This window comes from Streptomyces sp. NPDC086787, assembly GCF_044745865.1.
Classification (GTDB): Bacteria; Actinomycetota; Actinomycetes; order Streptomycetales; family Streptomycetaceae; genus Streptomyces.
The window spans coordinates 56,915-285,413 of the sequence record NZ_JBIVBC010000004.1 but is presented as its reverse complement, the minus strand read 5'-3'; the positions used below and the strand labels follow the sequence as shown (position 1 = coordinate 285,413).

Annotated in this window: 207 protein-coding genes and 3 pseudogenes (2 of these 210 cut by a window edge); 116 read left to right on the top strand and 94 right to left on the bottom strand. The window is 71.4% G+C overall.

Annotation, left to right across the window (positions count from 1 at the left end; genetic code table 11):
* The 10 genes from ACIPK3_RS13415 to ACIPK3_RS13370 all read right to left on the bottom strand — a co-directional run.
* On the bottom strand, window positions 1–490 hold the start of the coding sequence (locus ACIPK3_RS13415; RefSeq protein WP_402569134.1) for a sulfate adenylyltransferase subunit 1. The gene continues 842 nt to the left of window position 1, outside the view; 490 of the gene's 1,332 nt are visible here — the first part of the coding sequence; the start codon lies at window positions 488–490; its stop codon lies off the left edge, out of view.
* Between the two features lie 2 nt (window positions 491–492).
* Complete coding sequence (cysD, locus tag ACIPK3_RS13410) at window positions 493–1,437, bottom strand: sulfate adenylyltransferase subunit CysD (protein WP_402569132.1); 945 nt, start codon at window positions 1,435–1,437, stop codon at window positions 493–495.
* Window positions 1,434–1,970: an adenylyl-sulfate kinase gene (gene cysC, locus ACIPK3_RS13405; RefSeq protein ID WP_402569439.1), complete on the bottom strand. Its 537-nt coding sequence runs from the start codon at window positions 1,968–1,970 to the stop codon at window positions 1,434–1,436. Before cysC ends, cysD begins: the two co-directional genes overlap by 4 nt.
* Before the next feature lie 62 nt (window positions 1,971–2,032).
* On the bottom strand, window positions 2,033–2,743 hold the full coding sequence (locus ACIPK3_RS13400) for a phosphoadenylyl-sulfate reductase (protein ID WP_402569130.1): 711 nt from the start codon (window positions 2,741–2,743) through the stop codon (window positions 2,033–2,035).
* On the bottom strand, window positions 2,740–2,922 hold the full coding sequence (locus ACIPK3_RS13395) for a hypothetical protein (RefSeq protein WP_402569128.1): 183 nt from the start codon (window positions 2,920–2,922) through the stop codon (window positions 2,740–2,742). The genes ACIPK3_RS13400 and ACIPK3_RS13395 overlap by 4 nt, the downstream gene beginning before the upstream one ends.
* The gene (locus ACIPK3_RS13390) at window positions 2,919–4,616 is read right to left on the bottom strand and encodes a nitrite/sulfite reductase (RefSeq protein WP_402569126.1); all 1,698 of its coding nucleotides are present in this window, start codon (window positions 4,614–4,616) and stop codon (window positions 2,919–2,921) included. The genes ACIPK3_RS13395 and ACIPK3_RS13390 overlap by 4 nt, the downstream gene beginning before the upstream one ends.
* Before the next feature lie 155 nt (window positions 4,617–4,771).
* Window positions 4,772–4,855 (bottom strand): putative leader peptide, encoded by an 84-nt coding sequence (locus tag ACIPK3_RS13385; protein WP_309486338.1) that lies wholly within the window; start codon window positions 4,853–4,855, stop codon window positions 4,772–4,774.
* A 127-nt stretch (window positions 4,856–4,982) separates the two neighbouring features.
* Window positions 4,983–5,555, bottom strand: coding sequence for a GNAT family N-acetyltransferase (locus ACIPK3_RS13380; protein ID WP_402569124.1), 573 nt, complete (start codon window positions 5,553–5,555; stop codon window positions 4,983–4,985).
* Window positions 5,556–5,572: 17 nt separating this feature from the next.
* On the bottom strand, window positions 5,573–6,907 hold the full coding sequence (locus ACIPK3_RS13375) for a hypothetical protein (protein WP_402569123.1): 1,335 nt from the start codon (window positions 6,905–6,907) through the stop codon (window positions 5,573–5,575).
* Between the two features lie 218 nt (window positions 6,908–7,125).
* The gene (locus tag ACIPK3_RS13370) at window positions 7,126–8,775 is read right to left on the bottom strand and encodes an acyl-CoA dehydrogenase family protein (RefSeq protein WP_402569121.1); all 1,650 of its coding nucleotides are present in this window, start codon (window positions 8,773–8,775) and stop codon (window positions 7,126–7,128) included.
* Between the two features lie 164 nt (window positions 8,776–8,939).
* On the opposite strand from ACIPK3_RS13370, the gene ACIPK3_RS13365 reads away from it, so the two are divergent.
* Together ACIPK3_RS13365 and ACIPK3_RS13360 are read left to right on the top strand one after the other, a co-directional pair.
* Window positions 8,940–10,109 (top strand): YihY/virulence factor BrkB family protein, encoded by a 1,170-nt coding sequence (locus ACIPK3_RS13365; RefSeq protein ID WP_402569119.1) that lies wholly within the window; start codon window positions 8,940–8,942, stop codon window positions 10,107–10,109.
* A gap of 10 nt (window positions 10,110–10,119) precedes the next feature.
* Complete coding sequence (locus ACIPK3_RS13360) at window positions 10,120–10,809, top strand: helix-turn-helix domain-containing protein (protein ID WP_402569437.1); 690 nt, start codon at window positions 10,120–10,122, stop codon at window positions 10,807–10,809.
* Here ACIPK3_RS13360 and ACIPK3_RS13355 read toward each other — a convergent pair.
* Window positions 10,780–11,238, bottom strand: a complete 459-nt coding sequence (locus ACIPK3_RS13355) for a VOC family protein (RefSeq protein ID WP_402569117.1) — start codon at window positions 11,236–11,238, stop codon at window positions 10,780–10,782. The two genes, ACIPK3_RS13360 and ACIPK3_RS13355, sit on opposite strands and share 30 nt — an antisense overlap.
* A gap of 205 nt (window positions 11,239–11,443) precedes the next feature.
* On the opposite strand from ACIPK3_RS13355, the gene ACIPK3_RS13350 reads away from it, so the two are divergent.
* Window positions 11,444–12,337 carry an oxaloacetate decarboxylase gene (locus tag ACIPK3_RS13350; RefSeq protein ID WP_402569115.1) on the top strand — a complete coding sequence of 298 codons (894 nt, stop codon included), beginning with the start codon at window positions 11,444–11,446 and terminating at the stop codon, window positions 12,335–12,337.
* A gap of 138 nt (window positions 12,338–12,475) precedes the next feature.
* A complete protein-coding gene (locus ACIPK3_RS13345) occupies window positions 12,476–14,053 on the top strand; it encodes a carboxylesterase/lipase family protein (RefSeq protein WP_402569114.1) in 1,578 nt (525 codons plus the stop codon).
* 17 nt (window positions 14,054–14,070) lie between these two features.
* Here ACIPK3_RS13345 and mmuM read toward each other — a convergent pair whose 3' ends face one another.
* Window positions 14,071–14,997, bottom strand: a complete 927-nt coding sequence (gene mmuM, locus ACIPK3_RS13340) for a homocysteine S-methyltransferase (protein WP_402569112.1) — start codon at window positions 14,995–14,997, stop codon at window positions 14,071–14,073.
* A 153-nt stretch (window positions 14,998–15,150) separates the two neighbouring features.
* On the opposite strand from mmuM, the gene ACIPK3_RS13335 reads away from it, so the two are divergent.
* A complete protein-coding gene (locus ACIPK3_RS13335) occupies window positions 15,151–15,588 on the top strand; it encodes a peptidase inhibitor family I36 protein (protein ID WP_402569110.1) in 438 nt (145 codons plus the stop codon).
* 107 nt (window positions 15,589–15,695) lie between these two features.
* A complete protein-coding gene (locus ACIPK3_RS13330) occupies window positions 15,696–16,079 on the top strand; it encodes a VOC family protein (RefSeq protein ID WP_402569109.1) in 384 nt (127 codons plus the stop codon).
* Here the strand turns inward: ACIPK3_RS13330 and ACIPK3_RS13325 are convergent.
* Entirely contained in the window at window positions 16,076–16,645 is a 570-nt protein-coding gene (locus ACIPK3_RS13325) for a TetR/AcrR family transcriptional regulator (protein ID WP_402569107.1), read from the bottom strand. The genes ACIPK3_RS13330 and ACIPK3_RS13325 overlap by 4 nt on opposite strands.
* A gap of 70 nt (window positions 16,646–16,715) precedes the next feature.
* Here ACIPK3_RS13325 and ACIPK3_RS13320 point away from each other — a divergent pair, with 70 nt between their 5' ends.
* On the top strand, window positions 16,716–18,011 hold the full coding sequence (locus tag ACIPK3_RS13320) for an MFS transporter (protein ID WP_402569105.1): 1,296 nt from the start codon (window positions 16,716–16,718) through the stop codon (window positions 18,009–18,011).
* Here the strand turns inward: ACIPK3_RS13320 and ACIPK3_RS13315 are convergent.
* The gene (locus ACIPK3_RS13315; protein ID WP_402569103.1) at window positions 17,957–20,845 is read right to left on the bottom strand and encodes a glycoside hydrolase family 2 TIM barrel-domain containing protein; all 2,889 of its coding nucleotides are present in this window, start codon (window positions 20,843–20,845) and stop codon (window positions 17,957–17,959) included. The two genes, ACIPK3_RS13320 and ACIPK3_RS13315, sit on opposite strands and share 55 nt — an antisense overlap.
* Before the next feature lie 7 nt (window positions 20,846–20,852).
* Window positions 20,853–22,112, bottom strand: a complete 1,260-nt coding sequence (locus ACIPK3_RS13310; RefSeq protein WP_402569101.1) for an ROK family transcriptional regulator — start codon at window positions 22,110–22,112, stop codon at window positions 20,853–20,855.
* 241 nt (window positions 22,113–22,353) lie between these two features.
* On the opposite strand from ACIPK3_RS13310, the gene ACIPK3_RS13305 reads away from it, so the two are divergent.
* Both ACIPK3_RS13305 and ACIPK3_RS13300 read left to right on the top strand, forming a co-directional pair.
* Entirely contained in the window at window positions 22,354–23,697 is a 1,344-nt protein-coding gene (locus ACIPK3_RS13305) for a radical SAM protein (RefSeq protein WP_402569099.1), read from the top strand.
* Between the two features lie 150 nt (window positions 23,698–23,847).
* Entirely contained in the window at window positions 23,848–25,341 is a 1,494-nt protein-coding gene (locus tag ACIPK3_RS13300; protein ID WP_402569097.1) for a cellulose binding domain-containing protein, read from the top strand.
* Window positions 25,342–25,348: 7 nt separating this feature from the next.
* Here ACIPK3_RS13300 and ACIPK3_RS13295 read toward each other — a convergent pair whose 3' ends face one another.
* The 4 genes from ACIPK3_RS13295 to ACIPK3_RS13280 form a co-directional block, all read right to left on the bottom strand.
* On the bottom strand, window positions 25,349–26,344 hold the full coding sequence (locus ACIPK3_RS13295) for an ABC transporter substrate-binding protein (protein WP_402569095.1): 996 nt from the start codon (window positions 26,342–26,344) through the stop codon (window positions 25,349–25,351).
* Between the two features lie 86 nt (window positions 26,345–26,430).
* Entirely contained in the window at window positions 26,431–27,489 is a 1,059-nt protein-coding gene (locus ACIPK3_RS13290) for an ABC transporter permease (protein ID WP_402569093.1), read from the bottom strand.
* Entirely contained in the window at window positions 27,486–28,304 is an 819-nt protein-coding gene (locus ACIPK3_RS13285; protein WP_402569092.1) for an ATP-binding cassette domain-containing protein, read from the bottom strand. Before ACIPK3_RS13285 ends, ACIPK3_RS13290 begins: the two co-directional genes overlap by 4 nt.
* 753 nt (window positions 28,305–29,057) lie before the next feature.
* Window positions 29,058–29,903, bottom strand: a complete 846-nt coding sequence (locus ACIPK3_RS13280; protein ID WP_402569090.1) for an RNA polymerase sigma factor SigF — start codon at window positions 29,901–29,903, stop codon at window positions 29,058–29,060.
* 573 nt (window positions 29,904–30,476) lie between these two features.
* Here ACIPK3_RS13280 and ACIPK3_RS13275 point away from each other — a divergent pair.
* Window positions 30,477–31,010 carry a restriction endonuclease gene (locus tag ACIPK3_RS13275; protein WP_402569089.1) on the top strand — a complete coding sequence of 178 codons (534 nt, stop codon included), beginning with the start codon at window positions 30,477–30,479 and terminating at the stop codon, window positions 31,008–31,010.
* A 76-nt stretch (window positions 31,011–31,086) separates the two neighbouring features.
* On the opposite strand, the gene ACIPK3_RS13270 is transcribed toward ACIPK3_RS13275, so the two are convergent.
* The 6 genes from ACIPK3_RS13270 to ACIPK3_RS13245 form a co-directional block, all read right to left on the bottom strand.
* Window positions 31,087–31,257, bottom strand: a complete 171-nt coding sequence (locus tag ACIPK3_RS13270; protein WP_402569435.1) for a hydrophobic protein — start codon at window positions 31,255–31,257, stop codon at window positions 31,087–31,089.
* Window positions 31,258–31,381: 124 nt separating this feature from the next.
* Entirely contained in the window at window positions 31,382–31,837 is a 456-nt protein-coding gene (locus tag ACIPK3_RS13265; RefSeq protein WP_402569087.1) for an ATP-binding protein, read from the bottom strand.
* Entirely contained in the window at window positions 31,834–32,715 is an 882-nt protein-coding gene (locus ACIPK3_RS13260; RefSeq protein ID WP_402569085.1) for an MEDS domain-containing protein, read from the bottom strand. The genes ACIPK3_RS13265 and ACIPK3_RS13260 overlap by 4 nt, the downstream gene beginning before the upstream one ends.
* Window positions 32,716–32,930: 215 nt before the next feature.
* Entirely contained in the window at window positions 32,931–34,094 is a 1,164-nt protein-coding gene (locus tag ACIPK3_RS13255) for an NAD-dependent formate dehydrogenase (protein ID WP_402569084.1), read from the bottom strand.
* Window positions 34,095–34,207: 113 nt separating this feature from the next.
* On the bottom strand, window positions 34,208–35,227 hold the full coding sequence (locus ACIPK3_RS13250) for an SPFH domain-containing protein (RefSeq protein WP_402569082.1): 1,020 nt from the start codon (window positions 35,225–35,227) through the stop codon (window positions 34,208–34,210).
* 3 nt (window positions 35,228–35,230) lie between these two features.
* Window positions 35,231–35,662: an NfeD family protein gene (locus ACIPK3_RS13245; RefSeq protein WP_402569080.1), complete on the bottom strand. Its 432-nt coding sequence runs from the start codon at window positions 35,660–35,662 to the stop codon at window positions 35,231–35,233.
* Window positions 35,663–35,953: 291 nt separating this feature from the next.
* Here ACIPK3_RS13245 and rsgA point away from each other — a divergent pair, with 291 nt between their 5' ends.
* The 4 genes from rsgA to ACIPK3_RS13225 all read left to right on the top strand — a co-directional run bounded on the left by rsgA (window position 35,954) and on the right by ACIPK3_RS13225 (window position 40,422).
* Window positions 35,954–37,084, top strand: coding sequence for a ribosome small subunit-dependent GTPase A (rsgA, locus tag ACIPK3_RS13240; protein WP_402569078.1), 1,131 nt, complete (start codon window positions 35,954–35,956; stop codon window positions 37,082–37,084).
* Window positions 37,085–37,177: 93 nt separating this feature from the next.
* The gene (locus tag ACIPK3_RS13235; RefSeq protein WP_402569077.1) at window positions 37,178–38,563 is read left to right on the top strand and encodes a bifunctional transcriptional activator/DNA repair enzyme AdaA; all 1,386 of its coding nucleotides are present in this window, start codon (window positions 37,178–37,180) and stop codon (window positions 38,561–38,563) included.
* Window positions 38,560–39,081 (top strand): methylated-DNA--[protein]-cysteine S-methyltransferase, encoded by a 522-nt coding sequence (locus tag ACIPK3_RS13230; RefSeq protein WP_402569075.1) that lies wholly within the window; start codon window positions 38,560–38,562, stop codon window positions 39,079–39,081. Before ACIPK3_RS13235 ends, ACIPK3_RS13230 begins: the two co-directional genes overlap by 4 nt.
* 111 nt (window positions 39,082–39,192) lie before the next feature.
* A complete protein-coding gene (locus ACIPK3_RS13225; RefSeq protein WP_402569073.1) occupies window positions 39,193–40,422 on the top strand; it encodes an SGNH/GDSL hydrolase family protein in 1,230 nt (409 codons plus the stop codon).
* Window positions 40,423–40,452: 30 nt separating this feature from the next.
* Here the strand turns inward: ACIPK3_RS13225 and ACIPK3_RS13220 are convergent, their stop codons facing one another.
* Window positions 40,453–40,794, bottom strand: coding sequence for a DUF456 domain-containing protein (locus ACIPK3_RS13220; RefSeq protein ID WP_402569071.1), 342 nt, complete (start codon window positions 40,792–40,794; stop codon window positions 40,453–40,455).
* A 153-nt stretch (window positions 40,795–40,947) separates the two neighbouring features.
* On the opposite strand from ACIPK3_RS13220, the gene ACIPK3_RS13215 reads away from it, so the two are divergent.
* The 3 genes from ACIPK3_RS13215 (at window position 40,948) to ACIPK3_RS13205 (ending at window position 44,734) form a co-directional block, all read left to right on the top strand.
* Window positions 40,948–42,159, top strand: coding sequence for a protein phosphatase 2C domain-containing protein (locus ACIPK3_RS13215; protein ID WP_402569070.1), 1,212 nt, complete (start codon window positions 40,948–40,950; stop codon window positions 42,157–42,159).
* 86 nt (window positions 42,160–42,245) lie between these two features.
* The gene (locus ACIPK3_RS13210; RefSeq protein WP_402569068.1) at window positions 42,246–43,988 is read left to right on the top strand and encodes a pyruvate dehydrogenase; all 1,743 of its coding nucleotides are present in this window, start codon (window positions 42,246–42,248) and stop codon (window positions 43,986–43,988) included.
* A gap of 317 nt (window positions 43,989–44,305) precedes the next feature.
* A complete protein-coding gene (locus ACIPK3_RS13205; protein WP_402569433.1) occupies window positions 44,306–44,734 on the top strand; it encodes an ATP-binding protein in 429 nt (142 codons plus the stop codon).
* Window positions 44,735–44,826: 92 nt separating this feature from the next.
* Here the strand turns inward: ACIPK3_RS13205 and ACIPK3_RS13200 are convergent, their stop codons facing one another.
* Complete coding sequence (locus ACIPK3_RS13200) at window positions 44,827–45,870, bottom strand: DUF2637 domain-containing protein (RefSeq protein WP_402569067.1); 1,044 nt, start codon at window positions 45,868–45,870, stop codon at window positions 44,827–44,829.
* Between the two features lie 228 nt (window positions 45,871–46,098).
* Window positions 46,099–46,935 (bottom strand): (2Fe-2S)-binding protein, encoded by an 837-nt coding sequence (locus ACIPK3_RS13195; protein ID WP_402569065.1) that lies wholly within the window; start codon window positions 46,933–46,935, stop codon window positions 46,099–46,101.
* Between the two features lie 120 nt (window positions 46,936–47,055).
* Between ACIPK3_RS13195 and ACIPK3_RS13190 the strand changes: the two genes are divergently transcribed.
* The gene (locus ACIPK3_RS13190) at window positions 47,056–47,748 is read left to right on the top strand and encodes a GntR family transcriptional regulator (protein WP_402569063.1); all 693 of its coding nucleotides are present in this window, start codon (window positions 47,056–47,058) and stop codon (window positions 47,746–47,748) included.
* 18 nt (window positions 47,749–47,766) lie between these two features.
* Here ACIPK3_RS13190 and ACIPK3_RS13185 read toward each other — a convergent pair whose 3' ends face one another.
* Together ACIPK3_RS13185 and ACIPK3_RS13180 are read right to left on the bottom strand one after the other, a co-directional pair.
* Window positions 47,767–48,549: a hypothetical protein gene (locus tag ACIPK3_RS13185; protein ID WP_402569061.1), complete on the bottom strand. Its 783-nt coding sequence runs from the start codon at window positions 48,547–48,549 to the stop codon at window positions 47,767–47,769.
* 153 nt (window positions 48,550–48,702) lie between these two features.
* Entirely contained in the window at window positions 48,703–50,382 is a 1,680-nt protein-coding gene (locus ACIPK3_RS13180) for a PucR family transcriptional regulator (protein ID WP_402569059.1), read from the bottom strand.
* Window positions 50,383–50,694: 312 nt separating this feature from the next.
* On the opposite strand from ACIPK3_RS13180, the gene ACIPK3_RS13175 reads away from it, so the two are divergent.
* The 6 genes from ACIPK3_RS13175 to ACIPK3_RS13150 all read left to right on the top strand — a co-directional run bounded on the left by ACIPK3_RS13175 (window position 50,695) and on the right by ACIPK3_RS13150 (window position 58,411).
* Window positions 50,695–51,585, top strand: a complete 891-nt coding sequence (locus tag ACIPK3_RS13175; protein WP_402569058.1) for an FAD binding domain-containing protein — start codon at window positions 50,695–50,697, stop codon at window positions 51,583–51,585.
* A complete protein-coding gene (locus ACIPK3_RS13170) occupies window positions 51,585–52,157 on the top strand; it encodes a (2Fe-2S)-binding protein (protein ID WP_402569056.1) in 573 nt (190 codons plus the stop codon). The genes ACIPK3_RS13175 and ACIPK3_RS13170 overlap by 1 nt, the downstream gene beginning before the upstream one ends.
* 2 nt (window positions 52,158–52,159) lie before the next feature.
* Window positions 52,160–54,541, top strand: a complete 2,382-nt coding sequence (locus tag ACIPK3_RS13165; protein ID WP_402569054.1) for a xanthine dehydrogenase family protein molybdopterin-binding subunit — start codon at window positions 52,160–52,162, stop codon at window positions 54,539–54,541.
* A 119-nt stretch (window positions 54,542–54,660) separates the two neighbouring features.
* Entirely contained in the window at window positions 54,661–56,118 is a 1,458-nt protein-coding gene (locus ACIPK3_RS13160) for an NCS2 family permease (RefSeq protein WP_402569052.1), read from the top strand.
* Window positions 56,119–56,146: 28 nt separating this feature from the next.
* Window positions 56,147–57,304 (top strand): XdhC family protein, encoded by a 1,158-nt coding sequence (locus tag ACIPK3_RS13155; protein ID WP_402569050.1) that lies wholly within the window; start codon window positions 56,147–56,149, stop codon window positions 57,302–57,304.
* Window positions 57,305–57,376: 72 nt separating this feature from the next.
* On the top strand, window positions 57,377–58,411 hold the full coding sequence (locus tag ACIPK3_RS13150; protein ID WP_402569048.1) for a sulfotransferase: 1,035 nt from the start codon (window positions 57,377–57,379) through the stop codon (window positions 58,409–58,411).
* Here ACIPK3_RS13150 and ACIPK3_RS13145 read toward each other — a convergent pair.
* From ACIPK3_RS13145 to ACIPK3_RS13135, 3 genes and pseudogenes are all read right to left on the bottom strand, one after another.
* Window positions 58,406–58,709 (bottom strand): annotated as a pseudogene (locus tag ACIPK3_RS13145) (transposase); the annotation flags it as partial. The gene ACIPK3_RS13150 and the pseudogene ACIPK3_RS13145 overlap by 6 nt on opposite strands.
* A gap of 2 nt (window positions 58,710–58,711) precedes the next feature.
* Window positions 58,712–59,107: a cupin gene (locus ACIPK3_RS13140; RefSeq protein ID WP_402569046.1), complete on the bottom strand. Its 396-nt coding sequence runs from the start codon at window positions 59,105–59,107 to the stop codon at window positions 58,712–58,714.
* A complete protein-coding gene (locus ACIPK3_RS13135) occupies window positions 59,104–60,552 on the bottom strand; it encodes an MFS transporter (RefSeq protein WP_402569045.1) in 1,449 nt (482 codons plus the stop codon). Before ACIPK3_RS13135 ends, ACIPK3_RS13140 begins: the two co-directional genes overlap by 4 nt.
* A gap of 57 nt (window positions 60,553–60,609) precedes the next feature.
* Here ACIPK3_RS13135 and ACIPK3_RS13130 point away from each other — a divergent pair, with 57 nt between their 5' ends.
* Together ACIPK3_RS13130 and ACIPK3_RS13125 are read left to right on the top strand one after the other, a co-directional pair.
* Window positions 60,610–61,278, top strand: coding sequence for a TetR/AcrR family transcriptional regulator (locus tag ACIPK3_RS13130; protein WP_402569043.1), 669 nt, complete (start codon window positions 60,610–60,612; stop codon window positions 61,276–61,278).
* Between the two features lie 532 nt (window positions 61,279–61,810).
* Window positions 61,811–62,578: a hypothetical protein gene (locus tag ACIPK3_RS13125; protein WP_402569041.1), complete on the top strand. Its 768-nt coding sequence runs from the start codon at window positions 61,811–61,813 to the stop codon at window positions 62,576–62,578.
* A gap of 46 nt (window positions 62,579–62,624) precedes the next feature.
* Here ACIPK3_RS13125 and ACIPK3_RS13120 read toward each other — a convergent pair whose 3' ends face one another.
* From ACIPK3_RS13120 to ACIPK3_RS13105, 4 genes are all read right to left on the bottom strand, one after another.
* Window positions 62,625–62,957, bottom strand: coding sequence for a helix-turn-helix domain-containing protein (locus tag ACIPK3_RS13120; RefSeq protein WP_402569039.1), 333 nt, complete (start codon window positions 62,955–62,957; stop codon window positions 62,625–62,627).
* A gap of 503 nt (window positions 62,958–63,460) precedes the next feature.
* Entirely contained in the window at window positions 63,461–64,666 is a 1,206-nt protein-coding gene (locus ACIPK3_RS13115; protein WP_402569036.1) for an NAD(P)/FAD-dependent oxidoreductase, read from the bottom strand.
* Window positions 64,667–64,771: 105 nt separating this feature from the next.
* Complete coding sequence (gene sigJ, locus ACIPK3_RS13110; RefSeq protein ID WP_402569035.1) at window positions 64,772–65,719, bottom strand: RNA polymerase sigma factor SigJ; 948 nt, start codon at window positions 65,717–65,719, stop codon at window positions 64,772–64,774.
* 40 nt (window positions 65,720–65,759) lie between these two features.
* Window positions 65,760–66,200, bottom strand: coding sequence for an SRPBCC family protein (locus ACIPK3_RS13105; protein WP_402569033.1), 441 nt, complete (start codon window positions 66,198–66,200; stop codon window positions 65,760–65,762).
* 154 nt (window positions 66,201–66,354) lie between these two features.
* Between ACIPK3_RS13105 and ACIPK3_RS13100 the strand changes: the two genes are divergently transcribed.
* Window positions 66,355–67,365 (top strand): DUF2278 family protein, encoded by a 1,011-nt coding sequence (locus ACIPK3_RS13100; RefSeq protein ID WP_402569031.1) that lies wholly within the window; start codon window positions 66,355–66,357, stop codon window positions 67,363–67,365.
* 25 nt (window positions 67,366–67,390) lie between these two features.
* On the opposite strand, the gene ACIPK3_RS13095 is transcribed toward ACIPK3_RS13100, so the two are convergent.
* Window positions 67,391–68,191 carry a polysaccharide deacetylase family protein gene (locus ACIPK3_RS13095; protein WP_402569029.1) on the bottom strand — a complete coding sequence of 267 codons (801 nt, stop codon included), beginning with the start codon at window positions 68,189–68,191 and terminating at the stop codon, window positions 67,391–67,393.
* A gap of 102 nt (window positions 68,192–68,293) precedes the next feature.
* Here ACIPK3_RS13095 and ACIPK3_RS13090 point away from each other — a divergent pair, with 102 nt between their 5' ends.
* Both ACIPK3_RS13090 and ACIPK3_RS13085 read left to right on the top strand, forming a co-directional pair.
* On the top strand, window positions 68,294–68,944 hold the full coding sequence (locus ACIPK3_RS13090; RefSeq protein ID WP_402569027.1) for a phosphoribosyltransferase: 651 nt from the start codon (window positions 68,294–68,296) through the stop codon (window positions 68,942–68,944).
* An 11-nt stretch (window positions 68,945–68,955) separates the two neighbouring features.
* On the top strand, window positions 68,956–69,393 hold the full coding sequence (locus ACIPK3_RS13085) for a TIGR03668 family PPOX class F420-dependent oxidoreductase (RefSeq protein ID WP_402569025.1): 438 nt from the start codon (window positions 68,956–68,958) through the stop codon (window positions 69,391–69,393).
* Here the strand turns inward: ACIPK3_RS13085 and ACIPK3_RS13080 are convergent.
* The 4 genes from ACIPK3_RS13080 to ACIPK3_RS13065 all read right to left on the bottom strand — a co-directional run bounded on the left by ACIPK3_RS13080 (window position 69,371) and on the right by ACIPK3_RS13065 (window position 75,510).
* Window positions 69,371–70,522: a magnesium and cobalt transport protein CorA gene (locus ACIPK3_RS13080; protein ID WP_402569023.1), complete on the bottom strand. Its 1,152-nt coding sequence runs from the start codon at window positions 70,520–70,522 to the stop codon at window positions 69,371–69,373. The genes ACIPK3_RS13085 and ACIPK3_RS13080 overlap by 23 nt on opposite strands.
* A gap of 204 nt (window positions 70,523–70,726) precedes the next feature.
* Window positions 70,727–71,518: a S1 family peptidase gene (locus ACIPK3_RS13075; RefSeq protein ID WP_402569021.1), complete on the bottom strand. Its 792-nt coding sequence runs from the start codon at window positions 71,516–71,518 to the stop codon at window positions 70,727–70,729.
* A gap of 202 nt (window positions 71,519–71,720) precedes the next feature.
* Window positions 71,721–74,537, bottom strand: a complete 2,817-nt coding sequence (locus ACIPK3_RS13070; protein WP_402569019.1) for an AAA family ATPase — start codon at window positions 74,535–74,537, stop codon at window positions 71,721–71,723.
* 145 nt (window positions 74,538–74,682) lie between these two features.
* Window positions 74,683–75,510 (bottom strand): response regulator transcription factor, encoded by an 828-nt coding sequence (locus tag ACIPK3_RS13065; protein WP_402569017.1) that lies wholly within the window; start codon window positions 75,508–75,510, stop codon window positions 74,683–74,685.
* A gap of 124 nt (window positions 75,511–75,634) precedes the next feature.
* On the opposite strand from ACIPK3_RS13065, the gene ACIPK3_RS13060 reads away from it, so the two are divergent.
* Together ACIPK3_RS13060 and ACIPK3_RS13055 are read left to right on the top strand one after the other, a co-directional pair.
* Window positions 75,635–77,305, top strand: a complete 1,671-nt coding sequence (locus tag ACIPK3_RS13060; RefSeq protein WP_402569016.1) for an AMP-binding protein — start codon at window positions 75,635–75,637, stop codon at window positions 77,303–77,305.
* The gene (locus ACIPK3_RS13055; RefSeq protein WP_402569014.1) at window positions 77,302–78,912 is read left to right on the top strand and encodes an AMP-binding protein; all 1,611 of its coding nucleotides are present in this window, start codon (window positions 77,302–77,304) and stop codon (window positions 78,910–78,912) included. Before ACIPK3_RS13060 ends, ACIPK3_RS13055 begins: the two co-directional genes overlap by 4 nt.
* Before the next feature lie 23 nt (window positions 78,913–78,935).
* On the opposite strand, the gene ACIPK3_RS13050 is transcribed toward ACIPK3_RS13055, so the two are convergent.
* Window positions 78,936–79,688, bottom strand: a complete 753-nt coding sequence (locus ACIPK3_RS13050) for a hypothetical protein (protein ID WP_402569012.1) — start codon at window positions 79,686–79,688, stop codon at window positions 78,936–78,938.
* A 129-nt stretch (window positions 79,689–79,817) separates the two neighbouring features.
* Here ACIPK3_RS13050 and gcl point away from each other — a divergent pair, with 129 nt between their 5' ends.
* A complete protein-coding gene (gene gcl / locus ACIPK3_RS13045) occupies window positions 79,818–81,602 on the top strand; it encodes a glyoxylate carboligase (protein ID WP_402569010.1) in 1,785 nt (594 codons plus the stop codon).
* A gap of 79 nt (window positions 81,603–81,681) precedes the next feature.
* Here gcl and ACIPK3_RS13040 read toward each other — a convergent pair whose 3' ends face one another.
* The 6 genes from ACIPK3_RS13040 to ACIPK3_RS13015 all read right to left on the bottom strand — a co-directional run bounded on the left by ACIPK3_RS13040 (window position 81,682) and on the right by ACIPK3_RS13015 (window position 86,435).
* A complete protein-coding gene (locus ACIPK3_RS13040; RefSeq protein WP_402569008.1) occupies window positions 81,682–81,852 on the bottom strand; it encodes a hypothetical protein in 171 nt (56 codons plus the stop codon).
* Between the two features lie 7 nt (window positions 81,853–81,859).
* Window positions 81,860–82,006, bottom strand: a complete 147-nt coding sequence (locus ACIPK3_RS13035) for a hypothetical protein (protein WP_402569006.1) — start codon at window positions 82,004–82,006, stop codon at window positions 81,860–81,862.
* 580 nt (window positions 82,007–82,586) lie between these two features.
* A complete protein-coding gene (locus ACIPK3_RS13030) occupies window positions 82,587–82,823 on the bottom strand; it encodes a hypothetical protein (RefSeq protein WP_402569004.1) in 237 nt (78 codons plus the stop codon).
* A 207-nt stretch (window positions 82,824–83,030) separates the two neighbouring features.
* Complete coding sequence (locus tag ACIPK3_RS13025; protein WP_402569002.1) at window positions 83,031–84,488, bottom strand: catalase; 1,458 nt, start codon at window positions 84,486–84,488, stop codon at window positions 83,031–83,033.
* Window positions 84,489–84,683: 195 nt separating this feature from the next.
* Entirely contained in the window at window positions 84,684–85,574 is an 891-nt protein-coding gene (locus ACIPK3_RS13020) for a 2-hydroxy-3-oxopropionate reductase (protein ID WP_402569001.1), read from the bottom strand.
* 33 nt (window positions 85,575–85,607) lie between these two features.
* On the bottom strand, window positions 85,608–86,435 hold the full coding sequence (locus ACIPK3_RS13015; RefSeq protein ID WP_402568999.1) for a TIM barrel protein: 828 nt from the start codon (window positions 86,433–86,435) through the stop codon (window positions 85,608–85,610).
* Between the two features lie 182 nt (window positions 86,436–86,617).
* Here ACIPK3_RS13015 and ACIPK3_RS13010 point away from each other — a divergent pair, with 182 nt between their 5' ends.
* The 7 genes from ACIPK3_RS13010 to ACIPK3_RS12980 all read left to right on the top strand — a co-directional run bounded on the left by ACIPK3_RS13010 (window position 86,618) and on the right by ACIPK3_RS12980 (window position 91,890).
* Window positions 86,618–86,866, top strand: coding sequence for a hypothetical protein (locus ACIPK3_RS13010; RefSeq protein ID WP_402568997.1), 249 nt, complete (start codon window positions 86,618–86,620; stop codon window positions 86,864–86,866).
* The gene (locus ACIPK3_RS13005) at window positions 86,863–87,231 is read left to right on the top strand and encodes a helix-turn-helix domain-containing protein (protein ID WP_402568995.1); all 369 of its coding nucleotides are present in this window, start codon (window positions 86,863–86,865) and stop codon (window positions 87,229–87,231) included. Before ACIPK3_RS13010 ends, ACIPK3_RS13005 begins: the two co-directional genes overlap by 4 nt.
* Before the next feature lie 165 nt (window positions 87,232–87,396).
* On the top strand, window positions 87,397–87,921 hold the full coding sequence (uraD, locus tag ACIPK3_RS13000; protein ID WP_402568993.1) for a 2-oxo-4-hydroxy-4-carboxy-5-ureidoimidazoline decarboxylase: 525 nt from the start codon (window positions 87,397–87,399) through the stop codon (window positions 87,919–87,921).
* Window positions 87,922–87,928: 7 nt separating this feature from the next.
* Window positions 87,929–88,324 (top strand): hydroxyisourate hydrolase, encoded by a 396-nt coding sequence (gene uraH / locus ACIPK3_RS12995; RefSeq protein WP_402568992.1) that lies wholly within the window; start codon window positions 87,929–87,931, stop codon window positions 88,322–88,324.
* A gap of 5 nt (window positions 88,325–88,329) precedes the next feature.
* Window positions 88,330–89,250 (top strand): factor-independent urate hydroxylase, encoded by a 921-nt coding sequence (gene pucL / locus ACIPK3_RS12990; protein ID WP_402568990.1) that lies wholly within the window; start codon window positions 88,330–88,332, stop codon window positions 89,248–89,250.
* 31 nt (window positions 89,251–89,281) lie between these two features.
* Window positions 89,282–90,661, top strand: a complete 1,380-nt coding sequence (locus tag ACIPK3_RS12985; RefSeq protein WP_402568988.1) for an 8-oxoguanine deaminase — start codon at window positions 89,282–89,284, stop codon at window positions 90,659–90,661.
* Window positions 90,662–91,038: 377 nt separating this feature from the next.
* Window positions 91,039–91,890, top strand: a complete 852-nt coding sequence (locus ACIPK3_RS12980; RefSeq protein ID WP_402568986.1) for a methyltransferase domain-containing protein — start codon at window positions 91,039–91,041, stop codon at window positions 91,888–91,890.
* 39 nt (window positions 91,891–91,929) lie between these two features.
* On the opposite strand, the gene ACIPK3_RS12975 is transcribed toward ACIPK3_RS12980, so the two are convergent.
* The 4 genes from ACIPK3_RS12975 to ACIPK3_RS12960 all read right to left on the bottom strand — a co-directional run bounded on the left by ACIPK3_RS12975 (window position 91,930) and on the right by ACIPK3_RS12960 (window position 95,362).
* Window positions 91,930–92,538: an exonuclease domain-containing protein gene (locus ACIPK3_RS12975; RefSeq protein ID WP_402568984.1), complete on the bottom strand. Its 609-nt coding sequence runs from the start codon at window positions 92,536–92,538 to the stop codon at window positions 91,930–91,932.
* Between the two features lie 58 nt (window positions 92,539–92,596).
* Complete coding sequence (locus tag ACIPK3_RS12970; RefSeq protein ID WP_402568982.1) at window positions 92,597–93,262, bottom strand: hypothetical protein; 666 nt, start codon at window positions 93,260–93,262, stop codon at window positions 92,597–92,599.
* A gap of 154 nt (window positions 93,263–93,416) precedes the next feature.
* Window positions 93,417–94,025: a histidine phosphatase family protein gene (locus ACIPK3_RS12965; protein WP_402568981.1), complete on the bottom strand. Its 609-nt coding sequence runs from the start codon at window positions 94,023–94,025 to the stop codon at window positions 93,417–93,419.
* A 128-nt stretch (window positions 94,026–94,153) separates the two neighbouring features.
* Entirely contained in the window at window positions 94,154–95,362 is a 1,209-nt protein-coding gene (locus ACIPK3_RS12960) for a pyridoxal phosphate-dependent aminotransferase (protein WP_402568979.1), read from the bottom strand.
* A gap of 81 nt (window positions 95,363–95,443) precedes the next feature.
* On the opposite strand from ACIPK3_RS12960, the gene ACIPK3_RS12955 reads away from it, so the two are divergent.
* The gene (locus ACIPK3_RS12955; protein WP_402568977.1) at window positions 95,444–96,070 is read left to right on the top strand and encodes a winged helix-turn-helix transcriptional regulator; all 627 of its coding nucleotides are present in this window, start codon (window positions 95,444–95,446) and stop codon (window positions 96,068–96,070) included.
* Window positions 96,071–96,163: 93 nt separating this feature from the next.
* On the opposite strand, the gene ACIPK3_RS12950 is transcribed toward ACIPK3_RS12955, so the two are convergent.
* The 3 genes from ACIPK3_RS12950 to ACIPK3_RS12940 are packed head-to-tail and all read right to left on the bottom strand — an operon-like array spanning window position 96,164 to window position 99,786.
* The gene (locus ACIPK3_RS12950; protein WP_402568975.1) at window positions 96,164–96,976 is read right to left on the bottom strand and encodes a hypothetical protein; all 813 of its coding nucleotides are present in this window, start codon (window positions 96,974–96,976) and stop codon (window positions 96,164–96,166) included.
* Window positions 96,976–98,238 carry a VWA domain-containing protein gene (locus ACIPK3_RS12945; RefSeq protein ID WP_402568973.1) on the bottom strand — a complete coding sequence of 421 codons (1,263 nt, stop codon included), beginning with the start codon at window positions 98,236–98,238 and terminating at the stop codon, window positions 96,976–96,978. Before ACIPK3_RS12945 ends, ACIPK3_RS12950 begins: the two co-directional genes overlap by 1 nt.
* Before the next feature lie 9 nt (window positions 98,239–98,247).
* The gene (locus ACIPK3_RS12940; RefSeq protein ID WP_402568971.1) at window positions 98,248–99,786 is read right to left on the bottom strand and encodes an IucA/IucC family protein; all 1,539 of its coding nucleotides are present in this window, start codon (window positions 99,784–99,786) and stop codon (window positions 98,248–98,250) included.
* A 127-nt stretch (window positions 99,787–99,913) separates the two neighbouring features.
* Here ACIPK3_RS12940 and ACIPK3_RS12935 point away from each other — a divergent pair, with 127 nt between their 5' ends.
* From ACIPK3_RS12935 to ACIPK3_RS12925, 3 genes are all read left to right on the top strand, one after another.
* Complete coding sequence (locus ACIPK3_RS12935) at window positions 99,914–101,440, top strand: IucA/IucC family protein (protein WP_402568969.1); 1,527 nt, start codon at window positions 99,914–99,916, stop codon at window positions 101,438–101,440.
* Window positions 101,441–101,570: 130 nt separating this feature from the next.
* Window positions 101,571–102,485 (top strand): HipA family kinase, encoded by a 915-nt coding sequence (locus ACIPK3_RS12930; protein WP_402569431.1) that lies wholly within the window; start codon window positions 101,571–101,573, stop codon window positions 102,483–102,485.
* Window positions 102,482–102,772 carry a SelT/SelW/SelH family protein gene (locus tag ACIPK3_RS12925; protein ID WP_402568967.1) on the top strand — a complete coding sequence of 97 codons (291 nt, stop codon included), beginning with the start codon at window positions 102,482–102,484 and terminating at the stop codon, window positions 102,770–102,772. Before ACIPK3_RS12930 ends, ACIPK3_RS12925 begins: the two co-directional genes overlap by 4 nt.
* A 14-nt stretch (window positions 102,773–102,786) precedes the next feature.
* Here the strand turns inward: ACIPK3_RS12925 and aceB are convergent, their stop codons facing one another.
* Complete coding sequence (gene aceB, locus ACIPK3_RS12920; RefSeq protein WP_402568966.1) at window positions 102,787–104,412, bottom strand: malate synthase A; 1,626 nt, start codon at window positions 104,410–104,412, stop codon at window positions 102,787–102,789.
* A gap of 204 nt (window positions 104,413–104,616) precedes the next feature.
* On the bottom strand, window positions 104,617–105,216 hold the full coding sequence (locus tag ACIPK3_RS12915) for an NTP transferase domain-containing protein (protein WP_402568964.1): 600 nt from the start codon (window positions 105,214–105,216) through the stop codon (window positions 104,617–104,619).
* A gap of 133 nt (window positions 105,217–105,349) precedes the next feature.
* Here ACIPK3_RS12915 and ACIPK3_RS12910 point away from each other — a divergent pair, with 133 nt between their 5' ends.
* A complete protein-coding gene (locus ACIPK3_RS12910) occupies window positions 105,350–105,664 on the top strand; it encodes a DUF5955 family protein (protein ID WP_402568962.1) in 315 nt (104 codons plus the stop codon).
* Window positions 105,665–105,711: 47 nt separating this feature from the next.
* Here the strand turns inward: ACIPK3_RS12910 and ACIPK3_RS12905 are convergent, their stop codons facing one another.
* Complete coding sequence (locus ACIPK3_RS12905) at window positions 105,712–106,497, bottom strand: IclR family transcriptional regulator (protein ID WP_402568960.1); 786 nt, start codon at window positions 106,495–106,497, stop codon at window positions 105,712–105,714.
* A gap of 209 nt (window positions 106,498–106,706) precedes the next feature.
* Here ACIPK3_RS12905 and allB point away from each other — a divergent pair, with 209 nt between their 5' ends.
* From allB to ACIPK3_RS12885, 4 genes are all read left to right on the top strand, one after another.
* Window positions 106,707–108,047 (top strand): allantoinase AllB, encoded by a 1,341-nt coding sequence (gene allB, locus ACIPK3_RS12900; protein WP_402568958.1) that lies wholly within the window; start codon window positions 106,707–106,709, stop codon window positions 108,045–108,047.
* 47 nt (window positions 108,048–108,094) lie between these two features.
* Window positions 108,095–109,210, top strand: a complete 1,116-nt coding sequence (alc, locus tag ACIPK3_RS12895; protein ID WP_402568956.1) for an allantoicase — start codon at window positions 108,095–108,097, stop codon at window positions 109,208–109,210.
* 62 nt (window positions 109,211–109,272) lie between these two features.
* On the top strand, window positions 109,273–110,088 hold the full coding sequence (locus tag ACIPK3_RS12890) for an AIM24 family protein (protein ID WP_402568954.1): 816 nt from the start codon (window positions 109,273–109,275) through the stop codon (window positions 110,086–110,088).
* 180 nt (window positions 110,089–110,268) lie between these two features.
* Window positions 110,269–110,673: a ribonuclease domain-containing protein gene (locus tag ACIPK3_RS12885; RefSeq protein ID WP_402568953.1), complete on the top strand. Its 405-nt coding sequence runs from the start codon at window positions 110,269–110,271 to the stop codon at window positions 110,671–110,673.
* 23 nt (window positions 110,674–110,696) lie between these two features.
* On the opposite strand, the gene ACIPK3_RS12880 is transcribed toward ACIPK3_RS12885, so the two are convergent.
* The gene (locus ACIPK3_RS12880) at window positions 110,697–110,897 is read right to left on the bottom strand and encodes a hypothetical protein (protein WP_402568951.1); all 201 of its coding nucleotides are present in this window, start codon (window positions 110,895–110,897) and stop codon (window positions 110,697–110,699) included.
* Between the two features lie 178 nt (window positions 110,898–111,075).
* On the opposite strand from ACIPK3_RS12880, the gene ACIPK3_RS12875 reads away from it, so the two are divergent.
* The 3 genes from ACIPK3_RS12875 (at window position 111,076) to ACIPK3_RS12865 (ending at window position 114,404) form a co-directional block, all read left to right on the top strand.
* Entirely contained in the window at window positions 111,076–112,368 is a 1,293-nt protein-coding gene (locus ACIPK3_RS12875) for a sensor histidine kinase (protein WP_402568950.1), read from the top strand.
* Between the two features lie 13 nt (window positions 112,369–112,381).
* Window positions 112,382–113,074 carry a response regulator gene (locus ACIPK3_RS12870; RefSeq protein WP_402568948.1) on the top strand — a complete coding sequence of 231 codons (693 nt, stop codon included), beginning with the start codon at window positions 112,382–112,384 and terminating at the stop codon, window positions 113,072–113,074.
* Window positions 113,075–113,204: 130 nt separating this feature from the next.
* Window positions 113,205–114,404, top strand: coding sequence for a cytochrome P450 (locus ACIPK3_RS12865; RefSeq protein WP_402568946.1), 1,200 nt, complete (start codon window positions 113,205–113,207; stop codon window positions 114,402–114,404).
* Between the two features lie 169 nt (window positions 114,405–114,573).
* On the opposite strand, the gene ACIPK3_RS12860 is transcribed toward ACIPK3_RS12865, so the two are convergent.
* From ACIPK3_RS12860 to ACIPK3_RS12840, 5 genes are read right to left on the bottom strand one after another with little or no spacing between them, the layout of a single operon-like run.
* Complete coding sequence (locus ACIPK3_RS12860) at window positions 114,574–115,968, bottom strand: MFS transporter (protein WP_402568945.1); 1,395 nt, start codon at window positions 115,966–115,968, stop codon at window positions 114,574–114,576.
* Window positions 115,965–116,393: a nitrite reductase small subunit NirD gene (gene nirD / locus ACIPK3_RS12855; protein ID WP_402568944.1), complete on the bottom strand. Its 429-nt coding sequence runs from the start codon at window positions 116,391–116,393 to the stop codon at window positions 115,965–115,967. The genes ACIPK3_RS12860 and nirD overlap by 4 nt, the downstream gene beginning before the upstream one ends.
* Window positions 116,390–118,999, bottom strand: coding sequence for a nitrite reductase large subunit NirB (gene nirB, locus ACIPK3_RS12850; RefSeq protein WP_402568943.1), 2,610 nt, complete (start codon window positions 118,997–118,999; stop codon window positions 116,390–116,392). The genes nirD and nirB overlap by 4 nt, the downstream gene beginning before the upstream one ends.
* Window positions 118,999–120,219 carry an NAD(P)/FAD-dependent oxidoreductase gene (locus tag ACIPK3_RS12845; RefSeq protein ID WP_402568941.1) on the bottom strand — a complete coding sequence of 407 codons (1,221 nt, stop codon included), beginning with the start codon at window positions 120,217–120,219 and terminating at the stop codon, window positions 118,999–119,001. Before ACIPK3_RS12845 ends, nirB begins: the two co-directional genes overlap by 1 nt.
* Entirely contained in the window at window positions 120,216–122,336 is a 2,121-nt protein-coding gene (locus ACIPK3_RS12840; RefSeq protein ID WP_402568939.1) for a molybdopterin oxidoreductase family protein, read from the bottom strand. Before ACIPK3_RS12840 ends, ACIPK3_RS12845 begins: the two co-directional genes overlap by 4 nt.
* A gap of 191 nt (window positions 122,337–122,527) precedes the next feature.
* Between ACIPK3_RS12840 and ACIPK3_RS12835 the strand changes: the two genes are divergently transcribed.
* Entirely contained in the window at window positions 122,528–123,673 is a 1,146-nt protein-coding gene (locus ACIPK3_RS12835; protein ID WP_402568937.1) for a uroporphyrinogen-III synthase, read from the top strand.
* The gene (locus ACIPK3_RS12830; RefSeq protein ID WP_402568935.1) at window positions 123,670–124,434 is read left to right on the top strand and encodes a sirohydrochlorin chelatase; all 765 of its coding nucleotides are present in this window, start codon (window positions 123,670–123,672) and stop codon (window positions 124,432–124,434) included. Before ACIPK3_RS12835 ends, ACIPK3_RS12830 begins: the two co-directional genes overlap by 4 nt.
* Here ACIPK3_RS12830 and ACIPK3_RS12825 read toward each other — a convergent pair.
* Entirely contained in the window at window positions 124,392–125,411 is a 1,020-nt protein-coding gene (locus ACIPK3_RS12825; protein ID WP_402568933.1) for a Gfo/Idh/MocA family oxidoreductase, read from the bottom strand. The genes ACIPK3_RS12830 and ACIPK3_RS12825 overlap by 43 nt on opposite strands.
* Window positions 125,412–125,528: 117 nt before the next feature.
* On the opposite strand from ACIPK3_RS12825, the gene ACIPK3_RS12820 reads away from it, so the two are divergent.
* The 6 genes from ACIPK3_RS12820 to ACIPK3_RS12795 all read left to right on the top strand — a co-directional run bounded on the left by ACIPK3_RS12820 (window position 125,529) and on the right by ACIPK3_RS12795 (window position 133,323).
* On the top strand, window positions 125,529–126,278 hold the full coding sequence (locus tag ACIPK3_RS12820; RefSeq protein WP_402569429.1) for a GntR family transcriptional regulator: 750 nt from the start codon (window positions 125,529–125,531) through the stop codon (window positions 126,276–126,278).
* Between the two features lie 159 nt (window positions 126,279–126,437).
* The gene (locus ACIPK3_RS12815; RefSeq protein ID WP_402568931.1) at window positions 126,438–127,586 is read left to right on the top strand and encodes an ROK family glucokinase; all 1,149 of its coding nucleotides are present in this window, start codon (window positions 126,438–126,440) and stop codon (window positions 127,584–127,586) included.
* Window positions 127,583–128,164: a sugar kinase gene (locus ACIPK3_RS12810; RefSeq protein ID WP_402568929.1), complete on the top strand. Its 582-nt coding sequence runs from the start codon at window positions 127,583–127,585 to the stop codon at window positions 128,162–128,164. Before ACIPK3_RS12815 ends, ACIPK3_RS12810 begins: the two co-directional genes overlap by 4 nt.
* 100 nt (window positions 128,165–128,264) lie before the next feature.
* Window positions 128,265–131,156 (top strand): DEAD/DEAH box helicase, encoded by a 2,892-nt coding sequence (locus tag ACIPK3_RS12805; RefSeq protein ID WP_402568928.1) that lies wholly within the window; start codon window positions 128,265–128,267, stop codon window positions 131,154–131,156.
* A complete protein-coding gene (locus ACIPK3_RS12800) occupies window positions 131,153–133,129 on the top strand; it encodes an SWIM zinc finger family protein (RefSeq protein WP_402568926.1) in 1,977 nt (658 codons plus the stop codon). Before ACIPK3_RS12805 ends, ACIPK3_RS12800 begins: the two co-directional genes overlap by 4 nt.
* 59 nt (window positions 133,130–133,188) lie before the next feature.
* Window positions 133,189–133,323, top strand: a complete 135-nt coding sequence (locus ACIPK3_RS12795; RefSeq protein WP_402568924.1) for a hypothetical protein — start codon at window positions 133,189–133,191, stop codon at window positions 133,321–133,323.
* Window positions 133,324–133,468: 145 nt separating this feature from the next.
* Here the strand turns inward: ACIPK3_RS12795 and ACIPK3_RS12790 are convergent, their stop codons facing one another.
* From ACIPK3_RS12790 to ACIPK3_RS12780, 3 genes are all read right to left on the bottom strand, one after another.
* On the bottom strand, window positions 133,469–133,810 hold the full coding sequence (locus ACIPK3_RS12790) for a hypothetical protein (RefSeq protein ID WP_402568922.1): 342 nt from the start codon (window positions 133,808–133,810) through the stop codon (window positions 133,469–133,471).
* Between the two features lie 222 nt (window positions 133,811–134,032).
* A complete protein-coding gene (locus ACIPK3_RS12785) occupies window positions 134,033–134,581 on the bottom strand; it encodes a GNAT family N-acetyltransferase (protein WP_402568920.1) in 549 nt (182 codons plus the stop codon).
* Between the two features lie 251 nt (window positions 134,582–134,832).
* A complete protein-coding gene (locus ACIPK3_RS12780) occupies window positions 134,833–136,275 on the bottom strand; it encodes a hypothetical protein (RefSeq protein ID WP_402568918.1) in 1,443 nt (480 codons plus the stop codon).
* Between the two features lie 3,455 nt (window positions 136,276–139,730).
* On the opposite strand from ACIPK3_RS12780, the gene ACIPK3_RS12775 reads away from it, so the two are divergent.
* On the top strand, window positions 139,731–141,320 hold the full coding sequence (locus tag ACIPK3_RS12775; protein WP_402568916.1) for a hypothetical protein: 1,590 nt from the start codon (window positions 139,731–139,733) through the stop codon (window positions 141,318–141,320).
* Window positions 141,321–141,689: 369 nt separating this feature from the next.
* Here the strand turns inward: ACIPK3_RS12775 and ACIPK3_RS12770 are convergent, their stop codons facing one another.
* Window positions 141,690–143,495: a hypothetical protein gene (locus tag ACIPK3_RS12770; protein ID WP_402568915.1), complete on the bottom strand. Its 1,806-nt coding sequence runs from the start codon at window positions 143,493–143,495 to the stop codon at window positions 141,690–141,692.
* Window positions 143,496–144,096: 601 nt separating this feature from the next.
* On the opposite strand from ACIPK3_RS12770, the gene ACIPK3_RS12765 reads away from it, so the two are divergent.
* From ACIPK3_RS12765 to ACIPK3_RS12740, 6 genes and pseudogenes are all read left to right on the top strand, one after another.
* Window positions 144,097–144,318 carry a tyrosine-type recombinase/integrase gene (locus ACIPK3_RS12765; RefSeq protein WP_402568913.1) on the top strand — a complete coding sequence of 74 codons (222 nt, stop codon included), beginning with the start codon at window positions 144,097–144,099 and terminating at the stop codon, window positions 144,316–144,318.
* A 134-nt stretch (window positions 144,319–144,452) separates the two neighbouring features.
* Window positions 144,453–145,198, top strand: a pseudogene (locus tag ACIPK3_RS12760) (transposase family protein).
* A 159-nt stretch (window positions 145,199–145,357) separates the two neighbouring features.
* Window positions 145,358–146,761: a 4-carboxymuconolactone decarboxylase gene (pcaC, locus tag ACIPK3_RS12755; RefSeq protein WP_402568911.1), complete on the top strand. Its 1,404-nt coding sequence runs from the start codon at window positions 145,358–145,360 to the stop codon at window positions 146,759–146,761.
* 34 nt (window positions 146,762–146,795) lie between these two features.
* Complete coding sequence (locus ACIPK3_RS12750; RefSeq protein ID WP_402568909.1) at window positions 146,796–147,431, top strand: MBL fold metallo-hydrolase; 636 nt, start codon at window positions 146,796–146,798, stop codon at window positions 147,429–147,431.
* Between the two features lie 64 nt (window positions 147,432–147,495).
* Complete coding sequence (locus tag ACIPK3_RS12745) at window positions 147,496–148,275, top strand: exodeoxyribonuclease III (protein ID WP_402568907.1); 780 nt, start codon at window positions 147,496–147,498, stop codon at window positions 148,273–148,275.
* 88 nt (window positions 148,276–148,363) lie between these two features.
* Entirely contained in the window at window positions 148,364–148,792 is a 429-nt protein-coding gene (locus ACIPK3_RS12740) for a DUF6278 family protein (protein WP_402568905.1), read from the top strand.
* Between the two features lie 93 nt (window positions 148,793–148,885).
* Here ACIPK3_RS12740 and ACIPK3_RS12735 read toward each other — a convergent pair whose 3' ends face one another.
* Together ACIPK3_RS12735 and ACIPK3_RS12730 are read right to left on the bottom strand one after the other, a co-directional pair.
* Entirely contained in the window at window positions 148,886–150,451 is a 1,566-nt protein-coding gene (locus ACIPK3_RS12735) for a CocE/NonD family hydrolase (RefSeq protein WP_402568904.1), read from the bottom strand.
* 107 nt (window positions 150,452–150,558) lie between these two features.
* Complete coding sequence (locus ACIPK3_RS12730) at window positions 150,559–151,308, bottom strand: hypothetical protein (RefSeq protein WP_402568902.1); 750 nt, start codon at window positions 151,306–151,308, stop codon at window positions 150,559–150,561.
* Window positions 151,309–151,452: 144 nt separating this feature from the next.
* On the opposite strand from ACIPK3_RS12730, the gene ggt reads away from it, so the two are divergent.
* A complete protein-coding gene (ggt, locus tag ACIPK3_RS12725; RefSeq protein ID WP_402568901.1) occupies window positions 151,453–153,255 on the top strand; it encodes a gamma-glutamyltransferase in 1,803 nt (600 codons plus the stop codon).
* A 67-nt stretch (window positions 153,256–153,322) separates the two neighbouring features.
* Here the strand turns inward: ggt and ACIPK3_RS12720 are convergent, their stop codons facing one another.
* Together ACIPK3_RS12720 and map are read right to left on the bottom strand one after the other, a co-directional pair.
* Entirely contained in the window at window positions 153,323–155,929 is a 2,607-nt protein-coding gene (locus ACIPK3_RS12720; RefSeq protein WP_402568899.1) for an ATP-dependent Clp protease ATP-binding subunit, read from the bottom strand.
* 103 nt (window positions 155,930–156,032) lie between these two features.
* On the bottom strand, window positions 156,033–156,824 hold the full coding sequence (gene map / locus ACIPK3_RS12715) for a type I methionyl aminopeptidase (RefSeq protein WP_402568897.1): 792 nt from the start codon (window positions 156,822–156,824) through the stop codon (window positions 156,033–156,035).
* Window positions 156,825–156,885: 61 nt separating this feature from the next.
* Here map and ACIPK3_RS12710 point away from each other — a divergent pair, with 61 nt between their 5' ends.
* The 9 genes from ACIPK3_RS12710 to ACIPK3_RS12670 all read left to right on the top strand — a co-directional run bounded on the left by ACIPK3_RS12710 (window position 156,886) and on the right by ACIPK3_RS12670 (window position 167,801).
* Window positions 156,886–157,137, top strand: coding sequence for a helix-turn-helix domain-containing protein (locus tag ACIPK3_RS12710; protein WP_402568895.1), 252 nt, complete (start codon window positions 156,886–156,888; stop codon window positions 157,135–157,137).
* Between the two features lie 127 nt (window positions 157,138–157,264).
* Entirely contained in the window at window positions 157,265–158,725 is a 1,461-nt protein-coding gene (locus ACIPK3_RS12705) for a hypothetical protein (RefSeq protein ID WP_402568893.1), read from the top strand.
* Window positions 158,726–158,882: 157 nt separating this feature from the next.
* Window positions 158,883–159,725 carry a nitrilase-related carbon-nitrogen hydrolase gene (locus ACIPK3_RS12700; RefSeq protein ID WP_402568891.1) on the top strand — a complete coding sequence of 281 codons (843 nt, stop codon included), beginning with the start codon at window positions 158,883–158,885 and terminating at the stop codon, window positions 159,723–159,725.
* Window positions 159,722–161,005 (top strand): aspartate aminotransferase family protein, encoded by a 1,284-nt coding sequence (locus ACIPK3_RS12695; protein WP_402568889.1) that lies wholly within the window; start codon window positions 159,722–159,724, stop codon window positions 161,003–161,005. The genes ACIPK3_RS12700 and ACIPK3_RS12695 overlap by 4 nt, the downstream gene beginning before the upstream one ends.
* A 14-nt stretch (window positions 161,006–161,019) precedes the next feature.
* Entirely contained in the window at window positions 161,020–162,603 is a 1,584-nt protein-coding gene (locus ACIPK3_RS12690) for a PucR family transcriptional regulator (protein WP_402568887.1), read from the top strand.
* Window positions 162,604–162,758: 155 nt separating this feature from the next.
* A complete protein-coding gene (locus ACIPK3_RS12685; RefSeq protein ID WP_402568885.1) occupies window positions 162,759–163,601 on the top strand; it encodes a nitrilase-related carbon-nitrogen hydrolase in 843 nt (280 codons plus the stop codon).
* A gap of 130 nt (window positions 163,602–163,731) precedes the next feature.
* Window positions 163,732–165,132, top strand: coding sequence for a dihydropyrimidinase (gene hydA, locus ACIPK3_RS12680; protein WP_402568884.1), 1,401 nt, complete (start codon window positions 163,732–163,734; stop codon window positions 165,130–165,132).
* A gap of 30 nt (window positions 165,133–165,162) precedes the next feature.
* Window positions 165,163–166,182, top strand: a complete 1,020-nt coding sequence (locus tag ACIPK3_RS12675) for a TIGR03842 family LLM class F420-dependent oxidoreductase (RefSeq protein WP_402568882.1) — start codon at window positions 165,163–165,165, stop codon at window positions 166,180–166,182.
* Between the two features lie 74 nt (window positions 166,183–166,256).
* Entirely contained in the window at window positions 166,257–167,801 is a 1,545-nt protein-coding gene (locus ACIPK3_RS12670; protein WP_402568880.1) for an NCS1 family nucleobase:cation symporter-1, read from the top strand.
* On the opposite strand, the gene ACIPK3_RS12665 is transcribed toward ACIPK3_RS12670, so the two are convergent.
* Window positions 167,792–168,460 carry a hypothetical protein gene (locus ACIPK3_RS12665; protein WP_402568878.1) on the bottom strand — a complete coding sequence of 223 codons (669 nt, stop codon included), beginning with the start codon at window positions 168,458–168,460 and terminating at the stop codon, window positions 167,792–167,794. The genes ACIPK3_RS12670 and ACIPK3_RS12665 overlap by 10 nt on opposite strands.
* Window positions 168,461–168,745: 285 nt before the next feature.
* Window positions 168,746–169,225 carry a MarR family winged helix-turn-helix transcriptional regulator gene (locus ACIPK3_RS12660; protein ID WP_402568877.1) on the bottom strand — a complete coding sequence of 160 codons (480 nt, stop codon included), beginning with the start codon at window positions 169,223–169,225 and terminating at the stop codon, window positions 168,746–168,748.
* A gap of 135 nt (window positions 169,226–169,360) precedes the next feature.
* Between ACIPK3_RS12660 and ACIPK3_RS12655 the strand changes: the two genes are divergently transcribed.
* The 12 genes from ACIPK3_RS12655 to ACIPK3_RS12600 all read left to right on the top strand — a co-directional run bounded on the left by ACIPK3_RS12655 (window position 169,361) and on the right by ACIPK3_RS12600 (window position 180,246).
* Window positions 169,361–170,563 (top strand): MFS transporter, encoded by a 1,203-nt coding sequence (locus ACIPK3_RS12655; RefSeq protein WP_402568875.1) that lies wholly within the window; start codon window positions 169,361–169,363, stop codon window positions 170,561–170,563.
* A 47-nt stretch (window positions 170,564–170,610) separates the two neighbouring features.
* Entirely contained in the window at window positions 170,611–171,519 is a 909-nt protein-coding gene (locus ACIPK3_RS12650; protein WP_402568873.1) for an MBL fold metallo-hydrolase, read from the top strand.
* Window positions 171,520–171,641: 122 nt separating this feature from the next.
* Window positions 171,642–171,989, top strand: coding sequence for a PadR family transcriptional regulator (locus ACIPK3_RS12645; RefSeq protein ID WP_402568871.1), 348 nt, complete (start codon window positions 171,642–171,644; stop codon window positions 171,987–171,989).
* On the top strand, window positions 171,986–172,990 hold the full coding sequence (locus ACIPK3_RS12640; protein ID WP_402568869.1) for a hypothetical protein: 1,005 nt from the start codon (window positions 171,986–171,988) through the stop codon (window positions 172,988–172,990). Before ACIPK3_RS12645 ends, ACIPK3_RS12640 begins: the two co-directional genes overlap by 4 nt.
* Before the next feature lie 86 nt (window positions 172,991–173,076).
* Window positions 173,077–173,355, top strand: a complete 279-nt coding sequence (locus ACIPK3_RS12635) for an SCO0607 family lipoprotein (RefSeq protein WP_402568867.1) — start codon at window positions 173,077–173,079, stop codon at window positions 173,353–173,355.
* Window positions 173,356–173,452: 97 nt separating this feature from the next.
* Window positions 173,453–174,325, top strand: coding sequence for an inositol monophosphatase family protein (locus tag ACIPK3_RS12630; protein WP_402568865.1), 873 nt, complete (start codon window positions 173,453–173,455; stop codon window positions 174,323–174,325).
* Window positions 174,326–174,393: 68 nt separating this feature from the next.
* On the top strand, window positions 174,394–175,809 hold the full coding sequence (locus ACIPK3_RS12625) for a phytoene desaturase family protein (RefSeq protein WP_402568863.1): 1,416 nt from the start codon (window positions 174,394–174,396) through the stop codon (window positions 175,807–175,809).
* Window positions 175,810–175,833: 24 nt separating this feature from the next.
* On the top strand, window positions 175,834–176,343 hold the full coding sequence (locus tag ACIPK3_RS12620; protein ID WP_402568861.1) for an O-acetyl-ADP-ribose deacetylase: 510 nt from the start codon (window positions 175,834–175,836) through the stop codon (window positions 176,341–176,343).
* Window positions 176,344–176,472: 129 nt separating this feature from the next.
* A complete protein-coding gene (locus ACIPK3_RS12615) occupies window positions 176,473–177,309 on the top strand; it encodes a methylenetetrahydrofolate reductase (RefSeq protein ID WP_402568859.1) in 837 nt (278 codons plus the stop codon).
* A gap of 112 nt (window positions 177,310–177,421) precedes the next feature.
* The gene (locus ACIPK3_RS12610; RefSeq protein ID WP_402568857.1) at window positions 177,422–178,903 is read left to right on the top strand and encodes an AlkA N-terminal domain-containing protein; all 1,482 of its coding nucleotides are present in this window, start codon (window positions 177,422–177,424) and stop codon (window positions 178,901–178,903) included.
* A gap of 18 nt (window positions 178,904–178,921) precedes the next feature.
* A complete protein-coding gene (locus ACIPK3_RS12605) occupies window positions 178,922–179,407 on the top strand; it encodes a methylated-DNA--[protein]-cysteine S-methyltransferase (RefSeq protein WP_402569427.1) in 486 nt (161 codons plus the stop codon).
* A gap of 77 nt (window positions 179,408–179,484) precedes the next feature.
* A complete protein-coding gene (locus ACIPK3_RS12600; RefSeq protein ID WP_402568855.1) occupies window positions 179,485–180,246 on the top strand; it encodes a hypothetical protein in 762 nt (253 codons plus the stop codon).
* A 56-nt stretch (window positions 180,247–180,302) separates the two neighbouring features.
* Here ACIPK3_RS12600 and ACIPK3_RS12595 read toward each other — a convergent pair whose 3' ends face one another.
* The 3 genes from ACIPK3_RS12595 to ACIPK3_RS12585 form a co-directional block, all read right to left on the bottom strand.
* Window positions 180,303–181,037: an SIR2 family NAD-dependent protein deacylase gene (locus tag ACIPK3_RS12595; protein WP_402568853.1), complete on the bottom strand. Its 735-nt coding sequence runs from the start codon at window positions 181,035–181,037 to the stop codon at window positions 180,303–180,305.
* Between the two features lie 69 nt (window positions 181,038–181,106).
* Window positions 181,107–181,601, bottom strand: coding sequence for an NUDIX domain-containing protein (locus tag ACIPK3_RS12590; protein ID WP_402568851.1), 495 nt, complete (start codon window positions 181,599–181,601; stop codon window positions 181,107–181,109).
* Window positions 181,598–182,671 (bottom strand): ADP-ribosylglycohydrolase family protein, encoded by a 1,074-nt coding sequence (locus ACIPK3_RS12585; protein ID WP_402568849.1) that lies wholly within the window; start codon window positions 182,669–182,671, stop codon window positions 181,598–181,600. The genes ACIPK3_RS12590 and ACIPK3_RS12585 overlap by 4 nt, the downstream gene beginning before the upstream one ends.
* Before the next feature lie 164 nt (window positions 182,672–182,835).
* Between ACIPK3_RS12585 and ACIPK3_RS12580 the strand changes: the two genes are divergently transcribed.
* Window positions 182,836–183,936: a glycerate kinase gene (locus ACIPK3_RS12580; protein ID WP_402569425.1), complete on the top strand. Its 1,101-nt coding sequence runs from the start codon at window positions 182,836–182,838 to the stop codon at window positions 183,934–183,936.
* 22 nt (window positions 183,937–183,958) lie between these two features.
* On the opposite strand, the gene ACIPK3_RS12575 is transcribed toward ACIPK3_RS12580, so the two are convergent.
* From ACIPK3_RS12575 to ACIPK3_RS12530, 10 genes are all read right to left on the bottom strand, one after another.
* Window positions 183,959–184,879, bottom strand: a complete 921-nt coding sequence (locus ACIPK3_RS12575; RefSeq protein ID WP_402569423.1) for an SMP-30/gluconolactonase/LRE family protein — start codon at window positions 184,877–184,879, stop codon at window positions 183,959–183,961.
* 143 nt (window positions 184,880–185,022) lie between these two features.
* Window positions 185,023–185,841 carry a CDP-diacylglycerol--serine O-phosphatidyltransferase gene (pssA, locus tag ACIPK3_RS12570; protein ID WP_402569421.1) on the bottom strand — a complete coding sequence of 273 codons (819 nt, stop codon included), beginning with the start codon at window positions 185,839–185,841 and terminating at the stop codon, window positions 185,023–185,025.
* A 22-nt stretch (window positions 185,842–185,863) separates the two neighbouring features.
* The gene (locus ACIPK3_RS12565; RefSeq protein WP_402568847.1) at window positions 185,864–186,520 is read right to left on the bottom strand and encodes a phosphatidylserine decarboxylase; all 657 of its coding nucleotides are present in this window, start codon (window positions 186,518–186,520) and stop codon (window positions 185,864–185,866) included.
* A 169-nt stretch (window positions 186,521–186,689) separates the two neighbouring features.
* Window positions 186,690–187,895, bottom strand: coding sequence for an acyl-CoA dehydrogenase family protein (locus ACIPK3_RS12560; protein WP_402568845.1), 1,206 nt, complete (start codon window positions 187,893–187,895; stop codon window positions 186,690–186,692).
* Window positions 187,896–187,898: 3 nt separating this feature from the next.
* A complete protein-coding gene (locus ACIPK3_RS12555) occupies window positions 187,899–188,423 on the bottom strand; it encodes a MaoC family dehydratase (RefSeq protein WP_402568843.1) in 525 nt (174 codons plus the stop codon).
* Window positions 188,424–188,428: 5 nt separating this feature from the next.
* Entirely contained in the window at window positions 188,429–189,394 is a 966-nt protein-coding gene (locus ACIPK3_RS12550; RefSeq protein ID WP_402568841.1) for an HpcH/HpaI aldolase/citrate lyase family protein, read from the bottom strand.
* The gene (locus tag ACIPK3_RS12545; RefSeq protein WP_402568839.1) at window positions 189,391–191,439 is read right to left on the bottom strand and encodes a protein meaA; all 2,049 of its coding nucleotides are present in this window, start codon (window positions 191,437–191,439) and stop codon (window positions 189,391–189,393) included. Before ACIPK3_RS12545 ends, ACIPK3_RS12550 begins: the two co-directional genes overlap by 4 nt.
* A 28-nt stretch (window positions 191,440–191,467) precedes the next feature.
* Window positions 191,468–192,808 carry a crotonyl-CoA carboxylase/reductase gene (ccrA, locus tag ACIPK3_RS12540; RefSeq protein ID WP_402568838.1) on the bottom strand — a complete coding sequence of 447 codons (1,341 nt, stop codon included), beginning with the start codon at window positions 192,806–192,808 and terminating at the stop codon, window positions 191,468–191,470.
* 421 nt (window positions 192,809–193,229) lie between these two features.
* Window positions 193,230–194,066, bottom strand: coding sequence for a TetR family transcriptional regulator (locus ACIPK3_RS12535; protein ID WP_402568836.1), 837 nt, complete (start codon window positions 194,064–194,066; stop codon window positions 193,230–193,232).
* Window positions 194,067–194,289: 223 nt separating this feature from the next.
* Complete coding sequence (locus ACIPK3_RS12530) at window positions 194,290–196,095, bottom strand: 3-hydroxyacyl-CoA dehydrogenase family protein (protein WP_402568834.1); 1,806 nt, start codon at window positions 196,093–196,095, stop codon at window positions 194,290–194,292.
* Window positions 196,096–196,466: 371 nt separating this feature from the next.
* Here ACIPK3_RS12530 and ACIPK3_RS12525 point away from each other — a divergent pair, with 371 nt between their 5' ends.
* The gene (locus tag ACIPK3_RS12525; RefSeq protein ID WP_402568832.1) at window positions 196,467–197,042 is read left to right on the top strand and encodes an adenylosuccinate lyase; all 576 of its coding nucleotides are present in this window, start codon (window positions 196,467–196,469) and stop codon (window positions 197,040–197,042) included.
* Window positions 197,043–197,058: 16 nt separating this feature from the next.
* Here the strand turns inward: ACIPK3_RS12525 and ACIPK3_RS12520 are convergent, their stop codons facing one another.
* Together ACIPK3_RS12520 and ACIPK3_RS12515 are read right to left on the bottom strand one after the other, a co-directional pair.
* Complete coding sequence (locus ACIPK3_RS12520) at window positions 197,059–198,669, bottom strand: alpha/beta hydrolase (protein WP_402568830.1); 1,611 nt, start codon at window positions 198,667–198,669, stop codon at window positions 197,059–197,061.
* A gap of 159 nt (window positions 198,670–198,828) precedes the next feature.
* Window positions 198,829–199,893, bottom strand: coding sequence for an Rv2578c family radical SAM protein (locus ACIPK3_RS12515; RefSeq protein ID WP_402568828.1), 1,065 nt, complete (start codon window positions 199,891–199,893; stop codon window positions 198,829–198,831).
* A gap of 181 nt (window positions 199,894–200,074) precedes the next feature.
* On the opposite strand from ACIPK3_RS12515, the gene ACIPK3_RS12510 reads away from it, so the two are divergent.
* The 22 genes from ACIPK3_RS12510 to ACIPK3_RS12405 all read left to right on the top strand — a co-directional run bounded on the left by ACIPK3_RS12510 (window position 200,075) and on the right by ACIPK3_RS12405 (window position 222,756).
* Window positions 200,075–200,518, top strand: coding sequence for an SRPBCC family protein (locus tag ACIPK3_RS12510; protein WP_402568826.1), 444 nt, complete (start codon window positions 200,075–200,077; stop codon window positions 200,516–200,518).
* 153 nt (window positions 200,519–200,671) lie between these two features.
* Complete coding sequence (locus tag ACIPK3_RS12505; RefSeq protein WP_402568824.1) at window positions 200,672–203,107, top strand: MFS transporter; 2,436 nt, start codon at window positions 200,672–200,674, stop codon at window positions 203,105–203,107.
* 156 nt (window positions 203,108–203,263) lie between these two features.
* The gene (locus ACIPK3_RS12500) at window positions 203,264–205,792 is read left to right on the top strand and encodes a SpoIIE family protein phosphatase (protein ID WP_402568822.1); all 2,529 of its coding nucleotides are present in this window, start codon (window positions 203,264–203,266) and stop codon (window positions 205,790–205,792) included.
* Between the two features lie 98 nt (window positions 205,793–205,890).
* Window positions 205,891–206,610, top strand: a complete 720-nt coding sequence (locus tag ACIPK3_RS12495; protein ID WP_402568820.1) for a class I SAM-dependent methyltransferase — start codon at window positions 205,891–205,893, stop codon at window positions 206,608–206,610.
* Window positions 206,611–206,772: 162 nt separating this feature from the next.
* Window positions 206,773–207,606 carry a M55 family metallopeptidase gene (locus ACIPK3_RS12490; RefSeq protein ID WP_402568818.1) on the top strand — a complete coding sequence of 278 codons (834 nt, stop codon included), beginning with the start codon at window positions 206,773–206,775 and terminating at the stop codon, window positions 207,604–207,606.
* Entirely contained in the window at window positions 207,599–208,903 is a 1,305-nt protein-coding gene (locus ACIPK3_RS12485; protein ID WP_402568816.1) for a M20/M25/M40 family metallo-hydrolase, read from the top strand. Before ACIPK3_RS12490 ends, ACIPK3_RS12485 begins: the two co-directional genes overlap by 8 nt.
* A gap of 23 nt (window positions 208,904–208,926) precedes the next feature.
* Complete coding sequence (locus ACIPK3_RS12480; RefSeq protein ID WP_402568814.1) at window positions 208,927–210,879, top strand: prolyl oligopeptidase family serine peptidase; 1,953 nt, start codon at window positions 208,927–208,929, stop codon at window positions 210,877–210,879.
* A complete protein-coding gene (locus ACIPK3_RS12475) occupies window positions 210,876–211,799 on the top strand; it encodes an LD-carboxypeptidase (RefSeq protein WP_402568812.1) in 924 nt (307 codons plus the stop codon). Before ACIPK3_RS12480 ends, ACIPK3_RS12475 begins: the two co-directional genes overlap by 4 nt.
* Before the next feature lie 43 nt (window positions 211,800–211,842).
* Window positions 211,843–212,412, top strand: coding sequence for a GNAT family N-acetyltransferase (locus ACIPK3_RS12470; RefSeq protein WP_402568810.1), 570 nt, complete (start codon window positions 211,843–211,845; stop codon window positions 212,410–212,412).
* Between the two features lie 92 nt (window positions 212,413–212,504).
* On the top strand, window positions 212,505–214,490 hold the full coding sequence (locus ACIPK3_RS12465) for a DUF5107 domain-containing protein (protein WP_402568809.1): 1,986 nt from the start codon (window positions 212,505–212,507) through the stop codon (window positions 214,488–214,490).
* Between the two features lie 67 nt (window positions 214,491–214,557).
* Complete coding sequence (locus ACIPK3_RS12460; RefSeq protein WP_402568807.1) at window positions 214,558–214,998, top strand: phage holin family protein; 441 nt, start codon at window positions 214,558–214,560, stop codon at window positions 214,996–214,998.
* A 266-nt stretch (window positions 214,999–215,264) separates the two neighbouring features.
* Window positions 215,265–217,112: a transketolase gene (locus ACIPK3_RS12455; RefSeq protein WP_402568805.1), complete on the top strand. Its 1,848-nt coding sequence runs from the start codon at window positions 215,265–215,267 to the stop codon at window positions 217,110–217,112.
* Between the two features lie 303 nt (window positions 217,113–217,415).
* On the top strand, window positions 217,416–217,727 hold the full coding sequence (locus ACIPK3_RS12450; protein WP_402569419.1) for a gas vesicle protein: 312 nt from the start codon (window positions 217,416–217,418) through the stop codon (window positions 217,725–217,727).
* 46 nt (window positions 217,728–217,773) lie between these two features.
* Entirely contained in the window at window positions 217,774–218,202 is a 429-nt protein-coding gene (locus tag ACIPK3_RS12445) for a gas vesicle structural protein GvpA (RefSeq protein ID WP_402568803.1), read from the top strand.
* On the top strand, window positions 218,199–218,984 hold the full coding sequence (locus tag ACIPK3_RS12440; protein WP_402568802.1) for a GvpL/GvpF family gas vesicle protein: 786 nt from the start codon (window positions 218,199–218,201) through the stop codon (window positions 218,982–218,984). The genes ACIPK3_RS12445 and ACIPK3_RS12440 overlap by 4 nt, the downstream gene beginning before the upstream one ends.
* A gap of 4 nt (window positions 218,985–218,988) precedes the next feature.
* Window positions 218,989–219,252 carry a gas vesicle protein GvpG gene (locus ACIPK3_RS12435; protein ID WP_402568800.1) on the top strand — a complete coding sequence of 88 codons (264 nt, stop codon included), beginning with the start codon at window positions 218,989–218,991 and terminating at the stop codon, window positions 219,250–219,252.
* Window positions 219,249–219,962, top strand: a complete 714-nt coding sequence (locus tag ACIPK3_RS12430; RefSeq protein WP_402568798.1) for a DNA primase — start codon at window positions 219,249–219,251, stop codon at window positions 219,960–219,962. The genes ACIPK3_RS12435 and ACIPK3_RS12430 overlap by 4 nt, the downstream gene beginning before the upstream one ends.
* Entirely contained in the window at window positions 219,959–221,122 is a 1,164-nt protein-coding gene (locus ACIPK3_RS12425; RefSeq protein ID WP_402568797.1) for an SRPBCC family protein, read from the top strand. The genes ACIPK3_RS12430 and ACIPK3_RS12425 overlap by 4 nt, the downstream gene beginning before the upstream one ends.
* Window positions 221,119–221,466 carry a gas vesicle protein gene (locus ACIPK3_RS12420; RefSeq protein ID WP_402568795.1) on the top strand — a complete coding sequence of 116 codons (348 nt, stop codon included), beginning with the start codon at window positions 221,119–221,121 and terminating at the stop codon, window positions 221,464–221,466. The genes ACIPK3_RS12425 and ACIPK3_RS12420 overlap by 4 nt, the downstream gene beginning before the upstream one ends.
* A 5-nt stretch (window positions 221,467–221,471) precedes the next feature.
* Complete coding sequence (locus ACIPK3_RS12415) at window positions 221,472–222,287, top strand: GvpL/GvpF family gas vesicle protein (RefSeq protein WP_402569417.1); 816 nt, start codon at window positions 221,472–221,474, stop codon at window positions 222,285–222,287.
* The gene (locus ACIPK3_RS12410) at window positions 222,284–222,475 is read left to right on the top strand and encodes a gas vesicle protein (protein WP_402568793.1); all 192 of its coding nucleotides are present in this window, start codon (window positions 222,284–222,286) and stop codon (window positions 222,473–222,475) included. The genes ACIPK3_RS12415 and ACIPK3_RS12410 overlap by 4 nt, the downstream gene beginning before the upstream one ends.
* Window positions 222,472–222,756, top strand: coding sequence for a gas vesicle protein K (locus ACIPK3_RS12405; protein ID WP_402568791.1), 285 nt, complete (start codon window positions 222,472–222,474; stop codon window positions 222,754–222,756). Before ACIPK3_RS12410 ends, ACIPK3_RS12405 begins: the two co-directional genes overlap by 4 nt.
* Before the next feature lie 45 nt (window positions 222,757–222,801).
* On the opposite strand, the gene ACIPK3_RS12400 is transcribed toward ACIPK3_RS12405, so the two are convergent.
* Both ACIPK3_RS12400 and ACIPK3_RS12395 read right to left on the bottom strand, forming a co-directional pair.
* Window positions 222,802–223,644, bottom strand: coding sequence for a class I SAM-dependent methyltransferase (locus ACIPK3_RS12400; protein WP_402568789.1), 843 nt, complete (start codon window positions 223,642–223,644; stop codon window positions 222,802–222,804).
* Between the two features lie 221 nt (window positions 223,645–223,865).
* Window positions 223,866–224,489: pseudogene (locus ACIPK3_RS12395) on the bottom strand (phosphatase PAP2 family protein); the annotation flags it as partial.
* A gap of 100 nt (window positions 224,490–224,589) precedes the next feature.
* Here ACIPK3_RS12395 and ACIPK3_RS12390 point away from each other — a divergent pair.
* Together ACIPK3_RS12390 and ACIPK3_RS12385 are read left to right on the top strand one after the other, a co-directional pair.
* Window positions 224,590–226,209, top strand: a complete 1,620-nt coding sequence (locus tag ACIPK3_RS12390) for an ABC-F family ATP-binding cassette domain-containing protein (protein ID WP_402568787.1) — start codon at window positions 224,590–224,592, stop codon at window positions 226,207–226,209.
* A gap of 61 nt (window positions 226,210–226,270) precedes the next feature.
* On the top strand, window positions 226,271–226,519 hold the full coding sequence (locus ACIPK3_RS12385) for a DUF6158 family protein (protein ID WP_402568785.1): 249 nt from the start codon (window positions 226,271–226,273) through the stop codon (window positions 226,517–226,519).
* Window positions 226,520–226,708: 189 nt separating this feature from the next.
* Here the strand turns inward: ACIPK3_RS12385 and ACIPK3_RS12380 are convergent, their stop codons facing one another.
* On the bottom strand, window positions 226,709–227,089 hold the full coding sequence (locus ACIPK3_RS12380; RefSeq protein WP_402568784.1) for a DUF2795 domain-containing protein: 381 nt from the start codon (window positions 227,087–227,089) through the stop codon (window positions 226,709–226,711).
* 278 nt (window positions 227,090–227,367) lie between these two features.
* On the opposite strand from ACIPK3_RS12380, the gene ACIPK3_RS12375 reads away from it, so the two are divergent.
* A complete protein-coding gene (locus tag ACIPK3_RS12375) occupies window positions 227,368–228,162 on the top strand; it encodes an RNA polymerase sigma factor SigF (RefSeq protein WP_402569415.1) in 795 nt (264 codons plus the stop codon).
* 168 nt (window positions 228,163–228,330) lie between these two features.
* Window positions 228,331–228,499, top strand: the start of a protein-coding gene (locus ACIPK3_RS12370) for a hypothetical protein (RefSeq protein WP_402568782.1). 668 nt of this gene lie beyond the right edge of the window; the window shows 169 of its 837 coding nt (coding positions 1–169); its start codon is at window positions 228,331–228,333; the stop codon falls past the right edge of the window.

Sequence of the window (228,499 nt, the reverse complement as noted above, 5' to 3'; positions counted from 1 at the left end):
ACACCGGCTCCGCGTAGTCGACCAGGTCCATCTTGTTGACCGCGAGCACCACGTGCGGGACCCGGAGCAGTGCGGCGATGGCCGCGTGCCGGCGGGTCTGCTCGACCACACCGTTGCGGGCGTCGACCAGGATCACCGTCAGCTCGGCGGTGGAGGCGCCGGTGACCATGTTCCGGGTGTACTGCACATGGCCGGGGGTGTCGGCGAGGATGAACCGGCGGCGGGGGGTGGCGAAGTAGCGGTAGGCCACGTCGATGGTGATGCCCTGCTCGCGTTCGGCGCGCAGGCCGTCGGTGAGCAGCGCGAGGTCCGGGGCGCCCTGGCCGCGGCTCGCGGACGCCCGCTCCACGGCCTCCAGTTGGTCGACCAGCACCGACTTGGAGTCGTGCAGCAGCCGCCCGACGAGGGTGGACTTGCCGTCGTCGACCGAACCGGCGGTGGCGAAACGCAGCAGCGTGGTGGCCGAGAGTTCCTCGGTCGTCGTTGTCATGGTTAGAAGTACCCCTCGCGCTTGCGGTCTTCCATCGCGGCCTCGGAGAGCTTGTCGTCGGCGCGGGTGGCGCCGCGTTCGGTGAGCCGGGAGGCGGCGATCTCGGCGATCACCTTCTCGATGGTGTCGGCTCCGGAGTCGACGGCACCGGTGCAGGACATGTCGCCGACGGTCCGGTAGCGGACCTGCCGCTTCTCGACCGTCTCGCCCTCCCCGGGGCCGCCCCACTCGCCGGCCGTCAGCCACATGCCGGCGCGCTGGAACACCTCACGCTCGTGCGCGTAGTAGATGTCGGGCAGTTCGATGCCCTCGCGGGCGATGTACTGCCACACGTCCAGCTCGGTCCAGTTGCTGAGCGGGAAGACCCGCACATGCTCGCCGGGGGCGTGGCGCCCGTTGTAGAGGTTCCACAGCTCGGGGCGCTGACGGCGCGGGTCCCACTGGGAGAACTCGTCCCGCAGCGAGAACACGCGTTCCTTGGCGCGGGCCTTCTCCTCGTCGCGGCGGCCGCCGCCGAAGACCGCGTCGAACCGTTCGGAGCGGATCTTCTCCGTCAGGGGAAGGGTCTGCAGGGGGTTGCGGGTGCCGTCGGGACGCTCCTTGAGCACGCCGCGGTCGATGTAGTCCTGCACGGAGGCGACGTGGAGGCGCAGCCCGTGGGCGGCGACCGCACGGTCCCGGTACTGGAGGACCTCGGGGAAGTTGTGTCCGGTGTCGACGTGCAGCAGCGAGAAGGGGATCGCGGCCGGCGCGAACGCCTTCAGCGCGAGGTGGAGCATGACGATGGAGTCCTTGCCGCCGGAGAACAGGATCACCGGCCGCTCGAACTCGCCCGCCACCTCGCGGAAGATGTGCACCGCCTCGGACTCGAGCGCGTCCAGATGGGAGAGGGCGTACGGGCTTTCCGTTCCCTCGTCGTCCCCGGTGACCTCGGTGACGGTCGTCATGCCAGTCCCCTCTCGCTGAGCAGCGCGAACACGGAAGCCGCGGACTCCCGCACGGTCTGGTGCTGCGACTCGATCCGCAGATCGGGCTTCTCCGGCTCCTCGTAGGGGTCGTCGACCCCGGTCAGCCCCGTCAGTTCGCCGGCGGCCTGCTGGGCGTACAGCCCCTTCACGTCCCGTACCGAGCACACCTCGACCGGGGTCGCCACATGGACCTCCAGGTACGGGGTGTCGTTCGCGTCGTGCCGGGCGCGCACCGCCGCACGGCTGTCGGCGTACGGCGCGATCACCGGGACCAGCACGACGACGCCGTTGCGGGCCAGGAGTTCGGCGACGAACCCGATGCGCTGCACGTTGGTGTACCGGTCCTCGCGGGAGAAGCCGAGGCCCGCCGAGATGAACTCGCGGATCTCGTCTCCGTCCAGCACCTCGACGCGTCGGCCCTCGGCGCGCAGTCGGCCGGCCAGCTCGAACGCGATGGTGGTCTTGCCGGCGCTCGGCAGACCGGTGAGCCAGACGGTGGCTCCGGTGGTCACGTGGTTCTCCTGCTTGTCGAGGGTGGGGGAGGGCTGCATGTCCGGGACGGTCCGACTGTCCGTCATCCGTGCAGCCCGCACTCGGTCTTGGCGCGACCCGCCCAGCGTCCGGCACGCGCGTCTTCGCCTGCCAGGACCCGGCGGGTGCACGGGGCGCAGCCGACGGAGGTGTATCCGTCCATCAGCAACGGGTTGGTGAGGACGCCGTGTTCGTCGACGTAGGCGTCCACGTCGTCCTGGGTCCAGCGGGCGATCGGGGAGATCTTGACCTTCTGCCGCTTCTCGTCCCAGCCGACCACCGGGGTGTTCGCCCGGGTCGGGGACTCGTCGCGGCGCAGACCGGTCGCCCAGGCCTGATAGCCCCGCAGCCCCTCTTCCAGCGGCCGGACCTTCCGCAGGGCGCAGCACAGGTCGGGATCGCGGTCGTGCAGCCTCGGACCGTACTGGGCGTCCTGCTCCGCGACCGTCTGCCTCGGGGTGAGGGTGATGACGTTGACGTCCATCACCGCCTCGACCGCGTCGCGGGTGCCGATCGTCTCCGGGAAGTGGTAACCGGTGTCGAGGAAGACGACGTCCACACCCTTCGCCGCCCGGGAGGCGAGGTGGGCGACCACGGCGTCCTCCATGGAGGAGGTCACGCAGAACCGGCCACCGAAGGTCTCCGCCGCCCACTGGAGGATCTCCAGGGCGGACGACTCCTCCAGCTCGCGTCCGGCCCGCTCGGCGAGCGCCTTCAACTCCGCTGCTGTGAGCTCTTTCTGAGCCATCGTCATATCTGGTCATCCCCTCCATGGTCGGCTGGCCGAAGGCCACGGGCCAGAAGCCCGATGAACTTCAGCCGGAATGCGCGGTTGCAGGCCGCGCATTCCCAGGCGCCGTGACCCTCTTCGCTCGGACGGAGGTCCTCGTCGCCGCAGTAGGGGCAGTAGAAAGGTGCGGCCCGCTCGCTCATGAAAGGGCCTCCTCGGAGGCACGGGCGGCCCAGACGGCGAAGCGTTCGCCGTCCTCGCGCTCCGCCTGGAACCGGCGCAGGACCCGCTCGACGTAGTCCGGCAGCTCCTGCGAAGTGACCTTCAGGCCACGGACCTTGCGACCGAATCCGGCCTCCAGGCCGAGCGCTCCGCCCAGGTGCACCTGGAAGCCCTCGACCTGCTCGCCGTCGTCGTTCACGACCAGTTGGCCCTTGAGACCGATATCCGCCACCTGGATACGGGCGCAGGCGTTCGGGCAGCCGTTGATGTTGATGGTGAGCGGCTCGCCGAAGTCCGGCAGCCTGCGCTCCAGTTCGTCGATCAGCGAGATACCGCGCGCCTTGGTCTCGACGATGGCGAGCTTGCAGTACTCGATGCCGGTGCAGGCCATGGTGCCCCGCCGGAACGGGGACGGGTGCACGGTGAGGTCCAGTGCCTCCAGGCCGGCCACCAGCGAGTCGACCTGGTCCTGCGTCACGTCCAGGACGATCATCTTCTGCTCGGCGGTGGTCCGCACCCGGCCGGAACCGTGGTTCTCGGCCAGGTCGGCGATCTTGGCGAGGGTGGTGCCGTCGACCCGTCCGACACGCGGCGCGAAGCCGACGTAGAACCGTCCGTCCTGCTGCCGGTGCACGCCGACGTGGTCGCGCCACCGCTCCACGGGCTGCGCGGGCGCGGGCCCGTCCGTCAGCTTCCGCTTCAGGTACTCGTCCTCCAGGACCTGCCGGAACTTCTCCGCGCCCCAGTCCGCCACCAGGAACTTCAGGCGGGCGCGCGTACGAAGGCGCCGGTAGCCGTAGTCGCGGAAGATCGAGATGACGCCCTCGTAGACGTCCGGGACCTCGTCCAGCGGTACCCAGGCGCCGAGCCGTACGCCGATCTTCGGGTTGGTGGACAGCCCGCCGCCGACCCACAGGTCGAAGCCGGGGCCGTGTTCGGGGTGCTCGACGCCCACGAACGCGATGTCGTTGATCTCGTGCGCCACGTCGAGCAGCGGGGAGCCGGAGACGGCGGACTTGAACTTGCGCGGCAGGTTGGAGAAGTTCTTGCTGCCGATGATCCGGCGCTGGATCTCCTCGATGGCCGGGGTGCCGTCGATGATCTCGTCCTCGGCGATCCCGGCCACGGGTGAGCCGAGGATGACGCGGGGGGTGTCACCGCAGGCCTCGGTCGTGGAGAGCCCGACGGCCTCCAGCCGCTGCCAGATCTCGGGGACGTCCTCGATCCGGATCCAGTGGTACTGCACGTTCTGCCGGTCGGTGAGGTCCGCGGTGCCCCGCGCGAACTCCTGGGAGATCTCGCCGATGACCCGCAGCTGTGCGGTCGTCAGCCGGCCGCCGTCGATCCGCACCCGCAGCATGAAGTACTTGTCGTCCAGCTCCTCGGGTTCGAGGATCGCGGTCTTGCCGCCGTCGATGCCCGGCTTGCGCTGGGTGTAGAGGCCCCACCAGCGCATGCGGCCGCGCAGGTCGTTGGGGTCGATCGAGTCGAACCCCCGCTTGGAGTAGATCGTCTCAATACGTGTCCGCACATTGAGACCGTCGTCGTCCTTCTTGAACTGCTCGTTGCCGTTGAGCGGGGTGAAGTGTCCGGCGGCCCACTGACCCTCACCACGGTGGCGGCTCACCTTGCGGCGGGGCACGGAGGCGTCGGGGTGCTGTGGGGTGGCGGCCATGGTTCTACGTCCTTCGAGACCGGTGGTGGGCTGCTCTGACCTGCGCATATGGGCGCGTCGAGGCGTACGTGCGCGTCATTGCGCGAAGAAGCGTGGAGGATGCTGGGAAGAACGGCGGTGCTGCCGGGCCGGTGGCCGACGGCCACCGGGGCGGTTCAGCTCGCCGGACAGATGGCGCTGGACATGCGGCCGAGGTCGACGTGCCGCCGACTCACCAAGGCGATTCCAGTTCCAGACATGACCGCAGCGTGTCACGGTGATCTGGACACAGTCCAGCTTTATCCAACATGCGGACACCCGTGTCTCGTTGTGTGAGACACGGGTGTCGTCGGTCACAAGATGCGCGCGGGGGCTTGTCGACGCAGGTCAGGCAGGGTAGGCCCCCGGCCAGGGACCCGGAGTCGCCGCTTCCGGCTCGTCCTCCACCTGGGTGTCGAAGAGCCGGAAGCCGCGGCGCAGGTAGTTGTCCATCGCGTGCTCGCCGTCCTTGCTGCACGTGTGCACCCACACTCGCTTGGTCGCGACGCGCTGTGACCACCGCTCCGCCAGGTCCCACGCGCGCGCGGTCCCACAGGACAGCAGGTGCCCGCCGATCCGGCGGCCCCGGAACGCCGGGAGCAGACCGAAGTACATGATCTCCACGACCCCGTCGTCCTGCGGGTCGAGCTCGACATACCCGGCCGGCGTCCCCCGTTCGTACGCCACCCACGTCTCCACCCCCGGGCGGTCCAGATGCTCCACCCACTGGGCGTAGGTCCAGCCGAGCCGGTCGGTCCATCGGATGTCGCCGCCCACCGAGGCGTACAGAAAGCGGCTCAACTCGGGGGAGGGCACCTCCGCGCGCACGATCCGCACCTCGCCGTCGGGGGCGGCGGCGGGCAGGAGGTCGGCGGGGGACGTCTGTTCCAGGGACCAGGTGGTGACGGTGACACTGCTCATGCAGGTCAGGGAACCATCTACTCCGTCGAACTGTCGATCGAGGCCAGCGGGACGGAGAACAGCATCCGGTCCGACAGCGACCACACCTCGCCGGTCCCGGCCGCGTAGGAGAGCGACCCCATGCCCTTCGTCCAGCAGTGGCGTGTCGCCTCGGAGCCGCAGCGGGCGGCGTTCGCGCCGTCGGTGTCCTGCCGCCACAGGCTGCTCCGGCCGTCCAGGGAGCCCGCCGGATACCCGACGTACCAGGTGGTCCGCGCGTCCCCGGGGCGGTGCTGGGTCAGCACTCCCCGGATCCCGGCCGCCCGTGTCTCGTACGCCTCCACGGCGTCCACCCGGCCCGCCGGATCCGTGGCGAGCGGGCCGCCGCCCGCCGGGTCCGCGCTGAGCGGGTACCGCCACAGCCGGGCGTGCCGGTCGCTGTCCGCCGGTGTCCACTCGCTCACCGCGAGGCTGTCGGGCGCCGAGCCGCGGTCCAGGGACAGTGCGCCCGGACAGGGCGAACCGGTGGCGGAGCACCGTCCGGCCGGGAAGCGGTACGAGCCCACGGCGGGCATCACATAGCGGTAGCCGCGGGCCGACCAGCCGCCGGGCACCCGGCCGATCGCGGGGGTGTCGGCCGTGGTGCGGTGGATGCGGTCGACGTCGTAGACGTAGAGCGCCTCGGCGCCCCCGGCCGTCGTGGTGACCAGCAGCTTGTTCCGGTACCAGACCATGCCGGAGACGGGGGAGACCAGCCCCCGGTAGTCGCGGCCGTCGGCGGTGGGGACCACCAGCAGCACCCAGCTGTACGCGAGGCGCTCCGGGTCGTCGGCGTCGATGAAGGCCACCCGGGCCAGGCCCCGGTCGGCGACGGAGCCGGTCGTCGTGCTGTGCGTCCAGCCCGCCAGGATCACCCGGTGACGGCCCCAGGAGCCGTCGTCGTCCGCATCCCCGGACGTGGTCACCGAGGCGGGCCGCCAGTCCGGCGCGGCGGTGTCCGCGGGGTCCCAGCAGTACGCGCGCCCGGCATCCGGAGCCACGGGCAGCGACTTCCGCTCGGTCCGGGTGCAGTCGGCCGCCTCGACCAGAGTGCGGTCGGCGCCGTCCAGTACGGCGGAGACACCGACCGGGCGGCCCATCGCCTCCGCCAGCCGGTCGAGCATCCGCGGTGGAGTCCGGTCCTCCTGGAGCCGCAGTCCGGCGGTCTCGGCGGGAGAGGTGAGCGGTTTCAGCGCGCCCGGGTTCTCGGCGACCGTGGCCTGCGATGCGCTGATCATGGTGGCGGCCGCGGTGAGCGCGAGTGCGGTTCCGGCGAGGAACGCGCGAACGGCACGGCCGCGCTTGCGCCGGCGATGTCTGCCGCGATGCTGCATGCTCTTCCTCCCTGGCGGGCCAACTGCGCCTGGTGATCCGTACGTTGACGGAGGAGCAGGTGGGGAGGCCCGTAGGGGATGCTACGGCAGTCGTGTGCGATGAAGTCCGAAGACCTTCCAAATATCCGGAAGATGCCGCCCGGATGTGCCGAATTGGTACTGGGCATATGCCGGTGGCGCTACCCTGTCACGGACTGTGCGCCAGACCCTGCTCGGTGTCAGGAAACCGGCCGGGCCCGTTCCACCACCGGCGCCAGGTCCAAGCCGTACGGCAGGGTGCCGAACGCCGAACCCCAGTCGCCGCCCAGGCGGGACGCGCAGAAGGTGTCGGCCACCTCCGGTGGGGCGTGGCGGACCAGCAGGGATCCCTGGAGCACCAGGGCCATGCGCTCCACGAGCCGCCGGGCCCGGCCCTCGACGGCCTCCAGATCGCCCAGTTCGGCCAGCAGCTGCTTGGCGGCGGTGTCCAGGCGGTGGTCCGCGCCGCGGGCCCGGCCGATCTCCGTCAGATACGCGTCGAAGGCAGCAGGCTCGCGCTGGAGCGCCCGCAGCACGTCCAGCGCCTGGATGTTTCCCGCGCCCTCCCACACCGAGTTCAGCGGCGACTCGCGCACCAGCCGGGGCAGCCCCGACTCCTCCACATAGCCGTTGCCGCCCAGGCATTCGGCCGCCTCCACCGCCACCGGCGCACACCGCTTGGTCACCCAGTACTTCGCAGCCGGCACCGCCAGCCGCAACAGGGCACGTTCCTGCTCGCTCCCGTCGTCGTAGGCGGCCGCCAGCCGCAGCGCGAGAACCGTCGCCGCCTCCGACTCCAGGGCCAGGTCGGCGAGCACGTTCCGCATCAGCGGCTTGTCCACCAGCTTCCCGCCGAACGCCTCCCGGTACGTGCAGTGGTGCACGGCCTGCGCCACCGCCTGCCGCATCAGCCCCGCCGAGCCGAGCACGCAGTCGAGCCGGGTCGCGGCGACCATCCCGATGATCGTCCGCACCCCGCGCCCCTCCTCGCCCACCCGGCGCGCCCAGGTCCCGCCGAACTCCACCTCCGCGGACGCGTTCGACCGGTTGCCCAGCTTGTCCTTGAGCCGCTGGATCAGAAAGGTGTTGCGGCTGCCGTCCTCCAGCACCCGTGGCACCAGGAAGCAGGTCAGGCCGCCGGGAGCCTGCGCGAGCACCAGGAACCCGTCCGACATCGGCGCCGAACAGAACCACTTGTGCCCGGTCAGCTCGTACGTCCCCGATTCGGCCAGCGGCCGCGCCGCGGTCGTGTTGGCCCGTACGTCGCTGCCGCCCTGCTTCTCGGTCATGCCCATACCGAAGACCGCCCCCGCCTTCAGCCGGGCGGGCCGCAGCTCCCGCTCGTACACGGTGGACGTCAGTCGCGGCTCCCACTCGGCGGCCAGCTCCGGATCGGCGCGCAGCGCGGGCACCGCCGCGTGAGTCATCGACAGCGGGCACCCGTTGCCCGCCTCCGCCTGGGTCCAGACCAGGAACCCGGCCGCCCGCCGCACATGTCCGGCGGGCCGTGTCCACGCCGAGGTCAGCCCCGCCCCCACTCCCTTGCCCAGCAGCCGGTGCCAGGCGGGATGGAACTCGACCTCGTCGATCCGGTTGCCGTACCGGTCGTGGGTGCGCAGCCGGGGCGGGTGTTCGTTCGCCTGGGCTCCCCACTCCTGCACCTGCGCGGAACCCGCGCTCCGGCCGAGCGCGGACAGTTCCGCACGGACCTCGTCGCGCAGCGCGGGGTCCGTGTGCCGCTCGACCGCCTCCGTCAGGGCGCGGTCGGCGGCGTAGACGTCGTATCCGACCAGCCGCGGCGGCTGGTTCGTCACCGCGTGGGTGCTCGTGTGGGTGGTGCTGCGTGCCATGTCTGCGTACCTGCCCGGGGCCGAGGGGGTGGTCTCCAGACTGACACAGCAGCCCAACCGGAGGAGCCTGCTCCAGCCACCCCGGCGCGGTCACCCGTGGCGGCATGGGCCAGGTGCCCACCCGGAAGGTGAGTGGGGCACGGCACGGCGGATACCTTTAGGGCGTGCAGCCAGCAAGTGAATCCCCAGAGCGGCCGCCCGGTCGCCTTCACCGGGCCAGAGCCCTCTACCGGAACGTCTCCAAGCGCAGGACCGCCTGGCTGCTGCTGAAGGACACCGTCGACTCGTGCATGGAGTACCGCATCCTCGGTCTCGCGGCCGAGGCGGCGTTCTTCACCCTGCTGTCGGTCCCGCCCCTGCTGCTCAGCCTCATCGGGCTGCTCGGCTACGTCGACGACTGGACCGGCGCCGACACCATCGCCAGCCTGGAGAACAACCTCCTGGAGGCATCCCGCACCGTGCTGTCCGACCGGGGCGTGCGGGAGATCGCGGAGCCGATCCTGACCGACGTGATGCGCGGCGGCCGCCCCGATGTCATCTCCATAGGCTTCCTGTTCGCCCTGTGGTCGGGGTCCCGCGCGGTCAACGTCTTCATCGACACGATCACCGTGATGTACGGCCTCGACGGCGTCCGGGGCATCGTGAAGACGCGGATCATGGCGTTCCTGCTGTTCATCGTCGCGCTGCTGATCGGTTCGGTGGCGCTGCCGCTGATGGTGGCCGGGCCGGACGCGGTGGTGCGGATCGTGCCGTGGTCGGAGACCGTGGTGCAGGTCCTGTACTGGCCGGTCGTGATCATCCTGTCGATCGTCTTCCTCACCACGCTGTACCACGTGTCCGTGCCGGTCCGCTCCCCGTGGATCGAGGACGTACCGGGCGCGCTGGTCGCCCTGGCCATGTGGGTGCTCGGCAGCTTCCTGCTGCGGATCTACCTCACCAGCACCATCGAGGGCGCCACGATCTACGGCTCGCTGGCCGCCGCCGTCGCCGTGCTGCTGTGGATCGGTGTGTCGGCCTTCGCGGTGCTGGTGGGCGCCGCGGTGAACGCCGCGATCGACCGGGTCTGGCCGGCCGCCGCCACGGCAGCGGCCCGCGCCGCCAACGAGCGCCTGCGCGACGCGGAGGTCGCCGAGTACGTCGCCCTGGTCGCCGCGGCCCGGGAGGCGACCTCGGACGACCCCGACGACCCCGACATGCCCTCCGAGTTCCCGGAGCGCTGGTCCCGCTTCCTGCCCCCCGAGGACGTCACGGCCCGCCTGCGCGCGCATGTGAAGAGCACCCACCACCACAACCACAACACCACCCACCACCACCCGGGAAGTGACCGGGCGTAGCCTGGCCGGTGTGTACGAGGAGCGGGCGTCCCGGCTGACCGGGGCCGTGGTCTGGCACCGAGCCCCGGAGGGTCCCGGCGTCGCGCGGGTGCTGCCCGACGGCTGCATGGACCTGCTGTGGAACGAGGGCCGTCTGCTGGTCGCGGGACCGGACACCCGCGCTTACGCCCCCTCGGGGCCGCCCGCACGCTGGGCCGGGGTCCGTTTCCGCCCCGGCACGGGACCCGCGCTCCTCGGCGTACCGGCCTGCGAACTGCGCGACCGGCGGGTGGAGCTGGCCGACCTGTGGCCCGCCGCCGAGGTACGGCGCCTGTGTGCCCGGGTGGACGCGGCGCCGGATCCCGCGGCCGCCCTGGAGCAGATCGCGCTGGCCCGAGCCGCCGACGTGCCCGCACCCGACCCTCTCCTGGACCGGCTTGTCACGGCCCTGGAGGAGGGCCGCCCGGTGGCCGAGACCGCCGACGGACTCGGCCTGGGCGCACGTCAGTTGCACCGCCGCAGCGTCGCCGCCTTCGGCTACGGCCCGAAGACCCTGGCCCGGATCCTGCGGATGCGCAGAGCACTCGCGCTGGCCCGCGCGGGTCTGCCCTTCGCGACGACGGCGGCACACGCCGGATACGCGGACCAGCCGCATCTCGCCCGTGACGTCAGACAGCTGACGGGCATGACTCTAGGAGAGCTGGTCGGACCCGTCCGGTAGTGGCGCGAACAGGTCCACCCCGTTGCCGTCCGGGTCGAGCACGGTCGCGTACCGCTGCCCCCAGAAGGCGTCCCACGGCTTCAGCTCGCCGTGGTGGCCGGCGCCCACCAGGTGGTCGTACATGGCGTCGACCCCGGCGGGCGACCCGCACAGGAAGGCGAGTCCCACCCGGCCGCCGCCGGAGGGCGCCCGCCAGCCGGGGTGGAAGGAGCGGACCGTCTCCTCGGTGTCCAGGGCGAGCCTCAGCCCACCAGGGAGTTCGGCCTCGACATGCGGCTGGTTCTCGGCACCGTCGGGGAAGACCAGCCCGAGACGGCGGTAGAAGGCGAGCGAGGCCGCGAGGTCGGAGACCACCAGACCGATCACGGCGAACCGCGGAGCAGGAGCAGGGGAGGAAGCAGGGGTCGGATCCGGAGTCAGCGAAGTCATGAGTGCACCGTAGGCGGAAGCGGGAACGCCGGTCTTGAACGGATCGGACACGACCGGACGACCGGGAGCGCCCGGTGCGGCCCTGTGCCTGACGGTGAACAAGCTGGTCCGTTGGGGTGAGTAAAGCTCGCGCACACGAAGGGTCACGTGAATATCTAGAGATCCTCTTGTCCCGGCAAAGCTCATCCACACGAGGAGCCAGACGGTGACTTACGGTAAGAAGCTGCGCGAGCAGATCGCCGCACCGGGGACCACCCCGTTGATCGGCGTGTACGACATGTACTCGGCCTCCATCGCCGCCAAGCACTACGACGGCATGTTCGTCTCCGGCTTCGGATTCGCGGCCTCGTACTACGGGCTGCCGGACATCGGCTTCATCGCCTGGCCGGACATGCTGGCGTTCGTGCACCGGCTGCGAGGCGCGTTCCCGCGTCACCACCTGCTGGTGGACATCGACGACGGGTACGTCGACCCGGAGGTCGCCTGTCACGTCGTGGAGGGACTCGAACGGATCGGGGCCTCCGGGGTGATCCTGGAGGACCAGAAACGGCCGCGCCGGTGCGGGCACGCCGAGGGCAAGCAGGTGCTGCCGCTGGACGAGTACCTGGAGAAGCTGGAGAAGGTGCTGGCGACCCGTCAGGACCTGCTCGTCGTGGCCCGCACGGACGCCACCGACGAGCACGACATCCTGCACCGGGCCGAGCGGCTGGCCGCCACCGACGCCGACGTGGTCCTGGTGGACGGGGTGCGCAGCGTCGACTGGATCCGCCGGATCCGTGAGGTCGTCGGTGCCAAGCCGCTGCTGTTCAACCAGATCGCCGGCGGCAAGTCACCCCGGCTCTCGCTCACCGAGCTGAGCGAACTGGGCGTGGACGTCGCCATCTACAGCACCCCCTGCCTGTTCGCCGCCCACGCGGCGATGGACTCCGCACTCACCGGGCTGAAGGCCACCGACGGCCGGCTGCCCGAGGTGGACGCGGCGAGCGGCGTCGGCGTCAAGGCGTCCACCACCCTGCTGGAGCGCAACATCGCCCGCGACCGCCTCGCCCCCGAGCCCGCACTGGTCGGCACGGAGGGGGCCCCGCACCGGAGCGACTGAACGGAACGCCGCCGCTCACGGTCACCCGAACGGCCCCCCGGCCGCCCCCTGCACCGGAATACCCGGAGCCGATGTGATGCTCTGGAAATACGGGCGCGCGAGCGCGTGGGAGGACGCGAGGGAGGAGCTGGTGGGCGGATGACGGCAGACCGGTCCGGCCCCGTGGCCACCACGCCGTACGGGGCGGTGCGCGGCAGGTACGAACGCGGGATCGCGGTCTTCCGCGGCATCCCGTACGCCGCCCCGCCCTTCGGTGCCCGCCGGTTTCGGCCACCGGAGCCGCCCGAGCCCTGGGACGGTGTGCGTGACGCTGGCGCCTTCGGCCCCACCGCGCCGAAACCGCCGTACTCCGAGGCCTTCGCGCAGTACCTGTCCGACCCCACCGTGGGCGGCGACGACTGCCTCAACCTGAACGTCTGGACCCCCGAGCCGGGCCCCGGCGCCCGGCTCCCGGTCCTGGTGTGGCTGCACGGCGGCGCGCTGACACGCGGCTCGTCCGCGGTACCCGTCTACGGCGGCCACGGCTTCGCCCGGGACGGCGTCGTCCTCGTCTCGGTCAACTACCGGCTCGGCGTGGAAGGCTACGGCCTCTTTCCCGACACCCCTGCCAACCCCGGACTGCGCGACCAGTTCGCCGCGCTCGCCTGGGTGCACGAGTCGATCGGTGCCTTCGGCGGCGACCCCGGCCGCGTGACCCTCGCCGGTCAGTCGGCCGGTGCGATCAGCGTCGGCGCCCTCGTCGCCGCCCCGCCCGCCCAGGGCCTGGTGCGCCGCGCCGTACTGCAGAGCGGCGCGCCGGAGGCGTCGGAACGCGACAAGGTACGGCGCATGGTGCGCCGGATGGCCAACCGGCTCAGGATCCCGGCCACCGCCGAGGCCTTCGCCGCCGTCGACCGCGACCTGCTGCTGAGCACCCAGGCGGAGGTGGGCCGACTCAGCAGCCCCGTCCTGGGCGGCCCCGCCTTCGGTGTCGTCGTGGACGGCGACCTCGTCCCGCGCCACCCCCTCGACGCCCTGATCGACGGCACGGCCGCCCGGGACGTCGACCTGCTCATGGGCTGGACCCGCGACGAGTACCGGCTCTGGCTGGTACCGGGCGGCCTGGTGGAACGCGTCGACCGGCTCGGCCCGGTCGCGCTCGCCGGCGCGATGGCCCGCTGCCGCTGCGGCCACGAGGTACCCCGCGGGTACCGCGCTCTGCACCCCGAAGCCGGCACCTCCGAGATCGTCGGGCAGATGGTCACCGACCACCTGCTCCGCCGCCCGCTCCAGTGCCTCGCCGACGCCCGCCCCGGAGTCTCGTACGTCTACGAGTTCGCCTGGCCCTCCAACCTCCCCGCCCTCCCCAACCGGCCCGGACTGCGCGCCTGCCACGCCCTGGAGCTCGGCTTCGTCTTCGACACCGGCGACGTCCCGGACTCCGCGAGGCTCGCCGGCGAGGGCGCGCCCCGGGAGCTGTGCGACACCATGCACACGGCCTGGGTGCGCTTCGCCGAGACCGGGGACCCCGGCTGGGAGCCCTGGCACACCGCGCACCCCGTACAGATCCTGGGCGACGGCCCGCCGCACATCGCCTACGGCCCCCGGGACCCCGAACTCGCGCTGTGGACTGCGGACACCACCGTCCCGCACGAGCCGGGCGCACCCGTGCGCAGTACGGAACCGATGTCGGCGGTACGCCGCCTGCGCCGTTCGGTCGGCGCCCGCCGTCCCTGACCTGGTGCCCCGGCCGCTCAGGCCGCACGCAACTCCCGGGCGACCGACGCGATCTCCGCCGGTCCCACCCGGCAGCAGCCCCCGACCAGCCGGGCACCCGCGGCCCGCCACGCCCGGGCCTGCCCGCCCGTGAAACCGGCCCGGCCACTCCAGACGTGGGACTCGGCGTCCCAGACCTCCCCGCTGTTGGGGTAGGCGACGACCGGCTTGCCGGTCACCCGCGCCGCCGTCCGGACCGCGTGCTCCACGTCCCCCGGAGCACAGCAGTTGACGCCGACCGCGATGACCTCCTCCACGTCACCGGCCAGGGCGAACGCCTCCTCCAGCGGCTGCCCGGCCCGGGTGCGGTCCCCGTCGACCGTGTACGACAACCAGGCCGGCACCCCCAGCCCGCGCACCGCCCGCAGCAGCGCCGTGGCCTCATCCGTGTCCGGGACCGTCTCCAGCGCCAGGACGTCCGGAGCGGCCGCCGCCAGTACCTCCAGACGCGGCCGGTGGAAGCGCTCCAGCTCATCGATGCTCAGTCCGTACCGGCCGCGGTACTCGGAGCCGTCTGCGAGCACCGCCCCGTACGGCCCGGCCGACGCCGCCACCCACAGTGGCCGCCCGATCCCCCCGGCTCGTGCCCGCCGTACCGCCTCCCGAGCCAGTTCCACGCTCAGCGCCAGCAGCCGAGCCGTCTCCGCCCGTCCGGTCCCGAGCCGCGCGAACCCCTCGAAGCCGGCCTGGTAACTGGCGGTGGTCGCCACGTCCGCGCCCGCCCTGTAGTAGGCGAGGTGCGCCTCCACCACCGCCTCGGGACACTCCGCCAGCAGCCGCGCCGTCCACAGCGCACCGCCCAGATCGTGCCCGGCGGCCTCCAGCTGGTTGGACAGCCCGCCGTCGAGCACGACCGCCCCGGCGGCCAGGGCCTGCGCGAGGTTGGGGGACGCGATACCGCTCATGTCACGACGCTACAGGGGTCCGCCCGCTCGGAAAATCGGTTGATCGTCATTGATCGACTTCCTAGGCTCCTTGATCGGTCCCCTTCGGTCAGACCGTGCGCAACTCAAGCCACTTCCGAAGGCGGGCCTCGTCAAAGTATGGGGGAACAAGTCATGACAGGTTCGAAGATGAAGGTCCTCGTGGGCCGCCTCGGTCGCGGCGCGACCCTCGGGTTCGCCGCGACGACCGCGCTCGTCGCCCTCGGAACCGTCCCGGCTCACGCACAGGACGGCACCGCGGCCGAGGCCCAGAGCTGGAGCTGCGACTCCGGCCGCATCTGCATGTACGAGGACGCCAGCTACACCGGCAGCAAGTACGTCAACTGGAAGCCCACCGGCACCAACCAGAAGTACCAGATAGACGGTTGGGACGGTGACAACGAGATCACGTCGCTGATCAACAACACCAGCTACAACATCCGGATCTACGACAACGACGACTACTCGGGCTACTCGATCTGCGTCAAGCCGCACGTGGACATCACCAACCTGAAGTACGGCTGGGTCTTCAACGACGAGGCCGAGAGCGCCAAGACCGTCGCGCACTGCTAGGCGGATTCGAGTGCGGGTGTGGGTCGTCCGGCAGCGGTCGGCCCACACCGGGTCCGCCCCGCGAAAATCGCTTCTCCTCCCGGGATCCGCCCGACACAATGCCCGGCATGACTTCCAAGATCCGGCACGTGACGATCGACTGTGCCGACGCCTACGCTCTCGCCGGCTTCTGGTCCCAGGTCCTCGGCGAGCCCCTGCACAAGGACGACCATCCCGGTGACGCGGAGGCGTTGATCGAGGGCGCGGGTCTGCTGTTCGTCACCGTGCCGGACCCCAAGACCGTGAAGAACCGCGTCCATCTGGACCTTCAGCCGCAGGACCGCACGCGCGACGAGGAGGTGGCTCGTCTGCTCGCCCTCGGGGCCGCCCTCGTCGACGACCAGAGGCGCGAGGACGGCACGGGCTGGGCGGTGCTCGCCGACCCGGAGGGGAACGAGTTCTGCGTGGAGCGTGGTGCCCCGGAGCGCGCGGGCCAGGGGGACAGCGCCTAGGAGCGCGGCCAGTGTTCGAGGGTGATGTGCAGGGCGTCGACCGCCTTGTCCCAGGACGCCTGTACGTCGCGGTCGGCGCCGAAGGCGCCGGTGGACTCCAGGGCGCAGTAGCCGTGGAAGGTGCTGCGCAGCAGTCGTACCGCGTCGGTGAGGTCGGGTTCGGCGAGGCCGTAGGCGCGCAGCATGCCGTAGGTGATCTCGGCGGTGCGGCGCATGGCGGGGGAGTCGGCGACCAGGGACTGGTCGATGCGGATCTGGGTGGCCGCGTAACGGCCGGGCCGTTCCAGCGCGTATGCGCGGTAGGCGCCGGCGAACGCGGTCAGGGCGTCCTTTCCGGCCCGGCCGGCCACGGCGGCCGCGATCCGTTCGATCAACTCGGCGCCCGTGTACAGCGCGAGCCGCGTGCGCAGGTCCTGAAGGTTGCGCACATGCCCGTAGAGGCTCGCGTCCTTCACCTTGAAGCGGCGGGCCAGTGCGGAGAGGGTGACGTTCTCGAAGCCGGCCTCGTCCGCGAGTTCGGCCGCGGCCGCGACCAGCCGGTCGGCGGTCAGCCCCGCACGGGCCATGGAAGCCACTCACCTTTCCTAGGGTGTCCAGGTTTGGTCCAAGAGTATCCAGGTTCGGAGAGCGAGAACGGTGACCGGTGAACAGCCGTTGTGGCGGCAACGGAACTTCGGCGTCTTCTGGACCGCGCAGACCCTCTCCTTCCTCGGTGACTCCTTCGCGCTCGTCGCGCTGCCCCTGCTGGTCCTCCAGGCCACCGGATCGATCGCCCGGATGGGCCTGCTGACCGCGGTCGGCTCGGCGGCGTCCGTGGTCGCGGCGGTCTTCGCCGGGGCGCTGGTCGACCGCGTGGACCGCCGCAGACTGCTGATCGCCTGCGATCTCGTCCGCATGGTGCTGTACGGGCTGATTCCGCTGGTGTGGCTGGCCGGACCGCACATCTGGGTGCTGTACACCGTGCTGCCGGTGTGCGAGGCCGTCGGGATGCTGTTCGCCGTCGGCTACGTCACCGTCGTACGCGGACTGGTCGGCACCGGACGGCTCACCGAGGCCAACGGCCGGCTGAACGCCACTGCGGCCGCGGCGGGCGTACTCGGTCCGCTGGGCGCGGGCATCGTGGCCGCCTGGACCGGACCGGCCGCCGCGGTGGCCGTGGACGCGGCGAGCTTCGGGGTGTCCGCGGCCTGCCTGGCCTTCGTACGGCTCGGCGGGCGCGGCGGGGACGAACGGCGCGCCGGGGACACCTCCCTGTGGCGGGATCTGCGCACCGGCGTCTCGTTCCTGCGCGGTCACCCCGTACTGCGGTCGCTCACCGTCCTGCTGACCGGGTTCAGCTTCCTCACCCTCGGCCTGACCGACCTGGTCATCTACCACCTGAAGCACGACCTGGGCCACGGTGACGGCACGGTCGGCACCGTGATGGCGGTCGCCGCGCTGGGCACGATCGCCGGATCCCTGCTCGTCGCGCGCGTCCGCCGGGGGATCGGCTTCGGGCCGACCTGGACCGGCTCGGTCGCGGTGTGCGGTCTGGCGTTCGCGGGGCTCGGGTGGGTGCGCGGCGTACCCGCGGTGGCGGCCCTGAGCGCCGCCTTCCTGGGCTGTGTCGCCATGGCCGGCACCTGCTCGATGTCACTCCGTCAGGAAGTCACACCGGAACCCCTCCTGGGCCGAGTCACCTCCGCCTTCTGGACCCTGCACTACTCGGCGGCGCCGGTCGGCGCGGCGCTGCTCACATGGGCGGCCGAACGCCATGGCACGGCGCCGGTCGCGCTGGTCGCGGGCGGCTGCTGCGTGCTGATCGCGGGCGCGGCGCTGGGTACTCCGGTCCGGGGCCGGGGCGCCCGGCCCGGCGCCGGGAGCCCCGGACCCGCGTGTCAGCCGGTGGCCGAGAACACGAATGAGAACTCGGCGGGCCCGGCCCACAGGTAGTACCCGGGCAGGGGGCCCGGACCGCAGGACGCGGAGCCGATGCCGTGCAGTCCGTGGTCGAGGTTCACCCAGACCGTGCCGTCCGGCGTGAGGTCGCTGCGGTGCGCGGCGGCGTCCAGCCGCTCGGTGGTCCAGCGGCGGGCGGTGAACCAGAACTCCGGGTCGCCCTCGATGCGCAGTCCGCCGATCTCCGCCCAGCGGACGTCCGCGCGGGCGCCGTTCTCCTGCGGGCGGACGTACGGCGTCTGCATGCCGTCCACGGTCGAGTGCCAGCGGCCGATCGCGGACGCCGCTCTGGAGTCCGGGTACGCCTCGCCGGGACCGCCACCGAACCAGCGCACCGTGTCCGCCCCGGCCAGCCCCAGCCGGATGCCGAGCCGGGGCAGCGGTACCGTCCAGTCGCCCTCGGGCGTGACGGAGACGGTCAGCTTCAGCCGGGTGCCGTCCGACGTCCACCGGTACACCGTCGCGAGGCCCGTCTCGCGCCCGGCGGCCGCCACCCGGGTGCGTACCGTCAGGGCGTCGGCGTCGGCGTGCACGCCGTCGAGCCGGTGCCGCATGCGGTGCAGACCGAGCGCGCGCCACAGGGGCCCGTGGCTGACGCCGGTCCGCCAGTCCGCGCCGTCGTCGTTGTCGGTGGTCGCCCGCCACACATCGAGCCGCGGTCCGTGCACCGCCAGGCCGCCGATGCCGAGCAGCGTTCCGGTGCGGGCGTCGAAGTCGGCCGGGCCGAGCGTGATGCGGCCCGCGGCGGGCCGGGGTCGGGGTGCGGCGGTGGCGGACCCGGCTGCGGCGGACGGCACCCGGCGTGCCGTCACCTGGCACTGGCCCCACGCGACCACGTGCCCCTCCGGTGCCCAGGCGGTGTCGGCGGCCAGACACGCCCGAACCGTCCACCATGCCTCGTCCGGCGCGGTGGCCGCCACCGGCGGCTCCGGCAGCGGCACGTCGGCGCTCTCGCCGGGTGCCAGGGCCGGTACCGGGAGCGGGCCGGTCGCCACCGGTTCGCCGTCCACCTCGTACGACCAGGTGAAGGCGAGCGCGGAGAGGTCCGCGAAGTCGTGCCTGTTGGTGATTCGGACGGTGCCGCCCGTGCCGAGGCCCTCGATACGGACCGGCTCGATCACCTTCTTGAGCTCGGCCAGCCCGGGGGACGGGCGCCGGTCCGGGAACAGCAGTCCGTCGCAGACGAAGTTGCCGTCGTGCAGCTCCTCGCCGAAGTCGCCGCCGTATGCGAACCCGTACCGGTCGTCCTTGATGCCGTGGTCGATCCACTCCCAGACGAAACCGCCCTGGAGCCGGTCGTACGACTCGAAGATCCGCTGGTAGTCGGCGAGCCCACCGGGGCCGTTGCCCATGGCGTGCCCGTACTCGCAGAGGATGAAGGGGAGTTCGCGCCGCCCGCGAGGTCCGCCGTCCAGGCCTCGGCCGATCCGCTCGACCTCCGCGTGGTCCGCATACATCCGTGAATAGACGTCCGTGTCACGGCAGTTGATGTCACCCTCGTAGTGCACGATCCGTGCGGGGTCCCGGCCGTGGATCCAGTCGGCCATCGCGGTGAGACCTCGGCCGGTGCCCGCCTCGTTGCCGAGGGACCAGATGACGACCGACGGATGGTTCTTGTCGCGCTCGACCGTCCGGGCGGCACGGTCGAGCAGCGCCGGAGTCCAGCGCTCGTCGTCGGTGGGGTTGTTCCGCCAGGCCTGTTCGGTGAAGCCATGGGTCTCCAGGTCGCACTCGTCGACGACCCACAGGCCGTACTCGTCGCACAGGGAGAGGAAGGCGGGGTGCGGAGGGTAGTGCGAGGTGCGGACCGCGTTGATGTTGTGACGCTTCATCAACAGTACGTCCTCGCGCATGGTTTCCAGGTCGAGGGCGCGGCCGTGCTCCGGATGCCACTCGTGCCGGTTGACTCCCCGGAACAGCACCGGCCTGCCATTGACCTTGAGCAGGCCGTCGGCCCGCTCGACGGTCCGGAAGCCGATGCGCAGCGGCACCCGCTCGCCCTCGGTGGCCAGTACACCGTCGTACAGCGTGGGCGTCTCCGCGGACCAGGGCCGCACCGGCGTGGTCACCGTGACCCCGGTGGCGATGTCGACACCCAGGTCCGGCACGGTGACCCGGCCGGGCTCGTCCGAGTCGACGCACAGGGTTCCCTCACCGGTGACATGGTCGTACGAGGCGTGCACGAAGTGGTCGGCGACGCCGCCCCGCGGCCGGTGCAGCAGCGTCACGTCACGGAAGATGCCGGGCAGCCACCACTGGTCCTGGTCCTCCAGGTACGACCCGGCGGACCACTGGTGGACACGTACGGCCAGGGTGTTGCCGACCGGCTTCAGCAGATGGCCGACCGCGAACTCGTGCGGCAGCCGGGAGCCCTTGAAGTCCCCGACGTCCGTGCCGTTCAGCCAGACCCGGGCACATGACTCGACCCCGTCGAAGCGCAGCACCGCGCCCCCGTCCGCCGGCCAGTCGGGCGGCAGGTCGAAGACGCGTACGTGGTCGCCGGTGGGGTTCTCGGTCGGGACACGGGGCGGGTCCACCGGGAAGGGGTAGAGGTGGTTCGTGTAGACGGGCCTGCCGTGCCCCTGGAGCACCCAGTGGCCCGGAACCGTCACCTCGGCCCAGTCCCCGGTGTCGTATCCCTCCGCCGCGAAACCCTCGTCGTGGGCGTCGGCGCGCTCGGCCAACCGGAAACGCCAACTTCCGTTGAGTGTGAGGGACTCGGTGTCGGACGAGGCGTACCAGGCACGGGGCGGCAGCGTCCCGCTCCCCGGGGACACGTCCTCGATGTGGTCGATGGATGATGAAGCCGTGGTGCTGCGGAGGGACATCGGTCTCCTAGGAGGGTCCTTGACGCCGGTCTGCGTGACTCCTCGCGGGGGTCGTGGTGCGCCTGCCCGCGGTCCGCCGCCCGGCCGGTCGCAGCGCCCCTTCCAGGGCGAAAGCCGCCGCGCCTAGCGACACCGGGTCGGTGGGTATCGGCGAGAGGACGATCTCGGTGGCGGCCAGCGGCCGCCGCAGCGCGTGCCGGGCGACGGCCGCGCGCACCTCGTCGAGCAGCGGCTCGCCCAGCCGGGCGGCGACCCAACTGCTGAGCACCACCACTTCGGGATTGAGGAGATTGACCAGGTCGGAGATGCCCGCTCCCAGGTAACGAGCCGTCTCCTGAACCGTCTTCACCGCGACCGGGTCCTGTTCGGCGAGTCCCCGGGCCAGCGCGTCGATGGTCGCGGTCTGGTCCCCGGGATGCAGCAGTGGGCTGCCGGGGCTCAGTTCGCGCAGGCTCTGCATGATGCCGGGCGCGCCGACATACGTCTCCACACAGCCGTGGTTGCCGCAGTGGCACAGGCGTCCGTCCAGGACGAGAGTGGTGTGCCCCCACTCACCGGCGCTGTTGCTGACCCCCCGGTGCAGCCCGCCGCCGAGTGCGAGACCCGCGCCGACGCCCGTGCCCAGGTTGACCACCACGGCGTCCGTGCGCCCGCGCGCGGCCCCGAACCACAACTCCGCGACCATGCAGGCGCGCAGCGGGTTGTCCAGATGCAGCGGGTGGGGGAGCTGCCCGGCGAGAAGATCGCGCAGCGGCACGTCGTGCCAGCCCCAGTTGGGCGCGTAGGCGCACACGCCCGTGTCGCGGTCCACCTGACCCGGCACGCTCACCCCGACGCCGAGTACCCGCTCCGCCGCGCTCCCGGCCGCCGCGACCACCGCGCCGACAGCCGCCGCGACATCACGGACCACCTGTTCCGGGCGGCTCTCGCCGGGCCGCATGTCCTCCGTGGCCCGGGCCACCACGTTCAGCGCGAGGTCGAAGAGTTCGGCCTGGATGTACGTCTCGGCGATGTCCACCCCGACGAGCGCGCCGCCCGGCGCGTTGACGGCGACCAGCCCCCGGGGGCGGCCCCCGGCCGAGTCCTCGTAGCCGACCTCCGTGATCACGTGGAGTTCCAGCAGTTCCCCGACCAGCGTGGCGACCGTGGCCAGGCTGAGCCCGGTGGCGGTCGCGAGTTCCTGTCGGGAGACGGGGGAGGTGGCGATGATCTCGCGCAGTACGTCGTAGCGGTTCGCGGTGCGGATGTCACGTGAAGTGCGCTTCACGGAGCTGCCCCTCTCGACGTCCGGTTCCGCGCCAGGTTATGGGCCGGCGGGGCTTTCTACAAGGGATGTGAAAAGGGCAGGAAGAAGAAGTTCGCGCGACTGGTGACCGGGTGCCCCGCGCGGCGCCCCGGCAGTCCCGCTCCAGGACACGCCCGGCGCCCGGGGACCCCCCGGCGCCGAAGACGCGCGGCCGGGGGCATACCGTGAGGAGCCGAACGCCTGAGCCGGGAGGAGACACGGGATGGGCAGCCGCACCGCGCTGGTCGAGGATCTGATGGAGAGGTTCCCGCATGTTCCGCGGGAAGCCGTCTTCAAGGAGGACCTGCTCCGCGGCGGGGTCGCCTTCGACGCCTCCGCGCTCTCCGACAACGAGAACGGCGAGGTCAAGCCGAAGTCGTACTTCATCTTCTCCTTCGACCACGGCACCCTGCCCGAGCTGGGCGAGGCCGCGCTCCGGCGACCCCCGGAGGAGATCATCCTCACCGGCGGGCCGTACGACCTGCGGCGCACCGTCGTCTCGGTGCGCGTGAACCCGACCTCGCCGTACCGGGTCGCCGCCGACGAGGAGGGGCTCCTCGGGCTCTACCTCGACGGGAAGCGGATCGCGGACGTGGGCGTGCCGCCCATGCCGGAGTACTACCGGCACAAGCTCTCCAACGGGAAGTCCGTGATGGAGGTGGCTCCCACGATCCAGTGGGGTTACCTGATCTACCTGACCGTCTTCCGGGTCTGCCAGTACTTCGGCGCCAAGGAGGAGTGCCAGTACTGTGACATCAACCACAACTGGCGCCAGCACAAGGCGGCCGGGCGGCCCTACACCGGGGTGAAGGACGTCGACGAGGTCCTCGAAGCCCTGGAGATCATCGACCGCTACGACACCGCCAAGGCGTCCACCGCCTACACGCTCACCGGCGGCGCGATCACCAAGACCGTCGGCGGCCGCGACGAGGCGGACTTCTACGGCCGCTACGCCAAGGCCATCGAGGAGCACTTCCCCGGCCGCTGGATCGGCAAGGTCGTCGCCCAGGCGCTGCCCAAGGACGACGTCCAGCGGTTCAAGGACTACGGCATCCAGATCTACCACCCCAACTACGAGGTGTGGGACCGCAGGCTGTTCGAGCTGTACTGCCCCGGCAAGGAGCGCTACGTCGGCCGCGACGAGTGGCACAAGCGCATCCTCGACTCGGCGGACATCTTCGGCGCCCGCAACGTGATCCCCAACTTCGTCGCGGGCGTCGAGATGGCCGAGCCCTCCGGCTTCACCACCGTCGACGAGGCGATCGCGTCCACCACCGAGGGCCTGCGCTTCTTCATGTCGCACGGCATCACCCCCCGGTTCACCACCTGGTGCCCCGAGCCGACCACCCCGCTCGGCAAGGCCAACCCGCAGGGCGCGCCGCTGGAGTACCACATCCGCCTGCTGGAGGCGTACCGCGCCACCATGGACGAGTTCGGCCTCGCCTCGCCCCCCGGCTACGGGCAGCCCGGACCCGGCCGAGCCGTGTTCTCGGTCAGCTCCTTCATGGACAGCCTGCCCGCGACGGATCCGGCGGAGGAGCCGGTGGGGGAGTCCGCTCGGGCGTGATCCCGGCGGACCCGCGAGGCGGCCACCGGATTCGGACAAGCGGCTTGTCACTTGTGTCGAACACGTGAAAGGCTCGGCTCCTGCCGCGAGGCTCCCCCCAACTTCGTTGCCCAAATGGCGAGTTGGCCTCGCAAGTGATGCGGGAGTTCCATGCCCCACCTGCCGACCCTCCAGGACTCAGCAGAGGCCGCGCTGTACACCGAGTGCTGGGAGGCGGTGCTCTGCTATGCGGATCTGTGCACATCGTCCGGCTCCCGGGCCGCCAGCCGGCTGGCCACGGAGGCGTTCGCGCTCGTCACGCGTGAGACCCGGGCCGCCGAAGCCGCCGCCGTGCGTGGTACCGGCCGCCGCGCCGGAACCCGGCTGCCGGTGATCCCGCTGCTGCTCACCGCCGTACGCACGACCGCGGCCGGCTGGGAGGCCGGCGGCCTCGGCCACCTGCTCGACCCCGACCTGCGACTGTGGCTCGAATCCGACCAGGCCGCCCGCTACACCGGGCCACCGCTCCAGCGCCCGATCGCCCTGCGGGGCCTGCGCGACATGCGGGAGCCGGACGCGTCCCTGCTGTGGCTGGCCGAGGTGGAGGCACTGCCGCTGACCGCCGTCGCCCGCCGCCTCGGCATCGACCCGGCCACCACGGGCCGGGAGTTGGACCAGGTGCGCGACCTGTTCCGGGACCGCTGCCACCGCGCGCACCTCGACACGCCAATGGAAGCGCGATGCCGCGGCTACGCCCGGCTGCTCGCCGCGGTCTCCCGCACATCCGCCGCCGCACTGCCCGACGACCTCTTCCGGCACCTCGCCACCTGTGAGTGCTGTGCGGAAGCCGCCGCCTGCCTGCGCCGGCACGACGGCGCGCTGCCCACCGCGCTGGCCGACGGGGTGCTCGGCTGGGGCGGTTCCGCCTATCTGGAGCGACGCCGCAGGGCCGCCGACGTACGCGGTGCGGGCCGCCCCGCCGAGCCGACGGCCGACACGGACACCGGCGAGCCGAAGGAGGCGGTGGGCCGCACCCGTGTGGTGTGCGGCGGCCTGATGGCCACCGCCGTCCTGCTGTCGGGCCTCGCGCTCGGCGTGTCGATGATGCCGCTCGGCGGCTCCGGCGACGACGCCGCGGACGCCCGCGACGACCGTCGGACGCTCTCCGACCCCGGCCTCAGCCTGCCGTCCGTCGACCCGCTGCCGTCCTCGGCCTCCGCGACCGCCTCGGCGCCCACCACCGCCCCCGCGCCGACGGCAGCCGCCATCCCGTCCACCGGCCCGACCGGGTCCCGGACCACCGTCAGTCCTCGTGCCGCCGCCAGGCCCGACCGCGCCGCCAGGTCCGCACCCGGCTGCCGCGTCGGCTACGACCTGGTGAGCCAGTGGCCCGGAGGGTTCCAGGCCACCGTCACCGTCACCACCCCGAAGGCACTCACCGGCTGGCAGGTGTCCTGGTCCTTCCGTGACGGCCAGCGGACCGGCCGGACCTGGGACGCGTCCGCCGGTCAACTGGGCTCCCGGGTGACCGCGACCGCCCCCGACTACGACCCTTCGGTCGCCGCGGGCGGCACGCTCACCTTCGGTTTCCTCGGCACCTGGAGCGGCCGGAACTCGGCGCCGTACGACTTCACCCTCAACGGGTCGGCCTGCACGCTGAACTGATGTCGGCTCAGCAGTCCGACTTGTAGAAGTACTTGCTGACCGACGGGTCGCCCATGTTCGCCTTGGTGATGGCCACCATCGTGGTCCCCACCGACTTCTGCACCGGCTTGCCCTCGAACGCAGCCGCCAGTTGGTCGACGGCCTGCCTGCCGATCCCGGCCGGATCCTGGGCGACCAGCACCTGGAGGGTGCCCGCCTTGAGCGCCTCGATCTCCTCCGGCTCGGCGTCGAACGCGGCGACCTTCACGGCACCCTGCTTCCCGGCCTGCTTGAGCCCGGTGGCGATGCCCTTGCCGGTGTTGGTGTTGCCCGCGAAGACACCCCCGAGGTCGGGGTGGGCCGCCAGGGTCGACTGGATCTGGGAGGCCGCGGTGGCCGGCAGGTCGTTGTCGTACAGGGTCGGCAGCACCTTGATGCCCGGGTACTTGCTCATCTCCTCGGTGAAGCCCTTGATCCGCGCGTCGGTGGTGGAGACACCGGGCTTGACGCTGATCACGATCACCGAGCCCTTCTCGTTCATCAGCTTCGCGAGCGCGTCGGCGGCGACCCGGCCGCCCTTCTCGTTGTCGGACGAGACACGGGTGATGCCTATCGAGGCATCTGTGACCTCGGTGTCGACCAACGCGATCTTCGTTCCGGAGGACTGGATCTGCCTGAGCGAGGGAGTGAGCGCGCTGGTGTCGACCGGCGAGACCAGCAGCCCGTCGGGCCGGGCCGCCGCCACCGAGTCGATCAGCGGACGCTGCACCGACACGTCCCACTGCGCGGAACCGTCGGTGGTGAAGTCCATGCCCTTGGCCTTGGCCTCCTCCTGCGCGGCGCAGCTCATGGTGATGTAGAACGGATCGCTCTTCACACCGGTGACCAGTCTGACCTTCTTGTGGGCGGCGCCCGCCGATCCGGAACCTCCGTCGTCGGACGAACCGCACGCGGCGGCACCGGTCAGTGCCAGTACGGTGCACACGGCCGCCGACAGCCTGCGCCTGCTGCGAATGTTCGGCATGTTCTCGTTCTCCTCGATCTGAGCGGGGACGGGGTGAGCGGGGGGCCGCCGGTCGGCGGACCCGGAGGGTCGGGCCGGGGCGGCGGTCATGCGCGTTCCCGGGACTTGCGGCGCATCTGGTCGATGTAGACGGCCGCGACGAGTACGACGCCCACCGCCACGTCCTGCCAGTACTGCTGGACGCCGATCACGATCAGACCGGTGGTGAGGACCGCCGGGATGAAGACGCCGATCACCGTCCCCAGCACCGAGCCGCGTCCGCCGAACAGGCTGGTGCCGCCGAGGACGACCGCGGTGATCACCTTCAGGTTGTCGGTGGAGTGGCCGGCGATGGACGTCGTGCCGTACGAGGCCAGCCACATCACCGCGCCCAGCCCCGCCAGCAGCCCCATCAGCCCGTACACCTTGATCAGATGACCACCCACCGAGATGCCCGCGCGCCGGACCGCGGCCGGGTTCGAGCCGATCGCCAGGGTGCGGCTGCCGAACCTGGTGCAGCCCAGCACGGCGCCGAACACCGCCGTGACCACTGCGGCGAGGACCACCATCCACGGGATGCCGAGCACCTTGCCGAACCCCAATGTGTCCTGAAGACGGGTGGAGGCCGCGCCCGCCGGATCCTGGCCGCCGGTCACCAACTCCGCCAGGCCCAGCGCCGCGCCCAGGCCGCCGAGCGTCACGATCAGCGGCGGCACCTTCCCGGTCGCCACCACCGCTCCCTGCAACGCGCCCCACCCCGCGCCGACGGCGAGGGCGATCAGGACGCACACGGCGACCGTCCCCCAGCCCGAAGTGGGCCCGCCGTGATGGATGTTGTACTCACCGGCCGCCACCGCGGCCAGCACCAGCACCGAGCCGATCGACAGGTCGATGCCCGCGGTGATGATCACGTACGTCATGCCGACACCGAGCACCAGGTAGATGGCCGCGTTGACGGCGATCTGCGTGATGTCGTACGTGGTGAAGAACTTGCCGGGCGCGGCGACGGTGAAGAACACGACCAGCGCCACGAGGATCAGGAAGGTCCACAACTCACTGACCCCGGCCGCCCGCCGCAGCCACTCCGGTACGGCGAGCCGCGCGTCCTCGGGCCGTTGGGTCTTCGTGAACTCCCGGCCGGTCGCTTCGCTGCTGTCGGCGCTCATCGCCCCTCCTCCGATTCCACCGCTGCGGCCGGGCCGGCGGCGGCTCGTGGTGCGGGGTCGTCCAGCGACCCGGTCATGGCCCCCACGAGTTCCTCGATCGTGGTCTCCGCCGCGGTGAACGAGGCGACCCGGCGGCCCAGCCGCAGCACCTCGACCCGGTCCGCCACCGACAGCACCTCGGGCATGTTGTGGCTGATGAGTACGACGCTGATGCCACGGTCGGCGACCCTGCGGACGGTCTCCAGCACACGGGCGCGCTGTACGACGCCGAGTGCGGCGGTCGGCTCGTCCATGAAGATGACCTTGTTGGCGAACGCCACCGCGCGAGCCACCGCGACCGACTGGCGCTGACCGCCGGACAACGTTGTCACAGGTGCCGTGATGTCCTTGAGTTCCACGCCGAGCTCCGCGAACGCGCTGACCGCCGCCCGTCGCATCGCGGGCCGGTCCAGAACACCCAGGCGACCCAGCAGGCCTCCGCGCAACAGCTCCCTGCCGAGGTGCAGGTTGGCCGCCGCGTCCAGGTCGGGTGCCAGCGACAGGTCCTGGTAGACGGTCTCGACACCGTGGCGCTGCGCGTCCATGGGCCCGGTGAACCGGACCGGTTCACCGTCCAGACGGACCTCGCCGGCGTCGGGGGCGAGCACGCCCGAGAGGACGTTGACCAGAGTCGACTTGCCGGCCCCGTTGTCACCGATCAGTGCGACGACCTCGCCGGGATATGCCGTGAAATCGGCGCCCTGAAGCGCCTGTACGTGGCCGAAACGCTTGACCACGCCGTGTGCCGTGAGAAGTGGTTCCCTTGCAGAGGCCATGTGGTGCCTTCGCGTTGATGTCGTTGGTGTTGACAGCCCGATGATTCTGGGATGTTGGCGGATCGCTGGTCAAGGGCCGGGTGTGAACCGGATCCCGAGTGGTCGACAGCGGTTCGCGACGACGACATGCGGCTCGGCGGACGGCCGGCCGGTCCAGTACCTCCCGGGGGCCGGCGCGATCGCGGACAGTGACGACCGAGCGGCCTGTTCCGGCCGTCGCCACGCTCACCCGTCGGCCACCGGGCGGGGCAATCGATCCCAAGGGCCCGGCGCGCGGCTCCGGTTGCCGCGCCTGCCGCGACACGTACGCACCGCTCCGGTGGCCGCCGCGTTCACGTTGTGAGTGACGCGCGGCGGCAGCTCCTCCGGATGGTCACCGGCACGGCCGCCGGGCGCGGGTGGGAGTCCGGCAGCGCCTTTCAGGTGCTTGAGCGGCTGTTCCGTTCCTGCTGTGCGGTGGACGTCGTGGCCCGAGCAGGGCGGGACGCGGGCGTTGAGCACCCCGGCTCCGCCCGCCCTGCGGCGGGGTGGGCCGACGCACCGCGGCCCGACGCCGGCAACTCGATGAGCTGTTCGGCGTCGGGCTGCCGCTCCGTCGCGCCGGGCGAGCACGCGGCCGACCCCGGCGCGGGTGGCGGTCGACGCGTGCGCGTATCGCACGGCCCGGACCGGGGCGGCAGCTCTCCGGCCGACTGCCTCCTGTGTCCCCGGCCAGGTCCGGTGCCTCGGCCGGGCTCGGTGCCTCGGTGAGGCTCAGTGCCTGGTCAGCATGCCTTCGCGGAGCCGGGCGAGGGTCCGCGAGAGCAGCCGGGAGACATGCATCTGGGAGATGCCCAGGTGTTCACCGATCTGCGCCTGCGTGAGTTCCTCGACGAATCGCATGTGCAGGATCCGTCGGTCACGTTCGTCGAGTTCCGCGAGGAGCGGGGCCAGGGTGTGGAAGTCCTCGACCAGTTCCAGGTTCTGGTCCTCGTTCCCGATGAAGTCCTGCAGGGCGCTCTCGCCGTCCACGTTGGTGCCGATGGTGGCGTCCAGAGAGGCGGAGGAATAGCCGTTCGCGGCCAGACGGGCCTCGCGGACCTCCTCCTCGGGCAGGCTCATCAGCTCCGACAGCTCCTTGACCGTCGGCAGACGGCCCAGGCGGCTGTGCAGTTCCTCGGTGGCCTTCGCGAGCTGGACGCGCGCCTCCTGCAGTCGGCGCGGCACGTGCACGGCCCAGGTGGTGTCACGGAAGAACCTCTTGATCTCTCCCACTATGTAGGGGATCGCGAAGGAGGTGAACTCCACTTCCCGGGACAGCTCGAACCGGTCGATGGCCTTGATCAGACCGATCATGCCGACCTGGACGATGTCCTCCATCTCCTGCGGCCCCCGGCTGCGGTAACGGCCGGCCGCGAAGCGGACCAGGGACATGTTCATCTCGATCAGCGTGCTGCGGGCGTAGCTGTACTCGGGCGTGCCCTCTTCCAGCACGGCGAGCTGTCCGAAGAACAGCCTGGACAGCTCACGGGCGTCCTTCGGGGCCACCTGAGAGGGGTCGGCGACCTCGGGCAGCGTGCTGGTCTGTGTGATGGTTGCCGCGGTGCTCATGAGTGCCATGAGTTTCCCCTCCCGGAACGAACTCTTTCCTGGCGTCGGCCGAAGCGACTGACGTCGGGACGCGCGTACCCGGTCATCCGTCACCTACACCTGTCATCGCGTACACCAGTCCTCGCGCCGGGCATGAGTGGTGGCGGGCGAGCCGCAGGAAGTGCCCATGAGAGAAGTTGATGATCTTGGGCATCCGTACACGGAATCATCGCGCTGTCCAGGAGGAAGTCACCCATGACCATACCCGTGCGCCCTGGGCGACGGACGCGACGCGATCGTCGCTTCGATCTGCGTACCACGACCCTGTTCTTTCTTCTGCTGGCGATCATCCTCTGCGTGCTGGCGTTCCTCGCGCGCACCGCGGCTGCCGTTGTCGAACACCGTCCCCTCTGGGCTTGTGTGCTGGCGGTGTTGGGCTTCGCGTCGGCCGTGACGCTCCGGCCCCGCCGGTGGCGGCGTCCCTCTGCCGCGCGATACGCGCGACGGGCCGCTCGGGCTCTGGAGGAAGCGGCGGAGAAGGCGTCCCGCAACCTCTGTGCCGTGGGAGTGGACGAGATCGCTCCGCGGGCGGTCGGAGGCGGGATGCCGGACGCGTTCGTCGCGGACGCCGTGCCGGCGGGCGGCGGATGTGGCGCGGGCTGCCCGGGGCCGGAGGCGACGGCGGGCGTCACGATGCCGTTGTGTCCCGGCCGTGAAGAGGCGACCGCGACCCTCGACCCCGCCGTCGAGTACGCCGAACTCGACCCCGACGGTTTCGAGCAGGCGATCGCCGACCTGTGCGCACGCGACGACTGCCGCGAGGTGGAAGTGGTCGGAGGAGCGGGCGACCTGGGCGCCGACGTCACTGCGGTCACCGTGGACGGGCGGCTGGTGGTTATTCAGTGCAAACAATACGGCGAGGACAACAAGGTCGGTTCGCAGGACATGCAGCGATTCGGAGGGACCTGTTTCGTCGTTCACGGGGCCGACGTCGCTGCGGTCGTCACGACAAGCGATTTCACCGCACCCGCTCTCGAGTACGCGCGTCAGTGCGGAATCGTGTGTGTCAACGGCGAGGACCTGAACGCGTGGAGGAGCGGCACGGGGCCAACTCCCTGGGACCAGGTCGACTGGTGAGGACGTCGGGACATGCGCTCAGGGCCCGGCCGTCGGGAAGACGGCCGGGCCCTGAGGCGTGGTGCGCGGTGTCAGGTCACCATCGGTACCAGCGGCCGCGACCACCACCGGCATTGGTGGAACGCATGACGAAACCGAGCAGCCACATCACCAGCACGATGAGGGCCACCCACCACAGAATCTGGACAGCGAATCCGGCGCCGAAGAGAATCACCGCGAGCAGCAGAACGAGAAGCAGGGGAACCATAGTCATCAACCTCCTGAACCGCCGTGTGCCCTGTCGATCGAACCCTATTCACCGAGCGCTCCTTGTTTGTGAAGGGAAGCACCGGTTCTTCCGGGCGCCGTGACCAGCCGCCGTCCACCGACGGTCACCATGCCGATGTGTCCGCCTCGTGGGCGGCGGTGGCGGCGAGCCGCATCGTGAAAGTGACGTCGGCGCCGACGGCACCCCGGGCGATGTCGATGCGGTCGGTGAGCTGACGGACGATCCAGAGCCCGCGTCCGTCTTCGGAGGCTCCCGGTGCGGGCGGATCGCGAGGGATGACGTCCTCGTCGAAGCCGGGTCCCTCGTCGGTGACCTGGCAACGCAGGCTGTCCGCACTGAGATAGAGCCTGAGCGTTCCCTCGCCACCGCCGTGCCTGACGGCGTTTCCGGCCACCTCGTGCATGGCCAGGACGAACTCGGTCCGGCGTGCCTGGCAGAGCCCTGCGGCCGAGGCCAGTTCGTCGACGCGAACGCGGATCCTCGCCAGGTCCGGAGCGCGGAAGGGCGTGTCCAGCAGCAGTTGTTCTCGTCCTTGCGCCGGGAGCAGCTCTGTGGTCATCGAGTGGATCCCTCGGCCTCGACGAGGGTCAGGGCGTCCACCGCTGCGGATCCGAGACGGCGCAGTATCTGCGCGTTGAACGGGGAACAGCGGACGTCCACCCGTTCGTACGGGCAGGCCTGCTTGACTTGGCGCAGCATTTCCGCGGCACAGGTGACCGACAGGAAGGACACCGGGGTGAGGTCGAGCAGCAGTCGCTGACGGTCGGCGAAGCCGTTGAAGGCCTTCAGCAGAGCGTCTTTCCACTGGGCCAGGGTCGACCAGTCCGCTTCCCCCACGAATCGCAGTCCGTGGTCGAAGTGGTGGGCACCGAGCTCTCCCGGCCGTTCGAGGAGGGCCACCGGATGCCCCACTCGCATGGCCTCCACCGTCTCGGCGGTGAAGCGGCGCCGGTCGTAGGTGCAGATCTCCGCGTACCGGCGGTCGGCGAAGAGGGAGTCAGCGTGTGTCTCCCGGTGCATGACGCCCTCGACGTCCATGCCGAGGTCCTGGACCCACGCCATGTCGATGATGGAACGCAGCCCCGCGTACCCTTCGGCCCGGGCCTGCTCGGTCTCCTCGCGTAAGCGGCTCATCTGCCGTTCGGCGGTGAAGGACCGCTGTGGGTGTATCAGCTCGCGCATGCTGGTGAACCGCAGTCGGCCACTCTCCTGAGCCGCCTCGGAACCCCCGTAGGGGAACAGCCGCGAAAAAGCGTCATCCTGCGATACGCCGGGGTCGGCCATGACGATGACCTTCTCGTTGCGCGCCATTCCGAGCTGTGCGAAGAGACCCAGCACCCCCCACCGCAGGTCGTCGTCCGCGTAGTGCGCAAAAGCGTGATCTCCCAGGCCCATCTGCTCCACCGCCAGGGTATTGACGTCCACCGGAACAGTCATGGCCACCTCCCTCCGCCGGATCGGCCTTATACGGCCGTGATGAAGTCATCGACGCTACAGCCCGGCATATCAGGAGGGGATGGCATTGCGACTCTCGACAGATTTTGATCCGAAGGCGTCGCCCCTGGTCAATTTTGTGGGCAAGTGGCTTGATTGGTATGCGCCGGGTTCCCCCGCGTTCGGTGCCGGTCCTGACATGTGCGGCTGATTTCCGGTCATCCGGCGACCGTGTAGGAGCTCGCGCCCGTCCCGGCGAGCCCACCGCCTTCCACGATCAGGTACTCCGGGCGGATGGGGCGCCCGTCGAGCCAGCACTCCAGGATCTCCCGCGTACCGGCCGCGTAGCGCGCCTGCGCCGAGAGGGTCGACCCGGACACGTGCGGTGTCATCGCCTCGTGGGGCATGGTGCGCCAGGGGTGGTCGGGCGGTGGCGGCTGCGGGTACCAGACGTCGCCGGCGTAACCGGCCAGTTGGCCGCTGTCGAGGGCCCGCACCACGGCGTCCCGGTCGACGATGAGCGCCCGTGCCGTGTTGACGATGTACGAACCCCGCTTCATGGCCCCGAGCAGTTCGTCGTCGAAGAGGTTCTTCGTCCGTGGGTGCAGCGGAGTGTGGATCGAGAGCACGTCGACGGAGGAGACCAGTGAACGGACGTCGGGATGCCAGGTGAGCTCCAGCTCCTCCTCGACCTCCTTGGGCAGCCGGTGCACGTCGTGGTAGTGCAGCCTGACGTCGAACGGTTTGAGGCGGCGCAGTACCGCCTGGCCGATCCGGCCGGAGCCGAGGACGCCGGCGTCCATGCCTTCGAGGTCGTAGGCGCGCGAGACGCTGTCGGCGATGTTCCAGCCCTTCTTGGCGGTCACCCACTCGTGGGCCGGCATGTAGTTGTGCACCAGGGTGAGAATCTGCATCACGGCGTGCTCCGACACGCTGATGCTGTTGCTGAAGGTCACCTCGGCCACGGTCACGCCGTGGTCGATGGCGCTCGGCAGGTCGACGTGGTCCGACCCGATCCCCGCGGTGATCGCGAGCCTGAGCCGGGGAGCCGCGGCGATGCGTTCGGGGGTCAGATAGACGGGCCAGAACGGTTGCGAGATGATCACGTCGGTGTCGTGAAGTTCGCGTTCCAGGGTGGAGTCCGCCCCTTCCTTGTCGCTCGTGACGACGAGGGTGTGACCCCGGTCCTCCAGGAAGCGGCGCAGTCCCAGTTCTCCCGAGACGCAGCCGAGGAGGTGCCCCGGAGTGAAATCGATGGCCTGCGGGGTCGGTACGGTCTGACCGCCCGGATAGCCGTTGATGGCCGGAATCTCGTCGCGGGCGTAGTCGGGCGGATAACCGCCCACGGGGTCCGGATAGAGAACCGCGAGAATTTTTGCCATGGCTGTCCTCCGCTGCAGTCCTGGGGATAATGGGTGGCTGTTCCGGTGGATAAGGATGCGGCTATTTCCATGGGTCCCACGGGAGTTCGGGAACCGCGCAGCCGACACGAAACCTAACCGGTGGTGGCACCCGGTGAATCGGCTTCGGCTGCGTCCGCGAGGGCCTGCGCCGCGGCTTCGGCGGCTTGTGCCGCATCCCTGGCGGCCTGGTCGGCCATACCGTCCGAGGACGCCTCGCGGGTGGCCGGTGACTGGGGAAGCGCCTCGCTGAAGGCGCGGGAGACTCCTTGCAGAGCGGCGGTGACCTCGCCGGGGATCACCCAGAAGGTGCTGCCGGCTCCTTGCGCGAGTTGGGGAAGCATCTGCAGGTACTGGTAGGCGAGCAGCTTGGGGTCGGGGTCGTTGCGGTGCACCGCCTGGAAGACCTCGTCGATGGCTCGTGACTGTCCCTCGGCCTTGAGGATCTCGGCTGTCCGGTTGCCCTCCGCACGAAGGACGGCGGACTGCTTGTCCCCTTCGGCGGTGAGTATCTGCGACTGGCGCTGTCCCTCCGCACCGAGAATCGCGGCACGCTTGTCCCGCTCGGCCCGCATCTGCTTCTCCATGGCGTCCTTGATGGACTGCGGGGGGTCGATGGCCTTGATCTCCACCCGGTTGACTCTCAGCCCCCACTTGCCGGTGGCCTCGTCCAGCACCCCGCGGAGCTGGCTGTTGATGGTGTCGCGCGAGGTGAGCGTCTTCTCCAGGTCCATGGAGCCGACCACGTTGCGCAGCGTGGTGACGGTGAGCTGTTCGACCGCCTGGAGGAAGTTGGCGATCTCGTACGCGGCTGCGCGTGGGTCGGTGACCTGGAAGTACAGCACCGTGTCGATCTCGACGACCAGGTTGTCCTCCGTGATCACGGGCTGCGGTTTGAAGGACACGACCTGCTCACGCAGGTCGATCACCGGGTAGACGCGGTCGATGTAGGGCATCACGAGGTTGAGACCGGGCTTCAGGGTGCGGTGGTAGCGGCCGAGCCGTTCGACGTTGCGGGCGCGGGCCTGGGGCACGATGCGGACCGCGCGCAACACCGTGAACACAGCGAAGAGGGCGACGAGCAGCAGTCCCGCGATGAGGAACGCCGAATCCATGACTCACTCCCGTGGATAGACGAGTGCGGTGGCGCCCCTGATCTCTATGACGTCGACCGTCGTGCCGGGAGGAATCACCTGCGTCTCGTCATAGGCGCGGGCCGTCCATTCCTCACCGCCGATACGGACCCTGCCGCCGTCGCCCGTCACCTCCGAGACGGAGTAGGCGGCCGTGCCGACCAGGGCGTCCACCCCGAACCGGTCCTCTTGCGATCGGGTCAGGTGACGCAGAGCGATGGGACGTACGAACAGCAGGCTGACCGTGGCCACGAGGACGAACACCAGGAACTGCCAGGGCAGAGCCAGCCCGGACGCCGCGACCGGAACGGTGAGCAGAGCGGCGACGCCGAGCAGTCCGAGCGCTGCGGTGAGCGTGAAGATCTCGGCAAGGAACAGGATCGCTGCGGTACTCAGCCAGATCAACCATGGGTCCATTGCGTGCGCCTATTGTTGATTTCTCATGCTTTTCTACATTTTACCCACTTCTCCCGGGGTCTCAGATCTCGGCGCAGGTCCCCGGTAATTCAGTGGTGCTCACGCGGGCGCTGTCCTAGGGTGATCACCGTTGACCGCGACTTGAGGAACGGGAGGTGTGACAGATGGCTGTCTCCGTGATGGGCGTTGCCCGAAACCAGCAGATCATCCACTCCACCCCCGTGGCCTCCGGCTGACCTTTCTCGCAGCGCAGAACCGCGCGCGCCGGGGCCGCCCTTCGAAGGGTTTCCCTTGAGTTTCGCTTCTCCTTCTTCTTCCGCTTCGTCGCACTCGCTCGCCCTGTACGGCTGGGACGAGGACTGGGCCGCCGAGTTCGCCGTGTACGCCGACCAGGGTCTGGTGCCCGGTCGTGTGGTGCGGGTCGACCGTGGCCAGTGCGACGTCGTCACCCCGGACGGCGCCGTCCGGGCCGACACGGAGTTCGTCGTTCCCCGTGACCCGATGAAGGTCGTGTGCACGGGGGACTGGGTTGCCGTCGACGCCGCGGGCGGCGACCCGCGATACGTGCGGACGTTGTTGCCGCGCCGTACCGCCTTCGTCCGCTCCACCTCCTCCAAGCGGTCCGAGGGGCAGATCCTCGCCGCCAACGTCGACCACGCGATCGTCGCCGTCTCGCTCGCCGTCGAACTCGACCTCGGCCGCGTCGAGCGGTTCCTGGCACTGGCCTGGGAGTCCGGGGCGCAGCCGGTGGTCGTGCTCACCAAGGCCGACCTGGTACCGGACCCGGTGCATCTGTCGTACCTCGTCCAGGACGTGGAGGCGACGGCGCCGGGCGTGCCGGTGCTCACCGTCAGCGCCCTGCACGGCGACGGCCTCGAAGTGCTGACCGCGCTGGTCTCCGACGGGACCTCCGTGCTGCTCGGGCAGTCCGGCGCGGGCAAGTCCACCCTGGCGAACGCGCTGGTCGGCGCGGACGTGATGGACGTCCGGGCGGCGCGGGACATCGACGGCAAGGGGCGGCACACCACCACCACCCGCAATCTGCTCGCGCTGCCCGCCGGGGGCGTGCTGATCGACACCCCCGGGCTGCGGGGCGTCGGACTCTGGGACGCAGAGAGCGGCGTCGGCCAGGTGTTCTCCGAGATCGAGGAACTGGCCGGGCGGTGCCGGTTCCAGGACTGCGCCCATGAGTCCGAACCCGGGTGCGCGGTGCTGGCCGCCGTCGACTCCGGCGAGCTGCCGGTCCGTCGCCTGGAGAGCTACCGCAAGCTCATCAGGGAGAACCAGCGGATCGTCGCCAAGACCGACGCCCGGCTCCGCTCGGAGATCCGACGTGAGTGGAAGCGCAGGGGTGCCGAGGGCAAGGCGGCGATGGAGCTGAAGCGCGGAAAGTGGGGCTGGGTCGTGTCCGACCATCCCTAGGGGGCGTCCGATCAAGGCGTACCTGTGTGTCCGATTCCCGCCAGCCCCGTCCGTCGCCGTCCAGCACACTGGAGGCGTGACGGAGGAACCGTGATGGACGAAGACAGCAGGTACGAGGCGGTGCGCAGCCGGGACGCGCGGTTCGACGGGGAGTTCTTCTTCGCCGTCACCACGACCGGGATCTACTGCCGGCCGAGCTGCCCGGCGGTGACGCCGAAACGGGGGAACGTGCGGTTCTTCGCCACGGCCGCCGCCGCGCAGGGCTCGGGGTTCCGGGCCTGCCGGCGGTGCCGTCCGGACGCGGTGCCCGGGTCGGCCGAGTGGAACGTCCGGGCGGACGTGGTGGGCCGCGCCGTGCGGCTGATCGGGGACGGTGTCATGGACCGGGAGGGCGTCACCGGGCTCGCCGTGCGGCTCGGCTACAGCGCCCGCCAGGTGCAGCGGCAGCTCACCGCCGAGCTGGGCGCCGGCCCCGTCGCGCTGGCCCGCGCCCAGCGGGCGCACACCGCGCGCGTCCTGTTGCAGACCACCGCGCTGCCGGTCACCGGGGTCGCGTTCGCCGCCGGGTTCGCCAGCGTGCGGCAGTTCAACGACACGATCCGCGCCGTGTACGCGGCGACACCGACCGAGCTGCGGCGTGCCGCGCCCCGGGGCCGGGCAGCCTCCACGGCCGGGATCCCGCTGCGGCTCGCCCATCGCGGGCCGTACCAGTCGGGTGCCGTCTTCGACCTGCTCCGGCGCGAGGCCGTGAGCGGGATCGAGGAGGTCGACGGCGCACCAGGCCGCCGTACCTACCGGCGCACGCTGCGGCTGCCGTACGGCACCGGGACCGCGGCCGTCGAGGAGCGGACCGGGGCCGGGGGAGCGGGCGGCGTCGCGCACCCCGGCGGCTGGCTCGACGTCCGGCTGCACCTCGCCGACCCCCGCGATCTGACGACCGCCGTGCAGCGGCTGCGCCGCCTTTTCGACCTCGACGCGGATCCGTACGCGGTGGACGAGCGACTCGGCGCCGACCGGCGACTGGCCCCGCTGATCGCCGCCCGGCCCGGACTGCGCTCGCCCGGCGCCGCCGACCCGGCGGAACTCGCGGTCCGGGCCCTGGTCGGGCGGACCGAGGCCGAGCGGCTGGTGTTGCGGTACGGCAAGGCGCTGGACGCCCCCCGAGGCACCCTCACCCATCTGTTCCCCGAACCCGCCGTGCTCGCCGAGGCCGAGCCGCACGGCACCCTGGGCGCCCTCGCCGCCGCGCTCGCGGACGGGACCGTGCGCCTCGACCCCGGCGCCGACCGCGAGGACGCCGAGGCCGCGCTGCTCGCCCTGCCCGGAATGGACCCGGCCGTGGCCGCCGTCATCCGCGTCCGGGCCCTCGGCGACCCCGACGTGGCCCCGCCGGGCCTGGACGTGCCCGACAGCTGGCGCCCCTGGCGCTCCTACGCCGTACGACACCTGACCATCGAGAGCGAGGCCGAGCGGGCATGACCCTCCTCAGCACCAACATGACGACCTACTGGACCATCGACACCGCGCCGCTCGGCCCGCTCCTGCTCACCGCCGACCCGGACGGCGTGCTGACCTCGCTGTCCGCGCCGGGGCAGAAGGGCGGCCGCACGGTGCAGAGCGGCTGGCGGCGCGACCCCAGCCCGTTCCGCGCGGCCGAGGAGCAGCTCGCCGCCTACTTCGCCGGTGAACTCAAGGAGTTCCGGCTGGAGTTGCGCGGTACCGGCACCGAGTTCCGCGAGCGGGTGTGGGCCGCCCTCGACTCCGTGCCGTACGGCGCGACCACCACGTACGGCGAGATCGCCGCCCGGATCGGCGTCTCCCGGGCGGCCGTGCGTGCCGTCGGCGGCGCGATCGGTGCCAACCCGCTGCTCGTCCTGCGCCCCTGCCACCGGGTGATCGGCGCCGACGGCTCGCTGACCGGCTACGCGGCCGGCCTGGACCGGAAGGTGCGGCTCCTCACGCTGGAGGGGGCGCTCGACGGCCCGACGCCGCTCTGACCGGTCCGGACTGGGCCGAGCGGGTGTCCCGCCCGGTGATGTTCCGCCCACCTTCGGCACCCGTGTGTCACCTTCGCCTCCAGGGGCCAACGGGTAAGGGCGGGCGCGCACATGGTCAGGACAGCACGGGTTCTCGCACTGCTGCTTCTGCTGTCCGTGGGCGCCGTCGCCCCGGCCGCGGCGGGCGGGGCACGGACCGCCGCCGTCGCGTGGGAATCCCGTGGTTCGGCGCTGTGGACCGGCAGTTGGGAGACCGCGCCGTCCGGGACCACTCCCGCGCTGCCCGGCGCCGCCATCCGCAACGTCGTACATCTGAGCGTCGGCGGAGACGCCGTACGGATCCGGGTCAGCAACCGGCTCGGCACCTCGCCCCTGACGCTGGGCGCGGTCACGGTGGCCCTGCGGCGGGCGGGCGGCCCGGACGCCGTACCCGGGTCGATGCGCGTGGCTGCCTTCGCGGGGCAGCGGGCCGTCGTCGTGCCGACGGGCGGGGACGTCCTCACCGACCCGGTTCCGCTGCTCGTGCCCGACGGAGCCGACCTGCTCGTCACCGTCCACACCCCGGACGACTCCGGTCCGGCGACCTACCACCGGTCGGCCCTCCAGACCAGCTATGTCGCCGCGGACGGCGCGCTGTGGGCCGAGGACGAGAGCGGTGCGGGGTACGTGACCACCACCAGCCAGTGGTACTACGTCACCGGAGTCGACGTGTTCGGCGGATCCGCGGGCAGCGTCGTCGCGTTCGGGGACTCCCTGACCGACGGCGCCGGATCCTCCGCCGACGCGAACCGCCGCTGGCCCGACCGCCTCGCCGAACGCCTGCGCGCAAGCGGAGCGGGCGGGTCGGACGCCATGGGCGTCCTCAACGCGGGTGTCTCGGGCAACCGTCTGCTCCGCGACGGCGTCGGACCGAGCGCGCTGGCCCGGCTGGACGCGGACGCGCTGTCCCGGGCGGGCGTGCGCGCCCTGATCGTGCTGGAGGGCATCAACGACATCAAGGGCTCGCCCGAGGCGACCGACCCGGCCGCCTTCGAGGGGGCGTACCGGGAGATCGTGCGCCGGGCGCACGCGCTCGGGATCCGGGTCGTCGGGGCGACCCTCACGCCGTACGGCGGCTACTCCGGCTTCACCCCGGCCCGTGAGGAGGTGCGGCAGAAGGTCAACGCCGTCATCCGCGCGGGCGGGGTCTTCGACGCGGTCGCCGACTTCGACGCCGCCGTCCGCGACCCGGCGCTGCCCGAGCGGATCAGGCCCGACTACGACCCGGGCGACCATCTGCACTTCAACGATGCGGGGATGGGGGCGCTGGCCGACACGGTCGACCTGGCCACCCTCTGGTGACGCCCCGGCTGACGCCCCGGCCCGGTCCCGTCAGCGGCTGAGCACCGCGCCCAGCCACACCGCGGCGATCAGCAGGCAGGCGAACAGCTCCGCCAGCACGCTGGAACCGCCCGAGCGCATCGTCATACGCAGCGGGGTGGCGCCGCTCTCGCGCAGCCGCCGGGGCGGCAGCGCGCAGCGCACCACCTGGGCGACCAGCAGTACGGCGGTGGCGCCCACCAGGACACCCCACGCCAGCGGCCGCGGATCCTTCAGTGCCCACCACAGCACCGCGGCCCACACCAGCCATGTCCCCGGCATGCCCGGCACCAGCACCCCGCACACGCCGAGCGCGATCACCAGACCGACCAGCAGGAGTTCGGGCACTCCCATCTGCCCAGCGTGCCCGAGCACGGGGCCGGGCGCAGTTCGTGTCTCGTACGGCAGTTCGTGTTGTCCCCCGAGGCGGCAGGCCCGGCCGTAAGCCGCAGCCGATTTTCCGGATGCCCCGTTTTCATCCGGCCCGTGCGGTGGACAATCAGGAACATGAGCCAGCAGGGGGGAAGGCCCATCCGTCGCGACGACGACTGGTGGGGACAGCTGTACGACGACTCCACGGAGGACACCGGCCCCACGGACACGGCCGAGTCCCTGGACGACCGGTTCGCCTCGGCCTCGGACACGGTGGACGCGGTGGACGCCGCGAACACGGACCCGCCCGCCGAACCGGCGGTCCCGCGGCAACGCCGGTCCACGGAGCCACGGGAGCCCGCCGACGCACCCGTCGCCGCCGTCGACCACGTCGGCTCCGGGCCGCCCACCTACGACGCCGAGCCGGTCTCGCTGCCCCTGGCCGAGCCGGACGCACTGGACCATCTCGTGGCGGACACCGTCCTCGACGGCGCCACGTACGGTTCGTGCACCCTGCGGGCGGCGTCCGTGCGGGGGGACTCCGCGCGGTACCGGGGCGAACCGCGCCGCGACTCGCTGCTCACCGCGCGGTTCGGGACGGGTGACCAGGCACTGGTCCTCGTGGCCGTGGCGACCGGGACACGGGCCACGCCGGGGGCGCACCGGGCGGCGGCCGAGGTGTGCCGGTCGATCGGGCGCGCCGTGGGCCGCAGTCACGCGCGGCTGGCCGAGGACATCCGGGCCGCCCGGCGCGGCGACCTGAAGTCGGGACTGCACCGGCTCACCGACCGCAGTCTCAGCAGCCTCCGGGCCGACGCCGCCGAGCAGGGCATCGACCCGGAGGAGTACTCGGCGAGCCTGCGCTGCCTGCTGCTGCCCGCCCACCCCGACTGCCGTACCCGGGTGTTCTTCGGCGTGGGCGAGGGCGGCCTGTTCCGGCTGCGCGGCGGGGCATGGCAGGACATCGAGCCGCAGGTCACAGCCGTCGCCACCACCGGTGAGCCGGTGGTCGGCTTCGGGTCGCCGCCGGCCGAGACCCCGGAGGGCGACCGACTCACCATGGATCTCGGCATCCCGACGCCCCCGAGCCCCTACGAGCCGGCACCGCAGCCGCCCCGGGAACCGTTCCGGTTCCGCGCCTCCGTCGCCCGGCCGGGTGACGCGCTGCTGATGTGCAGCGGCGGCCTGGCCGATCCGCTGCGCGGCGAGCCCGCCCTCTGTGCCTACCTGGCCCGGCGCTGGTCCGACGGCACTCCGCCCGGCCTGGCCGCGTTCCTCGCGGACTCCCAGGTGCGGGTCAAGGGCTATGCCGACGACCGCACGGTGGCCGCCGTCTGGGAGGCGTAACCCCGGCCCCTGTGACTTCATGGATCTCGGAGCCCGGACGGCTACTCCGGGCGTATACCCCGGAGCCGAAGGGGCAGACGAGAGCCATGGCCAAGAAGAACGTCGCCGAGCAGTTCGTCGACATCCTTGTCCGCGCCGGCGTGCGCCGCCTGTACGGCGTCGTCGGCGACAGCCTCAACCCGGTCGTCGACGCCGTCCGCCGCAACTCCGCCATCGACTGGATCCACGTACGCCACGAGGAGACGGCCGCCTTCGCGGCGGGCGCGGAGGCGCAGGTCACAGGGAAACTGGCGGCGTGCGCCGGCTCCTGCGGGCCCGGCAACCTGCATCTGATCAACGGCCTCTACGACGCCCACCGTTCCATGGCTCCCGTGCTGGCCCTCGCCTCGCACATCCCTTCCAGCGAGATCGGCCTCGGCTTCTTCCAGGAGACCCACCCGGACCGGCTGTTCGCCGAGTGCAGCCACTACAGCGAGCTGATCTCCAGCCCCCGGCAGATGCCCCGGCTGCTCCAGACCGCCATCCAGCACGCCGTCGGGCAGCGAGGGGTGAGCGTGGTGTCGCTGCCCGGTGACATCGCGGACCAGCCCGCGCCCGACAAGCCCGCCGAGACCGCCCTCGTCACCTCCCGGCCCACCATCCGCCCCGGCGACGCCGAGATCGACCGGCTGGTGGAGATGATTGACCGGGCCGAACGGGTCACCCTGTTCTGCGGCAGTGGCACCGCCGGGGCGCATGCCGAGGTGATGGAGTTCGCCGGGAGGATCAAGTCCCCGGTGGGGCACGCACTGCGTGGCAAGGAGTGGATCCAGTACGACAACCCGTACGACGTCGGCATGAGCGGTCTGCTCGGCTACGGCGCCGCCTACGAGGCCACCCACGAGTGCGACCTGCTGATTCTGCTGGGCACCGACTTCCCCTACAACGCCTTCCTGCCCGACGACGTCGCCATCGTGCAGATCGACATCCGGCCCGAGGTGCTCGGCCGGCGCTCCCGTCTGGACCTCGCCGTGTGGGGCGATGTGCGCGAGACGCTGCGCTGTGTCACCCCACGGGTGCGGCCCAAGGACGACAGGCGCTTCCTGGACCGGATGCTCAAGAAGCACGCGGACGCGCTGGAGGGCGTCGTCAAGGCGTACACCAGGAAGGTCGAGAAGCACGTCCCGATCCACCCCGAGTACGTGGCCTCGGCGCTGGACGAACTGGCCGACGAGGACGCGGTGTTCACCGTCGACACCGGGATGTGCAACGTGTGGGCCGCCCGCTACATCTCGCCCAACGGCCGCCGTCGCGTGATCGGTTCCTTCTCGCACGGCTCGATGGCCAACGCGCTGCCGATGGCGATCGGCGCCCAGTTCACCGACCGCGGACGACAGGTCGTGTCGATGTCCGGGGACGGCGGCTTCACCATGCTGATGGGGGACTTCCTGACGCTGGTGCAGTACGACCTGCCGGTGAAGGTGGTCCTGTTCAACAACTCCTCGCTCAGCATGGTGGAGTTGGAGATGCTGGTCGCGGGGCTGCCCTCGTACGGGACCACCAACACCAACCCCGACTTCGCGGCGGTGGCCCGCGCCTGCGGTGCCTTCGGAGTGCGGGTCGAGAAGCCCAAACAGCTCGCCGGTGCACTCAAGGACGCGTTCAAGCACCGGGGACCGGCCCTCGTGGACGTCGTCACCGATCCCAACGCGCTGTCCATCCCGCCGAAGATCAGCGCCGAGATGATCACCGGGTTCGCCCTGTCCGCCTCGAAGATGGTGCTGGACGGGGGAGTGGGCCGCATGGTGCAGATGGCCCGGTCCAACCTGCGGAACGTGCCCCGGCCCTGACCCGCTGCCGACACCGCTGGATTCCGGCCAGTTTCGCCGGTGCCACGAAGTCGCGCCCGGGGGTGCCCGCGGGGCCCGGTCGGCAAGGTGGGCGCGGCCGTGTCGGCAGGCCGGAAGCCGGTGGCTCTTGACCGGGAACATGGCTGAAGACCCGGTTATTGACATTTCGGCATGAGTGCCCCTGTGCGGATCGGGCATGGATCCCGTGAACGTGTTCGATCAGGAGGGATACCGGCAACAGCGTGCGGGCGGGGGTCATGAAGAGGCAGGCGCGAGGAGGCGGTCCCGTGGCCATCGGGGCGTCCTCGGCGAAGGCAATGGGGGAAGAGACCGACATCGTCACCGACATCGTCACCGAGAAGGTGCACGCACCACAGCTCAGACGCAGGCTGGGGCGGGCCGATCTGCACGAGGTGCCCGAGTCGCGCAGGGCACTGCGCGAACTCCTGCGGCACTGGGGGAAACCGGGCCGGTCCGAGTTGGCGGAACTGCTCACCAGCGAACTCGTCACCAACGCTCTCGTCCACACCGACCACGACGCTGTACTGACGGCCGTCATCGGCCCGCGCGGACTGCGCGTGGAGGTCAGGGACTTCGTCGCCCGCAGACCCAGGCCGTGTGTGCCCGGCGACGACGGCACGCACGGCAGGGGGCTGTTCCTCGTCGAATCTCTCGCCGACGCGTGGGGCGTACGGCCGCACGGCGTGGGCAAGTCCGTGTGGTTCGAACTGGACGCGGAAGCGTAGTGAACGCGATGACGCGATGAACGGGGTGGGGGCGTGACCGTCGCGGTCACGCCCCCATCCGGCTTTTCTTCCGGCTTCCCGCCTCCGGGGCCTCAGCCGAACTGCTGCTCAAGGTCCTTGAGCTTGCGCTCCAGGGAGTCGAGGCGCGGCAGGGCCATGGTGTCGTCCTCGGCCGTCAGATCGACCGTGATGGGGTCAGACCCCTTCCGGACGGGCTGGAGGGAGGGCCGAGAGCGCACGGGCAGCTGTTCCGGCGCGGATATGGCGGGCTCCGCGGCGACCTGCGACGACCCGCGTTCGACCTCGTGCACATCCATCTCCCGGCCGGCGCCACGGCCCGCGAAGCCGCGCTGGCCCCGGCTGATCGCCTTGAGCTGGGCGCGCTCCACCCGCTGCTGCTCACGGCGCCGCAGTCGCTGGTCTTCCTTCTGTCGCTTGTCCTCGCGCACCTCCTCGACCGCCTCGTCCAGGCTGCGCACGCCCTCCAGGAGCATCAGCGACCAGGCGCCGTAGGTCTCGCGCGGCGCCCGCAGCCAACGGACGATACGGATCTGCGGCAGCGGGCGCGGCACCAGACCCTGCTCGCGCAGGGCGGCCCGGCGGGTCTGCTTCAGGGCGCGGTCGAAGAGGACCGCGGCCGACAGGGACATGCCGGAGAAGAACTGCGGGGCGCCGTCGTGACCGATACCCCGGGGCGCGTGCACCCAGTTGAACCAGGCCGCGGCACCGGCGAACGTCCAGACGAGTATCCGGGAGCCGAGGGCCGCGTCGCCGTGGCTGGCCTCGCGGACGGCGAGCACCGAGCAGAACATGGCCGCGCCGTCCAGGCCGAACGGCACCAGGTATTCCCAGCCGCCGGTCAGCCCGAGGTTCTGCTGGCCGAAGCCGACCAGGCCGTGGAAGGAGAGCGCGGCGGCGACCGCCGCACAGCAGAACAGAAGGACATAGGAGGCGGTGCCGTATATGGCCTCCTTGCGCCTGCGGCGCTCCTCGCTGCGCTCCCACGAGTCGTCCGCGCTCGTGTCCTTCCCCGAGGAGCGCTTACCGCGCGCTAGCACCGCGACCGCCGCCAGCATGCCCAGGAGCAGAACGGCGCCGGGAAGCAGCCAGTTCAGCGATATGTCGGTCAGTCTCATCTGGGGTCCCTTGCATTGGGATAGGGCGTAACGCCCGCCATAGTGGCCCAACCCCACTGGTCCTCAGGGGGTTTCGGGGCAAGAGGCCGCCAAGGGAGTGCGGGGAGCTGCCCAGAGCGGCGTAATGCTCGAACTGCCGCTTGAGGGACGGAAGTTGAGTTCGATTAAGAGTACCCGTACGAATGATTCCCGTGACAAGTGATGATGTTGCGAACCCCTGAGGGGTTGTCAGGCCGCCGCGCAGGCGGTGAGTTTGGCGACGCGTTCGGCGTCGCGATTGCGCGGGCAGGTGACGCAGGTGTCCTCGGGGGCGAGAGTGTAGAACATGCAGCAGCTCGCGCGGTCCCGGGTGGGCAGCGGCCGGCCGTCCGGTCCGGTCAGCACCCGGAAGGCGGCGGAGCCGACGTACGGCCGGGTCGCCCCCGGCAGCAGCAGTTCCAGCTCGCGCACCGCCCGCTCCCGCTCGCCGAGCTGCTCACCGACGTACCAGAGCCCCTCCACGATCTCGTCGGTCGCCATGCCCCACAGCGCCCGCCCGCGCCGCCGCATGCGCGGCCCGAAGCCGCCGAGGACGGGTTCGAGGTGTTCGGCCACGGCGTCCCGGACCCGGGCCCGCAGCGCCTCCTCGTCGGGGACGATCTCCGCGCCGGGCAGCGCCGCCGCCGGGTCGTCCGGCAGGCACGCGAAGGAGACCGGGCGCACTGCCATCCGGCCGCCCTCGCGGTCGTAGGAGACCTCGGTCGCGGGGAGCCGGGGCACCCTGCGGTGCAGGAACCAGGGGAGCGTGATCAGCAGGCAGGCGTACCAGGCGTACCGGTGCAGTCCGAAGGTGGCGACCACGTCCGGGCGGCCCCTCTGCCCGTAGTCGCGCAGCACCTGCTCCTCGTCCCATGCCAGGAAGGCGTCCAGGCCCTCCGTGCCCGCGGCGAGCTGGGCCGCCGTGACCCAGCCGTCGCCCTGTGGCAGGGGTGTGCCGGTGGCCTGCTCGGTCACGGTGAGGTCCGGGCAGGCCTCCGCGAGGCGGGCGTACGCGGCGGCCACGGGAGAGGAGGTGGCGGCGGGCATCGAGGAACCACCGTTCGTCGATCACTGGGCAGGTAAGGCTTACCTTACCCTCCTGGTCCGGGTGTGAACTGTCACGCTGTGCGTCCAAGATGCTTGACGGTCGGTGACAACCCGCCGTTAATGGCCCAAGTACCGACAAGCCGGAGGAGAGATTCCGTGAAGCGCACTGCGGGCGCCCTGCCCCGCGCCCGCGGCGAACACCCGCACACCGTGCGGCGTGACTCCGTGCGCGGCCAGGTCCTGGACGCCCTGCGCACGGCGCTCGCCACGGGCGAGCTGAGGTCCGGCGAGGTGTACTCGGCCCCGGCGCTCGGCGACCGGTTCGGGGTGTCCGCGACGCCCGTCCGGGAGGCCATGCAGCAGCTCGCGCTGGACGGTGCGGTCGAGGTCGTGCCCAACCGGGGATTCCGGGTGGTGGAGCGCGGCACCCGGGAGCTGGCCGAGCTGGCCGAGGTGCGCGCCCTGATCGAGGCGCCCGTGGTGCTGCGACTCGCGCGTTCGGTGCCCGCCGCACGCTGGGCCGAGCTGGTGCCGCTCGCCGAGGACACCGTGCGCGCGGCGGCCTCGGGCTGCCGGGCGACCTACGCCGAGTCCGACCGCGCCTTCCACGGCGCGCTGCTCTCCCTCTCCGGCAACGGCCAGCTGGTCCGGATCGCCGAGAACCTGCACCGCCGCGCCCAGTGGCCCCGGACGGAGGGCCCGCCGCTCACCGTCGACGCGGCCCAGCACACGGCCCTCCTGGAGGCGCTGATCGCCCGCGAACTGGACACCGTCCAGTCCCTGGTCACGCAGCACTTCGGCGCCCTGGCCTGACCGGCGCCGACGGGAGCCTCAAGCCGTGGCCGCCCCCGGTGTCGTGGGGGCCAGTTGCTGGGCCAGCCAGGTGGGGACGCCGCCCAGGAGGCGGAACAGACGGCGGGCCTCGTCGCGCAGGCGGGTCGCCTCGGGTTCCGACTCGGCGTCGGCCAGGGAGGCCAGGGCGGGGGCCGTACCCACCAGATAGCCCAACTCCTCCCGGATCCTCAGCGATTCGGCGAAGCCGTGCCGCGCCTCTGCCAACTCGCCCTGCCGCAGGGCCAGTCCGGCGAGGTGTCGCCAGGTGAAGGACAGCAGCAGCGGATCGGAGTGCGTGGTGGCCGCCGCGTGCGCCCGGCGGTACGCGGCGAGCGCCGACTGCGGGGAACGCGAGAGGTTCTCGGCGAGCAGACCGCGCCGGAAGTCCAGCAGGGCCCGCCCGGAAGCCCCCGGAGGGATCAGCGCCGCCGCCCGGCCCAGCGCCGCCCGTGCCTCGTCGGCCCGGTCCCGCACCCCGTGCAGCGTCGCGGCGTAGGCGAGCTGCCCGCGCTCGCAGGCGGCCGCCCCGCGCTCCTCGTCACCGCGCGCCTGCGCCTCCGCCACGCGCAGCGCGTCCTCGGCCTCCTCCCACCCGCGCTCGGTGTACAGGCACCGCTCCACCAGCAGCCCGGCCCGCTGGAGCGAGGCCGCCGGGGTGTCCGGCGGGAGCAGCGCTGCCGCGTCGGCCCAGCAGGCCCGCGAGCGCAACCGCCATACCGCGGTCTGGAGAGGATCGTCACCTGCGGTCGTTCCGTTACCAGACATGGCGGTATGCGCCACGTTGCCCTCCCCGAGCACGCCATCGAGCTGTTGAGTGGTGGCCGCATTCCAGCACCAATCGCGGTGCCGGGCCAAGAGGGTGGGTGAATAATTTCACAAAGTCGTGGGACATCGCGGCCACTCGGAGCCGCTTCCGCCGCGCGCCCGGCGACCTCAGCTCATGCGCAACGCCAGGAAGAAATCGAGCTTGTCCTCCAGCCGGGACAGGTCCCGGCTCGTCAACTGCTCGATTCGGCCCACGCGATAGCGCAGTGTGTTGACGTGCAGGTGAAGTCGCGTGGCGCAGCGGGTCCAGGAGCCGTCGCAGTCGAGGAACGCCTCCAGGGTGGGGATCAGTTCGGCGCGATGGCGGCGGTCGTACTCGCGCAGCGGGTCGAGCAGCCGGGCGGTGAAGGCGCGCCGCACGTCGTCCGGCACGAAGGGGAGCAGCAGCACGTGCGAGGCCAGCTCCTGGTGGCCCGCCGCGCACACCCGGCCGGGCCGTGCCGCCGCCACCCGGCGGGCGTGCCGTGCCTCCTCCAGCGCGCCCCGCAGCCCCTCCGCCGAGTGCACCGCCGCGCTGACGCCCAGGGTGATCCGGCCGTCGTCGGCGAGCCCGGCCGTGAGCGGCTCCCGGACGGACTGGAGCAGCGCGTCGGCGACGATTCCGGTCTCCGAACCGTCGTGCTCGACGGAGACGGCCGGCAGCGGCACCAGCGCCACGGCCTCGTCCCCGGTGTGGGCGACGGCGATCCGGTCGGAGGGCTCGGGGCCGGTGGCCAGCGGGTCGACCAGGATCTCCTCCAGGAGGGTCTGGGCCACCGGGCCGCCCTCGACCTCCCCGCCGTCCCATTCCACGCGGGCCACGACCACCTGCCAGTGCGGGGCGGCCCCGAGGCCGGGCAGCAGCACCGGCGCGGCCACCCGCAGCCGGGCGGCGATCTCGGCCGGCGCGGCGCCCGCCTGCACCAGTTCCAGGACCTCCTGGGCGAGCCGCCGCCGTACCGTGCGGGCCGCGTCCCGCCGGTCCCGCTCGACCGCGATCAGCTGGGTGACACCCTGGAGCAGGTCCAGGCGTTCCCCGGGCCAGTCGCCGGCGTCCGCCTCCACGGCCAGCAGCCAGTCCGACAGCACCGACTCGCGCACGTCCCGGGCCGCGTGCGGGGAGCGGCCGCTGCCGCGCACCGGGAACAGGGAGTACGTGGCCGCGGGACCGGAGCCCAGCAGCACCCGGTGCGGGCCGCGGCGTCCGGTGCGCACGGCGGCCAGCTGTTCGGCGGCGAGCCGGACGCACGTCTCGGGCGCCAGGGGGCCCGCGGCCTTCGAGCCGGCGATCAGTCGTCCGGTGGGGGAGAGCACCCAGGCGCGCAGGTCCAGGTCGGAGCCGAGCAGGTCAAGGACCACGTCCGGGCCGCCGCCCGCCGGGCCCGCGGTGATCATCCGGCGATGCCGGTCCACCACGGCCGCGAGATCACCGGCCCGTTCGCCGGAGACCTGCCGGACCACATGCTCGGTGACCGTCGCGAACGCGACCGACTCGTGCACCGCGAACAGTGGCAGCCGGTGCTGGGCGCACGCGAGCACGAGGTCCTCCGGCACGGCGCCCAGTTCCGCCTCGCCCGCGGCCAGCGCGGCCACGCCCGCCTGTGTCAGCAGTCGTACGAAAGGCTCGGAGTCCTCGGCGTTCCGGCGCCAGGCCAGGCCCGTCAGCACCAGCTCGCCACCCGAGAGGTAGCGGCTCGGATCGCGCAGGTCGGTGGTCATCACACCGCGCACGGTGCGGTCGAGTTCGTCCGCACCGCCGAGCAGCCGCAGGCCCAGCGCGTCGGTGTCCAGCAGTGCGCGCAGCCGCATTCTCGTCGCCGCCGTTCTTTTGTCTCGAAAACTACGATGAATCTTGAAGGGTCGTGAAAGGTCGAGCAGGGCGGGGGCCCGGTCGCGTTTCTATAGGAAAGCGAGGAGGTTACAGACGACCTCCATTCATACGAATCTACAAGATGACCTCGTTGGCCAGCCAACTCCTTCATGGTTTCCGTGACTGACCCCGATGGAGCACAGGGCGGTGTACTTGCCCCACTCCGCGTGAACAGCACATGAACGAGCCGGGGCAGCCGCACGCGATCTGGCTCATTCCGTATGATCCCAAGACGAAGAAGAGAGCCATTCATGGACTTCCTTCGCCCCGCCAGCTGGGAGGAGGCGCTCGCCGCCAAGGCCGAGCACCCCACCGCTGTGCCGATCGCAGGCGGCACCGACGTCATGGTCGAGATCAACTTCGACCACCGGCGGCCCGAATACCTCCTCGACCTCAACCGTGTCGGCGATCTCTACGCGTGGGAGGTGGGCGAGGACAGCGTGCGGCTCGGTGCCTCCGTGCCGTACACCCGGATCATGGAGGACCTGCGCGCCGAGCTGCCGGGTCTGGCCCTCGCCTCGCACACCGTCGCCTCCCCGCAGATCCGCAACCGCGGTGGCGTGGGCGGCAACCTCGGCACCGCCTCCCCGGCCGGTGACGCCCACCCCGCGCTGCTCGCGGCGGGCGCCGAGGTCGAGGCCGAGTCGGTACGCGGCACCCGCATGATTCCCATCGACGACTTCTACACCGGCGTCAAGCGCAACGCGCTCGCCCCCGACGAGCTGATCCGCGCGGTGCACGTCAAAAAGGCGGACGGCCCGCAGCAGTACTCCAAGGTCGGCACCCGCAACGCGATGGTGATCGCCGTCTGCGCCTTCGGCCTCGCCCTGCACCCCGAGACCCGTACGGTCCGTACCGGCATCGGCTCCGCGGCACCCACCCCGGTGCGGGCGAAGACCGCCGAGGACTTCCTGAACGCGGCGCTCGAAGAGGGCGGCTTCTGGGACAACGGAAAGATCATCGCCCCTTCGGTGGCCAAGCAGTTCGCGGACCTGTGCGCCGCCTCCTGCAACCCCATCGACGACGTCCGGGGCACCGCGAGCTACCGCCGCCACGCGGTCGGTGTCATGGCCCGCCGGACCCTCACCTGGACCTGGGAGTCGTACCGCGGCGCCCGCCGCACCTCGGAAGGAGCTGCGTGATGCGGGTCAACTTCACCGTCAACGGACGCCCGCAGGAGGCCGACGACGTCTGGGAGGGCGAGTCCCTGCTCTACGTCCTGCGTGAGCGGCTCGGCCTGCCCGGCTCCAAGAACGCCTGCGAGCAGGGCGAGTGCGGCTCCTGCACGGTCCGCCTGGACGGCGTGCCGGTGTGCTCCTGCCTGGTCGCCGCGGGCCAGGCCGAGGGCCGCGACATCGTCACCGTCGAGGGGCTCGCGGACTACGCCAAGCAGCGCTCCTGCGCGACGGGCGCCTGTGGCACACCCCTTGACGAGGCCAAGGGATGGCAGGCCCGGGGCACCGACTCGCACACCGGAGAGGGCACCGAACTCTCCACGATCCAGCAGGCGTTCATCGACGCGGGCGCCGTCCAGTGCGGCTTCTGCACCCCCGGCCTGCTGGTCGCCGCCGACGAGATGCTGGAGCGCAACCCGAACCCCAGCGACGCGGACATCCGCGAGGCACTGTCGGGCAACCTGTGCCGCTGCACCGGCTACGAGAAGATCATGGACGCGGTCCGGCTGGCCGCGGCCCGGCAGTCCGAGGGGGTCTGAACATGACCAACGGCACTCCCACCAAGATCACCCAGGGGTCGCAGACCAAGGGCGGCATCGGCGAGTCCACGCTCCGCCCGGACGGTACCCTCAAGGTCACCGGCGAGTTCGCGTACTCGTCCGACATGTGGCACGAGGACATGCTCTGGGGCCAGATCCTGCGCTCCACGGTCGCGCACGCCGAGATCGTCTCCATCGACACCAGCGAGGCCCTCGCCACCGCCGGCGTCTACGCCGTCATGACCTATGACGACCTGCCCGCCGACATGAAGAACTACGGCCTGGAGATCCAGGACACCCCCGTCCTGGCCCACGGCAAGGTGCGCCACCACGGCGAACCGGTCGCCATCGTCGCCGCCGACCACCCGGAGACCGCGCGCCGCGCCGCCGCCAAGATCAAGGTCGACTACCGCGAACTCCCGGTCATCACCGACGAGGCCTCGGCGACCGCCCCGGACGCGATCCTGGTCCACGAGAACCGCGACGACCACCACATCGGCCACGTCCCGCACCCCAACATCGTCCACCGCCAGCCGATCGTGCGCGGCGACGCCGCCGAGGCCGCACGGCGGGCCGACGTGATCGTCAGCGGGGACTACTACTTCGGCATGCAGGACCAGGCCTTCCTCGGCCCGGAGTCCGGCCTCGCCGTACCCGAGGAGGACGGCGGCGTCCACCTCTACATCGCCACCCAGTGGCTCCACTCCGACCTGCGCCAGATCGCGCCGGTCCTCGGCCTGCCCGAGGACAAGGTACGGATGACGCTCTCCGGCGTCGGCGGCGCGTTCGGCGGCCGCGAGGACCTGTCCATGCAGATCCACGCCTGCCTGCTCGCCCTGCGCACCGGCAAGCCCGTCAAGATCGTCTACAACCGCTTCGAGTCCTTCTTCGGACACGTCCACCGCCACCCCGCCCGGCTGCACTACGAGCACGGGGCCACCAGGGACGGCAAGCTGACGCACGTCAAGTGCCGCATCGTCCTGGACGGCGGCGCGTACGCCTCAGCCTCCCCGGCCGTCGTCGGCAACGCCTCCTCGCTCGGCATCGGCCCGTACGTCGTGGACGACGTCGACATCGAGGCCATCGCCCTCTACACCAACAACCCGCCCTGCGGCGCGATGCGCGGCTTCGGCGCGGTCCAGGCGTGCTTCGCCTACGAGGCGCAGATGGACAAGGTGGCGAAGGAACTCGGCATGGACCCGGTTGAGTTCCGTCAGCTCAACGCCATGGAGCAGGGCACCATCATGCCGACGGGCCAGCGCGTCGACTCCCCGGCACCGGTCGCCGAGATCCTGCGCCGCGTCAAGGCGATGCCGCTGCCGCCCGAGCGCCAGTGGGAGAGCAGCGAGGGCGCGGACGTACGGCAACTGCCCGGCGGCCTGTCCAACACCACGCACGGCGAAGGCGTCGTACGCGGCATCGGCTACGCGGTCGGCATCAAGAACGTCGGCTTCTCCGAGGGCTTCGACGACTACTCCACCGCCAAGGTGCGCCTGGAGGTCGTCGCGGGCGAGCCCGTGGCCACCGTGCACACGGCCATGGCCGAGGTCGGCCAGGGCGGCGTCACCGTCCACGCGCAGATCGCCCGCACCGAACTCGGCGTCTCCCAGGTGACCATCCACCCGGCCAACACCCAGGTGGGCAGCGCGGGTTCGACCTCCGCCTCGCGCCAGACCTATGTCACCGGCGGCGCCGTCAAGAACTCCTGCGAGCTGGTGCGCGAGAAGGTACTGCAGCTGGGCCGCCGCCAGTTCGGCACCTACCACCCCGCCTGGGCCACCGCCGAACTCCTCCTGGAGGGCGGCAAGGTGGTCACCGACGGCGGTGAGGTCCTCGCCGACCTCGCGGACGTCCTCGGCGACGACGTCGTGGAGATCGAGGCCGAGTGGCGGCACCGCCCCACCGAGCCCTTCGACCTGCGCACCGGCCAGGGCAACGGCCACGTCCAGTACACCTTTGCCGCACACCGCGCCGTGGTCGAGGTCGACACCGAACTCGGCCTGGTCAAGGTGATCGAGCTGGCCTGCGCTCAGGACGTGGGCAAGGCGCTCAACCCGCTGTCCGTCATCGGCCAGATCCAGGGCGGCACCACCCAGGGCCTCGGCGTCGCGGTCATGGAGGAGATCATCGTCGACCCGAAGACCGCCAAGGTCAGGAACCCGTCCTTCACGGACTACCTGATCCCCACGATTCTCGACACGCCGACCATCCCCGTCGACGTGCTCGAACTCGCCGACGACCACGCCCCGTACGGGCTCCGTGGCATCGGCGAGGCCCCCACCCTGTCGTCCACTCCGGCCGTCCTCGCGGCGATCCGGAACGCGACCGGGCTGGAGCTCAACCGCACGCCGGTCCGACCGGAACACCTCACCGGAACGGCGTAACCGCTCAGCAGGACCCTCATTGTTCGTCTCGGGCCGTCCCCCGGGTCGTCCATTCCCAAATCCCGTACGGCCGCGCACGCGGACCGCGGGTGCCCCTATGAACCTTGGGAGATGGCCCCATGACCCAGCAGTCAGTGGAACCCAGGACCACCGCCGAGGACGCGGGAGAAGGAACCCGCGTCCCGGCCGGCCGGTCCTGGCTCGACCGGTACTTCCACATATCCGACAGAGGTTCCTCCCTCCCGCGTGAAGTGCGCGGCGGCATCACCACCTTCATGGCGATGGCGTACATCCTCCTGCTCAACCCCCTGATCCTGTCCGGCAAGGACGCGGCCGGCGACACCCTCGGCCAGAAGGCGCTGATCACCGCGACCGCCTTCGCCGCAGCCCTCACCACGCTGCTCATGGGCTTCGTCGGCAAGGCACCGCTCGCCCTCGCCGCCGGCCTCTCCGTCTCCGGCGTCGTCTCCGCGCAGGTCGCCCCGCAGATGACCTGGCCGCAGGCGATGGCCATGTGCGTGGTCTACGGCGTGGTCATCATGCTCCTGGTCGTCACCGGCCTGCGCGAGATGGTCATGAACGCCATCCCGCTCCCGCTCAAGCACGGCATCACCATGGGCATCGGCCTGTTCATCGCCCTCATCGGCTTCTACAAGTCCGGCTTCGTGCACCAGGGCAAGAACGTCCCCGTCAGCCTCGGCCCCACGGGCGAACTGAGCGGCTGGCCGGTACTGCTGTTCGCCGCCACCCTGCTCGCCATCTTCATGCTCCAGGCCCGCGGGATCCCCGGCGCCATCCTCATCGGCATCGTCGGCGGCACGATCGTCGCCGCGATCCTCAACACAGCCGGCGTCATCGACCCGAAGCAGTGGGCCAACGGCGCCCCCGAACTGCACGGCAGCGCCGTCTCCATGCCCGACTTCTCGCTCTTCGGACACGTCGACTTCGGCGGCTGGGGCCAGGTCGGCGCGATGACCGTCGGCATGATCGTCTTCACCCTGGTGCTCGCCGGGTTCTTCGACGCCATGGCCACCATCATCGGCGTCGGCACCGAAGCCGGACTCGCCGACGACAAGGGCCGGATGCCGGGCCTGTCCAAGGCCCTGTTCATCGACGGCGCGGGCGGCGCGATCGGCGGTGTCGCCGGCGGCTCCGGCCAGACCGTGTTCATCGAGTCCGCCACCGGCGTCGGCGAGGGCGCCCGCACCGGCCTCGCCTCGGTAGTCACCGGACTGTTCTTCGCGGCCTGCCTGTTCTTCACCCCGCTCACCGCGATCGTCCCGCAGGAGGTCGCCGCCGCGGCCCTGGTGGTCATCGGCGCGATGATGCTGATGAACGCCCGGCACATCGACTGGGCCGACCGCGCCACCGCGATCCCGGTCTTCCTGACCGTGGTCCTGATGCCCTTCACCTACACCATCACCACGGGCGTCGCCGCCGGTGTCATCTCCTGGGTCGCCATCAAGACCGCCGAGGGCAAGGCACGGGAGATCGGGGCGTTCATGTGGGGCCTCGCGGCCATCTTCCTCGTCTACTTCGCCCTCAACCCCATCGAGGGCTGGCTGGGCGTGCACTGACCCTCACCGCTGCCAAGGAGACCGAGAGATGCTGGACATCGCCGAGGAGCTGAACCGGTGGGCCGCGCAGGGCCGTGACTTCGCCGTGGCCACGGTGGTGGCCGTCGGCGGCAGCGCCCCGCGCCAACCCGGCGCCGCCCTCGCGGTGGACGCCGACGGCACGGCGGTCGGCTCGGTCTCCGGCGGTTGTGTGGAGGGCGCGGTGTACGAACTGTGCCGGCAGGCGCTCCATGACGGCGAAACCGTCCTGGAGCGCTTCGGATACAGCGACGAGGACGCCTTCGCCGTGGGCCTCACCTGCGGCGGCGTCATCGACATCCTCGTCACCCCGGTACGGGCGGCCGACCCCGCCCGCCCGGTGGCCGAGGCCGCGCTGGCCGCCGCCGCGAACGGGCGGGCGGCCGCGCTGGCCCGGATCGTGTCCGGGCCGCCCGAACTCACCGGCCGTGCCCTGCTCGTTTGCCCCGACGGCACATACGACGGCGGCTTCGGCGCCCACCCCGAACTGGACCGCACCATCGCCGCCGAGGCGGCCGCCTTCCTGGACGCGGGCCGCACCGGCACCCTGGAGATCGGCGAACGGGGCTCCCGCTGCGGCGCCCCGCTCACCGTGCTGGTGGAGTCGTCGGTGCCACCGCCCCGGATGATCGTCTTCGGGGCGATCGACTTCGCCTCCGCGCTCGTCCGCGTCGGCAAGTTCCTCGGCCACCACGTGACCGTGTGCGACGCACGCCCGGTGTTCGCCACCCGCACCCGCTTCCCCGACGCCGACGAGATCGTGGTCGAGTGGCCCCACCGCTACCTGGAACGCACGGACACCGACAGCCGTACCGTCCTGTGCGTGCTCACCCACGACGCCAAGTTCGACGTACCGCTGCTGAAGCTGGCGTTGCGCCTGCCGGTGGCCTACGTCGGTGCGATGGGCTCCCGGCGCACCCACCTGGACCGCAACGAACGCCTGCGCGAGGTCGGCGTCACCGAACTCGAACTGGCCCGTCTGCGCTCCCCGATCGGCCTCGACCTCGGAGCCCGCACCCCCGAGGAGACGGCCCTGTCCATCGCCGCGGAGATCGTCGCCGCCCGCCGCGGTGGCACCGGCGTCTCCCTCACCGGCGCGCACACCCCGATCCACCACGACCCGGTGCCGGTGACGGCGCGGGTGGGACGGAGGGGGTCGGCGGCCTAGGCCGACACGGGCCAGGGGATACGCTGCGGCCGAGACCTGCTCCTGGATGTCGCTAAGCCGCGGAGGGTGACCATGCGTTCCTTGACCTTCGTCATCGGTACGGGACGCAGCGGCTCGACCGCGCTGTCACGCATCCTCAACTCCCATCCCGACATCCTGAGCCTCAACGAGTTCATGGCCTCCGTGGGCGACGCCGCCTTCCCGGACGGCGAGGTGACGGGAGAACGGTTCTGGCAGTCGCTGTTCCGGCCCGCCCCGCACTTCCAGCGGATGATCCGCAGCGGGCTGCCGCTGCCCGAGTTCCTCTACACCCGCCGCCCCGGCAGGTACACGGCGGACACCACGGGCGTGCCCGCGCTCTCCCTCATGGTGCTGCCCCACCTCACCGACGACCCGGACGGGCTCCTCGACGAACTCCGCACGACGGTGTCCCGGTGGCCCCAACGCGCCGCCGCCGAGCACCATCGGGCGCTGTTCGGTGCGCTCTGCGCACGGTTCGGACGGACCGCCGTCGTGGAACGCTCCGGCTACTCGACCGGCTGGGCGCCAGGACTGCGGGCCGCGTTCCCGGAGGCCAGGTTCGTGCACATGTTCAGGGACGGGCCGGACTGCGCCCTGTCCATGAGCCGCCATCCCGGATACCGCACGATCTCCCTGCTGCGCGAGATCAAGGAACGGGCCGGGATCGCCAGTCTCGCCGACCTGACCGACGACCACGTCCGCGTGCTGCCCGCGGACCTCTCACCCCTGCTCGCCGAGCGCTTCGATCCCGCGCTCGTACGCGACCGGGACGTCCCGCTGCGGACGTTCGGCACCCTGTGGTCGGAACTCGTCACCGAGGGGGCGGAGTTCCTCGACCGGCTGCCCGCGGGCCGGGGCACCACGCTCGCCTACGAGGACCTCCTCGACCGTCCCGCGGAAGAACTGACCCGCCTGGCGGGCTTCGTCGGCGTCGCCGCCACCCCGGAGTGGCTGCGCAGCGCGTCCGCCGTACTCGACCACTCCCGACGAGGCTCCGCCCGGCGGCTGTCGGGCACCGAGTTCGAAGAGTTGCGGAACAGCTGCGCCCCGGGCACTCGGGTGCTGCGCGGACGCCCCGGTCCGTGACCGCCCGTCCCCCCAACGCTTGCCCCTCACCGGCGGTACGGCCTGAAGGAGCGGGATCAGCTGGGTGACGTCGTTGCGGTTGCCGCCGGTCAGGGTGGCGGCGAGCGGGATGCCGGTGGCGTCGGTGATCAGGTGGTGCTTACTTCCTGTTCTGCCTCGGTCGGCGGGGCTTCGTCCGTCTTGAAGCCCCCTTTGACGCCCGGATGTGGGAGCCGTCGACCGTCGACCGGGAGAAGTCCAGGGTGTTCGCGCTGCGGAGCTTGGCCAGGAGTACCTCGTGCAGCCGGGGCCACCTCCCGGTCAGTGAGTGTCGGCGCGCTTTTCGAGGCGAGTGCCTTGGCGAAGGGTGATCGACATCAGGTCGCTGGGGGCGTTCAGCTCCAGGCGGTGCCAGCGGCCGCGGGGGACGATCACTGCGGTGCCTGCCTGCAACTGCACCATGTCCTCGGCGCCACCGGGCGTGGTGGCACGGAAGTGAATTCGGACGCCGCCAGTCAGGCAGCACACCGCCTCTTCGGCCTCCGGGTGCATCTCCCAGTGGTCGGCGTGGACGACGACGTCGGTCTCCACGCGGAACGTCGTGACCTGCCAGGCGCCGGAGTCGCTGCTCGTCATCTGCCGTTCGGCGGCTCGGACATCGCCGTCGGGGCGGAACTGCAGCGCGGAGACGAACAGGTCGATGGGGGTCGTCGTCATGACGGCGTTCCTTCCAGTCGGTTCTTTGTGGGGGCGGCGGGTTGCGGGTCAGGCAGGACGGCCTGGCCTCGGGGCAACACCCCGATCGCCGTGACTGCCGCGAGTACGAAGAGGCCGGCGGTGACGGCCAGGCCCAGGGCATAGCCGTCGTTGAGGGAGGCGGGGTCAGTGGCGGGGCCGGTGCGTAGTGCGGCGATGGTGGCCAGGGCGGCCAGGCCGACGCAGCCGCCGAGTTGGCGGGAGCTGTTGAAAAGGCCGGAGGCCATGCCGGCCTCGCGGGAGGCGACGCCGGTGGTCGCGGCGGCGGCGACCGGGGCCAGGACCAGTCCGACGCCGACGCCGGTGATGAGGCAGGGACCGAGCACGTCGGTGAGGAAGCCGCCGCTGGGGCTGATGAAGGCCAGCCAGGCCAGGCCCACGGCGGCCAGCAGAGCGCCGGGCACCAGGGCGGCTCGGGGGGTGCGCGCCGTGGTGACGCGGGTCGCGATGATGGTGCCCGCGACCAGGCTCACGGAGAACGGCAGGAACGCGGCGCCGGTCGCTGCGGCACCCATGCCCAGGACCTGCTGCATGTACAGGGACACGAAGTAGAACGCCGTGAACTGCCCGGCCGCGGCCAAGAAAACCAGCACGTTGGCGCCGGCCACCCAGCGACTGCGCAGCGGGCCGAGGCGCAGCAACGGCGCGGGGGCCCTGGGTTCGGCGAAGGCAAAGGCGACCAGGAGCGCGGCCGCAACGGCGAGGGTCGCCACGGTGGCCAGGGATCCCCAACCTCGGGCGTCGGTGCGGACGACACCGAACACCAGCAGCCCGACTCCGCCGGTCGCCAGGACAGCGCCGAGCACGTCCAGCCTCTCGCGCCGGTCGGGCCGTGCTCCGGCGGGCACGCCTGCCAGAACCAGCGCGAGAGCCGCCGCCACGACGGGCAGGTTGACCAGCATCACCCAGTGCCAACCCGCGTACTCGGTCAGCAGACCACCGGCCAGGACCCCCAGCGCTCCCCCTGCGGCGTTCACCGCGCTCCACACCCCGAGCGCCCGGACACGCCGAGGGCCCTCAGGGAACGTGGTGGTGAGCATGCCCAGCGCGGCCGGGGCGGCCGCGGCAGCACCCAGGCCCTGACCGGCGCGGGCTGCGATCAGTTGCCAGGGCGCCTGGGCCAGGCCGCCCATCAGCGAGCACAGCCCGAAGACGACCAGGCCCCCCACAAGCAGCCGACGGTGACCGTACAGGTCACAAGCCCGACCCCCCAGTAGCAGCAGTCCGCCGAAGGTGAGCGCGTAGACGTGCACGATCCACGACAGGTCGAGCGGCGCGAATCCCAGCGCGGTGCGGATTGCGGGCAGTGCGACGTTGACCACCGACATGTCCAGGGCGATGACGAACTGGGCGACGGCCGCCGTCGCCAGCACCACCCCGGGTCGCCCCACTAAGTTTTTATACATGTACAGAAACTAGCGTCAGGGGATCGCCGTTGTCGACACCTGGGGAATGATGGGGGCATGCCGCAGCCGTCCGCACCGCGCAAGTCCCCTGGCCGACCTCCCCGTATATCCCGCGAGGAGGTCATCAGGACGGCCCGCCGGATCGTGACCGAGGAAGGCGTGGACCGGCTGACCATGCGGCGGCTGGCCACGGAGATCGGCAGCACACCGATGGCGCTCTACCACCACGTCCGCAACAAGGAAGAACTGCTCGTCCTGCTGCTGGACGACTACGCGGCGCAGGCGCTGCGTCGACCCGAACTGCCCGTCCGTCCTCGCGAGCGGATCGTCGTTGCCGCCGCCGCGATCCACGAGGCGCTCGCCGCCTGTCCCTGGATCGTGGAAGTGCTGACCGCCGATGACCTGATGTCCACGTCGGCGCTGTGGTTTGTCGAGCAGATCGTCGACGGCCTGGTCGAATGCGGACTGTCCCCCGAGCGGGCCGTGCACGGTTACCGCGCGATCTGGTACTACACCGCTGGAGAGATCGTGGTCCGGGCGACAGCGGCCCGGCGGCGTGCAGACGACGACCGAGGGACCTACCGGGAGCAAGCCTTCGGCAATCTCGATCCGGGTGAGCTGCCCCGGTTGGCGCAGATCGCGGACCGCTGGGTACCGCTGACCGGCGAGGACACTTACCTCGACGGGCTCCGAGCTCTGGTGGATGGCCTTCTCGCCATCCGCTGACGATTTTCCGTCGCCGATGATGTGCGCCTGGCCCTTGGCCGGACACTCCCCACTGCGCGAGCGCGGGATCGGGCTGCACGTCATCGAGCCGCTTGGCTTCCGGGCCGGGCTGGTCTTCAGGATGGCGAGCAGGGTCTCCGGGTGTGTGTCCACGCGGGCGTTGTCGGTGGGGGTGTAGCCCCTGGCGAGTTGGTGCGCGAGTCCCTTTCCCCTGCTGCGGCACTCGTCCTTGCCGCCGGGAGCAGCCGTGTTCCGTCGTTTCTCTGCGGATGCAGGGTGCTGCCGGTGGTGGCCAATTGTTGCGCAAAGTGACTGCTTGAGGTTGTGCTGAGTGACATCATCGGCCCTACTCGCGGCGGCCTCGTTGCCGACGGCTGCTGTGTGGGGAAGGCGCTGGTGAACGCGCCGAGGGAAGGACCGGCTTCATCTGTGTGTGGTGACGGTTGTCCCTGCTTGATTGCGGACGTCGAGGGGACCGTCGGGAATGTGGCACGAGCACGTCTGGGTTGGCCGTTACGCGTTACCTGCTGCGGTGAGTGCCGCCATCGCGTGGATCGGGCTCCTGCGGGATTTTTCCCGGCGAGGACGGTTGCTGGGGAGCCGGCAGTCGGTCGGTCTGCTGTTTCTCATGCTGGGGATGCTGGGCGGCGTGACGGTGGCCGCGGCCGCGCTGCTGCCTCACGCCGGTTCTCTTCCGCCTGTGGTGGCGGGTGTCGCCACGGGAGCCGCCGCGGTGCCGAGGCGGAAGCAGGAAGAGGGGACGCCGCCGTACATCAAGTTCATGACCTTGGGTATCGCCCTGGTCAGGGAGAGACTGATCGACCGGGTGCACTTGGACGCCCGGGCTTGGTCCGACACGTTCCTCGAGGGCATCCACAGCTCGGCGCAACTGCGGGTGTTCGTCTACGACCTCAAGCTGTACCTGCTGGATCGGCATGAGCTCGCAGGTGACGTCAAAACCGTCAACGCCCTGTACACCGATGCCGAAAAGGCGCTCGATGCGGCCCTGGAAGTGCAGACCAGGATCGCCGACGACTGCCGGGAGCCCGGCATGCCGTGGTCGCGTGAGCTGAGCGAGGACGAGGCCATCCGTCAGCGCCGCGCGTTCGCGGAAGCTCGAGCGCAGTGCGGTCACCTGCTGCTCTTCGCCCATGTCCACGGACGGCGTAGCGAATATGCGCAGCTGACTGCGCTGCGTGAGAAGGCAACGTCGAACGATGCGTTCCACAGTCCTCAACTGCCGCCACAGCGCTCACTCCTGGGCCGCTGGCGTGCGCGCAAGCAGGAGACGAAGTCCTAGGACTGGTGCAGCGGAGCGACTTTCGGACAGAACGGCGGGGCACTGCTCAGTGATAGGACCTGAGTCCTGCGCTCCTGAGCGGTGAGGAGTCCCTGCCGTCGGAGTCTTTGGTGCCCGTCCTGCGTGGCCGGGGGTGGAAAGTGATCTCCACCTCGGCGTCGAGTGCCTCTGCGGCCGCGGCCAGGGTGCGCACCGTCAGGTTCGCGTCGCCGGACATGATCTGGCTGATGCGCCCGGGGCTGACCCCCATGGCCTTCGCCAGGTCGGAGCGGGACCGGCCCAGGCCTGCCAGCAGGCCGGCCAGTGAAGCAGAGGCCTGCCGGGCCAGCCGGGCAGCCGCTAAGTCCGTGTTGCTTTCAGAACGAGCAAAAATGCTCACGCTCTACCCCCAACTCATGCCATGGCAACATGTGTTGCCTCTCTACGAGGATGCCATCTTTAGCTGTAGCTAAAAACTCAGTTGGGGCAAAAAGTCTCCGAAACTTCCCGGGTTGCCCTACTGAACAGGCGTGTGACCTGCGCTTTCGCCGCAACAGCAGTTGACGCAAAGTCACCTACTTGGAGGAGGGGCGGTGCCGGTGTCCACGCCGTCTCCGGCTTCGTCTGCGCCATTCGATGAGAAGTTCGGCCTGCTCTGACGCGGGGCACGGCTGCGCCGCGGGCGCTTGGGTGCTGCACGGACGCCTCGGTCCGTGACCTGCCTCGGCCCGCGTGACCGTCCGCCAACCCTTCAACAGGCCGCGACGCGCCGCGCGGCCGTCACTTGTGCCGGGTCGGCGGGGCCACCCGAGGTCGCCCACGCTGCCCATTCCGACGAAGGCCACCCAAGGTCGCCCGCGGCGCTCTTCACACGCGGCGCCGGTCGGGCCAGGCATCGCCGGATCAGACCGTCGTCCCGGCCGCCGGGGCCGACTGAGCCGTCCGGGCAGGCTCCGGCAGGACGCCGCGGCGCCGGGTGGGCATGCCGAGCGTCGGGTTGGCGACGCCCCAGGCCGCGCCCTTGCAGACCAGTTCCTTGTAGACGGCGGCGAGCCGTCCCGTCAGGGCGGCCCGGACGGACCGGTCGTCGGCGGTGACGTACTGGATCAGGCCCGCCCTGCGGCCCAGCGAGATGCACTGGTTGAAGTAGCGCAACGTCGTGTGCGGGAGCCTGCCGCCCGTCAGGCGTGCCGCGATGGCATCGGCCGCCTGCCATGCCATGGGCACGCCCGAGGCGCACGACATGCGGAGCGGCTTGTCGCCGGCCCCCGTCGCCAGCGCCGCGTCGCCGACGGCGTAGACGTCCGGGTGCGAGACCGAGCGCATGCTGCCGTCGACCACGATTTGCCCCGAGCCGGTGACCTCGAGGGTGGTGGCCCGTGCGATCGGGTGGGCGGCGAAGCCGGTGGTCCACACGGTGACCGAGGCCGGGACGGACCTGCCGTCGGCGGTGTGGACGCGGTCGGTGCCGACGTCGGTGACGTCGGCGTGCTCGTGCACGGTGACGCCGAGCCTGTCGAAGACCGTGCGCAGATGCCGGGCGCCCCTGGGGGAGAGCCAGTCGCCGAGAGCGCCGCGGGCGGCGAGGGCCACATCGAGATCCGGGCGGGCCTCTGCGATCTCGGCCGCCGCCTCCAGTCCGGTGAGGCCGCCGCCGACCACGACCACGGACTGTCCGGCGGCCGTGCGCGCCAGGCGATCGCGCAGCCGCAGCGCTCCGGCCCGACCGGCGATCTCGTGGGCGTGCTCGGCGGCCCCGGGGACGCCCTGGTCGTCCCAGGCACTGCCGAGGGCGTGGACGAGGGTGTCGTAGTCGAGGGTCCCGCCGCCGTCCGCGCCGGTGACGGCGACGGTCCTGCGTTCGACGTCGATGCCGGTGACCTTCGCGAGCCTCACTTCGACACCGGTGCCGGCGAACATCTCGGCGAGCGGCCGGGGCGTCAGCTGCTGTCCGACCGCGAGCTGATGCATCCGGACGCGTTCGACGAAGTCCGGCTCGGCGTTGACGAGAGTGATCTGGACATCCTCGCGGCGCAGCCGCCTGGCGAGTCGGCCGGCGGCGACGGCTCCGGCGTATCCGGCTCCGAGGACGACGATGCGGTGCTGCATTTCCTGTCTCCTGACTCGAGCCTTTCAGCTCTTCAGCTCTTCAGTGGGTCGCCCTCTGAACCGGACGGCCCGCCGTTTCCTGACAGGAGTTCGATGTGAAGCACATCACAGCACGCTGAGTGCGGGATCGCCGTGGTCGCTGGACGCCCACCGATGTGTCGCCCGTTCGAGCTTGTCGGGGTTGACCTGGCTGCGGAAGGCGGCGATTCCCCCGGCGGTGATCTCCAGGCACATGACGCCCACGACCCGGCCGTCGACCACCACCACGAGAGCGGGGTCGCCGCCGTTGGCGGTCGAGACATGGATCTCGGGTGCGCCGCCGACGATACGGCGCTTGGACTCGCTCGGCTTGAACAGCCCTCGCATGAACTTCGCGACCGCCAGAGCGCCTTCGAACGCCTTGGCGCGGGCCGGGACCTTCCCGCCTCCGTCGCCGACGGCGATGGTGTCCTCGGTGAGCAGCCGTACGAGCGGCTCGGTGCGGCCGCTGGTGGCGGCCGCGAGGAACTCGTCGACGATTCTCCGGACGGCGGCCTCGTCGGTCACGGTGCGGGCCTTGCCGTCGGTGACGTGCTTCTTGGCACGGTGGAAGATCTGCTGGCTGGCCGCCTCGGTGATGTCGAGGAGTTCGGCGATCTCCCGGTGCGGGTAGTCGAAGGCCTCGCGCAGCACGTACACCGCACGCTCATGAGGAGACAGCCGCTCCAGCAGGGTGAGCACCGCGTACGACACCGATTCACGCTGTTCGGCGGTGTCGGCCGGGCCGAGCATCGGGTCCCCGGCGAGCAGCGGCTCGGGGAGCCACTGTCCCACGTAGGTCTCGCGGCGCGCGCGGGCCGAGGTGAGCTGGTTGAGGCACAGATTGGTGAGGACCTTGGTCAGCCACGCCTCGGGGACCTCGATACGGTCGACGTCGGCGGCCTGCCAGCGCAGGAACGTCTCCTGCACGGCGTCCTCCGCCTCGCTCGCGGATCCGAGCAAGCGGTAGGCGACGGCTTCCAGGCGGTGTCTGAATGCCTCGAACCGGTCGACGTCGCTCATGGTCATGGCCACGACGTGACTGTATCCCGTGTATCCCGTGTCCCGTATCCCGTCAGGGACGACCGAGCAGGTCGTCCACCGCCCGCCCGAACACCGCCCGGGACGCCCGGACCAGGACCGGGTCGAACGCCCCCGGCAGTCCGCGGACCCGGAGCTCCTCCCGCCACAGCACACGGGTACCGCCGCCGGGCCCCGGCTGCACCTCCAGTTCGGCCCAGCCGAGCACCACCCGGCCGCGCTTGACCAGCCGGCACAGCCCGGGCTCGCCGTCCCGGGGCGGTCGCCAGAGGGTGACCTCCATCGGGTCGGCGAAGGACAGCGGGCCGAGCCCCGTACGGGCCACGAACCGGGTGCCCTCGCGCGTGGGCGGTTCGGTGATCACGACGACTCGCGTCAGCGGGACCGTGCGGGAGTGCCGGGGCCACTCCGTGAGCCGACGCCACGCCTCGTCCGTCGGCAGCGGCGCCGTGCGTTCCAGGTGGAAGGTAGCCACGTGACGATCCTAGGTCTTTGGGAAGCCGCGGCTCGTCCGTGCCGACGGCGGCCCGGAGATTTCGGCGGACGGACGCTGTCCCGTCCCGCCCGCCGCTCCTACCATCCTTGGTACGGGCGGGCATACCGCCTGCCCTCAGGGGGAGTTGGTCGTCATGCCGTTGCACACCTATGGCGTACTGATCACGCGGGCCGTGGACACCCGGCGCGAGGGCGCCGCGGACACCCCGCACTACCAGATCCACCTCACGGACGACACGGGCACGCACTACCGAGCCGCCGTCAACGTACTGTCGCAGGAGAAGCCCGCCGAGCTGCTGTATCTCGTCGACGAGGACTTCCGGCATCCCGTGACGGAGCGTCTGGAAGGCCTGCCCAGCGGCTGGAACAGCCTCCGACCGGGCCCCGCCGGACCCAACCTCGACTTCGTGCGCGGCAACTGCTTCGACCCTGCCGCCATGCGCACCCTGCCGCCCGACGCGTCCGGCCCCGACAACGACCTGGCCGACCTGCTCGACCACTGGGTGCGGCGGGCCGTCGCGGACCAGGACGCCCGGCTGTACGTCTTCGGCGAGCGGTTCGGCCCCGAACCGACCACCAAGGACAAGGTGTTCGGCTTCCTGCCCGGCAACGGCGTCCACGACATCCATATGAACCAGGGCAACGGCGGCAGCTTCGGCAGGGACGACGGCGTGTGGCAGGACGGCGGCATCCTCATCCGCCACCCGGCCGGGAACCGCTGGGTCGCCGTCTTCCTGGCCTTCCAGAACCAGGCCTGGCACACGGACGACGTCACCGGTCATCCCATCGACGACACCGACCCCTCGCGACCGGCGCCGGGCTCCCGGCGTGTACGCATCGTCGCGGCTCTCGTCAACCCGGCAGGCCCGGCGCCCGAGGCCGAGAACATCACCCTGCTCAACGCCTCGCCCGCCCCCGTCGACCTCACCGGCTGGCATGTCGCCGACGCCAACGGCCGGCGGTCGCCGCTCCCCGCGGGACCGCTCGCACCGGGCGCCGCGCTGCCCGTACCCCTGTCCGGCGGAGCCCAGCTCGGCAACCGCGGCGGCCGGATCACCCTGCTCGACGCGGCGGGGCTGAAGGTGGACGGCGTCTCCTACACCGCCGACCAGGCCGCCAGGGAAGGCTGGACGCTGGTCTTCTGACTCCCCGCCCGGTCGGACCGCGAACCTACGGTCGGTAGACCTTGCCCGGCTCGGCCTTGCCGGGTGCGAGCAGTTGCGGCACCGTCACGAACACATACCCGCGCTCCTTGAGCGCGTCGATGATGCCGGGTACGGCGGGCACGGTGCCGTCGTAGAGGTCGTGCAGCAGGATGATCCCGTCCCGGCCCGCCTGGTCGAGGACCCGCTTCTTGATCAGTGCGGAGTCGGTGGTCGTGTAGTCCTTCGCGGTCACGCTCCAGAGCACCTCCGCGAGCCCCTCCTCGCGGCTGATCCGCTGCACCGTCTCGTTCGTACGGCCCTGGGGCGGGCGCATCAGCGTCGGGCGGCGTCCGATGAGGCGTTCTATCGCGTCGTTGGGCCGCTTCAGCTCGTCGCGTATCTGGTCCTCGGATATCTCGGTGAGGATCTTGTGGTCCCAGGTGTGGCTCGCGACCTCGTGGCCCTCGGCGGCCATGCGCCTGACCAGCTCCGGGTACTTCTCGATGTGCCGCTTGCCCAGCAGGAAGAAGGTCGCCGGGACCTGCTTCTCCCTGAGGATGTCGAGAAGCTGGGCCGAGTGCTCGCTCGGTCCGGCGTCGAAGGTGAGCGCGATGCACTTGACCTCGCGGCAGTCGACGGTGCCGAGCCGGGCGACCTGGGTCGTGGTCGCGGCGTTGCGTGCCGAACTGGGCGCGGTCATGTCGTTGCCGCACCCGGTCAGAGTGAGCGCCAGCGAGACGGCGACGGATACCACCGCGGCACCGCGCAACCATGACGCCGGTCTCTTGGTCTTCTTTTCCGCGAGCTTCTTGGTCCACTGAGGCATGCGTGGACTATACACTTAGTGTATAGAAGCCTTCGCGGACGGCATGGGGTGACCATGGAAGGGGATGGCGGACCTCCAGCCGAGCAGTCGAGAGGACGACCCATGCGCTTCCGGGACCGAAGGCACGCCGGGCAGGAGCTGGCCGGCCGGCTCCGTGACCTGCGGGACGCGGGCGCCCTGCCGGACCCCGTGGTCCTGGCCCTGCCCAGAGGTGGCGTCACGGTGGCCGCCGAGGTCGCCCGGCTGCTCGGGGCACCCCTCGACGTGCTGGTCGTACGCAAGATCGGCGCACCACGTCACGAGGAGTTCGGAGTCGGCGCGATCACCGGCGACGAGCCGCCGCTCTACGACCCGGTGAGCCTGGCCGGACTGCATCTGACCGAGGAGGACCTCGCCCCGGTCGTCGCCCGGGAACGGCGCGAGCTGCACCGCCGTGAGCGGCGCTACCGGCGCAACAGCCCCGCGCCCGCCCTCCGCGGCCGCGCGGTGATCGTCGTGGACGACGGGCTGGCCACCGGGGCGACCGCGCGCGCCGCCCTGCGGCGGGTACGGCGCGCCGCGCCCGCCCGGGTGGTGCTGGCGGTACCCGTCGGCGCGCCGCAGGCCCTCGCCCTGCTCGGCGGCGAGGCCGACGACGTGGTCTGCCTCCACCGGCCGTACGACTTCGCCGCCGTGGGCCAGTGGTACGACGACTTCGCGCAGCTCACCGACGAGGATGTGCTGGACGTGCTGGACGCGGTGCGGGAGCCCTGAGGAGGCGCGAGGTGCCGGACATGACCGAGGGCGAGGCGCGGCGGTGTTTCACCGCGGCACGGGTGGCCCGCCTGGCGACGGTCGGCCCGGACGGCCGCCCCCATCTGGTGCCGGTCGTGTTCGCCGCGCTCGGCGCCGACCGGATCGTCACCGCCGTGGATCACAAGCCGAAGACCACGACCCGGCTGAAACGGCTGCGCAACATCGCCGCCCACCCGTCCGTGTGCCTGCTCACGGACGCCTACGACGACGACTGGGACCGACTGTGGTGGGCGCGGGCCGACGGGGAGGCCGTGCTGCTCCCGCGCGACGCCCGCACGGAGGCCCTCGCCCCGCTGTGCGACAAGTACCCCCAGTACCGTGACCGTCCGCCGGACGGGCCCGTGGTCGCCGTCACCGTCGAGCGCTGGACGGGCTGGCGGGCGGTCACAGCCAGCCCCGGCGTTTGAAGACCAGGTACAGAGTGACGCACACCACGCCCATCAGGCCGACCGCGAAGGGGTAGCCGAACGCCCAGTGCAGCTCCGGCATCTCCTGGAAGTTCATGCCGTAGATCGTGCCGACGAGGGTGGGCGCGAAGAGGATCGCCGCCCACGCCGAGATCTTCTTCACCTCCTCGTTCTGTTCGAACCCCGCCTCCGCCAGCGCCCGCATCTCCGCGTTCTGCTGCTGGGTCACCAGAGTCGCGTTCACGGTGAGGATCTCGCTCAGCGCCAGCCGGAAGCCGTCCACGCGCTCGCTGATATGGGTGACGTGGTCGGCGACGTCCCGCAGATAGCGCTGGAGTTCCTCGTCGGTCTCGTACTTGGCGAATCCCGCCATCAGGGCGTGCAGCATGCCCACCAGGGGACGGGTGGCACGCTGGAACTCGACCATTTCCCGAGAGAGTTCGTAGGTGCGGCGGGAGACCTCGGGGTCGCCGCGGAACACCTCGGTCTCGATCTCGTCGACATCGTTCTGGACGCCCTCGACGACCGGCGCGTAACCGTCGACGACCGCGTCCAGGATCGCGTACAGCACTGCCTCCGGGCCGAGCTTCAGCAGCTCGGGGGAGTCCTCCATCCGGGTGCGGACCGCCGACAGGTCCGGGGCCCCGCCGTGCCGGACCGTGATGACGAAGTCCGGGCCCACGAACACGTGCAGCTCGCCGAAGTCGACCTCCTCCGGAGCGTCCAGGTAGCGGGCCGCGCGCAGCACGACGAAGAGCGTGTCGCCGTACCGCTCCAGTTTGGGCCGCTGGTGCGCCTCCATCGCGTCCTCGACGGCGAGCGGGTGGAGCCCGAACTCTGCTGCCAGGGAAAGCAGTTCGCTCTCGGTGGGCCGGGCGAGCCCGATCCACGCCATGCCGTCGGGCTGCTCGTGCAGTTCGCGGTAGGTGTCGGTCAGCGTCTCGGGGGAGGAGACCCGCACCCCGTCCCGGTACAGCGCCGCCCGGACGATGCCGACCTTCTCGGCCGGTTCGCCGGCCGAGGGCGCGGCAGTCTCACCGGCCGGCGGCACCGCCGAGGGGCCGGGCGACCTGCGCCGGATGGACCTGCGGTGGTTCCTGTCTGCGGGGCCGCCGCGTCCGGCGTGCATCACGGCTGCCTCTCGGTCGAATCGGCCGAGCCCGGCCCGGCGTGATCACCAGCCAGGATATACGGACGCTTCCGGACCGGTCCGATGCCGCCCGTACCGGTGTGCGAGGCATGAGGAAATGGATAGGGGGCGCTGCGGGCCGCTCGTGGTGGCTCGCAACGCCCCCTGGTCTCTGCCCGAGGGGTGCTCAGGAGTTGTTCCGCGCTACGAATTGACCTGCGCGGTCACCAGGTTCGAGAAGGTGGTCAGCCGGGTGTACACACCCGGATAACCGGCCTCCGCGCAACCCTCCCCCCAGGAAGTGATCCCTGCCAGGACGCCCCCGATGAGCAGGGGACCGCCGCTGTCGCCCTGGCAGGTGTCTACGCCGCCGGATGAGTATCCGGCGCAAACCATGTCGGTCTTCACGAAGTCCGAACCGTAGGAACTCTTGCAGCTGGTGTCGGACACGATCGGCACGGTCGCCGTCCGCAGCTGGTTGGAGGAGTTCCCGCTCTCCGATGTGGTGCCCCAGCCGAGGATGCGGGCCGTGGCGCCGGTCGAGTACACGCTCGTCTGCGAGGAGGAGACGTACGACGCCGCGGTGTACGGCATCGAGGTCGACAGGGTCAGCACGGCCACGTCGTCGCCGTTGGTGGCGTCCGAGTAGTCGGGGTTGATCCAGATCTTGCTGACCTTGCTGACCGTGCCGTTGGTGCCGTTCAGATACGTCCGGCCGCCCACCACGCGCACGCCGCTGGTGGATTCGCCTTCCATGCAGTGGGCCGCGGTGACCACCTTCTTCGCCGCCACCAGAGTGCCGCCGCAGAACTGGTTGCCCCTGGAGTCCGTGATCTGCATGACGAACGGGTAGGCGGTCGTCGTGGTGGTCGTGCCGCCCACGATGGGCTGCGGGGCGGCCGTGGCGGTCGGGGAGCCGAGCAGTGCGGTAGCCGCGGCGGCACCGGTCGCCGCGAGCAAGGCGGCGGTCTTTCTTGCGCGGTTGGGCCCGGACATGAGTCTCCTCGGTGGGGGTTGCCGGTGGGGGGACGCACGGGTGGGGGGTGGATCACGGAGGCTGCGGGACCAGCCCCCGTGTGCCCGGCGAGCGGCACGCCTTTAAGCTAGATGCCGGTACACCCTCCTCCCAATGAGGGAACCCCCTAGGGGAGTAGGGCAGGGAAAACCCTCGGTCCGGCCCAGTTAACCGGCAGTTTTGTCACTTTGCGCGCCGCCCCGCCGCCAAGCGGACGATGTCCACCCGCGAGCGGATCCCCAACTTGCGGTAGACGCGCGTGAGGGTCGCCTCGACCGTCTTCACACTGATGAACAGCCGTGCGGCGATCTCCCGGTTGGTGGCTCCCTCCATGACCAGCGCGGCGACCTGACGCTCCATCGCGGCGAGCCCCTCCAGCCCGTCGAGGCCGCCGGCCAGCGCGGCCGCGGCGGCCGGTGCCGGCTCGGGCGCCGCGAGGGCCGTGTCCACCTGGCGCAGCCAGGGCAGCGCACGGCAGCGCCGGAACAGCCGGCCGGCCTCGTCGTACGACCCCGGTCCCGGACGACGGTCCGTCAGCGAGGCCAGCACGAAGGCGGCTCGGGCCTCCTCCAGCCCGTACCCCAGGTGGGCCAGCCGCTCCTGAGCGGACGTCAGCTGCGCCACCGCGGCGTCGTGGTCCCCGGCCGCCGCGCGCACCAGCGCCTCGGAGCGGTCCAGCACGGCGAGGACGCTGTCCCGGCCGAGCCGCAACGCGTGCGCGCGGGTGACGTCGATGACGTCCTGCGCCTCGGCGGGTTCACCGATCCGCACGAGGGCCTCGGCGAGATCGCCCTGCCAGCGGCCGCGCGCCGGGTCGGTGATGCCGAGGGTCCGCTCCAGCTCGCGCACCCGCCGCAGCGAGCGCACCGTGCCCGCCGGGTCCCCGGCCACCAACTGGGCGTAGCCGAGAGCGCCGAGGGCGCGCGAGAGGTACATCTGGTCGCCGTCCTCCTCGGCGTGCTCCACCGCCTCCCGGGCCAGCGCCAGCGCCCGGTCCACGTCCCCTCCGGACGCCTCGGCGAGTGAGGTGAGCATGGCGGAGGCGGTTTCACCGATCCCGCAGTCTCGGGCCAGCCGCAGGCTCTCCCCGGCCAGGTCGAGGGCCCGGCCGCAGTGCCCGGAGCGCAGTTCGGTCTCGGCGAGGCCGCGCAGGAAGTGCACTTCGCTCTCGACCGAGCCCCGCCGGCGCACCTCGCGCAGCAGGGCGGTGACCGTGGCACGGGCCTGGCCGAGCTGGTCGCCCATGATCAGCCAGCGGAACCGGGCGCTGCCCGCGCCGTTGTGATGGCAGGCCACCTGCGGGTCCTGCGGCTCCTGCAGCGCCCGCTTGATGGTGGCCGGGGCGGCCGGGTGGCCCATGAGGGTCTCGGTCTGGGCCTGGAAGGCCAGCGCGAGCAGTTCGGTGCGCCGGTCGCCGCCGCGCTCGGCCAGTTCCGCCGCGTGTGCGGCGGCCTCCCGGGCCGCGGTGAAGTCGCCCTCGACGATGAGGGAGCGCCAGGCCAACTGGTAGTGGACCAGGGCCAGCAGCCGGGGGTCGTCACCCGCGTCGGCCAGGGCCTGCGGGAAGACGGCGTCGACCTCCGTCATGGTGTGGCCCGCCGAGTCGATCACCACGATCCAGGCCCGCACCCGGTCCGCCGGGGCGGACGCCCGGGTCAGCACCTCGCGGGCGATGTCCCGCGCGAGGTCGACCTCGCCGGCGGTGATCGCGTCCTCGGCCGCCTGGAGCCGGCGTTCGTCCGGGGCGGGCCGGGTGCCGGCCGGGGTGTGGCGGGCGGCGAGCAGGCCGAGCTGTGCGGCCACCGAGGGGGCGCCCCGGTCGCGGGCCTGCGCGGCGGCCCCGGCGAGCCGGGCGGCCACCTCCGGGTCGGTGCCGGTGGTGGCCAGCGCCAGATGGCGGGCGCGTTCGATGGGGTCGGAGGCCGCGGTGGACAGCGCGGCGTGGGCGGCCCGCCGTTCGTGGGCGGGCGCCTCCGCGTAGAGGGCGGCCGAGATGAGCGGGTGCGCGAAGCGGACGGTCGGACCGTCCGGATCCGTGGCGAGCAGCCCGAGTTCGGCGGCCTGGGCGCACTCGGCCTCGACGTTGTCCCGGCCGGCGGCGAGCAGCAGGGCGGGGGTGGGCCGGGCGCCCGCGCTGGCCACCAGCAGGGTGCGGCGGGCCTCGACGGACAGCATGTCGAGGCGGCTGAGAACCAGGGCGCGCAGGGAGGTGGGCACGGGCAGCGGTTCGCCCGGCCTCGGCGGGGTGGGGCTCTCGGCGAGGGCGCGGCCGAGTTCCAGGGCGAAGAGGGGGTTGCCGCCGCTGGTGCGGTGGATCTCGCGGACCGTGGAACGGCTCAGACCGGTGTAGCCGCGGTGGTCGAGCAGCGCGGAGACCTGGTTGCGGGTGAGGGGGCCGAGGCGTACGGCGGTGGTGTCCGGCGGGCACGCGCGCAGATGCCGGTCGTACTCCTGGCCCTCGGTGCGGACCGCGCAGAGCAGCTGCACGGCGGTGCCGCCCAGCCTGCGGGCGGCGAACCCGAGGAGCTCCGCGCTGGCCGGGTCCAGCCACTGCAGGTCGTCGGCGACGATCAGGACCGGGCCCTCGGCGGCCAGGGCGCGCAGCGCGGACAGCACCGCGAGGCGCAGCGCCAGCCCGTCCCGTTGCAGGGTCGACTCGCCGCGCCCGGTGATGGCCGACTCGAGGGCGGTGTGCTGGGCCGTGGGCAGCCGTGCGGCGACCCGGTCGAGGACGAGGCCGAGGAGGTCGGCGAGGGCGAGGAAGGGCAGGTGCGATTCGGACTCGGTGGCCGAGCAGCGCAACACGGTGCGGACGGCGCCCGCGTATTCGTCGGCCAATGCCCGCAGGACGGTCGATTTCCCTATTCCGGCGGGGCCGTGCAGGAGCACACTGCCGCCCGAGGCGAGCTGCTCGCGTGCGGTGCCGAAGAGCTCCTCCCTGCCGATGACCAGGTCGGGGCGGCATCTCGCAGGCTCCTGGATGTCCCGTTGCACGGTCACCGCTCCCCTCGTATGTCGTGTCCGGGCCAAATTCTAGGCAACGAACCTTGAAATTCGGACGGAAGCTGTCGTGAGGGAAATAACAGAGGGTCAAGCATAGGGAAATTCAAAGTGCCGCCGATTGAATAGAAAGGCTTCCTTACGGCTACGGCAGGAGCCCCGACCGGCGCGCGGCCGCCACCGCCTCCCCCCGGGTGTGAGCGCCCAGTTTGCGCATCGCCGAGCGCAGATAGCCCTTGACCGTCTCCGGGCGCAGCCCCAGCCGGTCCGCCACCGCCGCGTTCGTCGCGCCCTCCGCCACACAGAGCAACACGTCCGCCTCGCGCGGCGCCAGCCCGGCACCGGACGCCGGGCGTGGCGCGGTGAGCAGGCCGCAGGCGGCGAGCAGCTCCGACCGCAGCCCCGGGTCGGCGATCCGGGGCGCCAGCGCGACCAGCGCCACATGGGCCTCCCGCACCTGCTCCCAGCACGGGTGCGTGTCCGCACCGGCCACCGGCCGGGCGGCCGCCAGGAGTTCCCGGGCCTGCTCCCGGACCACCAGGGCCTGCTCCACGTCCCGCGCCACCGCCACCGCCGCGCTCAGCGTGCGGTCACCCAGCGGCTGGGCCGCGCGCAGGGCGCCGTAGAGCACCCCCCGCACGCGGCGCCCGACCACCACCGGCACGGCGAACACCGAGCGGATCCCCTCGACCGCGACCGGAATGTCGTATTCGTGGCTGATCTGCCGCGACGAGGAGTAGTCCGTCACGGCGCACGGCCGTGCCAGCGCCACCGCCTTGCCGCCCAGACCGTTGCCCGAGGTCACCGCGAGCGAGCGCAACGCCATGGTGTTCGTGCCGCTCAGCTCGCTGATCCGGATCTGCGGCCGGCCCGACTCGACCAGCCCGCCGAAGGCCACCGGGAGCCCGGTGGCGCGCCGCAGCCGGGCGAGCGCCCCCCGGAACTCCACCGTCCCAGCGGCGTCTGCTGCCACCTGTCCGCCCTTCGTCGCTGCCCGGTGCGGGTCCACACCCCCGTTCGGGGGTAGTGAGACCCGCATCACGGATTACACGATGCCAGAGAGCCGCCGGGCAATGGTCCGTTCACGAGGAGGACAGATGACGACCGCGACGGATCTCTTCCGTAGCGCGCGGGACTTCCTGCTGGAGCATCGCGAGGACTACGCCAGGGCCTACCAGGGCTTCACCTGGCCGCGCCCCGCACACTTCAACTGGGCCCTGGACTGGTTCGACGTCATCGCCGAGGACAACGACCGCAGCGCCCTGCACATCGTCGAGGAGGACGGCGGCGAGACCCGGCTCTCCTTCGCCCAGCTGGCCGAGCGCTCCGACCGGGTGGCCAACTGGCTGCGGGCCCAAGGCGTCCGGGCCGAGGACCGCATCCTCGTCATGCTCGGCAACCAGGCAGAGCTCTGGGAGACCGCGCTGGCCGCGATGAAGCTGCGCGCCGTCGTCATCCCCGCCACCCCGCTGCTCGGCCCCGCCGACCTGTGCGACCGCGTCGAGCGCGGCAAGGTCCGGCATGTCCTCGTACGCACCGCCGACACCGGCAAGTTCGACGCGGTCCCCGGCAAGTACACCCGCCTCGCCGTCGGCGGCGCGCCCCGGGGCTGGCAGCCGTACGAGGACGCGTACACCGCGCCCGCCGACTTCACGGCGGACGGCGAGACCCTCGCCGACGACCCGCTGATGCTCTACTTCACCTCGGGCACCACCGCCCACCCCAAGCTGGTCGAGCACACCCACACCTCCTACCCCATCGGGCACCTGGCCACCATGTACTGGATCGGCCTCAGACCCGGCGACGTGCACCTCAACATCTCCTCGCCCGGCTGGGCCAAGCACGCCTGGTCCAACCTGTTCGCCCCCTGGAACGCCGAGGCGACCGTCTTCGTCCACAACTACACGCGCTTCGACGCGGCCCGTCTGATGGCCGAGATGGACCGGGCCGGGGTCACCTCCTTCTGCGCCCCGCCGACCGTGTGGCGCATGCTCATCCAGGCGGACCTCGCCCAGCTGCGCACCCCGCCCCGCGAGGCCCTCGCCGCGGGCGAACCGCTGAATCCGGAGGTCATCGAGCGGGTGCGCGGCGCCTGGGGCGTCACCATCCGGGACGGCTTCGGCCAGACGGAGACCGCCGTGCAGGTCTCCAACAGCCCCGGCCAGCCGCTGAAGTCCGGCTCCATGGGCCGGCCCAGCCCCGGCTACCGGGTCGAACTGCTCGACCCCGTCTCCGGCGCTCCCGGCGCCGACGAGGGCGAGATCGCGCTCGACCTGTCGGCCCGCCCGGTGGGTGTGATGGCCGGCTACCACGGCGACGCCGACCGCACGGCGGAGGCGATGGCGGGCGGCTACTACCGCACCGGCGACATCGGCTCCCGCGACGCCGACGGCTACATCACCTACGTGGGCCGCGCCGACGACGTCTTCAAGGCCTCCGACTACAAGATCAGCCCCTTCGAGCTGGAGAGCGCGCTGCTGGAGCACGCGGCGGTGGCCGAGGCCGCCGTCGTGCCCGCGCCGGACGAGCTGCGCCTCGCGGTCCCCAAGGCGTACATCGTGCTGGCCGACGGCTGGCTGCCCGGACCGGACACCGCCAAGGCGCTCTTCGAGCACTCCCGGGACGTGCTCGCCCCCTACAAGCGCCTGCGCCGGCTGGAGTTCGGCGAGCTGCCCAAGACCGTCTCCGGCAAGATCCGCCGGGTCGAACTGCGCGAGGCCACGGCAGCCGGCTCGCGCGACGAGTACCGCGAGGAGGACTTCCGGTGACCACACAGCTGTCGTACACCCACGGGACGGGCACCACCGCCCTGCTCGGCGACACCATCGGCGCCAACCTGGACCGGGCCGTGGCCGCCTGGCCGGACCGTGAGGCGCTGGTCGACGTCCCCTCCGGACGGCGCTGGACCTACGCCCAATTCGCCGCCGACGTCGACCGGTTGGCGTCCGCCCTGCTCGTGAGCGGGGTGGCCAAGGGCGACCGGGTCGGCATCTGGGCGGTCAACTGCCCGGAGTGGGTGCTGGTCCAGTACGCCACCGCCCGCATCGGCGCGATCATGGTGAACATCAACCCGGCCTATCGCACCCACGAGGTCGAGTACGTCCTGAACCAGGCGGAAATCTCCCTGCTGTTCGCCTCCCTCGGCCACAAGACCAGTGACTACCGGGCGATGGTCGAGGAAGTGCGGGGCAGGTGCCCGCGGTTGCGGGAGACGGTCTACATCGGTGACCCGAGCTGGGAGGCACTGCTCGCCCGCCGGACCTCCGACGCGTCGTCTCCGTCGACGCCGTCGTTCCCGGAGCTGTCCTGCGACGACCCCATCAACATCCAGTACACCTCGGGGACGACGGGCTTCCCGAAGGGGGCCACCCTCTCCCACCACAACATCCTCAACAACGGTTACTTCGTGGGCGAGTCCATCGCCTACAGCGAACAGGACCGGATCTGCATCCCGGTGCCCTTCTACCACTGCTTCGGCATGGTGATGGGCAATCTCGCGGCGACCTCGCACGGCGCCTGCATGGTCATCCCGGCGCCCTCCTTCGAGCCGAGGGCCACCCTGGAGGCGGTACAACGCGAACGGTGCACCGCCCTGTACGGCGTGCCGACCATGTTCATCGCGGAGCTGAACCTCCCCGACTTCGCGTCTTACGACCTCTCGTCCCTGCGCACCGGCATCATGGCGGGCTCACCCTGCCCGGTCGAGGTGATGAAACGGGTGGTCGCCGAGATGCACATGGCGGAGGTCTCCATCTGCTACGGCATGACCGAGACCTCCCCCGTCTCGCTCCAGACACGGATCGACGACGACCTGGAACACCGCACGGGCACGGTCGGCCGGGTCCTGCCGCACCTGGAGGTCAAGGTCGTGGACCCGGCGACCGGGGTGACCCGGCCGCGCGGCGCGGCGGGGGAGCTGTGCACCCGCGGCTACAGCGTGATGCTCGGCTACTGGAACGAGCCCGGCAAGACCGCCGAGGCCGTGGACGCGGGCCGCTGGATGCACACCGGGGACCTCGCGGTGATGCGCGAGGACGGCTATGTGGAGATCGTCGGCCGCATCAAGGACATGATCATCAGAGGCGGCGAGAACATCTACCCGCGCGAGATCGAGGAGTTCCTCTACGCCCACCCGAAGATCAGGGACGTACAGGTCGTCGGGGTGCCGCACGAGACGTACGGCGAGGAGGTGCTCGCCTGTGTCGTCCCGCGCGAGGCGGCCGACCCGGTGACGCTGGAGGAACTGAGGGCCTTCTGCGAGGGACGGCTCGCGCACTACAAGGTGCCGAGCAGGCTCCAGCTCCTGGACGCGTTCCCGATGACGGTGTCCGGCAAGGTGCGCAAGATCGAACTGCGTGAGCGGTACAGCCGGTAGGGCACCCCTGCCGGGCCCCCGGGTCAGGCCGCGTTGGCGTCCAGGTGGACGGCGGGTCCGTTCACCGGGTGCGCGGTGCCCGTGAGGGTCAGCACGAACAGCGGTATGCCCAGCAGGTCCGCGCTCGCGCGGGCCTCGTCGGTGTAGCCGGCGAGGGAGAAGTAGACGCAGTTCGCCGAGTCCGTCATCGCCGTCAGCCACAGGCACTCCACGTCCCGTGGCGAGGCCGGACCGGCCGTGGGATCCACCTGGACCACTATCCCGCGGGCGGCGAGGCCTATCCCGGCCGGCGGCCGCTGGTCGGCCCGCCGTATGTCCTGGTGGCCGAGCCGACGCAGATACAGGGCGACGGCCGTGACCGCGTCGCGCGCGGTGCGGATCGTGACGGGCTGCGGGACCGGGCGCGGCCGCACCGGCCCGGTCGCCCCCGGCGGCCCGGTACCCGAGCGCCCGGCCGTGGCACGCGCGCCGGGCCCGTCACTCCTGCCCGCGCGCCGGTGTCCCTGCGGATCCGCGACCGGGATGCGCAGCAGGGTGCCGCAGTCGCAGCCGAGTTCGGGCTGCGGCCACTCGTCCCGCCGTCCGCAGGACGGACAGCGCACCATCACCCAGTCGTCGTCCCACACCCGGTGGGTGACCACCGTCGCGGGGGCCGAGCGGTCGAGTGGCGGCGCGACGCGGGCGCCGCACACACAGGGATACGAGGGCGCGGTGTAGACGTGCGCGCTCCGGCAGGCCGGACAGCGCACCGGCACGCTTTTGGACATGGCTCCCATCGAACACCCATGAGACCCCGTTTGTCCTTGCCTTGACGGTCTTGGTCCGCCCACCTACATTACTTTCAGATAGTAGAAAACAGTTTCCGCAATGCGGAAATGCAGGGGCGGAAGTGGCAGGAGTACGCGATGACTCGAATGACCGCTGCCCGCGCGGCAGTTGAGATCCTCAAGCGCGAGGGCGTCACCGACGTGTTCGGTGTGCCCGGAGCGGCGATCAACCCCTTCTACGCGGCGCTCAACGCCTCCGGAGGCATCCACCACACCCTCGCGCGCCATGTCGAGGGCGCCTCGCACATGGCCGAGGGCTACACCCGGACCCACCCGGGGAACATCGGCGTCTGTGTCGGCACCTCGGGTCCGGCGGGCACCGACATGATCACCGGCCTCTACTCGGCCACCGGTGACTCGATCCCGATCCTCTGTGTCACCGGCCAGGCCCCGACCGCGGTGATCCACAAGGAGGACTTCCAGGCCGTCGACATCGCCGCGATCGCCGCCCCGGTCACCAAGATGGCGGTCACCGTGCTGGAGGCGGCCCAGGTCCCCGGGGTCTTCCAGAAGGCCTTCCACCTCATGCGGTCGGGCCGGCCCGGCCCGGTCCTGATCGACCTGCCGGTCGACGTCCAGCTCACCGAGATCGAGTTCGACCCGGAGACGTACGAGCCGCTCTCGGCCTACAGGCCTGCCGCGACCCGCGCCCAGATCGAGAAGGCGATGGCGCTTCTCGGCGAGTCCGAGCGCCCGCTGATCGTGGCGGGCGGCGGCGTCGTCAACGCGGACGCCTGCGAACTCCTCGTGGAGTTCGCGGAACTCACGGGCATTCCGGTGGTCCCCACCCTGATGGGCTGGGGCGTCCTGCCCGACGACCACGAACTGCACGCGGGCATGGTCGGACTCCAGACCTCGCACCGGTACGGCAACGCGACCTTCCTGGAGTCCGACTTCGTCCTCGGTATCGGCAACCGCTGGGCCAACCGGCACACCGGCAGGCTCGATGTCTACACGGCGGGCCGCAGGTTCGTGCACATCGACATCGAACCCACCCAGATCGGCCGGATATTCGCCCCCGACTACGGCATCGCCTCCGACGCGAGGGCCGCGCTGGAACTGTTCGTGGAAGCGGCCCGGGACCTCAAGGCGGCCGGTCGGCTGCCCGACCGCTCCGCCTGGGCGGCAGCGGCCCAGGAGCGCAAGGCCGCCCTCCAGCGCCGTACGCACTACGACGACATCCCCATCAAACCGCAGCGTGTCTACGAGGAGATGAACAAGGCCTTCGGGCCGGACACCCGGTACGTCTCCACCATCGGCCTCTCACAGATCGCCGGCGCCCAGCTGCTGCACGTCTACCGGCCACGCCACTGGATCAACTGCGGCCAGGCGGGCCCGCTCGGCTGGACCGTCCCGGCGGCGCTGGGCGTGGCCAAGGCCGACCCCGGGGCGCTCGTCGTCGCCCTCTCCGGCGACTACGACTTCCAGTTCATGATCGAGGAACTGGCGGTCGGCGCCCAGCACAAGATCCCCTACGTCCACGTCCTGGTCAACAACTCCTACCTGGGTCTCATCCGGCAGGCACAGCGGGCCTTCGACATCGACTTCCAGGTCAGCCTGGAGTTTGAGAACGTCAACTCCCCGGAGGTGGGCGCCTACGGCGTCGACCACGTGAAGGTCGCCGAGGGCCTGGGCTGCAAGGCCATCCGGGTGACCGACCCGAACGAACTCGGCGCCGCCTTCGACCGGGCCAGGAAACTCGCCGCCGAGTTCCGGGTGCCGGTGGTGGTCGAGGCGATCCTGGAACGCGTCACCAACATCGCGATGTCCACCGTCAACGACATCTCCGACGTGACGGAGTTCGAGCAACTGGCAACGGAGCCGGGCCACGCGCCGACGGCGGTCAGAACACTGAAGGTCTGACAAGCCCCTCACACCGCCCCGCAACCGAACCCCGCCGGTGGCCCCCGCCCGCGAGGGAGTGCCGGTGGCCACGAGCGGGTCACACCGTCCCGCAGCTGAACCCACCGCCCCCGCCGGTGCTGCCTGGCGGTGCGTGCTCGGTGGTGCCGCCCCGGCCGGTGAGTCCGGCCTGGTGCGTGGACCGGGGGCGGGAGTGCGTGGGGGCGGGGTTGCTGTGGAGGGGCGCGGCGATCGGAGTGTTCGTGGCCACGAGCGGGTCACACCGTCCCGCAGCTGAACCCACCGCCCCCGCCGGTGGTGCCTGGCGGTGCGTGCTCGGTGGTGCCGCCCCGGCCGGTGAGTCCGGCCTGGTGCGTGAAGCGGGGTGCGAGTGCCCTCAGGGCGCGATCGCCGTGGAGGGCCACGGCGAGGAGGGTGTCCTCGGTCGTGAGCCCGGTCGTGCCGGCCGTCGGCAGTGGGTGCCGGGTCCGCAGATCCTTCAGGAACCGGCGCCCGGCCCGCGTGCGCCCGGGCGGAAACCCGCGGAGCAGCCCCGTGGCCGTGAGGTCCGCGCAGCCCGGCGAGGGCCGAGCGCACGCCCCGCCTGCCGAGCAACTGCCCCATCCCGGCGGGCCGGTACAGCGCCGCGTGCACGGCCCTGGTCAGAGAAGAGGGGAGGGGCTGGACCCCGGCCGGACCGACGGTCCGCATCGTGCCCGCCCGGCCCGCCGCGACCGCGCCGCGCAGATGCAGATCGAGTACGGCCACGGTCACGGCGGCCCGCGGGCCGCCCCGTAGCAGCGCGACCGCGTGCGGCTCCGGCCGGATCGCCGTTCCTCCGCTCATGGCACACCCCCTCGCGACGCCCGCCGCCCCCGCGACGGCGGGCCCCGCGTGCCGGGTACCTGCCCGTCGCCGGGGGCGGCCGAAGCCTCGCCGGGCCCGGTTCAGAGGTTGATTTGAGGGTGCCGTAGCAGCCGTACGACCCCCGACGTACGCGCCGCGTCAGTGATCCAGTTCCGTGAGGCCGGGCCACTCGTCCGGGCCGCCGCCCTGCCAGTCGATGAGGTCGTCCTCCTCGACCTCGATCCGGTCCAGGTCGGCCATGCGCAGGATCTCGACCACGTCGTCCAGGTGGGAGGCGACCCCGAGGGTCACCTCGCCCTCGGTGACCCGCCGGGAGCCGTCCAGGGCCGGGGCGTGGACCACGATGTGCGGGTGCTCCGCCGGTGGATAGGTCATGACTCAAGGCTCCTGCGGGGCGGGCGGAACCGCACCCCGAAGGAGCCTCGACACCTGCTCGGCGCATGGAGGGGACCGCGGTGGCGGCGACGGACCGGAGACGTCCTTCCCTCTCGTCGGGAAGGGGTACCGGATCCTTCACCACCGCACTGGCTCGCACGCCGCCGCGGTCCTCACCCTGCCGTACCGCGGACGCGGTACGGCAGCTCAGTCCTCGCGCAGGGCGCGGACCGCCTCCTCCACGCGCCGTCCGTACTCGGGGTCGGCGGCGTGGAAGTGGGCCAGGTTCTTCTCGATCACGTCGTCACGGGAGACCTGCGACAGACCTGCCGCGATGTTCGCGACGAGTCGGGACCTCTCGTCCCGTGACATCAGCCGGTACAGCTCGCCCGCCTGGAAGAAGTCGTCGTCCTTGGTGTGCGCGGGCGCCGGGTGGGTGCCGGTGTGGCCCGAGACCGGCAGCGGTGCCGACAGCGGGCGGCCGGTCTCCACCGGGCCGTCGTAGGAGTTGGGCTCGTAGTTCTTGGCGTGCCGGCCCTGTCCGTTGACCGCCATGAGACCGTCGCGGCCGTGGTTGCGCGCGGTCGTCGCCCTCGGGGCGTTGACGGCCAGCAGGGTGTGGTTGACACCCAGGCGGTAGCGGTGCGCGTCCGCGTAGGCGAACAGGCGGCCCTGGAGCATCTTGTCGGGGGAGGGGCCGATGCCCGGCACGAAGTTGCTCGGGGCGAAGGCGGCCTGCTCGACCTCGGCGAACACGTTGTCCGGGTTGCGGTTCAGCACCAGCCGGCCCACCCGCTGGAGCGGGAAGTCGCTGTGCGGCCACACCTTGGTCAGGTCGAACGGGTTGAACCGGTACTCCGCCGCCTGCGCCGCGGGCATGATCTGCGTGTACAGCGTCCACGACGGGTGCACGCCCCGCTCGATCGCCTGGAGCAGGTCCGTCTGGTGCGAGTTGGGGTCGGTGCCCGCGGTCTCGGCGGCCTGCTCGCCGCTCAGGCAGCGGATGCCCTGGTTGGTCTTGAAGTGGTACTTGACGAAGAACGCCTCGCCGTCGGCGTTCGTCCACTGGTAGGTGTGCGAGCCGTAGCCGTTCATGTGGCGGTACGACGCCGGGATGCCGCGGTCGCCCATCAGCCACGTCACCTGGTGCGTGGCTTCGGGGGAGTGCGCCCAGAAGTCCCAGACGTTGTCCGGCTCCTGGCGCCCCGTGAACGGGTCCCGCTTCTGCGAGTGGATGAAGTCGGGGAACTTGACGGGGTCCTTGATGAAGAACACCGGAGTGTTGTTCCCGACCAGGTCGTAATTGCCTTCCGGCGTATAGAACTTGACCGCGAAGCCGCGCGGGTCGCGCACCGCGTCCGCGCCGCCCAGGCTGTCCGCCACGGTGGAGAAGCGCACGAACACCTCGGTGCGTCGGCCGATGGTGCCGAGGAAGTCGGCGTGCGTGTAGGCGGTGACGTCGTCGGTCACCTCGAAGTGGCCGTACGCGCCCGAACCGCGCGCGTGCACCACGCGCTCCGGGATCCGCTCGCGGTTGAAGCGCGCCAGCTTCTCCAGCAGGTGCTGGTCCTGGAGCAGGAGCGGGCCGCCGACGCCGGCGGAGGCGGAGTTCTGGTTGTCGGCGACCGGGGCGCCGGACTCTGTCGTGAGCACGCGCTTCGACATCGTGGACCTTCCGTGCGAGGGGCGGCGGAGCGCTTCGGAATTCGACTTCCGCTTCGTGGAGCCTAGGTTCGTGACGATCGCTGCGTCAACAGTTTGTTGAATGGGGTTCCGGGCGGTGCCGCCGCCTGGGCGCGACAGGACAGTTGTCGGCGTCGGCACCGCCCGGAAGCTGGGGTGGACCGTGGCGGGGGTGGCTCAGACCCGGTCGCCGGACAGCCGCTGCACGGCCCGCAGCAGGGCCGAGTGGTCCAGCCCGCCGTCACCCTGGGCGCGCAGACTGGCGACCAGCTGGGCGACCACGGCTCCGACCGGCAGGGCGGCGCCGACGCTGCGGGCCGCGTCCGTGACGATGCCCATGTCCTTGTGGTGCAGGTCGATGCGGAATCCGGGCCGGAAGTCGCGGTCCAGGAAGTTGTCCCTCTTGCGGGTCAGCACGGTCGAGCCCGCCAGGCCGCCGTTCAGGACGTCCAGGGCCGCCGTCAGGTCCACGCCCGACTTCTCCAGGAAGACCACGGCCTCGGCGCACGCCTGGAGGTTCACGGCGACGATCAGCTGGTTGGCGGCCTTCACCGTCTGTCCCGCACCGTGCGGGCCGCATCGCACGACGGTCCTGCCGAGTGCCTCGAAGACCGGCCTCGCCTCGTCGAAGTCGGCCTGCCCGCCGCCCACCATGATCGACAGGACCGCCTCGACGGCACCCGCCTCACCACCGGACACGGGGGCGTCGAGCACGCGAACGCCCTTCTCCCGCGCCGCGGTTGCGAGATCGACCGAGGTCTGCGGGGTGATCGAGGACATGTCGATCAGCAGCGCGCCGGGGCGCGCGTTCTCCAGGATGCCGTCCGGGCCGTAGGCGACCGCCTCGACCTGCGGGGACGCGGGCACCATGGTGATGATCACGTCGGCGTTCCGCACGGCGTCGGCGACCGAGCCGGCGGCGGTGCCGCCCGCGGCGGTCAGACGGTCCAGCTTGGCCCGCTCCAGGGTGAAACCGGTGACGTCGTAGCCCGCCTTGATCAGGTTCTCCGACATGGGGGAGCCCATGATGCCGAGGCCTATCCAGGCGATCTTGGGAAGGGTGGTCATGGTGGGGTGCCTCTCGGTGCGTCGGTGGTGGGATCAGCGGGCGGCGCGCGACTCCGTCGGCAGCCAGTCGAACGCCTCGGCGCTCGGGCGGTCGCCGGGCTTGTACTCCAGGCCCACCCAGCCGTCGTAACCAGCCCTGGTCAGCTGTCCGAGCAGGTCCATGAGCGGGAGCGAGCCGGTTCCTGGGGCGCCGCGGCCCGGGTTGTCGGCGATCTGCACGTGGCCGGTCCGCGCCGTGTACCGCTCGATGACCGACGGCAGGTCCTCGCCGTTCATGGACAGGTGGTAAAGGTCCATCAGGAAGCGCGCGTTGCCCAGCCCGGAGGCCTCGTTCACCCGGTCCACGACCTCGACCGCGGCGGGGGCGCTCACCAGCGGATACCGCGGCGACTCGGGCCGGTTCAGCGCCTCGATCAGCAGGGTCGCGCCGATCCGGTCGGCGGCGCGGGCCGCGAGGACCAGGTTCTCCAGGGCCAGCGCGTCCTGCTCGGCCGGGTCGACGCCCTCGGCCCGGTTGCCGTACAGGGCGTTGAGCGCCGTACAGCCGAGCGATCCGGCGAACTCCGCGGCCACGTCGACGTTGGCCCGGAACCGCTCCGACTCCGCGCCGGGCAGCGACAGGGCGCCCCGGTCCGGACCGGGCAGCCGTCCGGCGTAGAAGTTCAGGCCGGTGAGCCGTACGCCCGCGTCCTCGACGGCCCGCTTCAGGGCGGTCAGTTGCGAGTGCTGCGGGGTGGGTGTGTCGACCCAGGGCCACCACAGCTCGACCGCCCCGAATCCGGCCGCGGCGGCCGCCGCGGGGCGTTCCAGGAGCGGGAGTTCCGTGAACAGGATCGACAGGTTGACGTTGAACCTGGGCATGGTTTCCACGCTCCTGAAGTTTCCGTATTGTGGAATATGATTTCTACTTGATGGAAAGGCTGCCTCTGGTTCCGGGTCTTGTCAAGGCACCGTTCGCACCGTTCCCGGCTGTCGGGAATCGCGCGGAATCGGGTGTCGGCTAGGGTCGGGACGCAGGTCACAACGGCACCCTGGGGGCACTGATGCGATTGCGCGTGGAGTTCACCACCGAACCCTTCGATCTCGACCGGGCACCCGCACACGCGCTGGTCGCGCGCGAGGTCGTCGAGACGGCCCAGCTGGACGCGGTGGACGTCGGCCCGTTCGGCAACACCGCCGAGGGCGGCGCGGACGCCGTACTGACCGCCGTGGACGCACTGCTGCGCAGATCCCTGGAGGCCGGTGCCACCCGGATCTCGCTCCAGGTCAACGTCGTCGGGGAGGACGTGTGACCGGCACCGGCGACGAGTCCTTCATCGCGGCGGTGAAACCGCTGGTCGACGCCATGGGCGGCGAGCTGCTGGCGCCGGACGAGGCCGGTCCCGACGACGTCGTGCTCTCCTGGGAGGGGGCCGACGTCGTCGCCGTGCGGCTGCCTCAGCTCGCCGACTCGCTGGACCACATCCTGGCGGCCATGGAGCGCAGGCAGGGCAAACCGCTGGCCGAGCTGGACCGCAAGACGAAGCAGGAGGTCGTACGGGTCCTGGAGGCGCGCGGCGCCTTCTCCGTGCGGCACGGTGTGGAGACCGTGGCGAGCGCCCTCGGGGTGAGCCGCTTCACGGTGTACAACTACCTCAACCGCGACAAGCAGGGCTGACCCGCACGGCAAGGTGGGCCGACCTGAAGTCCGACCTGAAGTCCGACCCGGAGGCCGGCCCGAAGGTACGGAATTTTCAACAAAGTGTTGACGCGGGTCTTCTGGAGGGCGTTAGCTGACGGCAGCCCGTTCAGCACGAAGGCCCTCGCGGCCACGGAGGCTCCCGTGACGTCGACTTCCACGCCCCCGGGTGCCACACCCTCGGGTCTGGCCCGGTTCAACCTCCTGGAGGAGCACGCGGCCTACGTCGCGCTCCACGAGGCATGCGCCTCCAGGGCATGGGTCGAGCGCCTGCTCGCCGCCCGGCCCTACCTCTCCGCCGACGCCCTCTACCGTGCCAGCGACGCCGCCATGGCCGTGCTGACCGCCGGCGACCTCGCCGAGGCGATGGCCGGGCACCCGCCGATCGGCCGCCCCAAGCCCGGTGACCCGGCCTCGGCCCGGGAGCAGCGGGGCATGGCGGACGCCTCCGAGGAGCTCAGGGCCGAGATGCTGGAGCTGAACCTGGCCTACCAGGACAGGTTCGGGCATGTCTTCCTCATCTGCGCCACCGGGAGGACCGGCGAGCAGATGCGTGACGCGGTCAGGGAGCGGATCGGCAACTCGCCGGAGCGGGAGCGCGAGATCGTCCGCACCGAACTGGGCAAGATCAACCGTATCCGTCTCGCCCGTATCGTCGAACAGGACTGAGACCAGCATGAGCAGCAGCACCACCGCCTCCGTGTCCACCCACATCCTGGACACCAGCGTCGGCCGACCCGCCGAGGGCGTAGCCGTCCGGCTCGCCGCCCGCGCCGGCCGCGACACGGACTGGCAGGCTCTCGGCGGTTCCGCGACCGACGGGGACGGGCGGTGCAAGGACCTGCCGGCGCTGCCGGCGGGAACCACCCACGTACGGCTGGACTTCGCCGTCGAGCCGTACTTCGAGATGAAGCAAGCCGATGCGCAGCAGGACGCCCCCGCGAACCGGGACAGCGGATCCGGTGTGTTCTTCCCGGAGGTGGCGATCACGTTCGCCGTCGTACCGGGCGAGCACTACCACGTGCCGCTGCTGCTCAACCCGTTCGGCTACTCCGTATACCGAGGGAGCTAGCAGACATGCCCATCCTGGGACAGAACCAGTACGGCAAGGCCGAGAACCGGGTCGTCAAGATCACGCGGGACGGCGCCACCCACCACATCAAGGACCTCAACGTCTCCGTCTCGCTCTCCGGCGACATGGACGAGGTCCACTACTCCGGCTCGAACGCCAACGTGCTGCCGACGGACACCACCAAGAACACGGTGTACGCGTTCGCCAAGGAGTACGGCATCGAGTCGGCCGAGCAGTTCGGCATCCACCTCGCCCGGCACTTCGTCACCTCGCAGGAGCCGATACAGCGCGCCCGGATCCGCATCGAGGAGTACAGCTGGGAGCGCATCGAGACCTCCGAGGCGAACTCCCGGTTCATCGGCGCCGACGAGGTCAAGCACTCCTTCGTCCGCAAGGGCCAGGAGACCCGGCTGACCCAGGTCACCTACGACGGCTCGTCGTGGGAGGTTGTCTCGGGCCTGAAGGACCTCGTCGTGATGAACTCGACGAACTCCGAGTTCTGGGGCTACGTCAAGGACAAGTACACGACGCTGCCCGAGGCCCACGACCGCATCCTCGCGACCGAGGTGTCCGGCCGCTGGCGCTTCGGCTGGAACGACGACGAGCAGAAGACGCCCCACTGGGAGAAGTCCTACGAGCAGGTGAAGAAGCACATGCTCCAGGCCTTCGCCGAGACCTACTCGCTCTCCCTCCAGCAGACGCTCTACCAGATGGGCGCGCGCATCATCAACAACCGCGCCGAGATCGACGAGGTCCGCTTCTCGCTGCCGAACAAGCACCACTTCCTGGTCGACCTCAAGCCCTTCGGGCTGAAGAACGAGAACGAGGTGTACTTCGCCGCCGACCGCCCGTACGGCCTGATCGAGGCCACCATCCTGCGGGACGGCTGCGAGGCCCGGATCCCCGTCGACCTCACCAACCTCTGAGACATCCGAACTCCTCCGAACGGGACGAACCATGGCAGCAGACCGGCGCATCGTCATCGAGAACTGTGCGATCGCGACCGTGGACGCGGACGACACCGAGTACGACAGCGGCCATGTCGTCATCGTGGGCAACCGGATCGAGTCGCTCGGCGCGGGCCCGGCCCCCGACGGCCTCGCGAACGTGGACCGCCGTATCGACGCCACCGGGCACCTGGTCACCCCCGGGCTGGTCAACACCCATCACCACTTCTACCAGTGGATCACCCGGGGCCTCGCCACCGACCACAACCTGTTCAACTGGCTGGTCGCGCTGTACCCGACCTGGGCGCGCATCGACGAACCGATGGTCCGCGCGGCGGCTCAGGGCTCCCTCGCGATGATGGCCCGTGGCGGTGTCACCACCGCGATGGACCACCACTACGTCTTCCCGAAGGGCTCCGGCGACCTCTCCGGCGCGATCATCGGAGCCGCCCGCGACATGGGCGTCCGCTTCACCCTCGCCCGCGGCTCCATGGACCGCAGCGAGAAGGACGGCGGCCTCCCGCCGGACTTCGCCGTGGAGACGCTGGATGGCGCCCTCGCCGCGACCGAGGAGACCGTGAAGCAGCACCACGACTCCTCGTTCGGCGCGATGACGCAGGTGGCCGTCGCCCCCTGCTCGCCGTTCTCCGTCTCCACCGACCTCCTGCGCCAGGGAGCCGAGCTGGCCCGCCACCTCGGAGTGCGCCTGCACACCCACGGTTCGGAGACCGTGGAGGAGGAGAAGTTCTGCCACGAGCTGTTCGGCATGGGCCCGACCGACTACTTCGAGTCCACCGGCTGGCTCGGCGAGGACGTGTGGATGGCCCACTGCGTCCACATGAACGACTCGGACATCGCCGCCTTCGCCCGCACCAGGACGGGTGTCGCCCACTGTCCGTCGTCCAACGCCCGCCTCGCGGCCGGCATCGCCCGCGTCCCCGACATGCTCGCGGCCGGTGTCCCGGTCGGCCTCGGCGTCGACGGCACGGCGTCCAACGAGTCCGGCGAACTCCACACCGAACTGCGCAACGCCCTGCTGATCAACCGCCTCGGCGTCCACCGCGAGGCCGCCCTGAACGCCCGTCAGGCGCTGCGTCTCGGTACGTTCGGCGGCGCCCAGGTGCTGGGCCGTGCCGCCGAGATCGGCTCACTGGAGCCGGGCAAGCTCGCCGACCTGGTGCTCTGGAAGCTGGACACCCTCGCCCACGCCTCCATCGCCGACCCGGTGACCGCCCTCGTGTTCGGCGCGGCGGCCCCGGTCACGCTGTCCCTCGTGAACGGCGAACCGGTCGTGGAACACGGCCGCCTGCTCCACGCCGACGAGGACGCCATCGCCCGCGCCACCCGCGCGGAGGCCCGCCGCCTGGCCGACATCGCCGCGCGGGGCTGACCCCCAAGAACACCGGCCGGGAGGGACGGCTCCCGGCCGGCAGCGGTGGACCGAGCGGGGTCCACGGCGGCCGTCGCCGGGGCACGCACACAAACGCGAGCCCCGGCACGGTCACCGCGACGGCGTCTGCTGGCCCTGGTTCCGGGTAACGACTGGGCTTCACGTAGACTCGTGACGTGGCATTCATGAGCGTCCCGCACTGCTGCTTCCTGTAATCGGAAGGCTTTGAGGGCGATGCCGGACGGCGTCGCCCTCCTTGGTGTGCCCGCTGCGTGAACCACGTTGCCGACGCTGCCCGTTCCTTCCTGAGGCAGTGACGCTCCGAGCGCGCGTGCAGGCACGGTCTCTTCCCCCTTCACCCTTGCCAGGAGTGCCTCGTGCCCGTGTCGCTTTCCCCTGCCCTCGAACTGTCCCTCGACCTGCTGCGCTGCCCGACGTGCCGCACGGGTCATCTGCACCCCGAACGCGGCGCGCTGCGTTGCCCGGTGGGCCATACCTTCGACATCGCCCGCCACGGCTACGCCGGCCTGCTGACGGGCACCCGCGCCACCAGCGGCGACGACGCAGCGATGGTTCTGGCCCGGGACCGATTCCTGTCCACCGGCAGCTACGCGCCCATCCGCGAAGTCGGGGCCCGCTTGGCGGCCGACGCCGTGTCCGGACAGGCCACGGTCGTGGACGTGGGATGCGGCACGGGCTACTACCTGGCCGGCGTACTCGACCAGTTCCCCGGCGCCCGTGGTCTGGGTCTGGACGCATCGGTGCCCGCGCTGCGCTCGGCAGCCCGAGCCCACGACCGAGCCGCCGCAGTGGCCTGGGACGTCTTCCGCCCCTTCCCGCTGGCCGACGGGATGGCAGACGTCGTGCTGGACGTGTTCGCCCCGCGCAACCCGGCAGAGTTCCATCGCGTGCTGCGCCCGACCGGTCGGCTGATCGTGGTCCGTCCCACTGGCCGGCACTTGGCCGAGCTGCGCAGCCGGTTGCCTGCGACGGTCGGGATCGACCCGGCCAAGGAACAGCGCCTGCACCGGGCGCTGGACCCCTTCTTCGAGGCTGCCGTCACTCGGCGGGTGGAGTACTCCATGCCCCTGAGCAGGGTTGATGCTCTGGACCTGGTGGCGATGACGCCGAGCGCACGCCATGTGTGCCGTGCAGACTTGACCGAAGACGGCCTCCTGCCCGACCAGGTCACCGTCTCCGTGCTGGCCACCGCCTACCGGCCTCGCTGACCACGAGCGGACGCATAGGCCTGCTGATGCCCCACGAGGTCATGCGCCTGGCGTCGTCCCGGGACCCGGCCACGCCATGAGGTTGGCGAGCAACTCTGCCTGCTCGACGGCGTCGTCCAGGGCGTGGTGGGTGTGGGGGCGTGTCGAGAGGAGGTGGCGGGGCATGTTGCCCTTGGCCACCGCTCGCAGCGGGAGGCCCGCCTTCGTGGCGTACAGGGTCTTCATGTCCAGGCAGCCCGAGTGACCGAAAGGGCTCGCGCCGGTGAAGCGGATCAGGTACCAGTACAGGAACGTCCAGTCGTACGAAGCCGGATAGCCGCACATCACCGGCTGCGCGCCCGCGCTCACCTCGCGCACCCAGGCGCTGAACTCGGCGAGCGCGTGCCCCGGTTCGGCTCCCTCGACCGTCAGCCGTTCGCGGTCGAGTCCGCTCACCGCCAGTGCCTCCGGGTCGAACGCGGCGCTGATCGGCCTCAGCTCGCGGTAGAAGGTGTGCTGTTCGGGATCCGCGGCCGTGAATCCCTCGGCGTCCTGAGTACCGGCGACGGCCGCACCCAGGCTCAGCATGGAGAACGGCCCCGGGATCGGGCCGTCGGCCTCGATGTCCACGGAGATGTAGCGGCTGGGTCTCACGCGTCGTCCGGTCACGGGACCGCAGCATCGCAGGCGCACGCCGGCGTCCGCACCTGAATTCCCCTCGGACTCCTCACACCCGGCGCGGGGACGCCAGCAGATAGCGCGCCCGGGTCCGGGGCTCCGTGTACTCGCCCGCCTGCCAGCCCGCCCCCGCCAGCGTGGCCGCGCACGCGCGCAGGGTCTCGCCGTCCGGGACGTACACGGCGACCGCGTCCGGCTGCGGGGTCTCGCGCACCCGGTAGCCGTCCTCGTCCGTGCTCGCGGGGCGGTGCCCGGCGGACTCCAGGGCGAGCGCCGCGGCCGGTACCAGATGCGTACGCTCCCAGCCGCACGGACGGTCCGTCGCCCCGTCCCGGTTGGTCATCCGGCGCAGCTCCAGCAGTCCCTCCCAGGCGGTACGGACCTCGCGCAGCCGGGCGGGGGTGGTGCTCCCCGGCACCTCGCCGCCGACGCGGGCGGCGAACACGCCGACGGCGGGGGAGGAGGATTCCGGGGGGCGCAGGGATTCCGGGGACTCCGAGGGCTCCACAGGGTCGGCGGCGCTTTCCGGCGCCGCCTCGCGTATCCGGTGCCCCGCCGGTGTCAGGAAGTGGTCGTGCGGCGGCCGTGGATGCCGGAAGGCCAGGCCTCGCTTCACCAGCGCCGCGAGCTGCGCCTCCGTGCCCCGCAGGCGTCCGGTGGCCGGATCGGCGGTGTCGATGACACGCCGCTGCGGGGCGGTGGGCGGTCGGGTCACGGCGTGCTCCCTCCGGGCGTACGGACTTTCCGTCCTTCTCGCGAGAAGGCTACGGCCCGGCACCGACAACGCCCGCTTCGTCCACCTCGTCCGCTCCCGGCCACCCCGGCCACCCCGTCCGCTCCGGCCAGTCCCGGCAGTCCGGCTGCTCCGCCTACTCCGGTGAACCCGGCGGCCGCAGGTTCCACCCCGTGATCACCGGACGCTCGTGCTCCGTGCCCAGGCTGCACAGGGTTCCCGTGGCCAGCTGGAACAGGGCCCCCTGGGACGGCGGCAGGCCGAGCCGGCGGGCGGTGAGGACGCGCAGGAAGTGCCCGTGCGCGATGAGCAGGGCGGCGCCCTCGACACCGTCCATCGCCGCGTCCACCCTCGCCAGGACACGGTCCGCGCGCTCTCCGACCTGCTCCGGCGTCTCCCCGGGGTGCTCCGGCGGCCCTGCCGCGACCCCGTCCGTGAACAGGAACCAGCCGGGCCGGGTGCGCTGGATCTCGGCGGTCGTCACGCCCTCGTAGCCGCCGTAGTCCCATTCGCGCAGGTCGGCGTTGACCCGGGCGTCGGCCATGCCGATCAGCTCGGCGGTCTCGCACGCCCGCTTGAGCGGGCTGACGAAGGCGGCCCCGATCTGCCGGGAGCGGATCAGGGGCGTGAGCCCGCGCGCCTGATCCCGCCCGTGCTCGGTGAGCGGCAGGTCCGTCCAGCTGGTGTGTTGCCCGGACCGCGACCACTCGGTCTCACCATGCCGGACGAGAATGATGTCAGCCACGCTCGCGCCCTTCCCATTCGCCTGTCAGCACGGTGACACACCGTACCGGCGGGTCGCAGGGCGGACTGGGCCGGACGGCCGAGCCCGCTGCCGGGTACGGCCCGCGCCGACGGCGGGACACGTGGCGGTCACTGCCGATAGCCGCTGAGGAACCGCCCGATCCGTCCGATCGCCGCTTCCAGGTCGTCCGCGTGGGGGAGGGTCAGGATGCGGAAGTGGTCGGGTTCCGGCCAGTTGAAGCCGGTGCCCTGGACGACCTGGATCTTCTCCCGCAGCAGCAGGTCCAGGACGAACCTCTCGTCGTCGTGGATCTTGTGCACCTTGGGGTCGAGGCGCGGGAACGCGTACAGCGAGCCCTTGGGTTTCACGCACGTCACGCCGGGGATGTCGTTGAGCTTCTGCCAGGCGACGTCGCGTTGCTCGCGCAACCTGCCGCCCGGCGCGGTGAGTTCGTGGATGGACTGGCGGCCGCCGAGGGCCGCCTGAATGGCGTACTGGGCGGGCGCGTTGGCGCACAGGCGCATGGAGGCGAGCATGGTCAGGCCCTCCAGGTAGTCCTTCGCGTGCTGCTTCGGGCCCGTGACGACCAGCCAGCCGGAGCGGAAGCCCGCCACCCGGTAGGTCTTCGACAGGCCGCAGAAGGTCAGGACGACCAGGTCGGGGGCGAGCGCGGCGGCCGAATGGTGGACGGCGTCGTCGTACAGGATCTGGTCGTAGATCTCGTCGGCGAAGACCATCAGGCCGTGGCGGCGGGCGAGGTCGAGGATGCCCTCGACGACCTCCTTCGGGTAGACCGCGCCGGTGGGGTTGTTCGGGTTGATGATGACGACGGCCTTGGTGCGGTCGGTGATCTTCGACGCCATGTCGGCCAGGTCCGGGTTCCAGTCGGCCTGCTCGTCGCACCTGTAGTGCACCGCCTTGCCGCCCGCGAGCGTGGTGACCGCGGTCCACAGCGGGAAGTCCGGCGCCGGGACGAGGATTTCGTCGCCGTCCTCCACCAGCGCCTGTACGGCCATCGAGACCAGTTCCGAGACGCCGTTGCCGAGGAAGACGTCGTCCACGCCGACCTCCAGGCCCAGGGTCTGGTAGCGCTGGGCCACCGCCCGGCGGGCGGAGAGGATGCCGCGCGAGTCCGTGTAGCCGTGGGACTGCGGCAGCATCCGGATCATGTCCTGGAGGATCTCCTCCGGCGCCTCGAAGCCGAACAGCGCCGGGTTGCCGGTGTTCAGGCGCAGCACGCTGTGCCCCGCCTCCTCCAGTGCGTTGGCGTGCTCGATCACCGGGCCGCGGATCTCGTAGCAGACCTCGCTGAGCTTGTTCGACTGCCGGAACTCCATGCGCCCCTCCGGAAACTGGTGATGCTTGGTTTTACCAAGCTGGAGCTTGGAAAGTCCAACAACGCGTCTAGACTGCGTCGCATGTCACCTCGCCGAAGCTACGACCAGTACTGCTCCGCAGCCCGCGCACTCGACCTCGTCGGCGACCGCTGGACCCTGCTGATCGTCCGCGAGCTTCTCGCCGGTCCCCGCCGATACACGGACCTGCACGCGGACCTGCCCGGAGTCAGCACGGACGTACTCGCCTCGCGGCTGAAGGACATGGAACGGGACGGTGTCGCGGTCCGACGTCGGCTGCCGCCGCCGGGCGCGGTGTTCGTCTACGAACTCACCCGGCGCGGACGTGAGTTGCTCCCCGTGCTCCAGGCGCTGGGTGAGTGGGGCGAGGCCGAGGTGGGCGAGCGGCGCCCAACCGACGCCGTACGGGCCCACTGGTTCGCGCTGCCGCTGCTGCGCGCGCTGGATGGCGAGGGTGTTGTCGAAGTCAGTCTGGAGGAGGGGGACTTCCATCTCCGCGTCGGCGCCGAGGGCACCCCGGTCTACGGCGACGGACCCGCGCCGGGCGAGGCGGACGCGAGGCTGGCACTGGACACGGAGACCTGCGAGGCCTTGGTCCGGGGCGAGTTGACGCTCGCGGACGCGATCCGGGCCGGTCGGGTGACGGTGGCGGGTGAGGGCGAGATCGCCAAGGCCCTGCGCGAGGGGTGAGGGCGATCGCCATCGCGCTGCCCGAGGGGTGTACGGCGAAGGGCCCGCCGCGTGTCCACGCGGCGGGCCCTTCGGTGAGGCGGTGAGGCGGGGTCAGGCGCCCGGCGGTATCCGTGACGGTCGGCCGTTGCCGCGGGTCAGGGCGTAGCCGCCGATGCCGGCGAGTGCGGCGAGCACGCCGCCGATCGCGGTCCACACCCAGCGGTCGGACCACCAGCCGGAGGACCAGCCGTCGTCCTCGCCGAAGCTGGACAGCACTGCGGCCTTGGAACCGTCCTTCTCCTCGGCGGACTTGGCGGCGATCCCGGGGACGAGCGGCTTGCCCAGCGAGCCGTCCACCGCCTCGGCGCCGCCGATGTCCTTGGAGTCGACGCGCACTTCGGCACCGACCGGCTTGCCGAGATCGGCGGCGCCGAGGTTCACGACCGTCAGCCGGACGTAGTACGTGCCGGGCAGCGGGTCGCTCGACCACGGCTCGGACCAGCCGCGCACGGTGCGCAGCACACAGGCCAACTCGACCGGGGCGGCGCCCTGTCCGGCGGTGCGGGTCGCTGCGCCGTACTGGCAGGACTGGTGACGGCGCAGCCCGTCGTACACATCGAGCTGCCAGGTCTGGGAGCCGTGTGCGTCCGGGAGCTTCACCGTCGCCTTGACGGTGGGACGCTGCCCGGTGTCCGCGGGGAACGACCAGTACAGATAGTCACCGGTGGAGGCGGAGGCGGTGGCCTGCTGCCCCTGCTCGATCTCCGTCGCCGTACGGAAGGAGGTGCCCGCCCGGGTGGGTGCCGAGTCGTCGGAGGAGGAGTTCGGCGAGCCCGAGGGCGAAGGCGAGGAGTCGGCGGCGGCGGGCCAGGCGGCCAGTCCGAGCGCCAGCAGTGCGGCACCCAACACACGTGTGATTCGCATCAGTTCGTCCTCCAGACAGCGATCCGCCAGCGCGACACCCAGCCCCACAGCAGACCCGCGACAAAGCCGGTCAGCACCAGCGCGCCGAGCAGCCACCAGCCACGGCCGAGGCCGAAGGCGGCCACGTCGTGGTGGCCGGACGGGCCGTCCACGACGTCGACGGTCAGTTCCAGCGGCAGGCCCGGCGTGGTCTTCACGCCGGCCGCCGCCGAGAACGACTGAGTGACCTGGAGGCACACGGTCTCCGCGGCCGCCTCGTCGTCGTTGCTCTCCTGCTTCGGATAGCGCAGACCGGTGGAGACGGCATCCGTGCGCCCGGTGCCCGCGGCCTCGCCGCGCACGATCTCACGCCCGTGCACGGTCACCGCTCGCAGCAGCACCCCGTAGTTCGGACTGACGGCCCGGTCGTCCGCCACGCTCACCGAGGCGCGCAGCTCCTGACCGGGCTTGACGTCCACCTTGTACCAGCGCTGCTGCCCGAACTCCTCGCGGTCGGTGTACAGCCCCGACTTGAGAGCCGGCGCCGCCTCGCAGCGGTCCGTCCCCTCGGTCGCCACCGGGGTCACCACCGGGTCGGCCGCGCGGTCCACCAACTCGCCCACCCGGTCCGACAGTTCCTCCTTGTGGCGGACATCGGTGTAGGTGCCGCCGGTCGCGTCGGCGATGCAGCTGAGCTGGGCGCGGGTCTTGGCGTCGGGCACCAGGCCCAGGGTGTCGATGGTCAGCCCGATGCCCTTGGCCGCTATCTCCCGGGCCACCTCGCACGGGTCCAGCGGCTGGCAGGTGTCCTCGCCGTCGCTGATCAGGACGATACGGCGAGTGCCGTCACCGCCGTTCAGGTCTCCGGCCGCCTTCAGCAGCGCGGGACCGATGGGCGTCCAGCCGGTCGGCGTCAGCGTGGCGACCGCGGTCTTGGCCTCGGTGCGGTTCAGCTTGCTGACCGGGTACAGCTGTGCCGTGTCCTTGCAGCCCGTCTTCCGGTCGTTGCCGCGGTAGTTGGCGCCGAGGGTCCGGATCCCGAGCTGGACCTCCTCGGGCGTCGCGTCGAGCACCTCGTTGAACGCCTGCTTCGCCGCGGCCATCCGCGACCCGCCGTCCATGTCGTTCGCCCGCATGGAACCGCTGACATCCAGCACGAGTTCCACCTTCGGAGCGGCCGGTTCCGTCTCGTCGGCGGCCGCTCCGGCGGGGAACGCGATCCCGGCCGTCAGGGCGGCGAGCAGAGCGCAGACGCCCGCCGCCAGCCGTTGTGTTCTGATCATCGGCGGATCCTATTGATCAGAGGTGCCGGGCTCCAAAACGAGCGGGTTCGGCAGCCCGAACCACTGGTCACCGGGCGTCTGCGGCGACAGCCGCATCAGCGTCAGCGCCTTCGCGGGCAGCGGCTCCGCACACAGCGCCCGCAGGTCGTCCGTGCGCGGCAGATCCCGTACGACCGTCTCCAGCGCAGCCCCGAGCGCGGCGCCCGAACCCGCCGTACCCGCCAGCGCACCCGCCACCAGGGAGCCGAACAGTTTGCGGCGCAGTGCGGTCTCGTCGTCCGTGACCAGACGGCCCGTCAGCGCGGGCGGCGCGATGGCGTGTCGGGCCAGACGGGCGGGGCTGACCCTGATATCGGCCAGGTCGCGGTAGACCAGCCGCAGCGGCGCACCCGTTGCGGAGAGCACCACGAGCAGGTTCTGGCCGTGCGCCTCCAGTGCCACCCCCAGGTCCAGCAGGCGCAGCCCGACCGTGAGCGCGAGCCGGGTGAACTCGGCCAGCCAGGCGGGGGAGTCGGGCAGGTCCGTGGTGGCCAGTGCCCCGACCGGCAGCGCGAGCTCGTCCGGCGCCGCGTACTGGCGCGGCGACTCGCGCAGTACGGCGGCCAGATCCGGGGAGTGCGCGGTCACCGCGCCCAGCGTGCGCGTGATGTGCAGCAGCCCGTCCGTACGGGCCGCAAGGTCCTCCGCGAACGACGACAGGGCCGCGGACACCCCGACCGAGTACTCGGAGATGTCCCGCACCGACGAGGTGAGGCGAGTGCTGAGCGCCGTCTTCACATGCGGCCCGTCCTCCGGCAGTGCCAGCGTGCGCAGGGACATCAGGGGATGCGCCGACCGCCAGGGCTCACCGGCCGTCTTGAGGACGTGCTCCGCCTGCCAGGGGTGCACCGGGATCAGCAGCCGCCCGCCGTCCCCGGTCTCCTCCGGCCAGGAACCCGTCACCAGGCACTCCTCCCGCCGTACCGGGACCGACCGCAGCTCCACCACCGGTCCGTGCTCCGGTCCGTACGCGAGCTGTTCCGCCACCGAGAAGCCGGGACGGGAACGGCAGTTGGGGTGGAACGGATGCCCGTCGGCCACCCGCTGCTCCCACCTCCAGTCCCTCGTCGGCCACTCCTGCGGCCCGGTCGGCCGGCCCGCCCGCGACAGCGCCAACGAGGCGGTGCTGTGGGCGAGTTCCGCCGCGTAACCCGCGGAGTGCGGCACCGCGAGATCCGTCATCAGACGGGCGGCGTCGTCGTACGACTCGCCGTCGAGGTCTACGACCCGGACGTAGTCGCCCGTCGCATACGGGTCCGCGCGCGGGCCACGCAGCACCCGCCCGTCGCCGAGCCACAGCGCGAGGCCCGGCCCGTCCGGCCCACCCCGCCCGTCCGGCCCGCGACGGGCGATCCACGGCAGTGGCTCATGGGCCAGCGCCCGCCACAGCCGGCTCAGCACGGCCGACCGGGCGCCCGGCAGCTCGGCCGAGTACCGGGCCACCAGGCCGGGCCGGATCTCGGCCAATTCGGCGGCGACCTGCTCCTCGACAGTGGGGGGACGGTGCACGGCGGGGCTCCTCGGGGTACGGAACGGGACGGTCACGAATGCCACGGTCGACAGACATACTGATCACCATCGGACCGTTCGCACGCAAGAACCCCCGTGCGAACCCGTGTGGACGCAACAGAACGAAGTGGATCGCGTGGATCTCAAGCCCCCCAGCGACGACATCGGCCGACGCGCCGACGCGTACGCGGCAGCCCCCCTGCTCAACTGCCTGCTGCGGGAGGTCGCCCAGCCGCTCCCCGGGCCCGGGGAGCCCGGGGAGCCGAGGGTGTACCGGCTGCCGGGCGGCGGCCGCCTGCTGCGCGTGCGCGGCGGCCGCCGGCCCACCCGCCCCGAACTGCACATGGAGGGCGCCTGGCAGCTCCTCGGCCACACCGACCTGGTCAAACTGGTCGCCGACGAGCTGCGCCGGCACACCGGGGTGTCCAACGACGAGCTGCCGATCGAGATGACCGACAGCCGGGACGCGGTCGCCGCGCTGCTCACCGCGCGCGCCCGGGCGACGGCACCCGACGACCCGTATCTGCGCTCCGAGCAGTCCCTGATCACCGGCCATCCCCACCATCCCGCCCCCAAGGCCCGGGGCGGCGGCCCCGTCGCGGGCTGGCTGCCGTACGCCCCCGAGGCGCACGCCCGGTTCCCGCTGGTGCTGCTCGGCGTGCGCGAGGACTGCGTGGCCGAGGAGGGCGACACCGGCGCGCTGGACGCCCTCGGCGCCGCCCCGCCCGGCTACCGGCTGCTGCCCGCGCACCCCTGGCAGCTCGGTCTGGTCGGCCCCGACCTCGCCCCCGCCTTCGCGGACGGCCGCCTGGTACGGCTGGGCACGACCGGGTTCGAGGCCTGGCCCACGGCCGCGATCCGCACCCTGTACGAGCCGCTCGCCGACGTCTTCCTGAAGTTCAGCCTGGATGTGCGCATCACCAACGACATCCGCCGGCTGTGGCGCCACGACCTGCTGAGACTGCGCCGCACCAACGCGGCCGCCACCCGGGCCTTCGCCACGATGGGCAGGCCCGCTGCCTGGCTGGGCGACCGCGGCTACCGCACCGCCGACTTCGCCTTCGAGGAACTCGCCGTCCTCGTCCGCGACGGACTGCGCGACCACCTCCTGCCGGGAGCGACCCCGCTGCTCTGCGCCGGTCTGGCGGAGGGCTTCGACGGCGACCCGCTCGCCGCCACGGCCGACCCCGGCGCCTGGTGGGAGGCGTATCTGCGCCAGGTGGTGCCCCCGGTCCTCACGGCCTTCGCGGACCACGGCGTCGTACTGGAGGCACACCTCCAGAACTCCCTGATCGCCGTGGACGCCGGCGGGACCCCCGTACAGGCGCTGTTCCGGGACGCCGAGGGCGTCAAGCTGGTGGGAGACGTGGACCGGGCCGCAGGCTGGGAACGCCTGGTGTACTGCCTGGTCGCCAACCACCTCACCGAGATCGCCGCGCGGCTCGCCGAGCGCCACCCGGGGCTGGACCCCTGGCCCGCGGCCCGCCGTGAACTGGCCCGCCACTCCGCTCTCCCGGAGATCACCGCCCTGCTCACTTCACCCACCCTGCCCGGCAAGACGAACCTGCTGCTCCGCTGGACCGGCGCGGACGGCGCCGACGCCCGCTATCTGCCACTGCGCAACCCACTGGCGACGACGGGCACGGATTCCTGAGCGTGCGCGAGGGCGGGTCCGCCACGACTGCCTTCACCATCGCCGACGGCACCACGGTCTCCACCGCCCCCGGCTGTCACGCCCGGTTACCATGGGCACTTCAGGTGCTCGGCCGATGCAAGGGGGAACCATGCTGCGGGAGGTCACCGCGACCCGCTACGTCGCCCCGCTGCGCTCCGGTGGCTCCGTTCCCGGTGTTGTCGAGGCCGATGACCTCGGGACGTACGTCGTGAAGTTCACCGGGTCGGCGCAGGGGCGCAAGGCACTGGTGGCCGAGGTGATCGTGGGGGAGCTGGCGCGGGCGCTGGGGCTGCGCTTTCCCGAACTGGTCCTGGTGCACTTCGACCCGGTGATCGCCGACGCGGAGCCGCACCGGGAGGTGCGGGATCTGCACGCGGCCAGCGAGGGGCTGAATCTCGGCATGGACCATCTGCCGGGGGCGAAGGACTTCACACCGGAGGTAGCGAAGGAGTTCCGTGTCGATCCGGTGGAGGCGGGCCGGATTGTCTGGCTCGACGCGCTGACCGTGAACGTCGACCGCACGGTGCACAGCTCCAACCTGATGGTGTGGCCGACCCTCGGTGTCGTGCCGCCCCGGCTGTGGCTCATCGACCACGGCGCGGCGCTCGTCTTCCACCACCGCTGGGGAGCCTCGGATCCGGCGAAGGCGTACGACAGCCGTCACCACGCCCTCGGTCACTACGCGCCCGACGTGCGGGCGGCCGACGCCGAGCTCGCGCCCAAGGTGACGCGGGAACTGCTGGAGGGGATCGTCGCCGAGGTCCCGGACGCCTGGCTGGCCGGTGAGGAGGGGTTCGCGACGCCGGACGAGGTCCGTGCCGCGTACGTGGACCACCTCCACGCGCGCGCCGCCGCGTCCGCGGCCTGGCTCCCCGCCGACTTCCCGAGCCGGGAGGAACTCGCCGCCGAGGAGGCGCTCCGCGCGGCGCGTACCCGGCAGGGCCGGCCGAAATGGCTTCAGCAGGTCCCCGACCTGCACGGCAAACCGGCGGCGGAACAGGATTGGTCGGTGCACCTCGGATGACCGGTACCGGTACGACGGAGACACGGCGGGTGGAGATCGAGTACTGCACCCAGTGCCGCTGGCTGCCGCGCGCCGCCTGGCTGGCACAGGAGTTGCTGACCACCTTCGAGAAGGAGCTGACCGAGCTGTCCCTAAGGCCCGGCAAGGGCGGGGTCTTCGTGGTCCGCGTCGGTGACGAGGTGGTCTGGGACCGCCGGGAGCAGGGCTTCCCGGAGCCCACGGCCGTGAAGCGGGCCGTACGTGACCGAGTGGCCCCGGGGAAGTCCCTGGGCCACTCGGACAAGTGAGGTGCCGGTGACGCTCAGCCGGTGAGCCGCTCGTACGCGGGCAGTGTCAGGAAGTCCGCGTAGTCCTCGTCCAGAGCCACCTGGAGCAGCAGGTCATGGGCCTGCTGCCAGTGGCCCGAGGTGAAGGCGTCCTCGCCGATCTCCTCGCGGATGTTCGACAGTTCCTCCGCGGCCACCTTGCGGGCCAGCTCCGGGGTCGCCTTCTCGCCGTTCTCGAACTCGACGCCCGCGTTGATCCACTGCCAGATCTGCGACCGGGAGATCTCCGCGGTCGCCGCGTCCTCCATGAGGTTGAAGATGGCGACCGCGCCGAGCCCGCGCAGCCACGCCTCGATGTAACGGATGCCGACCTGGACGGCGTTGACCAGCCCCGGGTAGGTGGGCCGGGCTTCGAGCGAGTCGACCGCGATCAGGTCGGCGGCCTCGACGTGGACGTCCTCGCGCAGCCGGTCCTTCTGGTTGGGCTTCTCGCCGAGGACCCGGTCGAAGGACTCCATGGCGATCGGGACCAGGTCGGGGTGGGCGACCCAGGAGCCGTCGAAGCCGTCGTCCGCCTCACGGTCCTTGTCCGCCTTCACCTTCTCGAAGGCGACCCGGTTGACCTCCTCGTCGCGGCGCGACGGGATGAACGCCGCCATGCCGCCGATCGCGTGCGCGCCGCGCTTGTGGCAGGTGCGGACGAGCAGTTCGGTGTACGCGCGCATGAACGGGGCGGTCATCGTGACCGCGTTGCGGTCCGGCAGTACGAACTTGGCGCCGCCGTCACGGAAGTTCTTGACGATGGAGAACAGGTAGTCCCAGCGGCCCGCGTTCAGTCCGGAGGCGTGCTCGCGCAGTTCGTAGAGAATCTCCTCCATCTCGTACGCGGCCGTGATCGTCTCGATCAGGACGGTGGCGCGGATGGTGCCCTGCGGGATGCCGACGTACTCCTGGGCGAACACGAACACGTCGTTCCACAGGCGGGCTTCGAGGTGTGACTCGGTCTTCGGGAGGTAGAAGTACGGGCCCTTGCCGAGGTCGAGCAGCCGCCGGGCGTTGTGGAAGAAGTACAGGCCGAAGTCGACCAGGCCGCCGGGGACCGGGGTGCCGTGCTCGTCCACGAGGTGACGCTCGTTCAGATGCCAGCCGCGGGGGCGCATGACGACGGTGGCGAGCTGCTCGTCGGGCTTGAGGGCGTACGACTTGCCGGAGACGGGGTCGGTGAAGTCGATGTTCCGGCTGTAGGCGTCCATCAGGTTGACCTGGCCGAGGACGACGTTCTCCCAGGTGGGTGCGGAGGCGTCCTCGAAGTCGGCGAGCCAGACCCGGGCGCCCGAGTTGAGCGCGTTGATCGTCATCTTGCGGTCGGTGGGACCGGTGATCTCGACCCGGCGGTCGTCGAGCGCGGCGGGTGCCGGGGCGACCTTCCAGGTGTCGTCGGCGCGGATCGCGGCGGTCTCCGGGAGGAAGTCGAGCGTGGAGGTGCGGGCGATCTCGGCGCGGCGCTCGGCGCGGCGTACGAGGAGTTCGTCACGGCGGGGTGTGAACCGCCGGTGCAGCTCGGCCACGAAGGCGAGCGCCGCCTCGGTGAGGACCTCCTCCTGCCGGGGCAGGGGCTCGGCGTCGACGATGGCCAGCGGAGACGGCGCTGGTGCGGACATCAGCTGTCACTTCCTTCAGCGGTGGCACCGGGTGCCAGTCGTTCCGGTCGGGGGCCCGGCGGGCTGTGAGCGCCCGGAGGGCAGCGGAGTGCTTCTGATCAGTGGATACTAGTTTCCTCATTGTGGAACTTCAATGGATTGTTGACGTCGAGATTCTCCGGGTCGAGGCAAGCCGGCGCAGAGTGGCGCCGAGTGCCACCCCGCTCACTCGAGGTGGGTCAGGTCCTCGGCGGTGTCGATGTCGTACGGTTCGGCCACATCCGCGCACTCGACGAGACGGATCTCCCGCTCGTGCGCCTTCAGATAGGCGCGGGCGCCCCGGTCCCCGGTCGCGGACGAGGAGATGCCCGCCCAGTGGGCCGAGCCGAACAGGACGGGATGCCCGCGTGTGCCGTCGTAGGCGGCGCAGACCAGCGACCGCTCGTCCGTGTGGGCGGCGAGCACCCGGGCGACCGCCTCGGGGCCGATGCCGGGCTGGTCGACCAGCGAGACCAGGGCCGCGGCCGCGCCCGTGCCGGAGAGGGAGTCGAGACCGGCCCGGAGAGAGGAACCCATGCCCTCGGACCAGTCGGGATTGTCCACGAGGACGCAGCCGCCGAGGTCCGCCCGCCGCCGGACCTCCTCCGCGCTCGCGCCCAGCACCACATGGACGCGGTCGCAGCCGGCCGTACGCAGCACCGCGGCCGCGTGCTCGACCAGCAACCGCCCCCGGTGTTCGAGCAGCGCCTTCGGGCGTCCGCCGAGCCGTCTGCCGCCGCCCGCGGCGAGGAGCAGGCCGGTGATCCCGCCTTGGTTGTCCGTCATGCGTCCTGCATACCGGACGTGAAGCGGAACGCCCCTTCTCGATGGCCTGAATTTCGGCCCGTGGTGTGGCGCACCCCGTGCCGGGTGGCGTTTACTGGCCCGCGTTCCAACTGGGCGTGCCCGGGGGAGGGCTGTGTTGCGGAGCTTGGGGCAGAGGTCATTGACCGACAGCGACGAGGATCCGAGGGTGGCGGAACTGCGGTCCGCGGTGTCCCGGCTGCGCCGCGAACTCGCCGCGCACCCCGCGGACTTCCCGGACCGGGTCATCGCCGAGGACGAACTGGCGGCGCTCGCCGCGATGGCCGTGACCGGCGTCCCCGAGATACCCCGCCTGCGCCGCTCCCTGCTCCTGATCGCGGGCGCGATCGGCTCCGTCAGCGCGCTGGCCCGCGGCCTGTCGGGCGTCCGTGACGCGGTGGATCTGTTCGGCGAGCCGCCGCGTCGCTGAGCTGCGGTGTCGCGGTGTGCGTTGAAGGCCCCCTGAGGCCCGGCCGCTCAGCCGCCCGAGTTCGCCAATGACTGCGACAGTTCCGCCGCGACCTGCTGGAGGATCGGGACGATCCGGTCCGTGGCGGACTCCGTGACGCGGCCCGCCGGGCCGGAGATCGAGAGTGCGGCGGCCGTGGGGGAGTCGGGCACCGAGACGGCGAGGCAGCGGACGCCGATCTCCTGCTCGCTGTCGTCCACGGCGTATCCGAGGTGGCGCACCTCCGCCAGCGCGGCCAGGAAGCCGTCCGGCGTGGTGATCGTCTTCTCCGTCGCGGCAGGCATGCCGGTGCGGGACAGCAGGGCGCGTACCTCGTCGTCGGGGACGTCGGCCAGCAGTGCCTTGCCGACACCCGTGGAGTGCGGCAGGACCCGCCGGCCGACCTCGGTGAACATGCGCATCGAGTGCTTGGAGGGCACCTGGGCGACATAGACGATCTCGTCGCCGTCCAGCAGGGCCATGTTCGCCGTCTCGCCGGTCTCCTCGACCAGGCGGGCCAGATAGGGGCGGGCCCAGGTGCCGAGCAGCCGGGAGGCGGACTCGCCGAGCCGGATCAGGCGCGGGCCGAGTGCGTACCGGCGGTTCGGCTGTTGCCGTACATAGCCGCAGGCCACCAGGGTGCGCATCAGGCGGTGGATGGTCGGCAGGGGCAGCCCGCTGCTCGCGGACAGCTCACTGAGGCCCACCTCGCCGCCCGCGTCGGCCATCCGCTCCAGCAGGTCGAAGGCGCGCTCCAGGGACTGGACCCCGCCGGACCTGGCGGAGTCGGCGGAGCTGGCGCTGGACGTCGGCACGGCGCGTTTCCTTTCGGGGAATGCAGGTGCTACCCAGGGGCTGTGTTTCTATCTGGCGGAATTCTAATTCCGCCTGGCGGAAACGTCTAGACCGACGACTACGGGTGGCGGCGGGTGCACCGTGGAAAGTGTGCCTCTTGACGGCACGGAGACGGGAGTGAAAACTCCTTCAACAGAACGTTGAAGCAACATCGCGGAAAGGGGTCCGGGTGTCCGACGCCGAACTGGTGCTGCGCTCGACGCGCGTCATCACCCCGGAGGGTACGCGAGCCGCCTCGGTCGCGGTCACCGCCGGGACGATCACCGCCGTACTGCCGTACGACACCGAAGTCCCCGCGTCGGCCCGTCTGGAGGACCTCGGCGACCACGTCCTGCTGCCCGGCCTGGTCGACACCCACGTACACGTCAACGACCCCGGCCGCGCAGAGTGGGAGGGCTTCTGGACCGCCACCCGCGCCGCGGCCGCCGGCGGCATCACCACCCTCGTCGACATGCCGCTCAACTCCCTCCCGCCGACCACGACGGTCGATCACCTCCGTACGAAACGGCGGGTCGCCGCCGACAAGGCGCACATCGACGTCGGCTTCTGGGGCGGCGCCCTGCCCGGCAATGTCGCGGACCTGCGGCCACTGCACGACGCCGGAGTCTTCGGCTTCAAGGCGTTCCTGTCGCCGTCGGGCGTGGACGAGTTCCCGCACCTCGACCAGGAGCAGCTGGCCCGCTCACTGGCCGAGATCGCCGGCTTCGGCGGCCTGCTGATCGTGCACGCCGAGGACCCGCACCAGCTGGCCGCCGCCCCGCAGCACGGCGGCCCCCGGTACGCCGACTTCCTCGCCTCCCGCCCGCGCGGAGCCGAGGACAGCGCCATCGCGACCCTGCTGGCGCAGGCGAAACGCCTCCACGCGCGCGTGCACGTGCTGCACCTGTCCTCCAGCGACGCCCTGCCCCTGCTCGCCGCCGCCAAGGCCGACGGAGTGCGCGTCACGGTGGAGACGTGCCCGCACTACCTGACCCTGACCGCCGAGGAGGTCCCCGACGGCGCCAGCGAGTTCAAGTGCTGCCCGCCCATCCGGGAGGCCGCGAACCAGGACCTGCTCTGGCAGGCGCTGGCCGACGGCACCATCGACTGCGTGGTCACCGACCACTCGCCCTCGACGGCCGACCTCAAGACCGGCGACTTCGCCACCGCCTGGGGCGGCATCTCCGGCCTCCAGCTCAGCCTGGCCGCCGTATGGACCGAGGCCCGCCGACGTGGACACGGCCTGGAGGACGTCGTGCGCTGGATGTCGGCGCGGACGGCCGCCCTGGTGGGCCTGGACGGCCGCAAGGGTGCCATCGCACCGGGGCACGACGCCGACTTCGCCGTACTCGCCCCCGACGAGGCCTTCACCGTCGACCCGGCCGCCCTCCAGCACCGCAACCGCGTCACCGCGTACGCGGGCCGGACCCTGACCGGGGTCGTGAAGTCCACCTGGCTGCGCGGCGAACGCGTGCACGCGGACGGCGAGTTCGCCGAGCCGGCGGGCCGGCTGCTGGACCGTACCCACTGACCCCCGCCCCCGGGGCGGCCGACTCCCGAAAGGACCACCTGATCACCGTGACGGCGACCCCCGGCTTCACCGGCGACGCGAACCCCTACGGAGGCGGCGACCCCTACGCGGACTACCGCACCGCCGACTTCCCCTTCACCCACCACGTCAACCTCGCCGACCGACGGCTCGGCGCCGGTGTCATCGCCGCCAACGACGAGTTCTTCGCCCAGCGGGAGAACCTCCTCGTCCCCGGACGGGCCGAGTTCGACCCCGAGCGTTTCGGGCACAAGGGCAAGATCATGGACGGCTGGGAGACCCGCCGCCGCCGCGGCGTCGGCGCCGGGCACCCCTGGCCCGCCGCCGACGACCACGACTGGGCGCTGGTGCGGCTCGGCGCCCCGGGTGTCGTGCGGGGCATCGTCGTCGACACCGCGCACTTCCGTGGCAACTACCCGCAGGCCGTGTCGGTGGAGGGCGCCTGCGTGCCGGGCTCGCCGTCCCCGGAGGAACTGCTCGGCGACGACGTGAAGTGGACGCCCCTCGTCCCGCGCACCCCCGTCGGCGGCCACGCGGCCAACGGCTTCGCCGTCTCGGTGGAGCAGCGCCTCACCCACCTGCGGGTCAACCAGCACCCCGACGGGGGTATCGCCCGTCTGCGGGTGTACGGCGAGGTCGTCCCCGATCCCGCCTGGCTGGCGGCCCTCGGCACCTTCGACGTCGTCGCCCTGGAGAACGGCGGCGGCGTCGAGGACGCGTCCGACCTCTTCTACTCCCCGGCGACCAACACCATCCAGCCGGGCCGTTCCCGCAAGATGGACGACGGCTGGGAGACCCGCCGCCGCCGCGACCGGGGCAACGACTGGATCCGCTACCGGCTCGCCGCCCAGGCCGAGATCCGTGCGATCGGGATCGACACCGCCTACCTCAAGGGCAACAGCGCCGGCTGGGCGTCGGTGTCCGTGCGTGACGGCGAGGGCGGTGAGTGGCGTGAGATCCTGCCGCGCACCCGCCTCCAGCCCGACACCGACCACCGCTTCGTCCTGCCGGAGCCCGCCGTCGGCACCCATGCGCGCGTGGACATCTTTCCCGACGGCGGAATCTCGCGGCTGCGCCTGTTCGGCTCCCTGACCCGGCAGGGCGCGTCGGAGCTGGCGGGCCGGCATCGGGAACTGGGCGGCTGAGAGCTGCCGCACATCACCCCATCCAACCGGAACTCATCACTCCGGTTCCGCGTTCTCCTGCCGTGACACTTCAGCAAGAGATCGTCGGCAACGCCATGCAGATGGCGGTCGTCAACCTGCGCCCCGGCCAGACCGTGTACTGCGAGGCCGGGAAGTTCCTGTTCAAGACCGCGAACGTGACCATGGAGACCCGGCTGGGCGGCCCGTCGGACGGCGGCGGCCGGGCCCAGGGTGGCGGGGGTGGCGGCATGGGCGGCATGCTGCGCCAGGCCATGGGCACCGCCATGCAGGTCGGCCAGCGCGTGCTGGCGGGGGAGTCGGCGGCGTTCCAGTACTTCTCCGCCCAGGGCGGTGAGGGCACCGTCGGCTTCGCCGGGGTGCTGCCCGGCGAGATGCGTGCCCTGGAGCTCGACGGCACACGCGCGTGGTTCGCCGAGAAGGACGCGTTCGTCGCCGCCGAGTCCACGGTCGACTTCGGCATCGCCTTCCAGGGCGGCCGCACCGGCATGAGCGGCGGCGAGGGCTTCATCCTGGAGAAGTTCACCGGCCACGGCACGGTGATCATCGCCGGCGCGGGCAACTTCATCGACCTCGACCCGGCCGACTTCGGTGGCCGTATCGAGGTCGACACCGGCTGCGTCGTGGCATTCGAGGAGGGCATCCGGTACGGCGTCCAGCGCGTCGGCGGCCTCAACCGTCAGGGGATCATGAACGCGGTCTTCGGCGGTGAGGGCCTGTCGCTGGCCACCTTGGAGGGCAGTGGCCGGGTCATCCTCCAGTCCCTCACCATCGAGGGTCTCGCCAACGCACTGCGGAAGGCCCAGGGCGGCGACAAGCAGGGGGCGACCGGAGGGCTGTTCTCCACGCACACGGGGTGAGTGCCCGCCCCGTCGGGTGGGGCGACTCCGTCCGGGTGGGGCGGCTCCGTGAAGAATCCACCCCGTGAGTTCACTGGTGAAACCGCCCGGTGAAGACTCCGTGGACGGGATGGGTGAGTCTTCAACGTCGTCAATTTTGACATTGACATGCCATCCTCTACGCGCGTCATCATGTGGCCCATGCGAATCCCCCCACAGATCACCCGCATCGGCGCCACTGGCGCCCTCCTGTCCGCCCTCCTCGTCGGCGGCACGGTAAGTGCCACGACCGCGGACGCCTCCGTCGCCTCCGCCGCGTCCATCGGCAGCGTCTGCTACGGCGAACTGCCCGCGCAGGCCCACACCACCCTCGACCTCATCGACCAGGGCGGCCCGTACCCGCACGACCAGGACGGGGTCGTCTTCGACAACCGCGAGGACATCCTTCCGCAGCAGTCCGACGGCTACTACCACGAGTACACGGTCGAGACCCCCGGTTCCCCCACCCGTGGCGCCCGACGCGTCGTCACCGGTGAGAAGCACCAGGAGGACTACTACACGGCGGACCACTACGCCACGTTCGACCTGATCGACTTCGGCTGCTGAACGGGCGGGGGCCCGGCCGGCACTCAGCCGGGCCCCTGGCTCTCGGCGGCGGCGAACAGCGCGAACGCCAGCACCACCAGCCCGACGCTCGCGTATATCTCGTAGCCGTCGAGAAAGCCGAGCCGCTGCACCAGACCCACCCGCCAGTGGGTGAACTGGTGCGCCAGGCCCAGCACACCCTGCACCAGAGCCAGGAATCCGATCAGTTCCAGCAACTTCTTCATGACACGACCCTCGCCCCGCGGCTTCCCCCCACACATCGGCCGCGGGGCGAGTTCCCTCCGCCGAAAGCCTCGCCACGGGCCGCGGCGGACAGCCGAAAGTCCACGACGGCCCGACTTTGGTCGGTGATTCCCCTGGCGGAGGAGCCGCCGGGGCCCGCGCCGCGTAGATTCGCCGACCGTGAAGCAGGGTGACGACGCGGCGCCGACGCCGCATGAATTCGCGGTCCGCCGGTGGCTGTACCCGTCCGCCGTGGTCCATGAACTGGATCACGGCCCGGACTCCCCGGGGCGGCGGCCACGCCGTACGGCACGGGACTGGGCCGTCGACCTCGTCTGCTTCCTGCTGGCCGCCGCCGTCGGCCTCGGTGCCGCGCGCTCCCTGTCCGCCGAGGCGAACCTGCCGCACGCCCTCGCCGTCCTCGACCAGATCCTGGGCGCTCTGGCCTGCGCGGCCGTGTGGGTCCGGCGGCGGTGGCCGGTCGCGCTCGCCGTCGCCATGATCCCGGTCGGCCTGCTGTCCAACACCGCGGGCGGCGCGTCGCTGGTCATCCTGTTCACCCTCGCCGTGCACCGGCCCTTCCGGTACGTGGCCTGGACCGGCGGCATCGGGCTGGCGCTGGTCCCGGGCTTCTTCCTGCTGCGCCCCGATCCGAGTCTGCCCTTCGCCGGTGTCGTCGCGTTCACGGTGCTGCTGACCCTCACGGTCATCGGCTGGGGCATGTTCGTCCGCTCCAAACGCCAGCTCATGCTCAGCCTGCGCGACCGCGCCCGGCGTGCCGAGCGCGAGGCGCAATTGCGTGCCGAGCGGGCCCAGCGCCTGGCCCGGGAGGACATCGCCCGGGAGATGCACGACGTGCTCGCCCACCGGCTCACCCTGCTGAGCGTCCACGCCGGAGCCCTGGAGTTCCGGCCGGACGCCCCCCACGAGCAGATCGCCCGCGCCGCCGGAGTCATCCGGGAGAGCGCGCACGAGGCCCTCCAGGACCTGCGGGAGATCATCGGTGTGCTGCGCGCGGGCGAACCCGAGGACACCGGCCGCCCCCAGCCCACGCTCGCCGCGCTGGCCCCCCTGGTCGCCGAGTCCCGCGAGGCCGGTATGACGGTCGTCCTGGACAGCCGGGTCACCGACCCCGAAACCGTGCCCGCCTCCGTCGGCCGCACCGTCTACCGCATCGCCCAGGAGGCCCTCACCAACGCCCGCAAGCACGCCCCCGGCACCGCGGTCACGGTGACCGTCACCGGTGCCCCCGGCGACGGGCTGACCGTCTCCGTCGACAACCCCGCCCCCGAGTCCGAGCCGCCGCCCGTCCCAGGCTCGGGCCAGGGCCTGATCGGCCTGACCGAACGCGCGACCCTGGCCGGCGGACGCCTGGAACACGGACCCACCCGGGACGGCGGGTTCGGGATACGCGCCTGGCTGCCGTGGGCAGCAGGCGAATTAACTGCCGCCCCCGGAGCCGTACAAGCATGATTACGTACGGCACATGACTGCCATCCGACTGCTTCTGGTGGACGACGATCCCCTCGTACGCGCGGGCCTGTCCCTCATGCTCGGCGGGGCCGACGACATGGAGATCGTCGCGGAGGCCGCCGACGGCGGTGAGGTCGAGGCGCTGGTCGACCGCACCCGGCCGGACGTCGTCCTGATGGACCTCCGCATGCCGACGGTGGACGGGCTGACGGCGACCGAGCGGCTGCGCGGCCGCCCGGACGCCCCCCAGGTGGTCGTGCTCACCACCTTCCACGCCGACGAACAGGTGCTGCGCGCCCTGCGCGCGGGCGCCGCGGGATTCGTCCTCAAGGACACGCCGCCCGCCGAGATCGTCGAAGCGGTACGCAGGGTCGCGGCCGGCGACCCGGTGCTCTCGCCCGCCGTCACCCGGCAGCTGATGCGGCACGCGGCGGCCGACCGCGCCGACAGCCGCCGTGTCCGCGCGCGGGAGCGGCTCGCCGTACTGGGCGAACGGGAGCGCGAGGTCGCCGTGGCGGTCGGCCGGGGACTCGCCAACGCCCAGATCGCCGCCGCGCTCTTCATGAGCGTCGCCACCGTCAAGGCCCACGTGTCCCGCCTGCTCGCGAAGCTCGGCCTCAACAACCGGGTACAGATCGCTTTGCTGACGTACGACGCGGGGCTGCTGGAGGAGAGCCCGAGCGACGACGGCGGTCCATGGGCCTAGGACGTGTCCGCACGCCCTGGGGGCGGCGGGGATGATTCCGGCCATCAGCACGGGTCCGGGCACCAACCGGAACCGCCGGGCGTTGTCATTTCACCGGTACGTGTCCACCGGACCTCGGGGGAGGTCCGAGATGGGGAGGACCAAGGTGCGAGTGATCGACCTCGGCGAACTCGGCGACGGGTTCCGCACGGATCCACATCCGACGTACGCGCGTCTGCGCGGGCTCGGCCCTGTGCATCGTGTCCGGCTTCCGGCCCCCGACCTCGCGGAGACCTGGCTCGTCGTGGGGTATGAGGAGGCGCGCGCCGCGCTCGCCGACCCACGGCTGTCCAAGGACAGCAGCAAGGCCGGAGCGCTCTTCCCGTACGAGGAGCTGATCGGCAGACACCTGCTGTTCGCCGACCCGCCGCAGCACACCCGTCTGCGCGGACTCGTCAGCCGCTCGTTCACCATGCGCCGGGTGGAGGGACTGCGGCCCAGAATCCAGGACATCACCGACCGGCTGCTCGACGAGATGCTCCCGCGCGGCCACGCGGATCTGATCGACACGCTCGCCTACCCGCTGCCCATCACGGTGATCTGCGAACTGCTCGGCGTGCCCGAACTGGACCGTGCGGAGTTCCGCAAACTGTCCACGGAGGCCGTCGCGCCGACCAGCTCGGAAAGCGAGTACGACGCCTTCTCTCGGCTCGCCGAATACCTTGACGAACTGATAGAGGACAAGCGGTGCGCGGGTCCGGGCGACGACCTGCTCAGCGACCTGCTGCGCACCACCGCGGAGGACGGCGACCGGCTCTCCTCGCAGGAGCTGCGCGGCATGGCCTTCCTCCTGCTCATCGCCGGTCACGAGACCACGGTCAACCTGATCGGCAACACGGTCCTCACACTGCTCACCCACCCCGCCCAACTGGCCGAGCTGCGCGCCGACATGACACTCCTGGACGCCGCGATCGAGGAGACGCTGCGCTTCGAGGGCCCGGTGGAGAACGCGACGTACCGGTTCGCCGCGCAGCCCCTGGAGATCGCCGGTACGGCCATCGCCGAGGGCGACGTCGTGCTGATCGCCCTCAGCGCGGCCGATCGCGACACGAACCGCTATCCCGACCCCGACCGTTACGACATCCGCCGCGACACCCGGGGTCACCTGGCCTTCGGCCACGGCATTCACTACTGCCTGGGGGCACCCCTGGCCCGCCTCGAAGCCCGCACCGCCATCCGGTCCCTGCTGGACCGTGCCCCCGATCTGGCCCTGTCCGGCCCGCCGGGCGAGTGGCTGCCGGGGATGCTGATGCGAGGGGTGCGGAGTCTGCCGGTGCGTTGGCGCCCCTAGGCCGCCCGCCCGCCCGTAGGCCGGGTCGTGACACGACGCCTCGCGGATTTCGGCGGCCGGCAGCCGGTGCGCCCGTGCTCTCGGGTCTGTCGTCGGCCGTGCGGGCCCCGCGCCTGCGGCCTGATCCGAACGACAGACCCGAGCCCGCCGCCACTCGCCGGGACGAGGATCAGATTCCCGCCAACCGCCCGGCGCCCGGCCGCAGATAGACCGCCCAGGTGACCACCGCGCAGACCGCGTAGGCGGCGAGGAAGGTCAGGTACGCGGCGTCGCCGTTCCCGCTCGTCAGGAACGACTGCCGGAAGGCGAGGTTGACCAGCACCCCGCCGAAGGCCCCGACCGCGCCCGCGAGCCCGATCAGCGCGGAGGAGCGGCGCCGCGCGTCCTGTTCGGCCGCTCCCGGATCGGCACCGCCCGCCACGGCGCCGTCCGCCCGCGCCCGGAAGACGGCGGGGATCATCTTGTACGTGGATCCGTTGCCGACCCCGCTCAGCACGAAGAGTGCGATGAAGCCGGTCAGGAAGAGCGGCAGCGATCCGGCCCGGGAGGCGGTGAGAACGGTGGTCGCGCCCGCCGCCATCAGCAGGAACGTCAGCAGGGTGACCCTCGCCCCGCCGAACCGGTCGGCCAGCCGCCCGCCGACCGGCCGCGCCAGTGAGCCCAGCAGCGGCCCGAGAAACGTGAGGCATGCCGCCCGCACGGGGGTGCCGAACTGGTCGTGGAACTGCACCTGGAGCACCTGTCCGAAGGCGAAACCGAAGCCGATGAAGCTGCCGAAGGTGCCGATGTAGAGCAGCGACATCACCCAGCTGTGCGGCTCCTTCGCCGCCTGACGCAGCGCCCGCCTGTCGTTGCTCATCGAGCCGAGGTTGTCCATCCGCAGCGCCGCGCCCAGCGCCGCCAGCACGATCAGCGGCACGTAGACCAGAGGGACCAGCCGGGGATGGCCCGCACCCGCGGTGGCCAGCACCAGCAGGCCCACCAACTGCACCACCGGGACGCCGAGGTTGCCGCCGCCCGCGTTGACGCCCAGTGCCCAGCCCTTGAGCCGGTGCGGGTAGAACGCGTTGATGTTGGCCATCGAGGAGGCGAAGTTGCCGCCTCCGACACCCGCGGCACAGGCCACCGCGAGCAGCGTGCCGTAGGAGACGCCCGGCCGCAGCACCAGCCCGGCCAGCGCCGTGGGGAGCAGCAGCAACAGGGCGCTGAACACCGTCCAGTTACGGCCGCCGAAGCGCGCCACGGCGTAGGTGTACGGCAGTCGCAGTACCGCGCCCAGCGCGGTGGGCAGCGCGGTGAGGGTGAACTTTCCCGCCGCGTCGACGTGGTAGGCCGGGCCGAGGAAGAGGACCAGCACCGACCACAGACTCCACACCGAGAAGCCGATGTGCTCGGTGAGGACCGAGAAGACCAGGTTGCGGCGGGCGACCCCGGCACCGGTCTCGGTCCAGAACTCCTCTTCCTCCGGCCGCCAGTCGGTGATGGTCCGCGTCCGGTCAGGCGTCCCACCGGGCCCGGCCTCGGGTGCCGGGGCCGCGCCTCCGTTTTCGACAACAGTGCTCAACTCGGTTCACCTGTCCGTTCGTTCGTGTCGGGTGAGACCCGGACCGGCCAGAGCCGCAGCACCGCGGGCCGTCCGTCCGGGGCGGTCTCCTCGTCCAGGCAGCGGCCGTCGCGCAGGTCGAAGGCCTGCTTGTACATGGGTGACGACAGCGTCGGAACGCCCGCGCGGCTGCCCAGGATGCCGCGCGAGAGCACATGCGCCCCGCTGAACGGGTCGCGGTTGTCGACCGCGTACAGCCCGCCCGTGCGGTCCCGGAAGACCGCGACCTGCTGACCGCTCGCGGTGAGCGCGGCCACCCCACGGCCGGGGGTGAGCTCGCGGTAGTCGCAGACCCGGGTCCACTCCCGGCCGTCCAGGATCTCGACGGCGCCGACCCGTGTTCGGGCCGCTGGTGTGGGGCCGGTCTCGGGCAAGGTGTAGGTCATGCGGTGCGCACCTCCAGTCGGGGCCCGGCGACCAGCGCCGGGGTGAGGATCCGCCCGTCCTCGTCGGGGCGGGCGGGACGGATCTGGCCGCGTTCGGGTACGAAGGTCACGGCCGGGTCGGGGGTGCCGGGGGCGTTGACGAAGGAGGTGAAGCGGCGCAGTCGCTCCGGATCGGCCAGCGCGGCGGCCCACTCGTCCTGGTAGCCGCCGACATGACGGGACATCAGCGCGTCCAGCTCGGTGCAGATGCCGAGGGAGTCCTCCAGCACCACCTGCCGAACGTGCTCCAGGCCGCCCTCGATCCGGTCCAGCCAGACCGACGTGCGCTCCAGCCGGTCGGCGGTGCGGATGTAGAACATCAGGAACCGGTCGATCGTCCGGATCAGCGTCTCCTTGTCCAGGTCGGCAGCCAGCAGGTCGGCATGACGTGGTGTCATGCCGCCGTTGCCGCCGATGTGGAGGTTCCAGCCCGTGGAGGTGGCGATGATCCCGAAGTCCTTGCCCTGGGCCTCGGCGCACTCGCGGGCGCAGCCGGAGACGGCCGCCTTGAGCTTGTGCGGGGAGCGCAGGCCCCGGTAGCGCAGCTCCAGTTCGATCGCGAGCCCGACCGAGTCCTGCACGCCGTAGCGGCACCAGGTGTCGCCCACGCAGGACTTCACCGTGCGCAGCGACTTGCCGTAGGCGTGGCCGGACTCGAAGCCGGCGTCCACCAGCCGACGCCAGATCGGCGGCAGCTGATCGACGGAGGCGCCGAACAGGTCGATCCGCTGACCGCCGGTGATCTTGGTGTAGAGGCCGAAGTCACGGGCGATCTCACCGATGGTGATCAGCCCCTCCGGGGTGATCTCACCGCCGGGGACACGCGGTACGACCGAATAGGAACCGTTGCGCTGCAAGTTCGCGAGGAAGTGGTCGTTGGTGTCCTGGAGCGCGCCCTGTTCGCCGTCCAGGATGTGACCGCCGTTCAGGCTCGCCAGGATGGAGGCGACCGCGGGCTTGCAGATGTCGCAGCCCTCGCCGCCGCGTCCGTGTCCGTCCAGCAGTTCGCCGAAGCTGCCGATTCCGAGCGTCCGGACGATCTCGTACAGCTCGGCGCGGGTGTGCCCGAAGTGCTCGCACAGTCCCCGGTCGACGGTGACGCCGCCCGCCGCCAGTTCCTCGGCGACGAGCGTGCCGAGGAGCTTCACACAACTTCCGCAGCCGGTACCGGCCTTGGTGCACTTCTTGACCTCGGGGACGGTGCTGAGGCCCTGATCGCGGACGGCGGCGCCGATGGCGCCCCTGGTGACGTTGTGGCAGGAGCAGACGACCGCCTCGTCCGGCAGTGCGACCGGGCCGCCAGCCGCAGCCGCCCCGGCGGGCAGCACCAGCTGTTCGGGTGCGGTGGTGAGCGGCCTGCCGCCCATCGCGAGGGGGCGCAGCACGCCGTAGGACTCGGTGTCGCCGACCAGCACTCCACCGAGCAACCGCCCGTCGCGGCCGATGACCAGCTTCTTGTAGACGCCGGTCCGGCTGTCGCTGTAGAGGACGTCGGCCGCGCCCTCGGTGGTGCTGTGCGCGTCGCCGAAGCTGGCGACGTCCACGCCGAGCAGCTTCAGCTTGGTGGAGGTGTCGGCGCCGGTGAAGCGGTCCTCCTCCCGCAGGGTTCCGGCGAGGGAGCGTGCGGCTGTCTCGGCCATCGCGTAGCCGGGTGCGACCAGGCCGTAGACCCTGCCGTCGGTGGCCAGCGCGCACTCTCCGACGGCGTACACGTTCGGGTCGCCGGTGCGGCAGCGGTCGTCCACGACGATGCCGCCGCGCTCGCCGACCGCCAGCCCGCAGTCCCGGGCCAACTGGTCGCGCGGCCGCACTCCGGCGGAGAAGACGACCAGGTCGGCGGGGAGTTCGCGGCCGTCGGACAGACTCATGGCGCGCACCCGGCCGTCCGGGCCGGTGACGATGGCCTTGGTGCCTGCGCCGGTGTGGACCCGCACCCCGAGATCCTCGATCTTGCGGCTGAGCAGCCGCCCGCCGCCCTCGTCCACCTGGAGCGCCATCAGCCGCGGGGCGAACTCCACCACGTGGGTGTCCAGGCCCAGCGCGGTGAGCGCGCCCGCCGCCTCCAGACCGAGCAGACCGCCGCCGACGACCACGCCGGTCCGGGTGGACTCCGCACCGGCCTCGGCCCGGATCGCCTCAAGGTCCTCGATGGTGCGGTAGACGTGACAGCCGGCCGCGTCATGGCCGGGGACCGGTGGGACGAACGGGTAGGAGCCGGTGGCCAGGACCAGTGCGTCGTAGGACAGCACCGCACCGGAGGCACAGGTGACGGTCCGCGCGGCACGGTCGACGGCGGTGGCCGGGTCGGACAGCCGGAGGTCGATGCGGTGCTCGGCGAGGAATCCGGGCGGGGTGAGCGACAGTTCCTCGGTGCTGGTTCCGGAGAACCACGAGGTCAGGTGGACCCGGTCGTAGGCGGCCCGGGGTTCCTCGGCGAGCACCGTGATCCGCCACTCGGCGGCGCCGGGCTGCTCGACGAGGGCTTCCAGGAAACGCTGGCCGACCATGCCGTGGCCGATCAGGAGCAGGTTCCTCAGCCGGTGCCGGGTCGTCGCGTCGGTCGTCATCAGCGGGCTCCATGGGTGGTGAGCAGGTGCAGGGGAGGGTCCGGCAGGGCGGCGTCGCGCTCCAGCGCGCGGGCCAGATCGCCCACGGTGGCCAGGTCGCCGAGGAGGATCGCGCCGACCAGGCGGTCCCCGCGCAGCACGAGCTTCTTGTAGCTGCCGCGGGTGGCGTCGGTCAGGCGCAGCACGTCGAGGCCGGGTGTGCCGCCGGGATCGGCCTCGTCCAGGTCGACTTCGCCGAAGGCGGCGTACTCCAGCGGTCCCACGCTCAGCCGGGCCAGCGGCCGGGAGCCGGTGTAGCGGGCGTCCGGGTCGGCGCCGGAGAGCCGGGCGGCGAGCACGTCGGCCTGCTCCCAGGCCGGTCCGGCCAGCCCGTGGACGGCGCCGCGGTGCTGGGCGCAGTCGCCGATCGCGTACACGTGCGGTGCGGAGGCGGCCAGGGTGTCGTCCACGACGATCCCGGCGGCGACCTCCAGGCCCGCCGCGTGCGCGAGCGCGGTGCGCGGCCGGACCCCGCAGGCGAGCACCGTGAGATCGGTGCCGAGCCGGTAGCCGCCGGCCAGTTCGACCTCGCCGCTGTCGGTGAGCGCGCGGGCGCGGTTGCCGAGGTACGTCTCGACGCCCAGGGTGCGCAGCGCCTCGCGCAGGGCGGCCGCGGCATCCGCGTCGAGCTGGCGCTCGATCAGATGCGGGCCCTGGTGCACGATTTCCACCCGCAGTCCGAGCGCGGCCAGCGCCCGGGCGGTGCTGACACCGAGCACCCCGCCGCCGATGACGACGGCGCGCTCGGCGCTCATGGCCCGCTCGGCGAGGTCGGCACAGTCGGCGAGGGTGCGCAGTGCGTGCACCCCGTCGCGCAGCCCGGTGGCGTCGGGGCGGCGCAGTCCGCGCAGCGGCGGCAGCACCGGGTTGGCGCCGGTGGCCAGGACCAGGTCGTCGTGGTGTTCGGTGCGGCCGTCGGCGAGGGTCAGGGTGCGGGCGTCCAGGTCGAGGGCGACCACCTCGCTGCCCGGCCGCAGCTCGGCGTCGCCGGTCGGCAGCGCGATGGCTTCGGCGTCGTAGCGGCCGGTCAGCACGTCGGCGAGCAGGACCCGGCTGTAGGGGGCGCGGGGTTCGGCGCCGTAGAGGACGACCCGGCCCGTCCCGCCGGACGCCCGGTAGCGCTCGGCGAACCGCGCGGCGGCCATGCCCGCGCCGATCACCGCGATCCGGCGCCCGCTCACGACGAACTCCCGGCGGCCGCTTCCAGGCGTACGGCGCAGACCTTGAACTCGGGCATTTTCGATGTCGGGTCAAGGGCCGGATTGGTGAGCGTGTTGGCGCGTCCCGGGCCCGGCCAGTGGAACGGCATGAAGACCGTGTCCGGCCGTATCGCACCGGTGATCCGTGCCGGGGCGACGGCCCGGCCGCGCCGGGAGACCACGGTGAGGAGTTCGCCGTCGGCGACGCCCAGCCGCTGCGCGAGGCGCGGGTGCAGCTCCACGAACGGGCCGGGCGCGGCCTCGGCGAGCGCGGCCACCCGGCGGGACTGCGCGCCGCTCTGGTACTGGGCCAGCACCCGGCCGGTGGTCAGGTACAACGGATACTCGGCATCCGGTTCCTCCGCGGCCGGACGGTGGCCGACCGGCGTGAACCGGGCCCGGCCGTCCGGAGTCGCGAAGGCCTCGAGGAAGAGCCGCGGCGTGCCGGGGTGGTCCTCGGCCGGGCAGGGCCAGAAGACGCCGTCCTCGGCGCGGATGCGGTCGTAGCTGATGCCCGCGTAGTCCGCCTGTCCGCCCGCCGAGGCGCGCCGTAGCTCGGCGAAGACGGTCTCCGGATCGTCGTCGAACCGGCCCCCGCCGCCCAGCCGTCCGGCCAGCTCGCGCAGCATCCACAGGTCGCTGCGCGCCTCGGCGGGCGGGGCGGTCGCCCGCTGCCGCAGGATCACCCTGCCCTCCAGGTTGGTCATGGTGCCGGTCTCCTCGGCCCACTGGGTGCTCGGCAGCACCACGTCCGCCAGCCGCGCGGTCTCCGACAGCACCACGTCGGAGACGACCAGCAGGTCCAACGCCCGCAGCCGCTCGGTGACATGGGCGGCGCGCGGTGCGGAGACCACCGGATTGGAGCCCATCAGCAGCAGCGCCCGCACGCCGTCCGGTCCGGACCGGCCCAGGCTGTCCAGCACCTCGTAGGCGGAACGCCCGGAACGGGGCAGCGTGTCGGGGTCCACGCCCCAGACCCCGGCGACATGCGCGCGGGCGGCCGGGTCCTCGATGGACCGGTAGCCGGGGAGCTGGTCGGCCTTCTGACCGTGCTCCCGTCCGCCCTGTCCGTTGCCCTGCCCGGTCAGGCAGCCGTACCCGGAGTGGAGCCGGCCGGCCTTGCCGGAGGCGAGGCAGAGGTTGATCCAGGCGCCGACCGTGTCCGTCCCCTTGCTCTGCTGCTCCGGACCGCGCGCGGTGAGCACCATCCCGGTCCGCGCCCGGCCGAACGCGTGTGCTGCCTGCCGCAGTTGGGCCACCGGCACTCCTGTGATCCGCTCGACCCGCTCCGGCCAGTGGGCCATGGCCGAGGCTCGCGCCCGTGCGTAGCCGGTGGTGCGCTCGGCGACGAAGTCCGCGTCGACCATGCCGTCGGCGATGAGCAGGTGCAGCAGTCCGAGGGCGAGGGCCAGATCGGCGCCCGGCAGCGGTTGCAGGTGCAGATCGGCCTGTTCGGCGGTGCGGGTGCGGCGCGGGTCCACCACGATCAGCGTGCCGCCGTTCTCGCGGAGTTCGCGGAAGTAGCGCAGCGCGGGCGGCATGGTCTCGGCCGGATTGGCGCCCACCAGGATCAGGCAGTCGGTGCGCGGGATGTCCGCCAGCGGAAACGGCAGCCCGCGGTCCAGCCCGAAGGCGATCCGGTTCGCGGCGGCGGCCGAGGACATGCAGAACCGGCCGTTGTAGTCGATCGTCGCGGTACCGAGCGCGACCCGGGCGAACTTGCCCAGCTGGTAGGCCTTCTCGTTGGTCAGCCCGCCGCCGCCGAACACACCCACCGCGTCCGCGCCGTACTCCGCACGCACCGCGGCGAGGCCCCCGGCCGCGCGGTCCAGCGCCTCGGCCCAGCTCGCCGCCCGCAGTTCGCCGCGCCCGTCCCGCACCAGCGGCGAGGTCAGCCGCACCCCCGGTGCCAGCAGGGCGGCGGCGCTCTGCCCCTTCCCGCACAGCGCACCCCGGTTGACCGGGAAGTCGGGCCGCTCCAGCACCTCCACCGGCGCCGCACCGCTCAGGCGCATGCCGCACTGCAGCGAGCAGTAGGGACAGTGCGTCGCGGTGGTCGAAGTCGCCGCGGCGGCCACGGCAGCTGGGGTGTCGGTCATGCATACGACCCTGACGGCGGGGCGTTACGCCGCCTTGTCCCGCGTGTTGCACCAGCGGTACGCCTCCCTCACGCGGCCACCGGTGCAGCACGGGTTTTTGGACACGTGCCGTAACACGGACCGGTGTTTCACTAACCCGCGCGTGACGGGCGGGTAACGTACCGGCAACCGCCGCCCCCGAGTCTGCGTCCATGGGCACTAGCGCCGTATCCCCCCAGGCCTCCTTCGGAGCACACCCGCCGCTGACCGGATTCACCGTCGGCGTCACCGCCGCGCGACGGCGCGACGAGCTGGTCGCGCTGCTGACCCGGCGAGGGGCACGGGTCGTGGACGCCCCGGCGCTGCGCATCCTCCCGCTGGAGGACGACATCGCCCTGCGCCGCGCCACCGAACTGTGCCTGCGCGCCCCACTGGACTACGTCGTGGCCACCACCGGCGTCGGCTGGCGCGGCTGGATGAGCGCCGCGGACGGCTGGGGCCGTGGCGCCGAACTCGCCGCCGTCTGCCGTGACGCGGTGGTCCTCAGCCGCGGACCCAAGGCGACCGGCGCGGTGCGCGCCAGCGGCCTGGACGAGTCCTGGTCGCCGGGCACCGAAGCCACCGACGAACTGCTGACCTGGCTCCTCGCCCGCCCGCTGCGCGGCGCCCGGATCGCGGTGCAGGAGCACGGACTGCCGCTCACCGGGTTCACCGCGGCGCTGCGCGAGCGCGGGGCCGAGGTGATCCCGGTGCCCGTCTACCGCTGGGCGCCGCCGGAGGACCCGGCCCCCGTACGGCGGCTGGTCGAGCAGACCGTCCGCCGCGAGATCCACGCGCTGACCTTCACCAGCGCGCCCGCGATCACCGCCTTCCTCACCACGGCGGGCGCCGACGGACTGCACGAACGGATGCTCGAAGTGCTGCGCGGCGACGTCCTGTCCGTCTGCGTCGGTCCGGTCTGCGCCCGGCCGCTGGCGGCGGCCGGGCTCCCGGTCGTCTGGCCGGAGCGCGGGCGGCTCGGCGCGCTGGTGCGCACCCTGACCGAGGTGCTGCCCGCCCGCAGCCGGCAGGTGGTGACCGTCGACGGCCGCGAACTGGCACTCCAGGGCAACGCGCTGCTGGTGGACGGGGAGATCCACTGGCTCTCCCCGAAGGCCGCGGCCCTGCTGCGCGCGCTCGCCGAGAACCCCGGCTGGGTGCTCAGCCGCGCCGAACTGCTGCGCCGGGCCTGGGCCGACCCGGATGCGGACGAGCACGCCGTGGAGGCGGCCGTCGCCCGGCTGCGGCAGTCGCTCGGACGGCACGGCAGCCTGGTCCGCACCGTGCCCAAGCGCGGCTACCGGCTGGCGGTCGCGTGAGCGACGCCCCGGTCCTCCTCGCCGTCGCCCACGGCACCCGTGAGACGGCCGGGGTCGCCACGACCGAGGCACTGGTGGCCCGGGTCAGGGCGCTGCGGCCCGGGCTGCGCGTCGAGCGGTGCTTCCTGGACCTGGTGTCCCCCTCGCTTCCCGAGGCGCTGGCACGGCTGCGCGGTGACGTGGTGTTGGTCCCGCTGCTGCTGGGAACCGGCTATCACGTCCGCGTGGACATCCCGTCCGCGCTGGCCGGGGCCCCGCGGCTGAACGCCCGGATCGCCCGCGCCCTCGGCCCCGACCCGCTGCTGGCCGACGCACTGACGGACCGGCTGCACGAGGCGGGCTGGCGGGCGGATGAGGGCCCGCTGGTGCTGGCGGCGGCCGGCTCCACCGACCCGGCCGCCAACGCCGACACCGCCGCGATGGCCCGGCTGCTGAGCGAGCGGCTGCCCGGTGCGGCCCCGGTGGTCCCCGCCTACCTCTGCGCGGCGGGACCCACCCCCGCCGAGGCCGTCGCCGCGCTCCGCGCCGCCGGACACTCCCGGATCGCCGTCGCCGAGTACCTCCTCGGCCCCGGCTTCTTCGCCCGCCGCGCGACCCGCTCGGGAGCCTGCCTCACCTCCGCGCCGCTCGGCGCCCACGAGGCGCTCGCCCGTCTCGTCGTGCGGCGCTACGACGAGGCGCTCACGATGCCGCCGCCGGCCATCCGGCGCGAACCCGTTCAGAACTCGTCCGCCGAGCCCCCCGGGATCTCCGTGAGGTGAACCGCTCTGCGCTCGCGCCGGGACACCTCGCACGCCTCGGCCACCCGCAGGGCCTGGAGAGCCTCGTGGCCGTCGCAGGGGTTGGCGCGCTCGCCGTGCACGACCTCCACGAAAGCGCACAGCTCGGCCTCGTAGGCGGCCCCGAACCGCTCCAGGAACCCGCTCCACGGCTTGTCCGCCGCGGGCGGCCCGGTCGGTTCGGTGGAGGCGACCGGCGTACGGTCGTCCAGCCCCACCACCACCGTGTCCAGCTCCCCGGCGAGCTCCATCCGGACGTCGTACCCCGCCCCGTTCAGCCGGGCGGCCGTCGCCGTGGCCAGCGTGCCGTCGTCGAGCGTGAGCAGGACGGCGCCCGTGTCGACGTCCCCGGCCTCGCGGAACATCCGGGGGCCGGCGTCCGACCCGGTCGCGTACACGTCGACGACCTCCCGCTCGGTCACCCAGCGCAGCGCGTCGAAGTCGTGGATCGCGGTGTCCCGGAACAGCCCGCCGGACGTCGCCAGGTATCCGGCCGGGGGAGGGGACTGGTCGGAGGTCAGCGCGCGGACCGTGTGCAGCCGCCCGAGGCGCCCCGAGCGCACCGCCTCCCGCGCACCGGCGTACCCCGCGTCGAACCGCCGCTGGAACCCCATCTGGAGCACCGTTCCGGCCGCCTCGACCTCGGCGAGCGCGTGCAGCGTGCCCGGCAGGTCGAGCGCGATGGGCTTCTCGCAGAACACCGGGAGCCCGGAGCGCGCCGCCCGGCCGATCATTTCGGCGTGGGCCGAGGTCGCCGTCGTGATCACCACCGCGTCCACGCCCCACTTGAAGATCTCGTCCACGCCGGGCGCGGCCGTCTCGCCGAGCCGCTGCGCGAGTGCCTGCGCGCGGCCGGGATCCGCGTCCGTGAGGATCAGCGAACCCACGTCGCGATGCCGGCTGAGCGTGTTCGCATGAATGGTGCCGATGCGGCCCGTACCGATGACGCCGATGCGCATGGAAACAAAGTGAGGTCCGACACCTCACCCTGTCAATGTGTATGTCCGGACAATCGAACTTCACAACTTCCCGTCAACCTTTCACGGAGCTACGCTCGGGCCGTGCCGAAACCAGAAGTGGACCCGACCGCAGCCCTCGACCTCAGGGTGGACCGAAGCTCGCCGGTGCCGTTGTACTTCCAGCTCTCGCAGCAGCTGGAGGCCGCCATCGAGCGCGGCGACCTCACTCCTGGCAGCCTCCTGGGCAACGAGATCGAGCTGGCCGCGCGGCTCGGCCTGTCCCGGCCCACCGTCCGCCAGGCCATCCAGTCCCTGGTCGACAAGGGACTCCTGGTCCGCCGCCGCGGGGTCGGCACACAGGTCGTGCACAGCCAGGTCAAGCGCCCGCTGGAACTGAGCAGCCTCTACGACGACCTGGAGGCGGCCGGCCAGCGCCCCGCCACCAAGGTCCTGGTCAACACCGTCGTCCAGGCCACCGCCGAGGTCGCGGCCGCCCTCGGGGTCACCGAGGGCGGCGAGGTGCACCGCATCGAGCGGCTGCGCATGGCCCACGGGGAACCGATGGCGTATCTGGTCAACCATCTGCCGCCCGGTCTGTTCGACCTGGACACCGCGCAGCTGGAGGCCACCGGCCTGTACCGCATGATGCGGTCCGCCGGCATCACCCTGCACAGCGCCCGGCAGTCGATCGGTGCCCGCCGTGCCACGGCCGCCGAGGCCGACCGGCTGGCCGAGGAGGAGGGTGCGCCGCTGCTCACCATGCGGCGCACCACATTCGACGACACCGGCCGCGCGGTCGAGTTCGGCGACCACACCTATCGCCCGGCGCGCTACTCCTTCGAGTTCCAGCTGCTCGTACGCTCCTGACGCGCGCCCGGCGGGGAGCAGGCACCCCCCCGTGGTGCCGGAGTACGGCCGCACCACGCGCACCCGCCACGAACTGCGGGAAGCCGAGGGCGCCCGAGAACGCACCCCCGCGCTCCCCCGGACGGCGCCCCGCCCCACGGTGAGGCACAATCGAGCCCGATGAGCACCTACCGCGACCTCACGGCCCCCATCGGCTCCCGCCGGGCCCCCGTGCTGCGTACCACGGTCGGTACAAGGGAGCGCCGGTCACACCTGACCGCGCCCCGAGTCCCCACCGTCGGCATCGACATCGGGGGCACCAAGGTCATGGCCGGTGTCGTGGACGCCGACGGCAACATCCTGGAGAAGGTCCGCACCGAGACCCCGGACAAGTCGAAGAGCCCCAAGGTCGTCGAGGACACCATCGTCGAACTGGTCCTGGACCTGTCCGACCGGCACGACGTGCACGCCGTGGGCATCGGCGCCGCCGGCTGGGTCGACGCCGACCGCAACCGTGTGCTGTTCGCCCCCCACCTGTCCTGGCGCAACGAACCGCTGCGTGACCGGCTCTCCGGCCGGCTCTCCGTCCCGGTCCTGGTGGACAACGACGCCAACACGGCCGCCTGGGCGGAGTGGCGGTTCGGCGCCGGCCGCGGCGAGGACCACCTCGTCATGATCACGCTGGGCACCGGCATCGGCGGCGCGATCCTCGAGGACGGACAGGTCAAGCGCGGCAAGTTCGGCGTCGCGGGCGAGTTCGGGCACATGCAGGTCGTACCCGGCGGCCACCGCTGCCCGTGCGGCAACCGCGGCTGCTGGGAGCAGTACAGCTCCGGCAACGCGCTGGTCCGCGAGGCCAAGGAGCTGGCCGCCGCCGACTCACCGGTGGCGTACGGGCTCATCGAGCATGTCAAGGGCCATCTCACCGACATCACCGGCCCGGTCATCACCGAGCTTGCCCGTGACGGCGACGCCATGTGCATCGAGCTGTTCCAGGACATCGGCCAGTGGCTCGGCGTCGGCATCGCCAACCTCGCGGCCGCCCTCGATCCGTCCTGCTTCGTCATCGGCGGCGGCGTCAGCGCCGCCGACGACCTGCTGATCGGCCCCGCGCGCGAAGCCTTCAAACGCCATCTCACCGGCCGCGGCTACCGCCCCGAGGCCCGCATCACCCGCGCCCAGCTCGGCCCCGAGGCCGGTATGGTCGGCGCCGCCGATCTCGCCCGGCTGGTCGCCCGCCGGTTCCGGCGCGCCAAGCGGCGCCGGGTCGAGCGGTACGAACGCTACGAGCGGTACACCGAGGCCCGCCGCACCCAGGACCTCGCGTGACCGCCTCACTGCCGCGCCAGGCCACACCCCCGGACGAGCCGCCCCGCCCGCCCGAGACCCCGCGCCACACGGTCCGGCGCAGGGCGCTCACCCTGCTGATCATCGTGCTGCTCATCGGGGTCCCGGCCGGCTACCTGGTGATCTCGGCCAACCAGAGCCGCGACAGCGGCAAGGACAAGGAACAGAAGTACTCCGCGACCGGCCTCACCGCGGGCTGGCCGTCCAAGGTGCAGCGCCGCGTCTACCAGGTGCCCGTCCCGCACCCGGCCGACGAGATCGCCTACTACGAGACGAACAACTGGAAGACCAGCCGCCTCTACGTCCAGTTCCTGACCAACAGCGCCGGCCTGGACAGCTTCCTGGAGGGCCTGGGAACCAGCCGCGCCGCCCTGAAGAAGGGCGAGGTCGCCATCGGCGACCGCGACCAGGACATCACCGGCTGGGACTTCACCGTGCCGGGGTCCTGGTGGGGCCTGTCCCACACCCAGAAGAACCCGGCGCCGACCCAGGACGTGGTCGTCAACCTGACCGACCCGCAGTACCCGATGGTGTACGTCGTCTCGCGCACGGTCCCCTGACCCGACGAGCCCCGTACCGGCCGCCGGGGCCGGTTGTCAGACCCCGCCCGTACAGTCGAAGACAGCTGATCCAAGACTCGGGCGGGAGGTGGCAGAACGTATGAGCGGCACGACCGTGGCGGCCGTACCGGGGGAGCGCGTCCCGGTCCGCCTCGCCGCCGTGTACCTGCCCGCCCCGCTCCCGCGCGACGGCCGTATCGCCTTCTGGGACCCCGATGGCGGACCGGTCGCCGCCGACGGCGGGAAGGCCGAGGACGGGAGAGCCGAGGGCTGGAAGGTCGAAGGCGAGAAGGCCGAGGGTGGCAAACCGGGCGACGAGCTGACCGTCGTGCGGCGGCACGGCGCGGGCGTGCGCCGCAGGACCGTCCCCGCGCTGACCCTGCCGCTGGACGAGGCGCTCCCCGTGCTGGTTCAGGCCCGGCACGACCCGGCCGCCCACCCGGCCACGGCCTGCTGGGGCGCGGCCGCCCTGCACGCGCTGCGACTGACCGCGCGCGGCCGGCTGCTGCCCGGCCTGACCCCCGCCGGGCACGACGCCTGGCGCGCGGGCCCCCTCGAGCCCGACGACATCGCCCATCTGCGCGCGGTCGCCGCGGCTCTCCCCGCCGAAGGCCACGCCGTGCCCCTGCCCGGCCCCGGCCCGCTGCGGCTGCCCGATCCGGAAGCGCTGATGCGGTCCTTCCTGGACGCCGTCGCCGACACCCTGCCCCGCACCCCGGCCGCGCCCCATACGACCGGCAGGCCGTTCGCCGACCGCCGGCCGCAGCACCTGCCCGGGGCGCACGAGTGGGCGGCGGAGGTCGCCGCCGGAATGGACGCGGGCGTGCGCGTCTCGCTCCGCCTCGACCTGTCCGCCCACGACCTGTTCGACACCGGCTCCGGCGGTGCGGGCGCGCGCGGTGCCGGAGCGGCGATCGTGCAGGTGCACAGCCTGGCCGACCCCACGCTCATGGCCGACGCGGCGGCCCTGTGGGCGGGGGAGGCGGACGGGGCGTTCGGTCCCCGCGCGCGTGTGGACGCGGCCCTCGCCGTGCGCCGCGCCGCCCGGGTCTGGGCGCCGCTGGACCGGCTCGCCGAGCAGGACGTACCCGACGTGCTCGCGCTGTCCGAGGAGGAGCTGGGCGAACTGCTCGGGACCGCGGCCGGCCGGCTCGCCGCGGCCGGGGTCGCCGTGCACTGGCCCCGGGACCTGGCTCAGGACCTGACCGCCGCCGCGGTGGTACGGCCCGCGCCGGGCTCGGCGACCGACGGCACCGGCTTCTTCGAGAGCGAGGAACTGCTTCAGTTCCGCTGGCAGCTCGCGCTCGGCGGCGACCCACTCAGCGAGGCCGAGATGGACGAGCTCGCCGAGGCCCACCGCCCGGTCGTCCGGCTGCGCGACCGCTGGGTGCTGGTGGACCCGGCCATCGTCCGCAAGGCCCGCAGGCGCGAACTGGGACTGCTCGACCCCGTCGACGCGCTGTCCGCCGCCCTGACCGGCAGCGTGGAGGTCGACGGCGAGACCGTCGAGGCCGTACCGGTCGGCGTGCTGGCCGCCCTGCGCGACCGGCTGACCGCCGGACTCGCACCGGCCGAACCGCCCGCCGGTCTGCACGCCACCCTGCGCGACTACCAGCTCCGGGGACTGGCCTGGCTCGACCAGATGACCTCGCTCGGCCTCGGCGGCTGCCTCGCCGACGACATGGGCCTCGGCAAGACGGTCACCGTCATCGCCCTGCACCTCAAGCGGGCCCGAAAGGAGCCCACGCTGGTGGTCTGCCCGGCGTCCCTGCTCGGCAACTGGCAGCGGGAGATCAACCGGTTCGCCCCCGGCGTCCCCGTCCGCCGCTTCCACGGCCCCGACCGCACCCTGGACGGCCTGGACGGCGGCTTCGTCCTCACCACCTACGGCACGATGCGGTCCACGGCGGCACGGCTCGCCGAACAGCCCTGGGGCATGGTCGTCGCGGACGAGGCACAGCACGTCAAGAACCCGTACTCGGCGACCGCGAAGGCGCTGCGCACGATCGAGACCCCCGCACGCGTGGCCCTGACCGGCACACCGGTGGAGAACAACCTCTCCGAGCTGTGGGCCCTGCTCGACTGGACGACCCCGGGCCTCCTCGGCCCCCTCAAGTCCTTCCGCGCCCGGCACGCGCGCGCGGTGGAGAACGGCGAGGACCAGGAGGCGATGACCCGCCTGGCCCGGCTGGTGCGCCCCTTCCTGCTGCGCCGCCGGAAGTCCGACCCGGGCATCGTCCCGGAGCTGCCGCCCAAGACCGAGACCGACCACCCGGTCCCGCTCAGCCGGGAACAGGCCGCGTTGTACGAGGCGGTGGTGCGGGAGTCGCTGCTGGCCATCGAGACGGCCGACGGCATCGCGCGCCGGGGCCTGGTGCTCAAACTGCTCGGCGCCCTCAAGCAGATCTGCGACCACCCCGCGCTGTATCTCAAGGAGGAACCGCGCGGCGACGGCCTGCCGGCGCGCTCCGGCAAACTGGCCCTCCTGGACGAACTGCTGGACACCCTGCTCGCCGAGGACGGATCGGCGCTCGTCTTCACGCAGTACGTCGGAATGGCCCGACTCATCGCCGCTCATCTCGCCGCTCGCGCTGTCCCCGTGGACCTGCTGCACGGCGGGACCCCGGTGCCGGAGCGCGAGAACATGGTGGACCGTTTCCAGAGCGGACGGACACCCGTCCTGATCCTGTCCCTGAAGGCCGCCGGGACCGGCCTCAACCTCACCCGCGCGGGCCATGTGGTCCACTTCGACCGCTGGTGGAACCCGGCCGTCGAGGAACAGGCCACCGACCGCGCCTACCGCATCGGGCAGACCCAGCCGGTCCAGGTCCATCGCCTGATCACCGAGGGCACCGTCGAGGACCGCATCGCGGAGATGCTGGAGTCCAAGCGCGCCCTGGCCGAGGCCGTCCTCGGTTCCGGCGAGTCGGCACTGACGGAACTCACCGACCGCGAACTGTCCGACCTGGTGTCCCTGCGGAGGACGCCGTGACCGAGGACAGCGAAGAGACGACGCGAGAAACGGCCGGGCAGCCCCGCCCCGGTGACGCGGCACGCCGGGCGCTGCGCGACGCACGCGACCGGGCGGCGGGTGAGGAGGACGGGGAGCGGCTGCCGTCAGGGGGCGTCACGGCCGGCACGGCTGGTACGGCCGGGACTCCGACCGACGGCGGAACACGCCCCGGTGATGTCGCACGGGCGGCACTGCGCTCGGCGGTGTCCGCCCGGCGGGCCGGGGACGACACGACCGTGTCCGATGACCGGCCTTCCGGCGGCGCCGTGCCCGATGACCGGCCTTCCGGCGGCGCGGCCCGGACCGGCACGCGCCCCGGCGACTCGGCCCGGAAGGCCCTGCGCGCCGCCCGCCGGGACACCGGAAGCGGTCCGACACCCGCACCCTCCCGCACCGGCGCCACCGTGGACCGGGCCCAGGCGGCCCGTGACATAAGGCGCTTCCTCGCGAACGCGTTCCGGATGCCACCGGAGACGGACGACATGCCACCGGAGGCCGACGGCCCGAAGGCGGGCCCGGACGGCACCGACCTGGAGCGATCCGTGACTGCGCCCAAGGGTCCGTCCGTGGCTGCGCCCGAGACTTCCCCTGAAGTTCCGCCTGACGCTCCGCGCGAAGTTTCGCCTGAAGCCACGCCCGTGGTCCCGCCCGAGGTCCCGTTCGTACCCCCGCCCGTCGCGCGCACCATGGCGACCCCGCACCGCGACGGCGAACTCCGCCGCACCTTCCCGCCCTTCGCCCCCCGCACACCGGAGGCGGACGCGGGCTTCGCCGACACCTGGTGGGGCAACGCCTGGGTCGACGCGCTGGAGGGCGGCGCGCTGGACGCGAACCGGCTGGCCCGGGGGCGCGGGTATGCGGCGGGCGGCCATGTGGACGCCATCACCGTGACACCGGGACTCGTCCTCGCGTATGTGCGGGGCAGCCGTCCCCGCCCGTACCGCGTGCAAGTACGGCTGCGCACCTTCGCCGACGCCGACTGGGACCGCCTCCTGGACACGGCCGCCGACCGGCCCGGGGACATCGCCGCGCTGCTGGACAAGGAGCTGCCGCAGACCCTGGCCGACTGCGGGGTCCCGCTCCTGCCCGGTCCCGGCGACCTCGAACCGCGTTGCAGCTGCCCCGACTCCGGCCACCCCTGCAAGCACGCCGCCGCCCTCTGCTACCAGACGGCACGCCTGCTCGACGCCGACCCCTTCGTGCTGCTCCTGCTGCGCGGCCGGGGCGAGCGCGAGCTGCTCGACACGCTGTCCCGCCTGAGCGCCGCCCGCGCGGCCCGTGCCGCGCGGGAACAGGGGCCGGCCGCTCTGCCCGGCGTACGCGCGGCCGACGCCCTGGCGCCGCGCCGGCTGCCGCCCCTGCCATCGCCGTTGCCGCTGCCCGCGCACCCGGAACAGCCCCCGGTGTATCCGGCGGCGCCGGGCGGCCCCGACCCCTTCGCCCTGGACCAGCTGGCGACGGACGCCGCCGCCCGCGCTCACGCGCTGCACGCCACGGGAAGCGACCCGGTCGGCGAGCTGACACTGTGGCAGGACGCGGTCCGGCTGGCCGCGGCCCGTCCCGGCTCCGGCCTGACCGCTGCCACCCGCGCCCTCTACGCCGCGCTCGCCACCGCCACCGGCCGTACCACCCCCGAACTGGCCCGCGCGGTCGCCGCCTGGCGGCAGGGCGGACTCGACGGCCTGGCCGCCCTGGAGGATTCCTGGGATCCCCCGGCGGGCCGCTTCGACCGGGCCAGACCGCTGCTCCTGGCCGCCGACCTCCCGGCGTTCCGCCCCTGGCGCAACCGCCTCACCCACCCGGCCGGTCACATCCAACTTCGCCTGGGCCAGGACGGCCTGTGGTACCCGTACGAGTCCGAACCGGGCCATGACGACTGGTGGCCGCGCGGCACGCCGGACCTGGATCCGGTGGGCGCGCTGACCGGACTGGGGAGACCGGACTCCGACTAGGTCCCAGTCGTCGGACCCTCGTCTGTCTCGCGAGGTCATGCACGCACTCTCGCCCCGTCGTGGGGGCGTTCGTCCTGTTCAGCAACGACAAGAACGCGACGTGCTTCAGCATCCTGCCCAAGCGAGGGACGCAGAACCAGGAGTCACTGGACAACCTTCGAGAGATCCTCGACCGCAATCTGACCCGCCTCTGACTGATCCTTTCAGAATGAGACGCGCGGGCGGGGCGGCTGTCAGTCGTCGACGCGTCGAAGGACCGCGCCCGTCGCTGTAGCCACCTCCCCAGACGCCCCGCACAGCCATCTCACCGGCTGGGAGCGCATCACCTAGTGGCAACGCCTAGATCAGATGATCTCTCAGACGGGCGGTGCGGTCGCGGGTGCGGGACCGCATGAGGGCGGGGGCGGCCAGACCGGCCGGCAGCACGCAGCTCAGCAGGACCATGGGCCACGCCACCAGGCCCACGAAGAACGAGGTGGGGACACTGGCGCACAGCGCGGCCATCGCGACCGCGACGATGCGAGCGGACCGCGAGGCCGGATTGGTGCACATCGCCTTGGCCCACAGCAGCACGACGACGATGATCCCCAACTCGACAACCGCCGCGGGAACGGCGACCTGGAATGCATCCGCCCACCGGCCCCCGCTCTGCGCGCCCGCTCCGGACTGAGCCTCGAACACGCCGAAAAGGAGGTGGGACAAACCCGCCAAAGGTGCGACCGCCGATACGGCGACGCATCCGAGCCGGAGCAGGAGCAAGAAGACTTTCACACTCCACCTTCACCTCTGCCCGGGTCCACCGGGATTGTATCGGGGGACCGGAAAACGGACCGTCGGCCGACGTGAGGCATCCGCATATCGGCCCGGGCTCCGGAACCCGGCGCCGTGGCGGTTCTCGCGGCACTATGCGTTGGGGTCGCGGAGACCGACTGCGTCGTGCCACCAGAACGGATCCGCGTAGACCAGTGTCCCTGTCATCCATGGCTCGTACTCCGGGAGTCTGAGGGCCTGGAAGGCGCCGTCCGGAATACGCAGGGATGGTTTTCGGAAGCCTTGGTCGCCACCGGGCACGAAGCCGAAGCGGGAGTAGTAGCCCGGATCGCCCTCCAGGAAGACCAGGGGGACGGCCCGCTCGGCGAGGGTCTTCAGCCCGTGTCGGACCAGGGCCGATCCGATCCCGCGATTGTGATGTTCGGGCGTGACGGCCAACGGGCTGAGCACATGCACGTCAATCAGTCGCCGAGGGGCATCGAGCAGACTGCGGGTGAACATGATGTGCCCGACGATCCGCCCGTCGGACTCGGCGACCAGTGAGAGGCCGTCCGCGGGCGTGATCATGCTGCGCAGGGTATCGACCAGGTCGGCCACGACAAGGCCGTGGTCACCGAACGCCCGCAGGTGGATGTTCCGCACACACTCTCTGTCGCTCGGAAGTTCTTCGCGAAGATCCATGGCGGGAGGATAAGGACCCCTCCCAGTCGCTCGCACGCGGTTTTGAAGCCCGAAGGACGCAGCAGTGAGTGACACCGAGCTGCTCACCGCATACCTCGTCCGAACGGCGACCGGCAGGCCAACACCACTTGCACCAGTTCGAGTCCACCCAGCAGTGCGGCCCCCCCGCACCCACGGGGCGATGCCCGGCTCAGGTTGAACCGGGCATCACTTCATCGGATCGGTGCTGGGGTACGCGCGACGCTCGTACGTCAGTTGACACAGCCGGTGACCATCGCCGGGCTGAGCAGGCAGTTGGTGGGGAAGTTGCCGTTGATGGACCCGCCGGTCGGGACGATGGCAACGGTGGTGTAGACGCCACCGGGCGCAGGGGCCAACGGAGCGGTGTTGTTGTCGACGGTGGCGCTGCTGAGGGCGACGGTCGCACCGGAGTTGTAGATCCCGCCGGAGACGGCGCCGGTGCCGACCACCTTGTTGCTGCTGACGGAGGAGGAGTTGACGTTCACCACCGAGGGGGTGTCGGTGTCGTCCGAGTAGAGCCCTCCGCCCTTGCCGAACCGGCCCGAGACGAGGTTGCCCGTGACGGTGGCCGAGTTGAGGGTCACGGTCCCGGCGACGCCGGCGATACCGCCGCCCTGTCCGTTGGCGTTGACGACTTGGTTATTCGCGACCGTGGTGGTGTTCAGCGTGGTGACTGCGCCGAAGTTCGAGTTGAACAGGCCTCCGCCGGAGGCGACGTTGTCGTCGCTGGCGGTGGCCGTGTTGCCGTCGATGTGGCTGCCGGTGAACGAGTTCGTCCTACCGTTGGCGAGGTAGACGCCTCCGCCGCTGCCTTCGATGGTGCGGTTGGCGGAGATGGTGCTGTTGGTGACGGTGAGGGGCCCGTTGCCTTCCATGGCGATCGCACCTCCGTTCACAGCGGTGTTGTGCGTCATGGTGACGCTGTCCAGGGTGGTGACCGCGGTGCCCGTGGTGAAGATGTTGCCCTCGATGCCTCCGCCGTTCCCCTTGGCCCGGTTGCCGCTCACGCTGCTGTCGCTGAGGTTGAGGGTGGAGGAGCCCTGGAGTCTGATGGCGCCGCCTGAGGCGCCGGCCTGGTTGTCGGAGAAGGTGCTGGTGGTGATCGTGGCGGTGGATCCGGTGCCCGCGTTCGACAGGAGGAGCGCCCCGCCGTCGTTCACCGCACGATTGCCCGCGAACAGCATGTGGTCGGCATTGAGTGTGGCTGTCGCGAGGACTCGTACGGCTCCGCCGGAGTCAGGGGCGGAGCCGTTGAGCAGGGACAGGTGGCTGAGGTTGAGCACCGAGTTCGCTCCGGTGACCGTGAAGATGTTGAACGGTGTGGTGCTACCGGCAGTGGAGCGTTCGATGGTGGCGGTGTTCAGCCCGGACACGGTGGTGACGGTGACGGTGATCCCGCCACTGACCGGGGTCAGGCCCGTAGTGCCACTGATGGGCACGGTGAGTTCGTAGACGCAGTAGTCGTCCAGGGTGATGGTGCCGCCGCCGCCCCCCACCACGGCACTCATCGCCGTCTGGAGGTTGGTGCCGTTGGTGGTCGTGCTCGCAGTGCAGGGGACGGTCTGGTCCACGGCGTGTGCCGACGGCGCGGTGACGCCCAGTACGGTGCCCGCGGTGAGGGTCACCGCGGCGACGGTCAGCGCACGGGCGCGGCGCAGAAGGTGCGTGGTCATGCCGCTGGTCTCCCTGGTGTCCTGTGCCCCCTCCGGGTGGGAGCGGGGCCGTCTCGGTTGATGCCGGAGCTCCGTGCGCGTGGGCCGCGCACCCTGGAGCGGACAGACATCCGGATGCCTCTGGATGAATATCCGCCTTACGCACGCGATCGGTCCGACTTGCCTGGACCGTGGCGGGAAATCATTCGGATGCGTCGGCGACGTGGGCCATTCGGAGGCGGCTGGGTGCGTGGGTGGGCCCGGCGACGGGCTGCTACGCCTGGCACCGCCACGTCGTCCCTGGGCGTGGTGACCGAGGCGCGTCAGGACATGGTGGGCCCAGTGGGTGGGGGGCTTCAGACCGTGGTGGACGTGGTCTCCGCGAAGGAGATGATAACGACATCAGAGATGAAATTACCTCAAGATGTCTCTTCGTCGGCGGCTGGAGGGGCGACTACACGAACTGTGATTGCCGGATCGCGACCGGCAAGTTCGAGTTCTTCGCCCCCTGGACCTTCGCCATGGAACGAATGTATTTACGCCATGCTTCTTGCACATTCCCTGAAGCTTTTAATTGTCGAATTTGGCAGTACACTCGCCGCGCTATCGGCTACCGGCCCCAAGCGGTCGTTTGTGCTGTAGGAAAAGAAGGTTTCCGGTACTCGAATGCTCGCACCGTCATCGGTTACGGCGACCAATTCGTACTCCATCGATTTTTCCTCTCTCCGCCCACAGTTGGGGTGCCGGCGACCCCGGCGACGCCGCGAGGTGCGGTGTCGGCGTCAAGGAGGGTGAAGGATGCGAATCCATTCGGATCATCACCGCAGAGGCGAGGTGGAACATGGATCTGCGGGAGTCGGACCCGACACGTCCGAGGCGGATTCCCGAGAAGGGTGTCAGCCCGGGCGACATCAGACGGGTCGTCGAAGTCGACGTCGAACCCGCGGCACTCGTGTTGCGGCACGTACACCGTGCTCCCGCGTCCGGCTTCCACCTGAGCGTGACCAAGGGCTCTTCTCTGTTGAGGCCGCCGACCGGATTGTTCACGCCCTGGACATTCCCGGTGCGCGCATCACTCATGTGAACGCCGAGGTCGCCCCATGGGATCCGCCGCGCCCATCCTGTTGAAGCTGCACAGACTGACGCGGCGGTTCCTACTGTCCGCTTCCGGTTCCCCAACTCCCGGCAGACTGGGCCCGGCATGGGCTCTCTACCGCGCTCCACGCCCAGGCCGACACCAGAGAGCTGATCACCTGAAACGCGGCTCGCGCGGTGGCCGACAACCGGACTTCGGCCTGAGGCAGCCGTCGCGCCCAGCCCGTTGACCATCCCTCAGCGCGTCTCTGAAGTCGCAGGGAGAAGCGCACCGAGGAAGGTCACATGAGAAAAGTTCCGACGCGAAGCGTATGACTGGGCAACTGAACGATCTTGTGCGGTCTCGGTACGCCGGGGCATCGAGGAAAGGACATGCTCGATCGTTCAGATGCCCATCTGATCGCCAGAGACGCGTCGGTTGCCCGCAACCAGTCACTTCAGGCGTGTCGGCTGAGGAGGACTGTGATGCGAACCGACCCCATCGAGCCGCAAGGGGAGTACCTCTCGAAACCTGACCTCGGCCGTTCGATCACGGAGGCTTTCCATGACGTACTGAACGCCCTGGACGCCGCACGCGCCGAGCTGCGCACGACCGACGTATCTCTGCAAAACAGGCTCAGCTGGCCCGTGCCGGGGACGAGTCCGCAGTCCCCGCCCCTCCCTCACACCGCGTGGCGGGACGCCCACGGCAGCAGTCGCCCGCCGTCTCCGCCCGATGTCGCGGCCGACGACTCGTCGCGCGAATCTGCTCCCGGCGTCGACGACTGGGATGCGTTCAGGCCGCGGAAGAAGACGAGCTCGGCGTCCGGGAAGCGCACCCCGGTTCCGAAGGCACGTGCTGTACAACCCCTGTGGGTTCGTGGGACGCAGCTTCAGGACACCATCTCTGCAGCATCGGTGGGAGCATCCGGGCACACGGACCGGACGAGAGGGCGGAACCCGGGCAGTTGGTCCTCGCGTCCAGGTTCCGTCCCCTCCCGGTCGGCCTGGGACATGCCTCGATCGAGCAGCGACACCCAGCGCCAGAATCCCACCGCTTCCGGCAGGGGGGTCGAACACCACGCACTGCAAGAGGCCGGCCTTCAGCCGGCACAGCCGAGTCGGCACCGGACCTCAGGTCCCTTCAGCAGGTCAACACGACCCGTGGGCATGGCCGGCAAGCTTGCAGGAGCCTGCGGTGTCGGCGTGGCAGGAAGTCTCGTTGTCGTCGGTTGGATGCTGAGCGGTGCCGATGCGCCGTCACCAAAATCCTCGCTGCCCTCGGACGACCCGAGCCCACAGCTTCCCGACACTGACGGACACGTGGGGACGCCGAACCCGGGCGATGCCGCGGCGCCACTCCCGCCCACGCCCACCCCGCGCGACCAGCAAAAGCACTGGCCACCATCGCCGGGGGACCAGCAGAAGCACTGGTTCTCGCAGACCCAGCACAATGGCTACCAGCCTGCTGGGCACTACGGCATCACGATTCAGTCGGCTTCGGCCAGGTTCCAGGATCCGATGAACTCCGGTCGGCTGGGCCAGGTTTGCCGGCCTGAGGTTCGTAGTAATCCGCAACCCGCACCTTTCGCTTCAACTCCTTCGGCTGCCGATACCACGCCGACACCTGCTGCCTCCACTCCCTCCGCTCCCTCGACTCAATCGCCGCGCCACCGAACAGGCGAGCTCGGCACACCGAGCCAAGCCGCCACACCCGCCTACCGCGACGCACCGGAGCCGAGGGTGGAGAAGACGCAGGCGAACACGACGTCCGGGCAAGGGCAGGGGACACCGGTCAGCCATGAGAACAGCAGCGACGCACATGTCGGTGCGGACCGGCAGGACCCAACTCAGCAGACGGGCACGGTAGCGCAGATCGAGGACGTCACACCCGTCGAATCACACCAACAGGACTGGTCCGCGCCGCCGGCACCCTCACCGGAGCCTTTTGGCGGCCCGGAGGCGTGGGCAACGAACGGCCCTCTTCCGGGCTGAGTCCGGCCTGCTGGACGATGAGGAGGTCTGCCAGGGACCGGGTATGTCCTTGACCGATGGCGCATGGCCGTTGGTAGGCGCATTCGTCGACTACCTGACAGCCCCGGCGCCGGTCCCGCGATCTCCAAGCTACGTGAGGGACGCGGATTCCGGGTACTCGAAGGAAAGTCAAGTTTCTCGCAGGCTTCAAGGGCCGCCTCCCCGCGGGGGGCGGACTGGCAAGGTAGGCGGCGTCGCGGTGGCCGCTGTTCCCGCGGCGTCGCCTGATGGGGGTACGAAGAAGCATCCGCCCCCGACCGTGAGCGTGTGGTTCCGACGAAGTCAGCGGCAGCGGTGTTCTGTTCGGGTAGGTGCCGGTCACGGCGGTGGCGAGCCGGGGTCTCCTGCGTATGAGTACGGTGCTGTCCATGCAGATCGACGGGGCGGAACAACAACGGCGCGGACACGTACTGCTGCTCGCAGGCGACATCGCGGCCCGACGCCGGAACGTGCAAGTGATGCCGTCCGTCAACCTCGCGGCCCTGTCGGTTGTCCCCGTGCCCGTTCTGCTCGGCAGCGACGTGCCCAGCGACACCACGTACCTCGACGGGATCCACGACCAGAACGCCCTTCAGGTCCGCCTCCGGGCCGCTGCGGCGTCCCCGGGCCCACTACTGGTCTACCTCTCCGGACGCCTCACCACCGACCGTCGGGGACAGAGCCTCTACCTCGCCCTGCCGGGTACCACCGTGGCGACCGCCCGCTATACGGCCCTCCCCTGGGAATGGCTGGGCACCGAACTGCGCATCCGGCCACCGGGCCTGACCACCGTGCTGTTCGACCTCGCCGCCGACAGGACCGCGTGGCCCCTGCTCCAGGACTACGGCACGCTGCCGGCCGCCGCTGACGCCGAGATGTTCGGCGTCATCGCGCCGCCCGGCTTCTCCGGCACCGAGACGGGCGTGAGCACCTATACCCGCGCCTGGATCGAGCAGCTGCGCCGCAACCCCGACCGGCCCACCAACTCCCGGCTGCACGCGCAGACCGTGGGCACCGCCGCGCTGCCCCCGGGCGCGCTGGTCATCCCACTCGCCCGCGAGCTCGGCGCCGCCCCGTCGTACGACGAGCCTGCGGCCCACCCGCCGAAGAGCAACCTGCGGCGGCTGCTCGCCGGGGACACCTCCCCCCTGCCAGGCCGCCGTCGCCTTGAGGAGCCGGCCGAAGCGGCGCCGGCCCTGGAGCGGATGCCATCACCGCTCCCGCCGCAGTCCGACGACCCGGCGCCGCCCCCGCAGCCGAAGTCCCCAACCCCCGCACCGCAGCACCACGCTCCGCCCGGCCCGCCGCCCGCCGCCACACAACACCAGCAGCCCGCACCGCAGTCCTCCGTGCCAGGCCCCCGCACGCCCGCCCAGATCCCTGCCGCTCCCGCCTGCGACGAGGCCGCCCGGGGCGTCGTCGCGATCCATCACCACCGGCCGGAGCCCGTGCAGCAGCCGGTTCGCGCTCCTCACCCGTATCCGGCTCAGACGGCACCGGAGCCACGGACTCACGTATCCCAGCAGGCCCCCGGCACCGTGCCGCAGCCGGTCCCGGCACAGCAGCAGGATCCGCGCCCGCACATCCACGCGCTGTCCGAGGCCGGGCAGCACCGCGAGGCCAGCCGCCTCGCCCATGTCTGGGAGCAACATGCGCTCCAGGCCCACGGTGTCGACTCGCCGCAGGCCACCGAGTGGGTCGAGATCCGGGCCGATCTCGCCAAGCGCGAGGGCAACTACCAACTCGCGACGCAACTGTGGATCGCCGCTGGGCGGACCCGTCTCGTCCACCAGTCGCCGGACGCGCCGGAGCTCCTGGGCGTGGCGCAGAACGCCCACCACTGCTGGACGCAGATGCGCAACCCGGATCAGGCCCGCGAGTGCGGTCCCGAGCTGATCAGCTTGCTGCGGGCGCTCCCCTCGCTCGACGGCCGGCACCTGTCGATGGCGCAGGAGCGCCTGGAGTTCCTGTCTCGATGATCAGAGATCGGCCGGCGTCGCGACGCCGGCCCTCCAGTCTCCCGGTCCGGCCAGGTGGACAGGGTGCACCAGCACCGGAGTGTCGGCCGGGAGGGCAAGCTCGGATGAGGGCATCGGTGGCCTTTCGAGGGTAGGGAGGGCATGGCCCAAGCCGGTCGCCGGCGCGGGTACGGGAGCGTCGGCGACCGGCGGCGCTCACGGCCGATCCGGTGGATCGGCCGCCGATTTCACGTTCCTGAACAAACCGGGGAGTCCCGCCTGCTTCTTCCGTGGCGAGATGAACCACAGTCGGCAGCGAGCGTCCCTTCAGCCTCGTTCAGCCATCGCCGACCCCTGCGGCGAATCAGCCCTTGGTCGGCACCTGCTCGCTCATGACGCGGTAGTGAACACCAGGACGGAGCCGACGCCCACCGTCAGCGTGTGTCCGCCGGTGAAGTTCGCCGTCAGCGTGCCGACCTTCGTGGGGAAGCCGTTGACATCCGTGCTCGGGGTGGCACCGTCGGTGTAGAGGTACTTGTTGAGGGTGATCGACCCGGTGGGCTCGGTCAGCCTCACCGTCTGTGTGACGGACGTACGGTTGACGAGGACGAACGTCCAGCCTCCGTTGGGCAGTTGCGCGGCGAGCACGCGCACACCCGCCGGCTCAGCCGGTGCGTGGATCGTGGACCCGGTCGGCAGGTACCGGGTCAGCAGGCTCCAGGTGTAGAACCATGGCCGCAGGGCCGTCGAGTGGGCCGACACCTTGCCGGGGTCGTCGTTCCCCCTCCCCCACATCCCGCAGAACGTGGTCGAGGCATAGCCGTCGAGGCACCAGGCTGCCGCGCCGTCGACGCCGCTGCGGGCCTCCTGCACGGCCAGATCCGCCATGCGCAATGGCTGGGTCGTGTCGAGCGCGAAGCGGTAGTCCTTGCTGCCGTCCGGATACTGGAGGGCCTTCATGCCTGTCTCCCCGAGCAGCACCGGACTGCCCGGCACCGCCGTGCGGATCTGGGACACGGCCCGGCTCATCACGGGCTCGACGTACTCCGGGGCCGCGCCGTACAGCTCCTGGCCATAGAAGTGGGCTTCGGTCGTTCCCAGCAGGCCGCTCTGCGCGGAGCGCAGCCACCAGGAGTTGGTGCCCTTCCAGGTGCCGGTGTCCAATGCGGCCTGTGTCTGCGTCAGATCGTCGAGCGAGTCGTCGACAGTGGTGCTGTTGTTGGCTACGTGCATCGACCCGATCGTGTGCTCAAGGGCGGAGGAGGCCACCGACAGGCGCAGGTACTTGCTGCCGGTGATGCCCGAGGCGGTGTACGTGTAGCTCCACATACCGCCTCCGTTCTTGCCGGTGACCAGGGCGACCGGCGTCGGCGGAGTGACAGCCAGACTCTTCCAGGTCGTGCCGTCGGACGAGGTCTGGAAGGTGATTGCGGTGTCGGTGGCACTGTCCGCGTAGACCTGCGCGGTGAACGTGTTGAGTGAGGCGAGCTTCCAGACCAGCGCGGAATCGCATCCGGCATTGCACACGGGTGCGGTCTGGCGGCCGAGGTCGCCGTCGTAGGCGCTGATGCCGGCTTCGGCGGTGTCGGCGCCGGAAATGACCGTTCTGTTGGTGTCCACCCCGGCGGTTGCGAACGCCGACGCGAGGTTGGTCGTCGCCGTCTGCCAGTCGGTGTACGAGTACGACTTCGAGTCGTTGGAGACGTTGGGCTCGTTGACCCCGACCCAGAACCCCGGCGCGGCGCCGTGAGCCTGCAGGTGCTTGACCAGTGTCGCCTGGACGGCGGCCGTGTTCGGCGAGGTATACGTCAGGTTGTCGATCCCGAAGAGCCCGCTGACCACCGGTACGCCCTGATCGGCATAGTGTTTGATCACCTTCTCGGCGTTCAGATAGGCCGCGCTGGCGAAGTCGTAGCTGCCGCCCGCGTCCGTGCCGCTCCAGAACCAGGGCAGGTTGAACATGACCCGGACCACGCCCGGTTTCATGTAGTCGGTGCGGGACACCATTCGATTCCAGTCGGTGGTGCTCCAGCTGGTGCCACTCGGCGGCTGGGGGTTCTGGTTGTATCCCAGACCGATCCAGTGGCTGCTGACCACATCGTCGGTGGTGGCGGCGACGCTCGGGGCCGGTGCCGCAAGGCCAGTGCCGAGCGCCGCCACTGTGGTTAACAGCGCCGCGCACAGCGTCCGGGCCATGGGTCGGACGGGTCGGAGAGCGAGGAGTGATCGGGAACGCATAGATTCCTTCCAGCATTGCACGTCGTGGGCACCTTGCGGTCACGACCCGTCCGTTCCTGGGCAGGGTCGGCTCGTTCGTGATCCTCGGTAGCGTCCACAACTGGCCGCCATTACGGAGCTCGTAAGCTCCCATGTTGAGCCGCCGGATCGACCACGGCCTCCGTGAAACTACGGGGTCGCACACTGAGTTGGGTCACGCTCGGCCGAACGGCTGGTTCCGGGCCCGGGCCCGACGCCCTTGTGGGTCTCCAACGGGTTCGCCCGGGCTGTCGAACGGCTGTGGGTCCGCCCGCTGTTCGGACAGCCGCACGGTCTGGGCCCGCTTCTGTGCCGTCCCGAAGGAGTGGGGAGGCCCGTCGGTCCCGGCCAGGTCGACGCCGTCCCGGTGGAGCAGACGCCCGCGGCAGACTTTCCTCGAGCGTCACGCTCACGGACGTGACCAGTGCCGCTAGACCCGGCCACCGCTCGAAGGGCGGCCCGGAGTCATGCGACCACGGCTCGACCTCGATCCTCGTAGGCCTTCACGGTAAAGCAGCTTCGTCGCCATGCGTACCGGCTCATGAAGAATCTCTGCCTCCGTCGTGTCCGTCTCCACGATGCTCGTTCGTCGTGTTTCACGTACTTGGCCAACAGTGGCGTGCCGGATCACATTCTTGCCAGGTGGGCGGGACATACAAATGTGAAGACCACAAAGAGGTGGTATGTGAAGCCGGACGTAGAGGATCTCCGAGGTGCGGCGACCACATGGGATGGTCTGCACGGGGCACGAACGGAGGGATAGGAGTGAGTGAGCGTTTTCAACGTGGCCACTGATCGGGTGACGGCGCTGGTGCGAACCGGGATGCGCAACGAACAGGGCTCCCGCGCCGTTTGGGGAGGTGTTCTACGTCTCAACTCAGCAGTACAGGAGCCCTGTTGGTTCCATATCCTGCCGCACTCGACCTCCCACGGCCCTGGTTGAGCAGGTCACGATGCTCATCGTCACCCGTGAGGGTGACCGGCGGTGCAAACTCCCGCCGCACCGCCGTGCGCTGGTCGCACTCGTGTATCCGCGCTGCCACGACACCCTCACGAGGATCGCCGCGGCATTCGGCATATCCGTCGGCACCACCCACGCCTACGTCACCGCGGTCACCGGCCTGCTCGCCGAGTGGGCACCGGGCCTGCTGAAGACCTTGCGCGAGAACGACCCGGACTACGTCCTCCTGGACGGCACGCTCGCCGAGTGCGACCGCGTCGGCGACGGCAGGGCCGACTACTCCTCGAAACACAAGCGGCACGGGGTGAACGTGCAGGTCGTCACGGACCCGGCCGGCGAGATTCTGTGGCTGTCGCCGGCGCTGCCGGGCAGGACCCACGATCTGACGGCCGCCCGCACCCACAAGATCCTCCGGATCTGTGCGCGCCAGGGCGTCCCGATCCTGGCCGACATGGCCTACATCGGCGCGGGTGACTGGGTCACCACCGCCAAGCGCCGCCCGCCCAATGGTGGCTCACCCTCACCGAGCGGACCGGCAACCGGGCCCTGTCCGTAGCCCGGGCACCCGTCGAACGAGGCATGGCACGGCTGAAGTCCTGGCATATCTTCCGCAGATCCCGCATCAGCCCCAACCGCATGAGCGTCATCACCAAAGCCGTCCACTCTGGAGAGGCAACGCTGAAAGCGCTCAGTCAGGCGATCACGACTCACCCCCATGAGGCGGTGGTCGTCCAGCAGGCGCGCGAGGGTTCCGGCTGCGTACGTTGCGGCGGGAGGGGCAGCAGCCGCTAGGGTCCCCCCGGTCATGTGAGATTTCGTGAGAGATGAGAGGCTCGGACGGGTGAGCGAGACACCACCGAACACCCTGCAATACCGCTTTGACGGGCCAGAAGACGCCCCAGTCCTGATTCTGGGTCCCTCACTGGGTACCACATGGCACATGTGGGACCGTCAGGTCCCCGAGCTGGCCAAACAGTGGAGGGTGCTCCGGTTCGATCTGCCGGGGCACGGCGGCGCCCCGGCGCACCCCTCGGGGTCGGTCGCCGAGCTGGCCGCGCGGCTGCTCGCCACGTTGGACGGGCTCGGGGTGTGGCGGTTCGGTTACGCGGGGTGCGCGCTCGGCGGGGCCGTCGGTGTCGAGCTGGCCCTGAGGCACCCGGAGCGGGTGGCGTCCCTGGCGCTGGTGGCCGCCTCGCCACGGTTCGGTACGGCGGACGAGTTCCGGCAGCGCGGAGTGATCGTGCGTACCAACGGGCTCGACCCGATCGCCCGTACCTCGCCGGACCGCTGGTTCACCGGCGGGTTCGCGGCCGCACAGCCCGCGATCACCGAGTGGGCCGTACAGATGGTCCGCACCACCGACCCCGGCTGCTACATCGCCGCCTGCGAGGCTCTGGCATCCTTCGACGTCCGTGCCGAGCTGGGCCGGATCGGCGTACCGACCCTGGTCCTGGTGGGCTCGGACGACCAGGTCACCGGCCCGGCCGAGGCCCGCACCCTGGTGGCCGGCATCCCGGACGCCCGGCTCGCCGTCGTCCCGGGCGCCTCCCACCTCGTACCGGTCGAGCAGCCGGCGGCCGTCACCGACCTTCTGGTCCGGCACTTCTCCACCGCCTGGCAGCCCGCTCCCGACTCCGCCACCGGGCATACGGCCGTCCCGGCGGGCCTCACCGCCCTGGCGCCGGTACAGCCGGTCCTGGCCGCCCAGCAGACCGCCCCGCCGAGCGTCCAGCAGACCGCTCAGCGGGCTGTCCCGCAGACCGCCCCGCAGGTGGTGCCGCCGGCAGTGCCGCGTGTCGCCGCGCAGGCCTCGCCCATCGCCGAGATCGCCCCCGCCGTCGTACCGCCGCCGCTCCACGGCCGCCCCGACCCGTACGACAGTGGGCTCAGGGTCCGCCGCGAGGTGCTCGGCGACGCGTACGTCGACGCGGCGCTGGCCGGGACCGACGACTTCTCCGGGGACTTCCAGGAGTTCGTCACCCGGTACGCCTGGGGCGAGGTCTGGGACCGACCCGGGCTCGACCGGCGCACCCGCAGCTGTGTCACGCTCACCGCGCTGGTCGCGGGCGGTCACCTGGAGGAGCTGGCCCTGCACACCCGGGCGGCGCTGCGCAACGGGCTGACCCCCGGCGACATCAGGGAGGTGCTGCTCCAGGCGGCCGTGTACTGCGGGGTGCCCGCCGCGAACAGCGCGTTCCGCGTGACCCAGCGGGTCATCCGGGAGGAGACCACGCCCGACCAGTGAGCGCGGGCGGCGGCACGCGGGGCACGATGGTGCCATGAAGCTGACGAAGATGTCCCACGCCTGCGTCCGCCTGGAGAAGGACGGCAGGACGCTCGTCCTCGACCCGGGCGGCTTCAGCGAGGAGGACGCGGCACTCGGCGCGGACGCCATCCTGGTCACCCACGAGCACCCGGACCACTTCGACGAGAGCCGGCTGCGGGCGGCCATGGAGGCGAACCCGGCCGCCGGGATCTGGACCCTGAGGTCGGTCGCGGACAGGATCTCGGCGGCCTTCCCGGGCCGGGTGCGCACCGTCGGCCACGGCGACACGTTCACCGCCGCGGGCTTCGACGTCCAGGTGCACGGCGAACTGCACGCGGTGATCCACCCGGACATCCCGCGGATCACCAACGTCGGCTACCTGGTCGACGGCGGCCGCGTCTTCCACCCCGGCGACGCGCTCACCGTCCCCGACCACCCCGTCGAGACGCTGATGCTCCCGGTCATGGCTCCCTGGAACAAGATCTCCGAGGTCATCGACTACGTCCGTGAGGTGAAGCCGCAACGCGCCTACGACGTTCACGACGCCCTGCTCACCGACCTCGCCCGCCCGATCTACGACAACCAGATCGGCGCCCTCGGCGGCACGGAGCACCTGCGGCTCGCGCCGGGATCCTCCGCCGACGTGTGAGCCCCCTCCGGGCCCTGAGGCGCTGGGGACGGCGCTGTCGGTGGTGCCCGGTAGGTTGGAGGACATGCGCATCGCGACCTGGAACGTGAACTCGATCACCGCACGCCTCCCGAGGCTGCTGGCCTGGCTGGAGAGCAGCGGCACCGATGTGCTCTGCCTCCAGGAGGCCAAGATCGCCGAGGAGCTGTTCCCGTACGACCAGCTGCGCGACCTGGGCTACGAGGCGGCGGTGCACGCCACGGGCCGGTGGAACGGTGTGGCGGTGATCTCCCGGGTGGGTCTGGCCGACGTCGTCAAGGGCCTGCCCGGCGACCCCGGCTACGACGGCGCGGAGGAGCCCCGGGCGATCTCCGCGACCTGCGGCCCGGTGCGCGTCTGGTCGGTGTACGTACCGAACGGCCGCGAGGTGGACCACGCGCACTACGCCTACAAGCTCCAGTGGTTCGAGGCGCTGAAGGCCGCCGTCGCGGGCGACGCGGGCGGCAGCCGTCCGTTCGCGGTCCTCGGCGACTACAACGTGGCGCCGACGGACGAGGACGTCTTCGACGTGGCCGCCTTCGAGGGTCTCACCCACGTCACCCCCGCCGAGCGCGCCGCCCTCGCCGCACTGCGCGAGACCGGCCTGTCCGACGTGGTCCCGAGGCCCCTGAAGTACGACCGCCCGTACACGTACTGGGACTACCGCCAGCTGGGCTTCCCGAAGAACCGCGGCATGCGCATCGACCTGGTGTACGGCAACGAGCCGTTCGCCACGGCCGTCAAGGACGCCTACGTCGACCGCGAGGAACGCAAGGGCAAGGGTGCCTCGGACCACGCGCCGGTGGTCGTGGACCTGGACGTGTAGCGACGCGTAGGCAGATGGTTCCTGCCGACGCGACACACCCTCGTCCGGGCTGTGGTGCGCATGGCGGTGCGAGTGCCAGGCTGGACATATGAACATCCCCTTCCTGGGCAACCTGGGCAACCGGCACAAGAAGAGCGCTGAGGCGGTCCTCGCGATCGATCCCGAGGGCGTCGCGGAACTCCTCTCGGAGTGCGAGCTGCTGCGCTCCCAGGCGTCCCGGGAGGGCGTTCGGCTCGATGACTCGCCGGCCTCGCTTGAGGCACTCGACCAGTTGGTGCCGCGCTGGCGCGACGACGAGGACACCCTGTCCTGGCTGGGCACCGACGCGGGACTGTATCTGGGCACGGTAATCGTCCGCACGGTCCCCGGCGCCCGCTGGGACATCCTGCCCGGCGGACTCGTCGTCGTACGGCTGGCGTCCGGACGCGAGTTCGACGTCATCGCGTCCGGACACGAGTGGGCGGCCAGCGGCGTCCCCGAGCTCTCGCAGCTCTATGCCGAGGTCTCCGAGACGTAGAACTCCTCGAACTCGACTACGATATGCCGTTCATCCCCGTCAGAGGGGGACGGGGAGGACACAGGGCCAGGCCCGGTCGGCAGCAGCCGGCGATCACTGCTCGCGCAGGGGGACGGACACGTACGACGGGTCGTCCGAAGGCGAGGAGAAGGTCAGCTGCGCGCCGGCCGGGTTGTGCTCGAGGTACAGCGGGTCGACGGTGTCGACCACCAGGGCGAGCCGGTGCCCCGCCGGGACGTCGTACGCCGTGGAGAACAGGTCCAGATCCACGCCGAACGCCTGCCCGGGCGTGCGGTCGTACCAGGTGTACGGCGCGTGCGTGACCAGCTTGCCGATGCCGAGCGGGCCCACGTCGTACAGGTAGGCGATCACCGTCCCCTGTTCCTTGGTCGGGGTGAGGGTGGTGTGCAACTTGGCCGTGCCGCGCACGTGCTGGTCGCTGCCGTACTTCTCCGACTTCCACACCGCGGCCCAGCGGCGGGGGAGCAGCGGGATCGAGGCGACCGGCGGGATCTGCGCCACCTGGTCGAGGATGCTGGAGAGGAAGAGGATGCCGCCGTCCGCGCCCGAGTCCAGGTTCGCGTGGATCCTGGTGGTGCCACCGAGGTCGAACTTCCTGCGGGTGGCGCCGACCGACTTCCAGTCCGGGTAGGTCTCGTAGCCGCCGGACGTACGGGACTTGAGTTGCACCGGAGGCTCGTCGTCGATGCCGTTGGCCTCGCCCTTGAGGTAGCGGTCGAGCCAGCGCGAGGTGTCCGTCCACACGTCGTTGGGCAGCCCGAACAGGCCGGTCATCTCGGCGGTCGCGTGGTCGCCGGGCCGGAACTCCAGCCGCTTCGGGACGGTGAGTTTCTCGTAGAAGTCGGCGTACTGGTTGGCCGGGAAGATCGAGTCGCCCCAGCCGTTGGCCAGCATCACGGCCGCGCCGTTCCGGTTGAGCTGGTCGACGTAGGTCGCGGGCGAACGCTTCTTCCCCCAGTCGATGATCTGCTGTTCCTTGGCCAGGTCGGGGAAGTACATGTCGTTGAAGACCTCGCGGACCTCGGCGCTCTCCCGGCCGGTGACCACGCCCGCGCCGTCCAGCAGGGCGGCCGCCTGAACATGCTGCGTGCGGCCGGAGTAGATGGAGGCGATGAGGTCCGCCCAGCCGCTGAGCGCGGCGACCGCCTTGATCCGCTTGTCGTGGGCGGCGGCGAGCAGGCTGATGCCGGCGCCGTAGGAGACTCCCGCCATGCCGATGTGCGCCGGATCCGCCTGGGTGTGGGCGAGCGCCCAGTCGATCACCTTGGAGGCGTCGGCTATGTCGGGCGGGCCGGCTACTTCTATCTGCCCGCCGGACTGCCAGAAGCCGCGCACGTTGTAGGTGAGCACGATGTATCCGTTGTTCGCCAGCTTCTGGGCCTGGGCGAGGTATTCGGCCTGGGGCAGGCCCCAGCTCGTGGGCAGGACGACGAGCGGGTAGCGGCGTGAGCCGTCGGCGCCGTCGGGGGTGACGACGTTCGCCTTGAGCACCGTGCCGCCGTCGCCGGTGATGTCGACGAAGCGGACGGCTCCGGCGGCCTGTGCGGCCGGTGCCAGGCCGATGATCGGGCCGGCGAGCAGGGCCGCCGAGACTACTCCGACGGCAGTGGTGCGCAGGGTGGTGCGACCGTGTCCCATGGGTCACTCCTCACGTGTGTGCGTGCAAAGTGACCCGAAGGTAACCTCGGTGCCTTACCGCAAGTAACCCGTAAGTAAGTTACGTACCGGTAAAGATTGTTGAACCATCATGGTGTTCCGGAGGTCGCCTCCGGCGTCGGCAGGGGGGTCTGCGCGACCCGTGTCACGTCCGCGACCAGCTCGACCACATCAGGGCCGTACGCCTGTGAGTTGACCACCTTCAGCAGCAGTACGAAGGAACCCCCGCCGTGCTTGCGGGCCAGCCGCTCGTGGTTGCGGGCCAGATAGCGGGTCGCGGCCTGGTTGTTGATCGCGCGCTGGCCGCAGAAGAGGAACACCGGCCGGGCATAACGTCTCTGGCTCACCGTCAGCCGTGCGAGGAGCACGTACTCGGTCCGCCCGCGCTCCAGACGGTACACCTCCCCACCGATCCGGAAGGAGGTCCGGTCCGGCCCGGACTCGGCCTCCAGGTCCACCCGCACGCCCGGCAGCAGGGAATCGAGATGGGCGGCCATGCGGCGATTCGAGCCGGGGCCTCCCACGCAGAACTCGGTGCGCTCGCCGAAGCCCTGCTGGGTGGCGTCGTGGGCGACGACCTGGGCGTTGGCGTGGCAGTCCTTGATCAGTGCGGCGAGTTCGAGCAGCGCGAACACGTCGTGCCGCTTCACCGTCAGCTCCGGGCCGCCCGCCTCGCGGTTCACCACCAGCAGCGACTCGGAGTTGTCGGGCAGCCCGAAGAACGCCTGCTTCCGCCGCAGCCTGCGCCGCCACAAGTAGGTGCGGGCCAGCCAGCCGAGCCCGGCGCTGACACCGGCTGCTATCACGCCCAGGACGATATTGCGCACGTCGTCGTTCATGGCCGCGCATGTTAGCGGCCCGTGATGGCCGGAACGTACCCGTGTTCGATGTGTGACTCTTGTGTGAGAGGTGCCCTGAATCCGGCTGTCGGGGTGCGGCCCTTGTGGCTACGCTGCGCGGACGGTCTGGGACTGGAGGTATCGATGCGTCGCCCTGTCGCGCGGAAACTGGCGGTGCTGGCGGTCTCGGCCGCTGTGATGTCCGTGGGTGCGACCGCGCCACCGGGGGCGCCGAGCGCCGCCCCGGCGAAGACGCCCGTCGCCGTCGGCTACGGCGGGGCCGTGGCCAGCGTCGACGCGGACGCCTCCGCCGCCGGTATCGAGGTACTCAGAAAGGGCGGCAACGCCGTCGACGCCGCCGTGGCCACAGCCGCCGCGCTCGGCGTCACCGAGCCCTACTCCTCCGGCATCGGCGGAGGCGGCTACTTCGTCTACTACGACGCCCGGACCCGCACCGTGCACACCATCGACGGCCGTGAGACCGCGCCGCTCACCGCCGACTCCGGCCTGTTCCTGGAGAACGGCAAGCCGCTCGCCTTCGCCGACGCCGTCAGCAGTGGCCTGAGCGTCGGCACCCCGGGCACACCCGCCACCTGGCAGAGCGCCCTGGACAAGTGGGGCACCAGAAAGCTCGGCGCGGTGCTGCGGCCGGCCGAGCGCATCGCCCGCGACGGCTTCACCGTCGACAACACCTTCCGCTCCCAGACCGCGTCCAACGAGACCCGGTTCCGCTACTTTCCGGACACCGCCGCGCTCTTCCTGCCCGGCGGCAGCCTCCCGGACGTCGGCTCCACCTTCAAGAACCCCGATCTCGCCCGCACCTACGAGGAACTGGGCAGCAAGGGCGTAGGCGCGATCTACCGCGGCGACCTCGGCAAGGACATCGTCCGCACGGTCAACAAGCCCCCGGTGGCCCCCGGTTCGAGCTGGAACGCCCGCCCCGGCAAGCTGTCCGCGAAGGACCTGGCGGCCTACCGGGCCAAGCCGCAGGCGCCCACCAGTACGTCGTACCGGGGGCTCGGCGTCTACTCGATCGCCCCCTCCTCCTCGGGCGGCACCACGGTCGGCGAGGCGCTCAACATCCTTGAGCACACGGACCTCTCGAAGGCGTCCGAGACGCAGTACCTGCACCACTACATCGAAGCCTCCCGGATCGCCTTCGCCGACCGCGGCCGCTGGGTCGGCGACCCAGCCTTCGAGGACGTACCGGCGAAGCAACTGCTCTCCCAGCGGTACGCCGACTCGCGCGCCTGCCTCATCAAGGACGAGGCGGTCCTCACCAGCCCGCTCGCACCCGGCGACCCGCGCCACCCGGAGGGCTGCTCCACCAAGGGCACGGCGGCGCCCACGACCTACGAGGGCGAGAACACCACCCACCTCACCGTCGCCGACAGGTGGGGCAACGTCGTCTCCTACACGCTCACCATCGAGCAGACCGGCGGCAGCGCGATCACCGTCCCCGGCCGTGGCTTCCTGCTCAACAACGAGCTCACCGACTTCTCCTTCGCCCCGGCCAACCCGGCCGTGCACGACCCCAACCTGCCCGGTCCCGGCAAGCGGCCGCGCTCGTCGATCTCCCCGACCATCGTGCTCGACCGGCACGACCGGCCCGTGGTGGCGCTGGGCTCACCCGGCGGCGCGACCATCATCACCACCGTGCTGCAGACCCTCACCGAGTTCCTCGACCGCGGCCTGCCCCTGGTCGACGCGATCGCCGCGCCCCGCGCCAGCCAGCGCAACGCGGCCACCACCGAACTCGAACCCGGCCTCTACAACAACAGCGACCTGAGAGCCCGGCTGGAGGCCATCGGGCACCACTTCACCCAGAACCCGGAGATCGGCGCGGCGACCGCGGTCCAGCGCCTGCCGGACGGCAGGTGGCGGGCGGCCGCCGAGAAGACACGACGCGGCGGCGGCTCGGCGATGGTGGTGAATCCGGCGCCCTAGGTGTATGACCAGACCACTGTCAACAACGCTCGTGATCAATACACCTAGGTCACGGCGCCGGGTCCGGTCACAGCTCCGGGCCCGGCGGGGGCTCCAGGGTGTTGGTCGCGGTACCGGTGGCGGTGTCGTCCACGGGCCGTGGCCCCGAAGTCGCCTCCGTGTCGAACGTCAGCCTGCCGTCCGCCACGTCCACCGTGACCCTGCTGTCCTGCGTGATCCGGCCGTCGATCAGCAGGCGGGACAGCCGGTTGTCCACCTCGCGCTGGATCGTGCGGCGCAGCGGCCGGGCGCCGTACTCGGGCTGATGGCCGCGTTCCGCGAGCCAGCCCACGGCCGCGTCGGTGAAGTCGACCGAGGCGCCCTGGGCGCGCAGCAGCTCGCGGGTGTGCTCCAGCAGCAGGTCGGTGATCTGCCGCAGCCTCTCGGCGGAGAGCTCCCTGAAGACCACGATCTCGTCCACACGGTTGAGGAACTCGGGCCGGAAGTGCTCACGCAGCGGTCGCAGGACCTGCTCGCGCCGTGCCTCCTGGTCCGCCTCCTCCCCGGTCGGCCCGAACCCGATGCCGCCGCCGCGCCGGGTGATCACGTCGGAGCCGAGGTTGCTGGTCATCACGATGACCGTGTTGGTGAAGTCCACCGTCCGCCCCTGGGAGTCGGTGAGCCGTCCGTCGTCCAGTACCTGGAGCAGGATGTTGAAGACGTCCGGGTGCGCCTTCTCCACCTCGTCGAGCAGCAGCAGCGAGTACGGGTGCCGCCGTACCACCTCGGTGAGCTGACCGGCCTCCTCGTGGCCGACGTAGCCGGGCGGCGCTCCCACCAGCCGGGAGACGGTGTGCCGCTCCTGGTACTCGCTCATGTCCAGCCGCACCATCCGGTCCTCGCTGCCGAAGAGCGCCTCGGCGAGCGCACGGGCCAGCTCCGTCTTGCCGACCCCGGTGGGCCCGAGGAACAGGAAGCTGCCGATCGGCCGGTGCGGACTGGCCAGTCCGGCCCGGGAGCGCAGTACCGCCTCGGCCACCACCGCGACCGCCTGGTCCTGCCCGATCACCCGCTGCTGGAGGTGGGCCTCCAGCCCGAGCAGCCGCTGCTTCTCCTCCTGGGTCAGACGGCTGACCGGGATGTGCGTCAGCCGGGACACCACCGCGGCGATGTCCTCCGCGGTCACCTCCAGATGCCGCCCCTCGTACGACTCCGTGTCGTCGCTGGTCTCGGTGATCCGCCCCTTCAGCTCGGTGATGCGGTCCCGTATCCGGGTGGCCTCCTCGTACTGTTCGTCGGCGACCGCCTGGTCCTTGTCACAGGTGAGTTGCTCGATCTCGCGCTCCATGGTGCGGACGTCGGAGCCCTTGGTCCGGGCGCCGAGCCGTACCCGCGCGCCCGCCTGGTCGATCAGGTCGATGGCCTTGTCCGGGAGTCTGCGGTCGGTCAGATACCGGTCGGAAAGCTGCACGGCGGCCTTCAGGGCCTCGTCGGTGTAGGCGACCTGGTGGTGGGCCTCGTAGCGGTCGCGCAGTCCGCGCAGGATCTCGACGGTGTCCTCGACCGACGGCTCGGGCACCAGGATCGGCTGGAACCGGCGGGCCAGCGCCGCGTCCTTCTCGATCCGCCGGAACTCCTCGAGCGTGGTGGCGCCCACGACGTGCAGTTCGCCCCGGGCCAGGGCGGGTTTGAGGATGTTTCCCGCGTCCATCGCCCCGCCCTCGCCGCCCGTGCCCGCGCCGACGACGGTATGCAACTCGTCGATGAAGATGATCAGTTGGCCCTCGTGCGCGCGGATCTCGCCCACGATGTTGTTCATGCGCTCCTCGAAGTCCCCGCGGAAGCGGGTACCGGCGACCACGCCGGTCAGGTCCAGGGCCATCACCCGACGGCCGAGGAGCACGTCGGGCACGTCCCCGTCGATGATCCGCTGGGCGAGCCCCTCGACGACCGCGGTCTTGCCGACACCCGCTTCACCGATCAGCACCGGGTTGTTCTTGCCGCGCCGGGAGAGCACCTCGATGGTCTGCTCGATCTCCTCGTCCCGCCCGATGACCGGGTCGACGCGGCCCTCCCGGGCCATCTCGGTGAGGTCCCGGCCGAACTTGTCGAGGGTCGGCGTGGTCGTCGCCGGAGGCCGCTGGCGCTCGGTCGTGGGGCGCTGCCGGTCGGTCTCCGGCGCGGACTCGGGCCGGCCGGAGTTCGCGAAGTGGGCGGCGCCGAGGATGTGCCCGGCGGCCGAGTCCGGGTTCGCGGCCAGTGCGCCGAGCACATGCTCGGGGCCGATGTACCCGGCGCCGCTCGACCGGGCCAGGTCGTGTGCGTCCAGCAGCGCCCGTTTGACGGCCGGGGTCAGGGACAGCGAGGTCGGCGGGGGAGCCTCGCCGGGCGGGTGCTGGACCGGGCCGGACCGCTCGTCGATCTCCGTGGCGAGGGAGTCGGGGTCAGTGCCGGAGCGGGTGAGCAGGGTCCGGGTGGGCTCGGCGGACAGGGCCGCGCGCAGCAGGTGCTGGGTGTCCAGGTCCCGGCTGCCGTGTTCGGCCGCGTACTGCGCCGCGCCCCGCACCATCTCCCGGGCCGGCTGGCTGAGCATCCGGCCGATGTCGACGTGCCGAGGGCCCTGCTGCGCGCTGCCCCCGCCGAGGAAGCGGGACAGGAAGTCACCGAAGGGGTCGGGAGGGTAGCCGTCGGTCATGACGTTCCACTCCTTTGGTGCCGGTTCATTTCACCTTGGCACGGATGGGGGCGGAGGGCACCTCACACCGCGGGGCGCGGAAACGGGACCGAGGGCGGTCGGCCTACGGGGCGGGCGGCCCGCTCTCCGGCCGCTCGGTGAGGATGCGCGGGCCCTGCTCGGTGACCGCCACGGTGTGTTCCACGTGCGCCGCGCGTGAGCCGTCGTGCGTCCGCAGCGTCCAGCCGTCCGGCGCCGTGTAGTAGGTGTCCGTGCCGCCCGCGATCAGCATGGGTTCGATCGCCAGGACCATGCCGTTCCGGAGCGGCAGCCCGCGCCCCGGCCTGCCCTCGTTGGGCACCCCCGGATCCTCGTGCATCCGGCGGCCCACGCCGTGGCCGCCGAAGCCCTCCGGGATGCCGTATCCGGCCGCGCGGCACACCGAGCCGACCGCGTGCGCGATGTCTCCGATCCGGTTGCCGGTGACGGCCGCCGCGATGCCGGCGGCCAGCGCCCGCTCGGCGGTGGCGATCAGACGCAGGTCCGCCGGGCGCGGCCTGCCCACGGTGAAGCTGATCGCCGAGTCGCCGGCCCAGCCATCCAGCACCGCGCCGCAGTCCACGGAGACCAGGTCGCCGTCGCGCAGCCGGTAGCGGTCCGGGATGCCGTGCACGATCGCGTCGTTCACGGAGGCGCAGAGCACGGCGGGGAAGCGGGTGGGGGCGAACGAGGGCCGATAGCCGAGGAACGGCGAGGAGGCCCCGGCGTCGCGCAGCACCCCCCGCGCGACCTCGTCGAGTTCGAGAAGCGAGACGCCGACGGCGGCCGCCTCCCGCACGGCCGTCAGGGCGCGCCCCACGACCTTGCCCGTCGTGTGCATAGCGTCGATCGACGTGTTCGTCTTCAGTTCCACCATGCAAATTACTATACCGGTATTTTAATAACGCGCCAGTTGGGGGCGGCCGTAGACTGACGGCATGGTGCGCACCCCACTGACCCCCGAGGAGCGTGAACGCGGCGAGCGCCTCGGGCTGCTGCTGCGCGAGGCCCGCGGCGGCCGCAGCATGCCGGACGTCGCCGCCGAGGCGGGAATCTCCGCCGAGACGCTCCGCAAGATCGAGACGGGGCGTGCGCCGACCCCGGCGTTCTTCACCGTCGCCGCGCTCGCCGGTGCGCTCGGCCTTTCGATGGACGAACTCGTGGGGCGGTGCGCGCCCATGGAGGCGTGAGCGGACGGAGCGGGCGGACGCGTGCGCGAGCGGTGTGACGGGAGCGGAAAAGCCCCTGTAGTCGCTCCGTAACACGAGTGGTGTTCGCTACCTGATCGGAGTGCTCCGGTCAGGGCGGGAGTGGCACATGAGGGTGGACCAACTCCCGGACGAGGTAAGGGAGTTCACAGGCCGACTGCACGGCCTTCTGGCGCGTCTGAACCCGGACGACGGCTGGTGCGCGGTGTTCTGGCGCCGGGACCCCGACGGCATGCGGGCGTGCCTCGAAGGACGTGAAGTGCCTCCGTGGGACGTGGTGCACGCACTGCTCCAGGACCTCGCGGTGGCGTACGGCACGGACGCCACCGCACACGAGGCGGACCGGGTACGGGTCCTGCACGCGGCCGCGCTCGCCGCCCACGACGCACTGCCGGGTGGCAGGGACGCGCTCGTGGCCCGACTCGATGCCATGCTCCGCCGACGGGAATACGCCGCCGAACGGCTGGCGCGACTGAGCCGCTCGCTCACCGAGTCGGCCACCCCCGAGCAGTCCGAAGCCCACCGCGTCGACCTGGCCTGGGCACAGGACGACCACGAACGCGCGACGGCCCGCTGCGCGGAACTCCGCTCACGCATGGCCGAGTCGGACCGGAGGGGGGAGGGCATCGAGCGGTCCGTCGACGGGGGCGGCCGCACGACGGGAGACCCGCCCCCGACGGCACCCGTGGACGAGCCCGCACGGCGGCAGACGACGGACGCCGTCGCCGCGCATGACGTGCACGGCACCCATGACGCGCATGACGTGCACGGCACGCCCCACGGCCACGACACCCCGGCCGCCCCCGTCGGCACTCCAGCCGCGAAGCGCAAGCGACGCCGTGGTGGTGCCCGGTTCGCCGGGGCTCCCGAGGGCGGCGACGTTGCACCCGCCGTCGTACCGCAGACCCCTGCGCCGGACCCCGGCCGGCAGTCCGCGGCTCGCCGCACCCCGCGGGGCGCCCGCTTCGCCGGGGCCGCCGAGGAGGTGCCGCGGCCGCGGCCGGAAGCGTCCCGCACGGACGGCGCAGGTACGGCCGGCCAGGCACCGGGCCCGTCGGCGGCCGAGGCCGTGGCGGAGGCCGCGCGGGCGCTGGAACTGCTGCGGGGCGAGGGGCGCGGCGGGGAGGCGCACGCCCTGCTGACCGAGATCGCCCACTGGTCGGCCGGCTGCTTCCCACTGCTCGCCGCCCGGTTGCGGCCGGCCGACTGGGCGACCCTGCTCTGGGAGGCCGCCTCGCTGCCCGCCGGTCATCTCGTCGCCGCCGCCGACGCGCTGACCGCCGCCGGACGCGGCGCCGACGGGGAGCAGATGCTGCGCCAGGGCGTCGTACGGCCCGCGGACCACGTCGGCGCGGCCGTGCTCGGGTTCGCCGACGAGGGCCGCACGCGTGAAATGCGCGCCCTCCTCGACGCGTACGTGCGCGTCCGGCCGCCCGAGGAGGCTGCCCGCAGCGCCGCCCCGGACCCGCGACGCCTCGTACCCCTCCTGCTGGAGGCCGCCCGAGGGGTCTCGGACGCACACCACTGGGACCTCCTGCACGCCCTGCGCGTGGCGGGTTTCGCGGTCTGACCGCGTGCCGGATCACCCACAGGGGTGTGAAAAGTGATCGACTCTGCGGGATGGCGGCGATGGTCTTGGCAAGGCCGTCCCCGAGGCTTACGTTCGTGCCTCTACGGCCTGTGTCTACGGGCGTAGAGGCTCTGACGTCCCGTCGAAGGAGCAGCTCATGGCCAACGTCGTACGCGCCGCCCTGGTCCAGGCCACCTGGACCGGCGACACCGAGTCCATGGTGGCGAAACACGAGGAGCACGCCCGCGAGGCGGCCCGCCAGGGTGCCAAGATCATCGGGTTCCAGGAAGTCTTCAACGCCCCATACTTCTGCCAGGTCCAGGAACCGGAGCACTACCGCTGGGCCGAGCCGGTCCCCGACGGCCCCACCGTGAGCCGTATGCGGGACCTCGCCCGCGAGACCGGCATGGTGATCATCGTCCCGGTCTTCGAGGTCGAGCAGTCGGGCTTCTACTACAACACGGCCGCCGTGATCGACGCCGACGGCTCCTACCTCGGCAAGTACCGCAAGCACCACATCCCCCAGGTCAAGGGCTTCTGGGAGAAGTACTACTTCCGGCCCGGCAACGCCGGCTGGCCCGTCTTCGACACCGCCGTCGGCAGGGTCGGCGTCTACATCTGCTACGACCGCCACTTCCCGGAGGGCTGGCGGCAGCTCGGGCTCGCCGGCGCCCAGCTCGTGTACAACCCGTCGGCCACCTCACGCGGCCTGTCCGCCTATCTCTGGCAGTTGGAGCAGCCCGCGGCCGCCGTGGCCAACGAGTACTTCATCGCCGCGATCAACCGGGTCGGGCAGGAGGAGTACGGGGACAACGACTTCTACGGGACAAGCTACTTCGTCAACCCGCGCGGGCAGTTCGTCGGTGACGTCGCCGACGACAAGACCGAGGAACTCGTCGTCCGCGACCTCGACTTCGACCTGATCGAGGAAGTACGGCAGCAGTGGGCGTTCTACCGCGACCGCCGCCCCGACGCCTACGAGGGACTGGTGCAGCCGTGAACGACCTGTACGACCGCCACCGCAGAGTGCTCCCCGACTGGCTCGCCCTCTACTACGAGGACCCCCTCGAGATCACCCACGGCGAGGGCCGGCACGTCTGGGACCCCCAGGGCAACCGGTACCTCGACTTCTTCGGCGGCATCCTCACCACGATGACCGCGCACGCGCTGCCCGAGGTGACCAAGGCGGTGAGTGAGCAGGCCGGCCGCATCCTGCACTCCTCGACCCTCTACCTCAACCGGCCGATGGTCGAACTCGCCGAGCGGATCGCCAAGCTGAGCGGTATCCCGGACGCCCGCGTCTTCTTCACCACCTCCGGCACCGAGGCCAACGACACCGCGCTGCTGCTCGCGACCACCCACCGGGGCGGCAACACGGTCCTCGCGATGCGCAACAGCTACCACGGCCGTTCCTTCAGCGCGGTCGGCATCACCGGCAACCGCGGCTGGTCACCGACCTCCCTGTCCCCGCTCCAGACGCTGTACGTCCACGGCGGTGTGCGCACCCGGGGCCCGTTCGCCGAGCTGAACGACCGCGAGTTCATCGCCGCCTGCGTCGCGGACCTGCGGGACATCCTCGGTCACACCCGGCCGCCCGCCGCACTGATCGCCGAACCCGTCCAGGGCGTCGGCGGGTTCACCTCGCCGCCCGACGGGCTGTACGCGGCGTTCCGGCAGGTCCTCCAGGAGCACGGCGTCCTGTGGATCTCCGACGAGGTGCAGACCGGCTGGGGCCGCACCGGGGACAACTTCTGGGGCTGGCAGGCCCACGGGCAGCACGGGCCGCCGGACATGCTCACCTTCGCCAAGGGCATCGGCAACGGCGCGTCCATCGGCGGTGTCGTCGCCCGCGCCGAGATCATGAACGCTTTGGACGCGAACAGCATCTCCACCTTCGGCGGCACACAGATCACCATGGCCGCCGGGCTCGCCAACCTCGCCTATCTCCTGGAACACGACCTCCAGGGCAACGCGCGGCGCGTCGGCGGACTGCTCATCGAACGGCTGCGGAGCGTCGCCGCCCAGCTTCCCGGCGTACGGGAAGTACGCGGGCGCGGCCTGATGATCGGCATCGAGCTGGTGCGGCCGGGCACCGACGAGGCCGACCCGAAGGCCGCCTCCGCGGTCCTGGAAGCGGCCCGCGCGGGCGGACTGCTGATCGGCAAGGGCGGCGCGCACGACACCAGCACGCTGCGCGTCGCACCGCCGCTGTCGCTGACCGTCGCGGAGGCCGAGGAGGGCGCGGCCATCCTCGAACACGCTCTGAGGAGCACCTACTAGGCAAGAGGTTCAGCATGGCCACCACCGTGGAACCCTGGAGCCGGGCACCGGCTCCGGAACCCTTCCTGTCGGTCCGGCAGGTCCTCACCCTGGAAAGGGTGCTGGCCGGGGATCCCGAGGTGGTGGCCGGGGCCGCGCAGCTCGACCGGCCGGTGCGCTGGGTGCATGTCGCCGAGGCCGCCGACGTCGGCGTCATGCTCAGCGGCGGCGAGATGGTGCTCACCACCGGTGTACTGCTCGCCGGTGACGAGGCGAAGCAGGCCGAGTACATCCAGTCGCTGCACCGCGCGGAGGCGTCCGCGGTCGTCCTGGGCCTCGGCCGGGCCTTTCCCACCCCGCCGGATGTGATGCGCCGGGCCGCAGAGCGGTGCGGCCTGCCCATGGTCGTACTCCACCGACCCTTTCCGTTCGCGGAGTTGACGGAGGAGGTGCAATCCCGGCTGGTGCGGCGGAAGTTCGCCGCCGTCAGCCTCTCGGAGTCCGTGCGGACCGCCCTGACCGGGCTCATCACCGCGGGCGCGCCGCTCCAGCGCCTGCTGGACGAGGTGGCCCAGCACAGCGGCTGCCCGGTGGTCGTCACCAACCTCGCCCACCGTGTCCTCGCCACGGCGGGGGAGCGGTCCGCCGTGGACGACGTGCTGCGCGACTGGGAGCGCATCGCCCGCCAGGCGGGCGGCACCGAGGGCGACGGCTGGGTGCGGGCCGAGCTCGACGGGCGCGGGGAGCGATGGGGCCGGCTCGTGCTGTGCGGGTACCGGGGCGACACGGCCACCGCGCGGCTGCTCGCCGACCGGGCCGCCGAGGCGCTCGTCCTGCACCGCATGCTCGGCGACGGCTCCGCCCACACCTGGGAGGAGCAGTCGGCGCAGAGTCTGCTGACCGACCTGGTGCGCGGGGCCGCACCGGCACGGCAGCTGCTGCCCCGAGCCCGTGCGGCCGGACTGCCGGTCAACCGGCGGACGTTCGTGCCACTGGTCGTCCGGGACGTCGATCCCGCCCGGATCGACCGCGTCCTCAGGCTGCTCGGTCTGCCCGGCCTGGCCGCCGAACTCGCCGACGGGGTCACCGCGGTCCTGCTCAGCCTGGCCCGCGACCAGGACGCCGAGGCGCTCGCCGGACACTTCGCCGCGCGGCTGCGGGCCACGGGCGCCGAGGACCGTACCCTGGTCGCCGCGGCGGGACCGCTCACCGTATGGGAGGACGTGCCCGCCGGGCTGCGCGAGGCCCAGCACGTCGCCGACGCCGTCGCCGACTCCGCGCACGCCCTGGCCCTGCCGGACGTCGTCCGTCTCAGGGACGTCCATCTGCGCGGCCTGGTAAGGCTGTTGCGCGACGACCCGCATGTGCAGTCCTTCGCGGAACGGGAGTTGGACGGGCTGCTGTGCGACCCCGGCCAGGAGCTGCTCGACGTCCTGCGCACCTACCTGGCCACCGGCCGCAACAAGTCCCGCACCGCACTGCTCCACCACGTCTCCCGGCCCGCGCTCTACCGCCGCCTTGAGGCGATACAGACACGACTGGGCGTAGACCTCGACGACTTCGAGCAGGCCGCATCGGTGCACATCGCGCTCCTCGCGCACGACGCGCAACAGGGCTGACACTTACGACCGGCTGGGAGAACGGCGGTGAAACATGGGCCGAGCAGGACGTGACACCGTGGCACGCCGCACCCCGGCAGACGTGACACCGTGCAACTCAAACCAGCTCCCCGGACTTCCTAGGCTCGCCGCACACCCAGCGACCGGAGGTCCCGATGAGCAGAGTGATCCGTGCCGCCGTCTTCCAGACGGCCTGGACAGGCGACAAGGAGTCGATGATCCAGGTGCACGAGCAGGCGGTGCGCGACGCCGCCGCGCAGGGCGCCCAGGTCCTGTGCTTCCAGGAACTCTTCTACGGGCCGTACTTCTGCCAGGTGCAGGACAAGGCGTTCTACGAGTACGCCGAACAGATCCCGGACGGCCCGATCGTCAAGCGTTTCCAGGCGCTGGCCCGCGAGCTGGGCATCGTCCTGGTCCTGCCCATGTACGAGGAGGAACAGCCCGGCGTCCTGTACAACACGGCCGCCGTGATCGACGCCGACGGCTCCTACCTCGGCAAGTACCGCAAGCACCACATCCCCCAGGTCCCCGGCTTCTGGGAGAAGTTCTACTTCCGGCCGGGCAACGCCGGCTGGCCCGTCTTCGACACCGCGGTCGGCCGGATCGGCGTGTACATCTGCTACGACCGCCACTTCCCGGAGGGCTGGCGCGCCCTCGGCCTGGCCGGTGCCGAGATCGTCTTCAACCCCTCGGCCACCTCGCGCGGCCTGTCCCGCTATCTGTGGCAGCTGGAGCAGCCTGCGGCGGCGGCCGCCAACGAGTACTTCGTGGGCGCGATCAACCGGGTCGGCGTCGAGGAACTCGGCGACAACGACTTCTACGGCACGAGCTACTTCGTGGACCCGGAGGCCCAGTTCGTCGGCGAGGTGGCGAGCGACAAGGAGACCGAACTCGTCGTCCGCGACCTGGACCTGGCCAAGCTGCGCGAGGTCCGCGACCGCTGGCAGTTCTACCGGGACCGCCGCCCCGACGCCTACGCGCCGCTGAGCGCTCCCTGACCGCTGTGACCAGGTCCGCGGGCCCGGCGCACCGGAACGGGCCCGCGGGAACGCGTCCGTGCGATTCGGCATCCTCCCAGCCAGGAGCCGGAGGCAACGCCCCATCAAGGAGAGCCAAGGAGAGGGAGTCATGAGCCGTACCGTCATCCGCGGCGGCCTCGTCATCACCGCGTCCGACGAGATCCACGCCGACGTCCTGATCGAGGACGGCCGCATCGCCGCCCTCGCCGCTTCCGGCACCCCGGCCGCCGAGACCTTCACCGCGGAGCGCGTCATCGACGCCGGCGGCAAGTACGTCATCCCGGGCGGAGTCGACGCCCACACCCACATGGAGCTGCCGTTCGGCGGCACCTTCGCCTCCGACACCTTCGAGACCGGCACCCGGGCGGCGGCCTGGGGCGGCACCACCACGATCGTCGACTTCGCCGTGCAGAGCGTCGGCCACACCCTGCGCGAGGGCCTCGACACCTGGCACGCCAAGGCCGAGGGCAACTGCGCCATCGACTACGGCTTCCACATGATCGTCTCCGATGTGAACGACAGGACGCTCAAGGAGATGGACCGCCTCGTGGAGGAGGGTGTCACCTCCTTCAAGCAGTTCATGGCCTACCCCGGGGTGTTCTACTCCGACGACGGCCAGATCCTGCGCGCCATGCAGCGCTCCGCCGAGAACGGCGGACTGATCATGATGCACGCGGAGAACGGCATCGCCATCGACGTCCTCGTGGAGCAGGCCCTCGCCCGCGGCGAGACCGACCCCCGCTACCACGGCGAGGTCCGCAAGGCCCTCCTGGAGGCCGAGGCCACCCACCGGGCCATCCGGCTGGCGCAGGTCGCGGGCGCGCCCCTGTACGTCGTCCACGTCTCGGCCATGGAGGCGGTCGCCGAACTGGCCCGGGCGCGCGACGAGGGCCTCAACGTCTTCGGCGAGACCTGCCCGCAGTACCTGTTCCTGTCCACCGACAACCTTGCCGAGCCCGACTTCGAGGGCTCCAAGTACGTGTGCAGCACACCCCTTCGGCCCAGGGAGCACCAGGCCAAGCTGTGGCAGGGACTGCGCACCAACGACCTCCAGGTGGTTTCCACCGACCACTGCCCCTTCTGTTTCGTGGGGCAGAAGGAGCTGGGCCGCGGCGACTTCTCCAAGATCCCCAACGGTCTGCCGGGCGTGGAGAACCGGATGGACCTGCTCCATCAGGCGGTCGTCGACGGGCACATCTCCCGCCGCCGCTGGATCGAGATCGCCTGCGCCGCTCCCGCGCGGATGTTCGGGATGTACCCGAAGAAGGGCACCATCGCCCCGGGCGCCGACGCCGACGTCGTCATCTACGACCCGCACGCCGAACAGGTCATCTCCGCCGAGACCCACCACATGAACGTCGACTACTCGGCGTACGAGGGCAGGCGCGTCACCGGCCGGGTCGAGACCGTGCTCTCACGCGGCGAACCCGTCATCACCGAGCGGGAGTACACCGGACGCGCGGGCCACGGCGTCTTCACCCCGCGTTCCACCTGTCAGTACCTCAACTAGACCGTCACCAGGAAAGGCGCCAGCAACACCATGGACTTCGGACTCGTCCTGCAGACCGACCCGCCCGCCTCCCGCGTCGTCAGCCTGATGCAACAGGCGGAGCGCAACGGCTTCACCTACGGCTGGACCTTCGACTCCGCCGTACTGTGGCAGGAGCCTTTCGTCATCTACAGCCAGATCCTCGCCAACACCTCGAAGCTGACGGTCGGCCCGATGGTCACCAACCCGGGCACCCGCACCTGGGAGGTCACCGCCTCCACCTTCGCCACCCTCAACGACATGTTCGGCAACCGGACGGTCTGCGGCATCGGCCGCGGCGACTCGGCGATGCGGGTGGCCGGCCGCAAGCCCAACACCCTCGCCCGGATAAGCGATTCCATGAGGGTCATCCGGGCGCTCGGCAGGGGCGAGGAGGCCGACCTCGGCGGCACGGTGATCCGGTTCCCGTGGGTCAAGCCGGGTGCCGAACTGCCCGTGTGGATGGCCGCGTACGGCCCCAAGGCCCTGAAGATGACCGGCGAGGAGGCCGACGGGTTCATCCTCCAGCTGGCCGACCTCTACCTCACCGAATACATGGTCAAGGCCGTCAAGGAGGCGGCCGTCGGGGCCGGACGCGACCCCTCCGAGGTGAAGATCTGCGTCGCCGCCCCCGCCTACGTCACCGAGGACGACTCGCCGGAGGCGCTCGGCCACGCCCGTGACCAGTGCCGCTGGTTCGGTGGAATGGTCGGCAACCACGTGGCCGACCTGGTCGCCAAGTACGGCGAGCACTCCGCCCAGGTCCCCGACGAACTCACCGACTACATAAGGGGTCGTCACGGGTACGACTACGCCCACCACGGGCGCAGCGGAAACCCCGACACCGAGTTCGTACCGGACGAGATCGTGGACCGCTTCTGCCTCATCGGCACACCCGAGATGCACGTCGAGAAGCTCGAAGCGCTGCGCGCGCTGGGCGTCGACCAGTTCGCGCTGTACGACATGCACGACGCACAGGAGGCCGTCATCGACGCCTACGGGTCCAAGGTGATCCCGGCCGTCAACGGCTGACCGACGCTGTTCCGTCCTGTTCCGGGCTCCCCTTCCCACCCGCTCGGGGAGGGGGCCCGGGGATTGGCCCGCCCATGACCGACACCGCCCCCACGGACATACCGATGACGTCACAGGTCACGCTCCCCGACGGCCGGGTGGAGATCGCCCCGGGTACGCCGCCGCCCAGCGGTCCGTACGCCAACGAGGACCTGCTTCCGGTCCCCATCGCCAAACGCACCTGGACCACCTACAACTTCTGCGCGCTGTGGGTCGGCATGGCCCACAACACGGCATCCTGGACCCTGGCCTCCGGGTTGATCGCCGTGGGCATGGACTGGAAACAGGCCGTGTTCACCATCGCCCTCGCCAACCTGATCGTGCTCGTCCCCATGCTGCTCACCGGGCACGCCGGACCCAAGTACGGCATTCCCTTCCCGGTCTTCGCACGCGCCTCCTTCGGTGTGCGCGGCGCCAACCTGCCCGCCGTGGTCCGGGCGTTGGTGGCGTGCGGCTGGTTCGGCATCCAGACCTGGATCGGTGGTGAGGCGATCTTCTTCCTCGCCGGGAAACTGATCGGCGGGAGCTGGGAGCACGCCGCGAAGATCGGCGGCTACCCCTGGACGATGTGGCTGTCGTTCGCGATCTTCTGGGTGATCCAGGTCGCGATCATCTACCGGGGCATGGAGACGATCCGCCGCTTCGAGAACTGGGCGGCGCCGTTCGTGATCGTCGGCGCGATCGTCATGCTGGTCTGGATGAGCAACAAGGCGGGCGGCTTCGGCCCGCTGTTCGACCAGCCCTCCAAGCTCGGCTGGGACGGCGACTTCTGGAAGCTGTTCTGGCCCTCCCTCATGGGCATGATCGGCTTCTGGTCCACGCTGTCCCTGAACATCCCGGACTTCACCCGCTACGGCAAGAGCCAGCGCGCCCAGACCTGGGGCCAGGCCCTCGGTCTGCCGACCACCATGACGCTGTTCGCGTTCCTGTCCGTGCTGGTCACCTCGGGTTCGCAGGCGGTGTACGGCGCGCCGATCTGGGATCCGGTGCAGCTGGCCGCCAAGACCGACAGCGTCGTCGGCCTGCTCTACGCCCTGGTGACCGTGCTGGTCGCGACCCTCTCCGTGAACATCGCCGCGAACCTGGTCTCGCCGTCGTTCGACTTCTCCAACATCGCGCCCAGGCGGATCAGCTTCCGCACCGGCGCCCTCGTCACCTGCGTCCTCGGCGTGCTGATCTTCCCGTGGAAGCTGTACTCCGACCCCCGGGGCTACATCTTCACCTGGCTCGGGCTGGTCGGCGGACTGCTCGGCACCGTGGCCGGCATCCTCATCGCCGACTACTGGATCCTGCGCCGCACCCGGCTGGACCTGACCGAGCTGTACACCCGCGGTGGCCGCTACTGGTACGACGCAGGCTGGAACTGGCGGGCGGTCGTGGCGTTCGTGGTGGGCGGCGTACTGGCCGTCGGCGGCGCCAGCTTCAAACCACTGGTCGACGGCCGCCCCATCCCGGCGCTCGCCCCCCTGGCCGACTACGGCTGGGCGGTCGGCCTCGGCACATCGATCACGCTGTACCTGGCGCTGATGCTGCTGACCAACCGGAAGCCTGTCGCCGGTAGTTCCGCGCCTCAGCTCTGAGTGCCGCTCCTCAGGGCCGCCACCGCGTCCTTGGCGGCCTTGATGGCACCCTTGTTGATCACGTCCGTGGTGGGCGCCTTCTTCGTCTCGAAGTTGCTGCCGTTGTAGGTGACCAGGACGAGCGCGTTGCCGGCCCGGGCGATCACCACGCCCTCGCGGGTCTGCTGCTTGTCCTCGGTGGTCAGGTTCACCACGGAGTAGCCGGAGTCGCCGAGGCCCGGGACAGCCCCTCCACCGCTCTTCTCCGTGGTGCGCGCCTGGTACTGCTTCTGCGCGGCGGCGTCGGAGTCGGCGATCTCGAAGGTGACGTCGAGCCAGCGGTAGTCGAACCCCTTGAGCGCGTTCCAGGAGCAGGTGCGGCGCAGCTTGGCGTCCGTGGAGGGGATCTCCTTGCCGGTCGTCTTCGCGCCCGGGACCAGCGCGCCCACCGTGTTCACCGTGACGCTGGTGCAGGGCGCGGGCGCGGCGGCGTACTTCTTCGCCGCGGTGGAGGAGGGCGCCGAGGCCGACGACTGGGCGGGTGCCTGCTGTCCCGTCCGGTGCTCGGCGGCCGATGTCGGGGCGAGCGGTCCGGACGCCAGCGCCCAGCCGGCCGTGGCCAGCACGGCGACCGGCGACAGGCGCGCGGTCAGAGCGAGCGGCAGGGGAAGATCACGCACGGGCGCACTTCTCGTCGGGAAGGGGAGCGGAGACCGTCCGGAGTGCGGACGGGACGACAGTGTCACACGAGTTCCGGCGCCGCCGGTAGTGCCAACTCGTTCCGTGCCCGCGCGGTGACTGTGGAGTGCGCCGGCCCGACCGCGCCGGCCGGTCGTCCCGCCGGGCGGGGCGAGCGACGCGGCCGTACCCGCCTTGAGGTGATGTCATGTCAATCGATACGCGGTCTCCGGTGGATGGGTTCACCCGTCCCGCTGTCGGAATCCGCTCGGGAATCCGTGAGCGCGCTATCCGAACGGGCCCTCGGTCGTGAACCGGCGCAGCTGGCGGGCGAACGTCTCGGCCTCGTCGGGCGGCCACGACGACATGCTCTCCATGATGTGGTCGACGAGCCGCACCCGGAGTTCCGCCACCGTGGACCGGCCGTCCTCGGTGAGCACGAGCAACTGGGCGCGCCGGTCGGCGGGGTCCGTCTCGCGGCGGACGAGGCCCGCCGCCTCGAGTCGCGAGGCGCGCCGGGTGACACCGGAGCGGTCCAGCCCGACCTCGTGAGCGAGGTCGGCCGCACTGCGGGGTCCCGTCCTGGCGAGCGCGCTGATGACCGGGTACGTCAGCTCGTCCAGCGCCTCGCCCATGCCGTCGGTGAGCCGTGAGTGCAGTCGGGCGCGGGTGGTGCGTCGCAGCAGGACACTCAGGGCGTCCGCGATCGCCTGCCCCACGTAGTCGCCTGCTCCGGTTCCTGTCTCGTTCGCTGGTGTGTTGTCCACGCCACCAGAATAGCGTGCGAAGTGCACGCATCGACTGTTACAGTGAGGGAGTTGCGTGCGTTGGGCACGCACTTCCCTGTGCTTCCGAGGCGATCCATGCCCACCGTCACCACCGCCAGCACCCCTCTGTCTTCCGTGTCTCCCGCCCGCCCCGCACTGCCGGCTCGCCACGGCGCCTTCGTCCTGCACGCCTCCGTCGTCGTCGCGCTGCTGGCCGCCTCCAGCGCACCGACCCCGCTGTACGCCCGCTACCAGGCCGAATGGCACTTCTCGGCCATGACGGTCACCGTCGTGTTCAGCGCCTACGCGATAGCCCTCCTCGCGGCACTGCTGACCGCCGGAACGCTCTCGGACCACCTGGGCCGACGCCCGGTGCTCGTCGGCGCGCTGCTCACGGAGGCCGCCGCCATGGCCGTCTTCGCCGCGGCCCAGGGAGTGACGGCCCTGCTCGCCGCCCGGATCCTCCAGGGGCTGGCCACCGGCGTGGCCACCAGCGCCGCCGGAGCCGCCCTGCTCGACTTCGAGAACCCCGCCCGCCCCGGACGGGCGACGCTCGCGAACGGCGTCACACCGGTGGTCGGAATGGCGGCCGGCGTCCTGGTTTCCACCGCCCTCGTGCAGTACGCCCCCGCCCCCGACCGCACCGTCTACCTCCTGCTGCTCCTGCTCTTCGTCGCTCAGGCCGCCGCGGTCCTCCTCACCGCCGAGACCGCGCGACCGCATTCCGGCGCCCTGCGCTCGCTGCGCCCCGGCGTCGCCCTCGCCCGCGCCTCCCGCCCGGCCATGCTGCTCGCCGCGCCCGGCGTCGTCGCCGCCTGGGCGCTGGGCGGCTTCTCCTCCTCCCTCGGCCCCTCGCTCGCCCGGCTCATCGCCCCGCACGCCCCCGGCGCCACCGGCGGCCTGGTCTTCTTCGCGCTTACTGCCACCGCGGGCATCACCGTCCAGGCCACACGGTCGCTGCCCGCCCGCACGGTGAGCCTCGCGGGCACCGCCGCCCTGATCCCGGGGGCCCTGCTGACCCTGAGTGCACCCCAACTGCACAGCCTCGTCGCCCTGTTCGGCGGAACCCTGCTGGCGGGCGCGGGCTTCGGCGCCGTGACACAGAGCGCGCTGCGCCTGCTGCTGCCCCCGGCCGCACCCGATGAGCGGGCCGGCACGCTGGCCGCCTATTACGTGCTCAGCTACCTCGCCATGAGCGTCCCCGCCGTCCTGGCCGGCCTGCTGACCAACCTCTACGGCCTGAGCACCGCCGTATCCATGTACGGCGGGACGGTGATCCTGCTGGCCCTGGCCGGTCTCGCCGGATCCGCCCGCGCCGCCCACCGACCCGCCCACTGACCCACTCCGCCTCGACCGCGCCCTGACCCACTTGGAAGGAAAACCCGTTGAACAGCGCCACGTCTCACAACCCCGCCCCCGCCTGGAGCCTCGGCGACATCGTCGTACGCCGCGTGGACGAGATCGAACTGCCGCCGCAGACCGGTCCCTGGCTGCTGCCCGAGGCCACCAAGGAGGTGCTGGACGAAGCGGCCTGGCTGCGGCCCCACTTCGCCGACGCGGAGGTCGCGCGCCTCGCGAGCCACAGCTTCGCGGTGGAGGCGGGCGGGCTGCGGATCGTCGTGGACACCGGCATCGGCAACGCCAAGACCCGTGCCAACGCGGCCTGGAACCAGCTGGACACCGACTTCCTCGACCGCCTCACCGCGGCGGGCTTCCCGCCCGAGTCGGTCGACCTGGTCATCACCACGCACCTGCACACCGACCACGTCGGCTGGAACACCCGCCTGGACGGCGCCGACTGGGTTCCCACCTTCCCCAACGCCCGCTACCTCACCAGCCGTACCGAATGGGAGTACTGGACCGGCACTGAGCTGGAGGAGGCCCGTCTCCAGATGTTCCGTGACTCCGTCCACCCCGTCCGCGACAACGGGCAGTACGACCTGATCGACGTGCCCGACCGCGGGCGCGAAGTCGCCCCGGGCGTGCGTCTGGTCCCCGCGCCGGGTCACACGCCCGGACAGGTCGCCGTGGAACTGCACGGCGGCGAACGCCGGGCGCTGATCACCGGCGACAGCATCCACCACCCCGTCCAGCTGTCCCACCCCCACATCGGCAGCTGCGTCGACATCGACTCCGCGCAGGCGCTCCGCACCCGGCACCGGATTCTGGACGGCCTGGCCGACAGTGAAGCCCTGCTCCTCGGCACCCACTTCCCGCAGCCCACGGCCGGCACGGTCCGCAGCGAGAACGGCCGCTACCGGCTGGCCCCCGAGGCGGCCGCTCCTTCGGTCTGACCGGCCGCTCCATGGGCCGGACGCCCACCGCCCGGACAGCCTGGACAACTCAACAGTGAGAGCACTACTCTGAAATCGAACTAGTCGAGATTTCCGAGTAGAGAACAGGGGCGACTACGGGGATGCCTGCGCACGAACTCTCGTCCGGCTGGCTGCGCGGCGTGCTGCCCACGGCGCTCGCCGCCGTGCTGGCGGGGGGCGATCAGCACGGATACGCGCTGGTGCAGCAGTTGGCCGCCCACGGATTCGGCACCGTCCGTGGCGGCGCGCTGTACCCGGTGCTCGGCCGGATGGAGACCGACGGACTGGTCGAAGCCCGCTGGGAGCCCGGTGAGGGCGGACCGGGCCGCAAGGTCTACCGGCTCACCGACGCCGGGCGGGCCCGGCTGGCCGAAGAGAGCGCGAGCTGGCAGCGGTTCTCCCACTCGATGGACCAACTGCTGCGGCAGGCGACGAAGGAGGAACAGTGACGGACGCGAACACCCGGTGGAAGGCCCGGGTGCGGCTGGCGCTGGCGGAGCGGTCGGTGGGCGGGACCGTCGCCGACGAGGTGCTCGACGAGGTGGACCAGCACTGCGCGCAGAGCGGGGAGCGGCCCGAGGAGGCCTTCGGCACTCCGGAGGAGTACGCCGCCGCCGTGGTCCGCGACCGACTGCCTCCCGAGCGGCGCACGGGCCGGCACGGTCCGACCCGCGCGGACCACGTCCGCGGCCTGCTCGGCCAGGCGGGCCTCGTCGCCCTCCTGGGCGGCGGCTGGGCATGGGTCCGCATCGGCACCATGCTCAACGTCAGTCCCGCCTCGCTGGCCGGCAGCGCGCTCACCGGAGTCGCCATGACGACCACCTGGCTGACGGTGAGCCTCGCCCGTACCCGGCGCCGCGGCGCCCGCAGATGGGGAGCCGTCACCGCCGCGGCGGTGCTGCTCGCCGCCACCGCGTTCATGACCCTGCCCAGGACCGCCCTCGGCCGCGTTCCAGCCCCCGCGCTGTGCGCGCTCGGCGTACTGCTGCTGTGGGCGGCGTTGCGCGCCGACCGGACCCCCGAACCGACCCCCCACCGTGAGGAACCCGCCATGACGTCGCAGACCCTGCCCGAGAACTGGCTCGCCGACCTGCCCCGGCTGCTTCAGGAACGGCACGGACTCTCCCGCGCCCAGGCCGACGAACTCACGAGGGAGGCCGCCCACCACCTCACCGCCACCGGGCGCGACCCCGAGGACGAGTTCGGGCCTGTGGAGGTGTACGCGCTGAAGCTCGCCGAGGAGCAGGCCGCCCCCGGCCCCCGCTGGTGGCAGCGCAACGACGTCCAGGCGGCGCTCATGGCCCTCATGCTTCTCGGCTACCTGGCAGCCAACCTCGCCTCCCACGGGCCGCTCTGGCAGACGGTGCTCGCGTCCGTCGCCCTGGCAGCGGACCTGGCGCTGCTCGCCGGGCATCTGCTGCGCAGGCCGAGCCGCATGCCCAGGCGGTGATTTGAGTACCCGTACTCATGATCGGACCGCCTCGTCCGGGGCAGGTTGGAGTCAACGCCAAACCCGTCGAGCACAAGGAGTTCATCGTGCGCAAGACCACCAACGTCCTCGTACTGGCCTGTGCGGTGGCGGCGCTCTCACTCACCGGCTGCTCCACGCAGGACGCGATCTGCGGTGACGGGGAGTACCCGGCGATGACCGTCGGAGCCACCGGCACCACCTGCGTCGCCGACGGCCACCAGCCGCCCAAGGGGTACACCCGCTACCCGGAGGGCAAGGTCCCCGAGCACGTGGACGACAAGTGGGACAAGTACTGGCAGAGCCACACCGTCGACAAGGACGGGAAGATCATCAAGGCGCCGTAGAGCCGTCGAGCCCACCGGTACCGGTTGTTCGCCGCGATTCCATCGCGGGTACACCGGACCGGTGGGGATTGTCAGTGCCGCGTGCTCTTATGGAGGCATGATCGGAGACATGGAGACCTGGGAGTTTCCCCTGGACGAAACCCTCACGGCGGAGTTTCTCGCCCGCCACTCGGCCGACGTGGAAGAAGCCGTCCGCAAGGCGGCCGAGACCGAGATCCTGCCGCGCTTCCGCCGACTCGCCGACCACGAGGTCGACCAGAAGAGCGGACCGCACGACCTCGTGACGGACGCCGACCGCCTGGCGGAGGAGTATCTCACCGGAGCCCTCTCGGCCCTTCTGCCCGGCTCCGTCGTGGTCGGCGAGGAAGCGGTGCACGCCAACCCCGCCAGCTACGAGGCGATACGGGGCGACGCTCCGGTGTGGATAGTCGACCCCGTCGACGGCACCCGCCAGTTCGTGCACGGCGACACCGGCTTCTGCACCCTGGTCGCCCTCGCCCAGCACGGCGTGATCCTCGCCTCGTGGACGTACGCCGCGGCCCGCGACCAACTCGCCACGGCCGTGCGGGGCGCCGGCGCCTTCCTCGACGGTGAGCGGCTCTTCGCGGGCGCCCCCGCACCCGGCCGGGACCTGGAAGTGGCCACCTCCCACCCGGACTACACGACCGACGACCAGAAGCGCTCCCTGCTCGGCCTGTGGACGCCGGGCATCGCCCCGCGCGCCTGCGGTTCCGCCGGGCTGGAGTATCTCGCCGTGGCCCGGGGCGAGTTGGACGCCACCGCCTTCTCCTGGGAGGCCGCCTGGGACCACGCGGCGGGCATCCTGCTCGTCGAGGAGGCCGGCGGAGTCCACCTCACCCGCAGCGGCGAGCCGTTCCGTGTCACGGGCGGCAACACGCTGCCCTTCACGGCGGCCCGCGACGCGGCCACGGCGCGCCGGGTGGCGGAACTGCTGCGCACGGCCGACTGAACCGGGGCGGAGCGGGCCGGGCATATGCTGTGGCCATCGGCTGACGAAGGGGTCCGAAGGTGCCGTCGATGTTCGATGCGGTCGTGGTGGGAGCGGGGCCGAACGGACTGACGGCCGCCGTGGAACTGGCGCGCCGAAACTTCTCCGTCGCCCTCTTCGAGGCCCGCGACACCGTCGGCGGCGGAGCCCGCACCGAAGAGCTCACCCTGCCCGGCTTCCGCCACGACCCCTGTTCCGCCGCCCACCCCCTCGGTATCAACTCACCTGCGTTCCGCGCCATGCCCCTCGACCGGTACGGCCTGGAGTGGCTGCACGCCGAACTGCCCATGGCCCACCCGTTCCCGGACGGCACCGCGGCCGTGCTGGCGCGCTCCGTGGCACGGACTGCGGCCTCCTTCGGACCGCGCGACGCCGGGGCGTACCGCAGGCTCGTGGAACCGTTCCTCAGCACGTGGGACACCCTCGCCCACGACTTCATGTCCCTGCCGCTCACCGCGCTCCCGCGCGACCCGGTCACCCTCGCCCGGTTCGGCCTGGCGGGCCTGCCACCCTCCACGTGGCTCATGCGCCGCTTCCGTGACGAGCGGGCCAGGACCCTGTTCGCCGGACTGGTCGCACATGTCATGGCCCCGCTCAGCGGAGTTGCCACCGGAGCCGTCGGCCTGGTCTTCGCGCTCTGCGCCCACGCCCGGGGCTGGCCCGTCGCCCGTGGCGGCTCCCAGTCCATCTCCGACGCCCTGGCCGCCTACCTCGAGGACCTCGGCGGCACCGTGCACACGGACTACGAGGTCAAGCGTCTGGACGATCTGCCCCCCGCGCGCGCCTACGTCTTCGACACCTCGCCCACCGCCCTGGCCCGCATCGCCGGATTCGGCGACCACTACGCCCGATACCGCTACGGCCCCGGCGTCTTCAAGATCGATTACGCGCTCGACGGCCCGGTGCCCTGGACCGCCCCCGAGGCGCGGACCGCCGGCACCGTGCAGATCGGCCGCGACAGCTCGGAAATCGGCGCCGCACTGCGCGCCGTGTCCCGTGAGGGCCGTGCACCCGAGCGGCCGTTCCTGATCACCGTGCAGCCCAGTGTCGCCGACCCCACCCGGGCACCCGAGGGCAAGCACGTCTTCTGGGCCTACGGCCATGTGCCCAGCGGCTGGACCGGCGACCTCACGGACACCATGGAACGCCAGCTGGAACGCTTCGCCCCCGGCTTCCGCGACCTCGTCCTGGCCCGCGCGACCGCCGGGCCGCCCGAACTGGCCGCGCGCAACCCCAACTACGTCGGCGGCGACATCGGCTCCGGCGCGGTGTCCGGCCTCCAGACGCTGCTGCGCCCCAGACTGTCCCTGTACCCGTACAACACTCCGCACCCGGCGGTGTTCATCTGCTCGTCGGCGACCCCGCCGGGCCCCGGAGTGCACGGCATGTCGGGGCACAACGCGGCGAAGGCGGTCTGGCGGCACCTGCGGCGGCAGCGGACCTGAAGGCGTAGACCGACAGAGGCGGCCATGACCAGCATCACCCTCGCCCAGGGCGACATCACCCGGCAGACCGCCGACGCGATCGTCAACGCGGCCAACTCCTCGCTCCTCGGCGGTGGAGGCGTCGACGGCGCGATCCACCGGCGTGGCGGCCCCGCCGTCCTCGACGCGTGCCGTGCCCTGCGTGCCTCCCGGTACGGCAAGGGGCTGACCACCGGAGCCGCCGTCGCGACGACGGCGGGGAACCTCGACGCGCAGTGGGTGATCCACACGGTGGGCCCGGTCTGGTCGCCCACCGAGGACCGCTCGGACCTCCTCGCTTCCTGTCACCGCGAGTCACTGCGCGTGGCCGACGAGCTGGGCGCCCGCACGGTCGCGTTCCCGGCCGTGTCCACCGGCGTGTACCGGTGGCCGATCGACGACGCGGCCCGTATCGCGGTCGAGACGGTACGGAACACCCGGACGTCGGTCGAGGAGGTGCGGTTCGTCCTTTTCGACGACCGCGCGTATGACGCGTTCTCCCGGCAACTCGGCTGACGGAGCGACGCGGAGTTCCGATCGGCCGCCCGGCGAGCCCGTTCCAGCGGGATGCCACCCCGGAACACCTGGTGGCAGACCGCCCTGTGGCATCATCGTCCGGCCCGGGGGCCGAGACGAAGGAGCGGGATGCTGGAGGACTTCTCCCTGGAGATGACCGGCAAGGACGTGGCGCAGCTGGAGCAGGCCCACGCGGGGATTCCCCGGGGCACCCGGGTCAATGTCACCTACCTCGGCAACGAGGATCTGCGGATGCGGCTGGACGCCGCCCGCGCGGTCAAGCGCCTCGGCTTCGTCCCTGTCCCGCACATCTCCGCCCGCCGGATCCCGTCACGGTCCGACCTCGAAGCCTTCCTGGCGGGCCTCGCCGCCGACGGCACCGCCGAGAACGTGTTCGTCGTCGGCGGCGATCCGGCCCGCCCCGAGGGGCCGTACGAGGACGCGCTGGCCGTCCTGCGCAGCGGCCTCCTGGAGCGGCACGGTGTCCGCCACGTCGGGATCAGCGGCTACCCGGAGGGTCACCCCGCCATCACCGAGCGTACACTCTGGTCGGCGCTCACCGACAAGAGCGCGCACCTCGCCGCCGGAGGGCTCGCCGGTGACGTCATCACCCAGTTCGGCTTCGCCGTGGAGCCTGTACTCGCCTGGGTGGAGCGGGTGCGTGCACGCGGTGTCACGGTCCCCATCCGCATCGGCGTCCCCGGCCCGGCCGGCGTGCGCCGCCTGCTGGGATACGCCACCCGCTTCGGTGTCGGCACCAGCGCCTCGATAGCCCGCAAGTACGGGTTCTCCCTCACCAACCTCATGGGCACGGCAGGCCCCGACCGCTTCCTGCGCGACCTGGCCGGGCAGTACGACGTGCACCGCCACGGCGATCTGAAGGTGCACTTCTACACGTTCGGCGGGCTGAGCGCGACATCGGAGTGGATCGCCCGGTTCCGGGCGGACAGTGAAGTGGGCGCGTAACACGTAAGAGGGGGGCATCCGTTCCCGTCGCCGCCCCCGACGGGCCTGGTCGGGGAAGGCAGGTGTCGCATTCCTGCCAGCGCTCACTCCCGCCCTGGCCGATCCTGGACGCATGCGGAAAGGTATGCACCTCGAAAGGGAACGGTGTGTGCGGGCCGTGCAGTCCAAGGACGCGCGGTTCGACGGATGGTTCTTCACGGCCGTTCTGACGACCCGGATCTACTGCCGGCCCAGCTGTCCGGTCGTGCCGCCCAAGCCCGAGAACATGACGTTCCACCCGAGTGCGGCCGCCTGTCAGCAGGCCGGCTTCCGGGCCTGCAAGCGCTGCCGGCCCGACACCAGCCCCGGATCCCCCGAGTGGAACCAGCGCGCCGACCTGGTGGCACGCGCCATGCGGCTGATCGCCGACGGTGTGGTGGACCGTGAGGGCGTGCCCGGCCTGGCGGGCCGCCTCGGATACAGCACCCGGCAGGTGGAACGCCAGCTGCGCGCCGAACTGGGAGCGGGGCCGCTCGCGCTCGCCCGCGCCCAGCGCGCGCAGACCGCGCGGATCCTCGTGGAGACGACCCCGCTGGCGATGGCGGAGATCGCGTTCGCGGCGGGCTTCTCCTCGATCCGCACGTTCAACGACACCGTCCGCGAGGTCTTCGCCCTCCCGCCGAGCGAACTGCGCGCCCGCGCGCCGAAACGGCTCACCGGGAACACGGGCGGGGCACTGTCGCTGCGCCTGCCGTTCCGCGCCCCGCTCAACCCCGACAACCTGTTCGGCCACCTCGCGGCCACCGCCGTCCCGGGCGTCGAGGAATGGCGCGACGGTGCGTACCGGCGCACGCTGCGACTGCCGTACGGCCATGGAATCGTGTCCCTGGCACCCCGGCCCGACCACATCGCCTGCCGTCTCACTCTCACCGACCCCCGTGACCTGACCGTCGCAATCAGCCGCTGCCGTCGGCTGCTGGACCTGGACGCCGACCCGGTCGCGGTCGACGACCTGCTGCGCACGGACCCCGTCCTGGCACCACTGGTCGACAAGGCCCCGGGCCGACGCGTGCCGCGCACCGTGGACGAGGCCGAGTTCGCCGTCCGCGCCGTGCTCGGCCAGCAGGTGTCCACCGCGGCCGCCCGCACCCACGCGGCCCGGCTGGTCATCGCGCACGGCACGCCCGTCGAGGACCCCGAGGGCGGGCTCACCCATCTCTTCCCGGCCCCGGAGGCGCTCTCGGGCATCGACCCCGAGCAGCTCGCGATGCCCCGCACCCGGCGCACCACCTTCACCACCCTCGTCGGTCAACTCGCCGACGGAACACTGCGCCTGGGCGTCGACAGCGACTGGCCGGAAGCCCGCGCCAGACTCCTGGCGCTGCCCGGCTTCGGCCCCTGGACCGCCGACGTCATCGCCATGCGCGCCCTCGGTGACCCCGACGCCTTCCTCCCCACCGACCTCGGCATCCGGCGGGCCGCCCAGGAGTTGGGCCTCCCCTCGACCCCGGCCGCGCTCACCGCCCGCGCGGCGGCCTGGCGGCCCTGGCGCGCCTACGCGGTCCAGTACCTGTGGGCCACCGACAGCCACCCCGTCAACTTCCTGCCCGTGTGAGGACCTTCCGTGACTTCCGTGAAGCAGCACACCGTGATCGACAGCCCCTACGGCCCGCTGACCCTCGTCGCCGACGGCGACGGCACCCTGTGCGGTCTCTACATGACAGAGCAGCGCCACCGGCCGCCGGAGGAGAACTTCGGCTCCCGCGACGACACCCCGTTCGCCGAGGCCGAGGAACAGCTCACCGCTTACTTCGCGGGCGAGTTGACCGAGTTCACACTCGAACTACGGCTCGACGGAACCCTTTTCCAGCGTTCCGTGTGGGAGTACCTCACCCGCATCCCCTACGGCGAGACCCGCACCTACGGCGAACTCGCCGACGCCCTGGGCAGCCCCAAGGCGTCCCGCGCGGTCGGCCTCGCCAACGGCCGCAACCCCATCGGCATCATCGTCCCCTGCCACCGCGTCATCGGCTCCACCGGCAACCTCACCGGCTACGGCGGCGGCCTGGACCGCAAGCAGCGGCTGCTGGACTTCGAACGGGGAACGGCACTGTTCTGACCGTCCTGCGGGACACCACTCATGGACGCTAGGGTGGAAAGTTGACGGTGCGTCAATGTGCCGGGACGGGGGCTGATGTGACATCTCAGCAGAACGGCGGGGGCGGGACGGACAGTACGGGCGGGACGCGGCCCGGCGAGGAACCGGACGCCCGGGGCGGCATTCCGATGCCACCGCCCGAACCACCCGGCCAGAGCATCGGCTCGGTGGCCGGTGGATCCATCGCCGTCGGCTCGGGCGGAAACGTCTACATCGGTTACGGATACCCGCAGGAGCCGGCGCCGAACGGCCCGGTGATGCCGCAGTTCCCGCTCCCACTGCCGCTGCCGCCACCACCGCCGACACTGACCGAGCAGCGGCAGGGCTTCTACTTCGACTTCCTGAAGCACTCGCTGAAGCAGGCCGAGTGGACGTTCCGGCTGAGCGTGTGGTTCATGAGCGGCGGCGCGGCGGTCATCCTCGCCGGGGGTGTCCTCGCGCTGGTGCACGCGGGGAACCCCGATCTCAGCTACCTGCCCCTGGTCACCAGCCTCACCGGCGCACTGATCACGGTCGGCGGAGGCGCCCTGGCCGTTCACGCGCGGCGCGCGCGTGCGCATGTCACGGATCAGGCCGACCGCATCGACGACAAGATCGAGCTGGATCACAAGCTCAGGACGGCCACCACCCTGATCGACCGGATCGGCGACCGGACGGCCCGTGACCGACTCAACGCGGCCGCCGCCATGAAGGCGCTGGGCATGCAGCCGAGCCCGGAGGTCATGGTCGACCGGCTGCTGCCGGAACCGGGAGTCCGCCCGGCCGGGGAGATCGGAGCGGGCGAGGACCCCGCTCGCTGAAGCGCCGAATCGCTGAAGCGCCGAATCGCCGAAGCACCGAAGGCCGGGCGGGGGTGTCAGGCGCCCAGCTCCCTGATCCGGTCCAGCAGTTCGGGCAACGAGGTGCCGATCGGCTGCCGTACCACCTCCTGGGCACGATCGTCGTACGGCGTCGGCTCGGCGTTGACGATGATCAGCCGCGCCCCGTGGTCGGCGGCCACACCGGCCAGCCCGGCGGCCGGCTGCACCTGGAGGCTGGAGCCGACGGCGACGAACACCGTGCAGGCCTTGGCGATGGAGACGGCCTCGCCGAGGACGACGGGGTCCAGCTTCTGCCCGAACATGACCGTGGCCGACTTCAGGATCCCTCCGCACTCCAGGCACGGCGGATCCTCCTCACCGGCCTCCACCCGCGCCAGCGCGTCCTCCATGGCCCCCCGTGCGTGACACTCCGTGCACACGAACTGCCGTGCGGTGCCGTGCAGTTCCAGCACCTTCCGGGCGGGCATCCCGGCGCGCTGGTGCAGCCCGTCCACGTTCTGCGTGATCACCCGCACCGGGACCCCGGACCTCTCCAGCCCGGCGACCGCCAGATGCGCGGCGTTCGGCTCGGCCAGCAACGTCCGGTTCCTGCGCCGCATCTGCCAGGACCGTCGGCGGATCTCCGCGTCACCCATGTAGTACTCGTACGTCACGAGCTTCTCGGCCTCGGGATCCTTCCGCCACAGTCCGTTCGGACCGCGGTAGTCGGGGATCCCGGAATCGGTGGAGATGCCTGCACCACTGAGGATGGCGACGAGTGGCCTGTTCATGGCCCGAGCCTAGGACGCCGGCCGGCTCGCGGCGAACGGATATCGGGGGGCGGCGGCGAGTGACACGCCCTAGCCGACCCGGTGGCCGTTCTCCAGTTCCGCCGTTCCCGTGTCCTGCGTGAGGATGTCCAGGGCGGCCAGGACGCGGCGGCCCAGGGCGCCCGGCAGGTGGTCGGTGATCTCCTCGCGGGGGACCAGACGCCAGGACAGGAGTTCCGTCTCCTGGAGACGGATCGCCGCGAGGTCGCCGGGGTCCAGGACACCGCCGTCGTACAGGTACGCCACCAGCGGTGGACGCCCCGTGCCCGGGATCCAGTCCACCGCGAGGAGCCGCCCCAGCGTGCGGTCCAGGCCGATCTCCTCGGCCGTCTCGCGGCGGGCGCCCTGGCGTGGGGTCTCCCCGGTGTCGGACTCGACGGTGCCGCCCGGGAGCGCCCAGCCGTCCCGGTAGTTGGGTTCGACGAGCAGCACCCGTCCCTCGACGTCGCGGAACAGGGCGGCCGCGCTGGCGAGGACGCGGGGGAGGCCCGCGATGTATGTGGCGAAGTCCTGAACAGAGGTCACTCCGGAAGGGTAGCCAGTCGGAGCGTGCGCCGGGCCAGGTCACTGATCCGCACTCCGTCGAAGCCGAACACCGCGCTGCGCACGGTGTCCTCCAGCGGGTCCTTCCACTGGCCCGGAATGGCCGCCGCCCCGGTCAGCACCCCGGCCACCGAACCCGCCGTCGCGCCGTTGGAGTCGGTGTCCAGCCCGCCGCGGACGGTGAGCGTGATGGTCCGGGTGAAGTCGCCGTCGCCGTACAGCAGTCCGGCGGTGAGCACGGCCGCGTTCGGGATGGTGTGGATCCAGCCGAGCCCCGATGTCTCCTCGGAGACGGTCGTGAGCGTGTCCTCCCAGCTCATCCGGGTCTCATGGAGCGAGAGGACGCGGCGCACGGTGCGCGCCAGACGGCTGCTCGACGGTACGACGGCCAGCGCGGTGTCGATCGCGTGCCGCACCGTCGGCGCGCTGAACGCCGCCGAGATCAGCGCCGCCGCCCACATCGCGCCGTACACCCCGTTCCCGGTGTGCGACAGCACGGCGTCCCGGCGGGCCAGCGAGGCGGCGCGGCGCGGGGCGTCCGGGCAGGTCCAGCCGTAGATGTCGGCTCGGATCAGGGCGCCGATCCACTCCTGGTACGGGTTCTCGTAGGTCGCCGTCAGCGGGGGCTTGAGCCCGTTGGCGAGATTGCGATACGCCGCCCGCTCCGCCGTGAACGTCTGGAGATACGGCAGCCGCAGCAGCCACAGGTCGCCGACCTGCTCGGTGCTGAAGCCGAAGCCGTGGGTCTCCAGGAGGTGGAGGCCGAGGATCGCGTAGTCCACGTCGTCGTCCCGGCAGCTGCCGTGGATGTGCCCGCGCACGCACTGGCGCCATTCCGGGCGCAGCCCGCCGCTGTCGTGCTCGTCGGCCGGTTCGGGGAGGTAGTCGGTGAGCGGCAGGGCGGCGGCCTGCCGGAGGTAGCGGTCGATACGGTCGCGCGTCCACAGGTCGCCCTGCTCGACCGGCTTGCCGAGCATGTTGCCCGCGATCCGGCCCAGCCAGCCCCCGAGGACGCGGTCGGCGAGCTCTGGCTCAGTACCCACAGGGGTCATGGCTCCGGTCTACCCGATTTCGGCGACGGGCGTGCCGTGCCGGGGCGTTGTTTTCGGACGGCCGGTACATGACGGCTGCGGTGTCCTGCGGTTATGGTCGCAGCGGCGCGACTTGGCCCCCGGTCCGCCCGGGGCCCGGAGAGCGAGGGGAATGCAAGGTGACGGTGCTCATCGCCGCGGACAAGTTCAAGGGATCGCTTACGGCGGCTCAGGTCGCCGAGCGGGTGACGGCCGGGCTGCGCCGTGTCGTGCCGGATCTGGAAGTGGAGTCGCTGCCCGTGGCCGACGGCGGCGACGGGACGGTCGCCGCGGCGCTCGCCGCGGGTTTTGAGCGGCGGGAGGTCCGGGTCGCGGGGCCGCTCGGGCAGCAGGTCGGTGCCGCGTTCGCGCTGCGCGACGGCACGGCCGTGCTGGAGATGGCCGAGGCGAGCGGGTTGCAGCGGCTGCCGGCCGGTGTTCTCGCACCGCTCACCGCTTCGACGTACGGCTCCGGAGAGCTGTTGCTCGCCGCGCTGGACGCGGGCGCGCGGACGATCGTGTTCGGCGTCGGCGGGAGCGCCACGACGGACGGCGGGGCCGGGATGCTGTCCGCGCTCGGCGCGCGTTTCCTGGACGAGCGGGGGGAGCCGGTGCCACCGGGCGGGGGCGGGCTCGCCGCGCTGGCGCGGGCCGATCTGACCGGTCTCGATCCCCGGCTGACCGCTGTCGATCTGGTGCTCGCCGGCGACGTGGACAATCCGCTGACCGGGCCGACGGGCGCCGCCGCGGTCTACGGCCCGCAGAAGGGTGCCTCGCCGGACCAGGTGGCCGCGCTGGACGCCGCACTGACGCACTTCGCGGCGGTGGTCGGGGCGGAGCACGCGGCGGCTCCCGGCGCCGGTGCGGCGGGCGGACTGGGGTACGGCGCGCTGCTGCTCGGCGCCCGCTTCCGGCCCGGTATCGAGGTCATGCTGGACGTGCTGGGCTTCGCTTCCGCGCTGGAGCGGGCATCGCTGGTGATCACCGGGGAGGGGTCCCTGGACGAGCAGACACTGCACGGGAAGGCCCCCGCCGGGGTCGCGGCGGCGGCCCGGGCGGCGGGACGGACGGTTGTGGCGGTGTGCGGTCGGCTGGCGCTCGCGCCCGCGGCGCTCGAACGGGCGGGGATCACCCGGGCGTATCCCCTGACGGCTGTAGAGCCCGATGTCGCGAAGTGCTTCGCGGAGGCGGGAGATGTCCTCGAACGGGTGGCCGTCCGGATTGCCGAGGACCTTCTCGCCCGCTGACCCCGACGCTCGCCCGCTGGACCTAACGGCTGGGCCGTCGTCGCACCCGGTCCGTCCCCGTCACCGACATCACCAGTGAGTACAGCGAGGTCGTCGCGGTGATGAACAGGCGGTTGTTCTTGGGGCCGCCGAAGGCGAGGTTGGACACCGGCTCCGGTACGAGCAGCCTGCCCAGCAGGGTGCCGTCCGGGTCGTAGCAGTGCACACCGTCGCCGAGCGCGGCGGCCCACAGGCGTCCCTCGTCGTCGAAGCGGATGTTGTCGAAGCCGCTGTGCGCAGCTTCCGCGAAGACCTCGCCGCCGGACAGCGTGCCGTTGTCGCGGACGTCGAAGACGCGGATGTGGCGGGCGATGGTGTCCGCGACGTACAGCCGCGTCTCGTCCGGGGAGAAGACCAGTCCGTTGGGCCCCGAGAAGCCGTCCGCGACCAGCCGCACCTCTCCGGTGCCCGGGTCCGTCCGGTAGACGTTGCGCGCGCCGATCTCGCTCTCGGCGCGATGGCCCTCGTAGTCGCTGGTGATCCCGAAGTCCGGGTCGGAGAACCAGACCGAGCCGTCGGAGCGCACCACCGCGTCGTTCGGGGAGTTGAGCCGCTTGCCGTCGAACCGGTCCGCGAGAACCGTGATCGAGCCGTCGTGCTCGGTGCGGGTCACCCGTCTGTTGCCCTGCTCGCAACTGACCAGACGGCCCTCACGGTCCAGGGTGTTGCCGTTGCTGTGGCCGGCGGGGGAGCGGAAGACGCCGACGGTGCCCGTCGTCTCGTCCCAGCGCAGCATGCGGTCGTTGGGTATGTCGCTCCAGACGAGCTGGCGCCAGGCGGGCAGATACAGCGGCCCCTCCGCCCAGCGGCATTCCCCGTACAGCAGTTCCAGCCGCGTGTCGCCGTTGGCGCACCGACCTGTCCGGAACCGTTCGTCCAGGATCTCGTACAGCTCGTCCATCATCCTGCCAGACACTGTCATCTCCTTCATGGATCCAGTGAACCTCGTTCGGTATGATCTTAGTACGACAGGATTCTGCACAGAAGGCAAAACAGAAGGGCCCCGAACCCAACCCGGGTCCGGGGCCCTCGACGGCGAGTGTCACGTCACGGCTGAGCCGCTCGTGCCTCACGCCGGTTGTCGCGGAAGTTGTTCACCCGGCGGGCCGTGGCGAACAGGGGGATCACCGCTCCCATGACCAGCTGGAGCGCGCAGCCCGTCTGGAGGAGCAGCTGACCGCTCGGGGCGTCGAAGGCCCAGGCGGCCAGGAGGCCCATGGAGAGCACGATCCAGCCGAGCATCGCGCCGGCCAGGCGGCCGCGCGGCTTCGGGTACTCCACCCGGCTCACCATCAGCCAGGCGGTGCCGAGGATCGCCAGCAGCGTGGCCACGAAGGGCAGCTCCAGGAGCACGATCGAGACCACCGTCAGGGCCCCGAACGGGCTCGGCATGCCCTGGAACATGCCGTCCTTCAACGTCACGCAGGAGAAGCGCGCCAATCGCAGGACCACAGCCAGGAGCACCACGATTGCCCCGAGTGCGGCCACGCGCTGGTGTGCGTCGTCCGCCACCATGCCGTAGACGAGAACGAAGTACGCGGGCGCCAGCCCGAAGCTGATCAGGTCGGAGAGGTTGTCCAGCTCCGCACCCATGGGGGAGGACCTGAGCTTCCTCGCGACCAGGCCGTCGCACAGGTCGAAGACCGCCGCGCAGAGCATGAGGATCACCGCGGTGGCGGCCGAGTGGCGCGCCATGCCGGCCGACTCGTCGTTCCCCATCAGGTGCGGGATCAGGATTCCGGTGGTGGTGAAGTAGACCGCCATGAACCCGCAGGTGGCGTTACCGAGGGTGAGGGTGTCGGCTATCGACAGGCGGAGAGAAAGAGGCATCTCCTCCTCGTCGTCCGCCTCGTCGGCCTCGGGCACCCAGCCCGCCTGTGTCTCCGGATCAATCACGGTCAATGCGAGTCACCCCAGCCACGGTCTTCTGCCCGACCTCGACCGCGACCTCCACGCCCTCCGGCAGGTAGAGGTCGACACGCGAGCCGAAGCGGATCAGACCGATACGGTCGCCCTGCTCGACCTTCGTGCCCTGCGGGATGTAGGGCACGATACGGCGGGCCACCGCGCCGGCGATCTGGATCATCTCGATGTCGCCGAGTTCGGTGTCGAAATGCCAGACTACGCGCTCGTTGTTCTCGCTCTCCTTGTTGAAGGCGGGAACGAAGCCACCGGGGATGTGTTCGACCGACGTGACCGTGCCGGCGAGCGGCGCGCGGTTCACGTGCACGTTGAGCGGGCTCATGAAGATCGCGACGCGGGTGCGTCCGTCCTTCCACGGCATGATGCTCTGCACCACACCGTCGGCGGGGGAGATCACACGGCCCGTGGCGATCTCGCGCTCGGGGTCGCGGAAGAACCACAGCATGCCCGCCGCGAGCGCGGTGGCGGGCACGGCGACGGCCCTGGCGGCGCCGGAGCGGCGGGCGCGGGCCAGGCTGAGGGCTGCGGTGGCGACGGTCGGCAGGAGCCACGGCGATGCTCCGCGCGCAAGGCGTACGCCGGCTCGGCTGTCGCGAGGTGCAGAGGTTTGGCTGTGGGGCATGGATGACCTTCGTAGCGGATGATGCCGCGCGGTGACGGGGGACGGCGGCTTTCCCGGGATCGTACCGGGCGCGGGCCGCAACTGGGCAAGCGAGCAGTCGAGTCGGTGGCCGGAGAGCGTTAACGGGGTGTGATCTTCTTCTCGAAGAAAACACCCCGTATCCGGACAATCAGCCTTGGAAGCGATACTCTTCGAGCAGCCTGCGTCCGATGATCATTTTCTGGATTTCGGCGGTACCTTCACCGATGAGCAACATCGGGGCCTCCCGGTAGAGGCGCTCGATCTCGTACTCCTTGGAGAAACCATAGCCGCCGTGGATGCGGAAGGAATCCTCCACGACCTCCTTGCAGTACTCGGACGCGAGGTACTTCGCCATCCCCGCTTCCAGGTCATTGCGCTGGCCGGAGTCCTTTTTGCGTGCCGCGTTCACCATCAGCGCGTGGGCGGCCTCGACCTTGGTGGCCATCTCCGCGAGCTTGAACTGGATGGCCTGGTGCTGGGCGATCGGCTTGCCGAAGGTGTGACGCTGCTGGGCGTACTGGACGCCGAGCTCGAACGCGCGCTGGGCCACACCGCAGCCACGGGCCGCCACGTTGACCCGGCCGACCTCGACTCCGTCCATCATTTGGTAAAAACCTCGGCCGGTGACGCCGCCGAGCACCCGATCGGCCGGGACGCGAAGCCCGTCCATGATCAGCTCGGTGGTGTCGACGCCCTTGTAGCCCATCTTCTCGATCTTGCCGGGGATGGTCAGACCCGGGCGGACCTCGCCGAAACCGGGCTCCTTCTCCACCAGGAAGGTCGTCATGGACTTGTGCGGGGCGGTGCCCTCGGGGTGTCCTTCGTCACTGCGGACCAGGACGGCCACGAGTGAGGACGTGCCACCGTTCGTCAGCCACATCTTCTGACCGTTCAGGACGTACTCGTCGCCGTCCTTGACCGCCTTCGACGTGATCGCCGACACGTCCGAGCCGAGCGCCGGCTCCGACATCGAGAAGGCGCCCCGGATGTCTCCGGCGGCCATCCGCGGGAGGAAGTGGTCCTTCTGCTCCTGCGTGCCGTGCTGCTTGAGCATGTAGGCGACGATGAAGTGCGTGTTGATGATGCCGGACACCGACATCCAGCCACGCGCGATCTCCTCCACGCACAGCGCGTAGGTGAGCAGCGACTCGCCCAGGCCCCCGTACTCCTCGGGGATCATCAGACCGAACAGGCCCAGTTCCTTCAGGCCCTCCACGATCTGCTGCGGGTACTCGTCGCGGTGCTCCAGCTCGGTCGCGACCGGGATGATCTCCTTGTCCACGAAGTCGCGGACGGTCGAGAGGATCTCCTGCTGGACGTCGGTCAGACCGGCGGTCTGGGCGAGACGGGCCATGGCTTACTTCTCCGACTTTTCCGTAGGGGCGTTCAGCTCCGGGCGGCCCGGCTGCTCGCCGCCGCGCTCCTTGATGTACGTCTCGGTCGGCACCATCACCTTGCGGCGGAACACGCACACGAGGGTGCCGTCCTGCTTGTAGCCCTTGGTCTCGACGTAGACGATGCCGCGGTCGTTCTTCGACTTCGAGGGCCACTTGTCGAGCACGGTCGTCTGGCCGTAGATCGTGTCGCCGTGGAACGTCGGGGCCACGTGCTTGAGCGACTCGATCTCCAGGTTGGCGATCGCCTTGCCGGAGACGTCCGGCACGCTCATGCCGAGCAGCAGGGAGTAGATGTAGTTGCCCACGACGACGTTCTTGCCGAAGTCCGTCGTCTTCTCCGCATAGTTGGTGTCCATGTGGAGGGGGTGGTGGTTCATGGTGAGGAGACAGAACAGGTGGTCGTCGTACTCGGTGACCGTCTTGCCGGGCCAGTGCTTGTACGTCGCCCCGACCTCGAACTCCTCGTAGGTGCGTCCGAACTGCATGGCGCTCAGCCCTCCGGGATCTCGAACTTGCTGGTGCGCTGCATGCCGGCGGCGCGGCCCTTGCCGGAGATGACCAGGGCCATCTTGCGGCTGGCCTCGTCGATCATCTCGTCGCCGAGCATCGCGGAGCCCTTCTTGCCGCCCGCCTCGGACGTGTAGTAGTCGTACGCGTCCAGGATCAGCTCGGCGTGGTCGTAGTCCTCCTGCGACGGCGAGAAGATCTCGTTGGACGCCTCGACCTGGCCCGGGTGCAGCACCCACTTGCCGTCGAAGCCCAGCGCGGCGGCGCGCTGCGCGACCGCGCGGTAGCCGTCGATGTTGCGGATCTGGAGGTAGGGGCCGTCGATCGCCTGGAGGTTGTTGGCGCGGGCGGCCATCAGGATCTTCATCAGGATGTAGTGGTAGGCGTCCGCCGGGTAGCCGGGCGGCTGCTCGCCCACGACCAGCGACTTCATGTTGATCGACGCCATGAAGTCGGCCGGGCCGAAGATGATCGTCTCGACGCGCGGGGAGGCCTGCGCGATCGCGTTGACGTTGTTGAGGCCCTGCGCGTTCTCGATCTGCGCCTCGATGCCGATCTTGCCGACCTCGAAGCCCATGGTCTTCTCGATCTGCGTCAGCAGCAGGTCCAGCGCGACGACCTGCTCGGCGCTCTGCACCTTCGGCAGCATGATGCAGTCGAGGTTCTGGCCCGCGCCCTCGACCACCGTCACGACGTCCCGGTACGTCCACTCGGTCGTCCAGTCGTTGACCCGCACGACCCGCGTCTTGCCGGTCCAGTCGCCCTCGTTGAGGAACTTGACGATGGTGTGCCGCGCCTCCGGCTTGGCGAGCGGCGCGCACGCGTCCTCCAGGTCCAGGAAGACCTGGTCGGCCGGGAGACCCTGCGCCTTCTCCAGGAAGCGGGGGTTCGAGCCCGGTACGGCCAGGCAGGAGCGCCGCGGGCGGAGACGGTTGACGGGGGTGGTCATGCGGGGACCTCCAGGGGGTCGAGCTTGTTCGCTTTCCGGATCTCGTCGACGATACGGCCGATGATCCCGGTGATGTCGAAGTCCTTCGGGGTGAAGACCGCGGCCACTCCGGCGGCCCTGAGCTGCTCGGCGTCCGCGTTCGGGATGATCCCGCCCGCGATCACCGGGATGTCGTGCGCCCCGGCCTCCCGCAGCCGCTCCAGGACGTCGGGCACCAGCTGGGCGTGCGAGCCGGAGAGGATGGACAGGCCGACCGCGTGCACGTCCTCGGCGAGGGCCGCGTCCACGATCTGTTCCGGGGTCAGCCGGATGCCCTGGTAGACCACTTCGAAGCCGGCGTCACGGGCGCGCACCGCTATCTGCTCGGCGCCGTTGGAGTGCCCGTCCAGGCCAGGCTTGCCGACCAGGAAGCGCAGCTTCCCGGAGCCCAGGTCGCGGGCGGTGGCATCCACCTTGGCGCGGACCTCGGCCAGCGCCGAGCCCTCCTCCACGGGGACGGCGATCGGCGCCGACGACACGCCCGTGGGGGCGCGGAACTCGCCGAACACCTCGCGCAGCGCGCCCGCCCACTCGCCGGTGGTGACTCCGGCGCGGGCGCACTCCAGGGTGGCCTCCATGAGGTTCCCGGTGCCCTTGGCGGCCTCCTTCAGCCGCTCCAACGCCTTGCACGGGCGCGGGTGGTTGAAGGGCGGCTGGTAGCGGTTGTCGCGCCAGTGGCCGATCGCCTCGACGACATGCGCCTCGACGGCCGGGTCGACCGTCTGGATCGCGGTGTCCAGGTCGGCGGTCAGCGGGTTCGGCTCTGTCGTCTCGAAGATGTTGACGCCGATGATCTTCTCCTGGCCGGACTCGATCCGGCCCCGGCGCTCGGCGTGCGAGGAGACCAGCTGCGACTTGAGGTAGCCGGACTCGACGGCCGCCATCGCGCCGCCCATCTCCTGGATCCGGTCGATCTCCGCGAGGGAGTCCTCGATCAGCTCGGACACCTTCGCCTCGATGACGTGCGAGCCCTCGAAGATGTCCTCGTACTCCAGCAGGTCGCTCTCGTGCGCCAGCACCTGCTGGATGCGCAGCGACCACTGCTGGTCCCACGGACGCGGCAGACCGAGCGCCTCGTTCCACGCGGGCAGCTGCACGGCACGCGCGCGGGCGTCCTTGGAGAGGGTCACGGCCAGCATCTCCAGCACGATCCGCTGGACGTTGTTCTCCGGCTGCGCCTCGGTCAGGCCGAGCGAGTTGACCTGGACGCCGTAGCGGAACCGGCGCTGCTTGGCGTTCTCGATGCCGTACCGCTCACGCGTGATCTTGTCCCAGATGCGGCCGAACGCCCGCATCTTGCACATCTCCTCGACGAAGCGGACGCCCGCGTTCACGAAGAAGGAGATGCGCGCGACCACGTCGCCCATCCGCTCCTCGGGCACCTGGCCGGAGTCGCGCACGGCGTCCAGGACGGCGATCGCGGTGGACATCGCGTACGCGATCTCCTGCACCGGCGTGGCCCCGGCCTCCTGCAGGTGGTAGCTGCAGATGTTGATCGGGTTCCACTTCGGGATGTGGGAGACCGTGTACGCGATCATGTCCGTCGTCAGCCGGAGCGACGGTCCCGGCGGGAAGACGTGCGTCCCCCGGGACAGGTACTCCTTGACGATGTCGTTCTGGGTCGTGCCCTGGAGCTTGGTGATGTCCGCGCCCTGCTCCTCGGCGACGACCTGGTAGAGCGCCAGCAGCCACATGGCGGTGGCGTTGATCGTCATCGAGGTGTTCATCTGCTCCAGGGGGATGTCCTGGAACAGCCGGCGCATGTCACCGAGGTGCGAGACGGGCACGCCGACCCGGCCGACCTCGCCGCGGGCGAGGATGTGGTCGGGGTCGTAGCCGGTCTGCGTCGGCAGGTCGAACGCCACCGACAGGCCCGTCTGGCCCTTGGCGAGGTTGCGCCGGTACAGCTCGTTGGACGCCTCGGCGGTGGAGTGTCCGGCGTACGTGCGCATGAGCCACGGCCGGTCCTTCTCCCGCTTCGCCTCGGCAGGCTGACGCTCAGTCATCTGTGACCTCGGGTTGCTCGGGGGGCGCTCAGATGTTGCGGAAGCGGTTGATCGCGTCGATGTGCTTGGCGCGCATCTCCTCGTCGCGCACGCCGAGGCCCTCCTCGGGGGCGAGGCACAGCACGCCGACCTTGCCCTGGTGGAGGTTGCGGTGCACGTCGTAGGCGGCCTGGCCGGTCTCCCCCAGGGAGTAGACCTTCGACAGCGTCGGGTGGATCTTGCCCTTCGCGATGAGACGGTTGGCCTCCCACGCCTCGCGGTAGTTCGCGAAGTGCGAGCCGATGATCCGCTTCAGGGACATCCACAGGTAGCGGTTGTCGTACTCGTGCATGTAGCCCGAGGTCGAGGCGCAGGTGGTGATGGTGCCGCCCTTGCGGGTGACGAAGACGCTCGCGCCGAAGGTCTCGCGGCCGGGGTGCTCGAAGACGATGTCGATGTCCTCGCCGCCGGTCAGCTCGCGGATGCGCTTGCCGAAGCGCTTCCACTCCTTCGGGTCCTGGGTCTGCTCGTCCTTCCAGAACTTGTAGCCCTCGGCGTTGCGGTCGATGATCGCGTCGGCGCCCATCGAACGGCAGATGTCCGCCTTCTGGTCGCTGGAGACGACACAGATCGGGTTGGCGCCGCCGGCCAGCGCGAACTGCGTGGCGTACGAGCCGAGGCCGCCGCTCGCGCCCCAGATCAGGACGTTGTCGCCCTGCTTCATGCCGGCGCCGTTGCGGGAGACCAGCTGGCGGTAGGCGGTCGAGTTGACCAGGCCCGGGGCCGCGGCCTCCTCCCAGCTGAGGTGGCCGGGCTTCGGCATCAGCTGGTTGGACTTGACGAGCGCGATCTCGGCGAGGCCGCCGAAGTTGGTCTCGAAGCCCCAGATGCGCTGCTCGGGGTCGAGCATCGTGTCGTTGTGGCCGTCGGAGGACTCCAGCTCGACGGAGAGGCAATGCGCGACGACCTCGTCACCGGGCTTCCAGGCGTTGACGCCGGGGCCGGTGCGCAGCACGACGCCCGCGAGGTCGGAGCCGATGATGTGGTACGGCAGGTCGTGGCGCTTGGCCAGGTCGTTGGTGCGGCCGTAGCGCTCCAGGAACCCGAAGGTGGACAGCGGCTCGAAGATCGAGGTCCACACCGAGTTGTAGTTCACCGAGGAGGCCATCACGGCCACCAGCGCCTCGCCCGGGCCCAGCTCGGGCAGCGGGACGTCGTCGAGGTGGATCGACTTGCGCGGGTCCTTGTCGCGGGTCTCAAGGCCCGCGAACATCTCCGTCTCGTCCTTGTGCACGGTGATCGCGCGGTACGACTCGGGAAGCTCGAGCGCGGCGAAGTCGGCCGGCGTGGAGTCGGGCGACTGGATCGCGGCGAGGATGTTCTCGGTCACGGTATTGCCTCCGGCGGTCGGCGCCCCTTGAGGGAAGGGGCGCTGAGGGTTGCGTCGGTGCTGCTGAGGGTTTGTTTTCGAGAGGTGCCGTCGGTTCGGCGGAGGTGTTGCTTCGGCAGCGCTTTGTGGCGCGGGAGGTTGCCTGTGACGCAGGCGTCCGGGCGAGCGAGCCGTCTGGCTTGCTGGGACAGCCGGCGCGCGAATTGGTTTCTGCGCGCCGACCGCCCGGACAACATCAACGTATGACACCGCGTGTCATCCGGCAAGGCACTGAGTGCCAGAACTTGACCTCAGATGAAATCTTTACGTAACAAATGAGCGATGATCGATCGAACGGCGCTTGAAATCCGCTGGAAAACCACCTCTGACATGCCAAAACGGCCACCCCGTGGGGTGGCCGTCCTCACAGCGGAGCGAGAGCTCAGCGGTCCTTGAGCGCCTCCTCGATGGTCCGCATGACCTCGTCCAGCGGGGCGTCGGTACGCGCCACGGTCACCAGGACCTCCCCGTGGGCGGAGACGGCCGCCGGGGGCGTGGCCGTCCTCGCGGGAGCCGTGGCGCGGCCCGCCCCGATCCCGGAGCCGAACGTCTTGCGCACGATCGCGAAGGCGTGATCGAGCTGCGCCTCCACATCGCCCTGACCGCCCGCCCGCAGCCAGCGCCGCAGCACATGGTTGTGGGCCGTCACGACGGCGGAGGCGGCGACCTCGGCGAGCAACGGGTCGTCGTTCGCGTCGTCGTCGTGCGCATGCTCGTCGAAGTGGCCCAGCAGATAGCGGGTGAAGAGGCGCTCGTAGCGGGCCACCGACGCGATCTCCGCCTCGCGCAGGGTGGGCACCTCGCGGGTGAGCTTGTAGCGGGCGACCGAGATCTCCGGCCGGGCCGCGTACATCTGCATCACTTCCTTGATCCCGCGGCACACCGTGTCGAGCGGATGCTCGTGCGCGGGCGCCGCGTTGAGCACCGCCTCGGCGCGGATCAGCGTGTCGTCGTGGTCCGGGAAGATCGCCTCTTCCTTGGAACGGAAGTGGCGGAAGAACGTGCGGCGGGCGACCCCGGCGGCCGCCGCGATCTCGTCGACGGTGGTCGCCTCGTACCCCTTGGTCGCGAACAGTTCCATTGCCGCGGCCGCCAGCTCTCGGCGCATCTTGAGACGCTGGGCCGCCGCGCGACTGCCTGCGGCACTTTCCGGCGCGTCGGGCGTGGTTGGTGTACGTGAGGACCTGGCGGGCTGGGACATGACCCGAACGTACTGCATGTGCGCAGCTCGTTGCGCATGTCCGGGGTTTCCCCCGCCCGGGAAGGGCGGGGAAATCCCCGCGGGGCCGAACAGCCCGCCCCACTCCCCGTCGTCCGCCGGCCGCCCGCCGGGACGCTCGGGCGGCGGACGGTGCACCTCTCCGGGGTCGCGGGGCCCGGCACGGCCCGGGTCGGCCGGGAGGGGCCGCTCCCCGGAACCGGCCTGATCCACGGGACGCCTCCTAGCGGCGGGCATATTCGCGGAAGCCGCGGCCCGTCTTGCGGCCGAGGCAGCCCGCGGCCACCAGGTGCTCCAGCAGCGGCGCGGGCGCCAGCCCCGGGTCGCGGAACTCGCGGTGCAGCACCTTCTCGATCGCGAGCGACACATCGAGCCCGACCACGTCCAGCAGCTCGAACGGGCCCATCGGGTAGCCGCCACCCAGCTTCATCGCCGCGTCGATGTCGTCCAGCGTCGCGTAGTGCTCCTCCACCATCTTGATCGCGTTGTTGAGGTACGGGAACAGCAGCGCGTTCACGATGAAACCGGCCCGGTCGCCACAGTCGACGGCGTGCTTCCTGATGTTCGCGCAGACCTCGCGGACCGTCGCGTGGACGTCGTCGGCCGTCAGCACCGTACGGACGACCTCGACCAGCTTCATGGCGGGCGCCGGGTTGAAGAAGTGCATGCCGATCACGTCCTGCGGACGCGAGGTGGCACGGGCGCACGCGACGACCGGCAGCGAGGAGGTGGTGGTGGCCAGCACCGCGCCCGGCTTGCAGACCTTGTCCAGCGTCCCGAAGAGCTGCTGCTTGACCTCCAGGTCCTCCGCGATGGCCTCGACGGCCAGGTCGACGTCGGCGAACGCGTCGTAGGAACCCGCCGGCGTGATCAGCTCCAGGGTCCGCGCGGCCGCCTCGGCGGTCATCCGGCCCTTGTCGACCGAGCGCGCCAGCGACTTGCCGATCCGGGCCTTGGCGATCTGCGCCTTCTCCTCGCTGCGCGCGGCCAGCACGACCTTGTACCCGGCCTTGGCGAAGACCTCGGCGATGCCGGAGGCCATGGTCCCGGACCCCGCGACACCGACCGAGCGCACCGTGCGGCCCTGCGCGAGCTGCGCGCCCTCCAGCGGCGTCAGCGCGTCCCGCACCACCGTGGAGCTGCCCGGCGCCTCGTACGTGTAGAAGCCGCGGCCCGACTTGCGGCCGGTCAGGCCCGCCTCGCTGAGCTGCTTGAGGATCGGCGCGGGGGCGTGCAGCCGGTCGCGGGACTCGGCGTACATGGCGTCCAGGACGGTCCGGGCGGTGTCGACGCCGATCAGGTCCAGCAGGGCCAGCGGGCCCATCGGCAGACCGCAGCCGAGCCGCATCGCCGCGTCGATGTCCTCGCGGGAGGCGTACTTCGCCTCGTACATCGCGGCGGCCTGGTTGAGGTAGCCGAACAGCAGGCCGTCCGCCACGAAGCCGGGGCGGTCACCGACCGCGACCGGCTCCTTGCCCAGTTCGACGGCGAGGTCCGTGACCGCCGTGACCGCCTGCGGCGCGGTCAGCACCGAGGAGACCACCTCGACCAGCTTCATCGCGGGCGCCGGATTGAAGAAGTGCAGGCCGAGCACACGCTCGGGGCGCGCCGAGTCGGCTGCCAGCCGGGTCACCGACAGCGCGTTGGTACCGGTCGCGAGGATCGTCTCCGGCCGCACGATGCCGTCCAGGTCGCGGAAGATCTGGTGCTTGATCTCGTACGACTCCGGGGCCACCTCGATGACCAGGTCCGCGTCGGCCGCCGCGCGCAGGTCGGTGGAGGTGCGCACCCGGGCCAGCAGCTCCGCGCGCTCCTGCTCGGTGAGCCGCTCGCGCTCCACGGAACGGGCGGTGGAGGACTCCAGGGCGGCGACGGCCTGGGCGGTGGCGGCCTCGCTGACGTCGATGCCGACGACCGTGCGGCCGGCCTTCGCGAGGACCTCGGTGATGCCGGTGCCCATCGTGCCGAGGCCGACGACGGCAATGGTCTTGAGCGGGGACAGAGAGGTGTCGGACAGGGGAGTGGCCATCGCGGGACTCCTGGAATGAGGGTGACGACTGGAGGCGCGCCCGGGTGCGCCGAGGGGCGCACCGGGTGCGAGGAAAGTGCGGGTGTTGCCGGGCTGCAGGCGCACACGCCCGGTGCCGTCCACGGCGGGCGTGCACACGCCCGGCGAGCGGCTGAACCGACCGGCTCTGTCCCGAAGCCGAGTCGTACTGGCGGTACATGAGGTACCGAACCGACCTGCACTCGCGACGGCTGCGTCACCAAACCGTCGTGAGATCTCCGCGAGTGGGTGTCTCGCTCGTATGAGCTTAACCGGTGAGTAACGAGCGCGCCAGCCCCCGGAGTTTGTGATGTAGGTCCCGGTGGCGGGGCGCCACCCCTAATCTGATCCCCGTGGACGAAGAGTGGCGAGCGCTCACGGAACGCCTGGGACGGGAGTCGCGCGGCGCGGCGGTGTACATCCGCCTCGCGGAGACCGGGGACCCCGACGAACTGGCGGAGGTGCTCACCGCGGCCGGGCAGCCGCTGTGGGCGAGGGAACTGGCCGCGTTCCGGTTGGGGGTGGCGGGCGACCGCCGCGCCTTCGAGTCACTCGTGCTGCTGCTCAACCACCGCGACCCGCCGCGCTGCGCCGCAGCCGCGTACGCCCTGGCCCGGCTGGGCGACCCGCGCACCGCCCGCGCGGCCGCCGCCCTCGCCACCAACGAGCTGCGCGTCGGCTACGCCCTGCACCCGGTGCGGCTGCTGACCGAGCTGCGCGCCCCGGAGGCGGTGCCCGCGCTCATCACCACCCTGGAGCGCCGGCTGCGCCCGCACGACCCCCACCGTCAGGTGGCCCTGGCCTGCGTCCAGGGCCTCGGCGCGCTCGGGGACGTCCGCGCCAGACGTGTCCTGACCGAGGCCTTGGCCCATCCCGCGCTGGCGGAGGCGGCCGTGCACGCGCTGGCGCGGATCCCGAAGCCGAGGTGAACCGCCCGCGCGCCGATCAGTGCCGGAAGCCGAGCAGGCCGTGCAGCGCCGAACCCCGGGACGAGCCGGACGAACCCGCGGTGCCCTTCGGTTTCGGCTTCGGTGCGGGAGTCCTCGGGCACACCGCGTCGGCCTCGCCGGCGGCGTGCGGGACTGTGCCGTCGGTCAGGTAGGCGGCCAGGTGCTTGTCCAGGCAGGTGTTGCCGCTCAGCGTGACGCCGTGGTTCCCGCCGCCCTGTTCGACCACCAGGCTGGAGCCGGCCAGCAGCGTGTGCGCCATGACGCCGCCCTCGTACGGGGTGGCCGCGTCGTTCGTCGCCTGGAAGAGCAGCGTGGGTGGCAGCTTTCCGTTGGCGATGCTCACGGGTGTGCGCGGGGCGACGGGCCAGAACGCGCACGGTGCGTTGTACCAGGCGTTGTTCCAGCCCATGAAGGGCGCCTTGTCGTACACCACCCAGTTGTCCCCGCGCCACCGGTCCCAGTTCCGCGGCCAGGCGGCGTCCCGGCACTGCACCGCGGTGTAGACGCTGTAGCTGTTGTCGCCGGAGGAGTCGACGGCGCCGAGCTTGTCGTAGGCCTTGACCAGGGGGTCCGGGTCCTTGTGCTTGACGTAGGCGGCGAACGCGTCGGCGAGCAGGGGCCAGTAGCCGTCGTAGTAGGCCCCCGGCATGAAGGTGTCCTCCAGTTCGGAGGCGCCGACCCTGCCGCCCGCCGGCCTCCCGGCGAGGGCCGCCCGCATCGCGTACCACTCGCCCTCGACCTTCGCCGGGTCGGTGCCGAGGTGGTAGGTGGAGTCGTACGAGGCGATCCACGCCATCAGCGCGCGATGGCGGTCGTCGAAGGCGTAGTCCTGCTCCAGGTTGTCCTGGTACCAGATCCCGGTGGGGTTCACGATCGAGTCCAGGACCAGGCGCCGCACCCGGTCGGGGAACAGCTTGGCGTAGACGGCGCCGAGGTAGGTGCCGTACGAGTAGCCCAGGTAGTTGATCTTCTCCGCGCCGAGGGAGCTGCGGATCAGGTCCAGGTCGCGCGCGGCGCTGACGGTGTCGATGTACGGCAGGACGTCCGCGTACTTCTCGCCGCAGGCGGCGGCGAACGCCCTCACACGCGCGACGTTGGCCTCCTCCACGGCGGCGCTGTCCGGCACCGAGTTCGCGCGCACCGGCTTGAAGTACCCGGGGAGGCACTTCAGCGCGGGTGTGCTGTGGCCCACGCCGCGTGGGTCGAAGCCGATGACGTCGTACTGGGCGGCCACCTTCGCGGGCAGCGCGGACGCGATGAACCCGGCGAGTCCCAGGCCGCTGCCGCCCGGACCACCGGGGTTGACCAGCAGCGGGCCCTGGTAGGTCTTGGCGGTGTGCGGCACACGGGACAGGGCCAGGCTGATCTGCCGGCCGTCCGGATGCGCGTGGTCCAGCGGCACCCTCAGGGTCGCGCACTGGAGGTTCGGCTGGCTGGTGGTGCCGCACTTCTTCCACGCGGGTCCCGGGACTCCGGCGGCTCTGTCGGGCTGTACGGCGGGCACCGTCGGTACGGCGCGCGGCGCGCTCGCGTTCGCGGGTACGGCTGTGAGCGTGCCGGCCGCCATGACGGCGGCGCCGCACAGGACGGCAGCGCGTGTTCTCAATGCGTCCTCCCAGGACGGAGGGTCAGCGGGCCGCGAAGCCCACGACCCTCGCCGCATCGTCCCGGAATGAGCGCCCGGAAGAACGCGTTATGAAAATAATTGACCCAATTGGTCTGGCTGATTGGTCTGGATGTTGTCCGGCGAGGCCCCGGACGCGCCTCAGATCAGGGTGAGCTGGGTCGGCCCGGACGTCCCGGTCTCCGGTGTCCGCGGCCCGGCCGTCTCCGGTGGGCCGATCCGGCGCGGCAGGCCCGCGCGCGTGGGACCGATGCCGTACTCCCGCGCCAGGTCGTGCACCTGACGGGTGATCCGGCGCTGGTACCACTTGGGGGCGTAGGCGCCCTCCGCGTACAGCCGCTCGTAGCGGCCCGTCAGGTACGGATGGTGGGTCGCGAGCCAGGACATGAACCACTCCCGTGCCCCCGGCCGCAGGTGCAGCACCAGCGGGGTCACCGAGGTCGCCCCGGCGGCCGCGATCGCCCTCACGGTGGCCCGCAGTTGGGCCGGGTGGTCGCTGAGGAACGGGATCACCGGCGCCATCAGCACCCCGCAGCCGATGCCGTGCTCGCCGAGCGTCCGCACGACCTCCAGGCGTCGCTCCGGTGCCGGGGTGCCCGGCTCGACCGTGCGCCACAGGACGGGGTCGGTGAAGCCCACGGAGACCGAGACGCCGACGTCCGTGACCTCGGCCGCCTGCTTCAGCAGATCGAGGTCGCGCAGGATCAGGGTCCCCTTGGTGAGGATGGAGAAGGGGTTCGCGTGGTCGCGCAGGGCGGCGAGGATGCCCGGCATCAGCCGGTAGCGTCCCTCCGCGCGCTGATAGCAGTCGACGTTCGTGCCCATCGCGATGTGCTCGCCCCGCCAGCGCCGGGAGCCCAGCTCGCGTCGCAGCAGTTCCGGCGCGTTCACCTTGACCACGATCTGGGTGTCGAAGCCGATGCCCGTGTCGAGGTCGAGATAGCTGTGGGTCCTGCGCGCGAAGCAGTACACACACGCGTGTGAGCACCCCCGGTACGGATTGACCGTCCACTCGAACGGCATGCGCGAGGCGCCCGGCACCCGGTTCAGGATCGAGCGGGCCCGGACCTCGTGAAAGGTGATCCCGCGGAACTCGGGCGTGTCGAAGGTGCGGGTGGTGACCGCGTCCGCGCCGAACAGCGCCGCGTCGGCGGGCCGTTGGTGTTCGGACTCGGCGGACTCCGCTGTGAGGTTCTCCCACCGCATGACGCCTCCTCGGTAGTGCTGTACCGGTGGTACGCGTCCAGAATAGAACACCTGTTCGCGTGATCGTGCAAGAATGATTCCCGATCGCACCGGACAGGGCCCGGCCTCCCCGATTTGGGCGGCCGGGCACCGGGGTGGTTGGCTTGCCCCCACCCCGAGAACAAGGCCCTGGAGGAACCCAATGGCGCAGGTCGAGGCCACTACGGAGCGGATCGTCGCGGCGGACGCGGAGAAGGTGTTCGACGCCCTCGCCGACTACAGCGGCACACGCGCGACGCTCCTGCCCGAGCACTTCAGCGAGTACGAGGTGCGCGAGGGCGGCGACGGCGAGGGCACCCTCGTCCACTGGAAGCTCCAGGCCACCAGCAAGCGGGTCCGCGACTGCCTCCTGGAGGTCACCGAGCCGTCCGACGGCGAGCTCGTCGAGAAGGACCGGAACTCCTCCATGGTCACCACCTGGCGGGTCACCCCGGCCGGTGAGGGCAGGTCCCGGGTCGTCGCCACCACCACCTGGCAGGGTGCGAGCGGCGTCGGCGGCTTCTTCGAGCGCACCTTCGCGCCCAAGGGGCTCGGCCGCATCTACGACGCGATCCTCGCCAAGCTCGCCGCCCAGGTCGAGAAGTAACACCAAGTCCCGGCCGGTGCAGGGGTGTTGTACCCCTCACCGGTTCGAGTGGTCCACCCCTCCGCCCGGGATCGTGCCGTAACTCGCCTCAGTTGTTCGCAGTTGTCGTCTTACGCGGGAATTGCGTGACGGACGTGACGAGGGGAGCGGGACGTGGGCGGGACAACTCTGGTGCCACACGAGACGGTCGTGGCACCGGTCGCGGAGGACACCGCCGCCGAACCGCCATCGGCCGCCCCGCCCGCCGGACCCGGCACCCGCCGGGTCCGGCTGGTCTTCACCGGGCTGATGCTGGCGCTGATGCTCGCCGCGCTGGACCAGATGATCGTCGCCACCGCGCTGCCGAAGATCGTCGGTGAACTGCACGGCCTCGACAGGATGTCCTGGGCGATCACCGCCTATCTGCTCACCTCCACCGTGGGACTGCCGCTCTACGGCAAGCTCGGTGACCTCTTCGGCCGCAAAGGCGTCTTCCAGTTCGCGATCGCCGCCTTCGTCGTGGGCTCCGCGCTCGCCGGACGGGCGCAGAGCATGGACCAGCTGATCGCCTTCCGCGCCGTCCAGGGCGTCGGTGCGGGCGGACTCATGATCGGCGTGCAGGCGATCATCGCCGACATCGTGCCGCCCCGCCGGCGCGGCCGCTACATGGGCCTGATCGGCGCCGTCTTCGGCCTCGCCTCGGTCGCGGGACCGCTGCTCGGCGGATACTTCACCGACCACCTCTCCTGGCGCTGGTGCTTCTACGTCAACGTCCCCTTCGGCCTGATCACCCTCGCCGTCGTCAGCGTCGTCCTCAAACTGCCCCGGCCGAGGACCCGCGCCCGGCTCGACGTGCTCGGCGCGCTGCTGCTCGCCGCCGCCTCCACCTGCCTGGTGCTGCTCACCAGTTGGGGCGGCACCGAGTACGCCTGGGGCTCCCGCCAGATCCTCGGCCTCGGCGCGGGCGCCCTCGCCGCCACCCTCCTCTTCCTCGTCGCCGAACGCTTCGCCGCCGAACCCCTCATCCCGCTCAGGCTGTTCAGGGACCCGGTGTTCAACGTCACCGGCCTGGTCGGCCTGGTGATCGGCGCCGCCCTGTTCGGCGCGGCCAGCTATCTGCCGACCTTCCTCCAGATGGTGGACGGGGCCAGCGCCACCGGATCCGGCCTGCTGATGCTGCCCATGATGGCCGGGATCGTCGTCGCCTCGATCGCGGGCGGCCAACTCATCAGCCACACCGGCCGCTACAAGATCTACCCCGTCCTCGGCGGCGCCGTCTCCGTCGTCGGCATGTGGCTGCTGTCCCGCCTCGACGCCGACACGTCCCGGCTGCTGTACAGCATCTGGATGGCGGTACTCGGCATCGGCATCGGCCTGGTGATGCCCGTCCTGGTGCTCGCCGTGCAGAACTCCGTACGCCCCGCCGACCTCGGCACCGCCACCAGCGCCAACAACTACTTCCGGCAGATCGGCGGCAGTGTCGGCGCCGCCGTCTTCGGCACGCTCTTCGCCGGACGGCTCGCCGACTCCCTGCGCCGCGAACTGCCCCCGCACCCGGGCGCCCGGCTGCCCGACCCGCAGTCCCTCACCCCGCAACTCGTCCACGCGCTGCCGCCCGCCCTGCGTGACGCCTACATCCGCGGCTACGCCGACGCGATGCCCCGGATCTTCCTCCATCTCGTCCCGGTGCTCGCCCTCGGCCTGCTCGCCGCCTGCTTCCTCAAGGAGAAACCGCTGGTGTCCCACAACGCCGCCGATACCGAACCCGCCACCCTGAACACCCCCATCCCACAGGCCCGCCACCAGCCTTCGGCCGGTGGGACCCCCACCCCGCCCCGCTCGCCGTACGCCGCCGGGGTCCCGGTCTGCGGCACCGTGCAGCACCCCGACGGAACCGTGGTGCCCCGAGCCGCACTCACCCTCATCGACGTCTCCGGACAGCAGATCGGGCGCGGCGCCAGCGGGGGCGACGGGCGGTACGCGCTGTCCACGCCGGGCGCCGGGGCGTACGTACTGATCGCCGCGGCGAGCGGCCACCAGCCGCAGGCGGTCGCCGTGACCGTCGGCGAACGGCCCGTCGAACTCGACGTCGTCCTCGGCGGCGCCGGACGCCTCGCGGGCACCGTGCGCACCGCCGACGGCACCCCCGTCCGCGACGCCATGGTCACCCTCACCAACGTGCACGGCGAGGTCGTCTCGACCACCCGCACCGCCCGCGAGGGCGGTTATGTCATCACCGAACTGGTCGCGGGAGAGTACACCCTCGCCGCCAGCGCGCCCGCCTACCGGCCCGCCGCGCTCCCCGTCACCGTGCAGGCCTCCCGGGAGACCCGGCAGGACATCGAACTCGCGGGCGGCGCCGTGCTGCGCGGCACCGTGCGCGCCGGCGGCGGACGGCCCGTCGAGGACGCCCGCGTCACCCTCCTCGACGCGGCCGGCAACGTCGTCGACACCCTCACCACGGGCGCCGACGGGTCCTTCCGGTTCGTGGATCTCTCCTCCGGCGAGTACACCGTCATCGCCGCGGGCTACCCGCCGGTCGCCACCGTGCTCCAGGTCGCGGGCGGCGGCCGCACCGAACGCGACCTGCAACTGGGCCACGAGGACTGAAGGGTCCGCCGCCCCGGCGCACCCGCTGCGCGCCGGGGCGACCCGGTGAGACCAATTACCGGATTGCCACACATCGCCACCGGGCGTCGCCGTACCGTGGTGGCGGGCGGCACAGATCGTTTTGTGGAACAGCCATGGGGAGAGAGGGCCTTGGCCATGGACCGTGGCAGCGAGCCGGACACACCTCCCGGCCGCGGTGCCGGCGACCCGGCCGTGGGGCGGATCCCGCTGGCCGTGGTGGTCGTCGACCGCGACGGCCTGGTGACCCACTGGAGCAGTGGGGCGCGCCGTCTGTTCGGGGTGCCCAGAGAGCAGGCCGTCGGACACCCCGTCATGGATCTGCTGCCGGTCACCGGCGCACTCCCGGACGACCTGCACAGCGGCGCGATGCCCGACGCCTACGACCCCTTCGCCTCCAACGGCGCCTCCGACGACGACCTCGGCCCCGGCCTGGAGGCGTCCCTCGACGGCCGCACCGCCTACCCGACCACCGGCCGCGCGCGTCTCGACCCGCCCCCGGACAGCCCGTCCACCGACGGAACCCGCATCGACGTGCTCTGGTGGGCCTACCCCCTGATCGGCCCCGGCCCCTCCCGGCTGCTGGTGCTCGCCGCCGACGCCACCCGGCTGCGCGAGGAGCGCGGCTACGACGACGAGACCGCCGAACGCATCTCGCCCGGCGTCGCCCGGCACACCGAACTGCCCGCCTCCGAGGAGCTGGAGCGCCGACTGCCCGAGATCCTGCCCAACATGGGCCCCGGACTCAGCAGCCGCATCGTCGCCCAGGTCCTCGAACTCGGCTACCCCGTACTGGAGTTCAGCCAGTGCGAACGGGTGCCCGTCACCCCGTACTGGGGTGTGCCGCGCCGCCCCGGCCGAGGCGCCGTAGAGGTCGCCGAAGCTGTTGTGCCGCACCAGCGCGCCGCGCCGGTGGTCCCCGCAGGCGCCGAGCAGGACCTCGAATACGCCGCCGTACGCGAACGCCTGGAGTTCCTCAACGAGGTCAGCTCAGGCATCGGCTCCTCGCTCGACCTCGGCGAGACCATCCGCGAGGTCACCAGCGCCGCCGTGCCGCGGTTCGCGGACTTCGCCGGCACCCATCTGCGCGCCGCCGTCCTCGCGGGCGAGGGCTTCCCCGACGGTCCGCCGGACGCGAGCACCGTCATGCACCGCGTCTGGGTCGAGCACAACGACGAGCCCGGCCGCTGGGACGACACCGTGCCGGTCGGCGAGAGCTTCGCCTTCCCCGAACACACCCCGTTCTACCGGTGCATGGAAACCGGCGACCCGGTCCTCATCCCGAGGGTCAGCGAGGAGATGGGCAACCGCATCTCCGGCGAGTTCGAGAAGCGCGACCTCCGGCCGCTCATCAACGGCCGCTCCCTGCTGATCGTCCCGCTCAAGGCGCGCAACGTCGTCCTCGGGTTCATGGTGCTGATGCGCCGCCCCGACCGCGCGCCCTTCGACGACATGGACCGCACCACCGGCGCCGAACTCGCCGCCCGCGCCGGGCTCGTGCTCGACAACGCCCGTATGTACACCTTCCAGGAGAACGTCGCCGACACCCTTCAGGACAGCATGCTGCCGCAGGTCAGCCCGCGCATGGCCGGGTGCGACGTGGCGACCCGCTATCTGCCCGGCACCCGGCTCGGCCGGATCGGCGGCGACTGGTTCGACACCATCAAACTGCCGGGCTCGCGCACCGCACTGGTGGTCGGCGACGTCATGGGCCACGGCCTCAACTCGGCAGCGATGATGGGCCAGTTGCGGACATCCGTGCAGACCATGGCCGCCATGGAGACGCCGCCCGCCCAACTGCTGCGCAACCTGGACGACCTGGCCCGGCGCCTCGGCGAGAACTACCTCGCCACCTGCCTGTACACGGTCTACGACCCGATCCGCGGCGAACTCCATCTCGCCAACGCCGGACACATCCCGCCCGTCCTGGTCCGCGCCGCGGACGGCAGCAGCGAACTCCTCGAACTGCCGACCGGCGCGCCCATCGGCGTCGGCGGTGTCCCTTTCGAGTCCACCGCCGTACGGGTCCGGCCGGGTGACCGGCTGGTGCTGTGCACCGACGGACTCGTCGAGGTGCGCGGCACCGACATCGGCGAGGGTCTCGCCGCCCTCTGCGAGTCCGCCGCCCACCCCGCGGCCTCGATGAACGCCGCCTGCGACACCATCATCCGTGCCCTGAACACCCACGGCGGCCGCAAGGACGACGTCGCCCTGCTCATGGCCCGGCTGAACGGCGTGCCCGAGGAGGACGTCGCCGAGTGGCACCTCGACGCCGACCCGCGTGAGGTGGCGCGGGCCCGGTGCCTGGTCCGGGACCAGCTGTTCGCCTGGGGTCTGCCACAGGCGGTCGACACGGCGCGGCTGCTGGTCAGCGAGGTCGTCACCAACGCCGTCAAGTACGGCGGCGCCGCCCGGATCGGGCTGCGCGTGGTGCGCACCGACGCCCTGCTGTTCGAAGTGACCGACGACGAACCGAGCCTGCCCGCCATGCTCCCCTCCGAACCGTACGACGAGTCCGGCCACGGACTGCGCGTGGTCAGCCGACTGGCCCGGGAATGGGGCGCCAGCGCGACCGGGCACCGCAAGACCGTCTGGTTCGAACAGGCCATCACGGCACGGCCCCGGCCGGGGGAGCACGGCTACTCCTCACGCACTGGGCCGAGTTGACGAGTTCCCTACATCCAGTGAAGGAGCGCCTCGCCCCCTTGCCCCGGACCCGGGGGTCGCGATATCCCGATCACGGAACCGACCGTGGGGAGATCACCATGAACGTCTCGGACAACTACCGTCACAAGTGGGAGAGTTACTGGCGCGAGACCGCCGACGGCACGGGTGAGGCGATCTGGGACTCCGATCCCTCCCTCACCGCGGGACCGCACAGCGAACTGCTCCTGCCGCACGCGGACACCACGCGCACCATCGTGGACCTCGGATGCGGCAACGGCACCCAGACCCGCTACCTGGCCACCCGGTTCACGCGGGCCGTCGGCGTCGACCTCTCGCACGCCGCCGTCGAACACGCCCGCCGCGCCGCGGGCGGCGCCGGGGTGGAGTTCGAGCAGCTCGACCTGACCGACGCCGACGCGGTCCGCGCGCTGCACGAGCGGCTCGGCGACACCAACGTCTATATGCGGGCCGTCATCCACCAGAGCGAACCGGAGGCACGCCCCAGGGTCGCCGAGGCGGTCGCCGAACTCATCGGAACCGAGGGGCGCGCGTTCGTGGTCGAACTCACCCCCGCCTCCCGGGAGGTCCTCAAGCGGGCGGCCGGCGATCCCGCCGGCCCCGGACCCAAGCTCCGCCGTGTCTTCCACCACGGGCTCAAGCCCGCCGACGCCGAGGACGGTGAGATCCCGCGCCTGCTCGGCGAGGCCGGACTCCAGGTACTCGCGGAGGGCGGAACGGCCCTGGCCCAGACCGAGAACTTCACGGACGGCACCCGCATCGACCTGCCCGCCCACTGGTTCGTACTCGCGGCCAAGTAGCCGGTCGCGGCGCGGCGGGCTCGGTGTGAACCCGCGTGTCGGGCGGCTCGCGCCGACGGGGCCGCCCCCTGGACAGGGGGTGGCCCCGCGGACGGGCATCCGCGCACGGCGCCGTCGTGCGTGTCGTGGCCGTCGCCGGGCGTACCGCGTACGGTGCTCGGTATGAAGATCCTCATCAGTGCGGACATGGAGGGCGCCACGGGCGTCACCTGGCCGGCCGACGTGCTGCCGGGGACACCGCAGTGGGAGCGGTGCCGGGCGATGTTCACCTCGGACGTCGACGCGGCCGTACGCGGCTTCTACGACGGCGGCGCCGACGAGGTGATCGTCAACGAGGCGCACTGGACCATGCGCAACCTGCTCCTGGAGAACATGGACGAGCGGGTGAAGATGCTCACCGGGCGGCACAAGTCGCTGTCCATGGTGGAGGGCGTGCAGCACGCGGACGTCGACGGCATCGCGTTCGTCGGCTACCACGCGGGCGCCGGGATGGAGGGCGTTCTCGCCCACACCTACCTCGCGAACTCCATCACCGGGGTCTGGCTGAACGACGTGCGCGCGAGCGAGGGGCTGCTCAACGCGCGGGTCGTCGCCGAGTACGGGGTGCCCGTCGTGCTGGTCACCGGGGACGACGTGGCCTGCGAGGACGCGCTCGGGTACGCGCCGGAGGCCCTCAAGGTCGCCGTCAAGGACCATGTGTCCCGGTACGCGGCCGTGTGCCGTACCCCGGCCGCCACCGCGGTCGACATCCGCGCCGCCGCCAAGGAGGCGGCCGCCCTGGCGGTCCGTCACGAGCCGGTGCAAGAAGGTCCGTTCACGATCGCGTTGGAGTTCGACGCCGAGCATCTCGCGCTCACCGCGACCGTCGTGCCGGGAGTCGGCCGAGTGGGGGAGCGGAAGGTTGCGTACACCAGCGCCACCATGTACGAGGGGATCCGGACCTTCAAGGCGGTCACCACGGTCGTCTCCGCCGCGGTGGAGGAGCAGTATGGCTGACGAGCAGGCGCTGGACGAGGTCGTCCGGTTCACCTCCGACCTGATCCGGATCGACACCAGCAACCGGGGCGGCGGCGACTGCCGCGAGCGGCCGGCGGCCGAGTACGCGGCCGAGCGGCTGGCCGGGGCGGGCCTGCGACCGGTCCTGCTGGAGCGCACGCCGGGCCGTGCCAACGTGGTCGCCCGCATCGAGGGCACCGACCCCTCCGCGGACGCGCTCCTGGTGCACGGTCACCTCGACGTGGTGCCCGCCGAGGCCGCCGACTGGAGTGTGCACCCGTTCTCCGGCGAGGTCCGCGACGGCGTCGTATGGGGCCGGGGCGCGGTCGACATGAAGAACATGGACGCGATGATCCTCGCCGTCGTGCGGGCCTGGCGCCGTGCCGGGGTGCGGCCCCGGCGGGACATCGTGATCGCCTTCACCGCGGACGAGGAGGACAGCGCCGAGGACGGCTCCGGATTCCTCGCCGACCGGCACCCCGGGCTGTTCGAGGGGTGCACGGAAGCCATCGGCGAGTCGGGGGCGTTCACCTTCCACGACGGGACCGGGCGGCAGATCTACCCGATCGCCGCGGGCGAGCGTGGCACCGGCTGGCTGAGGCTCACCGCGCGCGGGCGCGCGGGACACGGTTCCAAGGTCAACCGGGAGAACGCGGTGACCCGGCTGTCCGCCGCCGTCACCCGCATCGGCGAGTACGAGTGGCCGCTGCGGATCACCCCGACCGTGCGCGCCGCCCTCACCGAACTCGCTGCCCTGTACGGCATCGAGCCGGACCTGGACGACCCGGACCGGCTCCTCGAGAAGCTCGGCCCCGCCGCCAGGCTGGTCGAGTCCGTCGTACGCAACAGCGCCAACCCGACGATGCTGGCGGCCGGTTACAAGGTCAACGTCATCCCGGGCGAGGCGGTCGCCCATGTGGACGGACGGTATCTGCCCGGCGGCGAGGACGAGTTCCGGGAGACCCTGGACCGGCTCACCGGCCCCGACGTGGACTGGGAGTTCGTGCACCGCGAGGTCGCACTCCAGGCACCGCTGGACTCGCCGACGTACGCCCGGATGCGCGCGGCCGTGGCCCAGTTCGCACCCGAGGGGCACGTGGTGCCGTACTGCATGTCGGGCGGCACGGACGCCAAGCAGTTCTCCCGGCTCGGCATCACCGGGTACGGGTTCGCGCCGCTGAAGCTCCCCGAGGGGCTCGACTACCAGGCGCTCTTCCACGGCGTCGACGAACGCGTCCCCGTCGAGGCGCTGCACTTCGGCGTCCGTGTCCTCGACCGCTTCCTGCGGACGGCCTAGAAGACCAGGAGAGGAGAGACCGGATGCGGACCCTGCCCCACGGTTCCTGGCCGTCGCCCGTGGACGCGGCCCTGGCCGCCGCGCACGGCGGCGCTCCCGACTGGGTGGACTTCGTCGGCGACGAGATCTGGTGGACCGAGCCGAGGCCCGGCGAGGGCGGCCGGCGCGCGCTCGTGCGGAGGCGGCCCGACGGCACCGAGGAGTCCGTGCTGCCCGCACCGTGGAACGTGCGCAGCCGGGTCATGGAGTACGGCGGGCGGCCGTGGGCCGCGGCCGTGCGCGGGGACCGGCCGCTCGTGGTGTTCACGCACTTCGCCGACCAGCGACTGTACCGGTACGAACCGGGCGGCGAACCCCGTCCGCTGACGCCCGTCTCCCCGGTGGGCGGCGGACTGCGCTGGGCGGAACCGCTGCTGGACCCGGCGCGTGGGGAAGTGTGGTGCGTGCTGGAGGAGTTCACCGGCGAGGGACCCGGGGACGTACGCCGGGTCCTGGCCGCGGTGCCGCTCGACGGGTCGGCGGCTGAGGACCGGGCCGCCGTACGCGAACTCACCGAGGAACGGCACCGGTTCGTCACCGGACCCAGGATCTCGCCCGACGGCTGCCGAGCCGTCTGGCTGGCCTGGGACCACCCGCGCATGCCGTGGGACGGCACCGAGCTGATCCACGCCGACATCACCGGCGGCGGCACCCTGCGCGGGGCGCGGACGGTAGCCGGCGGCCCCGAGGAGTCCATCGCCCAGACCGAGTGGACGGCCGACGGACAGCTGCTGTACACGAGCGACCGCAGCGGCTGGTGGAACCTGTACCGGGACGGGGAACCGCTGTGCCCGCGCGAGGAGGAGTTCGGCGGGCCCCTGTGGACGCTGGGACAGCGGTGGTTCGCGCCGCGGGCCGACGGGCTGATCGCCGTCCTGCACGGCCGGGGCGCGGCCGTGCTCGGGATACTGCGCCCGGACACCGGCGAACTGGTCGACGTGGCCGGCCCCTGGACCGAGTTCACCCCCACCCTCGCTGTGCACGGCGACCGGGTCGTCGGCGTGGGTGCCGGCCCGCGCAGCGGCCACGAGGTCGTCGAACTGGACACCCGAACCGGCCGGGCCCGGCCGGTCGGCGCCCGCCACCGCGACCCGGTCGACCCCGCCCACTACCCCGAGCCGCGCGTCCGCGCCTTTCCCGGACCCGGCGGACGCGAGGTGCACGCCCAGGTGTTCCCGCCCCGCAACCCGGACTGCGCCGCCCCCGACGGCGAACTGCCGCCGTACGTCGTCTGGGTCCACGGTGGCCCCACCGGCCGGGCGCCGCTCGTACTGGACCTGGCGATCGCCTACTTCACCTCACGCGGCATCGGCGTCGCCCAGGTCAACTACGGCGGCTCGACCGGGTACGGTCGCGAGTACCGCGAGCGGCTGCGCGAGCAGTGGGGCGTGGTCGACGTCGAGGACTGCGCCGCCGTGGCCCTGGCGCTGGCCGAGGAGGGCATCGCCGACCGGTCCCGGCTCGCGATCCGCGGCGGCAGCGCGGGCGGCTGGACCGCCGCCGCCTCCCTCACCGGTACCGACATCTACGCCTGCGGCACGATCAGCTACCCCGTCCTCGATCTCACCGGCTGGGGCTCGGGGGAGACCCACGACTTCGAGTCCCACTACCTGGAGACCCTCGTCGGACCGCTCGCCGAGGTGCCCGAGCGGTACGCCGAGCGCTCGCCGAGCGAGCACGCCGACCGGATCGCCGCGCCGTTCCTGCTGCTCCAGGGCCTGGACGACGCCATCTGCCCGCCCGCCCAGTGCGAGCGTTTCCTCGCCCGCCTCGACGGGCGGCCGGTGCCGCACGCCTACCTCACCTTCGAGGGCGAGGGCCACGGCTTCCGGCGGGCGGAGACCGTCGTCCGCGCGCTGGAGGCGGAACTGTCCCTGTACGCTCAGGTGTTCGGGCTGAATCCGCCCGGTGTACCGAAGCTGGAGCTGACCCGGTGAACCGACTCCTACGACCCACCCGGCTGGCCCCGGGCGCCCGGGTGGCCGTGGTCGCCCCCAGCGGACCGGTTCCCGAGGAGCGGCTGGCGGCCGGGCTCGACGTGCTGCGCGGCTGGGGCCTGGAGACGGTCGTCGCCCCGCACGTCCTGGACACCCACGGCCGCCTCGGATACCTCGCGGGCTCCGACGCCGACCGTGCCGCAGACCTGGAGCGCTCCTGGTGCGACCCGTCCGTGGACGCCGTCCTGTGCGCCCGCGGCGGCTACGGCGCACAGCGCATGGCCGACCTGGTGGACTGGGACGTCATGCGGGCCGCCGGGCCGAAGGTGTTCGTGGGCTTCAGCGACATCACCGTCCTGCACCAGGCCTTCGCCACCCGGCTCGGCCTCGCCACCCTCTACGGACCGGCGGCCGCGGGCGTCGACTTCATCAAGAACGAGGGGGCCCAGGAACATCTGCGGGCCACCCTCTTCGCCCCGGAGACCGTCCGCACCATCACCACCTCGGGCGCCGCCCTGGTGCCGGGGAAGGCCAGGGGCGTCACCCTCGGCGGCTGCGCCAGCCTGCTCGCCACCGACCTGGGCACCCCGCACGCCCACCCGGGTGCCCGGGGCGGCCTGCTCATGCTGGAGGACGTCGCCGAACAGCCGTACCGCATCGACCGGATACTGACCCAGTTGCTGCGCACCGGCTGGCTCGACGGCGTCGCCGGGATCGCGCTGGGCTCCTGGGAGGACTGCGGCCGCTACGACGACCTGCGCCTCGTCCTCGCCGACCGGCTCGGCGGCCTGGGGGTACCGGTCCTGGAGGACTTCGGCTTCGGCCACTGCCCCGGAGCGCTGACCGTCCCGCTCGGCGCCATGGCCGAACTCGACGCGGACGCGGGCACCCTGACCCTGGACGAACCGGCCCTGCGCTGATCGTCACGAGGCGGTGCGTCCGGCCAGGACGTAGGCTGACGGGATGCCGCACATCCCGTCCCGTCACCTGGCCGAAGGCACCCGCGTCGGTATACGCCACCTCACCCTCGGCGACGGGCCGGAGTTCACCGCCCGGGCCCGGGAGAGCAAGGACCTGCACCACCCCTGGCTGTTCCCGCCGGTCACCGAGGAGACGTACGCGGGCTACGCCGGTCGTCTGATCGAGGACCCGGCCAGGGTCGGGTTCCTGGTCTGCGAGAAGGGTGGGGGTCCCGCGAAGGACGACGGGGCCATCGCCGGGTTCATCAACATCAACAACATCGTTCTGGGCGGCTTCCGGTGCGGGGCCCTCGGCTACGGCGCCTTCGCCCACGCGGCCGGGCGCGGGCTGATGCGCGAGGGCCTCGACCTTGTCATCGGGTACGCGTTCGGGCCGATGGGGCTGCACCGGCTGGAGATCAACGTGCAGCCCGGCAACGCCGCGTCCATCGCCCTCGCCCGTGGCGCGGGCTTCCGGCTGGAGGGGTTGTCGCCGGACATGATCTATATCGACGGCGCCTGGCGGGACCACGAACGCTGGGCGATCACCGCCGAGATGCGCGCTTCCGGTTGAGGCGGGCACGCCGTACGCGGACCTCGTAGGGGCGGCCTTTGCGCAATCCTGACCGCCCGCTCCCCTGGCCGACTCACCGGCCCGCGGGTTCCATGGTGATCGTGACGACGATCCGACGCGAGGTACTGACCCTGCCCGCCGCGCAGTTGGGGCCGGACAACCCACTGCCGCCACTGCGGCCCCTCGACGACGTCCACCGTGTCGAGCCACGCGACCGCGAGGGACTGCCCCGGGACATGGCCCGGCAGCTCGGCTGGGAGCCACTGCGCAGTCTGTTGCCGGTGCGCGTCCGCGACGGCTACGACCGGACCCGTGCGCCCCACGCCGTCGAGGCGCTGGTGATCGAGAACGACCGGCTGCGCGCCACCGTCCTGCCCGGCCTCGGGGGCCGCGTCGCCTCCCTCGTCCACCTCGCCTCCGACCGCGAACTCCTCTACCGCAACCCGGTGTTCCAGCCCGCCAACTTCGCCCTCAACGGAGCCTGGCACTCCGGTGGCATCGAATGGAACATCGGCGCCACCGGCCACACCACCCTTTCCTGCGCACCCCTGCACGCCGCCCGCGTCCCCGCCCCCGACGGCGGGGAGATGCTGCGGCTGTGGGAGTGGGAACGACTGCGCGACCTGCCGTTCCAGGTCGACCTGTGGCTGCCCGACGGCTCCGAGTTCCTCTACGCCGCCGTCCGCGTCCGCAACCCCCACGAGCGGCCCGCGCCCGTCTACTGGTGGTCCAACATCGCCGTGCCCGAGGACCGCCGTGTCCTCGCCCCGGCCGACGAGGCCTGGTTGTTCGGCTACGAGCGGCGGTTGCGCCGGGTGCCCGTCCCGTCGTACGACGGCGTCGACCGCACCTACCCGCTCAACAGCGACCACGCCGCCGACTACTTCTACGAGGTGCCCGACGGGCGCCGCCGCTGGATCGCCGCACTCGGCGCGGACGGGCACGGCCTGGTGCAGACCTCCACCGACCTGCTGCGCGGCCGCAAGCTGTTCGTGTGGGGCACGGGCCCGGGCGGCCGCCGTTGGCAGGACTGGCTCACCGAACCCGGCACCGGCGGCTACTGCGAGATCCAGGCGGGCCTCGCCCGCACCCAGCTGGAGCATGTGCGGCTGGAGGGGGAGAGCGAGATGTCCTGGCTGGAGGCGTACGGCCCCATCGAGACACCGCCGGAGGGGGACTGGCCCGACGTGCTGCGCAGGGCGCAGGACCGGCTGGAGGCGACCCTGCCGCGGGCCGGTGTCGACGCCACGTACGCGGCCTGGCGGCCGTGCGCCGACACCGAACCCGGCGAGCGGCTCGCCACCGGCTCCGGCTGGGGCGCGCTCGAAGTGCTGCGCGGCGGCCTGAAGCTGCCCGGCACGCCCTTCGACCAGGCCACCCTCGGCGATGCGCAGGCCCCCTGGCTGGAGCTGCTGCGCTCCGGCTGCTTCCCGCAGCCGCACCGGGTGGAACCGCCGGGCGAGACGCTCGTCGCCCGGCACTGGCGGGACATGCTGGAGACCGCGCCCGCCACCCCGCTCACCGAGTACCACCTCGGCGTCGCCCAGTGGCACGGCGGTGACCGGGCGCAGGCGGTGCGCAGCTGGGAGCGCGCGCTGCGGCTCGCGCCCTCGCGCTGGCCGTCGCTGCGCTGTCTGGCCGTGGCCGACCAGGAGGCCGACCACCACGAGCGGGCCGCCGACCGGTACGCGGACGCCTTCGACGACCTGTGCCGGCAGCGGCGCGACCCCGGCGAGCCGTGGACGGCCGTCGTCGCCGCGCTCGGCCGCGAGACCCTGGAGGCGCTGCTCAGGGCCCGGCGGCCCGCCGAGGCGCGTGCCGTGTGGCGGCGACTCCCGCCGTCCGTACGCGCCCGGGGCCGATTCCGGCTGCTGGAGGCCGGGCTGCTGCTCGCGGAGGGGCAGCGCGAGCAGGCACGGGCCGTCCTTGGCGATTGCTTCGACGACGGCTCCGGCGACGGCTTCGAGGTGGCGGACCTGAGGGAGGGCGAGGAGGTGCTCGGTCGGCTGTGGGCCCGCCTGACCGACGATCCGCTGCCCGCCCACCTCGATTTCCGAATGCGACCGGACCTGTCCTGACCTGACCGGATCGGCCCGGGTCGGCCGCGCTCCGTTACGGCCCTACGGCCGCGGGTACCCGGCATGCATGGAGCCCTTGGATCATCTTGAACACCTTGACAAGCAGTTGGTGGACGAGCTGGCGCAGGTGGCACGCGAGACCGTGCGTGACGAACTGCGCGAGCAGACCCGCAAGCAGCGCCGCACGGCCATGCTCTACGGCGCCTCCGGCGCCGTCGCCCTGTACGCGGGCGGAGCCCTCGCACTGGCCCTGGGCCTGGGCATCGCCACCAGCCTGCCGGGCTGGGCGGCCGCGCTGATCACGGCGGCTGTCCTCGGCGTGGTGGCGTACGCGCTGCGCGGCGCGGCCCGCCCCAGGCACCCGCACCCGTCGGCCCCGTCCCACGGCGTCACCGCCGGCCGGTCGTCCGCCACCCCCGGCGGCATGGGCATGCCCTATCCGCCCCGGCCGACCGAGGCACCGCGCTGGCCGGGCCATGACCCCGACGGACCGCACCACAGGGCGTGAAGCCCCGCGGGGTGCCCGGATGTTTGGGTGCCCCGGGCAGGGGGACCCGGTGTGCTCCGGGACCCCGTGCGGCCGGTCGACCGCATTCCGTGACCCGTTCAACGCCCCGGGTCACACCCCCCACAGCGCCATACACGCATCAGAGGCCACACCGCCCGCGCATGTCCCGACGCACGCGGCGGCACCGCGTGCTGCCCGCCGACTCCATCGCGGGATCACTGAAGACCGAGGGACCAGTCGCGCGAGCAAAGCGCGGAAGGAGACTCATGAACACCGCTGAACTCGTCGAACTCGCCCAGCAGTTGCGTGTGGACAGTGTGCGCGCCGCCGACGCGGCCAAGTCGGGGCACCCGACTTCGTCCATGTCCGCCGCCGACCTGATGGCCGTACTGCTCGCACACCACTTCCGCTACGACTACGACCGACCCTCGCACCCGGGCAACGACCGCTTCGTGCTCTCCAAAGGACACGCCTCGCCCCTGCTCTACGCCGGATACCGGGCGGCCGGCGTCATCGACGACGCCGAACTGCTCACCTTCCGCACCCTCGGCAGCAGGCTGGAGGGACACCCGACACCGCGGCGCCTGCCCTGGGTGGAGACAGCCACCGGATCGCTCGGTCAGGGACTGCCGGTCGGCGTCGGTATCGCACTGGCCGGCAAGCGCCTGGACCACACCGGATACCGGGTGTGGGTGCTGTGCGGCGACAGCGAGCTGGCGGAGGGCTCGATCTGGGAGGCCGCGGAGCAGGCGGCGTACGAACATCTCGACAACCTGGTCGCCGTCGTGGACGTGAACCGGCTCGGTCAGCGTGGCCCCACCCGGCACGGCCACGACCTGGACGCCTACGCCCGCCGCTTCCAGGCCTTCGGCTGGCACACCGTGGAGGTCGACGGCCATGACGTCGAAGCCATCGACCGCGCCTACTCCGAGGCGGAGTCCACCAACGGACAGCCCAGCGTGATCCTCGCCCGCACCCTCAAGGGCAAGGGCGTCGCCGCCGTTCAGGACCGCGAGGGGCTGCACGGAAAACCGCTGCCCGACGCCGAGGAGGCCATCGCCCAACTGGGCGGCGAGCGAGACATCCACGTGCGGGTGCAGGAGCCGTACGGAACCCGGATGCCCCAGCCCGTCAGGACGGCGCCGATCGAACTGCCCCGCTACGACCGGGGCGAGGAGGTGGCCACCCGGGACGCCTTCGGCAAGGCCCTCGCCGCGCTCGGCACCGCCCGGAGCGACATCGTCGTGCTGGACGGTGAGGTCGGCGACTCCACCCGCACCGAGCAGTTCGGCAAGGAACACCCCGACCGGTTCTTCGAGTGCTACATCGCCGAACAGCAACTGGTGGCCTCCGCGGTGGGTATGGCCACGCGCGGCTGGGTGCCGTACGCCTCGACGTTCGCCGCGTTCTTCACCCGGGCCTACGACTTCGTGCGCATGGCCTCGATCAGCGGCGCCGGACTCAACCTCGTCGGCTCGCACGCGGGCGTCTCGATCGGCCAGGACGGGCCCTCCCAGATGGGCCTGGAGGACCTGGCGATGTTCCGGTCGGTCTACGGCTCCACGGTGCTGTACCCGTGCGACGCCAACCAGACCGGAAAGCTGGTGGCCGCCATGGCCGGCCTGGACGGCATCCGCTATCTGCGCACCTCGCGCGGCGCGAACCCGGTCCTCTACGACCCCGACGAGGAATTCCCGGTCGGCGGCAGCAAGGTGCTCCGCTCCAGCGACGCGGACCGGCTGACCGTGGTCGCCGCCGGGATCACCGTGCACGAGGCCCTGGCCGCCGCCGACGCGCTCGCCGAGGAGGACATCCGGATCCGGGTCGTCGACCTGTACTCCGTCAAGCCCGTGGACCGGCACACCCTGCGCCGGGCCGCCGAGGAGACCGGCTGTCTGCTCACCGTCGAGGACCATCACGAGGAGGGCGGTATCGGGGACGCCGTCCTCGACGCCTTCCAGGACGGCAGGCCCGTGCCCCGCCTGGTCCGGCTCGCCGTCCGCACCATGCCGGGCTCCGCCGAGAGCGACCAGCAGCTGCACTTCGCGGGCATCGACGCCGAGGCCATCGCGGCGGCTGGACGGCTCCTCGTGGAGGAAGCGGTCGTGCGCTGATCCAGACCGGAGTGCCTCCGGAGGTTTGGCCCACGGCTCCGGGGCCACCCGGAAGCAGAGGTGGCCATGTCGAATACAAGAAACACATCCCGCAGCCCGAGCAAGACCGGCCCGAGCAAAAACAGCAGGAGCAAGAACGACGAGAACGGCGAGATCGACGAGAACGGCGAGATCGACGAGATCGACGAGATCGACGAGAACGATGAGAACGGCGAGATCGACGAGAACGACGAGATCGACGAGAACGATGAGATCGACGAGAACGGCGAGATCGACGAGTACGACGACGCCAGCGAGAACAGCGTGAGCACGGACACCGGTAGTCACCGTACGGACGACCGGCCGAGCGCCATCGAGGTGCTCCGCGAGGCCCGCGCCCAGCTCACCGAGCTCACGGGCATGGCCGCCGAGTCGGTGTCGTCCTTCGAGCAGACCGGCGAGGGCTGGACCCTGGAGGTCGAGGTCCTCGAACTCGTCCGCGTGCCCGACACGATGAGCCTGATGGCGAGCTACCAGGTCGACCTCGACTCACGTGGTCAGCTCACCGGTTACCGCAAGACCCGCCGTTACGAACGGGGGCGGGCAGACGCACACAGGCCGGGCGGCCGTCAGTAAGGCCGCTCGCGCTCGACAATTCCCCGCACAAGGAGGTTCGGCCGGCATGACAGTTGTCCCGGCACAGCAGACCGGCGGTGGAGGTTCTGGCAGCCTCTACGACGTACTGGAGCTCATTCTCGACCGAGGGCTGGTCATCGACGCGTTCGTACGCGTCTCCCTGGTCGGTATCGAGATCCTGAAGATCGACGTGCGCGTCGTCGTGGCCAGCGTCGACACATATCTGCGCTTCGCCGAGGCGTGCAACCGGCTCGACCTGGAGTCGGGCCCGCACAAGACCCCCGGCCTGCCCGACCTGGTCGGCGAGATCACCGAGTCCGGTGCGCGCGGCAAGTCCAAGGGCGCCCTGTCCGGTGCCGCCGAGACCATCTCGGACGCCTTCAAGCAGGCCCGCGACGAGGGCTCCTCCAGTGAGCCCGAACCGCGGCCGAGGGCCCGCAGGAGCAGTTCGCGCAGGAAGGAGGAGCAGGAGTGACCACCTACGTCTACGGCATCACCTCCGCCGCGCATCCCGCCCTCCCCGAGGGCATGGGCGGCGTGGGCGACCCACCGCGGCCGGTGCGGATCCTCACCGAGGGTGAGCTGGCGGCTGTCGTCAGCGACGCCCCCGAGGATCTGCGGCCCAAACGCAAGGAACTGCTCGCCCACCAGAACGTGCTCGCCGAGACCGGGGCGGCCGCCTGCGTGCTGCCCATGCGGTTCGGCAGCGTCGCCCCCGACGACAGCAGTGTCACCGGCGTGCTCGCCGAGCGTGCCGACCACTACGCGGAGCGGTTGCGGACGCTGGACGGCAAGGTGGAGTACAACGTCAAGGCCACGCATGTCGAAGACGCTGTGCTGCACCGCGTGATGGCCGAGAACCCGGAGCTGCGCGCCCTGGCCGAGGCTAACCGGAAGGCGGGTGGCGGAAGTTACGATCAGCGGCTGCAACTCGGCGAGCGGGTCGTGGCCGCGGTGCAGGCGCAGGAGGGCCTCGACGCGGTCGAGCTGCGGCAGGCCCTGGAGTCGGAGACGGTCGCCGTCAGCACGGGCCCCGAGTCCACGGGCTGGCTGGCCAACGTGTCGCTCCTGGTGGAGCAGGCTAGTGCCGAGGCGTTCTTGGCCGCCGTCCAGCGGTTCCGGGCCGACCACGCCCACCTGGACGTGCGGATCAACGGTCCGCTGCCGCCGTACAGCTTCGTCGAGCCGGGTCCTTCCGAGCCGGCGGGCACCACGGCGGGCGGCGTGGAGACCGGATCGGACACCGGACAGAGGTAGCGCCATGGGGCTGATCGGAGAAGTACTCATGCTGCCGTTCGCTCCCGCACGCGGCGCCGGGTGGGTGATCCGGCAGGTGCTGGAGGAAGCGGAGCGGGTGTACTACGACCCCGCCACGGTACGCGCCGAACTGGCCGCGCTGGAACAGCGGCTGGAGGCGGGAGAGATCGATGAGCAGGAGTTCGATCAGCTTGAGGACGAGCTCCTGGACCGGCTGGAGATCGCCCTGCGTGGAAACGCGGGGACAGACAATGGGACTTTCGCATGAATCGAATAGGACTGGGCCTCGCCGTAGGGGTCGGCTATCTCCTCGGGCGGACGAAGAAACTGAAAATGGCCTTCGCGCTCGGCACCCTGGCCGCCGGGAAGCGGATGCACCTCAGCCCGCGCATGATCGCGGACGTGGTGCAGCAACAACTGCGGGACAACCCGCAGTTCAAGGAGATCGGGGACCAGTTGCGCCAAGACCTGCGGGGCGTCGGCAAGGCCGCCTCCGGGGCCATGGTCGAGCGGCAGATGGAGGCTCTGGCCGAGCGTCTGCACGGCCGCACCGCCGATGTGCGCGGTCAGCTCGAAGGCCTCGGGAACGCCGGCCCGCTCGGCGACTCCGAGGAGTCCGATGCCGATGACTCGGAGGAATCCGAGGAATCCGAGGAATCTCAGGGATCCAAGGCATCCGAGCGGGCCCCGAAGAAGTCCGACGACTCCGGTGATTCCCGGGACTCCGGGAGCGAGGACCGAGAGGGGCGCGCCTCCGGCCGCAAGACCGCGGCGGCCGCTCCCAAGCGGGCGGCGAAGCGGGCGCCTGCCAAGCGTGCCGCCACCCGCAAGGCGCCGGCCAAGGCGCCCGCCAAGGCTCCCGCCAAGGAGTCGTCCGACAGGAAGCCGAGCGCTGACCGGAAGAAGAAGTCGGCCACGGGTGGGAGCGCCGCCCGCAGTGCCCGGTCCCGGAACACGAAGGAAGGCGGAGAGTCATGACCGAGACTCTCGGAAGCGCCGGGTCCGCGGCGTCGAACGGGGCCGCCAAGGCCAAGGACAACCCGTTGTCCCGGCTCGCGGAGAGCGAGGCGGCCGACCGGCTGAAGTCCGAGGTGCAGGAGTACCTCGGCGCACAGGCCCAGCGTCTGCTGACCGGCGTGGGCCGCAAACTGGGTGAGACCACCGGCAAGCTCAGCGACATCGCGGAGGGCAACAGCCCCGGCTTGGGCAGCCTCGCCCTCGGCGCCGGACGTAAACTGGCCGAAGGCAAGGGACCGCTGCGCGCCGCGCTGGAAACCGGCGCCTCGCACGCGAAGGACAGTGTGTTCGGCGCCCTCAAGAACCTTGGCGGCGGCGGCAAGGGCAAGCGCAAGGGTTCGGGTCACAAACCCACGGTCATCATCGAGTACATCGACGTGGGAGTGCCGCTGCGCACCGCCTACGACCAGTGGACCCAGTACCAGGACTTCAGCACCTTCGCGAAGGGCGTGAAGAGCGCGAGCCGCAGCGACGACACGACGTCCGACTGGCAGCTCAAGGTGTTCTGGTCCAACCGCAGTTGGAAGGCGACCACCACCGAACAGCTCCCCGACGAGCGCATTCAGTGGACGTCCGAGGGTGGCAAGGGCACCACAAAGGGTGTGATCACCTTCCACGAGCTGGCGGAGAACCTCACCCGGGTGCTGATGGTCATGGAGTACTACCCCACGGGCCTGTTCGAGAAGACCGGCAACATCTGGCGGGCCCAGGGCCGCCGGGCTCGGCTCGATCTCAAGAACTACGCCCGCTTCATCACCTTCAAGGGCGAGGCGGAGGACGGCTGGCGCGGCGAGATCCGCGACGGCGAGGTGGTTCGCAGCCATGAGGACGCGGTCGCCGAGGAAGAGGACGAGGAGCGCGAGGGCGAGGAGGGCCAGGGCGAGGAGGGCCAGGACGTCGCCGAGGATGCCGAGGGTGAGTACGAGGACGAGGACGAGCCCCGGGGTGAGTACGAGGACGACACCGAGTACGAGGACGAGGAGGACGAACCGGAGGGCGAGTACGAGGACGGCGAGGACGCCGAGGGTGAAGAGGGCGAGTACGAGGACGAGTACGAGGAAGAGCCCGAGCCCGAGCCCGAGCCCGAGGACGAGCACGCCGGGAGCGGGAGGCGCCGATGACGACGCCCGCACGGCCGGCCGGCGGACGCTTCCCCCCGTCGCCGTACGACCAGGGAGGCGGCGCCAACCTGGCCGACATCCTGGAGCGGGTCCTCGACAAGGGGATCGTGATCGCCGGTGACATCCGGATCAACCTGCTCGACATCGAACTGCTCACGATCAAACTGCGGCTCATCGTCGCCTCCGTCGACAAGGCCAAGGAGATGGGAATCGACTGGTGGGAGAGCGACCCGGCCCTGTCGAGCCGCGCCCGGCGCGACGAACTGGTCCGGGAGAACAGCCGGTTGCGCGAGCGGCTGGCCGAACTCGATCCGGGGCGCGAGCGGGAGGAGCCCCCAGCATGAGCCAGATGACTGGCCTGCGGTACGTCTACGCGGTCTGCCGCCCCTTCGACGCGGCACTCCAGTCCCAGCTGACGGGGGTGGCGGGGGCCCCGCCGTGGCTGCTGCGGCACCACGACCTGATCGCGGTCGTCGGCACCGTCCCCGAACGCGACTTCGAAGAGGGGCCGCTCCACGCCCACCTGGAGGACCTCGACTGGCTGAGTGCGACCGCCCGGGCCCACCAGGGCGTGATCGACGCGCTCAGCACGGTCACCACGCCGCTGCCGCTGCGGCTCGCCACGGTGTTCCGGGACGACAGCGCCGTACGCGTGATGATGGAGGAACGCGAGGACGACTTCCGGCGTACCCTCGACCGGCTCGAGGGCCGGGTGGAATGGGGCGTCAAGGTCTACGTGGAGCCGGAGGACGAGCCGCCCGTCGAGCCTGAGCCCCGCACGGACCGGCCGGTCAGCGGCAGGGACTACCTGCGCAGGCGCCGGCAGAGCGTGCACTCCCGCGAGGACCGGACCCACGAGGCCGAGGAGTTCGCGGACCGGCTGCACACCTCCCTCTCCGAGCACGCCGAGGACTCCCGGGTGCACGCTCCGCAGAACACGTCGCTCTCCGGCGCCCGCGGACAGAACCTGCTCAACGGGGCCTATCTGGTGCCGCGTACGCGGTCCGAGGAGTTCGTGGAACTCATCGACCGTACGAAGAAGGACGAGACCCCCGGCATCCGGGTGGAGCTCACCGGCCCCTGGGCGGCCTACTCGTTCACGGGCGAGCCGTCCGCGCCGAGGCAGTCCGGGGAGCCGGGGGAGCGGGCGGAGGAGGCGCGGTGACGGCTGTCGAACGCCGTGAGGTGGCCCTGGTGGACCTGCTCGACCGGCTGCTGGCCGGCGGTGTCGTCATCACCGGGGACATCACGCTGCGTATCGCCGACGTGGACCTCGTCCGCATCGACCTCAACGCGCTCATCAGCTCGGTGAGCGAGCAGGTGCCCTCGCCCTGGCCGGAGGTGACGTCATGACCGAGCGCCGCAACCGAGTCGAACTGGATCCCGACACGGTCGAACGCGACCTGGTCAAACTCGTCCTGACCGTGGTGGAGTTGCTGCGCCAGCTGATGGAACGGCAGGCGCTGCGCCGCTTCGACACCGGTGAGCTGACCGAGGACCAGGAGGAGCGGATCGGGCTCACCCTGATGCTCCTGGAGGACCGCATGACCGAACTGCGCGACCGCTACGGCCTGCGGCCCGAGGACCTCAACCTGGACCTCGGTCCGCTGGGGCCCCTGCTGCCGCGGCAGTGACCCGCCGACCCGCACCAGGGAGCCCAGGGCGCGCGCTCAGGGCCCTCAGGCGGACTTCCCGTGCCCCTCGGCGTCCTTCCGGCACAGGATCTCCCCGTGCGGTACGGCGAACCAGCCGTCCTTCCGTTCTCCCCACTCCCGCCAGGCGTCCGCGAGGGCCCGGAGCTGCCCGGCCGTGGCGTGACCGCCCTCGACGGCGCGCTCCGCGTAGGCGGAGGCCACCGTGCGCTCCGCCCACAGGTCGCTCCACCACGCCCGTTCCTCCGGTGTGGTGAACGTCCAGTTGCTGGAGGTGGCCGTGACGTCCGTGAACCCGGCCGCCAGGGCCCAGGACCGCAGCCTGCCCCCGGCGTCCGGCTCGCCCCCGTTGGCGCGGGCGACCCGGCGGTAGAGGTCCAGCCAGTCGTCCAGCCCCGGCAGCCGCGGATACCAGGTCATCGCCGCGTAGTCGGCGTCGCGTACGGCGACGAGGCCGCCCGGTCGGGCGACCCGGCGCATCTCGCGCAGCGCCCGTACCGGGTCACCGACGTGCTGAAGCACCTGGTGGGCGTGGACCATGCAGAACGTGTCGTCGGGCCAGTCCAGGCCGTGCACGTCGGCGACGGCGAAGTCCACGTTCGTCAGGCCCCGTTCGGCGGCCGTGGCGCGCGCCCGGTCCAGTATCTTCGGCGCCCGGTCGACACCGGTCACCCGGCCGTCCGGGACCAGTGCCGCCAGGTCGGCGGTGATGGTGCCCGGGCCGCAGCCGACGTCCAGGACCCGCATGGGAGGGTCGAGCGAACCGAGCAGATACGCGGCGGAGTTGGCGGCGGTCCGCCAGGTGTGCGAACGCAGCACCGACTCATGGTGCCCATGCGTGTAGACGGCCGTCTCGCGCGGTCGCGGCATGGCTCAGACCTCCTCGTCGTACCGGGCGCGGTGGTACGCGCCCGGTACGAGCCACGGTACGCGCGTCACCCATATGGTGAGACTGCTGTTTCATCATATGGACTTCGGCAGAGGCCGGTAGATGGACTACGGCAGAGGCCGGTAGACGGTCAGCGCGGCGGGCGGTTCCTCGACCGTCACCTCGACCGTCACCTCCGTGACCTCACCGGCAGCGCGTCCCGCAGCGCCGGGGCGTCCGCCACGGGCCGGGCCGGCGCCGTGAACCGGGCGCGGGCCGGAACCAGCGCCCGTACGGCGACCGCGGCGCCCACACCGAGCGCGGCACCCGCGACGACATCACTGGGAAAGTGCACGCCCGTGTAGAGCCGGGACGCGGCGACGGAGAACGCCACCGGGGCCACCACCGCCCCCCACGCCGGGGACTCCAGGGCCACCCCGGCCGCGAAGGCGGCCGCGGACGCCGCGTGACCGGACGGGAACGACGTGGTGATCGGCTGCCGCTTCAGCTGCCGCACCTGCGGGACCGAGTCCAGCAGGGGGCGCGGCCTGCGCACCGAGCGCTTGCCGAGGGTGTTGATGGCCAGCGAGGCCAGGCTCAGGGAGGCGATGCCGCGCACTGCGGCCCGCCGGGCGCGCGGAGTGCGGCTCGCCGCCACGGCGGCCGCCGCCCCGAACCACAGCACCCCGTGGTTCGCGCTCCGGCTGAGCCGGGGCAGCACGCGCTCGGCACCCGGCCAGCGCCACTCGGCAGCCCTGGTGAAGAGGCGGTAGTCGAGGGTCAGCAGCCGGTCGCGCAACGCGTGCCGGCCGGGCATCGGGACGGTGAGGTCGACATCGGGACTCATACCGGCGCGGGTACCCCGAAGCCGCCGCTTCCTGTATGCGGACCCGGCGCGTCCGATATCCGTTTGCCGCGGGCCGGGGGCGGCGCCCACAATTCGGCCCATGGGACATCTGGAAGCCGCGCACCTCGAGTACTACCTCCCCGACGGGAGGGCGCTGCTCGGCGACGTCTCCTTCCGGGTGGGGGAGGGGGCCGCCGTCGCCCTGGTCGGCCCCAACGGCGCGGGCAAGACCACTCTGCTCCGGCTGGTCTCCGGCGAGCTGAAGCCGCACGGCGGCACGGTCACCGTGAGTGGTGGCCTGGGTGTGATGCGTCAGTTCGTGGGGTCGGTGCGGGACGGGACGACCGTGCGCGACCTGCTCGTGTCCGTGGCGCCGCCCCGCATCCAGGAGGCCGCGCGCGCCGTCGACAAGGCCGAGCACGACATGATGACCGTCGACGACGAGGCGGCCCAGCTGCGCTACGCCCAGGCGCTGGCCGACTGGGCCGAAGCGCGCGGCTACGAGGCCGAGACGCTGTGGGACATGTGCACCACGGCCGCGCTCGGGGTGCCCTACGAGCGCGCCCAGTGGCGGCAGGTGCGCACGCTCTCCGGCGGTGAGCAGAAGCGGCTCGTCCTGGAGGCCCTGTTCCGCGGCAGCGACGAGGTACTGCTGCTGGACGAGCCCGACAACTACCTGGACGTGCCCGGCAAGCGCTGGCTGGAGGAGCGGCTGCGAGAGACCCGCAAGACGGTTCTGTTCGTCTCCCACGACCGCGAACTCCTCGCCCGTGCCGCCGAGAAGATCGTCTCCGTCGAGCCCGGACCGGCGGGCGCCGACGCATGGGTGCACGGCGGTGGCTTCGCCACCTATCACGACGCCCGCCGCGAACGCTTCGCCCGCTTCGAGGAGTTGCGCAGACGCTGGGACGAGAAGCACGCCCAACTGAAGAAGCTCGTCCTGAACCTCCGTCAGGCGGCCTCCGTCAGCCATGAGATGGCCTCGCGCTACCACGCGGCCCAGACCCGGCTGCGCAAATTCGAGGAGGTCGGACCACCGCCGGAGCCGCCGCGCGAGCAGGACATCAGCATGCGTCTGAAGGGCGGCCGCACCGGCGTAAGGGCCGTCACCTGCAAGGAACTTGAGCTGACCGGCCTGATGAACCCGTTCGATCTGGAGGTCTTCTACGGCGAGCGGGTCGCCGTGCTCGGCTCCAACGGCTCGGGCAAGTCGCACTTCCTGCGCCTGCTCGCCGGTGGGGACGTGGCACACACCGGGCAGTGGAAACTCGGCGCCCGCGTCGTCCCCGGCCACTTCGCACAGACGCACGCGCACCCTGAGCTGGAGGGCCGTACTCTCCTGGACATCCTCTGGAAGGAACACTCCCAGGACCGGGGCGCGGCCATGTCACGGCTGCGCCGCTACGAGCTGACCAACCAGGCCGAGCAGACCTTCGACCGGCTCTCCGGCGGTCAGCAGGCCCGTTTCCAGATCCTGCTCCTCGAACTCGAGGGTGTCACCGCCCTGCTCCTGGACGAGCCGACCGACAACCTCGACCTGGAGTCCGCCGAGGCACTCCAGGAGGGCCTGGAAGCCTTCGAGGGGACGGTACTGGCGGTCACCCACGACCGCTGGTTCGCCCGCTCCTTCGACCGCTACCTCGTCTTCGGCAGCGACGGCCGGGTCCGCGAGACTCCGGAGCCGGTCTGGGACGAGCGACGGGTGGAACGAGCCCGCTAGCCGGAATGTTCGTACAGTGGAGGGCAGGCAGTGACCACCTCGACGACGAGCGGGGGCCCTCATGACCGGAGTCGACCCGGACCGTCTGGACGACCAGCAGCTCATGAAGGAGCTGGAGACGATCCACCGCACGCGCCACGACACCCTGCTGTACGGCTCGAACGACGCGCTGCGCGCCCACAACGAGCGCATGGCGCAACTGGAGGGCGAGTACCTGCGGCGCAATCCCCGCCGCCTCATCGCCGCGGGCCGCACCCGCCAGGGAGCCCGTGAGCGTGGCTGCGGCGGAGTGGCGGTTCCCGGCGCCTGAGCCCGAGACCCTGATGACCTGGGGCGGGGGGGGGGGGGGGGGGGGGGGGGGGGGGGCCCCCCCCCCCCCGCGGGGGGGGGGGGGGGGGCCGGCCCCCCCCCCCCCCCCCGCGGGCGGGGGGGGGCCCCCCCCCCCCCCCCCCCCCCCCCCCCCCCGCCCCAGGTCATCAGGGGGCACAGTCGTCGGGGCTCACAGCCGGTCCGTGAGCGCCGCCGCCAGCTGCTCGACATTGGCGTAGCGGGCCGCCCGCGGCAGCTGCCGTACCGCGTCCACCAGGGCGTCGGGCCCCTGTCCGCGGCGCAGCGCCCCGGCCAGTTCGCCCGGCGCCGCGGGGAAGGCGCGCCGTCCCAGATACCGGGCCAGTTCCAGCCGTACATCGGCCAGGGACGCCCGCTCGCCGTTTCCGGGCACCACCGGACCGCGCCAGATCTGGGGATCGTCCTCCGCGGCGGGTTCCGAGCCCTGCCACTCCTCGGTGCGGGTCGGATGTCCGGACCTCAGCAGGTCCTTGAGCTCGTGCTTCATTTCGTCGTCCCGGTGAGCACTCAGCCGGGCGCTGCCTCGCTGCATGGCCCCCTCCGCATGGTCGGGATGGTCGGTACGCGACGTCCTCGCGACGTCGCGCGTGCGCACCGCGTACCCGTACACCGGACGCCAACACCGCGAACGCACAGGTGTTTGCGCCCGCAGGTCGGGGGCAGCCGCAGTCTCAGTGCTTCGGACAGCAGGCACTTCCGTGGGAGCGGTGTATCCGCGCCACGGGGTGTGCCCGTCCGGATTCGGCGCGCTCCCACGGGTGACCGTCCGGCCCACCAGGTCAGGGAGTTACCAGCCACATGTCCACGCACATGTCCACCCGAGTGAGCACGAAGCACCACCCGCACGACGACGCGCCCGACACCGCGCGCGACTTCCGGGAACTGGCCGCGCTCCCGCCGGGCCCGGAACGCGACCGGCTCCGTGACGAGATCGTGGAGGCCTGGCTGCCCATGGCCGAGCGGATCGCCGGCCGGTTCCGCAGCCGCGGCGAGAGCTACGAGGACCTGCGCCAGGTCGCCGCCCTCGGACTGGTCAAGGCCGTGGACCGCTACGACCCGGAGCGCGGCAAGGCCTTCGAGAGCTACGCCGTGCCCACGGTGACCGGCGAGATCAAACGGCACTTCCGCGACCACATGTGGACCCTGCACGTGCCGCGCCGGGTCCAGGATCTGCGCAACCGGGTGCGGCTCGCCTGCCGCGACCTGACGCAGAGCGCCCCGGAGCAGCGGCCGAGCGTGGCCCGGATCGCGGAGTACACCTCCCTGAGCGAGGAGGACGTCAAGGCCGGCCTCGAGGCTCTGGACAGCTTCAGCGCGCTGTCCCTGGACGCGGAGGCGCCGGGCAGCTCGGACGGTTACTCGCTGGCCGACGCACTCGGCGCGTCCGACCCCGCGCTCGACACGGTCGTGGACCGTGAGGCCGTCAAACCCCGGCTGGCCGCTCTCACCGAGCGGGAACGCACCATCCTCTACATGCGGTTCTTCGGGGACATGACACAGAGTCGGATAGCCGAGGAACTGGGCATCTCGCAGATGCACGTCTCCCGGATCATCAACCGCTGCTGCGAGAGGATGCGCGAACAGGTGATGCGGGACGTCGTGTAGGAGGCCATGCGGGCGGCCGGACGACGGGCCGGGCAGTCACCCGATAGGCGGCCCGGGTTCCCGCGAATGGGGCCCGGCCGCGCGCGGAGAGCCGTCCGGCGGGCTGTGATGGCTGCGGGAGCGCGACCGTCGCGCTTTCCGCAGCCGCTCGTCTGAGGAGCCCGTCCCATGCGCCGCACCCATCGCGTCCCGGCCATTGCCATCCTGGCGGCGGCCGCCCTCGGCACCGCCATACCGTCCGCCACGGCGGAGGAGCAGCCGCCGAGCGCCGAGGTCTCGGCGGCCCCCGTGCCTCGGAGCAGCGCGATCACGGCCCCTGCCGCCGGGACCGCCGCCG

Coding starts and splice junctions, on each gene's coding strand:
- cysD (WP_402569132.1), bottom strand. CDS start 1,437: ATGACGACCGTCACCGAGGTCACCGGGGACGACGAGGGAACGGAAAGC.
- ACIPK3_RS13400 (WP_402569130.1), bottom strand. CDS start 2,743: ATGACGATGGCTCAGAAAGAGCTCACAGCAGCGGAGTTGAAGGCGCTC.
- ACIPK3_RS13395 (WP_402569128.1), bottom strand. CDS start 2,922: ATGAGCGAGCGGGCCGCACCTTTCTACTGCCCCTACTGCGGCGACGAG.
- ACIPK3_RS13390 (WP_402569126.1), bottom strand. CDS start 4,616: ATGGCCGCCACCCCACAGCACCCCGACGCCTCCGTGCCCCGCCGCAAG.
- ACIPK3_RS13385 (WP_309486338.1), bottom strand. CDS start 4,855: ATGTCTGGAACTGGAATCGCCTTGGTGAGTCGGCGGCACGTCGACCTC.
- ACIPK3_RS13380 (WP_402569124.1), bottom strand. CDS start 5,555: ATGAGCAGTGTCACCGTCACCACCTGGTCCCTGGAACAGACGTCCCCC.
- ACIPK3_RS13375 (WP_402569123.1), bottom strand. CDS start 6,907: ATGCAGCATCGCGGCAGACATCGCCGGCGCAAGCGCGGCCGTGCCGTT.
- ACIPK3_RS13370 (WP_402569121.1), bottom strand. CDS start 8,775: ATGGCACGCAGCACCACCCACACGAGCACCCACGCGGTGACGAACCAG.
- ACIPK3_RS13355 (WP_402569117.1), bottom strand. CDS start 11,238: ATGACTTCGCTGACTCCGGATCCGACCCCTGCTTCCTCCCCTGCTCCT.
- ACIPK3_RS13345 (WP_402569114.1), top strand. CDS start 12,476: ATGACGGCAGACCGGTCCGGCCCCGTGGCCACCACGCCGTACGGGGCG.
- mmuM (WP_402569112.1), bottom strand. CDS start 14,997: ATGAGCGGTATCGCGTCCCCCAACCTCGCGCAGGCCCTGGCCGCCGGG.
- ACIPK3_RS13335 (WP_402569110.1), top strand. CDS start 15,151: ATGACAGGTTCGAAGATGAAGGTCCTCGTGGGCCGCCTCGGTCGCGGC.
- ACIPK3_RS13330 (WP_402569109.1), top strand. CDS start 15,696: ATGACTTCCAAGATCCGGCACGTGACGATCGACTGTGCCGACGCCTAC.
- ACIPK3_RS13325 (WP_402569107.1), bottom strand. CDS start 16,645: ATGGCCCGTGCGGGGCTGACCGCCGACCGGCTGGTCGCGGCCGCGGCC.
- ACIPK3_RS13315 (WP_402569103.1), bottom strand. CDS start 20,845: ATGTCCCTCCGCAGCACCACGGCTTCATCATCCATCGACCACATCGAG.
- ACIPK3_RS13305 (WP_402569099.1), top strand. CDS start 22,354: ATGGGCAGCCGCACCGCGCTGGTCGAGGATCTGATGGAGAGGTTCCCG.
- ACIPK3_RS13300 (WP_402569097.1), top strand. CDS start 23,848: ATGCCCCACCTGCCGACCCTCCAGGACTCAGCAGAGGCCGCGCTGTAC.
- ACIPK3_RS13295 (WP_402569095.1), bottom strand. CDS start 26,344: ATGCCGAACATTCGCAGCAGGCGCAGGCTGTCGGCGGCCGTGTGCACC.
- ACIPK3_RS13290 (WP_402569093.1), bottom strand. CDS start 27,489: ATGAGCGCCGACAGCAGCGAAGCGACCGGCCGGGAGTTCACGAAGACC.
- ACIPK3_RS13285 (WP_402569092.1), bottom strand. CDS start 28,304: ATGGCCTCTGCAAGGGAACCACTTCTCACGGCACACGGCGTGGTCAAG.
- ACIPK3_RS13280 (WP_402569090.1), bottom strand. CDS start 29,903: ATGGCACTCATGAGCACCGCGGCAACCATCACACAGACCAGCACGCTG.
- ACIPK3_RS13275 (WP_402569089.1), top strand. CDS start 30,477: ATGCCGGACGCGTTCGTCGCGGACGCCGTGCCGGCGGGCGGCGGATGT.
- ACIPK3_RS13270 (WP_402569435.1), bottom strand. CDS start 31,257: ATGGTTCCCCTGCTTCTCGTTCTGCTGCTCGCGGTGATTCTCTTCGGC.
- ACIPK3_RS13265 (WP_402569087.1), bottom strand. CDS start 31,837: ATGACCACAGAGCTGCTCCCGGCGCAAGGACGAGAACAACTGCTGCTG.
- ACIPK3_RS13260 (WP_402569085.1), bottom strand. CDS start 32,715: ATGACTGTTCCGGTGGACGTCAATACCCTGGCGGTGGAGCAGATGGGC.
- ACIPK3_RS13255 (WP_402569084.1), bottom strand. CDS start 34,094: ATGGCAAAAATTCTCGCGGTTCTCTATCCGGACCCCGTGGGCGGTTAT.
- ACIPK3_RS13250 (WP_402569082.1), bottom strand. CDS start 35,227: ATGGATTCGGCGTTCCTCATCGCGGGACTGCTGCTCGTCGCCCTCTTC.
- ACIPK3_RS13245 (WP_402569080.1), bottom strand. CDS start 35,662: ATGGACCCATGGTTGATCTGGCTGAGTACCGCAGCGATCCTGTTCCTT.
- ACIPK3_RS13235 (WP_402569077.1), top strand. CDS start 37,178: ATGGACGAAGACAGCAGGTACGAGGCGGTGCGCAGCCGGGACGCGCGG.
- ACIPK3_RS13230 (WP_402569075.1), top strand. CDS start 38,560: ATGACCCTCCTCAGCACCAACATGACGACCTACTGGACCATCGACACC.
- ACIPK3_RS13225 (WP_402569073.1), top strand. CDS start 39,193: ATGGTCAGGACAGCACGGGTTCTCGCACTGCTGCTTCTGCTGTCCGTG.
- ACIPK3_RS13220 (WP_402569071.1), bottom strand. CDS start 40,794: ATGGGAGTGCCCGAACTCCTGCTGGTCGGTCTGGTGATCGCGCTCGGC.
- ACIPK3_RS13215 (WP_402569070.1), top strand. CDS start 40,948: ATGAGCCAGCAGGGGGGAAGGCCCATCCGTCGCGACGACGACTGGTGG.
- ACIPK3_RS13210 (WP_402569068.1), top strand. CDS start 42,246: ATGGCCAAGAAGAACGTCGCCGAGCAGTTCGTCGACATCCTTGTCCGC.
- ACIPK3_RS13205 (WP_402569433.1), top strand. CDS start 44,306: ATGGGGGAAGAGACCGACATCGTCACCGACATCGTCACCGAGAAGGTG.
- ACIPK3_RS13200 (WP_402569067.1), bottom strand. CDS start 45,870: ATGAGACTGACCGACATATCGCTGAACTGGCTGCTTCCCGGCGCCGTT.
- ACIPK3_RS13195 (WP_402569065.1), bottom strand. CDS start 46,935: ATGCCCGCCGCCACCTCCTCTCCCGTGGCCGCCGCGTACGCCCGCCTC.
- ACIPK3_RS13190 (WP_402569063.1), top strand. CDS start 47,056: ATGGCCCAAGTACCGACAAGCCGGAGGAGAGATTCCGTGAAGCGCACT.
- ACIPK3_RS13180 (WP_402569059.1), bottom strand. CDS start 50,382: ATGCGGCTGCGCGCACTGCTGGACACCGACGCGCTGGGCCTGCGGCTG.
- ACIPK3_RS13175 (WP_402569058.1), top strand. CDS start 50,695: ATGGACTTCCTTCGCCCCGCCAGCTGGGAGGAGGCGCTCGCCGCCAAG.
- ACIPK3_RS13170 (WP_402569056.1), top strand. CDS start 51,585: ATGCGGGTCAACTTCACCGTCAACGGACGCCCGCAGGAGGCCGACGAC.
- ACIPK3_RS13165 (WP_402569054.1), top strand. CDS start 52,160: ATGACCAACGGCACTCCCACCAAGATCACCCAGGGGTCGCAGACCAAG.
- ACIPK3_RS13160 (WP_402569052.1), top strand. CDS start 54,661: ATGACCCAGCAGTCAGTGGAACCCAGGACCACCGCCGAGGACGCGGGA.
- ACIPK3_RS13155 (WP_402569050.1), top strand. CDS start 56,147: ATGCTGGACATCGCCGAGGAGCTGAACCGGTGGGCCGCGCAGGGCCGT.
- ACIPK3_RS13150 (WP_402569048.1), top strand. CDS start 57,377: ATGCGTTCCTTGACCTTCGTCATCGGTACGGGACGCAGCGGCTCGACC.
- ACIPK3_RS13140 (WP_402569046.1), bottom strand. CDS start 59,107: ATGACGACGACCCCCATCGACCTGTTCGTCTCCGCGCTGCAGTTCCGC.
- ACIPK3_RS13135 (WP_402569045.1), bottom strand. CDS start 60,552: ATGTATAAAAACTTAGTGGGGCGACCCGGGGTGGTGCTGGCGACGGCG.
- ACIPK3_RS13130 (WP_402569043.1), top strand. CDS start 60,610: ATGCCGCAGCCGTCCGCACCGCGCAAGTCCCCTGGCCGACCTCCCCGT.
- ACIPK3_RS13115 (WP_402569036.1), bottom strand. CDS start 64,666: ATGCAGCACCGCATCGTCGTCCTCGGAGCCGGATACGCCGGAGCCGTC.
- ACIPK3_RS13100 (WP_402569031.1), top strand. CDS start 66,355: ATGCCGTTGCACACCTATGGCGTACTGATCACGCGGGCCGTGGACACC.
- ACIPK3_RS13095 (WP_402569029.1), bottom strand. CDS start 68,191: ATGCCTCAGTGGACCAAGAAGCTCGCGGAAAAGAAGACCAAGAGACCG.
- ACIPK3_RS13090 (WP_402569027.1), top strand. CDS start 68,294: ATGCGCTTCCGGGACCGAAGGCACGCCGGGCAGGAGCTGGCCGGCCGG.
- ACIPK3_RS13080 (WP_402569023.1), bottom strand. CDS start 70,522: ATGCACGCCGGACGCGGCGGCCCCGCAGACAGGAACCACCGCAGGTCC.
- ACIPK3_RS13075 (WP_402569021.1), bottom strand. CDS start 71,518: ATGTCCGGGCCCAACCGCGCAAGAAAGACCGCCGCCTTGCTCGCGGCG.
- ACIPK3_RS13060 (WP_402569016.1), top strand. CDS start 75,635: ATGACGACCGCGACGGATCTCTTCCGTAGCGCGCGGGACTTCCTGCTG.
- ACIPK3_RS13050 (WP_402569012.1), bottom strand. CDS start 79,688: ATGGGAGCCATGTCCAAAAGCGTGCCGGTGCGCTGTCCGGCCTGCCGG.
- gcl (WP_402569010.1), top strand. CDS start 79,818: ATGACTCGAATGACCGCTGCCCGCGCGGCAGTTGAGATCCTCAAGCGC.
- ACIPK3_RS13030 (WP_402569004.1), bottom strand. CDS start 82,823: ATGACCTATCCACCGGCGGAGCACCCGCACATCGTGGTCCACGCCCCG.
- ACIPK3_RS13025 (WP_402569002.1), bottom strand. CDS start 84,488: ATGTCGAAGCGCGTGCTCACGACAGAGTCCGGCGCCCCGGTCGCCGAC.
- ACIPK3_RS13020 (WP_402569001.1), bottom strand. CDS start 85,574: ATGACCACCCTTCCCAAGATCGCCTGGATAGGCCTCGGCATCATGGGC.
- ACIPK3_RS13015 (WP_402568999.1), bottom strand. CDS start 86,435: ATGCCCAGGTTCAACGTCAACCTGTCGATCCTGTTCACGGAACTCCCG.
- ACIPK3_RS13010 (WP_402568997.1), top strand. CDS start 86,618: ATGCGATTGCGCGTGGAGTTCACCACCGAACCCTTCGATCTCGACCGG.
- uraH (WP_402568992.1), top strand. CDS start 87,929: ATGAGCAGCAGCACCACCGCCTCCGTGTCCACCCACATCCTGGACACC.
- pucL (WP_402568990.1), top strand. CDS start 88,330: ATGCCCATCCTGGGACAGAACCAGTACGGCAAGGCCGAGAACCGGGTC.
- ACIPK3_RS12985 (WP_402568988.1), top strand. CDS start 89,282: ATGGCAGCAGACCGGCGCATCGTCATCGAGAACTGTGCGATCGCGACC.
- ACIPK3_RS12960 (WP_402568979.1), bottom strand. CDS start 95,362: ATGGAGTTCCGGCAGTCGAACAAGCTCAGCGAGGTCTGCTACGAGATC.
- ACIPK3_RS12955 (WP_402568977.1), top strand. CDS start 95,444: ATGTCACCTCGCCGAAGCTACGACCAGTACTGCTCCGCAGCCCGCGCA.
- ACIPK3_RS12950 (WP_402568975.1), bottom strand. CDS start 96,976: ATGCGAATCACACGTGTGTTGGGTGCCGCACTGCTGGCGCTCGGACTG.
- ACIPK3_RS12945 (WP_402568973.1), bottom strand. CDS start 98,238: ATGATCAGAACACAACGGCTGGCGGCGGGCGTCTGCGCTCTGCTCGCC.
- ACIPK3_RS12930 (WP_402569431.1), top strand. CDS start 101,571: ATGCTGCGGGAGGTCACCGCGACCCGCTACGTCGCCCCGCTGCGCTCC.
- ACIPK3_RS12925 (WP_402568967.1), top strand. CDS start 102,482: ATGACCGGTACCGGTACGACGGAGACACGGCGGGTGGAGATCGAGTAC.
- aceB (WP_402568966.1), bottom strand. CDS start 104,412: ATGTCCGCACCAGCGCCGTCTCCGCTGGCCATCGTCGACGCCGAGCCC.
- ACIPK3_RS12915 (WP_402568964.1), bottom strand. CDS start 105,216: ATGACGGACAACCAAGGCGGGATCACCGGCCTGCTCCTCGCCGCGGGC.
- ACIPK3_RS12885 (WP_402568953.1), top strand. CDS start 110,269: ATGCGAATCCCCCCACAGATCACCCGCATCGGCGCCACTGGCGCCCTC.
- ACIPK3_RS12880 (WP_402568951.1), bottom strand. CDS start 110,897: ATGAAGAAGTTGCTGGAACTGATCGGATTCCTGGCTCTGGTGCAGGGT.
- ACIPK3_RS12870 (WP_402568948.1), top strand. CDS start 112,382: ATGACTGCCATCCGACTGCTTCTGGTGGACGACGATCCCCTCGTACGC.
- ACIPK3_RS12865 (WP_402568946.1), top strand. CDS start 113,205: ATGGGGAGGACCAAGGTGCGAGTGATCGACCTCGGCGAACTCGGCGAC.
- nirD (WP_402568944.1), bottom strand. CDS start 116,393: ATGACCTACACCTTGCCCGAGACCGGCCCCACACCAGCGGCCCGAACA.
- nirB (WP_402568943.1), bottom strand. CDS start 118,999: ATGACGACCGACGCGACGACCCGGCACCGGCTGAGGAACCTGCTCCTG.
- ACIPK3_RS12840 (WP_402568939.1), bottom strand. CDS start 122,336: ATGACCGACACCCCAGCTGCCGTGGCCGCCGCGGCGACTTCGACCACC.
- ACIPK3_RS12835 (WP_402568937.1), top strand. CDS start 122,528: ATGGGCACTAGCGCCGTATCCCCCCAGGCCTCCTTCGGAGCACACCCG.
- ACIPK3_RS12825 (WP_402568933.1), bottom strand. CDS start 125,411: ATGCGCATCGGCGTCATCGGTACGGGCCGCATCGGCACCATTCATGCG.
- ACIPK3_RS12815 (WP_402568931.1), top strand. CDS start 126,438: ATGAGCACCTACCGCGACCTCACGGCCCCCATCGGCTCCCGCCGGGCC.
- ACIPK3_RS12805 (WP_402568928.1), top strand. CDS start 128,265: ATGAGCGGCACGACCGTGGCGGCCGTACCGGGGGAGCGCGTCCCGGTC.
- ACIPK3_RS12785 (WP_402568920.1), bottom strand. CDS start 134,581: ATGGATCTTCGCGAAGAACTTCCGAGCGACAGAGAGTGTGTGCGGAAC.
- ACIPK3_RS12780 (WP_402568918.1), bottom strand. CDS start 136,275: ATGACCACGCACCTTCTGCGCCGCGCCCGTGCGCTGACCGTCGCCGCG.
- ACIPK3_RS12775 (WP_402568916.1), top strand. CDS start 139,731: ATGCAGATCGACGGGGCGGAACAACAACGGCGCGGACACGTACTGCTG.
- ACIPK3_RS12770 (WP_402568915.1), bottom strand. CDS start 143,495: ATGGCCCGGACGCTGTGCGCGGCGCTGTTAACCACAGTGGCGGCGCTC.
- ACIPK3_RS12765 (WP_402568913.1), top strand. CDS start 144,097: ATGAAGAATCTCTGCCTCCGTCGTGTCCGTCTCCACGATGCTCGTTCG.
- ACIPK3_RS12750 (WP_402568909.1), top strand. CDS start 146,796: ATGAAGCTGACGAAGATGTCCCACGCCTGCGTCCGCCTGGAGAAGGAC.
- ACIPK3_RS12745 (WP_402568907.1), top strand. CDS start 147,496: ATGCGCATCGCGACCTGGAACGTGAACTCGATCACCGCACGCCTCCCG.
- ACIPK3_RS12740 (WP_402568905.1), top strand. CDS start 148,364: ATGAACATCCCCTTCCTGGGCAACCTGGGCAACCGGCACAAGAAGAGC.
- ACIPK3_RS12735 (WP_402568904.1), bottom strand. CDS start 150,451: ATGGGACACGGTCGCACCACCCTGCGCACCACTGCCGTCGGAGTAGTC.
- ACIPK3_RS12730 (WP_402568902.1), bottom strand. CDS start 151,308: ATGAACGACGACGTGCGCAATATCGTCCTGGGCGTGATAGCAGCCGGT.
- ggt (WP_402568901.1), top strand. CDS start 151,453: ATGCGTCGCCCTGTCGCGCGGAAACTGGCGGTGCTGGCGGTCTCGGCC.
- ACIPK3_RS12720 (WP_402568899.1), bottom strand. CDS start 155,929: ATGACCGACGGCTACCCTCCCGACCCCTTCGGTGACTTCCTGTCCCGC.
- map (WP_402568897.1), bottom strand. CDS start 156,824: ATGGTGGAACTGAAGACGAACACGTCGATCGACGCTATGCACACGACG.
- ACIPK3_RS12710 (WP_402568895.1), top strand. CDS start 156,886: ATGGTGCGCACCCCACTGACCCCCGAGGAGCGTGAACGCGGCGAGCGC.
- ACIPK3_RS12705 (WP_402568893.1), top strand. CDS start 157,265: ATGAGGGTGGACCAACTCCCGGACGAGGTAAGGGAGTTCACAGGCCGA.
- ACIPK3_RS12700 (WP_402568891.1), top strand. CDS start 158,883: ATGGCCAACGTCGTACGCGCCGCCCTGGTCCAGGCCACCTGGACCGGC.
- ACIPK3_RS12690 (WP_402568887.1), top strand. CDS start 161,020: ATGGCCACCACCGTGGAACCCTGGAGCCGGGCACCGGCTCCGGAACCC.
- ACIPK3_RS12685 (WP_402568885.1), top strand. CDS start 162,759: ATGAGCAGAGTGATCCGTGCCGCCGTCTTCCAGACGGCCTGGACAGGC.
- hydA (WP_402568884.1), top strand. CDS start 163,732: ATGAGCCGTACCGTCATCCGCGGCGGCCTCGTCATCACCGCGTCCGAC.
- ACIPK3_RS12675 (WP_402568882.1), top strand. CDS start 165,163: ATGGACTTCGGACTCGTCCTGCAGACCGACCCGCCCGCCTCCCGCGTC.
- ACIPK3_RS12670 (WP_402568880.1), top strand. CDS start 166,257: ATGACCGACACCGCCCCCACGGACATACCGATGACGTCACAGGTCACG.
- ACIPK3_RS12645 (WP_402568871.1), top strand. CDS start 171,642: ATGCCTGCGCACGAACTCTCGTCCGGCTGGCTGCGCGGCGTGCTGCCC.
- ACIPK3_RS12630 (WP_402568865.1), top strand. CDS start 173,453: ATGATCGGAGACATGGAGACCTGGGAGTTTCCCCTGGACGAAACCCTC.
- ACIPK3_RS12625 (WP_402568863.1), top strand. CDS start 174,394: ATGTTCGATGCGGTCGTGGTGGGAGCGGGGCCGAACGGACTGACGGCC.
- ACIPK3_RS12620 (WP_402568861.1), top strand. CDS start 175,834: ATGACCAGCATCACCCTCGCCCAGGGCGACATCACCCGGCAGACCGCC.
- ACIPK3_RS12615 (WP_402568859.1), top strand. CDS start 176,473: ATGCTGGAGGACTTCTCCCTGGAGATGACCGGCAAGGACGTGGCGCAG.
- ACIPK3_RS12610 (WP_402568857.1), top strand. CDS start 177,422: ATGCGGAAAGGTATGCACCTCGAAAGGGAACGGTGTGTGCGGGCCGTG.
- ACIPK3_RS12595 (WP_402568853.1), bottom strand. CDS start 181,037: ATGAACAGGCCACTCGTCGCCATCCTCAGTGGTGCAGGCATCTCCACC.
- ACIPK3_RS12585 (WP_402568849.1), bottom strand. CDS start 182,671: ATGACCCCTGTGGGTACTGAGCCAGAGCTCGCCGACCGCGTCCTCGGG.
- ACIPK3_RS12575 (WP_402569423.1), bottom strand. CDS start 184,879: ATGATGGACGAGCTGTACGAGATCCTGGACGAACGGTTCCGGACAGGT.
- ACIPK3_RS12565 (WP_402568847.1), bottom strand. CDS start 186,520: ATGCCCCACAGCCAAACCTCTGCACCTCGCGACAGCCGAGCCGGCGTA.
- ACIPK3_RS12560 (WP_402568845.1), bottom strand. CDS start 187,895: ATGGCCCGTCTCGCCCAGACCGCCGGTCTGACCGACGTCCAGCAGGAG.
- ACIPK3_RS12555 (WP_402568843.1), bottom strand. CDS start 188,423: ATGCAGTTCGGACGCACCTACGAGGAGTTCGAGGTCGGGGCGACGTAC.
- ACIPK3_RS12550 (WP_402568841.1), bottom strand. CDS start 189,394: ATGACCACCCCCGTCAACCGTCTCCGCCCGCGGCGCTCCTGCCTGGCC.
- ACIPK3_RS12545 (WP_402568839.1), bottom strand. CDS start 191,439: ATGACTGAGCGTCAGCCTGCCGAGGCGAAGCGGGAGAAGGACCGGCCG.
- ACIPK3_RS12535 (WP_402568836.1), bottom strand. CDS start 194,066: ATGCAGTACGTTCGGGTCATGTCCCAGCCCGCCAGGTCCTCACGTACA.
- ACIPK3_RS12530 (WP_402568834.1), bottom strand. CDS start 196,095: ATGGCCACTCCCCTGTCCGACACCTCTCTGTCCCCGCTCAAGACCATT.
- ACIPK3_RS12515 (WP_402568828.1), bottom strand. CDS start 199,893: ATGCGGTGGGAGAACCTCACAGCGGAGTCCGCCGAGTCCGAACACCAA.
- ACIPK3_RS12510 (WP_402568826.1), top strand. CDS start 200,075: ATGGCGCAGGTCGAGGCCACTACGGAGCGGATCGTCGCGGCGGACGCG.
- ACIPK3_RS12500 (WP_402568822.1), top strand. CDS start 203,264: ATGGACCGTGGCAGCGAGCCGGACACACCTCCCGGCCGCGGTGCCGGC.
- ACIPK3_RS12495 (WP_402568820.1), top strand. CDS start 205,891: ATGAACGTCTCGGACAACTACCGTCACAAGTGGGAGAGTTACTGGCGC.
- ACIPK3_RS12490 (WP_402568818.1), top strand. CDS start 206,773: ATGAAGATCCTCATCAGTGCGGACATGGAGGGCGCCACGGGCGTCACC.
- ACIPK3_RS12485 (WP_402568816.1), top strand. CDS start 207,599: ATGGCTGACGAGCAGGCGCTGGACGAGGTCGTCCGGTTCACCTCCGAC.
- ACIPK3_RS12480 (WP_402568814.1), top strand. CDS start 208,927: ATGCGGACCCTGCCCCACGGTTCCTGGCCGTCGCCCGTGGACGCGGCC.
- ACIPK3_RS12470 (WP_402568810.1), top strand. CDS start 211,843: ATGCCGCACATCCCGTCCCGTCACCTGGCCGAAGGCACCCGCGTCGGT.
- ACIPK3_RS12465 (WP_402568809.1), top strand. CDS start 212,505: ATGGTGATCGTGACGACGATCCGACGCGAGGTACTGACCCTGCCCGCC.
- ACIPK3_RS12460 (WP_402568807.1), top strand. CDS start 214,558: ATGGAGCCCTTGGATCATCTTGAACACCTTGACAAGCAGTTGGTGGAC.
- ACIPK3_RS12455 (WP_402568805.1), top strand. CDS start 215,265: ATGAACACCGCTGAACTCGTCGAACTCGCCCAGCAGTTGCGTGTGGAC.
- ACIPK3_RS12445 (WP_402568803.1), top strand. CDS start 217,774: ATGACAGTTGTCCCGGCACAGCAGACCGGCGGTGGAGGTTCTGGCAGC.
- ACIPK3_RS12435 (WP_402568800.1), top strand. CDS start 218,989: ATGGGGCTGATCGGAGAAGTACTCATGCTGCCGTTCGCTCCCGCACGC.
- ACIPK3_RS12430 (WP_402568798.1), top strand. CDS start 219,249: ATGAATCGAATAGGACTGGGCCTCGCCGTAGGGGTCGGCTATCTCCTC.
- ACIPK3_RS12425 (WP_402568797.1), top strand. CDS start 219,959: ATGACCGAGACTCTCGGAAGCGCCGGGTCCGCGGCGTCGAACGGGGCC.
- ACIPK3_RS12420 (WP_402568795.1), top strand. CDS start 221,119: ATGACGACGCCCGCACGGCCGGCCGGCGGACGCTTCCCCCCGTCGCCG.
- ACIPK3_RS12415 (WP_402569417.1), top strand. CDS start 221,472: ATGACTGGCCTGCGGTACGTCTACGCGGTCTGCCGCCCCTTCGACGCG.
- ACIPK3_RS12405 (WP_402568791.1), top strand. CDS start 222,472: ATGACCGAGCGCCGCAACCGAGTCGAACTGGATCCCGACACGGTCGAA.
- ACIPK3_RS12400 (WP_402568789.1), bottom strand. CDS start 223,644: ATGCCGCGACCGCGCGAGACGGCCGTCTACACGCATGGGCACCATGAG.
- ACIPK3_RS12390 (WP_402568787.1), top strand. CDS start 224,590: ATGGGACATCTGGAAGCCGCGCACCTCGAGTACTACCTCCCCGACGGG.
- ACIPK3_RS12385 (WP_402568785.1), top strand. CDS start 226,271: ATGACCGGAGTCGACCCGGACCGTCTGGACGACCAGCAGCTCATGAAG.
- ACIPK3_RS12380 (WP_402568784.1), bottom strand. CDS start 227,089: ATGCAGCGAGGCAGCGCCCGGCTGAGTGCTCACCGGGACGACGAAATG.
- ACIPK3_RS12375 (WP_402569415.1), top strand. CDS start 227,368: ATGTCCACCCGAGTGAGCACGAAGCACCACCCGCACGACGACGCGCCC.